This is a genomic window from Clostridium fermenticellae (genome assembly GCF_003600355.1).
In the GTDB taxonomy this organism is placed as follows: Bacteria; Bacillota; Clostridia; order Clostridiales; family Clostridiaceae; genus Clostridium_AV; species Clostridium_AV fermenticellae.
In genome coordinates, this window is record NZ_CP032416.1 from 2,594,420 (window position 1) to 2,819,963 (window position 225,544).

General features: G+C 31.1%; 211 protein-coding genes, 19 tRNA genes, 1 other RNA gene, 3 pseudogenes, 4 riboswitches and 3 other annotated features (1 of these 241 only partly in view). Of the genes and pseudogenes, 54 read left to right on the plus strand and 180 right to left on the minus strand.

Going from position 1 to position 225,544, the window contains the following annotated elements:
• From D4Z93_RS11965 to D4Z93_RS13255, 12 genes are all read right to left on the minus strand, one after another.
• Positions 1 to 4,297 carry the 5' portion of a DNRLRE domain-containing protein gene (locus D4Z93_RS11965; RefSeq protein WP_162920305.1) on the minus strand. Its footprint begins 2,720 nt before the window's first position, so 4,297 of the gene's 7,017 nt are visible here — the first part of the coding sequence; its start codon is at positions 4,295 to 4,297; its stop codon lies off the left edge, out of view.
• A 320-nt stretch (positions 4,298 to 4,617) separates the two neighbouring features.
• Positions 4,618 to 4,797 carry a hypothetical protein gene (locus D4Z93_RS11970; RefSeq protein ID WP_119973815.1) on the minus strand — a complete coding sequence of 60 codons (180 nt, stop codon included), beginning with the start codon at positions 4,795 to 4,797 and terminating at the stop codon, positions 4,618 to 4,620.
• Positions 4,798 to 4,925: 128 nt separating this feature from the next.
• A complete protein-coding gene (locus D4Z93_RS11975; RefSeq protein ID WP_119973817.1) occupies positions 4,926 to 6,104 on the minus strand; it encodes a cation:proton antiporter in 1,179 nt (392 codons plus the stop codon).
• Positions 6,105 to 6,187: 83 nt separating this feature from the next.
• Positions 6,188 to 6,243: a sequence feature (sodium ion sensor (DUF1646 type); this cis-regulatory element may regulate processes involved in with the transportation of sodium ions), on the minus strand.
• Between the two features lie 119 nt (positions 6,244 to 6,362).
• Positions 6,363 to 7,055: an acyltransferase family protein gene (locus D4Z93_RS13550; RefSeq protein ID WP_341466772.1), complete on the minus strand. Its 693-nt coding sequence runs from the start codon at positions 7,053 to 7,055 to the stop codon at positions 6,363 to 6,365.
• Between the two features lie 65 nt (positions 7,056 to 7,120).
• A protein-coding gene (locus D4Z93_RS11985) for an IS3 family transposase (protein ID WP_243105948.1) occupies positions 7,121 to 8,268 on the minus strand; the annotation gives its coding sequence in 2 pieces (ribosomal slippage) (positions 7,121 to 8,022 and positions 8,022 to 8,268; 1,149 coding nt in all).
• Between the two features lie 49 nt (positions 8,269 to 8,317).
• Positions 8,318 to 8,647, minus strand: coding sequence for an acyltransferase family protein (locus tag D4Z93_RS11990; RefSeq protein WP_119973818.1), 330 nt, complete (start codon positions 8,645 to 8,647; stop codon positions 8,318 to 8,320).
• Positions 8,648 to 8,825: 178 nt separating this feature from the next.
• Positions 8,826 to 8,966: a hypothetical protein gene (locus tag D4Z93_RS13250; protein ID WP_162920306.1), complete on the minus strand. Its 141-nt coding sequence runs from the start codon at positions 8,964 to 8,966 to the stop codon at positions 8,826 to 8,828.
• Between the two features lie 434 nt (positions 8,967 to 9,400).
• The gene (locus D4Z93_RS11995) at positions 9,401 to 9,808 is read right to left on the minus strand and encodes a flavodoxin domain-containing protein (protein ID WP_243105949.1); all 408 of its coding nucleotides are present in this window, start codon (positions 9,806 to 9,808) and stop codon (positions 9,401 to 9,403) included.
• Between the two features lie 22 nt (positions 9,809 to 9,830).
• Positions 9,831 to 10,304 (minus strand): glutathione peroxidase, encoded by a 474-nt coding sequence (locus D4Z93_RS12000; RefSeq protein WP_119973822.1) that lies wholly within the window; start codon positions 10,302 to 10,304, stop codon positions 9,831 to 9,833.
• 117 nt (positions 10,305 to 10,421) lie between these two features.
• On the minus strand, positions 10,422 to 11,000 hold the full coding sequence (locus tag D4Z93_RS12005; RefSeq protein WP_119973824.1) for a DUF3841 domain-containing protein: 579 nt from the start codon (positions 10,998 to 11,000) through the stop codon (positions 10,422 to 10,424).
• The gene (locus D4Z93_RS12010; RefSeq protein ID WP_119973826.1) at positions 10,976 to 11,533 is read right to left on the minus strand and encodes a DUF3841 domain-containing protein; all 558 of its coding nucleotides are present in this window, start codon (positions 11,531 to 11,533) and stop codon (positions 10,976 to 10,978) included. The genes D4Z93_RS12005 and D4Z93_RS12010 overlap by 25 nt, the downstream gene beginning before the upstream one ends.
• A gap of 662 nt (positions 11,534 to 12,195) precedes the next feature.
• The gene (locus tag D4Z93_RS13255; protein WP_162920307.1) at positions 12,196 to 12,357 is read right to left on the minus strand and encodes a hypothetical protein; all 162 of its coding nucleotides are present in this window, start codon (positions 12,355 to 12,357) and stop codon (positions 12,196 to 12,198) included.
• Positions 12,358 to 12,561: 204 nt separating this feature from the next.
• Here D4Z93_RS13255 and D4Z93_RS12015 point away from each other — a divergent pair, with 204 nt between their 5' ends.
• The 4 genes from D4Z93_RS12015 (at position 12,562) to D4Z93_RS13560 (ending at position 17,195) form a co-directional block, all read left to right on the plus strand.
• Complete coding sequence (locus tag D4Z93_RS12015; RefSeq protein ID WP_243105950.1) at positions 12,562 to 13,155, plus strand: TetR/AcrR family transcriptional regulator; 594 nt, start codon at positions 12,562 to 12,564, stop codon at positions 13,153 to 13,155.
• A 51-nt stretch (positions 13,156 to 13,206) separates the two neighbouring features.
• Positions 13,207 to 15,831, plus strand: coding sequence for a phosphoenolpyruvate synthase (gene ppsA / locus D4Z93_RS12020; RefSeq protein ID WP_119973830.1), 2,625 nt, complete (start codon positions 13,207 to 13,209; stop codon positions 15,829 to 15,831).
• Between the two features lie 102 nt (positions 15,832 to 15,933).
• Positions 15,934 to 16,701, plus strand: coding sequence for an MFS transporter (locus tag D4Z93_RS13555; RefSeq protein ID WP_243105951.1), 768 nt, complete (start codon positions 15,934 to 15,936; stop codon positions 16,699 to 16,701).
• A 23-nt stretch (positions 16,702 to 16,724) separates the two neighbouring features.
• A complete protein-coding gene (locus D4Z93_RS13560) occupies positions 16,725 to 17,195 on the plus strand; it encodes an MFS transporter (protein WP_243105952.1) in 471 nt (156 codons plus the stop codon).
• Positions 17,196 to 17,266: 71 nt separating this feature from the next.
• On the opposite strand, the gene ssrA is transcribed toward D4Z93_RS13560, so the two are convergent.
• Positions 17,267 to 17,625: a transfer-messenger RNA gene (ssrA, locus tag D4Z93_RS12030) on the minus strand.
• A 153-nt stretch (positions 17,626 to 17,778) separates the two neighbouring features.
• Positions 17,779 to 18,960: a multidrug efflux MFS transporter gene (locus tag D4Z93_RS12035; protein WP_119973832.1), complete on the minus strand. Its 1,182-nt coding sequence runs from the start codon at positions 18,958 to 18,960 to the stop codon at positions 17,779 to 17,781.
• 205 nt (positions 18,961 to 19,165) lie between these two features.
• Between D4Z93_RS12035 and D4Z93_RS12040 the strand changes: the two genes are divergently transcribed.
• Complete coding sequence (locus D4Z93_RS12040) at positions 19,166 to 19,729, plus strand: TetR/AcrR family transcriptional regulator (protein ID WP_119973834.1); 564 nt, start codon at positions 19,166 to 19,168, stop codon at positions 19,727 to 19,729.
• Positions 19,730 to 19,812: 83 nt separating this feature from the next.
• Positions 19,813 to 20,937, plus strand: a complete 1,125-nt coding sequence (locus tag D4Z93_RS12045) for a radical SAM protein (protein ID WP_119973836.1) — start codon at positions 19,813 to 19,815, stop codon at positions 20,935 to 20,937.
• Positions 20,938 to 21,073: 136 nt separating this feature from the next.
• Here D4Z93_RS12045 and D4Z93_RS12050 read toward each other — a convergent pair whose 3' ends face one another.
• From D4Z93_RS12050 to D4Z93_RS12185, 28 genes are all read right to left on the minus strand, one after another.
• Positions 21,074 to 22,462, minus strand: coding sequence for a hypothetical protein (locus D4Z93_RS12050; protein ID WP_119973838.1), 1,389 nt, complete (start codon positions 22,460 to 22,462; stop codon positions 21,074 to 21,076).
• Positions 22,463 to 22,771: 309 nt separating this feature from the next.
• Positions 22,772 to 23,239 (minus strand): SsrA-binding protein SmpB, encoded by a 468-nt coding sequence (gene smpB, locus D4Z93_RS12055; RefSeq protein WP_119973839.1) that lies wholly within the window; start codon positions 23,237 to 23,239, stop codon positions 22,772 to 22,774.
• A gap of 78 nt (positions 23,240 to 23,317) precedes the next feature.
• Positions 23,318 to 25,468, minus strand: a complete 2,151-nt coding sequence (rnr, locus tag D4Z93_RS12060) for a ribonuclease R (RefSeq protein WP_119973841.1) — start codon at positions 25,466 to 25,468, stop codon at positions 23,318 to 23,320.
• Positions 25,469 to 25,600: 132 nt separating this feature from the next.
• A complete protein-coding gene (gene secG, locus D4Z93_RS12065) occupies positions 25,601 to 25,834 on the minus strand; it encodes a preprotein translocase subunit SecG (RefSeq protein ID WP_119973843.1) in 234 nt (77 codons plus the stop codon).
• Between the two features lie 248 nt (positions 25,835 to 26,082).
• Positions 26,083 to 27,336 carry a transposase gene (locus tag D4Z93_RS13565; protein ID WP_119970804.1) on the minus strand — a complete coding sequence of 418 codons (1,254 nt, stop codon included), beginning with the start codon at positions 27,334 to 27,336 and terminating at the stop codon, positions 26,083 to 26,085.
• A gap of 407 nt (positions 27,337 to 27,743) precedes the next feature.
• Positions 27,744 to 28,082 carry a hypothetical protein gene (locus D4Z93_RS12075; protein ID WP_119973845.1) on the minus strand — a complete coding sequence of 113 codons (339 nt, stop codon included), beginning with the start codon at positions 28,080 to 28,082 and terminating at the stop codon, positions 27,744 to 27,746.
• A gap of 410 nt (positions 28,083 to 28,492) precedes the next feature.
• Positions 28,493 to 29,467 (minus strand): acyltransferase, encoded by a 975-nt coding sequence (locus D4Z93_RS12080; RefSeq protein WP_119973846.1) that lies wholly within the window; start codon positions 29,465 to 29,467, stop codon positions 28,493 to 28,495.
• A 78-nt stretch (positions 29,468 to 29,545) separates the two neighbouring features.
• Positions 29,546 to 31,153 (minus strand): ClC family H(+)/Cl(-) exchange transporter, encoded by a 1,608-nt coding sequence (locus tag D4Z93_RS12085; protein WP_243105953.1) that lies wholly within the window; start codon positions 31,151 to 31,153, stop codon positions 29,546 to 29,548.
• A gap of 128 nt (positions 31,154 to 31,281) precedes the next feature.
• Positions 31,282 to 32,595, minus strand: coding sequence for a phosphopyruvate hydratase (gene eno, locus D4Z93_RS12090; RefSeq protein ID WP_119973848.1), 1,314 nt, complete (start codon positions 32,593 to 32,595; stop codon positions 31,282 to 31,284).
• Positions 32,596 to 32,642: 47 nt separating this feature from the next.
• Positions 32,643 to 34,166, minus strand: coding sequence for a 2,3-bisphosphoglycerate-independent phosphoglycerate mutase (gene gpmI, locus D4Z93_RS12095; RefSeq protein WP_119973850.1), 1,524 nt, complete (start codon positions 34,164 to 34,166; stop codon positions 32,643 to 32,645).
• Between the two features lie 37 nt (positions 34,167 to 34,203).
• Complete coding sequence (tpiA, locus tag D4Z93_RS12100) at positions 34,204 to 34,950, minus strand: triose-phosphate isomerase (RefSeq protein ID WP_119973851.1); 747 nt, start codon at positions 34,948 to 34,950, stop codon at positions 34,204 to 34,206.
• Positions 34,951 to 35,003: 53 nt separating this feature from the next.
• Entirely contained in the window at positions 35,004 to 36,203 is a 1,200-nt protein-coding gene (locus tag D4Z93_RS12105; RefSeq protein WP_119973853.1) for a phosphoglycerate kinase, read from the minus strand.
• A gap of 154 nt (positions 36,204 to 36,357) precedes the next feature.
• Positions 36,358 to 37,362, minus strand: a complete 1,005-nt coding sequence (gene gap / locus D4Z93_RS12110; RefSeq protein WP_119973855.1) for a type I glyceraldehyde-3-phosphate dehydrogenase — start codon at positions 37,360 to 37,362, stop codon at positions 36,358 to 36,360.
• Between the two features lie 96 nt (positions 37,363 to 37,458).
• Positions 37,459 to 38,493, minus strand: coding sequence for a sugar-binding transcriptional regulator (locus D4Z93_RS12115; RefSeq protein WP_119973857.1), 1,035 nt, complete (start codon positions 38,491 to 38,493; stop codon positions 37,459 to 37,461).
• A 136-nt stretch (positions 38,494 to 38,629) separates the two neighbouring features.
• Entirely contained in the window at positions 38,630 to 39,952 is a 1,323-nt protein-coding gene (rpoN, locus tag D4Z93_RS12120; protein WP_243106012.1) for an RNA polymerase factor sigma-54, read from the minus strand.
• Between the two features lie 535 nt (positions 39,953 to 40,487).
• Positions 40,488 to 41,645 (minus strand): glycine/sarcosine/betaine reductase complex component C subunit alpha, encoded by a 1,158-nt coding sequence (gene grdD / locus D4Z93_RS12125; protein WP_119973860.1) that lies wholly within the window; start codon positions 41,643 to 41,645, stop codon positions 40,488 to 40,490.
• A 57-nt stretch (positions 41,646 to 41,702) separates the two neighbouring features.
• Complete coding sequence (gene grdC / locus D4Z93_RS12130) at positions 41,703 to 43,235, minus strand: glycine/sarcosine/betaine reductase complex component C subunit beta (RefSeq protein WP_119973862.1); 1,533 nt, start codon at positions 43,233 to 43,235, stop codon at positions 41,703 to 41,705.
• An 89-nt stretch (positions 43,236 to 43,324) separates the two neighbouring features.
• Positions 43,325 to 44,632, minus strand: a complete 1,308-nt coding sequence (gene grdB, locus D4Z93_RS12135; protein ID WP_119973864.1) for a glycine reductase complex selenoprotein B — start codon at positions 44,630 to 44,632, stop codon at positions 43,325 to 43,327.
• A 23-nt stretch (positions 44,633 to 44,655) separates the two neighbouring features.
• On the minus strand, positions 44,656 to 45,120 hold the full coding sequence (grdA, locus tag D4Z93_RS12140; RefSeq protein ID WP_162920308.1) for a glycine/sarcosine/betaine reductase complex selenoprotein A: 465 nt from the start codon (positions 45,118 to 45,120) through the stop codon (positions 44,656 to 44,658).
• Positions 45,121 to 45,141: 21 nt separating this feature from the next.
• A complete protein-coding gene (locus D4Z93_RS12145) occupies positions 45,142 to 46,428 on the minus strand; it encodes a glycine/sarcosine/betaine reductase component B subunit (protein WP_119973866.1) in 1,287 nt (428 codons plus the stop codon).
• Positions 46,429 to 46,449: 21 nt separating this feature from the next.
• Entirely contained in the window at positions 46,450 to 46,782 is a 333-nt protein-coding gene (locus D4Z93_RS12150) for a thioredoxin family protein (RefSeq protein WP_119973868.1), read from the minus strand.
• Between the two features lie 19 nt (positions 46,783 to 46,801).
• The gene (gene trxB, locus D4Z93_RS12155) at positions 46,802 to 47,725 is read right to left on the minus strand and encodes a thioredoxin-disulfide reductase (protein ID WP_119973869.1); all 924 of its coding nucleotides are present in this window, start codon (positions 47,723 to 47,725) and stop codon (positions 46,802 to 46,804) included.
• A gap of 46 nt (positions 47,726 to 47,771) precedes the next feature.
• Complete coding sequence (locus tag D4Z93_RS12160; RefSeq protein WP_119973871.1) at positions 47,772 to 48,149, minus strand: GrdX family protein; 378 nt, start codon at positions 48,147 to 48,149, stop codon at positions 47,772 to 47,774.
• Between the two features lie 76 nt (positions 48,150 to 48,225).
• Positions 48,226 to 48,291: riboswitch (glycine riboswitch) on the minus strand.
• A riboswitch (glycine riboswitch) is annotated at positions 48,292 to 48,453 on the minus strand. It abuts the riboswitch before it with no gap.
• Between the two features lie 77 nt (positions 48,454 to 48,530).
• Positions 48,531 to 49,370 carry a DegV family protein gene (locus tag D4Z93_RS12165; RefSeq protein WP_119973873.1) on the minus strand — a complete coding sequence of 280 codons (840 nt, stop codon included), beginning with the start codon at positions 49,368 to 49,370 and terminating at the stop codon, positions 48,531 to 48,533.
• Positions 49,371 to 49,385: 15 nt separating this feature from the next.
• Entirely contained in the window at positions 49,386 to 49,853 is a 468-nt protein-coding gene (locus D4Z93_RS12170; RefSeq protein ID WP_119973874.1) for a tRNA (cytidine(34)-2'-O)-methyltransferase, read from the minus strand.
• A 129-nt stretch (positions 49,854 to 49,982) separates the two neighbouring features.
• A complete protein-coding gene (locus D4Z93_RS12175; RefSeq protein WP_119973882.1) occupies positions 49,983 to 50,711 on the minus strand; it encodes an N-acetylmuramoyl-L-alanine amidase family protein in 729 nt (242 codons plus the stop codon).
• Positions 50,712 to 51,335: 624 nt separating this feature from the next.
• Positions 51,336 to 51,422, minus strand: a tRNA-Leu gene (locus D4Z93_RS12180).
• Positions 51,423 to 51,766: 344 nt separating this feature from the next.
• Positions 51,767 to 53,296, minus strand: coding sequence for a VanW family protein (locus tag D4Z93_RS12185; RefSeq protein WP_119973884.1), 1,530 nt, complete (start codon positions 53,294 to 53,296; stop codon positions 51,767 to 51,769).
• Positions 53,297 to 53,502: 206 nt separating this feature from the next.
• Between D4Z93_RS12185 and D4Z93_RS12190 the strand changes: the two genes are divergently transcribed.
• The gene (locus D4Z93_RS12190; RefSeq protein ID WP_119973886.1) at positions 53,503 to 54,744 is read left to right on the plus strand and encodes a competence/damage-inducible protein A; all 1,242 of its coding nucleotides are present in this window, start codon (positions 53,503 to 53,505) and stop codon (positions 54,742 to 54,744) included.
• Positions 54,745 to 56,212: 1,468 nt separating this feature from the next.
• Here D4Z93_RS12190 and D4Z93_RS12195 read toward each other — a convergent pair.
• From D4Z93_RS12195 to D4Z93_RS12275, 17 genes are all read right to left on the minus strand, one after another.
• Entirely contained in the window at positions 56,213 to 56,473 is a 261-nt protein-coding gene (locus D4Z93_RS12195; RefSeq protein ID WP_119973888.1) for a GIY-YIG nuclease family protein, read from the minus strand.
• Between the two features lie 161 nt (positions 56,474 to 56,634).
• Positions 56,635 to 57,864, minus strand: coding sequence for a diaminopimelate decarboxylase family protein (locus D4Z93_RS12200; protein WP_119973889.1), 1,230 nt, complete (start codon positions 57,862 to 57,864; stop codon positions 56,635 to 56,637).
• A 175-nt stretch (positions 57,865 to 58,039) separates the two neighbouring features.
• Entirely contained in the window at positions 58,040 to 58,663 is a 624-nt protein-coding gene (nth, locus tag D4Z93_RS12205) for an endonuclease III (RefSeq protein WP_119973891.1), read from the minus strand.
• Positions 58,664 to 58,744: 81 nt separating this feature from the next.
• A complete protein-coding gene (locus tag D4Z93_RS12210) occupies positions 58,745 to 59,443 on the minus strand; it encodes a lysophospholipid acyltransferase family protein (RefSeq protein WP_119973893.1) in 699 nt (232 codons plus the stop codon).
• Positions 59,444 to 59,991: 548 nt separating this feature from the next.
• Entirely contained in the window at positions 59,992 to 60,585 is a 594-nt protein-coding gene (epsC, locus tag D4Z93_RS12215) for a serine O-acetyltransferase EpsC (protein WP_119973895.1), read from the minus strand.
• 41 nt (positions 60,586 to 60,626) lie between these two features.
• Positions 60,627 to 61,538: a cysteine synthase A gene (gene cysK, locus D4Z93_RS12220; protein ID WP_119973896.1), complete on the minus strand. Its 912-nt coding sequence runs from the start codon at positions 61,536 to 61,538 to the stop codon at positions 60,627 to 60,629.
• A gap of 127 nt (positions 61,539 to 61,665) precedes the next feature.
• Positions 61,666 to 61,901, minus strand: a binding site (T-box leader).
• 93 nt (positions 61,902 to 61,994) lie between these two features.
• Positions 61,995 to 62,702: a spore cortex-lytic enzyme gene (gene sleB, locus D4Z93_RS12225; RefSeq protein ID WP_119973898.1), complete on the minus strand. Its 708-nt coding sequence runs from the start codon at positions 62,700 to 62,702 to the stop codon at positions 61,995 to 61,997.
• 181 nt (positions 62,703 to 62,883) lie between these two features.
• A complete protein-coding gene (locus D4Z93_RS12230) occupies positions 62,884 to 64,110 on the minus strand; it encodes an Nramp family divalent metal transporter (protein ID WP_119973900.1) in 1,227 nt (408 codons plus the stop codon).
• Positions 64,111 to 64,127: 17 nt separating this feature from the next.
• Positions 64,128 to 65,390: a magnesium transporter gene (locus D4Z93_RS12235; protein ID WP_119973901.1), complete on the minus strand. Its 1,263-nt coding sequence runs from the start codon at positions 65,388 to 65,390 to the stop codon at positions 64,128 to 64,130.
• A 238-nt stretch (positions 65,391 to 65,628) separates the two neighbouring features.
• Positions 65,629 to 65,794: riboswitch (M-box (ykoK) riboswitch) on the minus strand.
• 308 nt (positions 65,795 to 66,102) lie between these two features.
• Entirely contained in the window at positions 66,103 to 67,902 is a 1,800-nt protein-coding gene (locus tag D4Z93_RS12240) for an aminopeptidase P family protein (protein WP_119973903.1), read from the minus strand.
• 139 nt (positions 67,903 to 68,041) lie between these two features.
• A complete protein-coding gene (gene pepI, locus D4Z93_RS12245; RefSeq protein WP_119973905.1) occupies positions 68,042 to 68,923 on the minus strand; it encodes a proline iminopeptidase in 882 nt (293 codons plus the stop codon).
• Positions 68,924 to 68,940: 17 nt separating this feature from the next.
• Positions 68,941 to 70,029 (minus strand): M24 family metallopeptidase, encoded by a 1,089-nt coding sequence (locus D4Z93_RS12250; RefSeq protein WP_119973907.1) that lies wholly within the window; start codon positions 70,027 to 70,029, stop codon positions 68,941 to 68,943.
• Positions 70,030 to 70,123: 94 nt separating this feature from the next.
• Positions 70,124 to 71,458 carry a peptide MFS transporter gene (locus tag D4Z93_RS12255; protein ID WP_119973909.1) on the minus strand — a complete coding sequence of 445 codons (1,335 nt, stop codon included), beginning with the start codon at positions 71,456 to 71,458 and terminating at the stop codon, positions 70,124 to 70,126.
• Between the two features lie 454 nt (positions 71,459 to 71,912).
• A complete protein-coding gene (locus D4Z93_RS12260) occupies positions 71,913 to 72,566 on the minus strand; it encodes a hypothetical protein (protein WP_119973911.1) in 654 nt (217 codons plus the stop codon).
• Between the two features lie 64 nt (positions 72,567 to 72,630).
• On the minus strand, positions 72,631 to 73,518 hold the full coding sequence (locus tag D4Z93_RS12265; RefSeq protein WP_119973913.1) for a YegS/Rv2252/BmrU family lipid kinase: 888 nt from the start codon (positions 73,516 to 73,518) through the stop codon (positions 72,631 to 72,633).
• Between the two features lie 133 nt (positions 73,519 to 73,651).
• On the minus strand, positions 73,652 to 74,080 hold the full coding sequence (locus tag D4Z93_RS12270; protein ID WP_119973915.1) for a CBS domain-containing protein: 429 nt from the start codon (positions 74,078 to 74,080) through the stop codon (positions 73,652 to 73,654).
• Positions 74,081 to 74,146: 66 nt separating this feature from the next.
• Positions 74,147 to 74,812 carry a TVP38/TMEM64 family protein gene (locus D4Z93_RS12275; RefSeq protein ID WP_119973917.1) on the minus strand — a complete coding sequence of 222 codons (666 nt, stop codon included), beginning with the start codon at positions 74,810 to 74,812 and terminating at the stop codon, positions 74,147 to 74,149.
• 213 nt (positions 74,813 to 75,025) lie between these two features.
• Between D4Z93_RS12275 and pssA the strand changes: the two genes are divergently transcribed.
• Complete coding sequence (pssA, locus tag D4Z93_RS12280; protein WP_119973919.1) at positions 75,026 to 75,571, plus strand: CDP-diacylglycerol--serine O-phosphatidyltransferase; 546 nt, start codon at positions 75,026 to 75,028, stop codon at positions 75,569 to 75,571.
• A gap of 47 nt (positions 75,572 to 75,618) precedes the next feature.
• Here the strand turns inward: pssA and D4Z93_RS12285 are convergent, their stop codons facing one another.
• Complete coding sequence (locus D4Z93_RS12285) at positions 75,619 to 75,978, minus strand: hypothetical protein (protein WP_119973920.1); 360 nt, start codon at positions 75,976 to 75,978, stop codon at positions 75,619 to 75,621.
• Between the two features lie 124 nt (positions 75,979 to 76,102).
• Entirely contained in the window at positions 76,103 to 77,758 is a 1,656-nt protein-coding gene (locus D4Z93_RS12290) for a nucleoside kinase (RefSeq protein ID WP_119974352.1), read from the minus strand.
• A 184-nt stretch (positions 77,759 to 77,942) separates the two neighbouring features.
• Between D4Z93_RS12290 and D4Z93_RS12295 the strand changes: the two genes are divergently transcribed.
• From D4Z93_RS12295 to leuS, 8 genes are all read left to right on the plus strand, one after another.
• Positions 77,943 to 78,626 (plus strand): DUF421 domain-containing protein, encoded by a 684-nt coding sequence (locus tag D4Z93_RS12295; RefSeq protein WP_119973922.1) that lies wholly within the window; start codon positions 77,943 to 77,945, stop codon positions 78,624 to 78,626.
• Positions 78,627 to 78,662: 36 nt separating this feature from the next.
• Positions 78,663 to 79,043: a DUF4363 family protein gene (locus D4Z93_RS12300; protein WP_119973924.1), complete on the plus strand. Its 381-nt coding sequence runs from the start codon at positions 78,663 to 78,665 to the stop codon at positions 79,041 to 79,043.
• Positions 79,044 to 79,149: 106 nt separating this feature from the next.
• Positions 79,150 to 80,073 (plus strand): class II fructose-1,6-bisphosphate aldolase, encoded by a 924-nt coding sequence (gene fba / locus D4Z93_RS12305; RefSeq protein WP_119973926.1) that lies wholly within the window; start codon positions 79,150 to 79,152, stop codon positions 80,071 to 80,073.
• Between the two features lie 225 nt (positions 80,074 to 80,298).
• Positions 80,299 to 81,180 carry a DUF5685 family protein gene (locus D4Z93_RS12310; RefSeq protein ID WP_119973928.1) on the plus strand — a complete coding sequence of 294 codons (882 nt, stop codon included), beginning with the start codon at positions 80,299 to 80,301 and terminating at the stop codon, positions 81,178 to 81,180.
• Positions 81,164 to 81,766 (plus strand): J domain-containing protein, encoded by a 603-nt coding sequence (locus D4Z93_RS12315; protein ID WP_119973930.1) that lies wholly within the window; start codon positions 81,164 to 81,166, stop codon positions 81,764 to 81,766. The genes D4Z93_RS12310 and D4Z93_RS12315 overlap by 17 nt, the downstream gene beginning before the upstream one ends.
• A gap of 19 nt (positions 81,767 to 81,785) precedes the next feature.
• Positions 81,786 to 82,304 (plus strand): hypothetical protein, encoded by a 519-nt coding sequence (locus D4Z93_RS12320; protein ID WP_119973932.1) that lies wholly within the window; start codon positions 81,786 to 81,788, stop codon positions 82,302 to 82,304.
• A gap of 56 nt (positions 82,305 to 82,360) precedes the next feature.
• A tRNA-Gln gene (locus D4Z93_RS12325) sits at positions 82,361 to 82,435 on the plus strand.
• Positions 82,436 to 82,559: 124 nt separating this feature from the next.
• Positions 82,560 to 82,762 (plus strand) — a binding site (T-box leader).
• A gap of 106 nt (positions 82,763 to 82,868) precedes the next feature.
• The gene (gene leuS, locus D4Z93_RS12330) at positions 82,869 to 85,304 is read left to right on the plus strand and encodes a leucine--tRNA ligase (protein ID WP_119973934.1); all 2,436 of its coding nucleotides are present in this window, start codon (positions 82,869 to 82,871) and stop codon (positions 85,302 to 85,304) included.
• 21 nt (positions 85,305 to 85,325) lie between these two features.
• Here leuS and D4Z93_RS12335 read toward each other — a convergent pair whose 3' ends face one another.
• Entirely contained in the window at positions 85,326 to 86,114 is a 789-nt protein-coding gene (locus tag D4Z93_RS12335) for a GTP pyrophosphokinase (RefSeq protein ID WP_119973935.1), read from the minus strand.
• A 237-nt stretch (positions 86,115 to 86,351) separates the two neighbouring features.
• Here D4Z93_RS12335 and D4Z93_RS12340 point away from each other — a divergent pair, with 237 nt between their 5' ends.
• Positions 86,352 to 87,161: a DUF2225 domain-containing protein gene (locus tag D4Z93_RS12340; protein ID WP_423243049.1), complete on the plus strand. Its 810-nt coding sequence runs from the start codon at positions 86,352 to 86,354 to the stop codon at positions 87,159 to 87,161.
• 90 nt (positions 87,162 to 87,251) lie between these two features.
• Here D4Z93_RS12340 and D4Z93_RS12345 read toward each other — a convergent pair whose 3' ends face one another.
• From D4Z93_RS12345 to D4Z93_RS12365, 5 genes are all read right to left on the minus strand, one after another.
• A complete protein-coding gene (locus tag D4Z93_RS12345; RefSeq protein ID WP_119973938.1) occupies positions 87,252 to 87,941 on the minus strand; it encodes a metallophosphoesterase in 690 nt (229 codons plus the stop codon).
• Positions 87,942 to 87,952: 11 nt separating this feature from the next.
• The gene (locus D4Z93_RS12350; protein ID WP_119973940.1) at positions 87,953 to 88,216 is read right to left on the minus strand and encodes an EscU/YscU/HrcU family type III secretion system export apparatus switch protein; all 264 of its coding nucleotides are present in this window, start codon (positions 88,214 to 88,216) and stop codon (positions 87,953 to 87,955) included.
• Positions 88,217 to 88,277: 61 nt separating this feature from the next.
• Positions 88,278 to 89,945 carry a hypothetical protein gene (locus tag D4Z93_RS12355; RefSeq protein WP_119973942.1) on the minus strand — a complete coding sequence of 556 codons (1,668 nt, stop codon included), beginning with the start codon at positions 89,943 to 89,945 and terminating at the stop codon, positions 88,278 to 88,280.
• A gap of 167 nt (positions 89,946 to 90,112) precedes the next feature.
• On the minus strand, positions 90,113 to 90,730 hold the full coding sequence (locus D4Z93_RS12360) for an ECF transporter S component (RefSeq protein ID WP_119973944.1): 618 nt from the start codon (positions 90,728 to 90,730) through the stop codon (positions 90,113 to 90,115).
• A gap of 149 nt (positions 90,731 to 90,879) precedes the next feature.
• Positions 90,880 to 90,998, minus strand: a riboswitch (FMN riboswitch).
• Between the two features lie 81 nt (positions 90,999 to 91,079).
• Entirely contained in the window at positions 91,080 to 93,236 is a 2,157-nt protein-coding gene (locus D4Z93_RS12365; protein WP_119973946.1) for a Tex family protein, read from the minus strand.
• 93 nt (positions 93,237 to 93,329) lie between these two features.
• Here D4Z93_RS12365 and D4Z93_RS12370 point away from each other — a divergent pair, with 93 nt between their 5' ends.
• Complete coding sequence (locus D4Z93_RS12370; RefSeq protein WP_119973948.1) at positions 93,330 to 94,664, plus strand: M28 family metallopeptidase; 1,335 nt, start codon at positions 93,330 to 93,332, stop codon at positions 94,662 to 94,664.
• A 46-nt stretch (positions 94,665 to 94,710) separates the two neighbouring features.
• Here the strand turns inward: D4Z93_RS12370 and prfB are convergent.
• The 38 genes from prfB to purR all read right to left on the minus strand — a co-directional run bounded on the left by prfB (position 94,711) and on the right by purR (position 131,644).
• Positions 94,711 to 95,818 (minus strand): peptide chain release factor 2 gene (prfB, locus tag D4Z93_RS12375; protein ID WP_119973950.1). Its coding sequence is split into 2 segments (ribosomal slippage): positions 94,711 to 95,751 and positions 95,753 to 95,818, totalling 1,107 coding nucleotides; the frame shifts between segments, so codons are not numbered across the junction.
• Between the two features lie 12 nt (positions 95,819 to 95,830).
• The gene (gene secA / locus D4Z93_RS12380; protein WP_119973952.1) at positions 95,831 to 98,341 is read right to left on the minus strand and encodes a preprotein translocase subunit SecA; all 2,511 of its coding nucleotides are present in this window, start codon (positions 98,339 to 98,341) and stop codon (positions 95,831 to 95,833) included.
• Positions 98,342 to 98,717: 376 nt separating this feature from the next.
• Positions 98,718 to 99,860: a transposase gene (locus D4Z93_RS13570; protein ID WP_243105954.1), complete on the minus strand. Its 1,143-nt coding sequence runs from the start codon at positions 99,858 to 99,860 to the stop codon at positions 98,718 to 98,720.
• Positions 99,861 to 100,109: 249 nt separating this feature from the next.
• Positions 100,110 to 100,637 (minus strand): ribosome hibernation-promoting factor, HPF/YfiA family, encoded by a 528-nt coding sequence (gene hpf / locus D4Z93_RS12390; protein WP_119973954.1) that lies wholly within the window; start codon positions 100,635 to 100,637, stop codon positions 100,110 to 100,112.
• Between the two features lie 167 nt (positions 100,638 to 100,804).
• Positions 100,805 to 102,313, minus strand: coding sequence for a lysine--tRNA ligase (lysS, locus tag D4Z93_RS12395; protein WP_119973955.1), 1,509 nt, complete (start codon positions 102,311 to 102,313; stop codon positions 100,805 to 100,807).
• An 18-nt stretch (positions 102,314 to 102,331) separates the two neighbouring features.
• Positions 102,332 to 102,811: a transcription elongation factor GreA gene (greA, locus tag D4Z93_RS12400; protein WP_119973957.1), complete on the minus strand. Its 480-nt coding sequence runs from the start codon at positions 102,809 to 102,811 to the stop codon at positions 102,332 to 102,334.
• A gap of 247 nt (positions 102,812 to 103,058) precedes the next feature.
• Positions 103,059 to 104,021, minus strand: coding sequence for a tRNA dihydrouridine synthase DusB (dusB, locus tag D4Z93_RS12405; RefSeq protein WP_119973959.1), 963 nt, complete (start codon positions 104,019 to 104,021; stop codon positions 103,059 to 103,061).
• On the minus strand, positions 104,021 to 104,806 hold the full coding sequence (locus tag D4Z93_RS12410; protein ID WP_119973960.1) for a type III pantothenate kinase: 786 nt from the start codon (positions 104,804 to 104,806) through the stop codon (positions 104,021 to 104,023). Before D4Z93_RS12410 ends, dusB begins: the two co-directional genes overlap by 1 nt.
• Positions 104,807 to 104,956: 150 nt before the next feature.
• A complete protein-coding gene (locus D4Z93_RS12415) occupies positions 104,957 to 105,355 on the minus strand; it encodes a thioesterase family protein (RefSeq protein ID WP_119973962.1) in 399 nt (132 codons plus the stop codon).
• Between the two features lie 148 nt (positions 105,356 to 105,503).
• Complete coding sequence (gene ftsH / locus D4Z93_RS12420) at positions 105,504 to 107,324, minus strand: ATP-dependent zinc metalloprotease FtsH (RefSeq protein WP_119973964.1); 1,821 nt, start codon at positions 107,322 to 107,324, stop codon at positions 105,504 to 105,506.
• Positions 107,325 to 107,404: 80 nt separating this feature from the next.
• On the minus strand, positions 107,405 to 107,950 hold the full coding sequence (gene hpt, locus D4Z93_RS12425; RefSeq protein WP_119973966.1) for a hypoxanthine phosphoribosyltransferase: 546 nt from the start codon (positions 107,948 to 107,950) through the stop codon (positions 107,405 to 107,407).
• Positions 107,938 to 109,341, minus strand: coding sequence for a tRNA lysidine(34) synthetase TilS (gene tilS, locus D4Z93_RS12430; protein ID WP_119973968.1), 1,404 nt, complete (start codon positions 109,339 to 109,341; stop codon positions 107,938 to 107,940). Before tilS ends, hpt begins: the two co-directional genes overlap by 13 nt.
• Before the next feature lie 126 nt (positions 109,342 to 109,467).
• Positions 109,468 to 111,849, minus strand: a complete 2,382-nt coding sequence (gene spoIIE, locus D4Z93_RS12435) for a stage II sporulation protein E (protein ID WP_119973969.1) — start codon at positions 111,847 to 111,849, stop codon at positions 109,468 to 109,470.
• 243 nt (positions 111,850 to 112,092) lie between these two features.
• A tRNA-Met gene (locus D4Z93_RS12440) sits at positions 112,093 to 112,169 on the minus strand.
• Between the two features lie 12 nt (positions 112,170 to 112,181).
• Positions 112,182 to 112,257 (minus strand) — tRNA-Met (locus tag D4Z93_RS12445).
• Positions 112,258 to 112,268: 11 nt separating this feature from the next.
• Positions 112,269 to 112,357: transfer RNA gene (locus tag D4Z93_RS12450), tRNA-Leu, on the minus strand.
• 7 nt (positions 112,358 to 112,364) lie between these two features.
• Positions 112,365 to 112,441: transfer RNA gene (locus D4Z93_RS12455), tRNA-Met, on the minus strand.
• A gap of 12 nt (positions 112,442 to 112,453) precedes the next feature.
• Positions 112,454 to 112,529 (minus strand) — tRNA-Met (locus D4Z93_RS12460).
• Positions 112,530 to 112,540: 11 nt separating this feature from the next.
• Positions 112,541 to 112,629 (minus strand) — tRNA-Leu (locus D4Z93_RS12465).
• Positions 112,630 to 112,762: 133 nt separating this feature from the next.
• A complete protein-coding gene (locus tag D4Z93_RS12470; protein ID WP_119973971.1) occupies positions 112,763 to 113,173 on the minus strand; it encodes a S1 domain-containing RNA-binding protein in 411 nt (136 codons plus the stop codon).
• 62 nt (positions 113,174 to 113,235) lie between these two features.
• Positions 113,236 to 113,508 carry an FtsB family cell division protein gene (locus D4Z93_RS12475; protein WP_119974354.1) on the minus strand — a complete coding sequence of 91 codons (273 nt, stop codon included), beginning with the start codon at positions 113,506 to 113,508 and terminating at the stop codon, positions 113,236 to 113,238.
• 77 nt (positions 113,509 to 113,585) lie between these two features.
• Positions 113,586 to 113,996: a spore cortex biosynthesis protein YabQ gene (yabQ, locus tag D4Z93_RS12480; RefSeq protein WP_119973973.1), complete on the minus strand. Its 411-nt coding sequence runs from the start codon at positions 113,994 to 113,996 to the stop codon at positions 113,586 to 113,588.
• 9 nt (positions 113,997 to 114,005) lie between these two features.
• Complete coding sequence (yabP, locus tag D4Z93_RS12485; protein ID WP_119973975.1) at positions 114,006 to 114,299, minus strand: sporulation protein YabP; 294 nt, start codon at positions 114,297 to 114,299, stop codon at positions 114,006 to 114,008.
• 70 nt (positions 114,300 to 114,369) lie between these two features.
• Positions 114,370 to 114,615, minus strand: coding sequence for an RNA-binding S4 domain-containing protein (locus tag D4Z93_RS12490; RefSeq protein ID WP_119973977.1), 246 nt, complete (start codon positions 114,613 to 114,615; stop codon positions 114,370 to 114,372).
• Between the two features lie 72 nt (positions 114,616 to 114,687).
• Entirely contained in the window at positions 114,688 to 114,990 is a 303-nt protein-coding gene (locus tag D4Z93_RS12495; RefSeq protein WP_162920309.1) for an HU family DNA-binding protein, read from the minus strand.
• Between the two features lie 87 nt (positions 114,991 to 115,077).
• Positions 115,078 to 116,523, minus strand: coding sequence for a bifunctional methyltransferase/pyrophosphohydrolase YabN (yabN, locus tag D4Z93_RS12500; RefSeq protein WP_119973980.1), 1,446 nt, complete (start codon positions 116,521 to 116,523; stop codon positions 115,078 to 115,080).
• 15 nt (positions 116,524 to 116,538) lie between these two features.
• Entirely contained in the window at positions 116,539 to 118,080 is a 1,542-nt protein-coding gene (locus tag D4Z93_RS12505) for a putative polysaccharide biosynthesis protein (protein ID WP_119973982.1), read from the minus strand.
• Positions 118,081 to 118,280: 200 nt separating this feature from the next.
• The gene (spoVT, locus tag D4Z93_RS12510) at positions 118,281 to 118,826 is read right to left on the minus strand and encodes a stage V sporulation protein T (RefSeq protein ID WP_119973983.1); all 546 of its coding nucleotides are present in this window, start codon (positions 118,824 to 118,826) and stop codon (positions 118,281 to 118,283) included.
• 156 nt (positions 118,827 to 118,982) lie between these two features.
• A complete protein-coding gene (locus D4Z93_RS12515; protein ID WP_119973985.1) occupies positions 118,983 to 120,008 on the minus strand; it encodes a peptidylprolyl isomerase in 1,026 nt (341 codons plus the stop codon).
• 79 nt (positions 120,009 to 120,087) lie between these two features.
• On the minus strand, positions 120,088 to 123,612 hold the full coding sequence (gene mfd / locus D4Z93_RS12520; protein ID WP_119973986.1) for a transcription-repair coupling factor: 3,525 nt from the start codon (positions 123,610 to 123,612) through the stop codon (positions 120,088 to 120,090).
• 40 nt (positions 123,613 to 123,652) lie between these two features.
• Positions 123,653 to 124,216 carry an aminoacyl-tRNA hydrolase gene (pth, locus tag D4Z93_RS12525; RefSeq protein WP_119973988.1) on the minus strand — a complete coding sequence of 188 codons (564 nt, stop codon included), beginning with the start codon at positions 124,214 to 124,216 and terminating at the stop codon, positions 123,653 to 123,655.
• 99 nt (positions 124,217 to 124,315) lie between these two features.
• The gene (locus tag D4Z93_RS12530) at positions 124,316 to 125,500 is read right to left on the minus strand and encodes a S1C family serine protease (RefSeq protein WP_119973990.1); all 1,185 of its coding nucleotides are present in this window, start codon (positions 125,498 to 125,500) and stop codon (positions 124,316 to 124,318) included.
• 96 nt (positions 125,501 to 125,596) lie between these two features.
• Positions 125,597 to 127,009, minus strand: a complete 1,413-nt coding sequence (locus D4Z93_RS12535; protein ID WP_119973992.1) for a sensor histidine kinase — start codon at positions 127,007 to 127,009, stop codon at positions 125,597 to 125,599.
• A 1-nt stretch (position 127,010) separates the two neighbouring features.
• The gene (locus tag D4Z93_RS12540; RefSeq protein WP_119973994.1) at positions 127,011 to 127,697 is read right to left on the minus strand and encodes a response regulator transcription factor; all 687 of its coding nucleotides are present in this window, start codon (positions 127,695 to 127,697) and stop codon (positions 127,011 to 127,013) included.
• Between the two features lie 227 nt (positions 127,698 to 127,924).
• A complete protein-coding gene (locus tag D4Z93_RS12545) occupies positions 127,925 to 128,884 on the minus strand; it encodes a ribose-phosphate diphosphokinase (protein WP_119973996.1) in 960 nt (319 codons plus the stop codon).
• Positions 128,885 to 128,903: 19 nt separating this feature from the next.
• Positions 128,904 to 130,274, minus strand: a complete 1,371-nt coding sequence (gene glmU / locus D4Z93_RS12550) for a bifunctional UDP-N-acetylglucosamine diphosphorylase/glucosamine-1-phosphate N-acetyltransferase GlmU (protein WP_119973998.1) — start codon at positions 130,272 to 130,274, stop codon at positions 128,904 to 128,906.
• Between the two features lie 166 nt (positions 130,275 to 130,440).
• On the minus strand, positions 130,441 to 130,731 hold the full coding sequence (spoVG, locus tag D4Z93_RS12555; protein ID WP_119974000.1) for a septation regulator SpoVG: 291 nt from the start codon (positions 130,729 to 130,731) through the stop codon (positions 130,441 to 130,443).
• Positions 130,732 to 130,828: 97 nt separating this feature from the next.
• Positions 130,829 to 131,644, minus strand: coding sequence for a pur operon repressor (gene purR, locus D4Z93_RS12560; RefSeq protein WP_119974002.1), 816 nt, complete (start codon positions 131,642 to 131,644; stop codon positions 130,829 to 130,831).
• Between the two features lie 299 nt (positions 131,645 to 131,943).
• On the opposite strand from purR, the gene murC reads away from it, so the two are divergent.
• The 10 genes from murC to D4Z93_RS12610 all read left to right on the plus strand — a co-directional run bounded on the left by murC (position 131,944) and on the right by D4Z93_RS12610 (position 140,187).
• On the plus strand, positions 131,944 to 133,320 hold the full coding sequence (gene murC / locus D4Z93_RS12565; RefSeq protein ID WP_119974004.1) for a UDP-N-acetylmuramate--L-alanine ligase: 1,377 nt from the start codon (positions 131,944 to 131,946) through the stop codon (positions 133,318 to 133,320).
• A gap of 81 nt (positions 133,321 to 133,401) precedes the next feature.
• The gene (locus D4Z93_RS12570) at positions 133,402 to 133,716 is read left to right on the plus strand and encodes a hypothetical protein (protein ID WP_119974006.1); all 315 of its coding nucleotides are present in this window, start codon (positions 133,402 to 133,404) and stop codon (positions 133,714 to 133,716) included.
• A 360-nt stretch (positions 133,717 to 134,076) separates the two neighbouring features.
• Positions 134,077 to 134,152: transfer RNA gene (locus tag D4Z93_RS12575), tRNA-Pro, on the plus strand.
• A gap of 117 nt (positions 134,153 to 134,269) precedes the next feature.
• Positions 134,270 to 134,345 (plus strand) — tRNA-Pro (locus tag D4Z93_RS12580).
• Between the two features lie 287 nt (positions 134,346 to 134,632).
• Entirely contained in the window at positions 134,633 to 134,845 is a 213-nt protein-coding gene (locus D4Z93_RS12585) for an AbrB/MazE/SpoVT family DNA-binding domain-containing protein (RefSeq protein ID WP_119974007.1), read from the plus strand.
• A gap of 2 nt (positions 134,846 to 134,847) precedes the next feature.
• Complete coding sequence (locus D4Z93_RS12590) at positions 134,848 to 135,921, plus strand: acyltransferase family protein (RefSeq protein WP_119974009.1); 1,074 nt, start codon at positions 134,848 to 134,850, stop codon at positions 135,919 to 135,921.
• A gap of 443 nt (positions 135,922 to 136,364) precedes the next feature.
• On the plus strand, positions 136,365 to 137,711 hold the full coding sequence (locus D4Z93_RS12595) for a [Fe-Fe] hydrogenase large subunit C-terminal domain-containing protein (RefSeq protein ID WP_119974011.1): 1,347 nt from the start codon (positions 136,365 to 136,367) through the stop codon (positions 137,709 to 137,711).
• A 40-nt stretch (positions 137,712 to 137,751) separates the two neighbouring features.
• Positions 137,752 to 138,408, plus strand: a complete 657-nt coding sequence (locus D4Z93_RS12600; RefSeq protein ID WP_119974355.1) for an HAD family hydrolase — start codon at positions 137,752 to 137,754, stop codon at positions 138,406 to 138,408.
• A 77-nt stretch (positions 138,409 to 138,485) separates the two neighbouring features.
• Entirely contained in the window at positions 138,486 to 138,905 is a 420-nt protein-coding gene (locus D4Z93_RS12605; RefSeq protein WP_119974013.1) for a hypothetical protein, read from the plus strand.
• Between the two features lie 103 nt (positions 138,906 to 139,008).
• The gene (locus D4Z93_RS12610) at positions 139,009 to 140,187 is read left to right on the plus strand and encodes a class I SAM-dependent rRNA methyltransferase (RefSeq protein ID WP_119974015.1); all 1,179 of its coding nucleotides are present in this window, start codon (positions 139,009 to 139,011) and stop codon (positions 140,185 to 140,187) included.
• 45 nt (positions 140,188 to 140,232) lie between these two features.
• On the opposite strand, the gene mnmL is transcribed toward D4Z93_RS12610, so the two are convergent.
• Both mnmL and D4Z93_RS12620 read right to left on the minus strand, forming a co-directional pair.
• On the minus strand, positions 140,233 to 141,162 hold the full coding sequence (gene mnmL / locus D4Z93_RS12615; protein WP_119974017.1) for a tRNA modification radical SAM protein MnmL/YtqA: 930 nt from the start codon (positions 141,160 to 141,162) through the stop codon (positions 140,233 to 140,235).
• A 46-nt stretch (positions 141,163 to 141,208) separates the two neighbouring features.
• Complete coding sequence (locus tag D4Z93_RS12620) at positions 141,209 to 142,339, minus strand: hypothetical protein (RefSeq protein ID WP_119974019.1); 1,131 nt, start codon at positions 142,337 to 142,339, stop codon at positions 141,209 to 141,211.
• Positions 142,340 to 142,496: 157 nt separating this feature from the next.
• Between D4Z93_RS12620 and D4Z93_RS12625 the strand changes: the two genes are divergently transcribed.
• Complete coding sequence (locus D4Z93_RS12625) at positions 142,497 to 143,393, plus strand: radical SAM protein (RefSeq protein ID WP_119974021.1); 897 nt, start codon at positions 142,497 to 142,499, stop codon at positions 143,391 to 143,393.
• 41 nt (positions 143,394 to 143,434) lie between these two features.
• On the opposite strand, the gene D4Z93_RS12630 is transcribed toward D4Z93_RS12625, so the two are convergent.
• The 4 genes from D4Z93_RS12630 to D4Z93_RS12645 all read right to left on the minus strand — a co-directional run bounded on the left by D4Z93_RS12630 (position 143,435) and on the right by D4Z93_RS12645 (position 147,028).
• Positions 143,435 to 144,109: a helix-turn-helix domain-containing protein gene (locus D4Z93_RS12630; protein WP_119974022.1), complete on the minus strand. Its 675-nt coding sequence runs from the start codon at positions 144,107 to 144,109 to the stop codon at positions 143,435 to 143,437.
• Between the two features lie 16 nt (positions 144,110 to 144,125).
• Positions 144,126 to 144,503 (minus strand): DUF3783 domain-containing protein, encoded by a 378-nt coding sequence (locus tag D4Z93_RS12635; RefSeq protein WP_119974024.1) that lies wholly within the window; start codon positions 144,501 to 144,503, stop codon positions 144,126 to 144,128.
• Between the two features lie 20 nt (positions 144,504 to 144,523).
• Positions 144,524 to 145,300, minus strand: coding sequence for a glutamate racemase (murI, locus tag D4Z93_RS12640; protein WP_119974026.1), 777 nt, complete (start codon positions 145,298 to 145,300; stop codon positions 144,524 to 144,526).
• Positions 145,301 to 145,534: 234 nt separating this feature from the next.
• Positions 145,535 to 147,028 carry an ISLre2 family transposase gene (locus tag D4Z93_RS12645; protein WP_119970197.1) on the minus strand — a complete coding sequence of 498 codons (1,494 nt, stop codon included), beginning with the start codon at positions 147,026 to 147,028 and terminating at the stop codon, positions 145,535 to 145,537.
• Between the two features lie 401 nt (positions 147,029 to 147,429).
• Between D4Z93_RS12645 and D4Z93_RS12650 the strand changes: the two genes are divergently transcribed.
• On the plus strand, positions 147,430 to 149,328 hold the full coding sequence (locus tag D4Z93_RS12650) for a type I glutamate--ammonia ligase (RefSeq protein WP_119974028.1): 1,899 nt from the start codon (positions 147,430 to 147,432) through the stop codon (positions 149,326 to 149,328).
• Between the two features lie 100 nt (positions 149,329 to 149,428).
• On the opposite strand, the gene D4Z93_RS12655 is transcribed toward D4Z93_RS12650, so the two are convergent.
• Positions 149,429 to 149,980, minus strand: coding sequence for a 2'-5' RNA ligase family protein (locus tag D4Z93_RS12655; RefSeq protein WP_119974029.1), 552 nt, complete (start codon positions 149,978 to 149,980; stop codon positions 149,429 to 149,431).
• 197 nt (positions 149,981 to 150,177) lie between these two features.
• On the opposite strand from D4Z93_RS12655, the gene D4Z93_RS12660 reads away from it, so the two are divergent.
• From D4Z93_RS12660 to D4Z93_RS12710, 11 genes are all read left to right on the plus strand, one after another.
• On the plus strand, positions 150,178 to 150,546 hold the full coding sequence (locus D4Z93_RS12660; protein ID WP_119974031.1) for a GntR family transcriptional regulator: 369 nt from the start codon (positions 150,178 to 150,180) through the stop codon (positions 150,544 to 150,546).
• Position 150,547: 1 nt separating this feature from the next.
• Positions 150,548 to 151,243, plus strand: a complete 696-nt coding sequence (locus tag D4Z93_RS12665; RefSeq protein WP_119974033.1) for an ABC transporter ATP-binding protein — start codon at positions 150,548 to 150,550, stop codon at positions 151,241 to 151,243.
• On the plus strand, positions 151,243 to 151,980 hold the full coding sequence (locus D4Z93_RS12670; protein WP_119974035.1) for a hypothetical protein: 738 nt from the start codon (positions 151,243 to 151,245) through the stop codon (positions 151,978 to 151,980). The genes D4Z93_RS12665 and D4Z93_RS12670 overlap by 1 nt, the downstream gene beginning before the upstream one ends.
• 242 nt (positions 151,981 to 152,222) lie before the next feature.
• Positions 152,223 to 153,485 (plus strand): UDP-N-acetylglucosamine 1-carboxyvinyltransferase, encoded by a 1,263-nt coding sequence (locus D4Z93_RS12675; RefSeq protein ID WP_119974036.1) that lies wholly within the window; start codon positions 152,223 to 152,225, stop codon positions 153,483 to 153,485.
• A 20-nt stretch (positions 153,486 to 153,505) separates the two neighbouring features.
• Entirely contained in the window at positions 153,506 to 154,291 is a 786-nt protein-coding gene (locus tag D4Z93_RS12680; protein WP_119974038.1) for an MBL fold metallo-hydrolase, read from the plus strand.
• A 16-nt stretch (positions 154,292 to 154,307) separates the two neighbouring features.
• A complete protein-coding gene (locus D4Z93_RS12685) occupies positions 154,308 to 154,868 on the plus strand; it encodes a GerMN domain-containing protein (protein ID WP_119974040.1) in 561 nt (186 codons plus the stop codon).
• Positions 154,869 to 154,984: 116 nt separating this feature from the next.
• On the plus strand, positions 154,985 to 155,485 hold the full coding sequence (locus D4Z93_RS12690; RefSeq protein ID WP_119974042.1) for an SEC-C metal-binding domain-containing protein: 501 nt from the start codon (positions 154,985 to 154,987) through the stop codon (positions 155,483 to 155,485).
• 75 nt (positions 155,486 to 155,560) lie between these two features.
• A complete protein-coding gene (gene rlmH, locus D4Z93_RS12695) occupies positions 155,561 to 156,040 on the plus strand; it encodes a 23S rRNA (pseudouridine(1915)-N(3))-methyltransferase RlmH (protein ID WP_119974044.1) in 480 nt (159 codons plus the stop codon).
• 17 nt (positions 156,041 to 156,057) lie between these two features.
• Positions 156,058 to 157,881, plus strand: coding sequence for a DUF4434 domain-containing protein (locus D4Z93_RS12700; RefSeq protein ID WP_119974045.1), 1,824 nt, complete (start codon positions 156,058 to 156,060; stop codon positions 157,879 to 157,881).
• 97 nt (positions 157,882 to 157,978) lie between these two features.
• Positions 157,979 to 159,370, plus strand: a complete 1,392-nt coding sequence (gene asnS / locus D4Z93_RS12705) for an asparagine--tRNA ligase (protein ID WP_119974047.1) — start codon at positions 157,979 to 157,981, stop codon at positions 159,368 to 159,370.
• A 37-nt stretch (positions 159,371 to 159,407) separates the two neighbouring features.
• Positions 159,408 to 159,653, plus strand: a complete 246-nt coding sequence (locus tag D4Z93_RS12710) for a TM1266 family iron-only hydrogenase system putative regulator (protein WP_119974049.1) — start codon at positions 159,408 to 159,410, stop codon at positions 159,651 to 159,653.
• Between the two features lie 50 nt (positions 159,654 to 159,703).
• On the opposite strand, the gene D4Z93_RS12715 is transcribed toward D4Z93_RS12710, so the two are convergent.
• Positions 159,704 to 160,192, minus strand: a complete 489-nt coding sequence (locus D4Z93_RS12715) for a dUTP diphosphatase (protein WP_119974051.1) — start codon at positions 160,190 to 160,192, stop codon at positions 159,704 to 159,706.
• A 242-nt stretch (positions 160,193 to 160,434) separates the two neighbouring features.
• Between D4Z93_RS12715 and D4Z93_RS12720 the strand changes: the two genes are divergently transcribed.
• Both D4Z93_RS12720 and D4Z93_RS12725 read left to right on the plus strand, forming a co-directional pair.
• Entirely contained in the window at positions 160,435 to 160,866 is a 432-nt protein-coding gene (locus D4Z93_RS12720; protein ID WP_119974053.1) for a DMT family transporter, read from the plus strand.
• Between the two features lie 114 nt (positions 160,867 to 160,980).
• The gene (locus D4Z93_RS12725) at positions 160,981 to 162,183 is read left to right on the plus strand and encodes a S8 family serine peptidase (RefSeq protein WP_119974055.1); all 1,203 of its coding nucleotides are present in this window, start codon (positions 160,981 to 160,983) and stop codon (positions 162,181 to 162,183) included.
• On the opposite strand, the gene D4Z93_RS12730 is transcribed toward D4Z93_RS12725, so the two are convergent.
• The 13 genes from D4Z93_RS12730 to D4Z93_RS12785 form a co-directional block, all read right to left on the minus strand.
• A complete protein-coding gene (locus D4Z93_RS12730; protein WP_119974357.1) occupies positions 162,180 to 163,130 on the minus strand; it encodes a phosphoglycerate dehydrogenase in 951 nt (316 codons plus the stop codon). The genes D4Z93_RS12725 and D4Z93_RS12730 overlap by 4 nt on opposite strands.
• 121 nt (positions 163,131 to 163,251) lie before the next feature.
• Positions 163,252 to 164,094, minus strand: coding sequence for an acetyl-CoA carboxylase carboxyltransferase subunit alpha (locus tag D4Z93_RS13375; RefSeq protein WP_199798393.1), 843 nt, complete (start codon positions 164,092 to 164,094; stop codon positions 163,252 to 163,254).
• A gap of 27 nt (positions 164,095 to 164,121) precedes the next feature.
• Complete coding sequence (gene accD, locus D4Z93_RS13380; RefSeq protein ID WP_199798394.1) at positions 164,122 to 165,006, minus strand: acetyl-CoA carboxylase, carboxyltransferase subunit beta; 885 nt, start codon at positions 165,004 to 165,006, stop codon at positions 164,122 to 164,124.
• A 38-nt stretch (positions 165,007 to 165,044) separates the two neighbouring features.
• A complete protein-coding gene (locus D4Z93_RS12740) occupies positions 165,045 to 166,394 on the minus strand; it encodes an acetyl-CoA carboxylase biotin carboxylase subunit (protein WP_119974056.1) in 1,350 nt (449 codons plus the stop codon).
• Complete coding sequence (fabZ, locus tag D4Z93_RS12745; protein ID WP_119974058.1) at positions 166,387 to 166,848, minus strand: 3-hydroxyacyl-ACP dehydratase FabZ; 462 nt, start codon at positions 166,846 to 166,848, stop codon at positions 166,387 to 166,389. Before fabZ ends, D4Z93_RS12740 begins: the two co-directional genes overlap by 8 nt.
• Positions 166,849 to 166,897: 49 nt before the next feature.
• Positions 166,898 to 167,425, minus strand: coding sequence for an acetyl-CoA carboxylase biotin carboxyl carrier protein (gene accB / locus D4Z93_RS12750; RefSeq protein ID WP_119974059.1), 528 nt, complete (start codon positions 167,423 to 167,425; stop codon positions 166,898 to 166,900).
• Positions 167,425 to 168,666: a beta-ketoacyl-ACP synthase II gene (gene fabF / locus D4Z93_RS12755; protein WP_119974061.1), complete on the minus strand. Its 1,242-nt coding sequence runs from the start codon at positions 168,664 to 168,666 to the stop codon at positions 167,425 to 167,427. Before fabF ends, accB begins: the two co-directional genes overlap by 1 nt.
• Positions 168,667 to 168,688: 22 nt before the next feature.
• Positions 168,689 to 169,435 (minus strand): 3-oxoacyl-[acyl-carrier-protein] reductase, encoded by a 747-nt coding sequence (fabG, locus tag D4Z93_RS12760; protein ID WP_119974063.1) that lies wholly within the window; start codon positions 169,433 to 169,435, stop codon positions 168,689 to 168,691.
• Positions 169,436 to 169,449: 14 nt separating this feature from the next.
• On the minus strand, positions 169,450 to 170,382 hold the full coding sequence (fabD, locus tag D4Z93_RS12765) for an ACP S-malonyltransferase (protein ID WP_119974065.1): 933 nt from the start codon (positions 170,380 to 170,382) through the stop codon (positions 169,450 to 169,452).
• Positions 170,383 to 170,416: 34 nt separating this feature from the next.
• Entirely contained in the window at positions 170,417 to 171,361 is a 945-nt protein-coding gene (fabK, locus tag D4Z93_RS12770) for an enoyl-[acyl-carrier-protein] reductase FabK (RefSeq protein ID WP_119974066.1), read from the minus strand.
• Positions 171,362 to 171,459: 98 nt separating this feature from the next.
• The gene (locus D4Z93_RS12775; RefSeq protein ID WP_119974068.1) at positions 171,460 to 172,431 is read right to left on the minus strand and encodes a beta-ketoacyl-ACP synthase III; all 972 of its coding nucleotides are present in this window, start codon (positions 172,429 to 172,431) and stop codon (positions 171,460 to 171,462) included.
• Positions 172,424 to 172,900, minus strand: a complete 477-nt coding sequence (locus D4Z93_RS12780) for a MarR family winged helix-turn-helix transcriptional regulator (RefSeq protein ID WP_119974070.1) — start codon at positions 172,898 to 172,900, stop codon at positions 172,424 to 172,426. The genes D4Z93_RS12775 and D4Z93_RS12780 overlap by 8 nt, the downstream gene beginning before the upstream one ends.
• 27 nt (positions 172,901 to 172,927) lie before the next feature.
• The gene (locus D4Z93_RS12785; protein WP_119974072.1) at positions 172,928 to 174,010 is read right to left on the minus strand and encodes an NAD(P)H-dependent flavin oxidoreductase; all 1,083 of its coding nucleotides are present in this window, start codon (positions 174,008 to 174,010) and stop codon (positions 172,928 to 172,930) included.
• A 376-nt stretch (positions 174,011 to 174,386) separates the two neighbouring features.
• Here D4Z93_RS12785 and D4Z93_RS12790 point away from each other — a divergent pair, with 376 nt between their 5' ends.
• Positions 174,387 to 175,367 carry a DnaD domain protein gene (locus tag D4Z93_RS12790; protein WP_119974073.1) on the plus strand — a complete coding sequence of 327 codons (981 nt, stop codon included), beginning with the start codon at positions 174,387 to 174,389 and terminating at the stop codon, positions 175,365 to 175,367.
• Positions 175,367 to 176,353: an ATP-binding protein gene (locus D4Z93_RS12795; protein ID WP_119974075.1), complete on the plus strand. Its 987-nt coding sequence runs from the start codon at positions 175,367 to 175,369 to the stop codon at positions 176,351 to 176,353. The genes D4Z93_RS12790 and D4Z93_RS12795 overlap by 1 nt, the downstream gene beginning before the upstream one ends.
• A gap of 33 nt (positions 176,354 to 176,386) precedes the next feature.
• Here D4Z93_RS12795 and D4Z93_RS12800 read toward each other — a convergent pair.
• The 8 genes from D4Z93_RS12800 to D4Z93_RS12835 form a co-directional block, all read right to left on the minus strand.
• A tRNA-Thr gene (locus D4Z93_RS12800) sits at positions 176,387 to 176,462 on the minus strand.
• A 9-nt stretch (positions 176,463 to 176,471) separates the two neighbouring features.
• A tRNA-Asp gene (locus tag D4Z93_RS12805) sits at positions 176,472 to 176,548 on the minus strand.
• Between the two features lie 17 nt (positions 176,549 to 176,565).
• A tRNA-Val gene (locus D4Z93_RS12810) sits at positions 176,566 to 176,641 on the minus strand.
• Positions 176,642 to 176,650: 9 nt separating this feature from the next.
• A tRNA-Glu gene (locus D4Z93_RS12815) sits at positions 176,651 to 176,725 on the minus strand.
• A 17-nt stretch (positions 176,726 to 176,742) separates the two neighbouring features.
• Positions 176,743 to 176,818 (minus strand) — tRNA-Thr (locus tag D4Z93_RS12820).
• Between the two features lie 7 nt (positions 176,819 to 176,825).
• Positions 176,826 to 176,902 (minus strand) — tRNA-Asp (locus tag D4Z93_RS12825).
• 17 nt (positions 176,903 to 176,919) lie between these two features.
• Positions 176,920 to 176,995, minus strand: a tRNA-Val gene (locus D4Z93_RS12830).
• Positions 176,996 to 177,004: 9 nt separating this feature from the next.
• A tRNA-Glu gene (locus D4Z93_RS12835) sits at positions 177,005 to 177,079 on the minus strand.
• 260 nt (positions 177,080 to 177,339) lie between these two features.
• On the opposite strand from D4Z93_RS12835, the gene D4Z93_RS12840 reads away from it, so the two are divergent.
• Positions 177,340 to 178,569: a BaiN/RdsA family NAD(P)/FAD-dependent oxidoreductase gene (locus D4Z93_RS12840; protein ID WP_119974077.1), complete on the plus strand. Its 1,230-nt coding sequence runs from the start codon at positions 177,340 to 177,342 to the stop codon at positions 178,567 to 178,569.
• A gap of 12 nt (positions 178,570 to 178,581) precedes the next feature.
• Here the strand turns inward: D4Z93_RS12840 and D4Z93_RS12845 are convergent, their stop codons facing one another.
• From D4Z93_RS12845 to D4Z93_RS12915, 15 genes and pseudogenes are all read right to left on the minus strand, one after another.
• Positions 178,582 to 179,367 (minus strand): acyl-[acyl-carrier-protein] thioesterase, encoded by a 786-nt coding sequence (locus D4Z93_RS12845; protein ID WP_423243034.1) that lies wholly within the window; start codon positions 179,365 to 179,367, stop codon positions 178,582 to 178,584.
• A 147-nt stretch (positions 179,368 to 179,514) separates the two neighbouring features.
• Positions 179,515 to 180,801 (minus strand): adenylosuccinate synthase, encoded by a 1,287-nt coding sequence (locus D4Z93_RS12850; protein ID WP_119974078.1) that lies wholly within the window; start codon positions 180,799 to 180,801, stop codon positions 179,515 to 179,517.
• Between the two features lie 37 nt (positions 180,802 to 180,838).
• Positions 180,839 to 182,242, minus strand: a complete 1,404-nt coding sequence (locus tag D4Z93_RS12855; protein WP_119974080.1) for an NAD(P)/FAD-dependent oxidoreductase — start codon at positions 182,240 to 182,242, stop codon at positions 180,839 to 180,841.
• Between the two features lie 183 nt (positions 182,243 to 182,425).
• Positions 182,426 to 182,551 (minus strand): DUF3006 family protein, encoded by a 126-nt coding sequence (locus tag D4Z93_RS13705; RefSeq protein WP_119974361.1) that lies wholly within the window; start codon positions 182,549 to 182,551, stop codon positions 182,426 to 182,428.
• Positions 182,512 to 182,637: a DUF3006 domain-containing protein gene (locus D4Z93_RS12865; protein ID WP_119974082.1), complete on the minus strand. Its 126-nt coding sequence runs from the start codon at positions 182,635 to 182,637 to the stop codon at positions 182,512 to 182,514. The genes D4Z93_RS13705 and D4Z93_RS12865 overlap by 40 nt, the downstream gene beginning before the upstream one ends.
• A gap of 28 nt (positions 182,638 to 182,665) precedes the next feature.
• Positions 182,666 to 183,487 carry a sensor histidine kinase gene (locus D4Z93_RS12870; RefSeq protein ID WP_119974083.1) on the minus strand — a complete coding sequence of 274 codons (822 nt, stop codon included), beginning with the start codon at positions 183,485 to 183,487 and terminating at the stop codon, positions 182,666 to 182,668.
• 207 nt (positions 183,488 to 183,694) lie between these two features.
• Entirely contained in the window at positions 183,695 to 184,216 is a 522-nt protein-coding gene (locus tag D4Z93_RS12875; RefSeq protein ID WP_119974085.1) for a metal-dependent hydrolase, read from the minus strand.
• A gap of 160 nt (positions 184,217 to 184,376) precedes the next feature.
• Positions 184,377 to 185,486: a Ger(x)C family spore germination protein gene (locus D4Z93_RS12880; protein WP_243105955.1), complete on the minus strand. Its 1,110-nt coding sequence runs from the start codon at positions 185,484 to 185,486 to the stop codon at positions 184,377 to 184,379.
• Positions 185,470 to 186,564: a GerAB/ArcD/ProY family transporter gene (locus D4Z93_RS12885; RefSeq protein WP_119974087.1), complete on the minus strand. Its 1,095-nt coding sequence runs from the start codon at positions 186,562 to 186,564 to the stop codon at positions 185,470 to 185,472. The genes D4Z93_RS12880 and D4Z93_RS12885 overlap by 17 nt, the downstream gene beginning before the upstream one ends.
• On the minus strand, positions 186,557 to 188,038 hold the full coding sequence (locus D4Z93_RS12890) for a spore germination protein (protein ID WP_119974089.1): 1,482 nt from the start codon (positions 188,036 to 188,038) through the stop codon (positions 186,557 to 186,559). Before D4Z93_RS12890 ends, D4Z93_RS12885 begins: the two co-directional genes overlap by 8 nt.
• Before the next feature lie 141 nt (positions 188,039 to 188,179).
• A complete protein-coding gene (mmuM, locus tag D4Z93_RS12895) occupies positions 188,180 to 189,115 on the minus strand; it encodes a homocysteine S-methyltransferase (protein WP_119974091.1) in 936 nt (311 codons plus the stop codon).
• Between the two features lie 74 nt (positions 189,116 to 189,189).
• Positions 189,190 to 189,819 carry an HAD family hydrolase gene (locus D4Z93_RS12900; RefSeq protein ID WP_162920310.1) on the minus strand — a complete coding sequence of 210 codons (630 nt, stop codon included), beginning with the start codon at positions 189,817 to 189,819 and terminating at the stop codon, positions 189,190 to 189,192.
• Between the two features lie 141 nt (positions 189,820 to 189,960).
• Positions 189,961 to 190,878, minus strand: a complete 918-nt coding sequence (locus D4Z93_RS12905; RefSeq protein ID WP_119974094.1) for a sensor histidine kinase — start codon at positions 190,876 to 190,878, stop codon at positions 189,961 to 189,963.
• A pseudogene (locus tag D4Z93_RS12910) lies at positions 190,868 to 191,059 on the minus strand (response regulator); the annotation flags it as partial. The pseudogene D4Z93_RS12910 and the gene D4Z93_RS12905, both read right to left, overlap by 11 nt.
• A gap of 233 nt (positions 191,060 to 191,292) precedes the next feature.
• The gene (locus D4Z93_RS12915) at positions 191,293 to 191,955 is read right to left on the minus strand and encodes a DedA family protein (RefSeq protein WP_119974096.1); all 663 of its coding nucleotides are present in this window, start codon (positions 191,953 to 191,955) and stop codon (positions 191,293 to 191,295) included.
• A gap of 269 nt (positions 191,956 to 192,224) precedes the next feature.
• Here D4Z93_RS12915 and D4Z93_RS12920 point away from each other — a divergent pair, with 269 nt between their 5' ends.
• The gene (locus D4Z93_RS12920) at positions 192,225 to 192,815 is read left to right on the plus strand and encodes a phosphatase PAP2 family protein (RefSeq protein ID WP_119974098.1); all 591 of its coding nucleotides are present in this window, start codon (positions 192,225 to 192,227) and stop codon (positions 192,813 to 192,815) included.
• Between the two features lie 142 nt (positions 192,816 to 192,957).
• Here the strand turns inward: D4Z93_RS12920 and D4Z93_RS12925 are convergent, their stop codons facing one another.
• Both D4Z93_RS12925 and D4Z93_RS12930 read right to left on the minus strand, forming a co-directional pair.
• A complete protein-coding gene (locus tag D4Z93_RS12925; protein WP_119974100.1) occupies positions 192,958 to 193,821 on the minus strand; it encodes an EamA family transporter in 864 nt (287 codons plus the stop codon).
• A 200-nt stretch (positions 193,822 to 194,021) separates the two neighbouring features.
• Positions 194,022 to 194,357 carry a glycosyltransferase family protein gene (locus D4Z93_RS12930; protein WP_199798395.1) on the minus strand — a complete coding sequence of 112 codons (336 nt, stop codon included), beginning with the start codon at positions 194,355 to 194,357 and terminating at the stop codon, positions 194,022 to 194,024.
• Between the two features lie 23 nt (positions 194,358 to 194,380).
• On the opposite strand from D4Z93_RS12930, the pseudogene D4Z93_RS12935 reads away from it, so the two are divergent.
• Positions 194,381 to 194,749, plus strand: a pseudogene (locus tag D4Z93_RS12935) (MFS transporter); the annotation flags it as partial.
• Positions 194,750 to 194,857: 108 nt separating this feature from the next.
• On the opposite strand, the gene glmS reads toward D4Z93_RS12935, so the two are convergent.
• A complete protein-coding gene (glmS, locus tag D4Z93_RS12940; RefSeq protein ID WP_119974102.1) occupies positions 194,858 to 196,684 on the minus strand; it encodes a glutamine--fructose-6-phosphate transaminase (isomerizing) in 1,827 nt (608 codons plus the stop codon).
• Positions 196,685 to 197,283: 599 nt separating this feature from the next.
• On the opposite strand from glmS, the gene D4Z93_RS12945 reads away from it, so the two are divergent.
• Entirely contained in the window at positions 197,284 to 198,453 is a 1,170-nt protein-coding gene (locus D4Z93_RS12945; RefSeq protein WP_119974104.1) for an iron-containing alcohol dehydrogenase, read from the plus strand.
• An 89-nt stretch (positions 198,454 to 198,542) separates the two neighbouring features.
• Here the strand turns inward: D4Z93_RS12945 and D4Z93_RS12950 are convergent, their stop codons facing one another.
• Entirely contained in the window at positions 198,543 to 199,115 is a 573-nt protein-coding gene (locus tag D4Z93_RS12950; protein ID WP_119974106.1) for a nitroreductase family protein, read from the minus strand.
• A gap of 169 nt (positions 199,116 to 199,284) precedes the next feature.
• On the opposite strand from D4Z93_RS12950, the gene D4Z93_RS12955 reads away from it, so the two are divergent.
• Together D4Z93_RS12955 and D4Z93_RS12960 are read left to right on the plus strand one after the other, a co-directional pair.
• A tRNA-Thr gene (locus D4Z93_RS12955) sits at positions 199,285 to 199,360 on the plus strand.
• Between the two features lie 181 nt (positions 199,361 to 199,541).
• Positions 199,542 to 199,943, plus strand: a complete 402-nt coding sequence (locus D4Z93_RS12960; RefSeq protein ID WP_119974108.1) for a hypothetical protein — start codon at positions 199,542 to 199,544, stop codon at positions 199,941 to 199,943.
• Between the two features lie 557 nt (positions 199,944 to 200,500).
• Here D4Z93_RS12960 and D4Z93_RS12965 read toward each other — a convergent pair.
• Positions 200,501 to 201,634, minus strand: a pseudogene (locus D4Z93_RS12965) (PEP/pyruvate-binding domain-containing protein); the annotation flags it as partial.
• Positions 201,635 to 201,876: 242 nt separating this feature from the next.
• Positions 201,877 to 202,356: a ferritin family protein gene (locus tag D4Z93_RS12970; RefSeq protein ID WP_119974111.1), complete on the minus strand. Its 480-nt coding sequence runs from the start codon at positions 202,354 to 202,356 to the stop codon at positions 201,877 to 201,879.
• Between the two features lie 505 nt (positions 202,357 to 202,861).
• Here D4Z93_RS12970 and hsp18 point away from each other — a divergent pair.
• Entirely contained in the window at positions 202,862 to 203,311 is a 450-nt protein-coding gene (gene hsp18, locus D4Z93_RS12975; protein WP_119974112.1) for a heat shock protein Hsp18, read from the plus strand.
• A 32-nt stretch (positions 203,312 to 203,343) separates the two neighbouring features.
• Here hsp18 and D4Z93_RS12980 read toward each other — a convergent pair whose 3' ends face one another.
• From D4Z93_RS12980 to D4Z93_RS13035, 12 genes are all read right to left on the minus strand, one after another.
• Positions 203,344 to 204,678, minus strand: coding sequence for a replicative DNA helicase (locus D4Z93_RS12980; protein ID WP_119974114.1), 1,335 nt, complete (start codon positions 204,676 to 204,678; stop codon positions 203,344 to 203,346).
• A 31-nt stretch (positions 204,679 to 204,709) separates the two neighbouring features.
• Entirely contained in the window at positions 204,710 to 206,599 is a 1,890-nt protein-coding gene (lonC, locus tag D4Z93_RS12985) for a Lon family ATP-dependent protease (protein ID WP_119974116.1), read from the minus strand.
• Between the two features lie 12 nt (positions 206,600 to 206,611).
• On the minus strand, positions 206,612 to 207,058 hold the full coding sequence (gene rplI / locus D4Z93_RS12990) for a 50S ribosomal protein L9 (RefSeq protein ID WP_119974117.1): 447 nt from the start codon (positions 207,056 to 207,058) through the stop codon (positions 206,612 to 206,614).
• Entirely contained in the window at positions 207,058 to 209,043 is a 1,986-nt protein-coding gene (locus D4Z93_RS12995) for a DHH family phosphoesterase (protein ID WP_119974119.1), read from the minus strand. The genes rplI and D4Z93_RS12995 overlap by 1 nt, the downstream gene beginning before the upstream one ends.
• Before the next feature lie 21 nt (positions 209,044 to 209,064).
• Positions 209,065 to 210,051 (minus strand): YybS family protein, encoded by a 987-nt coding sequence (locus D4Z93_RS13000; protein ID WP_119974121.1) that lies wholly within the window; start codon positions 210,049 to 210,051, stop codon positions 209,065 to 209,067.
• A 12-nt stretch (positions 210,052 to 210,063) separates the two neighbouring features.
• On the minus strand, positions 210,064 to 210,381 hold the full coding sequence (locus D4Z93_RS13005; protein WP_119974123.1) for a MazG-like family protein: 318 nt from the start codon (positions 210,379 to 210,381) through the stop codon (positions 210,064 to 210,066).
• Between the two features lie 228 nt (positions 210,382 to 210,609).
• Positions 210,610 to 210,864 carry a 30S ribosomal protein S18 gene (rpsR, locus tag D4Z93_RS13010; RefSeq protein ID WP_119974124.1) on the minus strand — a complete coding sequence of 85 codons (255 nt, stop codon included), beginning with the start codon at positions 210,862 to 210,864 and terminating at the stop codon, positions 210,610 to 210,612.
• Between the two features lie 30 nt (positions 210,865 to 210,894).
• Positions 210,895 to 211,332: a single-stranded DNA-binding protein gene (locus D4Z93_RS13015; protein ID WP_119974126.1), complete on the minus strand. Its 438-nt coding sequence runs from the start codon at positions 211,330 to 211,332 to the stop codon at positions 210,895 to 210,897.
• Between the two features lie 12 nt (positions 211,333 to 211,344).
• Positions 211,345 to 211,632 (minus strand): 30S ribosomal protein S6, encoded by a 288-nt coding sequence (gene rpsF / locus D4Z93_RS13020; RefSeq protein WP_119974127.1) that lies wholly within the window; start codon positions 211,630 to 211,632, stop codon positions 211,345 to 211,347.
• Positions 211,633 to 211,732: 100 nt separating this feature from the next.
• Entirely contained in the window at positions 211,733 to 211,921 is a 189-nt protein-coding gene (locus D4Z93_RS13025) for a DUF951 domain-containing protein (protein ID WP_119974129.1), read from the minus strand.
• 1 nt (position 211,922) lies between these two features.
• A complete protein-coding gene (locus tag D4Z93_RS13030; protein WP_119974364.1) occupies positions 211,923 to 212,807 on the minus strand; it encodes a mechanosensitive ion channel family protein in 885 nt (294 codons plus the stop codon).
• Between the two features lie 19 nt (positions 212,808 to 212,826).
• A complete protein-coding gene (locus D4Z93_RS13035; protein WP_243105956.1) occupies positions 212,827 to 213,096 on the minus strand; it encodes a putative Se/S carrier protein in 270 nt (89 codons plus the stop codon).
• Between the two features lie 215 nt (positions 213,097 to 213,311).
• Between D4Z93_RS13035 and ytvI the strand changes: the two genes are divergently transcribed.
• Together ytvI and yyaC are read left to right on the plus strand one after the other, a co-directional pair.
• A complete protein-coding gene (gene ytvI / locus D4Z93_RS13040; RefSeq protein ID WP_119974133.1) occupies positions 213,312 to 214,364 on the plus strand; it encodes a sporulation integral membrane protein YtvI in 1,053 nt (350 codons plus the stop codon).
• Positions 214,365 to 214,428: 64 nt separating this feature from the next.
• Entirely contained in the window at positions 214,429 to 215,031 is a 603-nt protein-coding gene (gene yyaC / locus D4Z93_RS13045; RefSeq protein WP_119974134.1) for a spore protease YyaC, read from the plus strand.
• A gap of 8 nt (positions 215,032 to 215,039) precedes the next feature.
• Here the strand turns inward: yyaC and D4Z93_RS13050 are convergent, their stop codons facing one another.
• The 13 genes from D4Z93_RS13050 to rpmH form a co-directional block, all read right to left on the minus strand.
• Complete coding sequence (locus tag D4Z93_RS13050; RefSeq protein WP_119974136.1) at positions 215,040 to 215,294, minus strand: YkuS family protein; 255 nt, start codon at positions 215,292 to 215,294, stop codon at positions 215,040 to 215,042.
• Positions 215,295 to 215,435: 141 nt separating this feature from the next.
• Positions 215,436 to 215,933: a DUF4446 family protein gene (locus tag D4Z93_RS13055; protein WP_119974138.1), complete on the minus strand. Its 498-nt coding sequence runs from the start codon at positions 215,931 to 215,933 to the stop codon at positions 215,436 to 215,438.
• Between the two features lie 68 nt (positions 215,934 to 216,001).
• Entirely contained in the window at positions 216,002 to 216,877 is an 876-nt protein-coding gene (locus D4Z93_RS13060; protein WP_119974139.1) for a ParB/RepB/Spo0J family partition protein, read from the minus strand.
• A 19-nt stretch (positions 216,878 to 216,896) separates the two neighbouring features.
• Positions 216,897 to 217,664 carry a ParA family protein gene (locus D4Z93_RS13065; RefSeq protein ID WP_119974141.1) on the minus strand — a complete coding sequence of 256 codons (768 nt, stop codon included), beginning with the start codon at positions 217,662 to 217,664 and terminating at the stop codon, positions 216,897 to 216,899.
• Positions 217,665 to 217,900: 236 nt separating this feature from the next.
• A complete protein-coding gene (gene noc, locus D4Z93_RS13070) occupies positions 217,901 to 218,677 on the minus strand; it encodes a nucleoid occlusion protein (protein ID WP_119974143.1) in 777 nt (258 codons plus the stop codon).
• Between the two features lie 102 nt (positions 218,678 to 218,779).
• Positions 218,780 to 219,499, minus strand: coding sequence for a 16S rRNA (guanine(527)-N(7))-methyltransferase RsmG (gene rsmG, locus D4Z93_RS13075; RefSeq protein WP_119974145.1), 720 nt, complete (start codon positions 219,497 to 219,499; stop codon positions 218,780 to 218,782).
• 76 nt (positions 219,500 to 219,575) lie between these two features.
• A complete protein-coding gene (gene mnmG / locus D4Z93_RS13080; protein ID WP_119974147.1) occupies positions 219,576 to 221,462 on the minus strand; it encodes a tRNA uridine-5-carboxymethylaminomethyl(34) synthesis enzyme MnmG in 1,887 nt (628 codons plus the stop codon).
• A 10-nt stretch (positions 221,463 to 221,472) separates the two neighbouring features.
• Positions 221,473 to 222,852: a tRNA uridine-5-carboxymethylaminomethyl(34) synthesis GTPase MnmE gene (gene mnmE, locus D4Z93_RS13085; RefSeq protein WP_119974149.1), complete on the minus strand. Its 1,380-nt coding sequence runs from the start codon at positions 222,850 to 222,852 to the stop codon at positions 221,473 to 221,475.
• Positions 222,853 to 222,905: 53 nt separating this feature from the next.
• A complete protein-coding gene (gene jag / locus D4Z93_RS13090; RefSeq protein WP_119974151.1) occupies positions 222,906 to 223,529 on the minus strand; it encodes an RNA-binding cell elongation regulator Jag/EloR in 624 nt (207 codons plus the stop codon).
• Positions 223,530 to 223,550: 21 nt separating this feature from the next.
• Complete coding sequence (locus D4Z93_RS13095) at positions 223,551 to 224,204, minus strand: membrane protein insertase YidC (RefSeq protein ID WP_119974153.1); 654 nt, start codon at positions 224,202 to 224,204, stop codon at positions 223,551 to 223,553.
• A 20-nt stretch (positions 224,205 to 224,224) separates the two neighbouring features.
• On the minus strand, positions 224,225 to 224,434 hold the full coding sequence (gene yidD / locus D4Z93_RS13100; protein WP_119974155.1) for a membrane protein insertion efficiency factor YidD: 210 nt from the start codon (positions 224,432 to 224,434) through the stop codon (positions 224,225 to 224,227).
• The gene (gene rnpA, locus D4Z93_RS13105; protein ID WP_119974157.1) at positions 224,435 to 224,767 is read right to left on the minus strand and encodes a ribonuclease P protein component; all 333 of its coding nucleotides are present in this window, start codon (positions 224,765 to 224,767) and stop codon (positions 224,435 to 224,437) included. It lies immediately after the preceding gene.
• A 53-nt stretch (positions 224,768 to 224,820) separates the two neighbouring features.
• Positions 224,821 to 224,955: a 50S ribosomal protein L34 gene (gene rpmH / locus D4Z93_RS13110; protein ID WP_119974159.1), complete on the minus strand. Its 135-nt coding sequence runs from the start codon at positions 224,953 to 224,955 to the stop codon at positions 224,821 to 224,823.
• Between the last annotated feature and the right edge of the window lie 589 nt (positions 224,956 to 225,544).

The window sequence follows — 225,544 nt, forward strand, 5'->3', positions numbered from 1 at the left end:
AAACTTTGCTGTTGTTTCCAAGGGCGTCATATTCAAATTTATAGTTAAAACCATTATGAGTTATGGTTTCTATCCTGTCATCTTTATAACTGTAACTATTTGTTACGATATTTCCCGTATCCTCCGGCATGGATCTATTATAAAGCAGTTTTATATCCCCGTCTGAAAGTGCATTTCTGCTGTAAGCAAAGCTTTCTATAAATCCGTTCAATTCATATTTGCTATATACGTTACTACCAGCTGCCGTTATTACACCTGTAAAATCTCTAAAGTCACCTGACGAACCGGTATAAATTTTGTCATTTATATACAAAGTGCAGTTTAAAGTACCGGTATAATTTGACTGGTTCACTGTCCACTGCCATTTTAAAGCTGTAAAATACCAGGTATCAGTTGAAATTGTCAAATCATCTGCAGTAATAATATTCTGGGTGCTACCGTCACCTTTTAAAGAATTCAGTACCATTTTATTATCATCATTTATATAAAGGTTAAATAAAACTGTGGCATTTTCATTAGAAAAGATTATTCTCGTGCCACTGCCTTTTGTATTAAACCATACTGCCATAGTTCCCGATTTTTTATCCAGTCCTAAATCATAGTACAGTTTTGAACTTGTACGTGTCCCCGGGCTGTACGGTGTGCATATATTATTTTCCTCCAGCTGTACTGAATCAAATCTAATTTTATTGCTGTCCCTTACGGCACTCCTTAATATAACATAGAAACTCTTTGTCCCTGCCGGGAGAGTTAAGAAATTATTTATTCTTATCCACTCATTTGGATCTATTGGTTTTTCATAGTTTTGATATCCACCTGTAATTTCAAGGCCATTACTATCCAGACACATTACACCGAGTCTAGGATTGTCAGTACCAATCCTTTTTGCATATGCACTTAAGGTATAAGTTTTCGGGCTGGTTAGCGCTGTTTCAAAGGTGATTACCTGATAGGCAACTGAATTAGTTGCACTTCCATTCGTAAGACCATCTGAATCATAACATTCAAGGCAGCTGCTCCCGTTAACACCATCTGAAACAATCCTCCATTTTCCTGTGGAGTTATCCCAATCTGACAACTGCCACAAGTTAGTTCCATCTTCAAAAGAGGAATTTGTAAGCAAATTTATTCCCGCGTCAAAGGATGCAAATGCTGTTTTTCCACTGTCGTCCTTATCAAATACTGCATTTTCCTCTAAAGTCTTTGTTCCCTTGCTGCCTTCAGTATTCGTGTTTAATGGAAATTTCTCTAAGTTTCTGCTCCCGGGATCCAGCAAAAACTTTGATGTACTAACAAGCCTATCCATATCATCATGATTATAAGTGATTTTGTTTCCCTTAGGATCTGTAACCCCAAGTAGCAAATCTTTCTTTTCATCATAATGATTTATTACCGAACTATCTTTTCCATCTGTAACAGACTTGGTATAGTTCCCACTTATACTGTAACTTGCGGTAGACTGCATAAAAAGCGAATTGTCTCCATCCGTTTTGCCTGCTGTAGATGTAAGGACATTTCCACTACTGTCATAGGTAAAAGTATATGGTATCTGCATTGCCGAAATTGCTTTTGTTACATTACGTTTGCTGTCATATTCATATTTAAAAGTTCCGCTCGTCGGCATGGTGGCTTTTATAAGGTCATTGTCATCATTGTATTCAAAGCTGCTCTTCTGTTTTGCTAAACTTGCGGCAGAAACTATATTTCCCCTGTCATCATAACTATAGCTCTCTCCATATTCTTCTTTATAGAACTGAACATTTGTAAAGTATGCCGCATTTAAGTTATTGTAATATTCCATATACAGAGAGACCTTTTTATAGTCATTTTTAGCCACTATAATATTTGATACATACTGCCAGGTATTTAAATCTTCATTAAAGGATACTAAAAACCAGTCAGTCCCTGTATCATCTGTTTTCTTAAGTCCTACCTCAAGAGAAAATCTTCTTACTTTGTCTATGTCTAAGTTAGGATCATTTAAAGGTACCGAATCTCCCTTTGCCCATGCTGATGCTATAAAACTGTCACCTGTTTTGCCTGACATAGTAAATTCCTGCAGTAAATATTTTTGCTTTCCACTCCCGCCAATTATCTCATATGCCTTTCCATTATCGGTATTAACTACCCTGTCATTGTTATCTGATTGAGAATCCTTTGTCCACCCTGGAGGAGTTACCTCATCATATGAAAAATCCGCATTTTCTATGAGGTTATATCTGCTTGGGATATCTCCGTCCTCAAGCTGCAAACAATCTAAATACACAGTACCTGTTTCTTCTATTATTCCGGCTGAAATACTTACAGTAGAAAGATCTGTATCATATGGAAGTACAAACTTCAATTCCTGCCTTACCCAGTCATTACTTCCCTGGATATACATATTGCCCTCTATTGTATTATAATTTCCTGAAGTATCCTGATATACTACAAATAAACCGGCACCCTTATTATTCACCTTCGTAATATCCATTGTCTTAATATAGGCTGAGAAAACATAGTCTTTTCCCCTGCTCAAGCTAGTTACATACTGCCTATAAAAATCCCTGCTGCTTATATCATTCTTTACTATTTTTAAACTTCTCTGTCCTATATAAGCTTCTTCTGTAGTAAAAGATGCATTTATTTCTTTTCCTTCAAAATTTCCCGGTGTCCAGTCAGAATTTTCTTTTTCTGCCCCGTGATTTTTTAAATAATTTTTAGTAAATTTCTGCATCTTCGATGTCAAGTTTAATTTATTATATAGATTTGGGGCTGTTTTATCATATTTATTGCTGTTATAATACTTATATACCTCCGCGCTTCCACTATTATCTTGTATACTTGCCGTAGTTCCGTAATCAGTAAATTGATATATATTCTTCCTGCCTTTTGCATCTGTGAATGTGGTTGTATTGTAATTATATTCAATTCCAAGTCTTCTCCCTGCTATTCCATCTGTACCGAATTCTTCTATTCCCGATATTCTGTATGGGGCTTCAGTATAATATGAATAATTCAGCATGTAATTATCATAATTTACTGCCTCAATTAAATTATTATTATTGTCATAGTAAAAAACAGAGTATTTCCCGTCGGGGTAAGTTATTTTAGACAGCTGTATTCCATTGTAGGCAAAACTGGTCCTTCTCCCGCCTGGATCTATAATTCCAACAAGATATCCATTGCTTAATACATCCAGGGTGGTTACCCTACCTGCGCCGTCTGTAATTTTCTTTAATATGACTCCATCATAACTAAGTGTTATGGTATTATCATTTTTATCTTTTATTTTATACAAATATCCTCCCGGGACAAATTCTAAAGTTCCCCCGTTCTTATCCTTTATAATATAACTGTTATCTGAATTTTTGGTAAAAGTCAAATCCGATCCAAGCTGCTCTTTATACGTCGCTGTGGATGCATCATAATAAAAATAGTGTTTAGTTCCATCTTCATCTGTATACACATAAAACTCGCCTTCACCTATTGTTACAAAATCAACCTTCTGATTTAAATTTAATCTCCACCCAAGACCGTACCCCCTGCTGCTGTTTCTATCATTGCTGTTGAATATATGGTTTAAGGTCAGGGGCATTTTATTTCCATCCATAGCTAAATCATTATGCACAAATATTAAATTTCCATTATAGTCATTAACATATCCTGTTCCTGCCCTTCCTGCAGTTTGATTGTGAAATGTCCAGTAATCTTCAAGTCCCGAATTATTTATATAATCTATCCTTATTCTAGGTCTTGCTTCCGCAAGATGGTTTCCATATTCATCATATTCACTTACATTTGAGGATAAAAATTGATTGTATCCCACAGTTTCATCACTGTTTTTGAGCATTATTCCATAGTTTACACCAGAAGAAAGCCATTCTTTTACTACCCTTGTCACGTCCCAGGTCATAGGTTCTCCCCAGTCGCCTTTAACCAAATTATAATCCTGAATCTTACTGTCATCTATGGAAGGTACATTATTCCAAGTTATACTTAAATCACTCCAGTCGTTTAAAACCTTGTGCACATTAATCTGGCAGGCATTATCGTTTTGCCCGGCCAACCATAGATCTAAATATCCTGCAATCACCATATCTCCAGTCGTTAGCTTGTCCGTTGGAAGCTTAAATCTAATATAGCTCCTTGTAACTCCGGAATAAGTATCATTTCCTACTTTCAGAATAACATCACCTGTATAATTTGTAGTTGGTGCTGCCGAAGATACATAACTGTCAAAAATACTTTCTTTATTCTGTTCTGTTATTACCGTTGGATCAATGACTATAGGATATTCTCTTTCTTCATCCTCCAACCAATTAGAATCCGGTATTAAAGTTAAAATGTAGGAGTCATTTTCCCCATCTAATATTAATTTGATTTTCTTACTTAATTTCTTGTTTTTATCATACATAGAAGGTGGATTTATTTTGAAAATAATTTTAGAAATATCTTGTTTGTCACAAAATATAATTGAATTGTCATCTTGAACATGCGGAACCAGATTTTTTGTCCCTAAATTGAATTTAAATTGAAAGTTTTTGATCTCTTCTCTTACTATAATATTTTCTTTAAGAATATTGGATTTAAGCTTGTACCGTAAATCTATATCTGGATATACATAAGGGAACTCAACTAATGAATCGGCTCACCATAGATAGCTGATTCAAACGTTAGATCCTCTTTTAGAAAATGTTTTGTGTACTTGTCCCTCTTTTCCTCAACTTCACCTAAGATTTTTCTTTCTTCCTTTCCCTGTCTGACATAAGCTACGTCTAACTCGTCTTTAGGCATAACATTTAAACTTTTTTTCACTTTATCTCCTCCTTATAATTCTTATGCTAATAATTTATTCATCATAAAGTTATTTAATGACTAAAAGTGAAAATTTATTTGTTATGTCAGGAAGGGAAATTAACCTTCGATGTGACAACCATATACACTCATATTTCCTTTTCAACCTTGTGCGAAAATGATACCTTTAGCAAAATAGGTGTGAGCATAGTTGTAAGTATAACAACTATAATAGTTGGAAGAAATACTTCTTCTGAAATTATTCCTTTTTGCAATCCTATGTTAGCTGTAATTATTGCAACTTCACCTCTTGAGATCATACCTGCTCCAATTTGAAATGCTTCGCTTTTGCTCATCTTTAATAATCTTGCAGCAGCACCACAGCCTATTAATTTTCCTATTACAGCTATAACAAACATAACTAAAGTAATAAATATAACCTTCAAATTTATTCCACTTAAATTTGCTTCAATTCCCACACTAGCAAAAAATATGGGGGACAAAAAACCAGATGAAATTGCCTTAATGTTTCTTTCTAAATATTCCTTATAATCAAGTGACGTAAGCATGAGTCCACACATATATGCACCGGTGACAGCTGCTATTCCTGATATTTCAGCTATATAAGCCATTAACATGGTAAAAGCTATTGAAAAAGTAAGTAATTCCTTTCCCGGCTTTAGATATCTCTTGAACCTTTTAGAAAGTTTAGGCATATATAATACTCCCGCTGCAGAAACAAGGCAAAATAAAGTTATTTTTACAAGTACATATATAATTGAAGTAAATCCATTACTTCCTTTACTTATATTTTGTGTCTCAAATACTGCAAGAACTACAGATATAAGTACGAGTCCCAAAATATCATCTATAACTGCTGCACCTAAAATATTTATACCTGACTTCGTATTAAGTTTTCCAAGTTCTTTAAGGGTTTCTACTGTAATGCTTACACTGGTTGCAGTTAAAATAACACCTACAAATACATTTTCTAATAAATTGTCAAAAAACAAATAGGCACCTATAGTTCCTAAAATAAAGGGTAAAATTATACCTGCTACTGCAATCATAAATGAAGAAACCCCCGCCTTTTTAAATTCTTCTACATTTGTTTCAAGTCCCGCAAGAAACATAAGCATAATAACTCCAATATTTGATAATAATTTCATATTGTCATCATATTGCATGATATTTAACATAACTGGACCAAGTATTACTCCAGCAATTAATGCTCCCAGAACTTCAGGCATTTTAAATTTTTTACTGATTATACCTCCTATTTTAGTAAATATAAGAATCAATGATATGTTTAACAACACACTCTCCATATATGTCCTCCTAACCTTAAGACAAATATAATTTCAAAAACATTTGATCATATAAATAAAAACAAAAAAAGAAAGCCCATAAGGACTTTCCACCCTAAAAGTCATAATCTCTTGAAATCAAATAAAAATTTGTTCAACCGGAATTATAAGCTATAATTATTTTTAATAATATTAACATAATAAAAGGTAATATTCAATATTTATAAAGAATTGTACATTAAATTATAATTCTATATTATATATATTAAATAATTATAATTAAATCTTAGTCGGGTTTATCTGATTAAAAAATGGTGGGTTACTTATCATTTTAGTAATTTTATTCATAAATTTAGAAGAAAGTACTATTACAATAAGCAATGAAAAAATGATGATAAATACCTTACTTGGTAATGAACCTACATGATCAAAAAAATTATATTTGACCAATTCTTTAACTATAAAACCATGAAATACATATACAGCCATGGTTCTGGAACCTAATTTTGTGAAAAACAATTTTTTACCTGGTATCAATGTTAATATAAATATAGATATTGTTACAGCCATAATATATGTAGCCATACGCATAAAATATTTTGGGTAACTAAGGCTGCTTAATTGTGAATACGAATAACTGCCATAAAACCATCTATAGTCAATTACACTATTCATCATATATAAAATTAGTAAAACACTTAACACACCTACAATAGCATATTTTTTTCTTACATACTTCTTTATAGTGGATATATAAGATTTTTTACAAAAATATCCCATTAAAAAATACGGAAAAAATACTATGGTTCTTGATAAACTTAAATAATATCCAACATTATTATCATATCCACATAACAGTGAAATAAATAATGCTATTAAAATGGGATGTTTAATTCGCAAAAAATAAGGTGACATAATATCCCAGATAAAAAGTGAAAGAAGATACCACATGGCCCAATATGGATATACCAAAGTAACTTTAGAATTTGGTGTCTTATGGATCTAAGTCAATAAAGTAGACACAAAATATCGAATATTTAAGCAGATTTTTTGCAATTATCCTCACATTGTTGAGGGGTAATATATCCTATAGAGCCATGGATTCTAATCCTGTTATACCATGATTCTATGTATTGAAATACAGCTAATTTTGCAGAATTATAATCGCAGTATTTAACAAGATTTACCTCTTCTTTCTTTAATGAAGCATGGAATGACTCAATGCAGGCATTGTCATAAGGGCAACCCTTGGCACTGAAAGAGTGAGTTATTAAATGAGTATCTAGAAGATAATTTTCAAATTCACAGCTTGTATATTGAGTTCCAAGATCACTGTGGAGAACCAGTGGTTCAACCGGTTTCTGTAGATTAAGAGCATTGTCAACTGCATTTACAGCAAGTTTAGAATCCATAGATTTTGAGAAACTATAACCGATTATTTTTCTGCTGTAGAGATCCATGACGGATGCAAGATAACACCAGCCGTCTTTTATAGTGTGTATATATGTTATATCGGTACACCATTTTTGATTTATTCTACTGGTATTAAAATCTCTTTTAAGGATATTTTCCTTTTCTTCAACCTTATATTTTGAAGGAAAAGGTCTAAATCTTTTACAGACAATAGACTTTATACCTAACTTTTTCATAAGCCTCTGGGTTCTTTTAAGACTTATATTTATATTGATCCGTTTTAATTTATAGTTTATTTTTATTGCCCCATAGCGTTTTTTACTATCGTTATAAATCTTCATAATACAAGCTTGAATCTGTTTATTCTCAATGCTTCGCATACTCTGCTTTCTTATTAAACTTTTATAGAAAGAACTTCTTGGAATATTGAAGATATTGCACATTAATTTAATACTATAGTTATCTTTATTGTATTTAATAAAATTGTATACTGTATCTAATTTTTCTTTGCAAATATGGCCATAGCTTTTTTTAATATCTCATTCTCCTCTTCTAACTTTGCCATTTTCTTGATTAAGTTTTGATACTCAGCTGTTGTAATAGTTTTATTTTTATCTATCTGTATTGGTGCTGCCTTTTTAATCCATAATTTTATTGTTGATTTAGATGCGCCATATTCGCTGTTTAATTCACTCAGGGTTTTACCCGAATTATAAAGTTCAACTATTGTATTTTTGAAATCCTCTGTATATCTCTTAGATCTATTTGACACTGTGTAGACACTCCTTTTCTTTTATTTTATATTGTTCGAATTTTTGTGTCTACATTTTTATACTAGCACCATTAAGTATATAAACATCAAATAAAGAGTATATTGTCTGAAATATAATATATGTTATTAAAAGACCGCTTGTTTTAAAATAAATTTTTTTATTATTAATAATGTCTTTAGAAAAGTAACCAGAAATAAAAACAAAAAGAGGCATATGAAAAGAATATATAAAACTATATATTAGCTTTATATTTGAATATGAACCAATCAATGGTTCAATTACATGTCCAACTACTACAAATACAATTAAAACAAATTTTAAATTATCAAAATAATAACTTCTATTCTTCTCCAAATTTTCGTTTAATACAGTATTCATAATAAAACCCCATTCCTTGTATCTTGTTTGTTCATTATACAATTCCATTGTTACAATCAGGTGTTATATTAATTAACTGAATTTAAATATTATGAAAATTTTCCATTAATAATGAAAAATGCACATAAGGCAGGGGGCAAATTCTAAATTCTATTACTGTAGATTTTAGTGTCATATTTCAATCTAAATTATTGTTCACAATAAATTTTGCTTCTTTCAAAAACTTAATACGAATGTTTTCTGGGAATAAAATATTGACATGTTTTCCAAAAGATAAATTTATTAAAAAATCAATATCAGGTATTTCTAATACATTCATATTTAGATCTCCTCTCAAAAATTATTTATACTTATTATTACCACTATTACCAGTTCTACATACATAAAAGAACGTACCTAGATTTGATTTACACAAATATAGGTACGTTCTCGCTTTAATACTTTTTTAAGTTATTGATTTTAATTATTCTATGCTATCTATTCAAACTATGATACTATAATTATTCCACTTATAACTTAATATTCTATAATCCGTTGCTATATATCATATTTCAACACCAAACTACGCTTCTTATATTTTAAAGATTTACCCAAAAAATTATGAACTTGCCTTGGTTTCTAAAAATATATTTATTACGTTTCCTCATTTTAATTTCTTTGTGCGAATATATATATATCAACTTTAATATTATTATTATTGACAGTATTAAAAATAAATATACATCAAATAATATTTTTGTTGTTTTGATCTTCTTATAAGAATGATTTTGCAAACTGACTTACTTTCTTTAGATCATCAGTATTAGGCCTTCCCCTATGCAGAGGACCAAATGAACCTTTACAGTGATATTCCTTATCACTTACATTTATTTTCTTTTGGTCTGCAACCTTCTTTACCTGAGAATAGGTTGATTTAACAATTGCTGCAGTACTAAAATTTACAATTTTACCAACATGGACATCTATATCTTCAATAAACTTTTTAACCTTATAATCTATACCAGCAGCATATACAGAACTTCCAAGAAACAGTATATCTACATCTTCTGATAGTTTTTCATCTACTGTTTTTGCCTCTACACCTGCTGTCCTTGCTATCTCATCTGCCAGTTTTTTTGTATTTCCTGTCTTTGTATAATATCTTACTGCTATCTTCATCATATTTTCCTCCTGATCTAAATTATTATAATAGGGCTTTTACTTTTTTATCTATTTTCTCAGGCGTTGTTGTAGGTGCAAATCTTTCAACAACATTACCATTTCGATCTATAAGAAACTTGGTAAAATTCCATTTTATCTTGTTTCCTGCAACCCCACCTTGCTGAGATTTCAAATACGTATAAAGTGGATTTTCATTTTCTCCATTGACATCAATTTTTGAAAACTGACTAAAAGTAATTCTATACTTAGAATCACAAAAATTTGCAATTTCTTCATTAGTTCCAGGTGCCTGACTGGCAAACTGATTACATGGAAAATCAAGTATCTCAAATCCTCGCGATTGATACTTCTGGTACAAACCCTGAAGTCCTTTATATTGTGGTGTAAATCCACATCTCGTAGCTGTATTTACAATCAATAATACTTTTCCTCTATATTTATCCAATGAGACATCATTACCTATTCCGTCTTTCACAGTATAATCATAAATATTCATAATTTATCCTACCCTTTCTTGCACACTAAATTGTGCTTAATTAAATTTTATATAATTTAATTCTATTTGTCAATAATTTTATATAAATAAGTTTGATTATACTAGTTATCTAAACAATCATATATATATCCATTCCTTTTTTAGCTGCCACAACCCAGCCTGCACACTTCCCACGCCACTAGTATTTCCTGCCTTTATCTTCTCTTGATGGCGAAACAATCTTTTCCAGCTCTCCTGTATATAACGTTTTAAATCGGGATAAAAATTTGTAAGAATTATATCACTCTCCTGCCGCACTCCATAATCAGCAATCATCTTACGGAACTGTATCTCATCCGCTTTTGTTTCACCTATATACTGAAGACGTAATATCTTGTTCCAGTCATACATATCAAAAAATACTGCTTCATTTACAGGAATACTCAACTTCAAAATCCTGCTGTCGAATGATTTTTCGATACTTTGTAAATCCATAAAAGCCCAATAAGGATATTCGGCACCTATAGGCTTCGGAATATACTTTCCCGCCTCCTTAATAAACCAGCTGTACGCCGCTACAAAAATCGGAGCACTTTCTTCATATTTTTTCACTACATATTTCTGCCTGGAAAAGCAAACACCATCCCGTTCAAGAACATTCATTACAATCTCTGATTGAGATGAATAAAATGTTACTGTATGATTCGAGTCACCCATTCCTTTTTAACCTCCCATATATTCCCATAGCTTTCGCTATTGCCAAGAAGAATAGAATTGTCAAATAACCGTTTCCAACTTGCAATGATCTCACGTTTAATTTGCGGATAAAACTGAGACATATAGGCTTTGGCATCACTTACGCCATATTGCTCCAGAACCTGATGGTGACGTTTTGCATCTTGCTTGTCCTTGGGTATATAGGAATAATTGAGAATTGCTCCCCACTTATTGATATTAACTGATGTAATAATAGAAGGCTCCACTGCAAGCTCCAATATAATCGTTCCCGTACTAGGAAGCATAGTGGTTTGTCTCATGAAAGACACCCATACAGGATATTCCGCATCGTCAGGCTTTTTAGTGACATTTAAAGTATTTTCTACCAACCAATCATATGCTTCAAGTACCAAAGGTGCACATTCGCCTAAATCCTGGAGAATGTATTCCTTTTTTACAACATATCTGCCGGTTTCTTCAAGTTCTTTAATAACGTTTTCATTTTGCTTCGTCCAAACGGTTATGCTTCTCATTTGATTTTCCCCCTTTGGCATAACATACGTTTCCTATTCCTATAGTTTACAATAAAAGGTATATTAAGTAAAGCGAGGTTTTCATCTTTAAGCACATATCTCGTTGTAATCCACTGTGCGTTTCAAACTATGTAGCAATCATAGTTAGTTGACATAAAATGTAGTAGAAAATTTATGGGAAAAGGTCAGAAGTATATAATAGCAGCTTATAGAGATCTTTGTGGAATTGAAGCTGCCGCTTTGAAAATTGGAAATGGAATTGGTAAAATATATGAGAGTGTATAGGAAGATAAAATAAAGCGTATATCTATATTTAGATTTCTTGACTCCACAAGAATATTGACTTATATAAATTTGAGAATATTATTATTTAAAAAAGGTAACTACCATGTATATATTATAATATAACTTTTGTATATTATTAATATACAACCATATTGACTTTAATAATATGTATTGTATAATTTTAAGTTAAGAATAGACATAATAAAAATAGGGCGTATTAACACCTTGTAGTATACAGTTCTAGTTGCTTAGGTAACTGGTATCACTAAATTTGATTTTAAAAATAGTAGTATCCATTTTGCAGGGGGCTACTATTTTTTTGGTGTGGACATAATTGGTGGAGGCGAAGCGTGGCCTTTAAAATCCACCAATTAAATTTATCTATGTATTATTACTAAAGTAATAATACATTCCTTTACATATTCAGTATCATATTTTCCTGATCTAACTTCTAATCCAGGATCTATAATATCTTCATCACTACAGACTAGTTTTATTCTATTTATATATAGAAACACCATTATTGATAAAATTTCCATTCTCTTGTTCCCATCTAAGAAAAGAATGGTTATTAATAATTCTAAACTCTAATCTAGATCTTTAGACTGTATTTATGGATGTAATTCTTCACCTTCTCTTATCCATCCTTAACAATTCCACTTTTTACATGACAAGTATGTCATGTGACATACTTGTCATGTAAAAAAACTTATGATATGATGTCTTCAAGAGGAGATGATATTGTGCCAAAAGATACTTTTAAAAATTTAAATGCAGATAAAAAGCAAAGAATTTTTGATGCAGCTGTACAGGAATTTTCTACTTGTTCTTTCAGTGATGCATCTATTAATCAGATTATTAAAACAGCAGGAATACCCCGTGGAAGTTTTTATCAATACTTTAATGATAAAGAAGACCTCTACTTATATATGATAGAAGAAATTTCAAATCAAAAGAAAAAGCTTATCCCTGAAAGAGTTTCAAATCCAGATGATGATTTTTTTGAAACTTTTATACAAAAAACTAAAGATTCACTTGAATTAGGTAAAGCTAAACCTGAATACACCAAGATAGGCATGCTTATGCAAATGGATAACTCTGAATTTATTGCTAAATTTCGTACTGCTTCCATTGAAAAGTATAGAAAACAACTAAAACATAATAAGGAATGCGGGCTTATAAGGCAGGAAGTTAATACTGATATAGTTTTGGATATGCTTTTCTCATATACCTTGGAGGAATATTTTAAAAGTGGCTTTGATGAAAATGAGTATTTAAAAAAGGTTATCGATGCCATTAATATAATCAAAGAAGGAATCAAAATAAATAAGGACTAATAATAAAATTATCTAATTGCTTTATGCATTGAATTAAGGAGGAAAATAACTATGAATCCATATGTACTTGATTTTCAATATATTGATAAAACAAAACTTGCAATTGTTGGAGGTAAGGGCGCTAACCTTGGTGAGTTATCTAGAATTGATGGAATAATTGTACCAGAAGGTTTTTGTGTTACCACTGAAGCCTATAAAAAGATAATTAGAAATAGTAGTGAATTTAATTCATTACTAAATGAATTATCTCTTTTAAATACTAGTGATATAGAAAAAATCAGTGAAATCAGTGGAAAGATTCGTAAAGTTATTGAAGATATAACAATTCCTAAAGACATAGATGATGAAATAACCTTTCATCTTTCAAAGCTTGGCGAAAGAAATGCTTATGCTGTACGTTCTAGTGCTACAGCAGAGGATTTACCAACAGCTTCATTTGCAGGGCAACAAGATACGTATTTAAATATTATGGGAAAACCTTCTATTCTTAAGCATATAAGTAAGTGCTGGGCATCACTATTTACAGATAGAGCTGTAATCTACCGTATGCAAAATGACTTTGACCATAGCAAGGTTCAGTTATCTGTAGTTATTCAAAAAATGGTGTTTCCTCAAGCTGCAGGAATTATGTTTACAGCTGATCCTATTACATCTAATAGAAAGATAGTATCTATTGATGCCAGCTTTGGGCTTGGTGAAGCTTTGGTTTCCGGACTTGTGAATTCTGATATTTATAAAGTGCAGGAAAATAAAATTATTGATAAAAAAATATCTTCTAAAAAACTTGCAATTTATGCATTAAAAGAAGGCGGTACTGAAGAAAGAGAAATTGAAGGCGAGCGCCAAAATATTCAGACACTGACAGATGATCAAATTTTGCAGCTTGAGCAGATGGCTAGAAAGATTGAGTCCTATTTTGGTCGTCCACAGGATATTGAATGGTGCCTTTATGATGATAAGTTCTATGTTGTTCAAAGTCGTCCAATTACTACTTTATATCCTTCACCACAAGTTAATGATAATGAAAACCATGTTTATTTATCCTTTGCTCATAGACAAATGATGACAGAAGCCATGAAACCATTAGGTTTAAGTTTCTTCCAAATATTCTTTAAACAATTTGGAATACAAACAAATATGCCTGTGATAGGCGGAAGATTGTATATGGATATATCCCATGATCTTGCTTCACCAATAGCAAGAAAGCTTTTTATCAGTGGTTTAGACAAGGTAGATGTTTTGATGAAGAGTTCACTTATAAATCTTCAAAAACGAAAAGAATACCTTAAATCGCTTCCTAAAGGAAAGACATCTTTGAATGTAGAAGGAGGTATCCTATCTTTTGGAATTCAGATGATAAAAGAATATCTCAGAAATGATCCATCTTTTGTTGAAAAATCTGTAGCTGAAAATCAATTACTGCTTAAGAATAAAGAAAAGATATTTTCTTCTATTTCTGGAGAAGAGCTCTTTGATCTCATTGTAAAGGGCATGAAAGATATAAAGGCTGCTATGTTTAAAGTCTATGGAGCTTATTTTGCAGGATCTTATGCCTCTGACTGGATAAACAAAAATATGAAGAAATGGCTTGGTGAAAAAAGTGTAGCAGATATCCTAGCTCAATCTGTATCAAATAACGTTACTTCCGAAATGGGATTAGAGCTCCTTGATGTAGCAGATGTAATAAGACAGTATCCAGCTGTAATTGAATATCTTGAGAATGCAAAAAGAGAAACTTTCTTTGAAGACTTAAGTAAAATAGATGGAGGTAATATTGTCAGCGATTCTATTCACAATTATCTTAAAAAATATGGTATGCGCTGCTCTGGAGAAATTGATATTACCAGAACAAGATGGAACGAAGACCCAATGCTTCTTGTTCCACTAATACTAAGCAATATAAAGAATTTTGAACCTAATGCCCACAGTGATAAATTTGAACAAGGACTTGTTGAAGCCAGGCAAAAAGAAGCTGAAATATTAAGCCGCTTGAAGCTGCTGCCTGGTGGTAATAGGAAGTTAAAAAAGACAAAGAAAGTCATAAGTGTTTTACGTAATTTTGGTGGCTATAGAGAGTACAATAAATATCTTTTAATATGTTATTTCTGGATCGTAAAACAGGCATTACTCAAAGAAGCCGAAACCTTAAAACAAGATGATGTAATCAAAGACATAGATGATATATATTATCTAACCTTTGATGAACTTGAAGAAGCAGTTAAAACAAAACATGTTGACTACAGCATCATAACTAAGAGAAGAGAAGAATACAAAATTTATAGGAAATTTACACCACCTCGTATAATGACTTCTGATGGAGAAATAATTTCAGGCGAATACGATACAGGTAATATGCCAAAAGGAGCAATAGCTGGGACACCTGTTTCTTCTGGTATTGTTGAAGGGCGAGCTAGAGTTATTTTAAATATGGATGAAGCAAAAATAGAGGAAGGCGATATTTTAATTACAAAATTCACCGATCCAAGCTGGACACCAATCTTTGTTCTTGTTAAAGGCTTGGTAACAGAAATAGGTGGAATGATGACTCACGGCGCTGTTGTTGCAAGAGAATATGGTCTTCCTGCAGTAGCAGGTGTAGATGACGCTACTAAACTTATTAAGGATGGCCAAAGAATTAGAATAAATGGAACTGAAGGCTATATAGAAATATTATAACCTAATGGTATATTTTATTATTCAATAAAAATTAAAGTACAACTATATAAGCGGCCCAATTTGAGCTGCTTTTTTTAAACCAAAAACGGAGGTACTATACTCATGAAAAGAGAAAAGAAAATTGCTAATACAAATCTCATATTGTTATTACTTGGAGGGATGATATCCGATACTGGATCAGGAATTCAAATGATAATTATCCCATTATATATAATTGATGTAGGCGGTTCAGCAGCTACCGTGGGATTGTTCTCCTTCTTGTCTTTAGTGCCTCTTCTTATATCTTATCTCTTTGCTGGAGTAATCGGAGACAGGCTAAATAGGAAGACTATAATGGTGGCAACCGATATTGCTAGCGCTGCAGCAATACTTGGACTTACTTTTGCTGCATATACTGATAAAATCAACTTAATTTTATTGCTAACTGTGCAGGTAATTGTTTCTTTACTCAACGGTCTGTTTGACCCGGCGACAAAAGGTATGCTTCCACAACTTGTGGCTCCCAAAAAACTTACACAAGCCAATTCCACTCTTACCTCTTTAAGAACATTATCTGGTTTGCTAAGTCCTATTCTTGGTGTTATATTATATGAAAAGCTTGGTATTACTTATATATTTCTCATTAATGAAACCTCTTTTTTACTATCAGGAGGCTGCTCCATGTTAATTAAGTATAAGCATGTTAAACGCGAATCAGCTGCTGGTGTTCAAGGCTACATATCCGATTTGTCCCTAGGAATAAAATTTGTTTTGGATAATAAAATAATCAGTAAGTTATGTACGTTTTTTCTGCTTATCTATGACATAGTTCAACCTATATTTACTGTAGGTATTACCTCTATTTTTCAAAACTCAGCTTACGTATTCTGATGAACAAATATGGCTATTTGCAAATGATACTTATATTAGGAGCACTATTTGGAAGTATTTTAGTTGCATTGTTGTTTGGGAAAGAAAAGAAAGTCTCTAAACCTCTAATGATAGGCTGCAGTCTGATCATGTTTACAATGCTAGCATTTTCAAGTTTACTATTTCCACACATTTTATACTCCCTTGGAACAGGCACACTATTATACTTTGTATTTTTTTCAGGAATTCTTTTTTTGTTAAGCGTTGCTATCATGTTAATCAACGTTCCAGTACAAACCTTTATTCAAAAAAATACTCCTGACGAATACATGTCTCTAATGTTTTCAATTGTTGGAATGATTACAAAAAGTGGAATGCCATTTGGAGAATTAGTATATGGAATTGTCCTTAATTACGCTCCAGTACATTATGTTATGTCAGCAGTTAGTATATTGTTACTATTAATTTCTGCTACATTTTTATCTTCTCTCCTAAAAACTAGTGACTTCTTATAAACACTATGCCTAAATTCCTATAAGCTAAGAAAACCCACGAAAATCAATATTTTAGATTTTCGTGGGTTTTATGGTGGAGGCGAGGGGTGTCGAACCCCTGTCCGAAAGTAGAAACACCTGAGTATCTCCGAGTGCAGTTTGTATTTTAAATTTCCCTCTGCTGAACGCCTACAAACAGGCTTTCAGTTTCAGTAGCTTCATAAATTCCGTTCCTCACTCAAAGCTTTGTGAGGCTCGTTTCCCCGCTATCGACGCCCTATCCTAAGCCGCGGGACTCAAAGGAAGGACGGCTAGCAGACTAAGCTGCTAAAGCTAAATTATCTTCGTTATTTGCGTTTATATTTAATTCCCAGTTTTTTAACGCAGGCCCGGAAACCTTCGACTCGCTGCTCAAGTCCAACTTACCCCCGTCGAAGCCAAATACGCCCCCATGTCTATAACATTATAACCAACTCGAAATTTTTAATTCAACAGTGGTTATCAACGCAAATGTAAGTTGATTTGAGTAAATACTTAATCCTTAACGAATACTATAATACATCAAATCAGAGTAATAATCAATAGTAAAGTTAACCCATACACTTTATAGTTTCCTATACACATTAAAATAAACCCATATTGCATTAATAAGTAAGAACGCGCTTGTGATAAAAAATACATATCTCATTCCAAAATATCCTGCTACCTGCCCACCTAAAAGCGAACCTCCGAATATTCCTAAATATCCTGCTGTCATGTTAAAACCAAATACTCTACCGGTGAGAGAGGCTGGTGTGATTTTTTTTAATATAATATTAACAGATGGATTAAGTCCCGCAGATGCTATTCCTAATAAAAACCTAAGTCCCATTAATTGCCATATACTTCGTACAAAAGCTTGTGGTATAAAAATAATTCCTGCACCTATAAGACATACCAATATAACTTTATGTGCACCTATTTTATCTGAAAGCTTTCCAAGTTTCGGGGCAGCAACTATATTTGCAAGTCCTGAAGCTGAAAATGTAACTCCGGCTAGAAGTGCAACATGTCTACTATTATTGGATAATTGTCTGACATATACTGTTATGATCGGCTCAACTGAATATAATGCAATAGATAATACAAAAAAGGTTATAAACATTGTAATAGTCAAGTTCTTTTCTGGTACTGAATCCCATATTTCTTTTATACTGAGTACCTTTTTATTCTTGCGAGTAAAATCTTCCTTTACAAATAAAACAGTTGTAATAAATGAAATCAAAAGTAATGTTCCTGTTATAAAAAATACGCTTTGTAAACCAAATATTTCATCTATAAAACCACCAATTGTTGGTCCAAGAAGTGACCCTGCAATATTGGCTGTTGAAAGTGTACCTAAGGCATATCCTGCATTTTCCTTATCTGTTTGTGTTGCAATTAAGGCAGTACAAGCTGTAGTGTAACCTGTTATTGCCCCCTGAAGTAATCTTAATCCTATTAGTACATATACATTTGGTGCAAATCCCATACAACCTATAGTTATAGCCATTCCAAGGCTTGCCCTAAGTATCATTGGTTTTCTTCCATATTTATCAGCAGCACTGCCCCAAATTGGTGAGAAAATAGCTGAGACTATGAAAGTTATGCCAAAGGCAATTCCTGAAAGTTTTGTAATTGAAGCTGTATCTTGAACTCCAAGATGCTGTATGTAAAGTGGTAAGACTGGAGCTATTTGACTCATTCCTATACTTGCCACAAATATTCCAAACCAACACACTATCAAATTCTTCTTCCACATTTTCATAAATATGCTCCTTCTCTTTGTATAGCTTAATAATATATGTCATTACCAATACAATTAATATCCATTATTCAAATTTAATTATAAACTATATTTTATAGTTTGTAAAATATATAAATATTTTAAAAATATTATTTGTAGTTTGATAAATGTATTTTATAATGTTAAACTATTCTTATAAAGTTGGATTATAGGGAGTGATAAACAAATGCAGAAACGAAACTTAACTAAAGAAAAAATTATTCAAGTTGCCTTTTCTTTAGCCGATGAAATTGGTCTTAATCAAGTTACTTTCCCAAAAATTGCTGGAAAATTAGGTATAAAATATCCATCTTTATATAATCATTTCACTAATATGGATAATCTTAAAATAGAAATGACAGTGTCCCTTTTAAATAAGTTGAATTTGAAATTAATGAAGAGATTAATTGGTAAGAGTGGCGAAGATGCAATAAAGGAATTTGCCTATGTTTATAAAGACTTTGCTTTTGAAAACAAAACTTCTTATGGACTTTTTATGAGTATTCCAAACACAGAAAATGCTGAATTATTAAGTTTAGCAAAGGAAACTACCCATATTATTCATCAACTTTTAGAATTTTATATTGAGGATAAAACCCTTTTGGTTCACAAGAGTCGTACTTTAAGAAGTCTTCTACATGGATTTGTCTCTTTATATTCTTTTGGATATTTCCATAGTGGTGAAGTAGATTTAGAAGAGAGCTTTCAATCTATGATAGATGATTTTATTTCGTCACTTTCGAAAAAGTAGACATATTATATTAAAAAACATTGTAGGAAGATTTGAATTAAATTTTTAGGAACACTAATTAGAGGAGGATATAAAGATACACTATGAAAATTTCAAAGAAAGATGCATTAAAATGGTTTGAGTTTTTTTCAATACTACCAGAAAATGAAGAGGTTATGACAAAGCAGCAAGAGATCATTTATGCTACCTTTGCACAGATTGAGGCAGCAATCGATCATAGAAACAATATACTGATGTCAGCAATTAAAGATCTTAAAACTCTAAAGAACAGAACCTTTTTTGTTGGAAATGAAAGCAAATTTCCAAAAGGGTGTCGCTCTTGTCTATTAGGGACTGGTCTGAGTGCAATTAGAAAAACGAACAAGTGTAATGCAGAATGTAAGTTCTGTTATAATTACGGAGAACTAGATAATATTCCTCCAATAGGGGAAGGTATGTGGGAAATAGGAGACACAAAATTTTATGAGAAAGATATTGATTTACTTCTTTCCATTCAACAGAAGCCCACTGGTATTGCCTATGTTTACTTAGAGCCATTTATGGAAATTGAAAAATACTATTCAATTATAAAGAAATTTAGTGACGCTAAGGTTTATCAACATTTATACACAAATGGTATTTCAGCTACGGAGGAAACATTAAAAGCATTAGGTGAAGCCGGTCTTGATGAGATACGTTTCAACCTGGGTGCCTCTAACTGTTCAAACAAAGTTATTGAAAATATTAAAACAGCAAAAAAATACATTAAAGCCGTAGGTATTGAAACTCCAATGACCCCCGAATTTTTTAAAACATTTTTTAAGAAAAAGCATGCAATTTTAGAAACAAAGCTCGATTTTATAAATTGTGCAGAATTGCATTTAAATGAGAATAACATATACAATTATGATGGAGAAAATATGTATATTTCAAGATTAGGCTATATTTCTCCAATTTGGAGCAGGGAATTAACTTTGAAATTCATGAAGATAGCTGATGAAGAGAACTGGGATCTAGTAGTTCACGATTGTTCTAACTATACAAAATTTGCAAGAGGCTTGAATTTGAGCAGCAAAGAAGGTAAATGGTTCGGATGCAATGATTACGCCTGTGAGTTTTCTAGAATACCATACGAAATATTTTTACCAATATTACGTGATGATAACTTTAAATTTTTAAGTGAAGAAGAATTGCCTGACTGTTACAAACCAGGGAAGATGATTTTTTAGATCAAACATACCTTTAGCAAATAGCTGAATGCAAAGCCAGTAATGGCAAAAAACATAATAAAAACAAGTACCTCATAAAGTAGCGCCAAAAAGCTATTCTATGAGGTACTTTTATAAGCTTTCATTGAAACACAAACTATATTAAAAACATTGCTGCAATAGTGGTTACAATAAGTCCTATTATAACAGGTTTCAAGTTTCTTTTAGCAAGTTCAAAAGGATCTACACCACATATTGCTGCAACAGGTATTACTGCCCAAGGTATTATAGTTCCACCGCCTACCCATATTCCTGCTATCTGTCCAAGTGCAGTAAGTGTTGCTGTACCGCCGCCTAATGCCGTGGAAAATAGATGGGCTATTGAACCGGCGAGCGATATTCCTGAGAATCCAGATCCATCAAGACCTGTTATAGCTCCTACAACTGTTAGTGTTATAGATGCTACTATTGAATTTATAGGAACAGCATTTGCCAAATAAATGCCAAGATCATTTACAATACCCTGAGAACCATGCGGCAATACATTGCCAAATATATCATTAAATGCAGAATCTCCAAGATAAAAAAATGCAGCTATTGGTATAACGACACCAAATATCTTAAAGCCAAACTGGAGTCCTTTTACAATATTATTAGTTATTTGCTCTAAGGATTTATTTTTATAAGTAACTATTGATATCAGACTCAAAACAAATAAAGCCGTACCACCTATTAATGCAGTCGCGTCACCACCTTGCAATTTTGCAAAATACATTACAATAATATCTACCAAAAATGCAATAAGAATCAATACCGCCAAAAATATCCTAATAGGCCTTGAAGAAATAAGTAATTTTTTGGATTCATCTTTTTCCTCAAGTTCAGCTTTATCAAAGAGTTTTTTAGATTTTATATCTTTAGAAATGTAGTAAAATGCTGCAAAAGTTGTGACCACACCCATAATAATGGTAAGTGGTATACTTGCATGGACTACCTTTGAAACCGCTATTCCTGCGGCATCTGCTGTAAGTTTAGGGGCTGCTTGAATTACAAAATCACTCGATAAGGCTATTCCATGTCCAAATAAATTCATAGATATAGCCACTCCCATAGCTGGAAGTCCAACTTTTTTAGCTATGGGAAGAAATAATGCACCAATAAGTGCTACAGCAGGCGATGGCCAAAAAAACCACGATAAGATCATCATAACTATACCTATAACCCAGTAAGCTATAGAATAATTCTTTATAACTCCCTTAAATGGTGACACTATTTCTTCATTTATACCTGCATCTATTAAGACATTGCTCATCGCAACTATAACGGATATAATAAATATAGTCGGCATAAGCTCCTTTGCCGCATATACGAAACTGTTAAATACACCCATTGTGGATCTATATATAGAACCAGTGCTTGCAATGCCAAGAAAGAATATTCCAATTATACAAATCAACGATATGTCTTTCTTTTTTATCATCGCGAATATAATTATAACTATAAAAATTAAATAAATATAATGTATTGAAGTTAACGTTGCACTCATTTTTTTACCCTATATAAATATTGTTTACTAATAAATTATGCTGACATACAATAATGGTTCCAGTATATTTATATAGGGCATTTATTTATATATAGGATTTATAATTCCAAATTTAACTTATGCGTAAGCTGACATTTCCAAAATGGTAGGCACATTAAAAAATTTTTTAGTAAGTCTTAGTTAAGTATTTTTGAAAATCTGCTTAGATTTTTATAAATACGAACTTAGACTTACTAGAAATTTTTACGTGACGAACTTTGGAAATGTCAGCTGGAGTATAACTTAAGCTTGAAATTACAAACCCTATAACTACCTGAATCTCTGTTTCATCTGTCTATCTATATCTCTTTTAGCGGCCTTTTCAAGCATTGCATCTCTCTTATCATAATTCTTTTTACCTTTAGCTACTGCTAAATTAACTTTTACCTTACCATTCTTTAAATATAAAGCAAGTGGTACAAGTGTATATCCCTGCTGTGCTGTAAAACCGACAAGTCTGCTTATTTCTCTCTTATGAAGGAGCAGTCTTCTGATTCTCAAAGGATCTCTGTTAAATACGTTCCCTTTTTCATAAGGGCTAACATGCATATTACAGATAAATATTTCTCCATTTCTTACCTCTGCATAACTATCTTTCAAATTTGCCCTTCCTGCCCTTATTGATTTAACCTCTGTACCAACCAAAGCTATACCAGCTTCCATTGATTCCTCTATAAAATAATCGTGTCTTGCCTTTCTATTCTCGGCAAGAGTTTTATTTCCGCTGTTCTTTTTCATATAAACACCTACTCCTGATTTATAACATCCTATTAATAATATAATAGTATAACTCTATGGCAAACTCAATGATATTATTTATGCTTTTGAAATGCCTTCCTCTTCCTTATCCTCTCTTAAGAGATCAAAATAAATTTCATGTGCAAACATGTCAACCCGTGAAACTTTTATTTTAACCTTGTCACCAAGTCTAAATATCTTTTTAGTTCTCTCTCCTATAAGACTCAAATGCTTTTCATCATAAATATAATAATCATCCTCCAGAGTACTCATATGTACAAGTCCCTCAATAGTATTGGGAAGTTCTACAAACATTCCAAAATTTGTTACAGACGATATTATACCTTCAAATTCCTGGCCGATTCTTTCACTCATATACTCAGCCTTCTTAAGATCATCAACTTCCCTTTCGGCATCCTGAGCAATCCTTTCCATCTCAGAAGAATGTTTTGATGCATATTCAACCTGCGGCATAAGTTTAGAACATCTCTTTTGATCTAATCCACCATTTATAAATTCTTTTATTATCCTGTGAATTATAAGATCAGGATATCTTCTTATAGGCGAAGTAAAATGACAATAATATCTTGCTGCCAGTCCAAAATGTCCGACACATTCTGGTGAGTATCTCGCCTGCTTCATTGAACGAAGGAGAAGAGTATTTACAACTATTTCTTCAGCTTTCCCTCTTACCTTTTCAACTACCTCCTGAAGAGATTTGGGATGTACCTTTTCTTTGTTCATTTTCACAACATATCCTAAATTATGAACAAACTCATTAAACCTCATAAGTTTTTCATCATCCGGGTCTTCATGGATCCTATATACAAAAGGTGTATTATTCCAAAACATATGCTCTGCTATTGTTTCATTGCAAACAAGCATAAATTCTTCTATTATTCTATTTGCTATTGCTCTCTCATAAGGTTTTATTTCAACAGGCTTACCTTTTTCATCCAATATTATCTTACATTCTTCAAAATCGAAATCAATAGCCCCTCTTAAAATTCTCTTTTTATAAAGTACCTTGCACAGTTCCTCCATAAGTTTAAATTTGTCTACCAAATAATCATACTTCTTTATAGTTTCCTCATCATGGTCCCTGAGTATTTTTGTAACATCAGTATAAGTCATCCTCTCATTACTATTTATAATACTTTCAGTTATATTGTACTCAACAACCTTACCTGTTTTATCTATTTCCATAAAACAGCTTAAAGTCATCCTATCAACTTTAGGATTTAAACTGCAGACTCCGTTCGATAATTTTTTAGGAAGCATAGGTATTACTCTATCTATTAAATAGACGGAATTTCCCCTTTTTAAAGCTTCCTTATCTATAGGATTTTTTTCTGTTACATAATTTGATACATCCGCAATGTGTACTCCCAGATGATAATTACCATTTGGAAGCTTTTCTAATGAAACTGCATCATCTAAGTCTTTTGCATCTTCTCCATCTATAGTTACAACTGTCAAATTTCTTAAATCTTTTCTTCTTCTATATTCCTTATCAGGTATATCATCAGGTATCGAATCAGCATATGCCTGAACTTTTTCTGGAAACTTTTCAGGGAGATTATTTTTCTTTATTATAGTGAGTATATCTATTCCTTTATCGCCCTTTTTACCAATGACCTCCACTATTTTTCCTTCCGGGTTTCTTCTTTTCTCAGGCCATGTAGTTATTTCTGCTATGACAATATCCCCGGTTCTGGCACTACCTTTACAATGTTTAGATATAAAGATATCCTGATATATTCTAATTTCTTCTGGAACTACAAAACCAAAATTCTTACTATCCTCATATGTTCCTATTATTGTTTTATTCGCTCTTTCAAGTATTCTTATAATCTCGCCTTCACATTTCTTGCCATTACCGCTCTGTTTATTTACTTTGGCAACTACCTTATCACCATTCATTGCTCCGTTTAAATAAGATGATGGTATAAATACATCCGGTACATCCTCCTTCTCCGGTATTATAAATGCAAACCCCTTCTGATGACCTTGAACTTTTCCAACTACAAGTCCCATCCTATCAGGTATTCCATAATAATCTGTACGTGTCTTAACTATTTCCCCATCTTTCTCCATTGACTTCAATACCTTTGAAAATTCTTTTCTATCCTCTTTTGATATCTCAAATATCCTTTGAAGTTCAAATATATTCATAGGCTTATATGCCTGCTCTTTCATAAAACTCAATATTACTTCTCTTATATTCAATACAAAGCACTCCTTTCATTTCAAAATTCCTATAATATAAACTATGCCCTTAAGCAGAGCCGTCCCTACCTAAAGGCATGATAATCACTAACATATTCATATTATTAGCATAAATTACATAATAAATACATTTTATTTTATCAAATTCTGAATAATACAAAGAGCTGCAAATATTACTGAAAGCACAACTGTTGTTCTAATAAGCATAGCCTCGGAAGTTCTCGATTTGTTTTTAGAATAAAATGTTTCACTGACCCCTCCTGAAATAAAACCACTTAATCCATTTGTTTTACCAGGCTGAACTAAAATAACTGCTATTATTGCAATTGCTATTATAGTTTCAAAAATTATAAGCAAGGTTTTCAAGCTAATTCACCTCCATGTGTACACAAAGTATATTTTAGCATACTAAAAAATAAAGTACAATAAAAAGTATTTTTAAACAGAGATTTAGCACCTAAATTCCAGTAAAAATTTTATTTTTACTGGAATTGTATCCAATTACATTTATTTAAAGGGCTGGTAAGCCCGGAGACCGTTAGGTCGAAAAAATAATTATAATACCTCTTTACCCCGATAAATTTATATAATCAATTTCCAGTTTTAATTTTGAATTATGTCTTTCCAAATATAGGGTTATTCCAATTATCTTCTATAGTAAATCTTTCATCTTTTATATCTTCAATAATATCCATTTGAAGCATATTCTTTTCTCTAAAACCCCTTATACACCTAAAAAAGTATAACTGCATTAAATTAAATGCTATTATTATAAACATTAAAACTGTTTCTACGCCCGTAGGGCTATGAAGAAAACAGTGATCTAAATGCCATTCCGTCTTCAGTTGATGAAATATATTATTTTCAATGTCCCATCTTTTATGCATTATCTTCCACAGGCTTTCTACTGATGTAAATTTATCTGTTGTTATGATCCATCCTTCTTTAATCTCTATTCTGTCTCCAGTATGAATTTCTTCCACAAACCTCAAGAACCTTACTTTTATATCCTTATCAGACATTTCAAAATTATCATCTTCCCATGCCTTAATCTTTGTGTAGATATTTGTATTTTTTCTTACAATCCAGTTCTTATCTGCCTCACGGCATTTAAATAAAGCTAATGCGTCTTTTACAATGTGAAGACGTTCATCTTTTACTCTAACTACAGCATTCATTCCTATAGAGAGTACTTCTTTTATCCATGTAGCATTACAATACAAAGCATCAGCTACAATGATATCCGCAAAGTGATGATATTTTTTATATAGCTTTTTAATTAAACGTTTGCCGGCAGTAATTTCTCCTTCATCTTTACCTGAACTATCTTTTTGGGATTCAAGCATTTCCTGATCTAAAACAATATGTGGATCACAACCAACCATTGCACAAACTACTGATCTGTGAAAATGATGCGTTATACCTTTTTTATCAACCCTTGTAAGGCAGTTGTTACAAGATTTTTTAATACTGTCAAATAGTTCTACACCATCTATGGCAGCTACCTTTAAACCATCTATAGTACCATTTCTAAATACTTTATTCTTCGCAGTAGTTTTTATTATGTGCTTGTTGATATTTTTTAAGCCATCAAGATCAAAATCATTCAAGAAACGCCTAACGGCGTCAATGCGTAGCATTTTAGTATTTTTAGGTAATACCTTTTTAAATTTATTCTTTTCAATCCAATGTTCTAATCTATTGAAACTTCTTATTTGAAGCATGAATCCAAATAATACTACGAAAGCTATTGTTGAAACTTTTGCTGGAGATTTTATTATTTTATTTTTTAAACTATTGATTTTTTCACCTATATCATATACCCTGTTAATATAAGTGAGTAGCTGTTTCAAATAACTTTTACTCATTTTATCAGCATCCTTTTATTTTTAGTTTTTAGCAAAACCATTATAAAAAGGATGCTTTTATTATGCAAATTTTTTCCGTATAATTTCCAGTAAAAATCGGAATCTATTAATTCTACTGTAAATATTCATAAGACTTTATAATTCAAAGGACTACCGTCCTAAAAATTTTTTAAGTGCTAAACTTCTGATTTTTAAATTAAATTTTTCTCTATTCTAATTCTAGCAGTATAATTTATAATTCAAGTATACTGCATTTTTTCGTCTAAATTTATCTTATTTTTTAACATAAAAATGCCCCCTTAAGGCAATCAAGTCTTATTATTTAACTTGTTTACCTAAAAGAGAGCATTTCAATTTAATAACTTTTTTACTATACATTCAAACTGATTATAAGAAGCTTATTCAGGTTAGATATTACATATTTCCCTTTTTTCATTCTTAATTGTTGTTATATCTATAATTTCAGCTTGAAATGCCTTAAGCAGTGCTTTTTCCAAAACCTTTTGATGGTTAAAATTAGCTACATCTGTACATACTGCAAATACTTTATTTATATCACCCATTAGATTTTGATAAGTCAAAGTCACATTAGGTTTATCATATTCTATGTCTACTATTTTTAATCCCCAAGATATTTGAGCGAAATCCTCTTTAACTTCTAACTTTGTTAATTTTTCTAGTTTTTTAGCATCCTCTGAAGGATTTTGTATTATTAATAATTCGTCTCCAACTTTGTATTTACTCATTACAATCACCCCTTTTAATATTGTTAAAAAAATATCAATATCTTATGATTTAATTATATATCAGCTTTAAGAAAAAAGCAATATAAAAATAAATTTTTAACACTTATTTTCGAATTTTTCAAAATATACTTAATTTAATTTGTAATTCAAGAATAATCTAAGATATTTTAGAAATAAATTTGATACTTTTAACTATATTAAACATATATAATTATAAATTTGATATATAACTAAATAATTGTGATTATTAAAATAATACTTTAATAAACTTTATCTTAATATTATATTAGATTATTTTCGCATTTTAGTGCTATTAATTATTATTTTTTTCACATATAATTTTAAAAAAAATTACTTACATTATAATTTATAAAGAAAATTAGATCAACGATTTTTAAAATCGCTGATCTTTATGGAAATTTTCTTATCTGGTTTATAATAATTCCACCAAAAAATGTAATAAAAAAGCCTTTTATCAAAAATCCTATACTATTTATATTTATCATATTATCAGTATAATACTTCGAAAAATAATATAATACCAATGCATGCGATAAAAAAACACCATAAGATGATTTTGATATATATTGTACTATTCTCATGAAGAAATTTTCTTTCCAATTTATACTGAAAATTAGTAGTATAACCACTGTACTGTATATCAGAATACTTGGTCTTAAAAATGTAGTTGAATAATCAATATTCCTATTAAATCTGGCATTTAATACAATCTCATATATAAATCCAAATATAACTAAAATAAATGATACAAACACTATTTTTCTAAATTTCTTAAGTAAATTTAAAAATGCAGTTAAATTATTTCCTATAAATGCTCCAAATGAAAAATAGAACAGCCAATCTAACATATTTTTCCTGTCAAAAAAATTTTGGATAATACCTGGAAATATATAATTATGTACCCCAACTAAAATAAGCATAGTAATTATAAAATTTATAATCAATGATAATTTAGATCCTATAATTTTATGTACAAGTGGAAATATAATATAAAACTGAATTATTAATGGAACAAAATATAAATGATAAAAAGCACTTCCATACAAAATATTATTAGCAATTAAAGATATATTAAGTGTTTTCTTTATAATATAAATATATATAACACACCATATAATATACCTCGGAATCACTTTATACAATCTGTGAGCCAAAAACTTGAAATATCCTTGACCTTCTTTGTAACTAATTGAAAGACCTATTCCAGATAGAGTTATAAAAGCCGGAACCGAAAATCTTGCTAACTGATTTACCAAAAGTGACTGCATATAAATTTTTGTATTAACTGTACTGTAAGAAAGCATTAATGCAGTTACATGTATAAAAATAACCGTAATAATAGCAAGTGCTCTCATTACATCCATAGCCAAAACACGTTGTCTTATTGCAATCACCCCTTAATCTGATGTTAAAATATACTTTTATATATATTGTAACATATATCAACTTTTATTTTCATCAAAATACAACTTATCTTGTGACATATACATCAATTTATCATTCACTTTACCCGCCATATCCTCATTTGTAAGAATTGTAATGTAATCACCAGCACTTATACCAGTATTTCCATTTGGTATTATCTTTTGAGATCCTCTTTTTATTTCAGTTACCAGACAATACTCTGGCCAATCTACTTCTCTAACTTTTTTACCATCTAAGTATGAACCCATACAAACAGATATTTGAAGTATAAATTTTTGTTTACTATTACCTATCCTCACCTTTTCATTCTTTGAGTTATTTGCTAAAAATTTCTCGAGCAGTGACTCATAAATAGGATCTGACCCTAATGCATCTGAAGTTAAATATGCTATTATAGCTACAATACTTAACGAAAGAAAATTATTAAATGTTCCTGTCATTTCGGTAATTAATATAATTCCTGTTATGGGTGACTTTACAACAGCTGTAAAATATCCTGTCATACCAAGTATTATAAAATTATTTATATACATTGTATTTATTCCGAACATATTTGTAATTACATTTCCATATGCACATCCAATTATTGCACCTATAGCAAGAAGTGGTAAAAATATTCCACCCGGTGCACCAGATCCATAACATACCATAGTAAATAAAAACTTAACGATAAGTAAAAGCAGAATAAAACCTATTGAAAAATGTATATATGTAAGCTGCATTATGAGCTTATTTCCACCACCCAATACATAAGGAAGCCAAAATGCAAATATCACAGAAATCAAAAGAGGAATTACTGCATTAAATTCATCGGGAATCCATTTTAGTTTTGAATATAATGTTTGACTTTTTAAAAGTGCTATATTAAAAACAACTCCCATAATTCCTATTATAATGGCAAATATGAATATAAATGCATAGTATCTTAATGGTATTGGCGATATATTTTTAAAATCAAATATAGGTTTAAATCCAAAAAATTCACTTGTAATAAAGTCTGATGATAATGCTGCAGAAAAAGCAGAAATCAAAATTAAAGGTGAAAAATTCTTGTGTACTTCTTCTAAAGCAAATATAGTTCCAGCTAAAGGTGCATTAAAGGCAGCAGCAAGTCCAGCACTTGCACCACTTGTAATCAAGTACTTTTCTTCTATTTTTATCTTCTTTAGCATCCTGCTTACTCCCTGACCAACAGCTGCTCCAAGTTGAACTGATGGGCCTTCTCTTCCAAGCGAAAGTCCTAATCCAATCCCAAGAGTGCCACCAATAAACTTTCCAATAATAACTCTATACCACTTCATGTCAAGTTTTCTAAGCAAGACTCCTTCAACTTGTGGAATCCCACTTCCTCCTGTCATAGGATCACTCTTAACTATTTTACCTAGTAGATAGCCTACTGCTATAAGTAATATAATCCATAATGGCATAGCCCATAGATTAACTTTAATCATCTGGTATATCTTATTTACAGCGTCTGTTAACTTTTCTATACTAACCCTAAAAAGTACAATTACAAATCCTGTAATTATTCCAACAAGAATTCCTTCTAATACTAACTTCAATCTAGAACTATACCAGTGAAGTAAAATATTATCTTTATTTTCTTCCGAAATTATATTCTTCACATTATACTCCCCCAATTTAAATTATACCTACAATCATAGTACTAGAATAACACCAATAGTCAAGGATAAAAAATAGAGCCTCATTTTAAAAGGGCTCTATTTTCAGCTGCTTTAAATCAATATATTATTTAAGAATGTTGCTTCTTTATATTTTTAACATTATAAAAAGCATCTAATCCTCTATACTCTGCTACTTCTTCTAATTCTTCCTCTATTCTTAGAAGCTGATTATATTTTGCAACTCTTTCTGTTCTAGCTGGAGCTCCTGTCTTTATCTGACCAGCATTAACTGCAACAACCAAATCTGATATTGTTGTATCTTCTGTTTCTCCGGATCTGTGGGAAACAACTGCCGTATATCCTGCTCTTTCAGCCATCTCTATAGCATTAAGTGTTTCAGTTAACGTACCTATTTGATTTAATTTTATTAGTATAGAATTTGCCACACCTTTTTCTATGCCGTTCTTAAGTCTACTTGTATTTGTGACAAACAAATCATCTCCTACAAGTTGTATTCTATCACCAAGCTTTTGAGTAAGTATCTTCCAGCCATCCCAATCCTCTTCTGCCATACCATCTTCAAGAGATATTATAGGATATTTATTCACTAGCTCTACATAGTAATCTACCATTTGCTCTGCAGTTAAAACCCTTCCTTCGCCTTTTAAATTATATTTCCCATTTTCATATAATTCAGATGAAGCTGGATCTAAGGCTATAAAAATTTGTTTTCCTGGCTCGTATCCTGCTTTTTCTATTGCCTCAACTATTATCTTGATTGCCTCTTCATTTGACTTCAAATTTGGAGCAAATCCGCCCTCATCTCCAACTCCTGTATCATAACCTTTTGACTTTAAAAGTGATTTAAGTGTATGATATACCTCAGCACTCATTCTAAGAGCCTCACTAAAACTTGGAGCTCCAGCCGGCATAATCATAAATTCTTGAAGGTCAACATTATTATCTGCATGCTTTCCTCCGTTTATTATATTCATCATAGGTATAGGTAAAACTTTTGCATTTACCCCTCCTATATAATTATACAAACTTAATCCAAGATAATTTGCTGCAGCCTTCGAACAGGCAAGTGACACTCCAAGCATTGCATTAGCCCCCAGGTTTGCTTTATTAGGGGTACCATCCAAATTTATTATTGCCTTGTCAATATACACCTGATCAAATACATTTACTCCAATCAACTCTTCAGCTATTATATTATTTACATTATCAATAGCTTTAAGAACTCCCTTACCAAAGTATTTGGATTTATCTTCATCTCTTAATTCTACAGCTTCAAAAGCACCTGTAGATGCTCCCGATGGTACAGATGCTCTGCCAATTGTTCCATCCTCAAGTACAACCTCAACTTCAATTGTAGGATTGCATCTTGAATCTAATATTTGTCTGGCAGCAACATCAACAATTTCAACATAATTTTTCATAAAAACACCTCTCTCATTAATTAAACTAATAATTTATAATTGTAAACCTATCTTAGGAGACTTTTCCCTGTCATCTCTTTAGGGATTTCTACTCCCATTACCTGTAAAATAGTCGGTGCTATATCAGCCAATATACCACTATCTCTTAATGGTTTAGCGTCCTTTGCAACATATATGAACGGTACCGGGTCTGTTGTATGTGCAGTCATAGGTTTTCCTGTAGAATAGTCAATCATTTGCTCTGCATTTCCATGATCTGCTGTTACAAATGCTACTCCATCTTTTCCTAATATCTTATCCATAATTTTCCCTACGCATACATCAACAGCCTCTATAGCCTTTTTAGCGGCATCAAATACACCAGTATGTCCTACCATATCTGGATTTGCAAAATTTAGTATTATTAAATCATATTTATCTTCATCTAATTTTCCTAAAAGCTTCTCTGTCACTGTATAAGCACTCATTTCTGGCTGCATATCGTAAGTAGCCACCTTCGGTGATGGTATAAGTACTCTGTCTTCCCCTGGATTTGGTTTTTCTACTCCTCCATTAAAGAAAAATGTAACATGAGCATATTTTTCTGTCTCTGCTATCCTGAGTTGTTTTTTACCAATGCTGCTTATATACTCACCTAATGTATTCACATAAGTTTCATTTTTGAAAGCTACATCTACACCTTCTATAGTTGAATCATACTCTGTCATGGTTACAAATGTAAGTTTCAACCTCTCTCTTGAAAATCCATCAAATACCCTGTCATTTATAGCTCTCGTAAGTTCTCTTGCTCTATCTGGTCTAAAGTTAAAGAAAATTACAGAATCATTATTTTTTATAACCGTATCTTTATCTTTTACTACAACAGTAGGAAGTACAAACTCATCTGTTTTATTATCCTTATATGATTTTTCCACTGCTTCTATTGCACTTTCTGCTGTTTCACCTTTTCCAAGTACCAAAGCATTATAAGCAAGTTGTATTCTTTCCCACCTTTTGTCTCTATCCATAGCATAATACCTTCCAGATACGGTAGCTATTTTACCTACACCAGTTTCTTTCATAAAATCTTCAATATCTTCTATATAAGTTTTGGCAGAGGCCGGTGGAACATCCCTTCCATCTAAAAATGCATGAACATAAACCTTCTGAAGTCCCTTTTGCTTTGTAAGTTTTAAAAGACCTTTTAAATGATTAATATGAGAATGTACTCCACCTGGTGACAAAAGTCCCAATAAGTGAAGTGTAGAGTTATTTCTAGAGGCATTATCCATAGCCTTGTTTATTTCCGGGTTTTTAAAAAAGTCACCATTTTCTATTGACTTAGTTATTCTTGTGAGTGATTGATAAACAACTCTTCCTGCACCTATATTTAAATGTCCAACTTCCGAATTTCCCATCTGACCTTCTGGAAGTCCAACACTCTTTCCACTTGCACTAATCTGTGTATGTGGATAGTTCTGCCATAACTTATCTATATTTGGTTTATATGCTGCTGTTACTGCATTTCCATCTTTCTTATCTGTTAATCCAAATCCATCGAGTATCATTAATAAAACTGGTTTTTTACTCATATTTACCTCCAAACCTTTTAAAACTATATTGTGATTTTTAATAATTTACTATTGCTGAAAAATCAGCAGCTTTTAAACTTGCTCCACCAACCAATGCTCCATCTATTTCTGGTTTAGCCATCTGAGCCTTTATTGTAGCAGGTTTAACAGATCCACCATATTGAATTCTAGTTTTTTCTGCAGTTTCTTTTCCATATATTGAAGCTATGACACTTCTTATATATCCTATAGTTTTATTTGCCTGTTCATCTGTTGCCGTCTTTCCAGTACCAATAGCCCATATTGGTTCATAAGCAACTACTAATTGTTGAATTTGTTCATTCGTAAGTCCTGCTAGATCTAATTTTATCTGTCTTCCTAAAACTTCGTTTGTTACATTTGCTTCTCTTTCTTCTAATGTTTCACCACAGCATATTATAGGAATCATATTATGTTCAAAAGTTTTCTTTACTTTCTTATTTACAGTTTCATCTGTTTCATTAAAGTATTGTCTTCTCTCACTATGTCCTATTATCACATAGTCAACACCCATTTTTTCTAACATAGATGGTGAAATCTCACCGGTAAATGCACCTTTTTCTTCAAAATACATATTTTGTGCGCCAACTTTTATATTTGTACCACTAACAGCTTTTAACACAGCATCCAGACATACAAATGTTGGACATACAACCACGTCACATTTTGCATCACTTACTAAAGGTATTAATTCTTTAACTAGCTTTTTAGCTTCATCAACTGTGTTATTCATCTTCCAGTTTCCTGCTATTATTGCTTTTCTCATAATTTTAAAATCCCCCGATCATTTACTTTTGATAATTTATATTTAAAATATTATTATTTATCGTTTAAAGCTGCTATACCAGGAAGAACCTTTCCTTCCAGGAACTCAAGTGAGGCCCCACCACCTGTGGATATGTGTGTCATTTTATCACCAAGTCCAAAGTTATTAACAGCAGATGCACTATCTCCTCCTCCTATTATTGTTATAGCATCAGAAGCGGCCATTGCTTCAGCTACAGCAAGAGTTCCCCTTGCAAATTCAGGGAATTCAAATACTCCCATTGGACCATTCCAAACAACTGTCTTTGCAGTCTTTAATGAATCTGCAAAAAGCTTTGATGTTTTAGGACCTATATCAAGCCCCATATAATCCTTTGGAATACTTCTTCCTTCTGATATAAATGGAGTCTCATCTTTTCCAAACTCTTTAGTATATGTTACATCTATAGGCAATAATAATTTTACTCCCTTTTCTTCTGCCTTTTTTATCATATCTTTGGTATAATCAACCTTATCAGCTTCCAATAATGATTTGCCTATTTCATTTCCAAGTGCTTTTAAGAATGTGTAGGCCATTCCTCCTCCTATTATAAGCGTATCAACTTTGTCTAAAAGATTATTTATAACTCCAAGCTTATCTGATACCTTTGCTCCACCCAATATTGCTACAAATGGTCTTTGAGGATTTTCAACAGCATTTCCTAAAAATTTTAATTCCTTTTGTATTAAATACCCACATACTGCAACTTTCATAAACTTGGTAACTCCAACTGTTGAACAGTGAGCTCTATGAGCTGTACCAAAGGCATCATTAACAAACACCCCGGCAAGCGAAGCTAATTCTTTTGAGAAATTTTCCTCATTTTTAGTTTCTTCTTTTCTATACCTTGTATTTTGAAGAAGAACAACATCTCTATCTTTCATTTCACTAACTGCTTTTTTAGCATTTTCACCGACTACATTATCATCTGCAGCAAATACAACTTCCTTTTTTAAAAGCTCTGAAAGTCTTTTAGCAACTGGAGCTAAAGATAAGTCAGGTTTCGGTTCTCCCTTAGGTTTCCCAAGATGTGAACAAAGTATAACTTTTGCATCATGCTCTACTAAATATTTAATTGTTGGAAGTGCACCGACTAATCTATTTTCATCTGTTATTTTTCCATCAACCAGCGGCACATTAAAATCACATCTTACTAAAACCTTTTTTCCCTTTACATCTATATCTTCTATAGTCTTTTTATTATAAACAGCCATTTAAATTACACCCCTTTTAATTAAAATCTCTAGATAACATTATATTACCATATATTTTATTATTGACAAATAAAATCACTATATGACTGTCTTAAAAAGGCCCGGCCTTATAGCCAGAAACTACAAAACCAGACCTTATATTATATCCTATCCACTATAATCTATCAGCAACATACTTAGTTAAGTCTGCTAATCTGTTTGAATATCCAAATTCATTATCATACCATGAAACAACTTTAACCATATTTCCCTCAACAACCATAGTTGACAATCCATCTACTATTGAAGATCTTTTATCCCCTCTGTAGTCTACAGATACCAATGGTTCATCATTATAACCAAGTATGCCCTTCATATCAGTCTCGGCAGCCTTTTTGAATGCAGCGTTTACCTCCTCAACTGTTACATCCTTTTTAAGTTCTGCAACTAAATCTGTGCAGGATACTGTAGGAGTAGGAACCCTAAGTGAGAATCCATTTAATTTTCCTTTCAATTGAGGTAATACAAGGGCCACTGCCTTTGCAGCTCCTGTAGTTGTTGGAATCATGGATTCACAAGCGGCTCTAGCTCTCCTCAAATCTTTGTGTGGGGCATCAAGTAATCTTTGATCCCCAGTATATGAATGGACTGTTGTCATTAATCCTTTTACTATTCCAAATTCTCTGTCAAGTACCTTGGCAAATGGAGCTAAGCAGTTTGTAGTACAGGAAGCATTCGAAATAATATTATGCTTATTTGGATCATACTTTTCTTCATTAACACCCATAACTATTGTAATATCTTCATTCTTTGCCGGTGCTGAAATAAGAACCTTTTTAACTGTTCCACCAAGATGAGCCTTAGCCTTTTCATCTCTAAATAATCCAGTAGATTCTATAACTATTTCAGCTCCAACACCATTCCAATCTATGTCTTTAGGATTCCTTTCTGAAAAAATCCTTATTTCCTTTTCGTTTACAACTATTGAATTTTCTCTAGCTTCAACTGTTCCATCAAATCTTCCATACAACGAATCATATTTTAATAAATGAGCTAATGTAGCAGCATCAGTCAAGTCATTTATACCAACAACTTGTAATTCATCTGCGTAATTTTTTACTAATGCCTTAAATACATTTCTTCCTATTCTTCCAAAACCGTTAATTCCAACTTTAATCATTAAAAATTCCTCCCAAATCAAATAATTTGCTTTTAAATTAGTATTGTATTATCCAAGAATGTAAAACTAATAAAAAGGCATAATTTATATTAATAATTATTTTTGACTATTTATAATATTCAAGATTTCACATGCCGCTCCCTCATCCGTAACAAGTACACTATTTGAATTGTTAATTTCAGTAGAAATTATAGCTTCTGCCTTTTCCTTTCCACCTGCGACTGCAACAAGAAAATCTATTTTATTGATGTCATCATTTTTAATTCCTATAGTTGGGGTTGAATATACAACCTCTCCAAGCCTATTAAAATAGTACCCAAATGCTTCTCCAACTCCACCGGCCTTATAAATCTTTTTAACCTTATCTTCACTAAGACCTCTTTTTCTAGCCATTTGATCTGCTCTTCCAATACCATATATTAAAATATTTGAGCTATGTATTATGTCCAAAATTTCTCTAATATCTTTTTCCTCAACAATAGTTCCTAAAGCCTTATCGCTTAGATTATCAGGAACATGAAGTAATCTATAGTTTGCGGATAACTTACTTGCTAAATTAGAAACCAGAGTATTTGCTTGAGTCTGTATATTTTTACCCATACCACCTCTCGCCGGAACTACAAATATATTTTCAAGTCCAGATATTCCAGGCATATTATCAACTACTTCTTTAATCGTAGATCCACCTGTTAACGAAATTATACTATTGTCCTTAATAATTCCCCTTAAATAAGATGCTGCCGTTCTTCCAAGTTCATTCATAACTGTATGATCTTCATCCAAACTCCCCGGGACAACTATTATATCTCTTAATTTTAATTTTTCTTTTATCTGACTTTCTATATCTGACAAACCTTTCATTTCATGTATAAAATCTTTAAGTTTATCATTTATAATTTCTCCTTCTCTTGTTATTGTCATACCCTGAGTATTTATTTCAATGAAGTTCTGGCTTTTTAAGAAATTTATTTCCGTGCGAACTATTCTTTCACCTATACCTAAATTATTTGCTAAAACCCTTCTGCCTATGGGCTGATTATAATATATAGTTCTAAGTATGTTATACCTTTTCTCCAGTAATTCTAACAATTCGGGAACTATTTTTTGCTGTAATTTCAATAACTGTTCCATTCAAACACCCCTCTGGTCTAAAAATGTCCCACTGATAACTTTTTTGTCCCGTTTATATTATAAATCAAAAACTAATTTTTTTAAATAGTATTCCCTTTAAAAAAGTATGAATAAATTATGAATAACAAAGGGAGAACTAAAATCTCTTTCTCCCTTTAGATGACTTTATTCCTAATTCCTCTCTGTATTTTGCCACAGTTCTCCTAGAAATATTCATATTTTTTTGAATTAGTATATCACATATTCTCTGATCAGATAATGGCTTTTTTCTATCCTCATTGTCAATCAAATCCTGTATGTATCTTTTAATTAAATTTACAGATACATCTTCTCCATTAATAGTTGATGATATACCCAGTGTAAAAAGATCTTTGATTCTTATAGTTCCCGAATTTGTATATATATACTTATCCCTAATAGCTCTGCTTATTGTTGATTCATGCATTTCCAAACTATCTGCTATATTTTTTAAGGTCATGGGTTTTAAATGCTTTTCCCCATAATCAAAATAATCTCTCTGAATCTCAAGTATTTTCTCCAGAACCCTATAGATTGTACTTTTTCTGTGTTGTATACTTTTAATCAAAAATATTGCACTATTAAGCTTCTCCTTTACATAATCAACTGCATTTTTGTCTTGATCTTCATTTATTATATCTTTATACATATTATTTATACTAAGCTTTGGCAGCAAATCATCATTCATAATTATATAATATTTGTCATCTATTTTCTTTATATATGCATCGGGAATTATATACTTTGTTTCTTCACCTGTATAAAAGCCTCTAGACGGCTTTGGTTCAAGTGACTTTATTGTATCCCCGTACTTTTGTGCTTCTTTAACATCTATTTTAAGTTCCTTAGCTATAATATTATATTTATTTTCAGCTATAAGTTCCAGATATTTATCTATTATAATAAAAATATTAGTATCATCTATTCCTTTTTTTATCACTTGTATTCTCAGACACTCCTTAAGGTCTCTCGCTCCCACGCCATATGGTTCAAGACTTTGCAGAATCTTAACAGCATGATTCTCAATATCCCTTGATATATTTATCTCGTCCATAATCTCCTCATCATCCATATCAAGATACCCTTTAGCATTTATATTTTCAATAAGATAAAAACAAATTGACTTTATATAATCGTTTTCTTCTATGTCTCTTATCTGTTCTTTTAGATATTCCTTCAATGACTTTTTCTCAGAAATAAATATAAACGGTGATACTTCTTCTTCATTATTCCTTGTATAATTGTGGTGACTATAGTTATCAAATTCTAAATATTTAATTAATTGCTTATAATCAATATCATCATTTTTTGATTTCACATTATCATAAGCATCTTTTGCATCAAGCACAGGATTCTCCTGAACCTCTTTTTCAATATATTGTTCAAGTTCAAAACTTGACATTTGGAGCAATTTTATAGATAATTGCATCTGCTGTGTCATAACCAGTTTTTGTTCCTGTGTTAAGTTTAGACTAAAATCTAAATTCACAGTAACACCTCATTTCCATAATAAAACTAAAAAGTATTTGTTAAATCAATTATATCATGAAAATCATATTAATAATTCTAATTTGTTATTTAATCTACAATTCAAATAAATATATAGGGTTTGTAATTCCAAGCTTAAGTTATACGTAAGCTGACATTTCCAAAATATAGGCACATTAAAAAATTTTTTAGTAAGTCTTAGTGAAGTATTTTTAAAAACCTAAGCAGATTTTATATGTTTGAGCCTGCGAGTTTATAAAATCTGCTTAGGTTTTTATAAATACGAACTTAGACTTACTAGAAATTTTTTAGGTGACGAATTTTGGAAATGTCAACTGAAGTATAACTTAGGCTTGGAATTACAAACCCTATAAAGACTTCAGCACAATAAAAACTTATCAAAATCATTTATTGCACTGAAGTCAATAAAACCAATCAAAATATAAACTAAATTTTGAAACATGGTATAAAGGCTCTACTTATCAAATTTATTTATATCCTTTACTCTCTAATATCCTTACTGCATCATTTGCCTTAGAATCCTCCACTAAAATCACAGGTCCAGTACAGCCCATACCACTTTCACAGTATATGTTTTCCTTCCACAATGCACTACATGCATCCTCCAATTCTAGTATATCTATGCCAGGTATTGCATAGGTTACAACAGTTTTTGGAGGTATTTCTATATTTTCCTTGTCATCCGATGCCTGCTTTTCTGCCTTAAGTGTACTCTTCAATATATCATCAAGTCCTGCTTTCTTTGCTTCCTCGAATTCATGTTTTGCAATTTTTAATACTTCTTTTTCTGCACATATTGAGCAATATTTAAGAGCTTCGCATATTAGTGGTGCTCCTGAAGAACGAGAAACTATATTTATGAGCCTATTGTAGTCTTCTCCAATTCCTGGCCCATATCCATATCCAAGAGTTTCATAATTTCCTCCAGTCGTATATGCTGAAAAAATTTTTATCAGTAAGTTTCCCGTAAGTGAATCAGTTATCATGACGTCCGGCGTACCAGCCAGAATATCATTTCCCCTCATAACTGCCCCACCATCTTCTCTAAGTGATTCAGCAAACTGCACATGATAACCACTTTTCTCAAGCTTTTTTAGTGTTCTTTCAACTTTTCTTGCACCATCTATATTTAATATTCCAACTGTAGGATTTTCTAATCCAAGTGCCTTTGCGACAGCAATTCCCGATATACAGTTTTTTACCATTCCCTCAACTCTGTCTGTAGACGAGGTTCCGGTCGTAGTTGCAATTATAACATCTCTGCCATTTGCAGGGGTAATTAATCTTCCTACAGTAGAAACTCCTATTGGAAAGTCAAAATGCTGTGTTACGCACCCGTCTATTTCTCCTTTGTCAAGAAGCTCTACCATCTTATCATGCCCTTCTTTGGCATTTGCAGCCTCTACAAGTTCAAAATCGCAATTAAGTTTTGGACCTATTAAAACTATATCAAAATCTCCGTACTTTCTTTTAGCAAGTTCTGCAGCCCTTACCATTTCCTCTGTGCCATGTTCTGAACCATACAATGTAAGTCCTATCCTAAGTTTCTTCTTAAAGCTTCCACTTTTTATTCCATCTGCTATTTCATCAAATGATTCCGCTATCATCTTTTTTATATTATCCATATTCATACCTCCCCTTCAAATAAATTTCTATAGGGTTCAAGATCAGAAACTCTGTAACTATTCAGTTATCTGCTGTGCAAATTTTTTCATTTCATCCGCTATTAATTCCTTTATTTCATCCTTAGAAATTCCAGGAGCTTCTTCTTTTAATCCTTTATTTTTTTCAATAAGTACCGATACACCATCAAACAGATTAGTCATTCTTCCAAGGAACAAGCTTCCTTTTCCTATTATCATAAAATTATCTAATTTCCCATTCAATATATGTTCTATACCATATCCAACTATAGGTACTCCAGATGGTATATGTCCCTGAGTAGGAGCAAATCCAGGATACCCATGTTTCTTTACGAATTCCGGTAATTGCTTTCTTTCAAGCTGACCGCTTTTAACAGCCAGGGCCCCTATCATTTTATAATTCTGGGTTGGTACGTCACCAGCTCCTGCCGGCTCAGTTATATCCGGTATCTGCATTTCCGGTGCAAATTTATTTACATCAGTAATCTTCATGTCATTTCTAGCAAGTGGATCAAGTACCAAAGCTTTTATTACAGCCTGTGGTGCAGCTCCATCAGCTATAGTATGTCTGCCAATTATATCTGTTCTAACAACAGGATTTACTCCATCATTCTCGGATACAAGTATTGCAAATCCGCCAAGACAGTCTTCAAGTATTGGCAAATCCTTCTTAACATGGTCTTTTCCATTCATTCCAAGCTTAGCTGTGCAGCCTCCTGCAAATACAACAACATTCTTATATATTCCTGATTTTACAAGTGCAGAAGCAGTTATAAGTGCATGTGCAGGTCCGGCGCAGAATCCTCTCATATCAATTCCTGTAGCACCACTTATGCCTGCTATTTCACCACATGCCTTTGCTAAGTTTCCTCCTCCTCTCTGATTCATATCTCCTACAGCCTCTTCCGAACATTCTATAAGGTAATCTATATCCTTTCCATCCATTTTTGAATTTTTCATAAGATGCATTAATGCCAAGACTCCAGATGCCTTAACTGATAAATTTTCAAGCATTACATGTGAAGATAAATTTTCATCAAATTCATGTGCTCTTTTTACGCATCCAACTAATTTACCATCCTGATAAATAGGAGCTGCTATATTTTCATGAACTAATTTTTCTATATCCTCTATTTTTTCGCCAGGTTTAAGCTCTTCAGCACGTGTATTTAAAAGCGGATGTTTTTTAAACATTTCTCGTACAGACTCTGTAAAGGAATCCTCAAGGATAACCAAATCAAATACATCAGAGAGCTTAAGAAGTCCATAGAATTCGCTCTGAGTCATTATTTCACCAAATTTTCCAAATCTGTCTGCACCTTCAACCTTATTCAAATGCCATGGTCTCTTTATATTAGATAATTCCTCTGGCGGCAAATTCCCTATGTAGGTTTGATTTGGCGGATATGCCACAACCTCATCAAAAGTTCTCAAATGTTTTTTTATTTCATTTAGATATTCGGATTCTGAATTTGTCTTTTTTTCTAATGTCTGAGTAGTTCCATTGTTGACCACCATATCTGGAACATCAACTAAGACATAAGAAGCATTTTTTATAACAGGAAAATTCATTTTTAACCCTCCATTCATACATATTAAAAAATTCAGGAATTAAAAATTAAATATTCTTCAATTTTTAATTCCCAACTCCAACTATATACTTACTCTTCAAATACCTTCTGTCCATCAACCTCAGTCGAAAGAGCATTTAATGCCTTTTCAACTAACTTATACCTTAATTTAAATTCATCCTGCTTACTGAGACTAGGATCTCCAAGCGGATGAGGGATAGCAATTGTAGGAACTATCCTATTAGCTCCAACTGTTAATGATATAGGTACTACTGTACACATATGAACTACTGGCAGTCCTCCTCTTTCTATTTCTTTTACCATTGTTGCACCGCAACGAGTACAAGTTCCTCAGGTGGACGTTAATATAACTGCCTGAACTCCGTCGGCTATAAGTTCTTTCACTATTGATTCACCATACTTTTTAGCAGAAGCAACTGCTGTACCATTTCCAACTGTCGAATAATAATATTCATAAAGTGATCCTATCTTGCCTTCCTTCTCCATCTGTCTTAATACATCTACCGGTAATACCCTATCAGCATCATTGTTGGCATAACTAGGATCATATCCGCCATGTGCCGTTTCATAAGTTTCAGGAGTCAAATCACTCACATCTTCTATTTTATACTTTCCAAATTTTGAAGCACTGGAAGATTCTATATGATCTGGATTACCCTTTGGAACTATTCCTCCTGATGTAACCAATGCAATTTTGGCCTTTGTTATATCTTTTACTGCCGGATTAGGATCGACTCTATCAAATACTGGCATCTTAAATTCAGTTTTAAATTCCTCGCCTTTAAGTTTCTTTACCAGCATATCAACTGCTCTCTTAGATCCTCTATCTCCTCTTAGACAATTTTTTCTTATTCCTCTTTCTATATATCCTTCTTCTTCAGGTGACCCTATTTCTTCATTTTTAACAAGTTTAAGTCCAAAACCAGCGAGCTTTGGAAGTGCTTTTCTCATTCCAACTGCACTATTTCTGGTCTCAATTATATATAAATACTTTTTATATAAATCAGCCCCTGGATTTTCAGGATACATTGCAGTTACAACCGGGATACCAAGTTTATCTTCTACTTCTTTAGATATTGAACCGCAGGCCATACCATATCTTCCTGCATTAAAAGCAGGTCCTGCCATAAACAAGTCTGGATCATATCCCTTTATCATATCTATTATTTTTTCTTTGGCCTCATCCATATTTTCATTAAAGTATGAATCTCCACATATAACTGTTGCAACTATTTTAGCATCACTTTTTTCTATTAATTTATTAAGCTGCATGCCGGGTCCTACAAAGCCTTCCCTAATTTCAGGTTTTACATTTGCCTTTTCTTCTCCGCCTATTCCTGCATAAAACTGATTTATATAATGCACAACCTTAATCATACAATTACAACCTCCTTTGCATATCAATATTTTGAATATTCATCTCTTACTGTTTTAACTTCACTAATTATTTCGTCAACATCCAGTACCATTTCCATCATACCGCACTGTTCATCATATACAGCATCATCACATTCCTGTTTTACTTCTGGTTCAACCATATGATATACGGAAAGACCAAGCTCAATTCCTGCAAGTGGTCCTGCAAATGTTGGGTCTCCTGCACTTACAGTTTCAGCTGAAAGTCCTGATGCCTCTGCTTCAGCACCTCCCAATATTACAACTATATTTTCTGCACCATACTTTTCTGTCAAGTCTTTTACTCTTTGTTGGATCTCCAGATCCATAGCACCTGCGGCTGTTCAAACAAAGCATTCTGTAGATGCAAAAATCACTTCTGCTCCAGCTGATTTTACACAAGCTTCAATAGCTGGTCCCGGTATTCCATCTCTATCCCCTATTGCAATTACTTTTTTACCTTTTAACATAAATATCATCCTCCTTAAAATTTAAAATCCTTTAGCACTGAGGTTATTAAATCCAACCTCACTCGTAGCTCCGGTTATTACCTGTAGTTCAGCCTCAATGGAACCATCTTCTGCTAAACTTCCATTATGTCCTCCGGCAATTACATTTACAGCTTCAGGATGTCCTATAACCTTTTTCATTTTAGGTAGTCTTATGACTTCATTGGCATTTCCTCCCGTAACAACTGCATCTCCTTTTATTGTTGAATCGGCAAGAGACTGCGAACTTCCATCCTGTCCTGCATACTCATCAGTTATAAGAACTGTTTTAATTCCTTTAGCACTTATCTTATTACAATTCATAACAAGATCAGCATCCGGATTTCCAAAGCCTTCTTCAGATATTATTACAGCATCTGCACCAAGTAACTCTACCAATTTAGCAGTATAACTGGAAGACCTTTCTTTGTCTGCAAGATAAACGGTTTCATTGGTTATAACACAACCCAAGAAATTTATATCCTTACCATGTCTTTCATACAAATCCTCAATAACTGGATGATTCAGATGAACATAAGTTGGATTTTTGTCACAAGCTGATACACAATTTCCGCTGACTACTGCACCATCAAATACTTCTGTCGGATACAAGAAAGTTGGTATAATTTTTTTAGCATCCACTCCATATACATAAGTGTCATGAAGAAGTCCTTGACTTTGAAGCATATATACATATAGAACTTTAGGCAAATCCGGATATTGTTTAACCTGCTCCAGTAATGGTAATGTCTCATATACCTTAAGTTCATCCGGTTCAACATCGGCTCCAGCTTTGCCAAGATAAACTGCTGCCTTAAAACCCATCATTCTTAAAGTTTCCTCATGCTCATACTGGTTTACTCCGTCTTTAACTTCACAAGTTATAACCAAATTATTTGTCTTTGAAAATGGAGTATATTTTGCACCTTCTCCACTCATATCTATAATGCCCTCTTGAAAACCCACAATATTTCCTGTAGTAACTACTGCTGCACCACTTAAAACATGCGTTCTTCCAGAGCCGACGGTATCAACTTTACTTATAAAACCGGGGAATATACCACCTTCACCATCAACTTTTACTCTAGGCTCTATTACATCTTTTACAGGTATTATTCTAGTTTCTTCTCCAGGTTTTACAATATTTAATTCAATACTTTCAATCCTATCGTCATTACTAATTTCATTTAACAGCTCATCTTTATTTACATATAAGATCCCATTTTCAACTTTCGTCTCACTGCCAAATTTAAGATCATCAATGTGTATTTTTCCTAACTCTAAACGCAATACGTTCACCTCCTAACTTTTTTATATAGTTTCACAATACGATTTAATAAAATCTTCAACATCTTTTAATGATGTTATTTTATCTGCAGTAATTGTGTTAACCTTTTCACCTTTGTTATAAATTATCATTGTTGGCAGGCCTAATACTTTTTGTCCTATTGCAAGTCTTCTAGCTTTACTTATATTAAGACTTGAAAATTTGATTTTGTCTCCATATTTTTCTTCCAGTCCATGCACACCAGGCATTAATTCTTTACAAATCTCACATTTGTCACCCCAAAAATCTACAAATACCGGTTTCTCAGTATAATTTAAAACCTCATCATCAAAATTTTGTTTTGTTAATTCAACCATATTATTCATCCTCCTTAATCTAAAATTCATTTTCTGATATATACTTTTCAGCAGTAGTTGCCGCTATTGCACCATCTGCCGCTGCAGTTATAACCTGTCTTAAAGATTTCTTCCTTATATCACCTGCTGCAAACACACCCGGTGTACTCGTTTTCATATCCTCGTCTGTTACAATATACCCTTTATCCATAGACACCTTATTTTCAAATAATTCGGAAATAGGAGTATATCCTACGAATACAAAGCATCCATTGACATCAAGTCTGCTTTTTTCACCTGTAAGTTTATTTTTTATAATTAACCCTTCAAGTATTTCATCACCTACAGCTTCTTCTACAGTCGAATTCCATATAAAACTTATTTTTTTATTTGCAAATGCTTTTTCCTGAAGTGATTTGACAGCTCTTAATTCATCTCTTCTGTGTATAACGGTAACATGTTCAGCAAATTTAGTTAGATAAATAGCTTCAGTAATAGCCGAATCTCCTCCTCCTACTACTGCTATATCCAGATCAGTGAAAAAATCAGCATCACAGGTTGCACAATATGAAATTCCGCGTCCTCTTAACTCTTTTTCATTCTTAAATCCTGAGAGCCTAGGATTTGCTCCAGTTGCAATTATAATAGTTTTTGCCCTGTATTCACTGTCCTTACCTTTTAAAACTTTTATCTTACTGTCCAGGTCAACCTCAGTTATTTCATCCTTCACAAATATCGTTCCAAAATCCTCAGCTTGTTTTTTCATTCTCTGAGATAAACTTGTTCCAGTACAATTTTCAATAGATCCTGGATAATTTTCTAATTCATCTGTGGTAGTTGCCTGACCACCGTACTTTGCTCTCTCTATAAGCAGAGTATCCATTCTAGATCTAGATGCATAAATAGCTGCAGAAAGTCCTGCTGGTCCCCCTCCAATTATTATACAATCATATAAATGCACCATAATGCTTCCTCCTATTTATTAAAGTATAACTTTTTAAGCTCTAAGACTACTCAAACGCGTTTCTTATCAGATCGTAGTCTATTAGTGAAAAATCTGTTAAAATTTTGTCATTCCAATGCGGAGTATTGTAATTTCTTGTAAATTTTTGGGTTGTATTTATACTGTCTTCAATATATTGTAAAGATTTAAAATCCACACTTTTCCTGCTGTTCTTGCTCAATACAATAGTTTTATATGGTGTTTCATTTGGTTTAACACTCCCCATAAGCGGATGGGTTAAAAGATTATGTCCACAATGTATATAATCTCTTGCTGTCTCCAGTACTTTCATAACACCTCCTTCCACAAAGTGTATTTCATGTTTAGCCCGAAGTTTGTCTTTGCTTAATGGATTATTAGTTACAATTATAACTTCTCCTATAATACCTCCTCCTATTCCTTAATAGTCTTAAGTTGAATATTAAAATAAAATTAAGGACAAAAGTAAAAGAAATCCCTTTCCTTTTACCTCTGTCCTTTTTACCTGAGAGATTTACTCCTTCGGTGCTTAAAGCTTTCCAGAGTCATGTCCTTTTTCGGTACTTTTGCCTGAGAGATTCATATTATTAAGGAAATAATACTTATTCCTTCGGCTATTCATTTAAGAATACTATAAAACTATAGCTAAGCAGTCATCTTCTAAATATTTTTAAATTAAAGGACTATGCCTAATCTCCCGAAAAATTCATCCAAAGTATTTAATATTCACACTCAGTTATATTATATGATAAATTTTTAAATATTTCCATACATTTTAGAATAATAATTAATAATTTTCTACAAAAAATACTCCACATGCTCCAGGTCCTGCATGTACTCCTACTACACACCCTACTTCACATTCTATAAAATCATTAATACTAAGTTTTAGTTCTTCTCTAAGTATTTCAACAATATCTTTACTTTTAACGCTCAAAAGTATTGTATCTTCATTTTCTTTTGAACCTCTTTTACTTAGATATTCCAGTATATACCTTACAGCCTTCCTGCTTCCCCTGACTTTATCCATAACAGCAAGTTTACCATCTTTTATTTCTATTATTAATTTAATATCCAGTATATTACCTATAATTCCAGCAGTCCTAGACAATCTACCACCCTTTACAAGATTCTCTAAAGTGTCAAATGCCAAAACACTTCTTACATGTGGTATTGTTTCAATTATAGAACTCTCTATCTCCTTAATTCCAAATCCATCTTCCTTAAGCTTTGCCGCCTTTAATACTAAAAGCCCTAACCCTGATGTAACATTTAAACTATCTATTATAGTTATGTCATCACTTTTAAGCATTTCTTTTGCTATACACGCCGATTGATATGTGCCGCTCATATTCGATGATATATGTATTGACAAAACTTTATATCCATTATCAAGATATTCCTTATAGCATTCGATAAACCTCTGAGGGTTAACTTGAGCTGTAGTCGGGAATTCCTTACTATGTTCCATTTTTTCTAAAAGTTCAGGTAAATTTATATCTATTCCATCCCTATAATTATGTCCATCAATATTAACAAGCAGTGGAAGGACTTCTATATCATATCTTTTTAATATATCAACTGGTAAATCTGAAGTACTATCTGTAATTATCTTTATTTTTTCCATAGACCAACTTCCCTCCTATTTCATAACCGGAAAGTTCATCTGCCTCAATGCTTCATATGCCACTATAGCAACTGTATTTGATAAATTTAACGAACGTGTTGTTGTATTTATCATTGGCACTCTAATACATTTTTCAGGATCACTTTCTCTTATGTAATCTGGTAATCCACATGATTCTCTGCCAAAAACAATGAAGTCATCATCTTTAAACTTAGCTTCGTGATAAAAATTCTTGCCATGTGTTGTTGAAAAATAAAATGTTGAGCCCTTATATTTTTCTCTCAGCTCTTCATAGGAATCATATATACTTAAATCCAAATAAGGCCAATAATCAAGACCAGCTCTTCTTAAATGTTTTTCATCCAGACTAAAACCCAGTGGTTTTATAAGATGAAGTTTGCTGCCGGTAAGTACGCAAGTTCTTGCTATATTACCAGTATTTTGCGGTATCTCCGGTTGAAACAATACTATATTTAAACTCAAATCAAATCCTCCTTATCTAACAATTAACAAATAACTTATTCTCATAAAACTCTTCTTAATATATTACTCTATAAAGCTTAAAGAGTAAAGAGGGAGTACCAAATAGTATTATTTAGAGCAATTAACTTATCATTCCCTATTATTTATATATTTTATTATTCCATCACAAATATTTTCCGCTAAATTTCTAAGAACATTATCCTTAGATAATTTATCTCTGTCACTTTTATTAGTTATAAAACCACATTCAACCAAAGCACACGGTATTTTACTATATCTTAATATTGCTATATTTTGTTTTTTTATGCCCCTATTATACCAATCATCTGATTTTACAGATTCATTCTCAAGTATTTTTGCAAGTTTTGTTCTCTCATCTGACTGATAACCTTTTGGATCATAATATAGTGTCGTAATTCCATTGAAGTTTGGATCACTAATTGAATTGACATGAACTGAAACAAACACATTCCCATTTGCTGCATTTACCCTATTTCCTATCTCTTTTAATGGTACAAGTACATCACTATCTCTTGTTAAAACAACATTGTATCCTTTATTTTGTAGATATTCCTGTTCATATTTAACTATTTTTAGAGTTAAATTCTTCTCATACATATTTCCATAGCTTGTACCCTTGTCTATACCTCCATGACCTGCATCTAAAATTATCGTATACCTACTATTATTCTGTTTGACTTTAGAAAATCCATCTTTCCCCTTAGCAGCCTCTACAACAGCTTGTCCTCTTACAGCAGAGTATCTACTATAAAACATTTGATTTTTACCAAACAACAGTAGTATTAAGGTGAAAAATATACAAGAAAACATGAATCTCTTTCTATTTGCGATCCTCATTTTAATCCTCCTAATCCTACGATGTTACCCAATTTTTAATATACAGTTAAATTCATCAATCTTAATATAATTTACATTTAAGTAAATATCTGTATATTTATTATAATATCAAACCACTTAATAATCAATTATTATTGTGTACATTATTTAATTTATTTTATAACATATAGGATTTGCAAGTATGACGACTATGACGGCTGCTGACATCATTAAAATCCATAAAATATGAACGCAAGCTTAGACTTACTAGAAATTTTTTACGTGACGTATTTTGGAAATCCAGGCCTGCGCATAAGTTAAGCTTTCAGAAGACACTGGAAACATTATCAGGTAAAGTAGAATATCTTTGTATCCATAGTTTTTTAGTCCTTTCTTTAACTTTTATATATGGCTATATAACAAGTTTCCAGCTAAACTACAAACTATTTAAGATAAATTCATCAAAACATTTGTCTAAAGTTTTTTGACCTTCAAATAATTCAATAGTTTTTCTTTTCATTTTTTCACTCCTCTTGGAGTTCTATTGTAAAAAAAATATACACCAGACACCCAAAGTTTTCCTTGAGGTCTAATGTATATAAAGTTTATGTTTAATATCTTGTAATATCTTTCAAAACATTGATCTGGTGCGGATAACAGGACTTGAACCTGCATGAAGTTTCCCTCACTAGAACCTGAATCTAGCGCGTCTGCCAATTCCGCCATATCCGCATAACGTCTTAATTATATCATACTTTATATCAATATTGCAAAACATGTGTAAAAAAAGTTACCGCAATATGGGGCTTATAATTTTAAAGTTAATTTATACCTGAGGGAGATACTGTCGAAATATAGGTACATTAAATACTTTTATTGTAATTCTTGGCCCGGTATTTTAGAAAATATATAAAGATTGATATGTTTGAGTTTATGAGTTTATCAATCTTTATTAGATTTTCAAAATACCGGGCTTTAGAATTACTAAAAGCATTTATAGTACCGGATTTTGACAGTATCTCCCGGGGGATGGATTAACTTTTTATTTATGAACCCTATATGCAGCAATTTAAATATTAGTTGTCCTGTTTTTCTGGATCCGTAGAATTATCCACATTCGTCTCTACTGTAGTTTCTGAATCCTTTGAATCAGTTGAAATTGAATCATCAGGCTCTTGATTAGGATTATTAGTTTCTGGACTTTGAGGTTCTTGTTTTTGAGTTCCTTGTTTCTGAGTTCCCCGCTTTACAATGCCATTTATTGGTTCATAGTAATCGTCAGAAATCAATTCACTGCTTATAACCTTGCCATCTTTAGTAACAGTCTTTATAACCTTAACTCTATATCCGGTAGATGGTGCCTGCATTACTTCTGTTTGTCCTTCAGGCAAAGATGAATCATTTTGATATTCTAATTTTGCATCCACCTTCTGATACACCTTTGAGGATATATCAGTCACAATATTGCTGAGCTCTGAATTAGAATATATTTCAAATGTTATAGCTCCGCCAGACGAATCTGCAAATATATATATTGGGTATTTTAAAGTATTTTTAAATTTATAATCAATATTTCCATAATCGACTGTAGCATCCATTCCGACCGGTACATAATGTGACGGCATAGTATGATGTGATCGTTGTGTAGATTTTATATTTGCCCTCAAAACAGCATTATATAGGGTTGTAGATACCTGACATATCCCCCCACCAAGTCCTGAATCAACTTGATTACCAATTATAACTGGTGCTGACATATACCCACGCTCAGCAGTCCTTTCTCCAACTACTTTATTAAAACTAAATTCATCACCCGGAAGCAATATTTTCCCATTTATACTACTGGTGGCAAGTTCTATATTATTTGCCCTTTCATATGAAGATATACTTCCATAGTCTGTAGTATAAGCTGATATTTTAGTATTTATAGATGAAATTTTTTTAGCTGTTATCCTTGCATTCAATAATTTTACTGATGTTTTTATATTTGTATTTACACCAATATTTTCACCAAGTGCAGTTAAGACATCTTTCTGAAGTTTATCTTTTTGCAGCTTTCTACCATTTTTCTCTTTAACAACCTTTAAATTATCTCCATTAACTATTAATTGTGCATCTAAAGGTTCTTTATCAACGGATTTTTGTATATCACTTAAAAAATTATCCAGTGTTTTTTTATCATATGTAAATTTTAATCTAATTACTGCACCAGTTGGAAATTTTATAAGCTTAAATTTTTCAAGCATATTGACATTCTTGCCATAGTTGAAAGCTTGATTTACTGTTTCATCAATATTATACTTGATATTAATTTTATTATAATCTAATATATAATTTCTATCATCCGTTTTTACATTTACACTACTTTTGTAAACTTCTCCAATGTATTTTTCGCGTAAGATTTCTTTGGCTTGTTCCTTACTTTTCCCGGCTAAATCCTGCTTTTCAACTTTAACTCCTGGATATATCCGGTTTGACCAACTTTTAACCACATTATATTGATAAATAAAAAACACTGCTAAGACTACAATTATACTAATTAAAGCCACAACTCCCCGAAACGGTAATTTAAGTCTATTCTCAAGAGTTCTTTTGACATTAATCATAGGCACCACCTCTTTGATAATTACCTAGATAATTATACTACAAAAAAATAACCTTTTGAATTATTTTCAAATATAATTCATTTCACTTACTGCCTCAAATTCTATACAACTATTTTATATATTTTATTGAAATATTTAAACATTTAAAATAAAATTAGTAATAGACTTTTAACCAACCAAAAATAATTATAAGAAGGTGTTTTTATATGAAAGCAGAAATTTTGTGTGTTGGAACTGAGCTGCTACTTGGAGATATTATAAATACAAATGCGCAATATTTAGCGAAAAGACTCGCTAATTTAGGAATTGATGTATATCATCAATCTGTCGTAGGTGACAATACTAAAAGACTTAAAGAAGAACTTAAAGAGTCTTTTAATAGAGCTGATATAGTAATAACAACAGGCGGACTCGGACCAACTCCTGATGACCTTACAAAAGAGACTGGTGCAGAGTTTTTTAATAAAAAGATGTTATTGGATGAGGAATCTCTTGAAAAATTAAATAGCTACTTTTTAAAAAATGGAAAAGAAAAATTAAAAGGAAATAATATAAAACAGGCATATTTCCCTGAGGATGCTGTAATATTCGCGAATGATCATGGTACTGCTCCTGGCTGCGGGCTTGATGTAAATGGCAAAATTCTTATTATACTTCCTGGTCCTCCTAGTGAAATGAAGTTTATGTTCGAAAACTCAGTTGTCCCTTTCTTAAAGAAATACTCACATAGTGTACTGGAATCAAAAGTATTACGTGTTACGGGTATAGGAGAAGGGGTTCTGGCTGAAGAAATAAAAGATCTCATAGACAGCAATACAAATCCAACTATAGCAACCTATGCAAAAGAATGGGAAGTAACTTTAAGGATTACAGCAAAATCTGATACAAAGGAAGCTGCATTAAAATTAATAAAGCCAATGAAAAATGAACTTTACAAAAGATTTGGAGATAATATATATGGTGAAGATGATACAAGTATTGAGGCAGTAATTGCAAATCTACTTATAAAAAAAGATTTAACTATTGCCACCGCGGAATCATGTACCGGTGGACTTATAGCGTCCAAATTGATAAATTATCCCGGAGTATCTTCAGTATTCATAGAAGGTGCTGTAACATATAGTAATGCGGCAAAAATGAGACGACTAGGTGTGAAACCTGAAACTTTAGACAAATTTGGCGCAGTGAGTAAAGAAACTGCCCACGAAATGGCAGAAGGAATAGCAAAAACTTCTGGTACAAATATAGGATTATCAACCACAGGCGTTGCAGGTCCTGGTGGTGGAACTCCTCAAAAACCTGTAGGATTGGTTTATATTGGTCTTTACATAAATGGCAAAGTTATAGTGAAAAAACTTGAGAGTTCCGGAACTAGAGACAAAATACGAAACAGAGCTACAATGTATGCTCTTGACTTACTAAGAAGAGAATTACTAAAACTAGAATAGTTTCTATAAATGCATATATTGCGTATTAAGCATTGATCCTAGATATATGGTTATAAGGACAAACTCAACTCACATTGCAGAGGTATACTCACAAACCCTGGCACCCTAAAAAAGTTTTAACATCTCTAAGCTCGCCTTTTAAAAATTTAAGCAGATTATATAAACTCAAACTCGTGAAGCTCAGACATATATAATCTACTAAAATTTTTCTAAAAGGCTTCGCCAAGAGATGTAAAAAACTTTTTAGATGTGCCTTCAGTTTCCAGGTATACCTCTGCGGTGTGAGTTAAGTTTGTCCTTATAAGCTATATATTTAAACCAGGTTATATGCTTAATAAGTGAAATATCATCTTCAAGGGTTCTAGGGCGATTAGCCCTTGTGATTTATACTATAATTACAATTTTAAACATATATTGAAGTAATTAAAAAAGCCTGAATAAGATCATATTCTAAATGGTATCCGGGACTTTAAGGTCTTTCACAGCACTTCGTCAAAATTTATAGAAAAGTTTTAGATGTGTCTTCGGCCTTACAGTATCCTGCTACGTAAGAATTCTACTTATGTTTACATCAAATACTTAACATACCAATAAAAGTATATAAGTGATTTTATAACTTTATGTAAATTTGATAAACTTTCTGAATATAATTTTGCCTTTAAGGGTTTATGGCGATAGCCATATTGATTTAAAAGTCCTTTACTCCATTTAAACCTAAATCATATATAATCTCACTCATTTTCTTGTATAGTATTTGCCAATTTACATTATAATTCCCATGATTGTATTCTCTTTATAAAGGTTTTACGGACGTAGTCCTTGTATACATAGTATTAATCCCGGAGGGATATTTTAAAACTACAGAAATTATAATAAATAACGAAATCTTTCCCGGTAAAAGATTAAATATATTTAAAACTAAAATAATCTGCCCTTCATAAGAAGGACAGAGCACCCTAACGGGTTTGAAGGCTTACAGCCTTCCTTCTTTAAGTTTATAGTAATGACTGTACTAATTTAATTATTAGGACATTAACTTCCCGGGTATATAGTAAAACTCACATTTAAATTTAAATAATTCAATAGGACTAACCGTCCTGGAATCATTTCATTTATCTAAAATTTAAGTTAAATATCTTTTATGCCCAAAAAGATCTTAAGGTTCTGAATATACTATCTGAATTACAGGTTATTCAGACTTTTTTAGTTATCTTAACAGATGTCTAAAACTGCAATTATAGTATAAATCAATATGGCTATCGCCATAAACACTTAAAGGAGAAATAATATTTATCAAGTTTACATAAGTTATATAATTATTTATATACTTTTATTAGTATATCAAGCATTTATTGATTTAAGTATATAACTTATAAGTCCAGTTTGTCCTTATAGCCCCCATATATCTATGATCAATGCTTAATACGCAATATACTTACAACACAAAGTTTATTATAATAAATCCTCCTTATTTAGGTAATGAAACAGACACGTTTGACATAAGTTTTATTTTAGCCTGTCTACTTAATTGCTTTATAAAATATTCTCTTTTCATAGCCTCGCTCCTGGATTCATAAGCTTCAGAGTAAACAATCCTTACAGGCAGTCTGCATCTAGTATATTTTGCTCCCCTGCCGCTGTTATGAGTTTTTATTCTTTTTTCTAAATCATTAGTATAACCTGTGTAAAAAGTTCCATCTTTACACTCTAAAATATATACATAATCCACTGTTCATTCTCCTCAAAACTTAAATCATATATATGGTTTACAAGTCTAAACTTAACTTATGCGCAGGCCGGGATTTCTAAAATTTTTTACGTGATGTATTTTAGAAATCCCGGCCGGAGCATAGGTTAAGCGTGAAATTACAAACCCTATACTTAACTTCTCTATAGGACTATTTCACCGTTTGACTTTATATAAATCTGTAGTGGAGGCGTATGACTTGCAAATAGTACTGGTGTCAAAGTATAGGCATAACTTCCTGCATTTGAAACCATTAAAATATCTCCAATATCAGCCTTAGGCAGCATTATATCCTTTGCCATTAAATCTGCTGAAGTACATAAATCACCTGCAACACTTACTTTTTCAAATGATGATTTCCCATTTTTAAGTATAGTAAATTCAAAAGCATCCTTAGCTGTAAATAAAGGTTCACATCCCTGCAATTTACTTGTTTTAGGCATATAAGAACTTAGAAGTTCTGCAATAGAAGGTCTTAAAAAACCATTAAGACTACTAGTTACAATTAAATACTTTTTACCTCTGGATTCTTTTATATCTACGATTCGAGTAATATATTTACCAGCTTGACACACTAAAAATCTGCCTGTTTCTATAATAAGTCTTGCATTAATTTTATTTTTAAGTCTCTCAATTAATACTTTACATTTTTCGCCTAGTAACTTAACATTTAAAGGTGTATCATTTGATGCTGAATATGCTATACCAATTCCTCCGCCAAAATTTATAAATTCCAATTCCCATCCCATACTCTCTTTGCAAAATACTGCTAGCTTAAACACCCTTTCATAGTATTTATATAGTGCACTATAATCAAGTATCTGTGAACGCAGATGAACATGAATACCAACAATTTTTATATTAGTTAAATTTTTAAATAATTCTTTCCGATTAACTAATGTTTCTTCGTCAACACCAAATTTACTACTTATTCCTTGTCCCATATTCATATTGTAGTCAGGATTTATTCTTAACCCTATCTTTACATTTAATCCTCTCTGCTTTGCAATATTGTTAATTAGGTCCAGTTCATTATAACTATCTGCTACTATTATTGATTTATCTAAAGTTTTTTCAATGTCCTGACGTGTTTTTCCCGGAGATGAATATATAATTTTTTCACAAGGTAATCCAGCTTTTTGTGCTATGATTACTTCATTTGCGGAAGCTGCATCTGCACCAAAGCCCTTTGACACTATAAAATCTACTATAGGGGCATATGGATTAGTCTTTATTGAATATAGAAACTCAAATTGTGAGAGTTCCTCTGTAAGTATTTTAATTTGTTTATCAATAACACCTTCATTATATATGTAAAAAGGTTTCTCATATTGTTCCATCAAATTCTTAATAACGTCTAAACTATCTTTCATAAATTATCTTTAATGAGAGCATATATAGGGTTTATAAATGAAAGCTTAACTTATGCGCAAGCTTAGACTTTCTAGAAATTTTTTACGTGATGTATTTTGGAAATTCCGGCCGGAGCATAAGTTAAGCTTTCATTTATAAACCCTATACAATACCCTCACTAAAGCTCACTCCTTTCTATAATGTATACTCACAATACGGTGAAAGCGGGCACTCCGAGCATTTTGGTTTTTGTGATTTGCATACAAGCCTTCCATGCCAAATTAAATAATGGTGTGACTCACTCCACATATCCTTTGGTATATTTTTCATAAGCCCTTTTTCAACCTGCTCTGGAGTTTTTCCCTTTGCTATACCAAGCCTATTTGATACTCTAAATACATGTGTATCAACAGCTATAGCAGGAACGCCAAATGCATTTGACAATACAACATCAGCTGTTTTTCTACCAACCCCCGGAAGTTTTAATAATTCTTCCATAGTACCTGGAACCTTTCCTCCGTAGTTTTCCAGTATAAACCTACTCGTGTTTAAAATATTTTTACTTTTATTTTTATATAAACCACAGCTTTTTATTTTTTCACTCAATTCTTCTTGTGTCAAAGTAATCATTTTATCTGGTGAATTATAATCTTTAAACAATTCCTTTGTAACCTGATTTACTCTCACGTCTGTACATTGTGCCGACAAAATAGTTGACACAAGTAATTCATATGGAGAATTAAATTTCAGTGCACATTTAGCTCCTGGATAGGTCTTCTTTAAAATCTCTATTATATCATTAATAGTTTTTTTATCCATGCTATCACCTCCTTTGTAAAAAACACTAAGTCAAAAACTTAGTGTTTAAAAATTAAACTTAATATATGTTTACCTTAAAAACTATCTGTATACTCCTCTATATTCCTCCGGAAGTAAACCTGAAATGCTTCTCATAAGCAAATCAAGTACTCTGCCCTCATAATCACGTTTCGTTTCACCTTTCATTTTAGATGGTACTTCTATCTGCTTGCCAATATTAAGCATTACCTTTGCATGATGAAATTTCTCAAGCGCCATATCTCTATCATCTATCGGAAGGAGTTTTTCGCTTCCATATATACCCAATGGTATTATACTTGCCTTACTTAATTTCTGCATTAACACGACACCTCTTCTGCCGTTTATCATACCTCCAGATCTGCTTCTGGTCCCTTCCGGGAAGATAAGTATATTATTATTCTCCTTTAGTGTTCTGATAACCTTTGAAATTGCATCTTTATCTGCCGTATTAGGCTTTATACCAATCGTCTTAGTTATTTTCATACCAAGATTAGTTAATGAATTACTAGAAAGCTTTACCCCTGCAACAAAGGTTATATCTTCATCTTTAAGTACTCTGTCTATGACAAGTGCATCTGAATTACTTAAATGATTGCATATAAATAAAATCGGCCTATGTACACCCTTTAAATTTTCCATCCCTTGTACATTTATATCAGCATATTTATTCATATATCTATCTAAAATTTTTCTTGATGTATATCGTAAAAAACTGTCAGGAAGACAACCTATAGCTTTCACAATTATAGGAGATATCATATAAAGCCCACCTTTCCTATATGTATTATACTATATTTTATAAAGTGTAACGTATAAATATTATAAATTTTATATAAGATAGTTTTATTATATATCATATTATGGATAAATCAAATTATTATAGGGTTTGTAACATGAGCGTAAAGTTAAGCCAAAATTTAATTACCTGGTGTTAAATTTTGACTTAACTTTACGCTCATGGGGTTTGTAATTCCAAGATTAAGTTATATGTAAGCTGACACTTCCAAAATGTAGGCACATTAAAAAACTTTTTAGTAAGTCTTAGTGAAGTATTTTTGAAGATCTTAGTAGATTTCATATGTTTGAGCCTGCGAGTTTATAAAATCTGCTTAGATTTTTATAAATACGAACCTAGACTTACTAGAAATTTTTTACGTGACGAATTTTGGAAATGTCAACTGAAGTATAACTTAAGCTTGGAATTACAAAACCTATAATATAAAACAAAGAATAGCCCGAAAATACTGTATTTAACGGGCTATCTCATCTATATTAATATTATTATAGATATAATCACTATGGAGAACTCATATAACCATATCATTATATATATTCTTTGTTTTCCCCATATAATCACTTATTTCTATTATGGATTTGGGTTTTTTATATATAATTTTAGCAGGTATTCCAACAGCAGTTGTATTATTAGGCACATCATTTACAACTACAGCATTTGCACCTATCTTTACATTATTGCCAATATTAATCGGTCCAAGAACCTTTGCCCCACAACCAATTATAACATTATCACCTATTGTTGGATGCCTTTTTCCAGTGTCTTTTCCTGTTCCGCCAAGTGTTACACCATGGTACAAGGTTACATTATCACCAACCTCAGCAGTTTCTCCAATAACAACTCCCATGCCATGATCTATAAATAATCCTTTACCAATCTTGGCACCGGGATGAATTTCTATACCGGTAAGAAGTCTTCCAAATTGAGATATAAATCGTGCAATAAAAAACATTTTTCTCTTATAGAAAAAGTATGCTATCCTATGATTTATAACTGCATGTATGAATGGATATAAAATAAAAACCTCTAATGAGTTTCTAGCCGCAGGATCATTTTCAACAGCATTTCTTAAATCATATCTTAGAGATTTAAAAAATTTAATCATTTTTATTCCCACCTTTGAAATTAAATGTACGCTATAAGATTTTATTCATAGAGACCCATTGAAAGATACTTTTCTCCGCCATCCGGAGCAACAGTTATAACTTTTGAATTTTTTCCAAGTTTTTGAGCTACTCTTATTGCTGCAAGTATATTTGCGCCAGAAGATATTCCAACTAATATACCTTCTTCCTTTGCCATTCTTCTAGCATATTCAAAAGCCTCTTCATCGGTTATAGTTATAATTTCATCTATTAACTCCTTTTTATATATATCAGGAACAAATCCTGCACCTATGCCCTGTATTTTATGTGAAGATGCTTTTCCTCCAGAAAGTACCGGAGAATTTGCTGGTTCAACTGCTATCACTTTTATATTCTTATTAAATTCCTTAAGTTTCTCTCCAACTCCAGATACTGTTCCACCTGTTCCAACACCGGCCACAAAGGCTGATAAATCTTTTACATCATTAATTATTTCCTCTGCTGTAGTTTCATAATGTTTAAAAGGATTGGCCTCATTTATAAATTGCTGTGGTATATAATATCCTTCTTTACCATCTGCTACTTCAACTGCTTTTTCTATAGCTCCCTTCATACCCTTTGAGCCTTCAGTCAAAACTAGTTCTGCCCCATATGCCTTCATAAGGCTTCTTCTTTCCTCACTCATTGTTTCCGGCATCACTATTATAACTTTATAACCTTTAAGTTTTCCAATCATAGCAAGTGCTATGCCCATATTCCCACTTGTTGGTTCTACAATAGTATCACCCTTTTTCAATAAATTCTTTTTTTCAGCCTTTTCTATCATACCAAGTGCTGCTCTATCTTTTATACTTCCACCTGGATTGTATTTTTCCAGTTTAACATATACTTCTCCTGAACCTTCGGGTACAATATTATTTAATTTAAATAAAGGTGTACCCCCTATTAATTCGATTGCATTATTATAAATCATTTTACATACCTCCAAATAATAAATTTTCATAAAATAAGCATTATTCAAATAATTTTGCTTAAAGACTATATAAGTTCATAGAATGATTTTTACGGTTTTTGACGTCAAAAAAACTCCGTCTCTATAATTTAGAGACGAAGTTACAAACTCCGCGGTTCCACTCCCATTAGATTTAAAAAATCTCACTTTTCAAGTACGCGCTATACTCTATCACTGTAACGGGTGAATCCGATAAAACCTACTTAACTTTCGGCCTATTACTCCAAAGGGCACTTCACTTAAATTTTCAATAAAAATCTTTCACCAATGATCTTCTCTCTTTCAAATTCCATTTAAGTTACTTTCCTTTTTCAAAGTATTTCAGAGTGTTTTACTATGAATTTCTTCTATACTATTATTATATAATTAAATTAAATTTTGTCAACATGCTTTTTAAAATTTTTATATAAAATATAATTATTTACAGAATCTATGTTTGCCTATAATCTTTATGAGCGGTCTTGACCATATCCACTTACTCGTTGCTGTAGCTGGATTAAAATAATAAATCGCTCCCCCGGATGGATCCCATCCATTTAAAGCATCTCTCGCTGCGTTTATTGAACTTTGTTCTAGATTTGCATGTATCTGACCATCTACTATTGCTGTGAATGCTCCTGGTTGATATATTACACCCGCTACAGTTGATGGGAATTTAGGATCTCTAGTTCTATTAAGGACTACAGCTCCAACCGCTACCTGGCCTTCATACGGCTCACCTCTTGCTTCTCCATTTATAAGCCTTGCAAGTAAAGTAACATCCTGATTAGTAGATGTATTCTTCGAAGAAGCATACACTTTACTTCCCGCATTTATTCCAAGAGCATTAAGAGTACTATTTCCAACAACTCCGTCTACTTTTAAACCATTTTTACCTTGAAATTTTTTAACAGCAGTGAATGTCTTATATCCATATATACCATCTATATCACCATCATAATAATACCACGACTTTAATTTACTTTGGATCGTATATACAATATCTCCTTTAGAACCATAATAATATGATACTGCTTTTATAGCATTTCCATACGGCAAAATCCAAATACTAGTAGCAATATATGTAAATATTATTACAAGTGTACATATTATTTCCTTTTTAAACCTTGAAAGTAATTTTTTCATATAATCACTCCACTTCTCAATTCAGTATAGATTCAACTTTAATATGGTAATTTAAAGCATAGTACCTACATAGATTTGAAAATTTAAATATTTGCTATTTTATAATCATAGTGTATACGTAACTATATGAAAAAATACTATAAACATCTTTAGAAAATGAATACATATATGGTCAAAAAATCTATGGAATAAAACTTCCAAACAGTGCTAATATAGTTAAGACTATTATAAGTATTACTGTAGATTTTGCTATTACGTTCTGGAAAAATGTATTTACATATTTGCCCATTACTTCTCTGTCATTTATAAGAATTATCATAAAAATTAAAACTATAGGACAAAGTATACCAGCCAGCTGTTGTGTAATGAGAATAATATTTACAAGAGATATATTAGGCAGCATCACTATTAAAGCACTTACTGCAATCATTATAAAAAATAATCCAAAGAATACTGGCGCTTCTTTAATTCTATTATCTATACCACTTTCAAATCCAAAAGCCTCACATACAGCATATGCGGTACAAAGTGGTATTATACAACATGCCAAAAATGATGCTCCGAGGAGTCCTATTGCAAATAATATAAATGAATAATTTCCAGCGAGTGGTACTAATGCTGAAGCTGCATCCTGTGCAGTATTTATTCTTATTCCAGACTTAAATAAAGTTTCAGCAGTACAAACAGTTATAAATAATGCAGTCAAAATACCCCAGAAGGTTCCAAAATAGACATCAATTTTTTCATAACCATATTCTTTTAGGGATATTCCCTTATCCACTATAGACGATTGAAGATAGAATTGCATATAAGGGGTGATAGTTGTTCCTATGAGTCCTATTAAAACTAAAAAATATCCTCTGTCAAAATTTGCATGAGGTCTTACTATACTTGTAAACACATGGCTCCAATCAGGTTTAATCAAAAAAGCCGTTATTATATAACTGAAAAATGTAACCGTAAGCAGTAAAAATATCTTTTCAGCTTTTGAATAATTCCCCTGAGTTACTATTACCCATATTAAAACGGTAAGTACTGGAATAGATATATATTTACTTACATGAAAAAGTTCGAGACTTGCTGCAACACCAGCAAAGTCTCCTATGCAAACCCCTAAGTTGGCAATTAACAATACTATCATTGCGAAAAATGCCCATTTTACTCCAAATCTTTCCCTTATTAGATCCGATAATCCCTTTCCAGTTACTACTGCCATTCTAGCATTCATTTCCTGAACAACAGCAAGCCCTATAGCTATAACAAACATTCCCCAAAGCATCGAATATCCATAATGTGCACCAACTACAGAATAGGTTGTAATACCTCCTGCGTCATTTCCGGCATTTGCCGTTATAATTCCCGGCCCTAATATACTAAGCATAATAAGAAATTTATTTTTATTTTTCATTATGTCTCGCCTTCCTTCTATCCTACCCTTTTAACCCTTTTCTTCCACATAGGTATTAGTATATCTTCAACCAAATCATTTAATATAACAATACCACATAACTTTCCTTTTTCATCAATTACAGGTATGGACAAAAGATTGTACTTTGAGCACAATTCAATCGCTTCGTCAACATCCTCATTATCTGTTATCTTAACTGGATCATCTATCATTATATTTTTAAGTTTTGTTTCAGAATCCGACAACAATATATCCTTTAATGAAACTACTCCTTTTAGTTTCTGTTGATCATCAGTTATATATATATAATGAATTACTTCATCATCTGGATTTGTCTCCTTTAAAATATCCACCATTTCTCCAATACTTATGCTGATATTGAATGATATAAAATCCTGATTCATTATACTTCCAACTGTTTCATTCGCATAATTCATTAGTGTCCTTACTTGATCTGCATTTTCCTTTTTCATATTTATCAAGATTTTTTCCATCGTATCTGCATCAACTTCATCTAATATATCTGCTATCTCATCATTAGGCATTTCACGTAATATTTCTTCTCTTTTAGTTTGATTCATATTCTCTAAAATATCAGCCTGAATATCAGGTTCTATTTCTTCAAGTATGTCTGCAGCCAGATTTTGATCCAAACTCTCAATAACTTTCTTTCTATAATTTATATCCATATCCTCCAATATATCTGCCAAATCCGCAGGGTGCAATTTAGACAATTTTTGATATGGAACTGTAAGTTTTAAATTATTATTTACCATCTCAAGAGATTCTACATTATCCCATATTATTAAACTATCTGATGGAATCTTCCCAAATATTTTATATAAATTTTTAACCATTCCTTCTATTCCTAGTCTTCTGCCAAGTGCAAGGACACCAGTATCTACAGCTACAACCCTATATTCTCCTGCCATCTGTGCAATCCTTAAATCATTTACTCTTACGAGTTTTTTCCCATTTATATCAACAATTTGTCTGTCAAGTAAATGCTTAGATAAAAGATATGAGTATTTCTGTAAAATTATCTCTCTTCCACCTTCAACTCTTATAGAAATTTTGTCATCTTCAGAATAGAACGTAATATTTTTAAACTCACAATTAATTATTTCTCCGCCTCTCTTTACCTGATAGGCAATAGCTCTAGGATATCCATCCTCCGTAGTAACATAAATATCACAGAGTTTCCCTATATACTCATTAAATTCATCATAAATTTTCCTGTAGAGAACCCTACTTAAGAAAAAACTAGATAGTTTATTCACAAATATTCCTCCTTTTACATGCAGAAGAATACCTGTGATATAAAACACCTCTGAAATGTGTTTAAAGATATGTTTCAATTAAAATATTCTTCTGCACTGCTATTAAATTTTACTTTACAAATCAACCGACCGCTATAAGGACCAACGTCCATTTATAACACCACCTATTAGTTAAATATTAATTTAATATTGGTACTTAAAAATAAAAAAGAGTCTTTTAAAAGACTCTTTAAAAACTAGAACTCAATTGTACGAGTTTTAGCACTATATAGCTTTAGACGTAAAAGTCAAGCTACATTAAGTAAAACCTTGATTCGGTAATACCTGTTGACCCATTGGCATCTCTCGATGTTTCCGGGCAGTAGCGTATATCTATATAGGAGCCTCACCTAACATTAAACATATTTATTTTACATTACTAATTATAGTACAAATCTCTGAAATTGCAACTATAAACTTTAAATCTATCTAAATTCACTTGTCTATCTATTTTATTGAAAGTTTTAGAGGTTTTACTATCTATATCAGTTAATTATTTTTATTTCCTAGAATTGTCTCACTATATATCTCAAATAAAATGCATATGAAGAATCCGTGTAGCGGGAAGTCTTAGTTATTGGATATCATATAAACTTTAGTATCTCCAATAAATAGTCTATGGTCCCGCCTATAGATATGTTACTGCCACCTGATAAAGCTATTGAAACATCATTTAAACTTCTCTTGTATATATCTTTAACCAATCACGTTCTTCATCAGTTAAATAAGGAGATATTTTCTTATATACAAGTTTATGATAATTGTTTAAATACAGCTTTTCATCACGATTAAGATCTTCTGGATCTATAGCATCCAGGTCAATTGGAGCATATGTTACAGTATCAAAGTACATGAATTGTCCGAATTCATTTTCCACACCTTTTCTAACAATAAGCTCATTTTCTGTACGAATACCATGAGACCCGTCTATATAAATTCCAGGTTCATCCGTTATGACCATTCCTTCTTCAAACTGATGTGTTTCATGTTTGGATGGCACAATATACCATCTAAAACCAGTAGGTGCTTCATGAATATTTAGCAAATAGCCAACGCCATGACCAGTTCCACATTTAAAGTCTGTTTCAATATTCCACATAGGCTCCCTTGCTAATATATCCAGATTATAACCTTTGCATCCATACAAGAATTTGGCACGTGCTAAATTCATCATGGATCTGGCTACAGTTGTGAAATGATGTTTAAGTTCTTCACTAACTTCTCCAAGAGCCGTTGTTCTCGTAATATCCGTTGAGCCTTCAAAATAATTTCCACCAGTATCTGTTAATAAGAAGCTCCCTTCTTTGAGTTCAACGTCTGTTTCTGGTGTAGAAGTATAGTGCATCATAGCTGCATGTTCTTTAAAAGCACAAATTGGGTCAAAACTTTGCCATAAGTAATTATCCTGCATTTTTCTGAACTCTTCTAGTTTTTCACAGGCACTCATTTCTGTAATCTTTATTTTTCCCACATTTGTTTTTAACCAATGCATAAACTTTGTGAAAGCAACTCCGTCTTTAACATGAGCCTTTTCAATATTAGCCAGCTCTACATGATTTTTAATAGCTTTGAATAATACAGTAGGATTTTCTTTTTTTATTTTTTTTGTATTAATCGGGATGTCCTTGTATAATGCATAATTGATACGATCCGGATCCATAAGTACGGTGTCTTCAGTTTTAAAGCTCTTAACATATTCATAAATGTCATTATAAGGTCTTAAGACTACCCCATCCTTTGATAAAGTTTCCTTTACTTTAGTATCAAGCCTGCTTTCTTCAATAAACAAATATACTTTTTCCATTGAAACAACTGCATAGCAAAGAATTAGTGGTGAGTACATAACGTCATTTCCACGGATATTTAAAAGCCATGCAATATCATCCAGGGTTGCCATAACATGATAATTTGCACCTTCTTCTTGCATTACATTTCTTACCCTGCATAATTTTGATGCTGTACTTTCACCAGAATATTTTTCTTCAAGAAGAAAAACAGGTTCATTTGCAAGCTTAGGTCGATTTTCCCATACTTTATCAACAAGATCACAATCATACTCAACTTTCACATTCTTACTTGCAAGTCCCTGAACAAACTCTTCTCCTTCCTGCATAGCAATAAGGCGTCCATCAAATCCAAGTTTGCCATTACCCGGAATTTCATCTTCCAAGTATTCTAATATAGTTGGTACACCTGGATTACCCATTTTAAAAAGCTTGATGCCGCTGTCTTTAAGCTGCAAATTAGCCTGCAAAAAAAATCTTCCATCAGTCCAGAGTCCTGCTTCATCCTTCGTAATTACAACTGTTCCTGCATCACCTGTAAATCCAGATACATAAGCTCTCGCCTTAAAGAATTCTCCCACATACTCACTTTGATGATTATCTGAAGAAGGAATAATATAGGCATCTAATCCGTTTTTATCCATAAGCTCTCTTAGTTTTGAAACTGTTTCTTTTGCTCTTTTACTCATGTTAATTCCTCTCTTTCATAATTTATTGCTTAAGTGGATTAATCCACTTTAGATTACTTAACATTAACAGCAAAAACTAAAAAAGTTTTTGCTGTTAAGAAGTTTTATCACAATGACAGCTATTTTATTGTAATAAAGCTTAGTCGTTTTTATTTAACCATTTATTAAGCACTTTTATATATTTCTCATTTTCTTCTACAAATGGCATATGACGACTGTATTCAAATAGTTCCCATTCTGAATTTGGAATTTTGTCATACATTGTCTTTGCAATAAGCGGCGAGCACAAATCACGCAAACTGCTGATAATTAGGCAAGGCTCCTTAATATCTTCAATTTCTTTTATAAAATTAAAATTTTTTAAGGTACCAGTTGGGGTAAACTCATTTTGGCCCCATGCAGTTATATAGGCTTCTGCCCCAGAAACCTTTGGACGTCTCAAACATTCTGGTGAATCTGGTCCTACTTCATCTGCACAGTAACGACGCATAAATTCTGCTTCTGCTTCTTTATATTCTTTTGAAGAATAGTCATTAGTCTCTTCTGCTTTCTTAATAGCATCCTGCATTTCTTGTGGAAGATATGCAACCCTTCGACGCTGTTCCTTTTCCCATAGTTTAGAAGATGGTAAGGTACTGGACAAAATATAGCTTTTTATTCCTTCAGGCTTATATTCACAAGCATACTCAATTGCCTGCATTCCTCCCCAGGACTGCCCTAATAAGTGGATCTCATCTAAACCTAAGTGTTTGCGAAGTTTAATTAGTTCTTCAATCCATGTCTTCGCACACCATAAATCAGGACGGGAAGGTGTCATAGACAGTCCACATCCTAACTGATCATACATAATAACTGCACGGCCATCTTCTGCAACTTTGTCAAGCACTTCAAAGTAATTATGTGTGGAGCCTGGTCCTCCATGTAATAAAACCAATGGTTTTTTATTTCCTGTACATTCACCCACTATACGATAATAAGTTTTATATTCTAAATATGGCATATAGCCTTCAGTAATCTTCATGGATAATCTCCCCTTCTCTATTTAGATTCAGGAACAACAATTATATCCTTTGGATACTTGTTCAGCACCTCGCAGCCATCTTCAGTTGTAATAACTAAGTCTTCAATACGAATACCTATTCCTTCTTCTGGAAGATAAATTCCTGGTTCAACAGAGAAACATTGTCCTGGTTTGATAATATCCTCATTTACTGAAGAAACATCACCAAATTCATGGTCTTCTAGACCGCAGGAATGTCCAGTTCTGTGTGTAAAATACTTTCCATATCCCTTTTCTTCAATGTAGTTTCTTGCAGCTAAATCTACATCACACATTCTGTTTCCAGGTTTTGCAGCCGCAATACCTCTTAAGTTTGCCTCTAGAACAATGTCATAGATTTCTTTCTGCCTTTTGGAAACTTCACCTATAAATACAGTTCTTGTTAAATCAGATGCGTAATTCTTGTACATTCCTCCTATATCAAGAACAACACAATCTCCATATTTTCCTTTTGAATCATCTGTCATATGGTGCGGATCTGCTGCTCCCTTAGCATATGCTGTAATTGGATCAAAGGATACCTCATTAATACCATGTTTTTTGTAAATTTCACGAGTCTTAGCATTTAATTCTTTTTCAGATAAACCTTTTCCTACCCATGGAATTAATTCACCCACTACAAGATCATTCAACCTTGAAGATTCTTTTAGAATAGCAATTTCCTCCTCATCTTTAACCATTCTTACATAGTCAACAATTAAAGAACCATTTACAAATTTGCTTCCTCCTCCAAGTTCTTGTAATCTTAATAAGAATTTTGATGGCCAAGTCTTATCGATACCTATAACTTTATCCTTTTCTACAAATTTAGATAAAATTTCAACTCCATCTTGAATGTCGTTATACCATACAATTTCTACACCAAGATCTTTTTCTTGTGGAAACAATTCATTAATAACCATTTTATGATTACCATTAACATTCAAGTATAATGCCAATAATCTCTCCCCTGGAATAATCCATTTTCCTGTCAAATAGAAGATAGATGTTGGATCCGAAATAATCATTTGCGGAATTTCATGCTCTTCCATTGATTTTAATATTCTGTTTAATTTTTTTGTATCCATAAGTTATTCCTCCTCTAATTTAAATTACTAGTCAATGTTATATATTTTTAGTCATTATAGACAATGACTTCCCTAATAATTACACTTATAAGTTTTAACTATTCTGCAATTCTTTATCCGGTATAACTAAACTATTTAATTTTTTATCTAATATCCAAAGAATAATACCTGCTGCAATAGTAATAGCTGCAATTACAAAGTACGTAGGTGCAAATTTGAATTTTAGTGTAAATTCATATACCCATCCATATGATTTTCCTGCAAGGAAAACAGCAAGTGTCCAAATACTCATCATTGTTGTTAATAATCTAGGTGGAGCAAATTTACTAATAAATGAATTTCCAAGAGGTGAGAATACCATTTCACCCAAAGATAACACTATGCCGAATGCAATAATCCAGCCAAGTGATGCAAGATGCCCGCCTCTTGTAACATCTGCTAATGCAAAAATCACATATGATAAACCTAATAATAACATGCCTAAGGCAGTTTTCTTGAACATACTCAAATCACCTTGAGGCCTTTTAGATAATCTTGTCCACAGTCTTCCAAGTATTGGTCCTAATGCAATACACATTAATGCATTTAATGAATCAAACCATACTGTTGGAACTTTAAAACTACCTATCATCCAGTTGGCAGCCGCATGGTCTCCACCCCAGTATAAGTATACAGGCATATATGCCAAATACCAGAATTCCCAGAATACTACGGAAAAGAAAGATACTAGAATTATAGCAGCAATTCTTTTCTTTTCTATTGTTGTAAGAGGCTTCTTTTCTTCTTTTTCTTTTTTTATTTCCTTATGTTCATTAATTTTAAATGGTTTCTTACCTGTTTCTCCTAAAAATCTCCATCCAAAGATGAACCAAACAGCATCAATGAACATCATTATGGCGCAAATTAAAAAACAGAAAGTGTATCCCTTAGTTCCTGCAAGTACACCGATAATTGTTGTACCTATGAAAGAACCTACGTTGACAAAAGAGTATTGAATAGAGAATGCATCGTCCAATTGTTTTGGGTCATCAAATAGTCTGCCTGTAATAGCATTTGTCTGGCATTTGAATAAACCTGTTCCAATTGAAACCAAAGCAATCATCAAATTAAGCATAGCAGCACTTGAAGCCTGCCATCCTATCAGGTAACCTACCCCCATTAAAATCATTCCAATAGGGACAAGATATCTGGCTCCTACAATACGGTCAGATATGTATCCGCCAATTAATGGTGCAAGATAAGTAAATGCAACTAAATTTGCAGACATTTTTGCTGCATCGGCAGCGGTAAGACCAAGCCCTCCACTTACTATGGCAGTAGCCACGAATACTGTGAGTAACCATTTTGCTGAGTAGAATGCAAATCTTTCTAATGTGAAAGCAAATGAGCATACATAAAAGCCAAATGGTTTTTTCTGTGAATTTTCCATTTTTTATCCCTCCTATAAAAATTAAATATTATGTGTAGTTGACTTTAAATGAGTGAAACGTTTACGCTGACTATATATACTTACTTTTTAAAAATTTAAGAAATTTTAAAATTGCATACAAATTAATCCCTTTTTAGCCATATAAAACAAAGTAATTAATTCTTGCTTAAGTTGTGCAAGTTATTTTTAAGCCATAATTTATTGTCAGATTTGCTCATTTAAAGTTATAGAAAACATGTGCCAACATCTTTGTTAAAAGATGTGCAATAATTTCAGATACTACATTTTTATTATACATTATTTTGAACTTTTTTGTGTAATTCTAAAAAAAAACTTTATATTATAGTCTCACCGAAATTTTTACGTATAAAATTTTAAAAGATCCTACCTGAAAAAAATTGAAAGGCTGCTGACAAAATATATTTATCAACAGCCTTAAGAAAGTCATCTTTCCTTATTTTATATTTACTTTAGATATCTTTTTCAATCCATACATTAAACATATAATCCACATACTATCACCAACTATATTATCGGGCATAAAACTAAATCCTATAACATAAGTTAGCATTTCAATTACAGATAGTAATGATGAAAATATTACAATATAAATACCCACTTTATCTATACTACTCCTGTTTAATAAACATATTGCCAGAAACATTATAAATGTATTTATTAATATGTATATCCAATATATTAAATCATCTGTAAAGGTTATAGTATAACCACAGTAATCTAAACTAGTGACATAGCATGTACATTTATACATTATTAATCCATATACAATTGCAAGAGCAATTGTAACTATAAAAGAATACGAGAAATTAACACTGTCTTTCCTTGAAAAAATATATAAAACAGTAATCGCTATAATAGGTATTGCAATAAAATCAATAAAAAATGTATACTTCAGTAAATACAAATACTGTATTTTACTTGAAAAAAACATTATAGACATACTAATATATCTCAAAAACATAATTATAATGATAATAATAGACATAGTTCTTATTTTCTTAGGACAGTATAAACTTAAGTCACATATTCTAAACAATATTAATATCCCAATCACTAATAAAGCAGCGTATATATATATTTCTATCACACTTTCCTCCACCAAATATTACTATATTCATATTTATATGAGAAAAATAACAGATAAATTACTTTTACTTTACATTTAAGCCCAGAACTTCAAATCCTTCTTTGACACATTCTATAACGAGCGGAAAATCCGGTCCTTTTTCTCCATCTATATCCGTTACAATATCTTCATGGCATTCAACTTGAAGTCTATTCGTCTTAAAATAAACAAGCCCTGCTGCATCTTCGAGATGCTCACCCTTTAGCATCTTTATAAACAAACTTATCATATCTTTTATCATACCAGCTTTTACTATAAGGACATCAAGCATGCCGTCATCTACTTTAGCTTTATATGCAAACTTTAAATTCCCAGCGGTCTGCCCATTGAACACTAACATTAAATACATATGATCATCAAATATATGTTCTTCAGATGAAACCTTTATTTTGAGTTTTCTTAAATTTGGAAGCTGTTCTATCCCTTTTAAATAATAAGCAAGTTTTCCTATCGTATTCTTAAGATTTATATCGGTCTTTTGAGATACATCCGTAAACAATCCTGTACTCGCTACATTTATAAAATATTTATCATTTATCTTCCCTAAATCTAATTTTTTAGGCTTACTGTTTAATATCCTCTCACAAGCAGTTTCAATATCTCCTGGCATACCAATAAATTTTGCAAAATCATTTGCAGTTCCAACAGGAAGTATGGCTATAGGTAAATTTATATTTAATTTCTTCATACAATTTACAGCATTATCTACAGTTCCATCTCCACCCGCAACCAACACATAGCTATATGTATCATCTATATTATCAAACGCTTTATCCATTCCATATCCATGACTTATTCTGTAAGGTACAACCTCATACCCATACTTTTGGTTTATTTTTATAACTTTATCTATATTAGAAATTATAGTGCTTTCGCCAGAATATGGATTATATATAAATTTAACTTTCTTCATATAAAACTCCCCTGTTTTTTATAAAATTTACCATATTGTAAATTTAGCTACTCCATTATATCATTTTATATAATAAATCCACAAGAATTTATTTATAGTCTTGCGGATTTATTTACAAATTATTAAATTCTACCTATACCTCTGGAGTGCTTGGTTCAGAGATATCCCCTAAAGTACCTTCCGTAATATTTTGAAGGTTCGGATCCAGTGCCATATCTCCAAGTGAAACAATCCCGACAAGGTCTCTATTTTCTATTATAGGAAGCCTTCTTATTTGTCTTTGACTCATTATCTTTGCAGCCTCTTTTACATCCATTTCGGGAGTACCTACTGCTGGATTTGAAGACATTATGTCCCTAACTTTTTGTTCACTCATATCTCTTCCATAAGCTACAGATCTTATACTTATATCTCTATCTGTGATAACTCCTACTATTCTTCCAGAATCACATACTGGAACGGAACCGATATTATTATTTTTCATTATATGTGCAGCTTTTTCAACAGTATCATTGGCATTAAGACTAATAACTTCTTTAGACATTATATCATTGACTTTCATAAAAACAACACCTCTATTCTTCATTACTTGAATCTAGTGTTCCCAACTATTTAATATTGATTCATTCTAACTATTATTTTCCTTAATATTACTAGATTTATATATGTAAAATGAAACTACAGCAATTACAATAACCATAAATATAGGTAATAATACACTTATAGAAAATAAGTTCTCAAGATTTTTACCAATAAATGAATAAGAAATCATTTCAGGAAGTATTCCAATTAAAGTTCCAAATATAAAATCTCTATACTTCATTTTGGATAATCCAGCCGCAAAGCTTAATGGATCATATGGAAATATAAAAGACAGTCTCATTATCAGCATAATTTTAAATCCATGTTTTTCAATATTAGAACCCAGAGTTAATGCCCTACCTTTTAATAATTTATCAACAAAAGATTTGCCGAGAATTCTTGATATAAAAAACGCAACACTTCCAGCTCCAAAGCAGCCTAATAAATTTAGAAAAAGTGCCTTATATGGTCCGAATATATTTCCTGCAAGTATCGACATAATAGATGATGGTAAAATTAAAACTACTGGCTTTAATGCGTATACTGCAATAAATATAAGTGAGGATAATTCTCCATAACTTAGAATATATCCTTTCATACCATTTATACTTAAATGTGCAAGCATATGCCTATGTACTACAATAAAATATATAATTGGAATTAAAAAAAGAACTACTATAGTACGTTTTATAAAACCTTTATTTTTCTTCATATGACACTCAACTCTCTAAATATATTATTTTATTATTATAAGTATACTGTTTTTATCAAATAAATAAATATTATTTTAACAAAAAATTTATAATTTTTCTATAAAAAACGTGTAATTCACCCTTAAATATTTCTATAAAATGAGTTATAATAATCATAACATGATCAGTTGTTTATATTTGGCTTTTACTACAATATTTTAGGAGTGATTATAATGGTTAAGATGGAAAAGAGTGCTGTACCTAATATATTTACATTTACTAATTTAGGATGCGGTGTTTTATCACTGATGATGACTTTTCAAGAAAACTTTAAATTAGCGGCAGTTTTTATAATACTTGCATGTTTAGCAGACAGATATGATGGCAGGGTAGCAAGATTTTTGAAAGTTGCGAGTCCTATTGGAAAAGAATTAGATTCACTTGCTGATCTAGTTTCCTTTGGCGTAGCTCCCTCAATACTTGCATTTAATATTTTTAGTTTCTCAAACTTAGGTCTAGTTGGATATTTAATAGCATTATTATTACCTATATCAGGTGCTTACAGACTTGCAAGATTTAATGTTACAGAGTTTGATGGTCAATTCTTTGGTATTCCAATAACATTTGCAGGTATGTTTATGGCTATATATTGTTTGATATCAGCATTTTATCCAACAATGAATTATGCTGTACCATCAGGAATAGGTATAATTACAGTTTTAATAATGCTAATTTTATCTTATTTAATGGTTTCAAAACATAGATTTAAGAAATTTTAATTGATAAGTTTAAATATGAGTTCTTACATAGTTTTTGTAGGAACTCATTATTTTTTATCATCATTTCTATCCTTGATATTATTATTAAGCTGAAGTTCTTCATTTATCTCTGTAAGAACATAGGCTTCCAGTACATCATTACTCAAAAGCTTTGATCTCAATTCACAATAATTAAAGTAAGTACAACTCGTTCTATCTAAAGATCTCATCAAACCATCTATTAAATTTCCAAGATCAACCGCCCTATCGATAGCATCCTTTATATCATTTTTACGTGACAATCCCACAGTATTCAGTTCTGCAGCACCGCCTATTAATAATCTATACGAACTCACTAGCTTATTTAATATATCCACTAAATTACATATATCAGTACAATAATCCTCCATAAATTTCTTATTGTGCATTATTATCACCTTTATTAAATTTAATATCAATACTAATATACTACTAATATTAAAATTTAATTCAAAGTAAAATAAATCTAAGGGTCTACAAATATTAGAAATGCAAGGCATTAACCTTGCATTTCTAATATTTGTAAAAGCAGCTTCCTCCTACAAATTCTCTGAGTATTGAATTATCTGGCACAAGATCTACATCAACATCTCTAAAGAAGTGAAGAAAACTTTTAAGCCTAAGCATTTCATAATAAACAGGGCTTGTAGAATTTATTTTTTCAAGCTCCTTGAGTGCATACTTCTTCAATACACATAATTCATAAACTAAGGTTGAATTAAACATTACATCGGCATTTTCCTGAAATATAAATATATTTTTTTCTTCTCCTCTTTTTATGGAAGGCCACATTTTTAAAGTATCCTCCGCACTGTATCCTCTGTATAAGGAATCTCTGACAATTCTCCTTACAATTCTCACATCCGTAGTTGCGATCCTGTTATGATTATCTATGTTAAGTTGAGTAAGTGCACTTATATATATTTTGAATTTATTTTTATATGGTATAGATGAAGTTAGCATCTCATTTAATCCGTGAATTCCTTCTATTATTATTAATCCATTTGATGGAAGCTTTATCTTTTTTCCAACCCATTCTCTCATTCCAGTTTTAAAATTAAAAAATGGTAATTCCACTTCTTTTCCGTGAAGAATATCACTTAAATTAGAATTAAATAATTTAAGATCAAGGGCATATATAGATTCAAAATCATACTCTCCATTTTCATCTTTAGGGGTATGCTCCCTGTCTACAAAATAATCATCTAAAGAAATTGGAATTGGTGCTAGTCCATTAACTCTGAGTTGAATTCCCAGCCTTCTCGCAAAGGTTGTTTTACCTGAAGAAGATGGTCCCGCTATTAATACTATTTTTACATCCTTTTTTTTGGTTATTTCATCCGCTATATATGCAATCTTCTTCTCATGAAGTGCTTCGGCAACTCTAATCATATATCCAATTTTCCCATTTGCGACCTTATCATTTAAAGATCCAACATCTCCAACGCCTAATATATTACCCCACTGTTCAGTTTCATAAAATATATTACTAAGCTTTTTCTGATCAACAAATCCTGGAAGTCTAAAAGGATCTTCTGCCGAAGGATATCTTAATATGAAACCAGGTTTATAGTACTTCAAATCAAAGGTTTTTATGGCACCTGTGGAATACGCCATAGACCCATAAAAATAATCATATCTTCCATCTAATTCATATAGTTTAAGTTTGTCTGATGAAACATGTTTTAAAAGCCTTAATTTATCGTCCATTTTATAACCTTCAAAAATTTTCAAGGCATCCTTTTTATCAAATGACAATTTTCTTATAGGTATATTACTGTCTATTATCTGCTGCATTCTATTCTTTATCTTTTCCACATCAGAAGCATCAAGTGAAGTGGCCTTATAGACCTTCCCAAACAATGCTTTTTCAATGGAATGTTCTATTATAACTTTCGCATCTTTAAACAAATCGCTTACGGATTTTATAAGTATAAATTGTAGTGTTCTTATATATGCCTTTATAGCTAATCTATTCGTCATATATACAGGTTCTACAATAGAATCTTCATAAACAGAAGTCGTTAATTCTTTATATTCTCCATTTATTTTTGAAAGAATTACAGGTATATCACCATTTTTAACACTTTTATTTATTATACTATAAGCGTCTGTTCCTTTTTCTACAAGCAATTTTTTATCACTTATACTTATCTCAATTTTATCCATGTGATCCACATAATCCATCCCCTTAAATTCTATGCTGTATTATCATTATACGTTATTTCTAACAAAATGTTAAAAGTTAATATATAATTTGTGATTTTTTGCAGAAAATATAAACAATAAACAAATCTTTATTATTATATAAATTCATAAAAAGTAACTTAAATTTTAAAGGCAGGTGTTTTGTTTGTTTATAATGCTTATTAGAACAATAATTCTATATCTCGTTGTAGTTTCATCCATGCGCCTTATGGGTAAAAAGCAAATAGGTCAATTACAGCCATTTGAACTTGCTGTAGCCATAATGATTTCAGAACTTGCTGCTTTACCGATGCAGGATAATCGAGTACCACTTATGGACGGTATTATACCTATAATCACATTATTAATACTTCAAATCACAGTATCTATACTTGAACTAAAAAGTGAAAAGATGCGAATTTGGTTCAATGGAAAACCAAGTATTCTTATAAAAGATGGCAAAATAGATATAAATGAATTGTACTATCAGCAGCTAAATATAAATGATTTAATGGAAGAACTTCGATTAAAAGATATCTATAATCTGGATGATATAGAGTATGCAATACTCGAAACAAGCGGACAGCTTTCTATTATTCCAAAAACCGAACTTTCAAATGTAACAAAGGAAGATTTAAAAATAAAAGTCTCACAGGAAACCTTACCTATTACTTTAATTTTAGATGGTAAATTAAATACAAACAATCTAAAAATCGCAAATAAGAATAAAAAATGGCTTAAGTCTCAACTAAAATTACATAAAATAAAATCTTATGAAGAGGTATTCATAGCCATCATTGATTCAAAAGGTAAATTTTATTGTCAGGCTAAAAACGACCAGCCAAATTAACTACTAATTATAAATAAAGAAATGAGGTGTTAAATTATGAGAAATGTCATTATATCGTTTAGTATTTTTGTATGCATTATAGCAATAAGCGTATTTTCAGTTATTCACATTAATAAAATATGCAATAACTTTGAATACCTGAATACAATTATTGAAAATCAAATTGATCACAATTCATTTGATACTGCATACAAAACCTCCATTCATTTTTTAAATGATTGGAATAAACATTCTAGTATACTATATATGTTTACAAATCACGCTGAAATAGATAATATAGATAATGAAGTTTCAAAATTAACTCAGTACATAAAATGCAAAAATAAAAGTGAAGCGCTTGCCTCAACACATACAATTAAAGTATTTCTAGAAAATATATCAGATAACGAAAAGATAAATATACAAAATATATTTTAAAACACAAATAAATTGATTTATAATTAAGAAAGAAGTGGAAAATATCTGCTTAATATTAGAATAATTTATATAAACAATAAATTTTATTCGGAAGGTGGAATATAAAATGGCATTGGTTACTACTAGAGATATGTTTAAAAAAGCGTATGAAGGAAATTATGCAATAGGAGCTTTTAATATAAACAACATGGAAATTATACAGGGTGTTGTTAATGGAGCAAAAGCTGAAAATTCTCCTGTAATCCTTCAAGTTTCGTCTGGTGCATTAAAATATGCAGGTCCAAAATATTTGAAAGCTATGGTTGATGCTGCAATTGCAGATACCGGATTAGATATCGCACTTCACCTGGACCATGGCCCTGATTTTGAGACTGTAAAACTTGCTATAGAAACTGGTTTTACTTCTGTAATGTTCGACGGTTCTCATCTGCCATATGAAGAAAACATAGCTAAAACTAAAGAAATCGTAGAATATGCTCATGATCATAGTGTTGTTGTTGAAGCTGAACTTGGAGTTCTGGCTGGTGTAGAGGATGATGTTAAGAGCGATGTTCATATATACACAGACCCAGATCAGGCAAAGGATTTTGTAGAAAAAACTGGTGTGGATTCACTCGCTATAGCCATAGGAACAAGCCATGGCGCATACAAATTTACTGGAGAAGCAAAATTAAGATTTGATATACTCGAAGAAATACAAAATAAATTACCCGGTTTCCCAATAGTTCTTCACGGTGCATCTTCAGTAGATCCAGAGTCTGTTGAAACCTGCAATAAATTTGGTGGAAATATAGCAGGTGCCAAAGGCGTTCCAAATGAAATGCTTAGAAAAGCTTCTTCAATGGCAGTATGTAAAATAAATATGGATACTGATATAAGACTTGCAATGACTGCTTCTGTAAGAAAAGTGTTTGGTGAAAACCCAAAGGAATTTGATCCTAGAAAATACTTAGGTCCTGCAAGAGATAATATACAAAAATTAGTTCAATATAAGATTAAAAATGTTTTAGGTTCAAGTAACAAACTGTAATCAATAATATTCTTATTTAAACTTTAGGCTGTATTACAACATTAGTAATACAGCCTAAAGTTTATCTATCCTCTTTTCAAACCTTTCATTTATAATAAATTGTTAAGTTTTTCAGCACACAAATCCCCTTATATATATGATATAATAATATTAATTTGTATTGCAACAAATACTTTTTATTTTAATACATCAAGAGGTATTGGATTTAGGAATGGAGAATGATTCATGTTTGGCTATGTTACTCCATGTAAAATGGAGCTTAAAATTAAAGATTATGAAAAGTTTAAAGCTTATTACTGCGGACTATGCAAATCAATAAAAACTAATATTGGCAATATCCCAAGATTTTCACTTAATTATGACATGACATTCTTAGCTATACTGCTTGATTCTATTTATGGTGAAAAAACATCATATAGTAAAATAACATGTTCTATTCATGTTTTAAAGAAAAAAATCATAGTTAATGAAAATAACTGTTTAAAATATGCGGCATTTTGTAATATAATCCTGAGTTATTACAAACTTCTGGATAATATTAACGATGATTCATCATTTAAAAGTAGAGTCTTTTCCATATTCTTAAAAAAATATGTACAAAATGTTCCACCATACTTAAATGGACATTTAGACTATATAAAAGAAGAGTTAAATAACTTAAATACAATTGAATCCTTAAATAAAAGTTGTGAATCAATAGATAAGGTTTCCCATCCATTTGCCAAACTTATAGGTTTTATTTTATCATCATATAAAAATGACGAAAATAAACCCAATTTATATTGGCTCGGTTATAACCTCGGAAAATGGATCTATATAATAGATGCCTGGGACGATTTAGAAAATGACATTAAGGGCAAAAAATTTAATGCAATAAATGCTTGTTTTAATAAATCCAACGATGATTATAAAACCTTTTCTAAAAGTATAGAAAGACAGATTGACTTTACATTGGTTTCTTGTGCCTCTGAGTGCTTAGCCACCTTAAATAAATTACCTTTAAAAAGAAATGAAGACTTACTATACAATATACTACAACTTGGATTAATGGAAAAAATGGATAAAGTATTTAAAAGGAGTGTTTACAACAATGAAAAATCCATATGAAACACTTGGAGTAAATGAAAATGCATCAAAGGATGAAATAAAGAGTGCTTATAGAAAGCTAGCCAAAAAATTTCATCCTGATCAATATGGCAACAATCCACTTAAAGATCTTGCTGAGGAAAAAATGAGAGAAATAAATGAAGCTTATGACTACCTTATGAAAAATTCACCACAAAGTAGCAGTTATTCAGGCAGTGGTAATAGTTCTAATTCTTACAATGGCTCAAATACATATTCTGAAATAGAAATGGATATCAGAAATGGCAATTTTGCTTTTGCCGAACAGAAATTAAATAAAATAACCACACGGAATGCCGAATGGAACTATCTTATGGGATTAGTCAATCTTAAACGCGGATGGTATAACGATGCTTTAAACAACTTAAATAATGCCTGCAGACTTGAACCCTATAATATGAAATACAGAGAAGCTTTAAATCAACTGAATAATTCAAATAGATCTTACAGAGAACCTTACTACAATAACAGAAGAGGAAATTCTGATATGTGTGATATGTGTGCAACTCTTTATTGTATGGATGCATGTTGTGAATGCAATGGTGGAGATTTTATAGGTTGTTGTTAAAAAAGGAAGGATATTTTTTATGAACAGTATTAAAAATAAATCATCATACATAGCAAAAGGCGGTCTATTTACCGCTGTTGGAGTTATACTTGTTTATTTAAGTACTATATTCCCGGTAAATAGACTATTTTTACTCATGATTGCCTCCTGTATAATACCAATGTGTGTAATAGATTTAGGACTTAAAAATGCTCTCACAATTTATTTATCAACTTCGCTTTTATCATTACTCATAGGCGGTATTAGAGCTACAACTATTTTCTATGTGGTCTTTTTCGGATCATATGGAATAATAAAATACTATATAGAAAAAATAAGCAAACTTTATGTGGAAATAATACTTAAACTCATATTTTTTAATATCTGTTTGGCTTTTATGTATTTTACTTTTAAATTATTTATAGCAAATTTAATTAACTTAAACTTATCTATATACATTGTTTTAATAGTTGTACAATTTGCATTTTTAATTTACGATTATGCTGTAACCTTGTTTATAAATTATATAAACAATAGATTTTATAAAAAAAAGTATTGACATATTATTTGATTTTGGTATAATATCTAGTGTTGAGATGTTAAGACATTATATGTTGCCCATTCGCCAAATGGTAAGGCACCTGCCTCTGGAGCAGGCATCTGTTGGTTCGAATCCAGCATGGGCAGCCATAAAAGAGCTTTTTAGAAGTTCTTTTTTTTTATCCAAAAACCTTGTTAAATATTCTGTTTTCTTGCTTGACAAAAGATTTTCATTAATATAAAATCATTATTATATAATTATAATAGATTTCTATATTGTGCTTTGAAGAGGAGCAGTAATTTGTACATCATCCAAAGAGAGCTGTTACTTGCTGGGAAGCAGCGTTGATGTAATATGAACTTACCTCAGAGTTTATCTGTAAAAACAGATACGGACAAAACCGTTATATTTTAAAGTGAAATCTTTTTAAGATTTAATTAGAGTGGTACCGCGGAATAAAGCTTTTCGTCTCTTAAATGAGATGTATGAGCTTTTTTATTTTACAATGTTTTTATTACCTATATAGATAATTCTTTTTAGTTAAAATGTTATATATAAACGATAAATCAAAGGAGAGGTATTATGGGAAACTACAGTACTAATATTGATAAAAAATGGCAAAAAAAATGGGAAGAATCTGAATTATATAAATTTGATGAAAAAAATCCTGGAGAGAAACTTTATACTTTAGAGATGTTCTCCTATCCTTCTGGAAGTAAACTTCATGCAGGACACTGGTTTAATTATGGTCCAGTAGATTCATGGGCAAGGATGAAAAAAATGCAGGGATACAATGTATTTCAGCCAATGGGTTTTGATGCATTTGGACTTCCTGCAGAAAACTACGCTATAAAAACAGGAATTCATCCTAAAGATTCAACAATGAAGAATATAGATACTATGGAAAAGCAATTAAAATCCATGGGTGCCATGTTTAACTGGGAAAATGAAGTAATAACATGTCTTCCCGAATACTACAAATGGAATCAATGGTTATTCCTACAATTATATAAACATGGATTGGCATACAGAAGTAAAGCTCCAGTAAATTGGTGCCCTAGCTGCAACACTGTTCTTGCTAATGAACAAGTAATTGACGGCAAATGTGAAAGATGCAGTACAGAGGTAGTTAGAAAAGATTTGACTCAATGGTTCTTAAAAATTACAAACTATGCAGATGAACTACTTGAAAAATTAGATGATCTTGATTGGCCGCAAAAAACAAAAGCTATGCAAAGACATTGGATCGGAAAATCAAAGGGTGCAGAAGTAACATTTAAAATTGCCGATTCAAATTTGAATTTCAAAGTATTTACAACCAGGGTTGATACACTATTTGGAGTTACATATGCTGTTTTAGCTCCTGAAAACAAGTTAGTTGATCAAATAACAACTCCAGAATATAAAGATGCTGTTGAAGAATATAAAAAACAAGCAAAAGCTCAATCTGAAATTGAAAGACAATCCTTATCAAGAGAAAAAACTGGTGTATTTACAGGTTCATATGCTATAAATCCTATAAATAATAGAAAAGTTCCTATCTGGGTTGCAGACTATGTATTAAGTACATATGGAACAGGTGCTGTAATGGCAGTTCCCGCTCATGATGAAAGAGATTTTGATTTTGCTACAAAATACAAACTTCCTATAGAAAGAGTAATTGAGGGAGGAGATCTTCCATATGTAAAACACGGTAAAATGATAAACAGCGGTGAATTTACCGGATTGTTTACAGATGAAGGCAAAGAAGCTATCGTTACAAAACTTTCAAAAGATGATTTAGGAGGATGGAAAATAAATTACAGGTTGAGAGATTGGTTAATCTCAAGGCAGAGATATTGGGGAACTCCTATTCCTATAATTTATTGTGATGACTGCGGAATTGTCCCTGTACCGGAAGATGAGCTTCCTGTTGAATTACCATATGATGTAGAATTTTCTCCTGATGGTAAATCTCCACTTTCAAAGTCAGAAAAGTTTATGAATACTACTTGTCCTATATGTGGAAAACCTGCTAGAAGAGAAGCGGATACACTAGATACTTTTGTATGTTCCTCATGGTATTACTTAAGATATGTTGACAACAAAAACAGTGAAAAACCTTTTGATACCGAAAAAGTAAATAGAATGCTTCCAGTAGACATGTATGTTGGCGGCCCTGAGCATGCTTGTATGCATCTCTTATATGCCAGATTCATAACTAAGGCTTTAAGAGATATGGGCTATATCAATTTTGATGAACCATTTTCATCACTAAGACATCAGGGATTAATATTAGGTCCCGATGGACAAAAAATGAGTAAATCTAAGGGAAATACAATTTCACCGGACGATTATATACAAAAATTTGGTGCAGATGTATTCAGAATGTATTTAATGTTCGGTTTTGATTATAGTGAAGGCGGTGCCTGGAGTGATGATGGCATAAACTCTATGTCAAGATATATAGATAAAATAGGGAGATTGTTAAGTTCCTGCAAAGATGAGATAAAAAATCCTAAAAACAATACTACAAGCTTTGGCAGTGCAGAAAAGGACTTGAATTATGTAAGAAATTTCTCAATTCATTCTATTTCACATGATGCGGCAAAATTCCAGTTTAATACTTCTATAGCCAGACTTATGGAATATACAAATGCAATTTCAAAATATCTATCGGAAGATATTAAAAATGCTAAATTTTTAAAGGATTGTATTATAGATTTCTTAAAACTTTTAGCTCCATTTGCGCCTCATTTTGCCGAGGAACAATGGGAAATTCAAGATATGCCATATTCAATTTTTAATCAAAAATGGCCAGAATTCGATGCTAATGCATTAATAAAGGATGAAGTTGAAATTGCTATTCAAATCAATGGTAAAATAAGAGCAAAAATGAATATACCAACTGATTTATCTGAAGATGATATAAGGAAAATTTCTATAAAAAATGAGATCATAAATAAAGATCTTGAAAATAAAGAGATTAAAAAAATTATTGTTGTCAAGGGACGACTTGTAAACATAGTAGCTAAATAAACGGGAGCTTTTGGCTCCCTTTTATTTATACATTTGTAGTGTCCTTTCTGTATCTCTCAAAAGACTTGATAATTCAAATACCTCTCCTTCTTCTATCAATTTATTTATTTGAGTCTGATATCTTGTAGCTTCTGCAAATTTACCCATAGATGAGAGAGTTAAAATATTATTTATTATGTGTGAGACAAGGCTAGATTTCACTTCAAACAACCTCTGGGCGTCTTTTATCTCATCTTTTATCTCAAGCATCTGTTCATCTAATTGAAATGCAGCATCAGCTGCCATCTTAAGCTTTAACTTTATATTATTAGGTATTTCATGTTTATATTTATAATTTAAGGAGTGTTCTATAGTTGCCCAAAAATTCATTGCAAGTGTTCTTATCTGGAACTCTGCTAAGATATCTTTCTCTCCAAATGACATATTAACTGGATATTTTATAATTACATGATGGCTTCTATATCCACTTGCTTTAACATTTGTTATATAATTTTTTTCATACATAATCTGCATATCTTTTCTTTTTCTCATTATTTCAACAACTGTTTCGATATCATCAACAAACTGACACATAACCCTAACCCCAGCTACATCTTCCATTTCATAACCAACTCTATCAAGTGGTATATCCAATTTATTAGCCTTATCTATTATACTGGATATTTCTTTAACTCTTCCTGTAACAAATTCTATCGGTGAATATTCATTTCTTTTTCTATACTCTCTCCTTATGCTCTTAAATTTAACCTTCAGCTCATCCACAGCCTGTTCATATGGTATCAAAAAATCATTCCATTCGTTTATAGCCATTATGCCCTCCCGACACCTAACATTAATAATATTGAATCCACTTATATATAATTATACTACTACTTTTTAATTAGTATAATTATTATATAACAATTAAAAATATAAATTTAGATCTATAGAAGATTATGCCTTTAATGATTTTTTTGGTATAATATAGTTAAATATGTTTTTTAGACTGTTTAAAATTGAATTTAAAATGGAGGAGATTTAGAATTTAACGATATGAGTGAAATTAATATACAAAACACTAAAGAATATGATAATGAAGAAAAAGAAACCCAACAATCAAAAATTGAAGCTCAAAAAAAGTTAATATATGATAAAACAGTTACATGCCCTATCTGTCAAAATACCTTTAAGGCAAAGGCAGTAAAAACTTCAGCCTATAGAGTGCAAAAAAAGGATCCTGATTTTTTCATAAGATATTTACGTATTAACCCTTATTTCTATGACGTATGGGTATGTAATGATTGTGGATACTCGCTAATAAAAAGCGACTTTCCAAAAATAAGAAAATATCAAATAGATGCAATAAAAGAAAAAATCACACCTAAGTGGCACAGCAGAACATATCCAGATGTATACAATGTAGATACTGCAATTGAAAGGTATAAGCTTTCTTTAATAAATTATCATGCAATGGATGCAAAAGCTAGTCAAAAGGCTATGAACACCTTGAAACTAGCATGGATGTATAGAATTTTAGACGATAAGAAAAACGAGTCGAATTTCTTAAAACAGACTCTTGAAAATTTTAATTATTCTTATTCCAATGAGAATTTTCCAATATGCGGCATGGATCAATACACATTTGAGTATTTACTAGGTGAACTCAATATGAAACTTAAGAATACTGATGAAGCCCTAAAATGGTTTGGAAATGTCATTACAGGTATAGGAACACCTTATAAAATTAAGGATATGGCTATCAGTCAAAAAGATATTATAAATAAAATGCTTAATCCTAAGAAAGATAACATCTCTACTGATACACAAAAAAATCACAACTCAAATAATAAAGGCTTTCTTTCAAATCTTTTTAAATAATAGGTTTCTATCTGTTACGATATTTACACTTATTTAAAACTATTAAACAAAACTAGGTTGTGAAAAAATGTTAACTCTCACAACCTAGTTTTATAAAATTTTTATAGGATCAAATTCTAAAAAGTCACTTGAGGTTAATATGTACTCTATATTATTTAATTCACCATTAAATGCCTTTGAAGTCGACAGGCTTCCATGCAGATGCCCATATATTACTTTTTCTACTTCGTACTCCTTAAATATCTGTGTAAAGCCGGATTCTATAAGTTTTTCATTTACAGGCGGATAATGAATCATACAGATAAATTTATTAATCCCCTGCTTTTTAGCAGATTCAAGCGAAAGCTTCAGCCTTATTATCTCTCTATTATATATCTTTTGGTCATGTTCTGAAAAATTATCTGTTCCGGGAAGTACCCAACCCCTTGTTCCACAGATAGCATAATCATCATATAAAAAAAAATTATTCTGTATAAATTTCATATCATCGTACAAACCATTTAATTTTGTAATACTGCTCCACCAATAATCATGATTTCCTCTAATCATAATTTTTTTACCTGGAAGATTATGAATCCATTCTAGATCCTGCATTCCATCCTCCATATTTATAGACCACGATATATCTCCAGCAATTAACACAGTATCTTCACACTTAACCCTATCTTCCCAATTACTTTTTAATTTTTCATCATGTTTATACCAGTTACTTCCGAACACATCCATTGGTTTGTTACCTTTTAAATCCAGATGCAAATCTGATATAGCAAATAACGCCACTAAATCACCCTCTATTTACTCGCCTTTTTATCCATACTCATAACATACGCTATTACCTTTGCAACCGCATCATATAAATCCATAGGAATAGCATTTCCAACATCGACATTTGTCAAAAGATCTGTTAGCTCCTTATTGTATACTATAGGTACATTACTATTTTTCGCATTTTCTATTATTTTATCTGCAATACACCCCATGCCGGCAGCTGTAACCATTGGTGCCTCATATCCGTCTTCATACCTTAGAGCCGCAGCCTTTTTTCTTTTATCCACGGAAAACACTCCTATCTTGAACTAATTTTAATTATAAATTGTTATAATGTGATTGTAAATATCATGCTCTTATATTTATTATACCAATATGTTTATCATCAAAAAAATCCCTGCAATTTACTAAGTTCATTTCTTCCTTCCTCTTATCAACAGACATATATATATTATACCCCATATCCTGAAGTTGACTATTAATCGTACTCTTGTCCTTATTTAGGAACCTGACCCAGTCAGAATCACATTTTATATCAACCTTCATGTTTAATCCATTTACGATAATATAAGCATCTACAATCCCGATATTTTGAGTATTTACTGATGCTGCTATCTTCAAATCGGTAGAGTCTAGCTTTTTACTATCTCTTCTGTTATCTTTTATCATAAGTTTAAAATTATATTCATGATTATCTATATTCAATGGAAGATCCATATAATAATATTGGTTTGAAACTGTATTAAACACTTTAAAGTCATTGATATTCTTATTCAAAACATTAGTTATATTATTATAATTCCCCAAATCTCCATCATTGTTTTGATCTATAACAGTTTTTATTATATCCTTTATATTCTCAGTTTTTTCATTTATCTGCTGTTTTACTTTATCAGCCAATATATCTATATTAGTAATGCTAGGCTTTACACTTTTCTGCCCACTAGAATTAATATTCTTAAATATAACTGAAGATTCATTCTCTACAATTTCTGATTTATCTTTAAAACTAATGTCCTGAGTCTTTTCTTCCAATTTAGTATCATCAATAGAAGCAGACACTTCGCTTTGGACATTTTTATTACTTTCAGAAATGATATCTTGCTCCCCTTCTTTTAGTGTATTTTTAAAAATATTAGTTTGTACATTTTCCTTACCGGAATTTCGTCCTAATAATTCCGTCTTACTAATATCTTCTCCTTCTTGATAATATTTTTCTTCTTCCTTGCCTGATATTATGTTTATATTTTTTCCTAAAAAAGAAGTTTCTTTTGCATTATTAACATTAATGCTTTCATGATTTATAGAATTATTTATATCCTCAGCATTATTATATATCTTAAGTGACCCTTTAAAAACTTCATTAAAGCTTTTTATATTTTCCTTAGTTAAATCTATCTTATTTTCCATAAAAGTTAGAATTTCATCTGCCGATAAATTCTTAAGCTCACTAAAAAAGCTTTTAAGTTCAGTTTCTATTACTTTCGCCCCATTACTATTTTCCGGTACATTTTTACTCCTTATATAGTTATTTATAAAATTATCAGCCTGCTTCGGACTGTCATTTAATTTATCAATAAAATCCGTAAATGTTTTCATATATGATATATTATCCTTAGTAAGAGGTATATCATGTTTTACCATTTTATAAAATACCTTATAATCATCTTTTGTAATATTCATATCAGATTTTGAAAATATAAAATCAAGGGATTCATTTATGCTGCTTTCACTTGAGGAATCCTTAGAATCAGCAACTATTTTTAATTTAATTTGTCCATCTTCATAACCCTCAACCTGAAATTTTATTAAACCATCCGGGAGCTTATCTAAATTATTTTCAAGTTTCGCAGAAAACTTCCATCCATCAAGAAGTTTTAAAAGTACATCTCCCTCTAACCTTTTTACATCTACTACCCGTGCCAAAAAATTCTGTCCAACTTCAAATGTCAAATTCTTAAAAAGCCTTCTGGTATTTATGTCATAGGCTCCACTTACGTTCCATATTCCGGACATATCTATCAACTCCAACCTTACAATTTCACTTATAACTCTATATATTATCGTTTATGGATATATTGAATTCATATATTATACATATTATTTTCTAATAAAAATAGGATATTTTCAAATTACTCTTACTAAGAAAATCTGAAAACATCCTAATTAGTGTTTTTTAAAAATTAGTTATTCTTAACAAGTTCCTTTGTGCTTTCATCATGTAATATAGGTGACACACTCTTATAGACAACCATAGTAAGTACTAACAGTATTACACCCTTTATCAAGTTAAATGGAGCTATTGCCCATACTATAACACCGTTTAAATCTGTTACAGCTGGATTTATCTTGCTCGTCATAGCTATTATCGCACTTATAGGAAAATTAAGTACCTTTTCATACAAAGGCAAAAATATTACATAATTAAGTATACTCGCTGCAATTGTCATAAGAAGTGAACCTGAAATCAAACCATATACTGCTGTTTTTTTACTCTTTTTCATTTTATATATATATCCCGCTGTAAATACTAACACAGAACCGACTAAAAAATTAGCAAGTTCTCCAATGAATGCCGTTTTGCCATCAAAGACTCCATGAAGAATATTCTTAACTAGTTCTATTGCCACACCAGCTGAAGGACCAAGAGCAAAGGAACCAATCAAAGCTGGCAAATCACTTATATCCATCTGAAGAAATGATGGGAAGATCGGTATAGCCACTTCTATAAACATTAATATAAAACCAATTACACTAAGCAGCGATATTTTTACAAGCCTGTTTAACTTATCTCTTTTCATTTTACACCCTCCAATAAATATAATTTTGCAATAAATTTGATCTTTTATTCTGCGTATTATAAATAAAAAAATTTTAATACTACTAGAAGGTGGCAGTATAAATAATGCCCTGACTAGAATTTAAGTCAGGGCAAACAAACATATATATACTCATCCTTCTTCCATCCAGACTTTACTGTCGGCTTTGGAATTTCACCAAATCATACCTCATTTAAGGCTCGCGGGCTTTACCGCCGGTGGGGACTTTCACCCCGCCCCGAAGATCAAAAACTATTAACTTTTATGAATCTATTATAATACAAGCTTTCTAAAAATTCAATATGGTATAATAGACAATAGTCTATAATTATTAATTTTTCATACTTAAAGATATTCTTTTCCTCTTAATATCAACATCAATTATAGTTACATTAACTATATCTCCAACTTTGACTACATCAAGCGGATGTTTAACAAATTTGTCTGAAAGTTGGCTTATATGAACTAATCCATCCTGGTGAACTCCTATATCTACAAATGCCCCAAAATCCGCAACATTTCTAACTGTGCCCATTAATGACATACCCGGTTTGAGTTGATTTATATCAATAATTCCAGTCTTAAATATTGGTTTAGGCATTTCATCTCTTGGATCTCTTCCAGGTTTTTTTATTTCTCTTATTATATCCCTAAGAGTAGGAATTCCTATACCCAGATCCTTAGATAAGCTTTCTATACCCATATCTCTAACCTTATCATCTATATCTTTAAGATTATTGTTTTTTAAACTCTCAATACTGTAATCTAATATTTTTAGCAGCTTTTTAGTTGCTTCATAAGATTCTGGATGTACAGATGTATTATCAAGGGGATCAATGCTTTCCATGACTCTTAAAAATCCTGCACATTGCTCAAATGCCTTTTGACCTAATCTCTTAACCTTTAAAAGTTCTTTTCTGTTTTTAAACTTACCATTTTCTTCCCTATATGCGACTATATTCTTAGCTATTGCTGCATTTATACCAGAAATATATGATAAGAGAGATGGCGTCGCTATATTTAAATCAACACCCACACTGTTAACACAATCTTCTACAACACCTTTTAACGATTCATCCAAGTTTTTCTCGGATACATCATGCTGATATTGTCCTACTCCTATAGATTTAGGATCTATTTTAACAAGTTCAGACAATGGATCCTGTAGTCTTCTAGCTATTGATATAGCCCCCCTTAAGGATACGTTTATATCAGGATACTCTTCAGTTGCAAGTTCAGATGCTGAATATACAGATGCTCCAGCTTCAGACACTATAACATAGTATAACTCTCTTCCCTTTTCTTTTTTAACTTCCTCTATTAATCTCATTATAACTTCTTCCGATTCCCTACTTGCCGTACCATTTCCGAGCGATATTACATCCACATTATATTTATAAATAAGCTCTTTTAATTTCTTTATTGAGCCCTCGACATCATTCTGTGGTGCTGTTGCATAAACAGTAGCAGTATCTAATAGTTTACCTGTATCATCAAGTACTGCTATTTTACAGCCTGTTCTAAATCCAGGGTCATATCCAAGCACAACCTTATCTTTTATAGGTGGCTGCATCAAAAGAGCTTTTAGATTTTCACTAAATATTCTTATAGCTCCTTCTTCACCCTTTTCTGTAAGCTCTGATCTTATTTCCCTCTCTATAGATGGATATATAAGCCTTTTGAGTGAATCCTTTATACTTTCTTCTATATAAGTATCTGTAATTTTATTGTCCTTCATACACCTTGATTTCAAATATTCTATTATACTATCTAGATTACAAGTTATTTTTACAGATAGAATTTTTTCTCTTTCTCCTCTATTTATAGCTAAAATTCTATGCGCTGGAATATTTTTTACTGCCTCTTTATAATCGTAATAGACCTCATAAGTTGTAGATTCTTTACTATCACCCCTGGTCTCAATTATTCCATTTTGATTAACAAACCTTCTTATCCATTTTCTATATTCCGCATTATCAGATATTTTTTCACTTATTATATCCACGGCCCCGTAAATTGCTTCTTCTGCAGATCTTACTTTCTTTTCTTCATCTACAAACTGTAATGCATATTTTCTTATGTCATCTTTAAAATTTCCACACCATATTATATCAGATAAAGGTTTAAGTCCTTTTCCTTCAGCAATAGTGGCTCTTGTTCTCTTCTTTGGTTTATATGGTCTATATATATCTTCAACTTCAGTTAAAGTATCACATTTAAGTATATCATTTTCTAAATCCTGCGTTAATTTTTCTTGTTCATCTATTAATCTTATAACATCTTCTTTTCTAGATTCTAAATTTCTAAGATAAGTAAGCCTTTCAAATAAATTTCGAAGTACGATATCACTTATGGAACCTGTCATTTCCTTTCTGTATCTAGCAATGAATGGAACAGTATTTCCGCTATCTAATAATTCAACTATATTTTTCGTGTATTTTTTATTAAGTTTAAATTCCTCTGAGAGTTTATCAATTATGTTATTCATATTTACCTCCTAAATTTTATAGGTTATATAAGTTTTTCACATCTAATATATATAAAAGTATAATTCAATAAATGAAAAAAGGAAATTTTAGATATGAAAAAAAACTTAATTTTATTTTCTACAGTTTTGTCTCTACTAATATTAAACTTAAGTTTAAGTCTATGTTTATCAGTACATCAATTTAATTCTGGTTCAGTAAAGCAAAACATAAATTACCTTTCTAGTGATAATTTTAAAGGAAGACTGGGTGGAACACTAGAAAATGCAGAAGTTTCTCTTTATATAAGAGACTATTTTAAAAAAAACAATATAATGCCTTACAGTGGAAGTTACTTTGAAGCATTTAATACTATGTATCCTCATAGACTGGACGGAAATCCATACCTAAGGGTTACAGACAGTAATGGATTCATTGTAAAAAATTATAGATATTCCATCGACTTTAAAGAAGATCTAATAAATTTCAGATGTAACAGGATAAACTTCAGCAAAAAAAATGCATCAAGTATATTAGGTTCATATTTGAATGTATTTAATGGAGATGACCATTTCTTATTTTATACACCAGAAGATAATAAACTTACATTTAGAAGTTCTTTTGTAAGCAATACTGCAGTAAGCATGTATATAATGGTTACCAAAAATACATTAATAGATATGAGAAAATACTTGAATAATGGTTTTAATATAGATTGTTATATACCCTTTGAATCAAAACAAACTTCTTTAAATAATGTAATTGGCACTATAAGAGGTATTCATCCAAATAAACCTCCTCTTATACTGTGTGCACACTTTGATCATGTGGGCAGTGATCTTAGTAATAATATATATAATGGAGCCCTTGATAACGCTTCTGGAATATCATTTATGCTGGAACTTGGCAAATATATTACTTCTTTAGGCACGCCTGATAGAAATATAATATTAGTCGGTTTCAATGCAGAAGAATTTGGCTGCCTTGGTTCTAAAGCATTTGTCTTAAAAAATCTTAACAATATAAAAGACAGTACTGTATTTAACTTCGATATGATAGGCGGCAATTTTTCAAAACCAATCTATATAATGGGCGGTAAAAAGGATTCAAATAAAACAAGGCTAATACACGAGATTTCATCTATCTGTCAAAAATATAATATAAATTTTAGTTATTTATTTGAAGATTCAAGTGATCATGAATTTTTTAGAAAAAATAATATATCCGCGGTAACTCTAAGTGACAGTGATGCTTCAAGAATTCACACATTATATGATAAGTCCAATTTAATAGATATAAAATCAATTGATAGATGCTTTAAAGTAATGAATCCGGAGATCATACATTATGCATTTCCTAATAATATTATGCTCGTATACTACAAGCAGATATTATGTGTTTCTATATTAACCTCAATAATATTTTTAAAATTACTTTTTAAATCAAACTAAACTAAATATAGAGCTTAAGTTAAGCCCTATATTTAATTCATATATTCTATTTTGCCTCTTGTTTTAGATAAGCATTTATAAACTCATCAATTTCTCCATCCATAACAGAATTTATATTGCTTGTTTCCATTCCTGTCCTATGATCTTTAACAAGATTATAAGGATGAAATACATAAGATCTTATCTGGCTTCCCCATCCCATGTCTTTAAGCTCTCCTGCCAAATCTTCTATCTTTTCTTTATGAAGTCTTTCTTTTAATTCTACAAGTTTTGCCTTAAGCATTCTAAGCGCCTGTTCCTTATTATGGTGCTGGCTTCTTTCATTTTGGCACTGTACTATTATACCTGTGGGTATATGAGTTATTCTGATTGCAGATTCAGTTTTATTAACATGCTGACCACCTGCACCACTTGATCTATAAGTATCCACCTTTATATCCTCAGGTCTTATAAAAATATCTTGATTTTTCGTAAGTTCAGGCAGCACTTCCACCGAGGCAAATGAGGTTTGTCTTTTTCCATTTGCATTGAATGGAGAAATTCTAACTAGTCTGTGTATTCCTTTTTCAGCTTTTAAATATCCATATGCAAATTCTCCAGTAACCTTAAGCGTTACACTTTTTATCCCAGCATCGTCTGCGGGCAAACTATCTACTATTTCTGCCCCATAGCCTTTCTTTTCAATCCATTTTGTATACATTCTAAATAACATTTGAGTCCAATCCTGTGCGTCTGTACCTCCTACACCAACATGGAGATTCATAATTGCATTATTTTTGTCATATTTTCCGGATAATAAAATTTCAATTTGGAATTTCTCCATTTCAGATTTTATATCATTAACTTCCTTTAATATATCTTTTTGAGCCGATACATCGTCTTCTCCAAATGCCATCTCAGCCAAATCTTTAGCATCTTCTATTCTATCTTTCAAAGAATTATATTTCTCTATTCTATCTTCAAAGAGCTTCTCTTCAGAGGAAATCTTCTGCGCATTATCCGCATCCTGCCAAAAATCTACCTCCTGCATCCTTTCTTGAAGCTCTTCTATTTTGATTTCAAGGGATTCTATGTCAAAGTGAATCCCTTATTTCATTCATGATTTCACCCATATCCGACAGCGAATTCAAAATCTCTTCAAGCTGTATTACCATACAAACACTTCCTTACTCAAATCTTCCGCAGCAATTTTTATATTTCTTTCCACTTCCACATGGACAAGGATCATTTCTTCCTACTGTCTTCTTTTTTCTTATAGGCTGCTTTTTTGTGGTATCTCCATCACTTTGGTTTGTATAAGTTTCTTTAACAATTCTTTCTCTCTCAGGTACCTTCTGCATTTGAACATGAAGTAAATATTTTATAGTATCAAGCCTTATATTATATATCATCTCATCAAACATCTGGCTGCCTTCAAATTGATAAGCCTGAGTCGGATCCTGTTGTTTATATGCAGCAAGGCCTATAGATCTCTTTAGATGTTCCATATCATCTATGTGATCCATCCATCTTGTATCAACAACTCTTAGAAGGATAACCCTCTCAATTTCCCTCATTTGTTCAGAAGTAAATTCTTCTTCTTTTTGTGCATATATCTTCTCACCAATTTCAACGTATTTATCAATTATCTCCTCATTGGACAAATTCATAAGTTCATCAGCAGATACACTATCTTTTTCAACGAAAACTTCTTCCATATATTTTACTAAATCTTTTATTTCATCTTCAAATTCTTCTTCGACTCCAGATATATGAGAATTAACTATATCGGAAACTAAACCTTTAATCATCTCCTGTATCTGATCTTTTAAATCTATTCCTTCTAATACTTCTGATCTCTGTTTATATATTATTTCTCTTTGTTTATTTATTACATCATCATATTGCACTACTGTTTTTCTTATATCAAAGTTATTTCCTTCAACTTTCTTCTGTGCATTTTCTATAGCGCTGCTTACCATTTTACTCTCTATAGCCTCATCATCGCCAAGTCCGAGTTTTTGCACTATATCCTTTAACTTATCAGAACCAAATATCCTCATAAGATCATCATCAAGAGAAACATAGAATCTTGATGAACCGGGATCTCCCTGACGTCCCGAACGTCCTCTTAACTGATTATCGATTCTCCTTGATTCATGCCTTTCAGTACCTATGATTTTTAGGCCACCTACTTTTACTACATCATCAGTAATCTTAATATCAGTACCACGTCCTGCCATATTTGTTGCAATGGTGACCATACCAAATTCTCCTGCATGGGATATTATTTCTGCTTCCTTCTCATGGAATTTAGCATTTAATACTTGATGAGAAATTCCTTTTCTCTTTAACATATCAGAAAGTAATTCAGATTTTTCTATACTTACAGTACCAACCAACATTGGTTGACCTTTCTTATGTGTCTCAACTATATCTTCAACTATGGCATTAAATTTTCCCTTTGCCGTTTTATATACAATATCTGATAAATCCTGTCTTATTACAGGCTCATGAGTAGGAATAACAATTACATCTAACCCATATATTTCTCTAAATTCATTTTCCTCTGTTAATGCAGTACCTGTCATACCTGAAAGTTTATTAAACATTCTAAAATAATTTTGATATGTAATAGTCGCAAGTGTTTTAGATTCCTTTTCTACCTTGACTCCCTCTTTTGCTTCTATTGCTTGATGGAGGCCGTCACTGTACCTTCTACCTTCCATCATTCTTCCTGTAAATTCATCAACTATAAGGACTTCACCATTCTTTACCATATAGTCCTTATCTCTTTTCATTATATAATTGGCTTTTAGCGCTTGAACTACATGATGCTGTAATTCCATATTTTTTGCATCAGCATAATTGTCAAGTTTAAAAAACTCTTCTGCCTTTTTAATTCCTGCATCCGTTAGCATTACAGCATTAGCCTTTTCATCTACTGTAAAATCGTCCTCTTCAGTTAATGTTTTTGCAAAGTGGTCTGCTATCTTATAAAACTCTGTTGATTTTTCTCCTTCACCAGAAATTATAAGCGGAGTTCTCGCCTCATCTATAAGTATTGAGTCAACCTCATCGACTATAGCAAAATTAAGCCCTCTTTGAACTCTTTCTTCCTTATATATAACCATATTATCTCTAAGGTAATCAAAACCAAATTCACTATTGGTTCCATAAGTTATATCGCATTTATAAGCTTCCTGCCTTTGATTCTGATCCAAATCATGAAGTATAACACCAACCTTTAGTCCTAATGCTTCATATATAGGGGCCATAGTATCTCTATCTCTTTTAGCCAAATAATCATTTACTGTAACTATATGAACGCCCTTACCTGTAAGTGCATTTAAATAAGCTGGAAGCGTTGCAACCAAAGTTTTTCCCTCACCAGTTTTCATTTCTGATATTCTTCCTTGATGAAGTACTACTCCACCCATAAGCTGTTCTCTAAATGGCTTCAATTTAACTGTTCGTGCAGCTACCTCCCTAACTACTGCAAAAGCCTCAACTAATATAGAATTTAATGTTTCATCTTTTGATAATCTCTCTTTAAATTCATCAGTTTTAGATCTTAACTGTTCATCAGTCATGGATTGCATTTTAGAATCTAAAGAATCTATTTTATTGACAATAGGTAATATTCTCTTAACTTCTTTTTCACTATATGTACCGAATATTTTTTGAAAAATGTTCATCCTTTTCATCCTCACCAAATTAAATTTTTTATAAGTATACACTTTATAGATTATATCATCTAATTAGTACGTATTCAACTTAGAGGCAATATATACAGAGATTTAGCACCTAAATTCCAGTAAAAATTTTATTTTTACTGGAATTGTATCCAATTACATTTATTTAAAGGGCTGGTAAGCCCGGAGACCGTTAGGTCGAAAAAATAATTATAATACCTCTTTACCCCGATAAATTTATATAATCAATTTCCAGTTTTAATTTTGAATTATGTCTTTCCAAATATAGGGTTATTCCAATTATCTTCTATAGTAAATCTTTCATCTTTTATATCTTCAATAATATCCATTTGAAGCATATTCTTTTCTCTAAAACCCCTTATACACCTAAAAAGTATAACTGCATTAAATTAAATGCTATTATTATAAACATTAAAACTGTTTCTACGCCCGTAGGGCTATGAAGAAAACAGTGATCTAAATGCCATTCCGTCTTCAGTTGATGAAATATATTATTTTCAATGTCCCATCTTTTATGCATTATCTTCCACAGGCTTTCTACTGATGTAAATTTATCTGTTGTTATGATCCATCCTTCTTTAATCTCTATTCTGTCTCCAGTATGAATTTCTTCCACAAACCTCAAGAACCTTACTTTTATATCCTTATCAGACATTTCAAAATTATCATCTTCCCATGCCTTAATCTTTGTGTAGATATTTGTGTTTTTTCTTACAATCCAGTTCTTATCTGCCTCACGGCATTTAAATAAAGCTAATGCGTCTTTTACAATGTGAAGACGTTCATCTTTTACTCTAACTACAGCATTCATTCCTATAGAGAGTACTTCTTTTATCCATGTAGCATTACAATACAAAGCATCAGCTACAATGATATCCGCAAAGTGATGATATTTTTTATATAGTTTTTTAATTAAACGTTTGCCGGCAGTAATTTCTCCTTCATCTTTACCTGAACTATCTTTTTGGGATTCAAGCATTTCCTGATCTAAAACAATATGTGGATCACAACCAACCATTGCACAAACTACTGATCTGTGAAAATGATGCGTTATACCATTTTTATCAACCCTTGTAAGGCAGTTGTTACAAGATTTTTTAATACTGTCAAATAGTTCTACACCATCTATGGCAGCTACCTTTAAACCATCTATAGTACCATTTCTAAATACTTTATTCTTCGCAGTAGTTTTTATTATGTGCTTGTTGATATTTTTTAAGCCATCAAGATCAAAATCATTCAAGAAACGCCTAACGGCGTCAATGCGTAGCATTTTAGTATTTTTAGGTAATACCTTTTTAAATTTATTCTTTTCAATCCAATGTTCTAATCTATTGAAACTTCTTATTTGAAGCATGAATCCAAATAATACTACGAAAGCTATTGTTGAAACTTTTGCTGGAGATTTTATTATTTTATTTTTTAAACTATTGATTTCTTCACCTATATCATATACCCTGTTAATATAAGTGAGTAGCTGTTTCAAATAACTTTTACTCATTTTATCAGCATCCTTTTATTTTTAGTTTTTAGCAAAACCATTATAAAAAGGATGCTTTTATTATGCAAATTTTTTCCGTATAATTTCCAGTGAAAATCGGAATCTATTAATTCTACTGTAAATATTCATAAGACTTTATAATTCAAAGGACTATCGTCCTAAAAATTTTTTAAGTGCTAAACTTCTGCAATATATACTAATTCCAGATCAGAATTAAAAAGAGAGGAGCTTATGGCTTCTCTCTTTGCTTTAAAATTCAGGTTCAATTAAACCGTAGTTTCCATCTTTTCTTTTATAAACTACGTTTACTTCTTCATCCTCAGCATTTTCAAATACGAAAAAATTGTGTCCCAAAAGTTCCATTTGTAACACAGCCTCTTCAGCTGACATTGGTTTTATTGCAAACTTTTTGGTTTTAACTATTTTAGGCTCTTCATCATGCTCCTCTTCTATATCAGGTATAAATTGAAATCTTAAAGAAGTACCATGATTTCTTCTCTGAAGTTTTGTCTTCTGCTTCCTTATCTGGCCTTCAAGCTTATCAATAACCAAGTCTATAGAAGCATACATATCGGAATTTTTCTCTTCTCCTCTTAATATAACACCATTAAAAGGAATTATAACTTCTACTATCTGTGAATTCTTCTGCACACTTAATGTAATATTAGCCTTTACGTCAGGGTTGAAATACTTATCTAATTTCGATATCTTTTTTACCACTATGTTCCTTAAAGCTTCAGTCACCTCAATATTTTTGCCAGTTACTTTTATTTCCATATTTCCAGCCCCTTTCAGAATTTAAAATATGTCAGTAAATTTAAATTATTATGATTTTTACTTTTGTTAATTATATTCTAATACTGTTAAATACAAATTACAAGGAATTTTATATCAATTAACAATTATTCTACAAATTATATCTATCAGGAACCATATATAAACAATTATTGTTGAGCCGGTTTCATTGTCGGGAATAGTATAACATCTCTTATTGAAGATGAATTAGTCAAGAACATGATCAATCTGTCTATTCCTATACCAAGTCCACCAGTTGGAGGCATACCAATTTCAAGAGCATTTAAGAAATCTTCATCCATCATATACGCTTCATCATCCCCTAATTCTCTTTCCTTTAACTGTTGTTCAAACCTTTCTCTCTGTACTAAAGGATCATTTAATTCTGAATATGCATTACATATTTCTCTTCCAAATACAAAACCCTCAAATCTTTCAGTAAATTTGTCATTTCCTCTTTTCTTTTTAGTCAAAGGCGAAATTTCAACAGGATAATCCATTACAAATGTAGGCTGAATAAATTTATCCTCACAAAATTCTTCAAACATAGCATCTAATATATCGCCTTTAGAACAATCTTTTAATTCCTTTTTTAATTCAAGATGCTTCTCTTTAGCGATTTGTCTAGCTTCTTCATCATCCTTAACCTGATCAAAATTAATATCAGCATATTCTTTGACAGCATCTACCATTGTAATTCTTCTCCAAGGTGGCTTAAAGTCTATTTCTGTATCTTCATAAACAACCTTGGTTGTTCCAAGAACCTTGTCACATACATATGCCACCATGTTCTCAGTGAGTTCCATCATATCATTATAATCAGCAAAAGCTTCATATAATTCAATTGATGTATATTCCGGATTATGTCTTATATCCATTCCTTCATTTCTAAAGCACTTTCCTATTTCATACACTTTTTCAAATCCACCTACTATAAGTCTTTTTAAGTAAAGTTCAGTAGCTATTCTAAGATACATATCCATATTAAGTGAATTATGATGAGTTGTAAAAGGCTTTGCTGCAGCTCCACCAGCTATAGGTGATAATATAGGAGTCTCAACTTCTATATAATCTTTTTTGTCAAGATATTCTCTTATCGACTTTATAATTTCTGTCCTTTTCATAAAGGTATCTCTAACATCTTGATTCGTTATAAGATCAACATACCTCTGTCTGTATCTTAAATCTGGATCTTTAAGTCCATGCCACTTTTCTGGTAATGGTCTAAGAGATTTAGCTACAAGCTCAAAATCAGTTATGTGTATTGATATTTCTCCCGTTTTAGTTTTAAATACTCTTCCAGTTACTGATAAAATATCCCCTATATCAAAACTCTTGTATTCTTTTAGCCTTTCTTCTCCTACATCATCTATTCTTATGTAAAGCTGAATTTTTCCGTATCTGTCATACAAATCTGAAAACCCAGCCTTACCATGAACTCTTTTAGAGATAAGTCTGCCTGCCACTGTAACAGTTTTTTGCTCTAATTCATCATAATTATCTTTTATTTGTTTAGATGTATGAGTTCTTTCAACTTTATATATATCAAAAGGATCCTTCCCATCTTTTTGAAGATTAAAGAACTTTTCTCTCCTCTCATTTATAAGTGCATTAAAGTTTTTTTCTAATTTATTTAAATTTTTTTCCTCTTTTGACATTTCTTAAAACCTCCATTATTATCTTCTTATGTCAAGTATTTTATACCTACTAACCCCGTCTGGTACCTGAACTTCAACTATATCTCCAACTTTTTTTCCAATGAGACTCCCTCCAACTGGTGATTCATTCGATATTTTATTGTTCATAGGATCTGCTTCGGCTGAACCAACCATTGTATATTCAACTTCTTCATCAAATTCATAATCTTTAACCTTAACTTTAGATCCAATATTTACAACATCCAGTGGTACCTCATTTTCATCTATTACAGTCGCATTTTTTAACATCTTTTGAAGTTGAGCAATTTTCCCCTCTACAAATGCTTGTTCATTTTTGGCTTCATCATATTCCGAATTCTCACTTATATCCCCAAAAGAAAGTGCTACCTTAATTTTTTCAGTTATCTCTTTTCTTTTAGTTGTCTTTAGATATTCTAATTCTCCTTCAAGTTTCCTTACACCCTCATAAGTCATCATATATTCTTTTACCTGATTCATATTTATCTCCCCTTCAATTTAAATATGGCATAATCACAATAACTACATTAGGCATACTTTAATTAAACACATCTCATCAATCACATTTAGGTAATTATAAAACAAGCTTTCTTATAATGTCAATCTTTGAAATTTAAATCAGACAATTTATAATATCTATTCTACTGAAAGTTTATTATTCCAGAATTTAATCTTATTATTAATCTATTCTGCATTAATCTCAAAAATACACTTATTATTTTTTAATTCAAATTGAGTTTTTATATTCGGTCAATATCTTTATTACATTTTTACTACTCTTCTCCGAATTAATCATATCCTTAACCTTTTTATTGTCTTTAAATCCCTTTAAATACCATCCTATATGCTTTCTCATCTCTCTTACAGCTTTATCCTCACCATTATATTTTATAGCACTTTCATAGTGTTTTATACAAATATCAATTTTTTCACTAAATCCAGGGTGAAAAACCTTTTTATTACTTAGTCCGGCATTTATCTCTTTAAATATCCATGGATTCCCCATAGATCCACGCCCGACCATTATGGCATCACAGCCAGTTATTGTAAACAAGTTTTTTGCGCTATCGAAGTCCACTACATCCCCATTACCTATAACAGGAACAGATACGGCCATTTTAACCTTTCTTATTATACTCAAATCAGATTTTCCTTCATACATCTGCTCCCTTGTTCTACCATGAACAGCAATAGCATCTATACCCGCTTCTTCAAGAGCTTTTGCAAATTCAACAGCATTAACATCATTACGATCAAATCCTTTTCTAATCTTTACAGTTATGGGCTTAATAGATGCCTTTTTCATCTCTTTTACTATTTTAATTGCTAATCCTGGATTCTTCATAAGAGCAGAACCTTCACCATTCTTAACAATTTTAGGTGCAGGACATCCCATGTTTACATCTAAAATGCATACTTCCTCATTATCATTAAACAACTCACAGCATTCAGCCATTACTAATGGGTCATTTCCAAATAATTGCACAGCAATAGGAGCTTCTTTTTCTGAAACCTTCAGCATCTTAAATGTTTTTTTATTGTTTTCTATAAGTGCCTTTGCACTTACCATCTCTGAATAAACAAGTCCAGCCCCCATTTCTATACATATTTCTCTAAAAGGCATATCTGTTACTCCTGCCATAGGTGCCAAAAAAATATTATTTTTAAATTCTAAATTCTGTATTTTCATTATATTCCCTGCTCTTTATTTTTATCATATATTATTCTAAGCCCTTTTAAAGTTAATATTGGATCTATTAAATCAATACTTCTAGATTCCTCATTTATTAATTTAGCAAGACCGCCCGTTGCAACTACAAGAGGGTTTTCACCGAATTCCATCATCTCTTTTTTCATTCTGCACACAATGTAGTCTACCTGGCCAATATATCCATATACAATTCCAGCTTGTATACTTGATATAGTATTTTTACATATGACCCTTTTCGGTTTTATCAATTCTACTTTAGGAAGTTTGGCCGCTCTTTCAAACAATGCATCAGAAGCTATCTGTACTCCAGGACAAATAGTTCCACCTAAGTAATCTCCATTTTCAGTAAGAGCACAAAACGTAGTAGCAGTTCCAAAATCTATTATTATAGCTGGCTTCTTGTAAATTTCATGGACTGCTACAGCATTAACTATTCTGTCAGCTCCAACTTCTTTTGGATTATCATATTTTATATTTATTCCAGTTTTAATTCCAGGACCTACTACTATAGGGTATATCTCAAAATACTTTATTATTGCATGTTCAAGTGAATACATGATATCAGGAACTACAGATGATATTATAACACCCTCTACATCTGAAATATCAAGTTTATTATGTAAAAATAACTGTATTATTTGCGTTCCATACTCATCTGCAGTCATCTTCGAAGCAGTTGATAATCTCCAATCTGCAATTAGTTTATCCTCTTTATAAACTCCAAGAACAATATTTGTATTACCTACGTCTAAAACTAAAATCACCAAATACACCACCTTTTATACATAAAAACAAAAACTTTCTATTATATACATAATTAAAGAGCAGCTCTTAAAGCTGCCCCAAAGTTGTTAATTCTTTACCATAGTTTATTAACTTAATTCTATCAGCTGAATTCTATTTGTCAAGCTTGCTTATAGATTCTTTTTGTTACTGGTTTTTTCCATAAATTTATCACTATTTACTATGTATCTTGAATGCATTCCTTCTCCAACTTTTTCACTTTCATCCCAAACTTCAACCTTAAAGGTTAATGCCTTTCTGTCTATCTTTGTTAAAACAGCTTCACATCTTACCTTCATGCCAAGTGGAGTTGATTTTAAGTGCTTTACATTAAGCTCTATTCCGACCGTCGTATATCCACATGGAAGATGAAGATCAACACAACTTCTCGAAGTTTCCTCCATTAACGTTATCATTGCTGGTGTGGCAAATACATCCAAAACTCCAGATCCCATTTTACTAGCAAGATCATTTTCTGTAACCTGCATTTCTTTAGCTGATGTCATTCCCTCTTTTAAATTGAACTCCATTATATCATCTCACTTTACTAAAATTTTAAAAGTTATAAAATATATAATAATTATAACATAAGCAATTCTCAATTCTAAGTTTTATTTATAAAAAAGCAACCCGGAAGATTCCGGACTGCTCAAAATATTTGTATTGATTTTTATCAATCTATGCATTTTGCAAATCAGCATTTGAAAATATTTCTTGAAATTCATCAGCTTCAAGCTTTTCCTTTTCAAGAAGAGCTTTTGCAACAGCATGAAGTTTAGGTTTATTTTCAGTAAGAAGTTTTTCTGCTTCTTTATATCCATCATCTATGAGTTTCTTTATTTCTCTATCTATCTCAAATGCAACTTCTTCACTAAAGTTTCTTCCCTTTCCTAAGTCTCTGCCTAAGAATACTTCTTCATGTCCAGAACCAAATGCTATAGGGCCAAGATCACTCATTCCATAATCCATTACCATTTTCTTGGCTATAGTAGTTGCTCTTTCAATATCATTTTTAGCTCCAGTACTTATGTCTCCTATAATCAGTTTTTCAGAAACTCTTCCTCCAAGTAAACCTACTATTTCATCCTCTAGTTTAGTTTTTGACATATAAGAACTATCTTTCTCAGGAAGATGCATTGTATAACCTCCAGCCATTCCTCTTGGAATTATGCTTACCTGATGTACAGGATCCGCAGTAGGCAAAAGCTGCATTACTACTGCATGCCCTGCCTCATGATATGCTGTAAGTCTCCTATCTTCTTCATCTATAACCCTACTTTTCTTTTCTGGTCCAGCTATAACTCTAGTAACAGCCTCTTCAAGCTCATCCATACTTATCTTATCTCTATCTTTTCTAACAGCAAGTAATGCTGACTCATTCATCAAGTTTTCAAGATCAGCTCCTGTAAACCCGGGTGTTCTCTTGGCAAGCACATCTAATTTCACTTCATCGGAAAGTGGTTTATTCCTTGAGTGCACTTTTAAAATCTCTTCTCTTCCTTTTACATCCGGTGCCCCAACTAATATCTGCCTATCAAATCTTCCAGGCCTTAATAATGCTGGATCCAATATATCTGGTCTATTGGTTGCCGCTATCATTATTATACCTTCATTTGCACCAAATCCATCCATTTCTACTAGAAGTTGATTTAATGTTTGTTCTCTTTCATCATGTCCTCCACCAAGTCCAGCACCTCTTTGCCTTCCAACGGCATCTATTTCATCTATGAAAACTATACATGGCGAGTTTTTCTTTGCTTGATCAAAAAGATCTCTTACTCTAGATGCACCAACACCTACAAACATTTCAACAAAGTCTGAACCCGATATACTAAAAAATGGTACTCCAGCCTCACCTGCTATAGCTTTTGCTAATAGAGTTTTACCTGTTCCCGGTGGCCCAACAAGAAGAACACCTTTAGGTATCCTGGCACCCATTTCAATATATTTCTTTGGTTGTTTCAGGAAATCTACTATTTCTGCAAGTTCTGCTTTTTCTTCATCAGCTCCAGCAACATCTGCAAATGTAACTTTCTTCTTGTTTTCTGGTGTTGCCATCTTGGCCCGGCTCTTTCCAAAATTCATTACGCCTCTGTTTCCTCCGCCGCCTTGCGACTGCTGCATAAACATAAACCAAAAAGCTACAAGTATAAGTATTAAAAGTATAGTTGGTAAGTATTGCACCCACATAGGTATTGTTGCAGGTTTTGCATAAATTTCTTTCACGGTTCCATTCTTAGGATTTTCACCTATAAATTGGAATAGTCTCTCTGATGGAACTATTGTCTCATATTGTGTACCATCTTTTAATGTACCTACTACAGTCATTTTATCCTCTTTTACCTGAAAACTTCTTATATTATTACCTAACCAATCTTTCTGAAATTGATCAAAATTTATGGTCGTTGACGTTTCATTAGTTCTCACAAGCATCATAGCTGCAAGAATCACTAACACAAATACTATGACCCAGGCCGTTGCACTTGAAAATTTTTTCATCACAGGCCCCCCTCTCTTTCTAGTTTTATTCTGTAAAATTGTATCATAAGGAATATTCGTTTACAATAAATTAAAAATAATTATTTATAAACATCCTCTTTTAGCACTCCTATGTATGGTAAATTTCTATATTTTTCTGAATAGTCCAGTCCATATCCTACTAGAAAATAGTCTGGCACTACAAATCCTCTATATTTTACATTCAGTACCTTCTTCCTTCTGTCAGGTTTATCTAAAAGGCAAGCTATTTGTATACTTGATGGTTTTCTTCCCTTTAAACAATCAAGCAAATAAGCTAATGTAACTCCTGAATCTATAATATCTTCTACAATTAAAACATCTTTTCCTTCTATTTCGAAATCTAAATCCTTTAAAATTCTAACTACTCCCGATGTCTTAGTAGACTTGCCATAACTTGAAACTGCCATAAAATCCATGGTGCATGGAATATTAATTTCTTTTAGCAGATCTGCCATAAACGGAACAGATCCTTTAAGTATTCCAACAAGCATCAAATCCTTTCCTCTATAATCTTTGCTAATCTTTTCACCTATTTCTTTCTCTTTATCCCTCAATTGTTTCTCTGTAAATAATACTTCTTTTATGTCATCCTTCATTTGGTACATTCCTTTATTCTCTCCCCTTCGACTTTTATTTGTAAAACATTTTTTGTATCTTTCGTTACTTTAAAAACTTCACTAATCCTATAACCAATGATCCATGAAATTTCACCATTAAAACATATTAAAGGTATCTCGTTTCTTTCATTTCGTGATATCTTCTCATCAATAAAGAATTTCTTTAACTTCTTACTGCCATTCATCCCAAGTGGAATAAATCTATCTCCATCTCTCTTGTATCTTAATATTATTCCATCTTTTATTTTATCATAGTCAAAGTATTTAGTTAATTTATTACTCTCTAAATTTTGCACTGAATCACTTTCTAACACAGTTAAGTATATTTTTAAGTTCTCACAGGTTAAATTATTCATCCCCATCTCAAGTTTGTATTCTCTATTTTGGTTTTCATATATATGTTCTTTTACCTTATATATATAAATATTACCATAACTATTTATGACATTTATATGCCCTGGCAAATTTAGAATTTTTCCTGTTGAAGTTTTTTGAATATCTATAATATTATATATATGTAATTTATCAATATTATACAAATTTCCACACAGAGCATAGATTGAAAGCCGCACAATTCTAGTTACAATTGCATTGTGTTCAGTAAAGGCTTCTTTAGATATTATAACCTTTTCTTTATTTATATCACAATATTTTTTAAACTTTTCTTTAGAAATCATCTCTAAATAATCATTATCCACTTTTATAGTATCAGATAGTCTGTTTAAAGTTTTTACGATATCATCATTAAAGTTTTTTCGTATATATGGTATTAACTCCAATCTTATTTTATTTCTGGAATAAATGGTTTCTAGATTAGTCTTATCTATTCTAGGATCTAAATTATTCAAACTACAATACTCCTCAATTTGATTTCTAGCTATATTTATAAGAGGTCTAACAAATATATTATCTCGCACAGGTCTTATTCCAGCTAATCCGTCAAGTCCTGTTCCTCTCATTATTCTCATAAGTATAGTTTCAGCCTGATCATTTGCATTATGCGCAATTGCTATTTTTTGGGCACTAAATTCCTTCTTGAGTTCATAAAAGAAATCATACCTGGCTTCCCTGCCTGCACTTTCACATGATATATTCTTATCCCTAGATAATTTATTTACATCTACCTTTTTGGATCTGAATTTTATATCCAATCTATTACAAAATTCCTTTACAAAATTCTCATCCATATCGGCAGCTTCCCCTCGAAGACAATGATTTAAGTGTGCTGCATAAATAGTTATTTGTAACTTTTCCCTCAATCTATACAAACTATGTAAAAGACATATGGAATCAGGTCCACCTGAGACAGCCACTATTACCTTGTCTCCTCTATTAAACATTGAGTATTTTACTATATTATTAAAGATTTCATCTATCAATTTTAACACTCCTGATTATTTTATAGTATGTAGTATATTATAACATAACAAAATAAGTTATACATTTTAATATGTCGTAATACGGCATATTACTTTGCATAACTTATAAATCCTTCAAAAATTATATTAATATAAGCTGTACACTTTTCCCACAATGACTGTCATATCATCCCTTATTTTCCCATTACTTATTTCCTTGGACTTGTCTATAATTTCGTGACCCAGTTGTTTCGGATCATTACAGTTATTTCCCTTTAAAAATTCTATGAACCAATCTACACTTCCAACTGATTTATTTTCATGATCCAAAATACCATCACTTACCATTATAATTAAATCTCCATTTTTAACCTTCTTTTGAGCACTATCAATATCAGGCTTATCTAATACACCTATTGGCAGACTCTTTGAATCAATAACGCTAACATCTTCCCCTCTCTTTATAAAACTTGCTGCTGCTCCTATTTTTACAAAATCTATCTTCCCACTATAAAGGTCTATACTGCTTAAATCTATAGTCGAAAATTTTTCATCTTCAGAAAATTTAATACTCATTATAGAATTAACAGTATTTATAGCAGTTATTTTATCAAATCCTTGTTTTAAGAATTTTTGAACAATATTCACAACAGCACTGCTTTCTTGTCCAGCTTCCGGTCCTGATCCCATGCCATCACTTATCATACTTATATATGCACCATCTGATGATTTCCCAAACGTATAACTATCTCCACTAAATTCTTCTCCATCTTTGCACATTTTACCTGCATAAGTCGATACATAATATTTAGGCATCTCCTCAAAAGTAATATCACACGTCTTTAAAGAATTATTTATTTTACATCCATCATCATTTATACACATAATTTTATCAGCTGCCTGATTTACCAGAGGCAATATTTTTTTTGCACATAACTGTTTACCTCCACAGGCCTCCATGGATATCTTTATTATAATCCTTTCATTTTTGTCATTATAGCAAAACATATCCACGTATTTTATCTTGTTCTTAGTAAGTATCCTTCTCAATCTATTTTCAATATCTGGATTAAATCTTATATTCATATCAAATTCTTTAACTATTTCAGATACGGAGCTTGCCATATTATCTATTTGTCCACCGAGTAATTCTCTACATTCACTCAATCTGTTTCTCCACATCTCACTTATTATATAATTATTTACTATATTCTCAGTTTCTTTTAGAAGCACAGATCGTTTTGTACATTTTCTTTCTAATTCATAAGGTATATCTTTATTATTATCCTGAAAATTTTGTATTAACTCTCCAAAAGCATTATAAGTATAAAAATTTTCTCTATTCCAACACATTGATTTCATACTGCAGTCACTGCACACTCTTCCTGCAAGATTTTCAATCATTGCACTACTTTTATTTTTCATAATGAGTTTATCGTTATTTACCAATTTTTCCAATGCTTCCGATATATTATGAAGTATATCAGAAAAACTTTCTAGCTTTACCATTAAAATTCCCTTAATTCTCTCTGCATAACTTTCCTTAAAATATTCCTGCTTCTTTTCCCATTCAAGCTCCACTTCTATTTTATTTAAAATACTTACTGGTATAGCTAAAAATATGCAGCAACTTATAATAACCTCAATTATATTAAATTGAACCGCTATATTAGAATACATTTTTAATACAGAGAAAGCTACCAAATATGATATTCCACTCATCCATTTTCCAGTTTCTCTAAATACTCCTGAAACAAGACCACATAATCCATATACTCCAACATAAATTATCATATTACTTGATGTCATGCCAATTATTGTTCCCATCGCAACCCCTACTGCTGATCCAGCTGAACTTCCCTTTACATATCCTAATATAAGTACAAAAGTTAATGCTACAACATTTCTTATAGTTATACCCTTTATATCAACACCCCAGGTACCAGCAACTATTAATGACATTACTATAGACATACTTATTATCTCTTCACTTGTATAAAGATGTCTTGTCCTAAGTAATTTAAAACATTCCATTGAATAATTTATAATAAAATATATTGGGAATATACAGCATATCTCAAAGAATGAGGTCAAAACTGACATACCAAATACTATCTTTCCAATAAGCAGTTTGTAAGCTATAAATTCTACAAATATTCCTGAAAATAATATTAATAATTTACTCTTTTGTTTCATATTATCTAATATATACTTAGATATTATAAGCATTAGTGAGGCTAATATATACATTGGTAAATCATTCATACTATGTATTACTGTTAAATATCCAATTAATGTACCAATTCCTGCTGCCAAAGACATTTTTTTATCTTCGTAAACTATAATTGCTATTAAAAATGCCAGCCCAAATGGTGCCATGAGGTTTACCATAACCACCCTACTTGCCAAAAGTGCCGATAAAAGTACTAGTGTAACTTTCATAATAGGGAATCTTATTAACCTTTGTTTTTGTTTATCCTTTATTTTTTTTATTCTTTGGTATGGAAAAATCTCTACTCCATATTGCACAACTTAACACCTACCTATCAAATTATTATCTATATTATAACAAAGCTTACTGGAAATAAATGTCATAACATGAAATCGCATATTTTTTTTTAGGACAGATAATTCTATGATTTGTGTAATTATATGCTTTAGGTATATAGGAGTAGAAATTTGTTACTTTTAAGACTAATTTAATAAGTAAATATTATTTATATATATAAATATATACTAAAAAGGTCTATAACAAATGTTATAGACTTTATCTGGTAGCGGAAATAGGACTTGAACCTACGACACTCCGGGTATGAACCGAACGCTCTAGCCAGCTGAGCTATTCCGCCATATATTCTTTTTGGTTGCGGGAGCAGGACTTGAACCTACGACCTTCGGGTTATGAGCCCGACGAGCTACCAACTGCTCCATCCCGCGATATTTTAATTTGGTGCTGAAGACCGGAATCGAACCGGTACGGGTTTTAAAGCCCGCAGGATTTTAAGTCCTGTGCGTCTGCCAGTTCCGCCACTCCAGCACAATATTGGTAGCGGAAATAGGACTTGAACCTACGACATTTCGGGTATGAACCGAATGCTCTAGCCAGCTGAGCTATTCCGCCATATATTCTTTTTGGTTGCGGGAGCAGGACTTGAACCTACGACCTTCGGGTTATGAGCCCGACGAGCTACCAACTGCTCCATCCCGCGATATTTTAATTTGGTGCTGAAGACCGGAATCGAACCGGTACGGGTTTTAAAGCCCGCAGGATTTTAAGTCCTGTGCGTCTGCCAGTTCCGCCACTCCAGCAACTTAACGCAGTCATTAACCGACAACATATATTATTATAAGTGATGAGAATAGTATTGTCAACTATTTTATATTAAATTATTTTTATTAAATAATATAGAGGGTCAAAATTTAACCCTCTGAATTAGCTAATTTAATAATTAGAAGTTTTTTTATAACCTCTTGCTCTTGAGTCCTGATGCTTTTTTAGATCCTGAAATCTCTCTTCACTATCTTTTAGAAATTTGGATATTCTATCCTCAAAATCTCCCTGATAGCCCTTACTGTTCTCTTTCTGCCAATCAATTTCAACCGGTCTTAAACTCTTTTTTTCTGGTAAAGCCTGCTTTATTGACAAACTTATTTTTCCCTTTTCATCAATTGAAATAACTTTAACCTTTACTTTATCTTTTTCTTTTAAATAGTCTCTTATGTTTTTAACATAAGCATCGGAAACCTCGGATATATGAACCAAACCCGTTTTCCCTTCAATTTCAACAAAAGCTCCAAAATTCGTGATGTTAACCACTGTACCTTCTAGTATGCATCCTGCCTTTAAGGTCATATTAAAAAGATTCCTCCTTAAAATAATATTATATAAAAATTAATTTATAGACTAACATTATATCAGTTCTTTGTGTTTATTACAGGAGTCTCACCTTCTTTAATAAGACCTAACCTCTCTCTGGCTAGTTTTTCAACATAATTATCTGTCTTAGACATTTTAACTTCATCCTGTAATTTTTCATTTTTTTCTTTTATTTTCTGTTCTTGCAATTGTTTATCTGCAACTTGCTTTTTTATTCTGTTCATAGTAATTTGTTGATTCGCAAATATATAACATATATAGCCAATCAGCAAGACATACAAAATTTTTTTAGGTTTAAAAAATTTTTTCATATCATTCACCATTATCTCCAGAAAGTCAACTGAAACATTATACTTATATTCTAATTGGCTTTTACGTTTTGTTCAAGTTATTTTTTATAATTTTTCTTAATTTTTATCTTAATATTATAGGCTAATAGTGCAAAAGGATATACAATGACATTCTTAAAAATTCTAAACCCCTTGGTAATAGCTTTTAATATATTTGTCCATATTCTTACAAACCATTTACTGAACAATTTAATATATATATATATACCAATAACTATAAGCATATACACATAAAATCCTATATATATGTAATCAGTAATAATTAAAAATATAAAAACTATTATAGCTGCCAGTATCCAAAATAGTAAGTCTTCAAAAAAAGATACAAATTTATTTATCTTACCATAACCCCTAATTACTTTATATATGTCAAATAAAACTCCAGTTATAATTCCTGCAGTAATACTAAAAATAAAACATTGTAATTGTTTTGCTATAGAAATTATCATCTATTTCTCCTATTTAAATAATTTCGATATTATACTTTCCTTATTTTTTTTAGCTTCTTTACTCATGTATACACAGGAATTTATCATGCCCATTATTATAACATCTCCATTTTGGACATCCAACTTGTTCATTTTAAGATTATTACCTTTAATACTCAAAGTACCTAAATTGGTATTTAAGATTATTTGTTCATCATTAAAGCTTACAACTTCTAAAACTCCACTTAATGTTAATCTTTTTCTATTTTCAATATTCATTGTACTCTTTTTATCTTCTACTATCTTAGCTTCCTTCTTTTCCATAATATCCCCTCCACCTATAATCAATATATGCCTTTACTGGAGAAAATATCACCTGGCTTTACAAAAATAGTTAGTGATTTATAACTTCATACATACTTGAAACATTTTCTTTTGTAACATGTTCTGCTACTTTTAACACCCTTGCCTTTAATGACTTATTGGCATATTGAATTTCTATTATATCTCCCTCACATATTTCTGTGCTTGGTTTAGCAACTTTGCCATTAATACTGACTCTTCCACCCTCACATACTTCCTTTGCTATAGTCCTTCTCTTTATTATTCTAGATACTTTAAGATACTTATCAAGTCGCATTGATTTACCTCCATATTTTAAAACAAAAAACCCAGATTTACACCTAGGTTTTCAGCAATAATATCTTAAATATTATTTATTTACTTTATCTTTAAACTCTTTGCCAGCTTTAAATACAGGTACTGTAGATTCAGGTATCTGTATTTCCTCTTTAGTTCTAGGGTTTCTGCCTACTCTTGCTGCTCTTTTTCTTGTTTCAAATGTTCCAAATCCAACTAATTGGACTTTTTCACCTTTTTCAAGTGTTTCTTCAACACTCTCTATTAAAGCTTTCAAAGCTGCTTCTGCATCCTTCTTTGTTATCTTTGACTTTTCTGCCATACTTGCAATTAATTCTGATTTATTCACCTTTTCTACCTCCTTAATATTGAACATACTATGTTTAACATACTAGCATATTCTGCACTGATTTAAAAAATCCTTCTTTTTCATAATATTTTTGCATAAAAAGCTAAATTATTATCATTTATTCTTAGACTTCTCCCAAAGTTGATCCATTTCATCTAATGTCATATCTTTCATGTCAATATTTCTAGATCTGGAATTCGCTTCTATGTATGCAAAACGATTGATAAATTTCTCTATAGTATAATTTAATGCAAATTCAGGGTCTATGTCAAGGAATCTAGAAACATTTACTGAAGCAAATATTAAATCACCTATTTCCTCTAGTATTTTTGCCCTTTCTTTACCTTTATATGCATCTTTTACTTCATAATATTCTTCCATAACTTTATCAAACACATCATCAACCTTATCCCAGTCAAATCCAACCTTAGATGCCTTTCTCTGAACTTTTTCAGCTCTCATTAAAGCTGGAAGATTTTTAGGTACATGCTTTAATTCATCAGTATAACTTTTAAGTTCCTGTTCTTTTCTCTTTATTTCGTCCCAATTTTCAATAACCTCATCTGACGTATCAGCATGAGTATTTCCAAAAACATGTGGATGTCTATTTATCATCTTAGTACACAAATTTTTTAATACATCACCAATATCGAATAATCCATCTTCACTTCCAATTTGAGCATGAAAAACTACCTGAAATAGAACATCACCTAATTCCTCGACTAATTCTTCAATATTCTTATCATCAATTGCTTCTAAAACTTCATAACTCTCTTCTATCAAATACCTTTTTAAGCTCTCATGTGTCTGTTCTCTATCCCAAGGACACCCCTTCTCAGATCTTAAAATTTCAGTTATATCAAGTAAGTCATAAAAGTCCTTAACCCTATCTAACTCACGTGGTATATATATAGAGGTTAGGTAATCTATATCATCCTGTCTATCCAATTCATATAAAGGAATTTTTCTTATAACTTCCTCACCTTTAACTCCTGCTGCCCTTACAAAGTATATTTCTGTATCATCATCATAATACTTCATTAGATATAATTTAACTTCTGATGCTATGAGCTTATCATATACCTGTGTTACTACAGTTGCAACCCTTTTATCAAGTATCTGATTTTTTATATCAAATGCATCTATAATCTTAAGTCCATCTATGGGATCTATTTTTAATCTTTCAACTAATGCATCTATAAAACTAACTGCTGGAAGTATATCTATATCTATAGATCTCTCATTACATAGTTCGATTAGCATATTTACTGACTTTTCAGCTATTAAAGGATGTCCCGGTACCGCATAGACTATATTTGTAAAATCGGATTCCCTTTTTACCAAATCCTCAGCTATAGATTTATAAACTCCTTCAAACTTTTCTTCTCTTTCATAAATATCGTCATAAGTCTCAAATTCTATACCATATTCTTTTAAATATTTTATCGTAGGATGTTTGCTAGTTCTCAAATATATTTTTGATGAGTTCTTCAAAACCTCTAATACTCCTAATGTTATTGATTCCTTGGAACCTGGACCTAGTCCGACCACCTTTATCATCGATATTCTCTCCTTTTATCTACTATGTCTTACAATTCTATTTTTTATATAATCATACTTAAATATTCCAAAGGCCACTACTAATATAAGATATATAATCATACCCAATAGTATCGCTAAAAGACATGCCACTCTACTGCTCATGGTATAATTATAGACATTCATATAAATAATTACAACAGCTATTGTCATTAAAATTGACGCAAACAGTGGTTTTATAAAATCATCCATCCATTTTATCGATATATTCAATTTCTTTTTTAGAAGTCTCATGTTAAGCATAGATGCTATTACATATCCTCCTAAGCTTCCAATAACAGCGCCATATATATTTATTCTTGGTATTGCAACCATAAACATTGTAATAAGGCTTTTCACTACACATCCAACCGCTAAGTTCAAAACAGGTTCAGTATATCTCCCTATTCCCTGGAGAACCGCTGTAGAAGTCTGTGCCAAAATTATAAATGGAATTGAAATAGCTGAATATTGTAATATGCTATATCCATCTGATTGTCCGGGAAATATTAAATTTAGAATTGGATATGCCAAATTATATAAACCTAAAAATGATGGTATTGCTATAACCATTGAGATTTTAATTGATATATCAACCTTATTTATAACTTCATTTCTTCTATTTAGTATGTATGCCTCTGCAATTATAGGAATTAATGATGAGCATAGTGCAGCTGATAAAGTTAATGGTACATTTATCATTATAAATGCCTTTCCTGTAAGTTGACCATATAGTATCGCAGCCTGCTTATATGTAAATCCCGCCTCCAAAAGCTTTTGTGGTACAAGCACCGAATCTATAACACTCATTATGCTGCTAACTGCTGCCCCTAATGACACTGGAACAGCTATATATAGGAGTTTACTTAGAATTTCAATATCATCCTTTATTTTGCCAACATGAAATTCTCTCTTTACCTTAAAATACTTTATTATGAGATATGCTCCCCCAAATATACCTCCAGCAGCTGCTCCTAATGCTGCTCCTCCAGCTGAATATTCAATTCCCTTTGGCAGCAGCAAATAAGCAAGGCCAACTCCGACAATTACTCTCCCTATTTGTTCGATTATCTGTGATACTGCCGTACATGTCATATTCTGAAGTCCCTGAAAAAATCCTCTAAAGGCACTCATTACAGATATAAATACAGGTGCAATAGCTATTGATATTAATGAATAGTAAGACTTACTATCCCATTTTAAAAAACTTATTATTGGTTTAGAAAAAGCAAGTAACAGTCCAGTAAATCCAGCTCCTAATATAAACATCAAGATAAGAGCTTTTCTAAGCACTATAACTGCACCTTCATCATCACCTATAGCTTTCCTTTCGGATACCATTTTAGACACTGAAACTGGTATTCCAGATGCAGCCGCAATAAAGAACATATATAATGGGAATGACATTTGATAATACCCTACACCTTCATCCCCTATCAGCATTTGCAGTGGCCATCTAAATAATAAACCAAGTAGCTTGGCTATAATTCCTGCTGCCCCCAGAATAAAAGTGCCCTCTATAAGTGACTGTTTTTTCATAAAATTACCTCCAATTATTCTAACTCAAACTAGATATTTATATTAAAAGTTTTAATACAAAAAGTACCTAAACTTATCTATTTTAATAAATATTTTAATTCTGGAGGTATTATTACTGTTATATTTGAATATTTTCAATCTTTATGGTAAAACTTTAGTAATAGTTACAAGTCCTGTACAGTAAAGTACAGGACTTGTAACTATTCCATCTGTTTTCCTAAAAATGATGCTGCAGTTTCGGATAATTTAATTTCTACATCACTAAATTTTACATTCTCTTCTGTGCTAGCTATTATTACAGCTCCAATAGCATCACCTTCTGCAATTATAGGTGATATTACTTGAGCTGTATATTTATCCTGTGCTTCCTCATCATCATACAAAGGTATTGTTTTTGACCTATCTAAATTTACACTTTTTCTATCCTCTATAACTTTTTCAATATCACTGCTTATCTTCTTTTCCATGTATTCCTTTTTAGGTGCTCCACTTAGTGATATTATACTATCCTTATCACATATCATAACCATATTACCTATAGTTTGCTGTAGTGAATCCGTATATCCTTTTGAAAAATCACTTAATTCACCAATTGGAGAATACTTCTTTAAAATAACTCCTCCTTCTCTATCGGTAAAAATTTCAAGTGGGTCACCTTCCCTTATTCTTAGAGTCCTCCTTATTTCTTTTGGTATTACTACTCTTCCTAGATCGTCTATACGTCTAACAATTCCTGTTGCTTTCATTAATTCAAACCTCCTCTAAACAAATATCTATATTATAATAAATTCTTAATGTTAATATTATTTTTCTAAATATGAAATTTTATACACAATTGCTATTTAAATTAATAAAAGAATCCACAATGCACAAAACATTGTGGATTCTTCTAAATTATCTTGCTATGCCAAATTCTTTTCATATTTAGTTATCTTTGCTGCTTTTTGCCATTCAGTTAATTTTTGCTTGATTGTAGTTTGTTTCTGCTCATCTTCTAGTTCTTTTCTTATCTGATCTTTTACAGCACTAAGTTTTTTAACAGGGTATTCTTTTTTATCTACACATTTTATTATATGATATCCAAATTGAGTTTTAACAGGATCTGATACCTGACCTTCTTTTAACTTTATAGCAGCTGCCATAAAATCAGCATCCATTCCTGAATCAACATAATTCACATATCCCAAGTCTCCACCTTTACTTTTAGTTGCTGTATCCTGTGATACATCTTTTGCAACCTTTGCAAAGTCTTCACCCTTATCAAGTCTGGTCTTCACTTTTTTAGCCTCATCTTCTGTTTTAACTAAAATATGTTCAAGATGTGTTTTATCAGTGCTTTCCGCATATTTATATTTATTTTTATTGTAATAATCCTCTACTTGCTTATCTGTTATTTTTAAATTTTTAGTTACATTATTGCTCAAGTTGTTGTATACATCCTGAGCCTTTACCTGTTGATAGAATAAATTATTTAATGTTTCCTGAGTAAGATTCTGTTGTTTAAGTGCCTCATCAAATTTAGTCTGATCTCCAGAAAACTGCTGCTTTTTCAAGGTATCTATTTGAGTTTTTACCTCTGACTTTATCTTAGAATCACTAGGCATAATATTTAACTCTTTTGCTTTTTGTTCCATAACTTTTTCAGTTATCATTGTATCAAGCACTTGATCCCTTTGAGTTTTAAGTGCACTTTGAGCTTCTTCATTCTTAGCATAATTTTCTCCATATTGTTGCTTTACCTGCTCTATAACTTGAAGCATAGCAGCACTTTTATCTAAATCACCCCTGGTAATCTTTTCATCATTTACTTTTGCAACAACACTTTTATTTATGGCCTCTGGCGTTTTTGCTATCATATTACATCCAACAGTAGAAAATGAAAATATTGATATAGCAACTATGCTTATCAATTTTTTTATGTTCATCACAATTTATTCCTCCACTCTAATTTTATGTTTTTTTAAAAACACAAACTAATTTTAACATAAAACTTATTTTACTACAAAATTATTTTTGTTCATAAATACTAGCCATATATTCAACAATCTCTCTGACTTTTAAGACTAAACTATCCCTCTTCATGTCCTTAATCTTATATCCAAAGCCGGGAGTATCCATGAATTTTATACTTATTTTTTTAGAGTATTCTTTTAATAAGGCACTCATAACTTTGCTGTCTATTCTATTTTGATTTTCAAATAAAAATAGTATTTCACCACCCTTTTCCTTAATTTCCTTTACGCCAAGATTCTTACTAATACTCCTAACATAAGATATATTTATAAGGTTATTTATTGAATCAGGAATTATTGAAAATCTATCCTCTAATTCTTGTTCAATGTCCATCATATCATCATAAGAACCAATTGCTGCAATCTTCTTATAGATTTCTATCTTTTGCACCTCATCTTTTATATAATCAGATGGTATATAAGCATCAACCTTTAAATCCACAGTAGTTTCTACAGGTTCCTCATCTAGTTCTCCCTTTATAACCTTTATAGTATCCTCAAGCATTCTGCAATATAAATCATAACCAATAGAAGCCATATGTCCATGCTGTGAAGCTCCCATCATATTACCGGCTCCTCTTATTTCAAGATCTTTTAATGCAATTTTAAAACCTGACCCAAGTTCTGTAAAGTCTTTTATAGCTTTAAGCCTTTTCTCAGCAACCTCAGTTAGTACTTTATCCTTTCGATACGTAAGGTAGCAATATGCCATTCTATTTGTTCTGCCAACTCTTCCTCTTAATTGATACAACTGGGATAATCCCATTTTATCTGCATCATATATTACCATAGTATTTACATTCTGTATATCCATACCTGTCTCAATTATGGTCGTAGTTACAAGTACATTATAGTCATTTTTCATAAATTGAGATACAATATTTTCTAGCTCTCTTTCCTGCATTTGACCATGTGCTACAGCTACACTAGCCTCTGGAACTAATTTGCTTACATAAGATGCAATATCTTTTATACTTTCAACCCTATTATAAACAAAGTAAACCTGTCCGCCTCTTCCAATTTCTCTTAAAATTGCATCTCTTATCAATTGATCATTATATTCAACAACATAAGTCTGAATTGGATATCTTTCCTCTGGAGGGGTTTCTATAATACTTATATCCCTAACTCCAACCAGAGACATATGAAGTGTTCGTGGTATAGGTGTCGCACTCAATGTCAAAACATCTATATTCTTTCTAAGTTTCTTTATTTTTTCCTTATGCGTTACACCAAATCTTTGTTCTTCATCAACTATTAAGAGCCCTAAATCTTTAAATTCAACATCCTTCTGAAGTATTCTATGTGTTCCTATAATTATATCTATATCCCCTTCTTTAAGTGCTTTTATACTATTTTTCTGTTGAGATACTGTTCTGAATCTACTTATCATATCTATTCTTATAGGAAAATCTGAAAATCTTTTCACAAAATTGTTATAATGCTGCTGTGCAAGTATCGTAGTCGGAACTAGAAATGCTACTTGTTTTCCTTCCATAACTGCTTTGAAAGCAGCCCTTACAGCAACCTCAGTTTTACCATATCCCACATCTCCACATAAAAGTCTGTCCATTGGTTTATCTGACTCCATGTCTGATTTTATCTCACTTATAGCAGTAAGTTGATCCGGTGTTTCATCATACGGAAATTCATCTTCAAATTGTTTTTGCCATATAGTATCTTTTGAAAACTTATATCCTTTAACTGTGGATCTAACAGCATATAATTTAACAAGATCCTCTGCTATTTCCTCTATAGATCTTTTAACCTTCCTTTTTGCCTTTGCCCACTCGGATCCACCCAATTTATTTATCTTTGGTATCTTTCCCTCAGAACCTATATATTTTTGAACTAAATCAAGCTGCTCGACAGGCACATATAATTTATCATTTGAATCATACATAAGTTCAAGATAATCCTTCTTATGTCCTTGTACATCAAGTTGATGAATCCCTTTATAAATCCCTATACCATGATTAGCATGAACTACATAGTCACCTGGCTTAAGTTCAGTAAAACTTTTTATCTTACTTACACCCTTTTTAGGAGTTTTGCTGTGAGTCTTTCTCTTAGCTTCTCCAAATACCTCCTTATCCGATATTACAGAAAGCTTTAATTCAGGGTATTCAAATCCATTCAATTGACTTCCAAATGTTATCACAACTTCTCCAGGTTCAATACTATGTATTACATCTTTATAAGTACTTTCTATGTCATTTTCCCTCAAGCTGTCAACAAGTCTCTCTCCTCGCGGTCGTGTACCTGAAAGTATGACTATTTTATAGCTTTTATCTTTCTTTTCCTTTATATCCTGTATAAGTAACCCTATTCTGCCATGATAACTGCTCAAGGTTATTTGAGATACATCCATTACTACCTTTGGCTTTAATACTTTTCTAGATTTTGATATAGAATCCAGCGTGATAACAGGCTTCTTTTCCAATACTTGTGGAATATAATTTCTACTTAACAAAAGCATACTTTGCTTTGGAAGAATACTGCCTTGTTCTAAGAAGCGTTTATAATTTTCCTGAAATTCATAGTATACACTATCCAATTTTCCAAAGCATCTCTGAACATCATCTATTATAATAAGGTAATCTTTTACATAATCAAAAAAGGACGAAGTAGTCTCATAAAAATAAGGAAGAAAACTATCTATCGTTTCAAAACTCCAACTTTCATTTAATACTTCTAAATTTCTATTTATAATCTTACTTATATTTTCAGCAGCTTCTTTTTTCTTATTTGACCTTAACTTGTCAACAATCTGTTTCAAATCATCTTTTATTGCTGAATATCCTTTTTTTATTATATCTTCACTTAGTATTATTTCTTTTGCCGGAAATACTTTTATACTATCAATCTTTTCAATACTTCTTTGTGACTCTAGATTTATACTTCTTATAGAGTCAACTTCATCTCCAAATAACTCTATTCTATATGCTTCACTAGAAGTTGGACAATAAATATCCAGAATTCCTCCTCTTATGGAAAACTGTCCTTTATTATCAACTAATTCAACTCTTTCATATCCACATTGTATGAGTTTCTGGCTAAGTTTCTCAAAATCAACTGTATCATTAGTTTTAATATCAAACATATACTTTTTATAAAGTTCAACCGGAATATACACTGAAGCTAGTGCATCTATACACGTTATTATTATCTTCTTTTTAGGAGGTTCAAGTATATGCTTAATTATCTTCAATCTTTCCCATCTCAAATCTCCGGATATTGCATCTATATTATAAAAAACTACTTCTTTAGTGGGAAAGTAATATACATTCGGTACATAAATAGACATATCTTCATATAACTTTCTAGCTTCCACATCGCTATGGGTAAGTATCAGAACAGGCTTGTCTATTTCCTCATACACTCCATCCACTATATAGTTTCTGCCAGATTCAGATACCCCATACACACCTATTGGAAATCTTTTATCTTCTATATTATTTAATAATCCTTTAAAATCCTTATTATTTATCAAAGGATTCAACATTCCTTGTAGTCTCATTGTAATAACCACCCTATAAAATTATAAAAGCTAAAGCAGCTTATATTGTAACACCATTAAATTCATTCATAGCCTCATTTACTCCAGACTTAATCAAACATTCAACTGCATCAGCTGCCAGCTCAAATACCTTTTCTAATTTCTGCCTATCTTCTTTTGAAAATTTTCCTAAAACATGAGATATTAAATCTTGTTCAGGCTGTCCTATCCCTATTCTAATTCTAGAAAACATCTCAGTATTTAAATTGTATATCACATTTTTTATGCCATTATGTCCACCTGCACTTCCATGATTTCTTATTCTCATTCTACCTATACTTAAATCTATATCATCATGTATCACTATTACATTTTTACTTGGAATCTTGTAAAAATTAACTACCTCTATGACACTTTCTCCACTTAAATTCATATAAGTACCAGGCTTGAGTAAAACAACCTTTTCATTATTTATTTTTCCTTCACCATACATTCCTTTAAATTTTTCCCTATTAATTGATATATTATACCTATTACTCATCAAATCTACAACATCAAAACCAACATTATGCCTTGTATGAGTATATCTACTTCCTATATTTCCTAATCCTACTATCAAAAACATTTTACTACTCCAATCTTATAAACCATAAAATTTGCACAACAGAATATGTTGATAGCTGCTTAAATAAAGAGCCATCAACATACATAAATTCTAATTTAGTTATTTATTCTTGGCGGTAATATCTGAAAGGATAATCTTTGTTTGTATTACTTTTTTATTCCTTAATATTTTACAACTTATAGAGTCACCGATTTTATGTTTATCCAATATATCAGATATATCTTCAAATTTAATTATTTTCTTCTTGTCAAGTTCTATTATTATATCTGTTGGTTTAATACCTGCAGCTGCAGCTCCACTTCCTGGAACTACTTCTTTTATATATACACCAGTAATTTTGTTTTTTTCCGAAACAACACTTTGACCATATATTCCAAGTGAAGGTCTTGATACTTTTCCAGTACTCATTAATGACCTAATTATATCTTTAACTTCATTTATCGATATAGCAAAACCCATACCTTGGGCATTCTGATCTGAACCAAGTTTTAAACTATTTATTCCTATTATTTCTCCTTTTTCATTACAAAGAGGTCCTCCGCTATTGCCTGGATTTATAGCAGCATCAGTTTGTATAACCTTGTAAGTTGACCCTCCATATTGTATCTTTCTATTTAAGGCACTTATTATTCCTGCAGTAACAGATCCTTCAAATTCCTGTCCAAATGGGTTTCCAATAGCAACTGCTAAATCTCCTACTTTAACTTTTGATGAATCTCCAAACGTAGCTGCAGGTAGATTTTTAGCATTTATTTTTAAAACAGCCAAATCCGATTTTTGATCTGTGCCAACTACATTAGAGTCCAAAATTTTCCCACCAGATAATCTTATTTTGACTTTAGAATCTCCTTCAATAACATGGTAATTTGTAACTATATAACCATTAGAATCAAATATTATTCCTGAACCACTTTCATCTATTTTTTGATCAAGTAATTTTTTACCATCACCACTTATTCCAACAACAGTGGGTCCAACAATTTTAGAAATTCTATTTATAGAATTTTCAGATACACCCGATGCATGCCCGGTCTGAACATTCTCATTTTTAGCACCGATTAAAGACTGATCCGCAGAATCATTTGTTTTACTATAATATTCTTTTACTATATATGCACCTGAAACTCCTCCCGAAATTGCAGCAATCAATACAAATATTATGCTATAGATAATAATTCTTATCTTGAATTTTTTCCTATTATTAATAAATTTTATACCGACATTATTGATATCTGCACTCTCCCACTTTGCATCTTTAACCTCTTTGAATTTATTATCATTCATATCAGACTGCACCCCATAAAATATTATATTTACATTCATTACAATATATAATAATAAAATACTTTTAAATACATATGAACAAAGTGTAATTATTCTTTAAATCCTCCTCAAAGTAAATGTAAACATAACCCCCTGGGGCTCCTTATTATCAACCCATATATCCTCACCAAGTTGGGTTAATATGCACCTAACTATTGGAAGTCCCAATCCAGTACTTATTTTAGATGTCCTGGATTTATCAACCTTATAAAATCTATCCCATATATGATTTAAATCCTCCTTTGCTATATTAGGTCCATCATCATATACAGATATAAATGCTTTTTCGCCCTTTGCCTTACTGATTATTTTTATATTAGAACCATTGCCTATATACTTTATAGCATTATCTACAAGATTTGTTACAACTTGATTTATTCTATCACGGTCTGCCGCAACAAGTAACCTGTCATCCTCCATAAAAACATCTACATTTAATTTCTTTTCCTTAATTTTGGTTTCAAATTTTATTACACATAATCTAATTATTTCGTTTATATCAACTTCTTCTATCCTGAGTCTAAATTGTCCTGATTCTATGGCCGACAAATCAAGTAAATCATTCACTAGTCTAGTTAGTCTTTGTATCTCTTCATACGTAATTGATAAATAATAGTTCTGTTTATCATTCGATATCACACCGTCAAGTATACCTCCTATAAACCCTTTTATTGAAGTTATAGGTGACCTTATTTCATGTGATACATTTGATATAAATTCTCTCCTGTTTTTCTCAACCGCTTCCAAAGAATCCGCCATAGAATTAAATGATTTCGCGAGTTCTCCTATCTCATCATTAGAGTTTATATCTACCCTTTTGTCAACATCTCCCTTTGATATTTTATCTGCTACATGATTAATTTGTTCCAGAGGTTTTATTATTATTCTTTGAGAAAAATAATATATTATGATACACGATATCATAATCGCAAATATAACAGAAAGCCAAATTATATGATATACCTTATTAAGAGGTTCTCGTAATTCATTTATTGATGTATTCATAAGTATTGCGCCTTTGAAGCTGCCTTCATCTGTAAATATAGGTATCTCATAGGTATGTACTGGAGTCTTAAATATGTTGCCATGTACACCTTTTTGCTCAATAGTTTGACCAGATCTTAATTTTTCCAATTCATCCGTAAGTATCTGTGTCCCTATAATATTTTTATAACTGTTATTTGAAACAGCATATATATATCCATAACTATCCGCAAGCCATATATCTGCAGATAAATAATCACTTATATTTTTCAACGTTTCATTCATTTTATCTGTCAAAATATTTCCCTGCAAATACTGAATCGCCGCCTCACTTATAAATTGAGATTCTGTTGAAAGTTGGCCTTTTCTTTGATCAAAATAATATTCCTCAAACCAATACGACAAATATGATGCTGTCATTACAAAAGTTATAGATATTATTACTGTAAATGTTGCAAGAAGTTTAGAAAATAAACCCTTTCTCATATTACTTCACCTCAAATTTATATCCAACCCCCCAAACTGTTTCTATTTGCCAATTAGGTCCACCCTGAAGTTTTTCTCTAAGCCTTTTCACATGAACATCCACTGTTCTCGAATCTCCAGGATAATCATACCCCCAAACTTCACATAAAAGCTGTTCCCTCGTAAATACCCTATTTTTATTATTAGCAAGGTAATACAAGAGTTCAAACTCCTTAGGTGGCATTTTTATTTCATTTTCATCATAGATAACAGTATAAGAATTTATATCTATTGTCAGTTTTTCAAATTTAAGAACTTCCTTATTCTCATTATCTATATTATATCTTCTCAAAACTGCTTTTATCCTCGCAAGCATCTCTTTTGGTTCAAAAGGCTTAACCATATAATCATCAGCTCCAAGTTCTAGTCCTAAAACTTTATCGAAGGTTTCACCTTTTGCTGTCAACATAATTACAGGTGTTTCATAATCCTTTCTAATCCACTTAAGAACATCTATACCGTCAATATGAGGAAGCATTATGTCAAGAAGTACCAAATCCGGCTTATATTCTATAAATACATCCTGTGCATCTTTACCGTCGTGTGAAACCCTGGTGTCATATCCTGCACTCTCAACATACATTTTTATAACTTCACATATATTTTCATCATCATCAACTATAAGTATCTTTCCTATAGATCCTTCCATTTAAATTTACTCCCCTCAATTATTAGAATATATTTAATTTTTCAACGTAAAATTGTGCCATTAAAAATCACAAATTTATATTGAAAATTAATATATATACTTATAATTTATCACATATTGTATATATTCTAAATAGTACGAACAAAAATTTACACTTATTTCACTAAAACTATGTTTGAATTTTAAATAAAATATTAGCATGCAGATATCTCTGCATGCCTTTAAGATTACTCTTCAAATAACTTACTAACTGAACTGTCTTCATATATCCTTTTTATCGCTTCTGCAAATATAGGTGCAACTGATAAGATTTTAAACTTATCAAGCATCTTATGTTCTGGTAAACTTATAGTGTTTAACATAACTAATTCTTTTAAGTTTGATTCTTTTATCCTCTCAATTGCAGGACCAGACAAAACAGCATGTGTGCAACATGCATACACTTCTTTAGCACCCATGTTAATTAATGCATTAGCTCCATTTGTTATAGTTCCTGCTGTATCTATCATATCATCAACCAATATTACAGTTTTATCTTTTACATCTCCAATTATATTCATTACTTCTGATACATTAGCTTTAGGTCTTCTCTTATCTATTATAGCAATTGGAGCCTGAAGTTTATCTGCAAAATTTCTAGCTCTTGTTACACTTCCTAGGTCAGGAGAAACAACAACTACATCATTTCTTTCACCAAATCCGCTTTGATTAAAATATTTTGCGAGTATAGGTGCCCCCAATAAATGATCTAATGGTATATTAAAATATCCTTGAATCTGAGATGCATGTAAGTCCATTGTAAGTACTCTGTCAGCTCCAGCTGCAGTCAAAATATCTGCCACTAATTTAGCTGTAATTGGATCTCTTGCCTTGGCTTTTCTATCCTGTCTAGCATAACCATAATACGGGATAACAGCTGTAATTCTTCCTGCTGATGCTCTTTTAAAAGCATCAATCATTATAAGCAGTTCCATCAAATTATCATTTACTGGATAATCTGTAGACTGAATTACAAATACATCTCTTCCCCTTACTGTTTCATTGATATCAACAGATATTTCTCCATCACTAAAAGTTGAAACCTTTGCATCTCCAACTTCCAGTCCCAATAGATCTGCTATTTCTTTAGCCAAATCTTTACTGGAGTTACCTGAAAAAATTTTAATATTTTTACCATGGGTTATCATTACATAATCCTCCTAAAATTTATTTCTTTAATCCTTTTTTTTCTACCCAGCCTTCAATGTTCTTTTGTCTAGCTCTTGCAATTGCTAATGCCCCTTCAGGAACCTCTTTTGTTATCGTCGAACCTGCAGCTATATATGTATTTGACTTAACAGTAACTGGAGAAACCAAGTTAGTATTACAACCTATAAAAGAATTGTCTCCAATTATAGTCTTATTTTTTACTTTTCCATCGTAGTTTACAACAACAGTGCCACATCCAAAATTACATCCGCTTCCAATTTCAGCATCTCCTATATATGTAAGATGTGATACTTTTGTGTTATCACCTATTGTCGATTTCTTCACCTCAACAAAATCACCAATTCTCGCTGATTTTCCTATAGTCGTTTGTGGTCTTATATAAGCGTATGGACCTACTGTTGTATTGCAGCCTATTTTACTATCTAAAATTACAGAACTTTGTATCGTCACATTCTCATTTATTACACTATTATCAATTCTAGAATTAGGGTATAATATACATTCACGTTTTATAATAGTATTACCCTGAAGAACATTACCTGGGTATATTATGGTATCATTTTCTATTTGTACATCCAATCCTATATATGTATTATCTGGATCTATTAATGTAACACCATTCTCCATATGCTTCCTATTTATTCTGCTTCTCATAACTTTTTCTGCCTGAGAAAGCTGAATCCTAGAATTTACTCCCATAGTTTCTTCGAAAGGTATTGAGAATCCACCAACTTTTCCCTCATGTGATTTCAAAATTTCAATTACATCTGTTAAATAATATTCTCCTTGTGCATTATTATTATTCAATCTATCAATACTTGACATCAAACTCTCTATGTCGAAACAATACATACCAGAGTTTATTTCATTGACTTTAAGTTCTTCTTCATTACAGTCTTTATGCTCTACAATCTTGCATACCTGACCATCTTTTTGTCTGATTATTCTTCCATAACCTTCTGGATTATCAACAATAGATGTAACTATAGTTGCCTTATACCTTCCGTTTTCATGAAAATCAAAAAGTTTGGCTATAGTCTCACTTGTAATTAGTGGTGCATCCCCGGTAAATATTGCAACTGATCCTTTTTTCCCTCTTAAAAAATCCTTAGCACACATAACAGCATGGCCTGTACCTAACTGTTTTTGTTGAAAAGAATAAGCTACATTTTTTTTAAATGTGGCATCCTTTACCTTTTCCGCTTCTCTACCAATTACAACATCTATATTTTCAACACGGGATTCCTCTACAACATCTATAACAATATTTACCATTTCTTTTCCGCAAACTTTATGTAATACCTTGGGGATAGAAGATTTCATCCTTTTTCCCTCTCCCGCTGCCAATATTATAGCACATTTATACATTATAACACCTCTTTATGGTCATAAAATTACACTTTTTTATTAAATGGTATAAAAAACATCCCCTAACATTATATTTTATATACAGCATATTTTCAACCTCATTATGGATTAAATACTTAATACAATATTATGGAATAATAAAAAGGAGTGAATCCACTCCTTTTTATTATTCCTCTGATTTTCCATCAGAAACATTTTCTTCATTCTTTACTTTTTCATATTCTTCCAAAATTGACTTTTGAATTTTTTCTCTAGTCTGAGTATTAATTGGGTGCGCAATGTCCTTAAATTCTCCATCAGGAGTTTTTCTACTTGGCATTGCTATGAAAAGCCCGTTCTGGCCTTCTATAACCTTTATATCATGGACTACGAATTCATTATCAAAGGTTACTGATACTATAGCTTTCATCTTTCCCTCAGCCGCTATTTTTCTAACTCTAACATCCGTAATTTGCATATAAACCACCTCCAAGATGCTTATGTATATATTATTCTCTATAGCTTATAATTATCCTCCTTATTTTTGAAAAAATCAATAAATTTTTGAAAATTTCTTATTTAAACAATTTAGAAGGAAATAATAAAGATTCACCATTTTCATCAACACCTTTAAAATCCACTATAGATACATAATCATGTATTAATTTTCTAGGAGTTTCTAAATTATCTATCAAGACACCTATTCCTATAAGCTGACTTTCAAATTCTTTCAATAAGTCAATTATGCCCATAGCCGTCCCGCCTGCTTTCATAAAATCATCTATGAATATGCAATTGCTATTTCTATTCAATGATTTTTTTGACAGAGACATGTTCTGTATTCTTCCACTTGAACCAGACACATAATTTATGCTTAAAGTAGATCCTTCTGTAATTTTAGTTTCACGCCTAGCAAGAACCAACTGTACTCCTAACATTCTAGCCACCTCATATGCAAGAGGTATACCTTTTGTTTCAACAGTTATTACATAATCTATATCTTTAGTTATAAAAGCTGAAGCAAGTATTTTACCAGCTGTATGAATTATCTGTGGATCAAAAACTATATCTGTTACATATAAAAAGTTCCCTGGTATTATTCTATCCCTATTTTTCAAAATAATACATAATTTTTCTGCAAATTTTCTACTATCCTCTTTTGATATATTACAAACATATTTAATACCACCTGCAGCTCCAGATATAGTATCAATTCTTCCTATATCAAGTTTATTCAAAGTATCTTTAATAACCACCAAATCTTCACTTATTGTCGATTTTGCCGCATTAAACACATTAGTAAATTTATTTAAATTTATAATTTTATTTGGATTTTCTATTAAAGTTTTAGTTATTGCAGCTACCCTTTGATTTCTAGTAAATTTTTCCATTATACCACCTATCTACACAAGTTTTTTACGAATAATGTAAAACAAATTCAATCTATTATTCATATTCTATTCTAAAACATTCATAATATCAATACTATTTAACACTTACAACCAGATATTTTTTAATATATGTAAATGCAGCATATAAAAATTTATCCACTAAACTTATTATCTAAATATCTTACAGTACAAAACATACATATAAAAATATTTACAATATAAAATTTATTAATGATGTTTTTTTGAAAAATTTTTGTATATAATTAATAGATAGAGTATATAAAAGGAGCTGATTTTAGGTGTCGTTTGATTTTATTAAAGATAAGGATAAAACAATACATTTTATAGGAATTGGTGGTATAAGTATGAGCGGCTTAGCTCAAATTCTACTAAACAGAGGTTTTAAAGTTTCTGGATCAGATATTAAGACTTCACCAATTACCGATAATCTATCATCACTTGGTGCAAAAATTTATATTGGTCAGTCTGAAAGTAATATAAAAAGTAATATAGATTTGGTAGTATATACAGCAGCTATATCCAATGATAATCCTGAATATGTTAAAGCACTATCTTTAAATATTCCAGTTATGAGCAGAGCTGAATTATTAGGTTATATAATGAAAGGTCATAAATATAATGTAGCTGTAGCTGGAACACATGGTAAAACTACTACCACTTCTATAATTTCGCATATATGCCTTCAAGCTAATCTGGATCCAACTATATTAGTCGGAGGGCAGCTCGATGCAATAAACGGCAATGTACGTTCAAGCAACAGTCAATATTTTATAACTGAAGCATGTGAATATAAAGCTTCCTTCTTAAAATTTTTTCCATACATTGGCGTAATACTGAATATAGATGCAGATCATCTTGATTTTTATAAGGATATAGATGATATCCAAAATGCTTTTATTAAATTTGCAAAACTTATCCCTAAAAATGGTTATCTAGTATGTTTGGCTGAAGACCAAAGAATGAATAAAGTAATATCTGAATCAAATTGCAATGTAATAACATATGGTATAAATAAAGGTGATATCACATGTAAAAACGTGGAATTCAATAAAAAAGCATGTGCTTCATTCGATGTATATAAAAATGGGAATCAACTTATGCATGTTAAATTAAATATTCCAGGTAAACACAATATACTAAATACATTGGCAAGCATTTGTGTTGCATTTTGCCTTAACATATCTAATGAAAGTATAGTTAGGGGTATTGCAAATTTTAAAGGTACCCACAGAAGATTTGAAATTAAGGGTATTAAATCCGGTGTCACTGTAATAGATGATTATGCACATCATCCAACAGAAATTAAAGCCACTTTAAGTGCAGCAAACAATTATCCGCATAAGAGAATTTTCTGTGTCTTTCAACCACATACCTATTCAAGAACTCTAAATCTATTTGAAGAGTTTACAAAAGCATTCGATAATGTCGACGAACTTATACTAGCTGATATATATGCTGCAAGAGAAAAAGACACTGGTGTCGTTAGCTCAAATTCTCTAGGAGATGAGATAAGAAAACGAAATATAAAATGTTCTAACTTTCATAATTTCGAAGACATTTTATCATATTTAAACAAGAATTTAAAAGACGGAGACTTACTTCTCACCGTTGGTGCAGGTGATATATTTAAAGTGGGTGAAATGTATTTAAAATAATATAATTAACAACATTTAAGTGCGTAAAATACCTCTAGTATGGTAATAATATTATTAATTACCTTATTGGAGGTGTTTTTCATGAAAAATTTTCTAATGTCTGCTGGTATAGATATCGTATTTATTTTTGTATCATATTTTCTATTTAGAGAAATAATCAGGGGTCCGATACGCCATAAGATGTACGAAAAACTCTTTAGCTCATTTGCTAAATTTATTATTACTATTTTTTTACTGTCTATAATAATAACCTCTGCTGCAGCATATATTCTTTATAAAACAAGATATCTAACATATATAAACATAATAGCATCTGCACTCGTATCAATATTAGTTGGTTTTCTCATATCATTGGTACCAACTAGAGGTGTGGATGATGAAAAAGATAAAATCTAATTTAAATAAATTATTCAAAACCTTATTAATTTATAGGGTTTGTGATTCTAAGCTTAACTTAGCTTCTAGCCGGGATTTCTAAAATTCAGGCACATTAAAAAATTTTGTAGTAAGTATTAGCGAGGCGTTCTTGAAAGTTTTAGTAGATTTTATATGTCTGAGCGCAGCGAGTTTATAAAATCTGCTTAGACTTTTATGAACGCAAGCTTACACTTACTAGAAATTTTTTACGTAACGTATTTTGGGAATCCCGGCTGGAGCATAAGTTAAGCTTTCATTTACAAACCCTATATTTTATAATTATTTTTAACATTAAGTATTGATTTTTTAATAGCTATGGTATAAAATAGAATAGTATTTCGGGGTGTGGCGCAGATGGGAGCGCGCGTGGTTTGGGACCATGAGGTCGCAGGTTCAAGCCCTGTCACCCCGACCATGTACTATTTATAAAAGAAGTAAACTAAAGTTTGCTTCTTTTTTTTATCAATTCCACTTGACATATTCATCTATAATTGCTAGATTATAATTGTAACAATTTAATATCATAATTTAACGGGGTGTGGCGCAGATGGGAGCGCGCTTGCTTCGGGAGCAAGAGGTCGCAGGTTCAAGCCCTGTCACTCCGACCATGCGGAGTGTTCTTAAAGGACTCTCCGTTTTTACCTGGCTTTTATTGGGAATAACTTAGTGTTATTCCCTTTTTCATTTTTAATCGTACATCCGTTTTCTGGATACTTGAACAATGTTCTGACACAGTAAAAGCTCTGATCCAATTTTAATAAATGGTAAAGATCAAATACTATAATGATACTTGAAAACAAAATTGAGTGTCAGAATTTTTCTGATTTATTGACTTCTATGTTTAATAAGTATAATATGTTATACAAATCATACTTATTGAATTTGGAGGATAGATATGAATACAAAAAAAGAAAAATATGCTTGGACAGTTACGGTTGGTGAAAAGGGGCAAATTGTGATTCCAAAACAGGCAAGAGACATATTCAACATCAAGTCAGGCGATACACTAATCATACTTGCCGACAATAAAAAAGGCATTGCTATTCCGCCTAAAGAAAGCTTTACCGAGCTTGCTGCAAAAATCTTTGCAGATAAGTCGGAGAATTGACAATGAGAAAGCATTACTTAGACAATATCCGCTGGGTTACTGTTTTGCTGGTTCTGGTTTATCACGTTTTTTATCTGTTCAACGGTGTAGGTGTGCTCGGCGGCATCGGCAGCTTTTCGAAAGTACAGTATCAGGACGCCATGCTGTATTTCGTATACCCGTGGTTCATGGTACTATTGTTTCTGATTGCCGGAATCAGCTCCCGGTATGCATTGGAGCATCGGAGTCATAAACAGTTTATGAAAGACAGAACCGTGAAGCTGCTTGTTCCATCCACCCTCGGACTCTTCGTGTTTCAATGGATGGTTGGTTACTTCAATATAAAGATCGGTGGTGCATGGAATACGATTCCAGCATTCATCCGCTACCCAATCATGGCCATTTCCGGTATTGGCCCGTTATGGTTTATCCAGATGCTGTGGGTGTTTGCATTGCTGCTTGTGCTGATTCGGGAAATCGATTCTAATGATAATTTTTATATGCTCTGCGGAAAGTGTAATCTTTTCGTGATTCTGCTTCTTTTCCTTCCCCTCTGGGGAGCGTCACAGATTCTCAATATGCCGGTTATTACGACTTATCGCTTCGGTATTTACTTTGCTGCATTTTTGATCGGTTATTTTATATTCTCTCACGATCGAATTCAAAACAAAGTGCAGAAAATTCACCTGCCAATGCTAATGATCGCTGTCGTGATGGGCATCGCTTATACGGTATATTATTTCGGTCAGAATTATACTGCCAATGCCTGCCTGAAAAGTATTTTCACTAATGCCTACCTATGGATTGCGATTCTCGCGATTCTGGGCTGCGGGAAGGCATGGTTCAACAAAATATCAAAATTTGCAGCTTATATGACAAAATCAAGCTTTGGCATTTACATCGTTCATTATCTTGTCGTTCTTGCCTCTTGTTATTTTCTGAAGTTCCATACGGTCTTGCCTGCTTTTGCAATTTATTTGATTGCCATTTTCTCAGTCCTTGTCATTTCTCCCGTTTTATATGAGTTGCTAAAGCGTATCCCGATTTTGAGATACTTGATTCTTGGCATCCAAAAGAAAAAAATAAAAGAGCAGTAAACAAATGAAAGCCAATTGTAGTTTAACCTGCAATCGGCTTTCATTTTTTATTCAGTCTGTAAGATTCCTAACAGGAATTGGTTTCGTTGCTATATGAGATGATTTCTGAAAGTTATTACAATTTACTTGTAAAATCACAGAAGACATGATCAAATTCAAAATTATACTACCAATAGGTTCTCTAAAAATGTACGGAATTGTCTTCATCTTCTAAGGGTGAAAAATGAGTAATACTTGCCTATAAGCAGTAAATCTGATAAGCTACAATCAGTTATGTATCCTAAAAGGCAGTGTTGCTCAAGAAACATGTGATATATTCAGACAGATATAGAATTACATACAGTATAGAATAAAAAGCTATTAATTATAAATAATAATCTTATGAACAATATAAGACTTTTAATCGTTCTGCTTTAAAAAAATTTGTAAGGATGTGTTTTTATATGAAGAAAAATTACAGATCTCTATTTAGATCATTATTGAAAGCTTATTCACAAGATAATTTTGAAAACTATGTAAATCAGCTTTTATCTAAAGATGATATTGATAAAAAGTGTTTAAGTAATGTCATATCATCACTATGCGGTATAGAAATTGATTTCACTAAAGATTTTATGGATGATTTAAAGAAAGCAATATCAAATTATAGCCCTGACCAAAAAATAGTTAATAAAGTTAAATTCTGCAAAGCCGAATGTGAAGATTCTAATCATAAAACACTATGCCAAAAATCCTGCCCATTTGATGCAATCTTTATTAATAAAAGTACTCATAATGCCTACATAGATGAATCAAAGTGCACAGACTGTGGTTTCTGTATTGAAGCTTGTCCTAGTGGCGGAATACTCGACAAGGTTGAATTCATACCACTTATTGATATTTTAAAAAGTAACACCCCTGTGATTGCTGCAGTAGCTCCCGCAATTTCTGGTCAATTTGGCAGTGCAAATATAAACCAACTAAGAAGTGCTTTCAAAAAAATAGGATTTTCTGACATGATAGAAGTTGCTTTTTTTGCCGATATGCTGACTTTAAAAGAAGCTGCCGAATTTGATTCTCATGTGAAAAATGAAAAAGACTTAATGATAACTTCATGCTGCTGTCCTATGTGGGTTGGCATGTTAAAAAGGGTTTACAGTGATTTAGTTAAATATGTGTCACCATCAATTTCACCAATGATAGCTGCTGGAAGAGTCCTTAAAAAATTGAACTCTAACTGTAAAGTTGTTTTTGTAGGCCCATGTATCGCAAAGAAAGCAGAAGCAAAAGACAAAGATATTAAAGGAGCAATAGATTTTGTACTTACCTTTTCAGAATTAAAAGATATATTTGATACCTTTAATATAAACCCAGAAACTTTAGAAGAGGACATATCCTCAGAATATGCATCTAAAGGTGGAAGATTATACGCACGTACAGGAGGAGTATCAATCGCTATAAGTGAAGCTATAGAAAAATTATTTCCTCAAAAATACAAATTACTTAAAATAGAACATGCTGATGGAATTAAAGGCTGTAAAGAAATGCTTTCAAAGGCTCAAAACGGAGATATAAATGCTAATTTTATTGAAGGTATGGGATGTATCGGCGGTTGTGTAGGAGGTCCTAAAGCATTAGTTTCAAAAGAACTTGGAAAAGAAAAGGTAGATGAATTCGCAAACAATTCATCTATAAAGGTAGCTATTGACAGCACATGTATGGCAGAAATATTAGGCAAAATAGGAGTAGAATCAATAGATGACTTCAAAAACCGCAGCAAAGCAACAAAATTATTTGAAAGAGAATTTTAAATTTATCCAGTATAGAATGGAGGGTGGGGAAAATAATTTTATGTTTAAAAATATAAAGGCTGCTATCTTTGATATGGATGGAACTTTAATAGACTCAATGTGGGTATGGGACAAAATCGATAAAAACTTTTTAAAGAAAAGAAATTTACCTGTACCACAAGATTTAAAAGAAAACCTGGACAAGTTAGATCCTGATAAAACCTCAAAATATTTTAAAGATACCTTTAATCTAAAAGAAACACTAAAAGAAATTGAACAAGAATGGTTTGATACTGCCTGTTATGAATATTCTAACAATGTATCATTAAAACCAGGCGTAAAGGAGTTTTTATCTTTATTGAAAATGAATGGTATAAGAATTGCTTTAGCTACAAGTAATTATTCTATATTAGTTGAAACTGCGCTTAAAAAAAATAATATATATAATTTTTTTAATGCAATAGTAACATCAGATGATGTTGCCCGCAATAAAAACTTCCCTGATATATATCTTTTTGCTGCAAAAAAATTAAAAGTGCCACCAAAAAACTGTATAGTATTTGAAGATATTCTATCTGCAATAAAAAGTGCAAAATCCTGTGGTATGATAGCTGTCGGTGTTCATGATAATTACTCCGAATATGAAAAAACATCTATAATACACAATGCAGATAAATATATATATTCATACAATGAGTTAACAAATTTTTTTAAATAATATTTTATATCACAAACGTAACTTTTTATAAATAGCGCATATATATAATATATATACAATTTACAGGAGGAAGTTTTGTGATAGTAATAGCAATTTTATTTTTAATTTTAATAGCAGTAGGTCTTTATTTTTACAGTACATTAAATAACAAACTATATGACCAAAAAAAACAAATATTAATGCTGCAGCATGAAAATGATAATTTAAGATATAAACTAAAAAACTTTAATCATAAAAATCCAAAATCAATTATTATAAAATATACTGCACCAATATATAATAGCGGGATAACAATAAGGCAATGCAATGTATACCTTGCCCCGATAGATACGAATTCAAACATAATAAATTCACTTAAGCAAAATACTCGAGTCCTAATACAGGACAGCGCCATCATAGATAATATTAAATGGTTTAGAGTATATTTTAACAGTGAATCAGAAACTAATAATAAAGGTTGGATCCCTGAAAGTAATGTAAAGGCAAGCAATATATAGAATACTTGCTGTTTTTACCTGTCTTTTTATATTTAAATGAATAGTATATACTTAAGTAGTATGAGTATACACGTATTACTTAAATATATAGGGGGGATTCTTTATGACATGCAAATTTTATCTTAAAAAAGGCATGGGAAGAAAATCTGAAAATGGTTATCCATGGATTTATCTTAATGAAGTCGCAAGTTATGATGGTGAGTATCAAAATGGTGACATTGTTGAAGTATATAATTTTAAAAATAACTTTATTGCTAAAGGCTATATAAATAATCTATCGAAAATTCTCATAAGACTGCTTACTCACGATATAAATGAAAATATAGATGAAAGTTTTTTCAAAAAAAGATTACATCAAGCATGGGATTATAGAAAAAGGATGATCAGTGATACTTCTTGCTGCAGATTTATGTTTGGAGAATCCGACTTTATCCCCGGACTTATAATAGATAAATATGAGGATTATTATGTAATACAATGCCTATCTTTAGGAATTGATAAATATAAGGATATAATAGTGAAAATACTTATTAATGATTTCAATGCAAATGGAATCTATGAAAGAAATGATATAAAAATAAGAAAACTTGAAGGGCTTGACCAGGTAAAGGGATTTTTAACACAACCTTTTGATACTAAAATACAGATCAGTGAATATGGTATAAAATACTTAATAGATATAGAAAATGATCAAAAAACTGGATTTTTCTTAGATCATAAAGAAAACAGACAGGCAATACATAGAATATGTAAAGATTCAACTGTGCTCGATTGCTTTACCCATACTGGATCATTTGCACTTAATGCGGCAGCTGCAGGTGCTAAAAGTGTCCTTGGAATTGATATATCTTGCCAGTCAATAAATGATGCCAGAAAAAATGCTGAATTAAACAACCTTTCGCATATAGCTAAATTCGAATGTCATAATGCCTTTGATGCACTTCACACTTGGGCCAAAGAAGGTAAAAAATTTGATGTTGTAATATTAGATCCTCCGTCTCTTGCAAAATCAAAATCAAATATTTCAAGTGCAGTAAGAGGATACAAGGAAATCAATCTAAGAGGAATAAAAATGGTTAAATCCGGCGGTTTTTTAGTAACATGTTCCTGCGCCCATTATATGGACAAAAGCCTATTTGAGAGCATAGTATATGACGCTGCAAAAGATAACAAAAGGTTATTAAGACAAGTTGACTTTAGAACTCAGTCCCCTGATTTTCCTATTTTGCCTAATTTCAATGAATCATACTATTTGAAATTTTACATATTCCAGGTTATATGATATTCCATGAATAACTTTATCTATATAAACTGCAAATACAATCCACTAACTATTTTTAGTACAAAATATACCTTGATAGATATTTCTATTTTCTAGTTCTCTATCAATTGAATTTAAAATTTCCCATTTTTTCAAACTCCATTGAGGACCTATAAGAAGATCTCTCGGGGCATCACCAGTAAGTCTGTGAATAACTATATCACGCGGAGTTATGGATATAGCTGAACAAATTATATCCAGATACTCACTTTGGGATAAAAACCTTAATTCCCCGCTATTATACATTCTTTCCATCGGGGTATTCTTCATAAGATGTAAAAGGTGAAACTTTACCCCCTGAATATCTCGACTCGTAACATATTTTACAGTATTTAGCATATCTTCTTTAGTTTCACCTGGGAGTCCAAATATTATATGAACAACTACATCTATATTATTTTTTCTAAGTGAGTTTACTGCTTTTTCAAATACATTTAGCTTATACCCTCTATTTATCCTTAAAGCTGTATCTTCCTTTGAAGTTTGAAGTCCTAATTCCACCCACGTATATAGTTTATTATTAAACCTAGAAATTAAATTAACAACGTCATCACCAAGACAATCCGGCCTTGTAGCAATAGCTAATCCCACTACATTCTTCTGGGTAATTGCTTCATTATACTTCTCTTTAAGCACATCAACAGGGGCATAAGTATTTGTATATGCCTGAAAATAAGCTATATATTTTCCACTTTTCCACTTTTTATGCATAATTTTTTTGATTTGTTCAAATTGATGTGTAATATCAAATTCTCTATTCCCGGCAAAATCTCCTGATCCTCTTCCACTACAAAATATACATCCTCCACTACTTATGCTCCCGTCCCTATTAGGACATAAAAATCCACCATCTAATGATATCTTAAAAACTTTACATCCAAACTTTTTCCTTAAAAAGTAATTTAAACTATAATATCTTTTATTATTCCAATACATATTTTCTCCATAAAAATTTATTTGTAATTTCAATATTTATATTATATCACATTTTATTTTCTTTGAAGCTCTTTAAGTTAAGCTGCCATTTCCCTACATAATCAGTTACAGACTTATCTCCTGATGACTTTGGCACAACATCAAAATTTAAATTTTCTTTATCATATGATGAAAAAATAACATCTACTTTATCTATAGGATATTTATCTTCGAATTTAAAAGGTATAATATCTCCTCCATCAATCTTATAAACCCTAAGTCCCTTGTTTCCATTTGATGCAGAATATTGTACCGCTATAAACTTCTCAGTTGGAGAAAATGACATAAGCTCCACCTTCGAGTCCCTTAATATATCTAGCGCAACTATTTCCCTGCCTATTGGTTTTTCCTTGGCTCCAGTCTGATCTTGAGACTGAGTATCTTCTCCTCCACTACCTTGACCATTTCCTCCATTATCACTTCCACCTGTATTTGATGAAGATTGAACTGCTAAACTCTCATCAATCTTTATAATACCTATAAAGGAATTCTTATCATAGGTAGAAACCGCTAGTGAATCTCCTCCGTATGAAAAATTGATTAATGAAAAGTTTTTGGGTACTGCAAGTTTATCTATATTCGCTGCATCATCTTTGGAAAAAGTATAACCAGGAAGTCCCTGAGCATTTAAAACAAGATTAGTAGCAGCATTATTTTTACTCCTCATTCTTATACTATTTCCCTTTCTAAATGCCTCTTTCTCAGTCAAATCATTAGTTTCAACAACCTTATATTCATTACCTTCCTTTGAAGTTCTCACATCATATTGATCTAAACTAGCAAATACTTTATTTATATCTGATCTGCTTACCTTTATTTTAAACAGACCTGCTGAACCAACTTCATTGCTTTCTGCTATATTATATCCAAAAATTTTTAAATCCTCATTCTCGGAAATTATTGGACTTTTTAAAAGTTTGCTGCTACAAAACTGCTTTATATTACTTTCATCCCCTTTTACAAGAGCATTCATATATGATTCAGTTACATTAGCAGCTATTTTTATATCAAAATCACTTGATCTGTTTTCATCTGTTTTTTGACTAGACATGCAACCTGAAAATATTAAAGGAAATATCATACTTATAAATAAAATTCTTATTATTTTTTTATGTGAAATTACCATAATCTCCTTCATATCCTTTCCTTTAAATATTAGTTTGTCTTTATATTTCCCTTAAAAAATTTTTAATTTATAAATTATAGTTTAAAATTTATAATTTTTATTAACAACCGTGAATACATATTCTATAATTTAAATTACTATATATTTTTTAATAAAAGGTGGGTTATATATGCCAGACTTAAGTAATTGTAACTTATGTCCTAGAAATTGTGGAGTAAATAGAATAAACGGTGAAATCGGCTTTTGCAAATCTCTAAATAGTGTAAGGGTTGCAAGAGTATCACTGCATTATTGGGAAGAGCCTTGTATCTCCGGGGAAAATGGTTCAGGAACCGTGTTTTTTTCAAACTGTAACTTAAAATGTGTTTTCTGTCAAAATTATGAGATAAGTTCTAATGGAATAGGAAAAGAAATCTCTGTTAAAAGATTAAGTGAAATATTTCTTGAACAGCAAAAAAGAGGCGCCTTAAACATAAACTTAGTAAGTCCTACTCATTATGTTCCCCAGATAATAAAAGCACTCGATATTGCAAAATCTAAAGGACTCAGTATTCCGATAGTATATAATACAAATAGTTATGAAAATTTAGAAACTATTAGAGCTTTAAATGGTTATATAGATATATATTTACCGGATCTAAAATACTTTAGCAATAGATACTCGTTAAAATATTCAAATGCTGACAACTATTTTTACTATGCATCTAATGCCATAAAAGAAATGTTCTCACAAGTAGGAGAGACAGTATTTAACGAAAAGGGGATCATAAAAAAGGGAATTATAGTAAGACATCTTATGATGCCCGGCCTACTATTTGATTCAAAAAAGATAATTGATTATCTATATAAAACCTATGGTGATTCTATATACATAAGCATAATGAACCAATTTACACCAACATACAATACTAAAAATTTCCCGGAAATAAATAAGAAATTAAATTCCAAACACTATGATGCATTAATAGATTATTGTATATCTATTGGAATAAAAAATGCCTTCATACAAGAAGAAGGCACATGTTCTGAAAGTTTTATACCTCAATTTGATTTAAGAGGAATTTAATATGGGATTAACTGCCCATATTAAATTATTTACCTGAATAATTATAATTTTATTTCTACTCTATTAAATTTAACCAGGACACTTAAATTTCTAATCTCGACTGTTTCTGTTCTTAAACTCTGTCTATTACTTATAAGCAGAACTTTATTACTGTCAAGCTTCTTTATCTGTCTTATACATCTTTCACCTTTACATTCCACAAGACATATAGAATTGTTCTCAACTTCATGAGTTGTCACTCCAAAAGCTATATCTCCCTTAGCCATTCTAAAGCCTATCATATCATCATCTGCAATTTCTATGTAAACTACCCTATCTTGAGAATATCCTTCTATTTTATTATTTATAATTGGCATTTTTTTAGTTCCTATTTTACTTTTAAGATCATAGCCATATATCGGTACATTTTTCAATACCGATCCAAATGCATCATTCCATACATCATTTGTATCTCTAGATTTAGATTTCTTAGTATAGTTACTGCTTTCATTTTTACTTTCCTTAAAAACTTCCTCTTCAAATGACATAGTTATATCATTTATATCTTTTCCTAAAATCTTTGATATTCTATCAATCAAATTTTGATTTATTATCTTTTTACCACTTTCTACTTCATTTATAAAACCTTCACTAACGCCTAGTTTCTTTGCCAGTTGCTTTTGTGACATAGAATTACTTTCTCTTACGTTTTTTATCTTTTCACCAACTCTACTCATAGAAAAAATTCCTCCTTTATTTTTGATGTTTTCTAAACCATTCTCTTTCTTCTATAAGATGATCTAATAAATCCTTAAAGGCCCAATTTATGGATGTCTCTGTTACAACAGCCAGAATAGGATTTTTATCAAAACTATTTCTTATTATATCTATAGTACTATTTAGTCTCTTATCACTAAATCCATTGAATAATATTATTTTTTCTTCTCTCATAGTTAAATTGAGATTATCTTTATTAGAATTGGAAGCCTTCAATATATTACCTATAGTCATTTTTCCCATAGATTTATTTACTTCTATGCATTTACATCCTATTTTTTTTACAATATCATAAAGTATGCTATCATTCTTTTCAAATCCATATACTAGTATAGTTTCTTTATTTTCTAACATAACCAATCTCCCCCTTATCTTCAATATTCAAACAGGTGATAACTAAGTTTCATTATTCCTTCATCATCAAGTGAATTGAATATTTCAACACTCCCTTTTGAATCTGAATTATTCTTGATTTTATGTTCTGTAAGCTGTCTTTCAAGCTGTCTTGCAGTCCCAATGCTGCCATCTATAATAGGAGTTCTTGAGTCTAACACTTTCCTCATGGATTCCTTAATGAATGGATAATGCGTACATCCGAGAACTATTGCAGCTATGCCTTCTTCCTCATAAGGCTTTACCATTCTATTTAAATATTCTCTAACTTCATCTCCATCTGTATTTCCACTCTCTATTAGTTCGACAAGACCCGGGCAGGGAAGCGGCATTATATCTGAAACATCAGCATAGTTATCCATCAGATTTTTAAATTTGACCTCTGACAGCGTCATTGGAGTTGCCATTATAATTATTTTACCTTTTCTTTTTAACTCAACAGCCGGTTTTAAAGCTGGTTCTATTCCAATAACCGGCATAGAATCTTCATATTTATCCCTTAAATCTGTTATTGCAGCACTTGTAGCTGTATTACAAGCGATCACGATCGCCTTTACATTTTTTTTTATTAAAAACTCAGCTGCATTAAAAGTTAATTTTTTTACTTCGTTAACAGTCTTAACTCCATATGGTGCATTAGCAGAATCTCCAAAATAAATAAAGTTTTCGTTTGGAAGAACTTTTACTGCTTCTTTTAGAACACTTATTCCACCTACTCCTGAATCAAAAAAACCTATCGGTTTATCTTCCACTTTCACTTTATCACCTCATAACACTTAAGAAATATAGTAATACACTAATTATATAATAAAATAAAAATATATAAAACTAAAATGTATATGTGTACACCGTTTGTGTCAAGTTAAAGTGGGCAATTTTATTTTTTAAAATTTCCATTGTAAATTCAGTTGATATTTTTCTTCCCGTATGGCCCCGTCCACAGCCCGGAAGGGCGCACTTATCCTGTTAACTTTTTATCCCGAGTTTTTAAATTATCTATAAACCAGTTCACTGAGATTTCTTTCCTGAAAAAAGCTCTGTATCGCTTTTCTGCCATTGGTTACGGCGCAGCCTGTAAATGGTATCCCTGCTTTATGTATATGGTAATACCTGCTCTTCTTAGGTTTCTTGTTAACATCAGCTGCCGTTAATGTTATAACCTCTTTTATTTTCTCCAGTTTATCATCTGAAATAGAACCTGAACATATCTCATCGATTGTTTGGTATATTCTTTTACCAGCTTTTTCTGCCAGTATTTTTGCCAGATTATTTGCACCCTTTATAGACCAGCTCATTTTTCTCCCTTTCATCCTCTGGGCCAGTATGTCACAAATATTATGCTCCATTGTGCCTAAATTCCTATATTCCAGTCCTTCAGGTGCCTCCGGCATCTTTATCTCTTCTCTTAAGTGATATGGCACTAATCCTGCCTTATTTTCAAAGAGATATGTATACAGTTTTTCTAATTTCTTAAACTTTTTTTCGTTATTAGTATACTTAACCATAAGACCTGTTAAGTATTCAAAACTCTTATCTATTTTTCCGTCATGCAGCATTTTCATGAGTTTATATGCTTCCTTTTTATCCTCCATATTTCTCAGTACTGCCTGACTTTTATGGAATGGATCTAACTGAAAATATACGCCTTCTCCACCCATGCTCTGTTTTATCCATGGGGCACCATCCCCATTCAAAATTCTTACTTCTATTTCATCTGTGTTATATACTTCTGCAATGGCGGCATCACTAAGTTCCTTGAATTTTTTACTTGTTCCAAAGCTGGCGCATGCTGTTTTATTATGAACTACATAGCCGTCTTTTCTGCCACCTCTCTTTTTCCAGCCCTCATAAGTTACTCCCAGCTTAAGTTCTTTCTTTTTAGACTTCCTTCCTTTAGGTTTATCTTTCCCCTGAATGCTTAACCAGATGCCGTCCATCTCCTGAAATAAGGCCTTAACTTCCCTTGAGCCCTTTAATTTTCCCATTTTATTCAGCAGTATCTTCCTCTCTTCCTTTTCTTCTATTTTAGAACCTAATTTTTGTACTACATTCCATACTGCCGTATGGCTGATTTCCTGGTTTGCCAGTTCTTTAATATTATTTGAAGTGTTCCTATAAGACACATTGGTTACATTGTCTACTATTTTTTCTACTAAAGTGCTTGAAATATGGCCTATTGTATCCATTTTTAAGTATTCATCCAGTAAGAATTTATATGCCTTTTTCCCTTGATCAGTTTTGTATTCATATATACGTCTGTCAAATTCTACATCTCCCATAATAGTTTTTATACACGTATGCCTTAATCCTTTATTTCTATATATTTCGGCATCTCTTTCATCCATTAACCTCCGGTCCAGGTGCGAAAGCACCTCTCTTAGAATTTCACATGCTGTATCACACGCATATTTATATATTTTTTTCTCTAAACTATTGAAAGTTATTTCATTATCATTTAAACTTAAAGTATCGTTTAAATTGTACATAATCTCACCCATTTCTATATAGTCTTATCAACTTATATTATAATGGATTTTTATGTACATGGGAGATACTTTTTGTATCTCCTTTATTATTTTAACCAGTAATTATTACTACCTTTGCCTACTAAAATTATACTCTAAGGTGTACACCATATCACTGTTATAATATCTTACCTTCATGTAATTACAAAAAAGAAATGCATTATATTAAAATCTTATTTATTAAACTTTTAGTTTTTCTATTGACATATATAAATATTAATTATAAAATCATGAGTATATAAAAATGATAAAATGTTAATATTAATAATCTATATATGTAAAAGAGTAAAAATTCTTCAATTTTTAAGACAATATTGAAGATTAAAAAAAAACTCTTTTATTGTTTTTTAGGAGGTAATTCTATGTTAAAAGATCTAATTTATGTTATCCCAAAGGAAAAACATTCAGAAAAAAACCTAAACGAAATTTTAACCGCTCATCCAGAAATAAAATTCGTATCCCTAATAGCAATTGATATGGCTGGTAATGCAACAGATGAAAAAATTCCCATCAGCTTATTTTTAGACGATATAACCGGTTTCTTAAAAGGAACAATTCAAACAGATGGTTCTTCTGTTGTATTACCTGGAATTGCTACTTTAAATAATGCAAAAGTAGACATGTTAGCTGATTTAGATGTTAACTGGTTCATTGAATATAATAATGAGAACTTAGACCCCCTCACCGAAAAACCTATAGGGACATTAAGAATCCCTTGTTTCTTATACCACCAAAATCTACCGGTAGACTCAAGACACCTTTTAAAAAGCTCAGTTCAGTATTTAAAGACAACTCTCGCTGATTTATTTAAAAAATATCCAGAATCACTATCAAATTTCGGAATCAAATATGATGATATAGAAAGTATCACAGCTACTTGTGCTACAGAACTAGAATTTTGGGTAAAGACTCCTAACGATAAAGCTAGAGTTGAAGAGCTTTCTACCTCACAAGTTTTACAAGAACAATACTGGTCAAAGATACATGGTTGTGTTAAAACGTCACTTGAACAATCACTCTCATTAATGGAGACATATGGATTGGAGCCGGAAATGGGACATAAAGAAGTTGGCGGTGTAAAAGCTAAATTAAATGAATCAGGTGACTTAACTCATATAATGGAACAACTTGAAATAGACTGGAAATATTCCACTGCATTACAGGCTGCTGACAATGAATTATTAGCTAAAAGTATAGTTAAAGAAGTTTTCAGGAACAATGGGTTAGATGTAATTTTCCTTGCTAAACCAATAGATGGTGTTGCTGGAAGTGGAGAACATACTCATCTTAGCATTGCATTAAAACTTAAGAATGGAGAAAGAATAAACTTGTTTGCTCCTCCAATAAAACATTTCTTAAGTATTTTCGGATATGCTTCAGTAATGGGAATTCTTAAAAATTATGAAATAATAAATCCATTCGTTTCTTCAACAAATGATTCTTTAAGAAGACTTAAACCAGGATTTGAGGCTCCTATATGTATAGTCACATCAATAGGAAACTCTGTTGACATACCATCGAGAAATAGAACTGTATTAATTGGAGTAATAAGAGATAATAAAAATCCTTTGTCCACAAGATTTGAATTAAGATCACCAAATCCTCATACAAATACCTACATTATTGTTTCTGCCTTATTCCAGGCAATGTTAGACGGAATAAAGTATGCAGTTACAAGTGGCAAAACAGAAGATGATCTTCTAGCTGAACTTTCCAAAAAACCTGGAGAAAAAGCTGATTATTTAGAGACTTCTAGAGCTTACAGAAGTGAAGATGATGTATTTGAAGATTTTACTGATCAAGAAAGGCAAGAATATTTTGGTAAGGCTCCTAATACTGTGTATGAAAATTTAAGTGCCTTAAATAAATATAGTGATAAAAAAGAAGTTCTTCTTCAAGGTGATGTATTCAATGACAAAATTATAAATAGTTTCATACTTGGAATGATTACAAAATGGATTGTAGAAATAAATAATAGAATTATTCCAAACTATATTGAAGAAATAAGATCATGTAAAATGCTCCATTCTGCTGATAATGCACTGGATTTAGATGTTGCTAACTGGATGAAAGTTAACGGCTTAAGACATTACCTGTTAAAGGATTCTTATTCAAATCAAAGTCTATTTACAAAAATAAAAAATGCTACTGAAAAAAATGACTATGCTGAAGTCTCAGACCTTCAAATAGAGCTTGATGAAAAAATTGATGAATTAAGGGAATCTTATTCAACTTATAAGAAAAATTTACTTGATATATAATATATTAAAAATACACTGTCATTTGACAGTGTATTTTTAAATATTTCTCCTTATTATATAATCCTAAATAAAATTAATCCAGCCTGTATTTTTTGTATATTTAAAAATCTCGCAACTTAAATGTTTTAACAACTGTAGATTTTTTATTATTCACATTTTTCCATAATTCCATCTTATCTATTTTTATAACATGTTTTATTTCATTTCTCTTTACATTTTCACATGCTGCTATATACTCTTTATTGTTCCATTCTCTAAGTCCAAAATTAGCTCTTACTAGGGGTATATATAAATTACAATTATCAAAATTATTTTCTTTAATATTAAATTTATACAATCTAAGCATTTCATTTATCTGCCTTGCCAATCTTATAATATATCCTTTACTCTCAACCTTTATATCGACAATCTTAAAATTTGCATTAAAACTCAAATCATTATTTATTTCGACCTTGAATTTTTTATAAGGTTGAAGAATATCTGCAATAATCCCGGAAACTTTATCTATATCAGGATCTTCCAATACTTCCATAACTATATGTGGCATATGTATATTTTTATAAAGTTTGTATTTTCTGCATATGTTCCTTTGCACCTTTTCCATATTAGAACATGAATCCTTATCGAATAGTGCCACCAAATAATACTTCATATTTATCTAATCCTCCAAATTACTTCCTCTTAAAATGTAACTATACTTATAGTTAATTATATCATTATATTATAATGTCTGCAAAACTAATAATTCTACACATAAAATTTTAATCATGCCATATAAAATTAATATTGACATTTCTATTGTTTTAGTGTACTATCTATATAGTTCACTAAAACAATATGGAGGTGCCTATGAATATAATCTTTAATGATAAAATCCCAATTTATATACAAATAACTAATTTAATAAAAAGAGATATAGTATCAGGCAAATTAAAACCGGGAAATAAACTTCCTTCAATAAGAGAGATGTCCTCAAAATTTAAAGTTAATCCAAATACTATCCAAAGATCATATCAAGAGCTGGAGAGGGAGAATATAACTTACACTCAAAGAGGTACTGGAAGTTTTGTAAATGAGGAGGATTTAATCGTGGATAAATTAAAAGAAGAGATGGCAAGAGAATCTATAGATACATTTTTAAAACAAATGAAAGATTTAGGTTTTATTGCAGAGGATATACTAAATATAGTAAAAGAAGAATTGGAGGAGGAAGAATAATATGAGTTCATTAATTAAAATATCCGATCTTGAAAAAAGATACTTTAATAAAAAAGCTCTTGATAAAATAAATCTCGAGATCGACAGTGGAAAAATAATTGGACTTTTAGGTCCGAATGGAAGCGGAAAAACAACACTTTTAAAAATAATCGCCGGTATATCAAGGCAAAGCAATGGACAAATTTCTATAGATGGAGTAAAACCTGGAATTTATACGAAATCAATAGTTTCATATTTACCAGATAAAGATTATTTATTTAAATGGATGAAGATTAAGGATGCTATAAACTTCTTTAATGATTTTTATAAAGACTTTGATAGAGATAAAGCTTATGAATTTCTTAAATTTATGGAATTAGATGAAAACAGTAATATAAAATCGCTTTCTAAAGGAATGTCAGAAAAACTGTCCTTAACTTTAACCCTTTCAAGAAAAGCAAAACTTTATATATTAGATGAACCTTTAGGAGGAGTTGATCCTACAACTCGGGAAAAAATATTAAACGCTATTTTAGAAAATTACAGCAAAGAAAGTTCTATGATAATCACCACTCATCTTATAAGTGACATTGAACGACTTTTTGATAGTGTTATTTTTATATCGAATGGTAAAATAATTTTAAATGGCGATGCTGAAGAACTCAGAAATGAAAGACATATGTCAATTGATGGGCTATACAGGGAGGTTTTTAAATAATGTTAAAATTAATTAAGTATGAACTGAAAGGTCTATATAAAGATATAATAATAATGACGGTTTCCATTATTATTATAAATCTGCTGATGTATACAAGATTTAATTCATGGGGCGGCGGCCCTATAATTGCATGTTCATCTCTCGTAAGCTTTGCTGCTATGATTGTAGTATTTATCTGGAATATAAAATTATTCTCCAAAGATATATATCAGGATAGCAGTTATCTTTTATTCAGTATTCCTCAAAAAGGATATACTATTTTAACCTCTAAACTATTAACAGCATTATTACAGAGCATTTTTATTGGATTATTATCTCTTGTATTTAACTATCTGACTTTTTATTTAGCTTCAAAGACAGAAGCAACTCAACTTCTAGAGATGATACATTTAATTAATATAAATGGTTCTTTATTCACCATTTTTGCAGCTGCATTCCAATATATATATTTATTCACATTAATATATTTTTGTATCTCTTTTAGCAAGATGGCTGTGAGAAACAAAAAACTAGGCAAACTAGGCAGTTTTATATTATTTATAATAATATCTGTTATATTAGCTAAATGCCTTGAAATTATTATGTTTATATTTCCTCAAAATTTTAGTATTCCTTTAATGGCAAGTGCCGGAATAAATATCCCTGTAAATATATCTTCAATTGTATTCGATATAATAACATTCATATTATTCTTTATCACGACTTCATATATTCTAGAAAATAAGATTGATTTATAAATTACAAAAGGTCTATCTCAAAATGGAATTAACCCCATTTTAAGATAGACCTTACTTATTTATGACATCCTTCGTATTGATATATACTCGATATATTATTTATATTTTAAAATTTATTGTTAAAATATCATGGAATTATGATATAATAAAATTTGTGTAATAATTTGTGTAATAATTTGAATTTTAACTTATTAGTTTTATTATAAATATTAATTTTAATGTATGATAAGGATGGGTACATAATGGATAAATTAGTTATTAACGGGGGAAAATCCCTTTTTGGTTCTATAGAAATAAATGGTGCTAAGAACGCTGCTGTTGCAATATTACCTGCTGCTATAATGGCAAGTAAAAACACATGCTCAATAGATAATATTCCTAATATAGAGGATGTTCATTGCCTTGAAAGAATTCTAACAAGTTTAGGTTGCAAACTAAAAATAAACAAAAATTCTGTTGAAATAGATAGTACATGTATAGATAATTTAAATGCTAATACTGAGGATGTCAGAAAAATGAGAGCTTCTTATTATTTAATAGGAGCACTTCTTGGCAGATTCAAAAAAGCTAGAGTTGAACTCCCGGGAGGCTGCCCTATAGGGGTTAGGCCTATAGATCAACATATCAAAGGCTTTGAAGCTCTTGGTGCTCAAGTAGAAATAAAACATGGTTCAGTGGTAATATCAGCTGATAGATTGATTGGAACAAATATATTTTTTGATGTAGTCAGTGTTGGAGCTACAATAAATGTAATGTTAGCTGCGTCTTTGGCTGAGGGTGTTACTACCCTTGAAAATGTTGCAAAAGAGCCGCATATTGTAGATGTTGCTAACTTCTTAAATAGTATGGGTGCTAGTATAAAAGGTGCTGGTACAGATATTATAAGAATAACTGGAGTAAAGGAACTTAAGGGTTGCTCCTATAGTGTTATACCTGATCAAATAGAAGCGGGCACTTACATGATTGCTGCTGCTGCATGTGGTGGTGAAGTTGTATTACAGAATATAATTCCTAAACACCTTGAATCAATTTCGGCGAAGCTTATAGAAATGGGTGCTGAAATCAAAGAAGATGGTGATTCTATTACAATAAAATCAAGTGGAAAATTAAAGGGTGTAAATATTAAAACCCAACCCTATCCTGGCTTTCCAACAGATGTACAGCAACCGATGAGTGCTCTGTTAACTGTATCTAGTGGTAGAAGCATAATTAATGAAAGTATATGGGAAAGTAGATTTAAGCATGTAGACGAACTAAAAAAAATGGGTGCTAATATAAAGGTCGAAGGAAGAACTGCAATTATAGATGGAGTTAAAAACCTATCTGGTGCTGTTGTAAAAGCAACAGATTTAAGGGCTGGTGCAGCAATGGTTATAGCAGGACTTATTGCAGAAGGTGCTACTGAAGTACTAAGTATTGAACATATAGATAGGGGATACCCTAATATTGAAGATAAATTTAAAGCTTTAGGTGCTGATATTAAAAGAGTTTCATACTCAAAATAGTTTTTTATAGGAGATTGACAATGATTTTTTGTCCTTTATATAGCGGCAGCAGTGGTAACAGTATCTTTGTTGCTACACCTAATGCTAGGATATTAGTAGATGCTGGCCTCGCTGGTAAAAAAATAGAAAATGCTCTTTCACAAATTGGCGAAAAACCTCAAGATATAGATGCAATATTTGTAACTCATGAACATATTGACCATATAAAAGGTGTTGGTGTTCTATCTCGAAAATATGATATACCAATATATGCAAATGAACTTACATGGAAAGTTATGTCTAAATCAATTGGTAAAATAAGGGATAGTAATATAAAAATCCTCAATAATAAATACACCTCAATAAATGATATGGATGTATTAAGTTATAAAATTTCCCATGATGCTGCATCACCTTTTGGATATTCTATAAATTGTAGAAATAAAAAAGCATGTATTGCAACAGATCTTGGTTTTTTTCCAAAGGAATTGAATAATATATTAAAAGATGCTAATGTAGTTTTACTAGAAAGCAATCATGATACTGAAATGCTTAAATTCGGGCCATATCCATATACCTTAAAAAGGAGAATTTTAAGTAATATAGGTCATTTGTCAAATGATGACTGCGGAAAAGCAATAGTTAGTATTGCAAATGGTTCCTTTAAAAATATAATTTTGGGACATTTGAGTAAAACGAATAATTACCCTGAGCTTGCTTATCAAACTGTTCTAAATATACTAACTAATGCAGGAATCAAGATTAATTCGGATTTAAATTTATCAGTGGCTAAAAGAGATATGCCTAGTAACTACATAAAATTTTGATAAAAAGGTGATAAGTATGAAAAAAACTTTCTGTTTCAGAATTTTATTTACTGTATTAGTTTTATCCCTACTTTCGGGATGTACTAACAAAGACTTATCAAGTTCAAACAGCAAGGAAAAAGAGAAACAGATAGCTTTATCTAATGAAAAAGGAAATACTTTAGATTTAGATTTATATTTTAATTCTTCTTCTTCACCAGATAACTTTAAAATTTCTACAGAAGAACGAATAATAAAAAGAGATGAATTATTAGGCGAAGCTATCATAAATGAATTGATTAAAGGACCTTCTATTAAAAGTAAATTGACACCTTTGCTGCCAAAAAAATCTAGACTTGTGAGCTTTTCGATAAAAGATGGCATTGCATATATAAATTTTAGTAAAGAAACTAATGTATCAATGTCTTATCAAATGGAAAAAGCCTGTATAAAGAGCATAATTTTATCTTTAAGACCAGTTTCCTCAATAAAGAAAGTTAAATTTTACATTGAAGGCAAAGACAATAATATGTGGGGAAATCATATAGACCTATCCAAACCAGTAACAGAAAATAATATTGATAATTCTAAAATATAGTGACCTGTATGATTTTATTATATTATTACACGTTTTTACATTAAAACATTATTGAAAAAATAAGCTTTTTTTATTATAATGTTGTAAGTAATACGTATTTTCAAAGGAGAAAGATTATGAATTTATATAAAAATTGGACAGATACTGTTGTAAATTTTGTAAAGGCAAACGGAGAAGCTGCCTTTTGGAGAGAATATGGTGCTATTGAAAAACATATTTACACAAAGGTTTTAGCTGACCACAGCGAATCTATTGACGGTACTATCGAAAATTTAGCTGAGAAATTTCAAGTAGAACCAGTATATTTTATGGGATTTTTAGATGGAATAAATGATAGTTTAAAGGATCGTCTAGAATTAGAAAAACTTGATACTAATTCTTCTATTAGCATCAAGATAAATTTTGAAAAATTATACTACAATATGTTAGATGCAAAAGCTGACTATTTATATCATCTTCCTCAATGGGACTCTATTTTCTCGAAGGAAAAAAGAAAAGAGATTCATCAGACATGGGCTGCTTCTAAAACCATCATAAACAAAAATAAGATTGGTAGGAATGATCCTTGTCCTTGTGGAAGTGGAAAAAAATACAAAAATTGTTGTGGTAAAAATTAAACTGCAGTGTTTCATAGCTTAAAAATCCTTACATATAGTAAGGGTTTTTTTAATTTGATATAGGAGTATATTACAATGAAGATTAATATAATATGTGTTGGGAAAATAAAAGAAAACTATTTGAATGATGCCATAAAAGAATACTCTAAGAGACTTAGTAGATACTGTAAATTGCAAATAATTGAGATCCCAGATGAAAAAGCTCCGGAAAACTACTCCAATAAAGAAAAAGAAATAATAAAAAGTAAAGAGGCAGCTTCAATTATAAAGCATATAAAAGAAAATAGCTTCATACTAACACTTGATCTTAAAGGAAAGATGCTTTCATCAGAGGAAATGTCATATCTTATTAAAGATTGTGGTTTAAGAGGACACAGTAACTTAAACTTTATAATAGGTGGTTCTCTTGGTTTATCAAATAAAATTCTATCTAGAGCTAATTTTTCAATCTGTTTTTCAAAAATGACTTTTCCTCATCAGCTTATGAGAGTGATCCTCTTAGAACAATTGTATAGAAGTTATAAAATAATTAATAATGAACCTTATCATAAATGAAAGGAGTTTGTTTAAATATGAAATTTAAAAACATCACTTACAAAATACTTATATGTATTTTTGCTGGTTTGATATTCGTATGCATATATTTTAACAGTCCTTTAAAAAAGAATATTAATGCTCCAAAAGCCGATGGAACATTTATTCAACTTGACCTTACTCAAAATTGGAATGATACGAGGTGGAAAAAAGAATTAAGCTATTTAAAAGAAGCTAAAATGGATTACATAGTTTTATCTGGTGTATCAACAACTAATGGTAATTCGACCCAATCTGTATATAAGAGCTCACTTCCCGGCTTTCAAAAAATATATGGGAATTCTGACCCTATTGACTTGTGTTTAAAAAATGCTGAAAGTTTAAATATTAAAGTCTTTTTAGACACAAATTTTAACAGCGACTGGTGGAATAGATCAGGATATGATTCTGAGTGGTTAAATACACAAGTTATTAGAATGAATTCAGTAGCTGATGAACTTTACTCAAAATATCACAAAAAATATCCAGGCTCATTTTATGGATGGTACTTTCCGTACGAAGTTGATAATGCCAAGTTCTCAAATACTGATCAGTTCCTCGTGCTTTCTAATGCTGCGAATGATTATTTAAAACATTTAGAAGATAAAAATGAAAGACTGCACTTTTTGATGTCACCATTTATGAATTCATCATGCAGCACACCTCAGGAGTATGCTGATAATTGGAAAGTGTTTTTTAAGAATACAAACTTAAAACCAGGTGATATATTCTGTCCTCAAGACTCCATAGGCAGCGGTAAACTCAATATAAATGAGGTCAACGAATGGTTTACTGCCTTAAGAAAGGCTGTAAAATCAAAGAATGGCTTACTGCTTTGGGCAAATGCAGAAACATTTGATTATAAGAATAATTCCAGTACAACTCTTGACCGCTTTACAAAGCAACTTAAACTAGAATCTCCATGCGTTGATAATATAATATGTTTTTCCTATAGTCATTACTATAGTCCAAACAATATAAATTCTGGTTTCCACAATTCTTATGTAAAATATTTAAGTAAAAATAGTCTGCCTAATTTAAGAGTTTCTCCTCCAAAGGATGTCTATGTATTCTCTGGTACCAATAATCAATTTTTAATATCTTGGGTAAAACCAGACGATACTAAAGGCATATGTGGGTATAGATTATACAGAAATGGCACTTTGATATATCAAAGTATTGTTCAGAGAAGTTATGGTGGAAACAAAGCTTATAATTCCATTAAGTTTTTAGATAAACCTTATCTAGGGACAGATACAAAAAAATGCACATATGAAGTTAGAAGTTTTGATTTTAGTGGAAATGTATCTAAACCCTCAAAACCTGTAACAGTTAACACAGTTCCTGCGCCAAAACTTCCAAGCTCAAATTTAATTTCTAACAAGCGCACATACACATTATCCCCTAATCCGCAATCTATATATGCTGATAACGGGTTTAAACTAACAGATTCCTCATATGCACCAGACAACAAAGTTAAAGACAATTATTTTATTGGGTGGTATAATGATCCTATAGAGATAACCCTTGATTTAGGCAAAATCTATGATATAAAGCAGTTTTCAGTTGACTATCTATATAATCCTACTTCATGGGCTGAGCTTCCAGAAAAGGCTTCTATATCAATATCAGAAGATGGGGAAAATTTTACACCAGTTGGTATGCTTGATTTTCCTATTGTTCCTTTTTCAGAACGTAACGGTACAAAATATAAAATATATCTTACTCCTAAATCTACTGTAAAAGGCAGATTTGTGAAAATATTTTCCGTCACTAAACCAAATAACTATACTTTTATAGACGAAATAGAAGTAAAAAATTAATTTTTAATACAAATAGAATACTTTAGGATTATATGTTAAAAACTAAATATATCAATATATAATCCTATAATCATTATAATTTTCAGGAGGAAAACATATGAAAACAACCTTAGTAAAACAACTTTACAGAGAATATGAAAGCTTCAATAATAAAGAAGTAGAACTAACTGGATGGGTTAGGACAATACGTGACTCTAAATCATTTGGATTCATTGAGTTAAACGATGGAACATTTTTTAAAAACGTACAAATTGTTTTAGATGATACTTTAGATAATTTTAAAGAAATATGTAAATTACCTATAAGTACTTCACTTAAAGTAGTAGGTACTGTTAATATCACCCCAAATTCAAAACAACCTTTTGAAATAAAAGCAAAATGTATAACAGTAGAAGGTAATTCTTCCTCAGACTATCCACTGCAAAAGAAAAGACACTCTCTTGAATATTTGAGAACAATCGCTCACCTAAGACCAAGGAGTAATACGTTTTCAGCAGTATTTAGAGTACGTTCTCTTGCAGCTTACGCTGTTCATAAATTCTTTCAGGAGCAAGATTTTGTATATGTAAATACTCCAATAATAACAGGTAGTGATTGCGAAGGTGCAGGTGAAATGTTTAGAATATCAACTCTTGATCTAAACAATATACCAAAAACAAAAGATGGTAAAATAGACTTTTCTAAGGATTTCTTCGGAAAGGAAACAAATCTAACTGTAAGTGGTCAGCTACCCGATGAAGCTCTTGCTCTTGCATTTAGAAATGTATATACCTTTGGTCCTACATTTAGAGCTGAAAACTCAAATACCGGTAGACATGCAGCTGAATTCTGGATGATAGAACCAGAAATGGCCTTTGCCGAGCTTGAGGATTACATGAATACAGCTGAAGGTTTAGTTAAATACGTAATAAATTATGTATTAGAAAATGCTCCTGAAGAAATGCAATTTTTCAATTCATTTATTGATAAAGGATTATTTGAGAGATTACAAAATGTAGTTAATTCAGACTTTGGGAGAATTACATATACAGAAGCCGTTCAAATATTAAAAAAGTCAGGTTATAAATTCGAGTATCCTGTGGAATGGGGCATAGATCTTCAAACGGAGCATGAAAGATACTTAACTGAAAAAGTATTTAAGAAACCGATATTTGTAACTGATTATCCTAAAGATATAAAAGCATTCTATATGAGAATGAATGAAGATGGCAAAACAGTCGCTGCTGCTGATCTTCTAGTTCCTGGAGTAGGTGAAATAGTTGGTGGAAGTCAAAGAGAAGAAAGATATGATGTACTTGAAAAAAGAATTGAAGAATTGGGATTAAATAAGAAGGATTATTGGTGGTATCTTGAACTTAGAAAATACGGTGAAACTAAACATTCAGGCTTCGGGTTAGGTTTCGAAAGAATACTTATGTACTTAACTGGAATGCAAAATATAAGAGATGTAATACCATTCCCAAGAACACCTGGTTCTGCAGAATTTTAATGTATAACTCTAATTCAAATATTATGGAGGAATTTTAATGGAAAAAAGAATAGGTGTAATAGGAATAGTCGTTGAAAACCTGGATGCTGCTCCTAAAGTAAATAGTATACTTCATGATTTTTCAAATGTAATAGTCGGAAGACTTGGAATACCTTATAGAGAAAAAGGTATTTCTATTATATCTGTGATCGTTGACGGAACTATTGACGAGGTTAACACAATGACTGGTAAACTCGGAAAGTTGGAAAATGTAAATGTAAAATCTGCTATGACTAAAAAATAATATTCTAACATATAAAATCCCAGTACGTTTAATCGTACTGGGGTTTTTAATTAATATCCAACTGTTTGTTTTTGATTATTTATGTGATTCTTATCATAATATGCTTCCTCTATTTCTTCTTTTGAAAAACCCAGGCTTTCCCCAAGAGTTAAAAAATCTTCAAATAGAGTTATGTAGTGGTCTTTTGAACTGCATACTATAAAATCATTTATATCCACATACAGATTTGAAAACTGTCCTACAATATCATATTGTGGATTTTTAGATTCAAGATCCTTAATATCTGCAAATTTCTTTTCAATACCTAGTGTCAATATAAAGTGAAGGCAATCTACAAATTCCTTTAATATAGCAGCTCTATTAGAGGTCCTTTTATTACTCCAGAACTTAAAACATCTAGTCTCATTCGCAAGTTCGGCAAGTTCAACTTGAAGAGCAAGCACTTTTTTAGATAGTAGACTCTCATTCTCTAAATTATGATTCATCCTAATATGCTCATCTAAATTCTTTTGCACCTCGAACAATCTTGGTAAATTCATATAAAAAAGCCACCTTTCCATCCTTATAATTAAATATAAATAATTCTTCATATGAATCTATATTTTTTAATATAAGTACCCTATATATATTTTAACGAAATTTAATAAATATTAAAACAATAGCAAACGGTTACATAAAAAAAAATATCTTAGTCCAAAAAAATTTTATATTTGTATAAAATTATTAGCTTATAATAAAGATTATTATGGTTAAAATAATCGTAGAAAAGGTGGTGTCGTAAATGTTTGCTATTATATCATCATTAATAGCCGGTATTTGTATGGCTTTTCAAGGTGTATTTAATACTAGATTAAATGAAAAAATTGGAATATGGGAAACAAACCTTATTGTTCAGATTATAGGTCTTATTTTAACTATAATAATTGTATCCACATTTGGATCCGGAAATATAAAAAATATAAAAAACTGCAATAAACTATATCTTTCAGGTGGTATTCTCGGTGTTATTATAATATACACCGTAATACATGGAATAGGCAGTCTTGGCCCAACATTTTCAACCGAACTTATACTTATAGCACAGCTTGTATCTGCAAGTTTAATAGATGCTTTTGGACTTTTTGATACTCAAAGAACTAGATTTGATGCTCCAAAAATAATAGGAGTTTTAATGATGATTGTAGGAATTGTGATATTTAAATATAAACGATAAAGAGATGACTTTATAATATTAACTATGACACAAATTTAATCATTACATTCACGAACATATAGCTGGAACATATAATATACCATGTAATTGTATTAATGTTAAGAGGAGTATTATATGTTCTTTTCAAAAAAGAAATTGGATCAAAACTTAAGAATATCATTAATCAATAATTGTTATAAAAAATATAAAGTAATTATACAATGTAAATACATGCCAGAAGGTATTGAAAAAAAAATAAAATCATATCATGGAAAGATAGTTTATTCTCTATATATCATAAACTGTATAATTGCTATATTATCAAAGGATGCCATAGAAAAACTTATAGAATATCCGGATATTGTCTATATAGGTTTAGATAATTATGCCATCCTAGCTGGATCCAATGTTACTTCAGTAAATGGAATATTTCATAATAATACAGAAATAAAACTTAACGGAAAAAATATTGGAATAGGTATTATAGATAGTGGTGTTTATCCTCATCCAGATTTATTAAATCCAAATAATAAAATAAAAAAATTTATTGACCTAATAAATGGCTGTACCCATCCATATGATGATAATGGGCATGGGACATTTATAACTGGCATATTATGCGGAAGTGGATATATATCTCATGGCAAATATTCTGGTATAGCCGGGGGCAGCAATATATATATGGTAAAAGCATTTAATAGTTTAGGAAGGGGTTATGTATCTGACATTCTAAATGCATTATGTTTGATTATAAAGGAACGAATAGATTTTAATATAAAAATATTATGCCTTACATTTGAACTTCCATACAATAATTATTTTATTATGTCCTTATTTGAAAAAATATTTGAAATTGCAGTTAAATATAACATAATTCCAATTGTACCATCTGGAAATAATGGTGGATATGATGGAAGCATATCCGGTATCGCCCCATTAGAAAATTGTTTGACTGTAGGAGGTATAGATACAACAGGGTTTTCGCCTAAGATATATGAATATTCTTCATGTGGTCCTGTTAAAAAAATTATAAAACCCGACTTAGTTGCTGCTGCTGTAAATATATACTCTTTAAATTCAGATGTTAAATATATATCTGAAAGAAATGGTCTAAAAATCTATCCTCCCAAATTAAAAAACCCATATACATGCTACAGTGGTACTTCATGTGCTGCCGCATATATATCAGGAGTATGTGCACTTTTGCTTGAAAAAAAACCCGATCTTTCTTTTAATGATATCGAATCACTTATAAAAATATCATGTAATACTATAAATTTACCAAAGTATAAACAAGGTACTGGAGTTTTAGATATAAATAAACTCCTCACTAATTAATATTTCTTTATTAAATTTACTACATTTATAAGATTATCTTTATTCTTATACCTTTTTAAATTATCCAGTATAAGATTAAACCTTCTTATGTTTCTCATCTCAGATACCCACGAATTATGAGGAGTTATTATTACATTAGACATATTCCAAAGCTTACTATCTTTATCTAGAGGTTCATTTTCAACTACATCCAAAGCTGCACCTGCAATTTTACCACTTTCAATATTACTTATTAAAGATTTTTCATCTATTATTAAACCTCTAGCTATATTTACTATATATGCACCCTGCTTCATACTTTTAAATCTTTGTTCATTCACAAGTTTATGTGTTTTTTCTGTATAAGGTATAGTCACTGCTACAACATCACTTAAACTTAACATATAATCAATGTCATCCAATTTAAAACATTTATCGAAATATTCTATATTTCTGCCATTTGTATTGATACCTAATATATTTACGCCAAATCCCTTTAATCTCTTGGCCGCCTCAGAAGCTATACTTCCTGTACCAATGAATCCAACAGTTTTCCCGTACAATTCTAATACGGAAGCATCCATTTTCCACATTTTACTCCGCTGGTTTTCGTAAAATTTTGGACTATGTTTTAATAACTCTAATATTTTCAAAACTATCCATTCGCCTATTGGTACACTATAGCCACCTCTGTTATTTGTAACTATTATATTTTTATCCCTTATAAAATCCACAGGAAGTTGGTCTATTCCCGCACTGGATAATTGCACCCATTTTAAATTACTCATTTTTCTTATATCTAAAGTTTGAAATGGATTATAGCACACCAAAATTTTAACATCTTTTAGATCATTAGTATAAGTTATACCTTCATTTTCATTTATTAGCTTAATATCATAACCCATATTCTCTATTGTTTCAAAATTTTTTCTGCCATAATTATATGTAAATAAAATCTGAGTTGACATAAAAATCACATCCTCTAATAATCCGCATAAAATTTTATATATAAGTATATTGACAATCTTTAAATCAAATAAAAGATCATCAATATAATAAAATAATATTAAACTAGTACTTAAAATAATATTATTCTGAATACTCACCAATAATTCTAAACTTATTATATCTTTCTTCAAGTACTTCTTCTATTGGCTGTTTTTGGAGAATATCTATATTCTTAACTAAATGTTGCTTAATGGAAAGTGACATCTTGTTTAAATCCTTATGTGCACCACCAAAAGGTTCCTTTAGTACTTCATCTATTATTCCATAACTCTTTAAATCTGCTGCTGTTATTTTCATAACTTCAGCAGCTTCCTTTGCTTTTGAAGCATCCCTCCAAAGTATACTTGCAAAGCCTTCCGGTGATAATACTGAATATATGGCATTTTCAAGCATCCAAACCTTATCTGCTACTGCAAATGCAAGTGCACCACCACTTCCACCTTCACCAATTACAATAGATATTATAGGTGTCCTGAGTGAAGACATTTCTAACAAGTTTCTAGCTATTGCTTCACCTTCACCTCGTTTTTCCGCACCAGTACCACAAAATGCTCCCTGTGTATCTACAAAACATATTATAGGTCTTTTAAACTTTTCTGCCTGTTTCATAAGCCTCAGGCTTTTTCTATAACCTTCAGGATGAGATGAACCAAAATTTCTCTTGATGTTTTCTTTTGTATTTCTTCCTTTCTGATTTCCAATTATGGTAACAGGTTTTCCTTCAAGAAGTGCTATACCTCCTACTACTGCCGGATCATCTGCAAAATATCTATCACCATGAAATTCTATAAATGAGTCAAAAATTTTGTCAACATAATCTAGTGTGGTCGGTCTTTCTAACATTCTGGCCAAAGTTACTCTATCCCATGCAGACTTCCCATCAAATTTGCTTATTATACGATGCACTTTTTCTAACTTTTCCATAACATAGCTCCTTTTCTAAAAAATATACTAATTATTAACAACATGCATAAATAATATATTTTTTAATGTGATTTTTAGTTCCTTTCTAGGCACTATCTTATCTATAAAACCATGTTCTAGTAAGAACTCTGCTCTTTGAAACCCTTCTGGAAGTTTCTGTTTCGTAGTCTGTTCTATAACCCTCTTCCCGGCAAAACCGATTAACGCTCCCGGTTCAGAAATAATTATATCACCAAGCATAGCAAAGCTTGCGGTCACTCCACCTGTTGTAGGATCTGTAAGTACAGTTATATATAAAAGACCTTCATCACTAAATCTTTTTAAAGCCGCACTAACCTTGGCCATTTGCATAAGAGAAAACATGCCTTCCTGCATTCTAGCACCACCTGAAGTAGTAAATATAATTAAAGGTAATCTAAGATTGGTTGCTTTCTCAATCGCTCTCGTAATTTTTTCTCCAACTACAGATCCCATACTTCCCATCATAAAAAAACTGTCCATTATGCAAACTACAATCTGTATTCCATCTATCTTACCTTTTCCTGTAACAACTGCTTCCTTTAACCCGGTACTATCTTTCATATTTTGTATTTTCTTTTCATAGTCCTTAAAATCAAGTGGATTTACAGTATTTATATTAGTATCAAATTCTTCAAAAGTATCTTTATCTATTATGAGCTTAATTCTTTCCTCTGGTGTCAGTCTAAAATGATATCCGCAGCTGCATACCTTATAGTTTTCTTTTAAATCATGATTATATAAAACACTGCCACATTTCTTACACTTAACCCACATACCATCTGGTATGCTGGGTTTATTTTCTAAATTAATATCTGAAGCATCAGATTTACCTTGTAAATTTTGTTGACTTACAGTAATATATTTTGTTTTTTTAAACAAATTACCTATCAAGAGTAGTTCGCCTCCTAATTTGAATAAATAAACGAGCTTTATTTATCAACCTTAAACATATTCTCAATAAACCTAGTATTATAATCTCCATCTATAAAATTCTTATTATTTATTAATTGAAATTGAAAATCTATATTAGTTTTTACGCCTTCTATTATAAATTCACCTAATGCTCTTCTCATTTTGCAAATAGCTTCATCTCTATCCTTACCATAAACAACTAATTTCGCTATCATGGAATCATAGTAAGGTGGAATAATATATCCAGAATATACTGCACTATCCACCCTAACATTAAATCCACCTGGAACATATAAATCTGTTACCTTACCAGGACATGGCATAAAGTTACGTTCTGGATCTTCTGCATTTATTCTGCATTCAATTGCATGTCCGTGAATTCTTACATCTTCCTGTGAAAAATCAAGCTTTTCTCCAGCTGCAATCTTTATCTGTTCCTTTATTAAATCTATACCAGTAATCATTTCAGTTATAGGATGTTCAACTTGAATTCTGGTGTTCATTTCCATAAAATAGAAGTCATTGTTTTTATCTAATAAAAACTCTATTGTTCCAGCATTATTATAACTTACAGCCTTAGCCGCTTTTACCGCTGTATCCCCCATTTTTTGTCTTAAACTGTCCGTCATAACTGGGGATGGTGCTTCTTCAAGTACTTTTTGATTTCTTCTCTGCATGGAGCAATCTCTATCACCAAGATATACAATATTACCGTAGTTATCTCCAAGTATTTGTATTTCTACATGCCTTGGATTTTGTATAAATTTCTCAACATATATACTTTCATCATCAAATGAAGCCTTTGCCTCTGCCTTAGCATTTTGATATGATTTTAAAAGTTCATTTTTCTCATATACTATTCTTATACCTTTCCCTCCGCCTCCAGCAGAAGCTTTTATCATAACCGGATAACCTATTTTTTCAACAATCTCTAAAAGCTCATCCTCATTCTTTATGGCACCATCTGATCCTGGAACTACCGGCACATTAGCTTTCTTCATTATATCTCTTGCATTTGACTTATTACCCATATTATCAATACATTCAGGAGATGGTCCTATAAATGTAATATTACACTCTTTACACATACTAGCAAACTTGCTATTTTCGGACAGGAATCCGAATCCAGGATGTATTGCCCCGGCCCCTGACAAAACAGTAGCACTTATTATATTTTTTATATTAAGATAACTATCCTTTGAAGCTGCGGGTCCTATACAAATTGCTTCATCTGCCATTTGTGTATGTAATGCCTCCTTATCTGCTTCAGAATATACTGCTACTGTTTCAATACCCATTTCTCTACATGCTCTTATTATTCTAACTGCTATTTCTCCTCTGTTGGCTATTAATATCTTATTAAACACTCTCATCACCTATTATTGCAAACATTATTTCAGCTTCTGCTGCCTTCTTATCCCCAACATAAGCTGTTCCCTTACCAAACCCCATCGGTCCTTTTACTTTAGTAATTTCCACCTCTAATCTCAAAGTATCTCCAGGTTCTACTTGTTTTCTGAATCTTGCCTTATTTATTCCAGCAAATAGAGGTATTTTACCTTTAAACTTTTCCTGGCTTAAAATAGCTACTGCACCTGCTTGTGCCATTGATTCAATTATAAGTACTCCAGGCATCACAGGCTTTTCAGGAAAGTGTCCCTGAAAGAAATTTTCATTTATAGTTACATTCTTATATGCTACAACTTTTTTACCTGGCTCCATGTACTTTACTTTATCAATAAGCAAAAAAGGATATCTATGAGGTAATATTTCCTTTATTTCGTTTACTCCAAAATCAACATAGAATTCCGAATTATCCATTATTCTGCCCCCCTTATAAATTTTGTTGTTATAGTTTAAACATGCCGTCCTATAAAGTCTTTATTTTAAACATAGGCTGACCATACTCAACCATTTGAGCATTTTCAACTAATATATCTACTACTTCACCATCTACATCGCTTTGTATCTCATTCATAAGTTTCATTGCTTCTACAATGCAAAGAGTATCTCCCTTCTTAACGCTGGAGCCCATGCTTACAAATGGATCCTTGTCTGGACCAGCTGAACTATAAAATGTTCCAACTATTGGTGCAGTTATCTCTTTTATATTTTTTTCATCTACTTCTTCGTGACTTTTAATTTCAGCCTTTATATTTGTATCTTCCTTTGCAGTTTCTCTTTCCTTCTCATAAGAAGACATTTCATTACTTTCCTCACTTGAATCACATTGTACTACTTTAGAAGGAGCAAAATTGGTTTCTTCTGGTCCACTTTCTCCCTCTTTTCTCATTGTTATAGAAACATCTTTCCAATTTACCTGTAAATATCCAATCTTTGAATTATCAACAGCATTTATCAATTCTTCAACTGATTTAAAATCAACATTACTCAACATTACTCACTCCACTTTTTTAATAAAATTACTGCATTATGTCCTCCGAAACCTAACGAGTCAGACATAACATATTCTAGGTTAGCTTTTCTGCCCTTATTAGGAACATAATCCAAGTCACATTCTTCATCTGGAACTTTATAACCTATTGTTGGAGGTATAAATCCATCATATAATGCCTTTAAAGCTATAACACCTTCAACAGCACCTCCTGCTCCAAGTAAATGTCCTATCATTGACTTAGATGAACTTATAGGAATTTTTTTTGCTATGTCCTCTCCAAATGCCCTTTTAATTGCAGCAGTTTCAAATTTGTCATTAACTGATGTGCCTGTTCCATGTGCATTTATGTATGAAACTTCGCCAGGATCTATATTGGCTTCTTTAATAGCAATTTCAATAGCCCTCGCTGCACCTTCACCATCTGGAGATGGTGAGGTTATATGATATGCATCACAAGTAGAACCATATCCAACTAGTTCACCATATATTTTAGCTCCTCGTGCCTTAGCATGCTCCAAAGACTCAAGTATAAGTATTCCAGAACCTTCACCCATTACAAAACCATTTCTTTCCTTATCAAAAGGTATTGACGCCCTTAAAGGATCTGAACTCTTGCTTAAAGCTGTTAAAGAAGTAAAACCCGCAATTGTTAACGGAGTTATCGCTGCTTCTGTTCCACCAGCTATCATAATATCTGAAATGCCATCTTTAATCATCCTGAAAGCTTCACCTATGCAGTTAGTTCCTGTAGCACAAGCAGTAACTATATTAGTGCAGGGTCCTTTAGCTCCAAATTTTATTGATATATTCCCTGCGGCCATATTACTTATGACCATAGGTATAAATAATGGATGTACTCTATTAGGTCCTCTTTCAATAAGTTTGATTTTTTCACTTTCTATATTTCCTATTCCACCTATACCGGATCCAACTATGACTCCAAACCTTTCCTTATCGACTTTTTCTACATCAAGATCAGCATCTGACACTGCTTGAGCTGCCGCAGCTATAGCAAATTGACAGAATCTATCTAGCCTTCTTGCTTCTTTTTTTTCCATATAATCTTCCGGATTAAAATCCTTAACCTCGGCGGCTAATTTTGCCTTAAAGCCTTCTGTATCAAAGGACTTAATAAAATCTATACCACATACACCATTCTTTATATTATTCCAAAATGTATCAGCGTCATTTCCAACTGGAGTTACTGCTCCTAGTCCAGTAATAACAACTCTTCTGTTCATATTTTCACCCACCTTATCCAAATTACATTAACATTCCACCATCTACATTTATAACCTGACCTGTAACATAGTCGGCTTGAGGCGATGCTAAAAAGCATACTACATTTGCTACATCCTCCGGCATTCCAAACCTCTTAAGTGGAATTGTACTTAAAGTAGCATTTTTAGATTTCTCTGGTAAAACTTCTGTCATACTAGTCTTAATAAATCCAGGTGCAACTGCATTTACTGTTATTCCCCTCGATGCAAGTTCTTTTGCTACAGATTTCGTAACTCCTATTATTCCTGCTTTTGCTGCAGAATAATTAACCTGGCCAGCATTTCCTGATATTCCAACTACAGAAGATATATTTACAATTTTACCACTCCTCTGTTTGATCATTATAGGGCTCACATGCCTTGTGCAGTTAAATACACCTTTTAAATTTACTTGTATTACCTTATCAAAATCCTCCTCCTTCATTCTGAGGAGTAATCCATCTTTTGTTATACCAGCATTATTTACAAGTATATCGACCGATCCAAAAAATTCATTAACTTTATTTATCATGTTTTTTGCATCTTCAAATATACTTACATCACCCTGAGCTTTAAATGCTCTTACACCTTTTCCTTCAATTTCTTTAATAAGAGCCTCTAATTCCTCACTATCTTTTCTGTAATTAACTGCAACATCTGCTCCCATCTCAGCTAATCTAAGACATATAGCTCTTCCTATCCCTCTTGCTCCTCCTGTTACAACTGCTACCTTTCCTTTTAATAGTTCCATTGTATCTCCCCATTCTATTTGAGTTTTTCTATTGCACCTTCGAGTGTACTCAAGTCTTGTATATTCAAAATCGTAAGCTTTCTATCTACTCTTTTTACAAATCCACTCAATGCCTTTCCTGGCCCTACTTCAACAAATGTATCAATACCCATATCTATCATATTTCTTATAGTCTTTTCAAACAATACAGTACTCATAACCTGCTTTTTAAGATATGGTTTTACATCATCAATACTATTTATAATTTCACCAGTTACGTTTGTAATAACCGGAATATTAAATTTTTGAAGTTGTATATTTTGAAGCTCTTTTTCAAGTTTATCTGCAGCAGGTCTTAGCATTGAAGTATGAAAAGGGCCACTTACTGAAAGTTTTACTGTTTTACGTGCTCCATTTTCCTTTGCCTTTTCACATGCAAGCTCAACTGCTTTTTCTTCTCCAGCAATTGCTATCTGACCAGGACAATTTAGATTTGCTATTTCAACTATACCGTAAGAGCTGCATTTTTCACATACCATTCTTAATGTCTCTTCATCTAGTCCTATAATTGCAGCCATAGCACCAATTCCAACTGGTACAGCCTCTTGCATGTACTTACCTCTTTTTTTGACAAGCTGTACTGCCTCTTTAAAATCTAACACCCCACTTGCAACAAGTGCCGAATATTCACCTAAACTTAGTCCAGCTGTAATATCAGCCTTGATCCCCTTTTGTAAAAGTGCTTTTAGAACCGCTATACTCATAGTTAAAACTGCCGGTTGGGTATTTTCAGTAATATCCAATGCACTTTTAGGTCCATCAAAGCACATCTTACTTATGGAAAAATTTAAAGCCTCATCTGCCTTATCAAATATATTTTTACAAACATCAATATTATCATATAATTCTTTGCCCATTCCAACATATTGTGCTCCCTGACCAGGAAATAAAAAAGCTATCTTACCCATAAACATCCCACCTATATCTTGTATTTATATATTATTACTTTTTTATCATACTTTCCATTCTATTTAAATCATCCTCAACTTCTGAAAATATTTCTCTTACTATTTCATCACAACTTTGTTCTTTATGTACAAGTCCTGCTATCTGTCCAGCCATAACAGATCCATTGTCAATGTCTCCGTCACGGGCAGCCCTTGAAAGTGCACCTCTTCCCAGTTCCTCTAGCTTTTCTATAGATGCCCCATCTTTTTCTAAAAGCTTAAACTGTCTAGTAAGTCTATTTCTAAGCACACGTACAGGATGACCTGTTCCCGTTCCAGTGACTACTGTATCTATATCCTTGGCTTTTAAAACTCTTTCTTTATATTTTCCATGAACTGTACATTCATTTGCAACAAGAAATCTTGTACCTAGCTGTATTCCTTGAGCCCCAAGCATAAATGCTGCTGCTGCTCCTCTTCCATCTCCAATACCACCTGCAGCAACTACTGGTATATCTACAGCATCTACTACCTGGGGTACTAAAGTCATCGTTGTAAGTTCACCTATATGTCCTCCTGATTCACATCCTTCAGCAATTACTGCATCCACACCTGATCTCTGCATTCTCTTAGCAAGTGCAACCGATGCAACAACCGGTATAACCCTTATGGAATGTTTCTTCCACATATCTATATACTTTCCTGGATTCCCTGCACCTGTTGTCACTACCTTTACTCCTTCTTCACATGCCATCTTAGCAATGGTTTCTGCTGTTTCAGAAAGAAGCATTATATTTACTCCAAATGGTTTATCCGTAAGTTTTTTTGCTTTTCTTATTTCTTGTCTTACCCAATCTACAGGTGCATTACCCGTAATGATTCCAAGACCTCCTGCATTAGATACAGCAGCTGCTAAAGAACTGTCTGCAATCCATGCCATTCCTCCTTGGATAATAGGATACTTTATACCAAGCATCTCGGCAAATTTAGAATTAATCATAGTCATTCCTCCTATATTCCTTTTGATAGTGCACTCTATATTCCACTAATCTTCCTACTTTATAGATCTTCTTATATTCATTTTTATTCATAAGAAGTTTACCACTCAATTACCATACCACCATATGTAAGTCCGCCGCCAAAGCCTATTAAGAGTATTTTATCTCCTTGCTCTATTAAATGCTTTCTTACAATTTCATCTAATGCTATTCCTATACTGGCAGCGGAAGTATTACCATATCTATCCAGGTTCAAATAAAACTTATTTTTATCTATTCCAAGTTCCCTGGCTGCGAATTCTATTATTCTACAATTAGCCTGATGTGGAACTATATATTTTATATCTTTTTCAGTGCATCCAGCATCCTCAAGTAATTTTTTAACTCCATTTATTATTGTTTTTACTCCAAACTTAAATATTTCTCTTCCATCCATAGTAGTCTTATGATTATCATTCGTGTTAGATTCAACATATAGGTTTTCTACAGGTACCGCCTTAGACACTAAAAAACGGCCTTTACTACCAACAGACCCACTATATAAAGATAATATCTTATTTCGATCTGAAACAGTAACTACAGCAGCTCCAGCTCCATCTCCAAATAATATACATGTACTTCTATCCGACCAATCTAATATTTTGGATAAAGTCTCAGCTCCTATAACCAATATAGTCTTTGAATATCCTGTTCTTATAAATTGAGAGGCAATATTTAATCCATATACGAATCCAGAACAAGCTGCAGATATATCAAAACAAGTTGCATTAACTGCACCTATTTTATCCTGTACAACACATGCTGTCGATGGAATAAAATTATCAGGTGTAGCTGTAGCAACTATAATGATATCTATTTCCTCTGGTTTTACATTAGCAGCTTTTAAAGCATTTAAAGCAGCTTTGGATGCCATACTGGATGTGTTTTCTCCCTCTGATATCCTTCTTTCCCTTATACCTGTTCTACTCTTTATCCATTCATCATTAGTTTCCACAACACACGATAAATCATCATTACTAACAATTTTAGGAGGTACATAACTACCTGTACCTATTATTCTAACACTATTCATCACCATTCTCCTTTGAATTATTTCTTAGATCATGCTTCAACTTAAAAAATCGGTTTAATTTTTCCAAAGACTTAATTAATACCTTCTCTTCTTCTTCCGTTATACCTTCTATGGTAGCATTAATCATATCAGAGTGAAACTCTTGATGAATCTTATAAGCAAGCATACCCTTCTGAGTTAACTTTATATAAACTACTCTTCTATCTTTTTGACTCCTGTTTCTTTCTGCATATCCTTTTTTCTCGAGATGGTTTATAGCTGTTGTCAAGGTTCCAAGTGTTATATATAATTGGGATGCTACCTGACTCATACTTTTTGGCTTATCCATACCTATAGCCTCAATTGTATGAATTTCATTAACAGATAAATCCTTAAATAATCCCGATTTAAGAGTTTTTTGTTCTATTCCCAATATATCATTAAAAGTATTAACTAAAAGTTCGTTTAAAATATGTATAGATTTGCTCAATTCATTGATCACTCCTGAATTTAAAGCCTAGTTAAGATCTTCTAAGCTCTTTTCAGCTTGTAGTATTAGTTCTTGCATAAGTTCTTTAACAGTAACAATCCTATCTATTCTATATGAGGAACTTCCAGTAAATATAAGTGCATCCTCAATTTCTCCATTAACTGCATTTATTAAAGCTTTTGTAATACAATAAGGAGCTGTTTTAGGGTCACACTTCTTAAGACAATTATAACACTTAATAGGTGCCAATCTTTTCGATTCCATCTTATCTATAAAGTCATTTCTTATTGCCCTTCCAGGCATACCTACAGGACTTTGTATTATTGATATTCCTTTTTTTGTAGAATTCACATAAGCTTTTTTAAAATTTATATTTGCATCGCACTCTTCTGTTGCTACAAACCTTGTAGCCATCTGTACTCCAGAAGCTCCAAGCTTTAAAAATCGTGCAATATCTTCGCCTGTATAAATTCCACCTGCGGCTACAACAGGAATTTTTTTATTATATTCCTTTTCAAATGGCTTCATAACATCTATAACATCTTTTACTATATCTTCAAGCACAATTTTACCTTCAAGTAACTCTTCTTTACTAAAACCCAAATGTCCACCAGCTTCAGGTCCTTCAACAACAACTAAATCAGGTAACCTTAAATGTTTCCTTATCCATTGTTTAGTAATAATTCTTGCTGCTTTTCCCGATGAAACTATTGGCGCTATTTTTATAGAACTATTCTCGGTAAACTCAGGAAGTCTAAGCGGAAGCCCAGCTCCAGATATTATTATATCTACTTTTTCTTCTATACAAACTTCTATTAATTCCTTATAATCACTTACGGCAACCATCAAATTTACACCAAGTATACCATTTGGACTCAATTCTCTTGCTTTCCTTATTTCTTTTCTTAAAGCCCTTTTATTAGCTTCTACAGTATTAGTTTCAAAATCCGGTTCTCTATATCCTATCTGAACTCCAGATATTACACCTATGCCTCCTTCATTTGATACGGCAGAAGATAGTTTCCATCCGGATATTCCTACTCCCATGCCTCCTTGAATAATAGGTACCTTAGCTGTAATATCTCCTATAACTAATGAAGGTAATTTCATTTAATCGTCCCCTTTATGTAATTTTTGACTATCAAATAGTTTGATAGTCAAAGTATATATTAAAAACAAATTAGTGTCAACGAATACTTAAAGTGCAAAAATCCACATATTAATTATACCAGAAATACAGCATCTCTAATAGCCAATTTGCAATAAATCTATATACACATTATTATTACTTAAATTGAAACAAGTATAACATTTTTATGAAGTTTAGCAATATATTTCATAAAAAGATATATAATAATTATACTTGATAAATAACACAAATGGCAAATTATCCAATTTCATTTTGATTGTTATAAATTTTTTAATTTGTTATAATTACTTATTAGGAAGATTTCAATTATTAATGATTTCAAAGGTGGAATAATATATGAGTACTTTCGTATTTAAAACTAAAAAATCACATTATACTCCTCTAAGCAATATATTTATAGACAAATTTATGCCAAAAGCTCGTGGGGAATTTGTAAAAGTATATATATTAGGTTTAAAATATTGTATCTCAGGTGAACTTGGTGTGAGTGCTGAAATTATTGCTACTAATCTTCATCTCTTAGAGACGGACGTAATAAATGCATGGAATTATTGGAATGATGAAAATGTAGTTAAACTTATTCCAATAGACAATATGGGAAACTATAATGTTGAATTTCTTGATTTAGATGAAACTCCAAAAGAAGATGATAATATAAATCTTTTAGAAGAATTAAATAAAAATTCTACAAAAGACATGCTTCAAGATATAGAAAAATTATTATCAAGACCACTTTCTTCTAAAGAAATGACTATGTATATAAGTTGGTTAAAAGATTTTAACTTTTCACCAGAAATCATATTATTGCTTATTCAATATTGTGTCTCAAAAGGCAAAAATGATTATAGGTACATAGAAAAAATAGCAATCTCATGGTACGATTCCAAAATAAAAAGTGTAGCTGATGCGCAAAATTTTATAAAGAAAAATGAAGATAAATGGATTAAAATAAAAAAGGTATTAAACTACCTTGGAATAAAGGATACAAATATAATGAAACCCCAAGAGAATATGCTAAATAAGTGGATAGAATCCTTTAATTTCTCTTTAGATATCATATTTAAAGCCTGCGAAATATGCTTTGAAAGAATAAATAAGGCTGATTTTAAATATATAGATGCAATACTTGTAAACTGGTATAATGAAGGAATTAAAACATTAGAAGATGTTGATAAAAAAGACAGAAGAAAAAATTTTAGCAAAAATAATCCAAAGTTCAAGCATATAAAAAATAGTTCAGGAACCTTTAATAATTTTGAACAAAGAAATTATAATTTTAACGACTTAGAGAAAAAACTACTAGGGTGGGATAAATAATGATTAAAAAATATCAATTAGAGGTATCTAAAATATATGAGGATATACGTAACTTTGAAAAAAAATCTCTTCATGAAAGAAGAGACCTTATAAAACAAAAGATTCCTCAAATATTTGATATTGAAAAGCAGATAAGCAAACTGTGTTTAAATCTCTCTATGAGTGCTTTAAACAATACAGTGGATAATAAAGATTACTTAAAGTTACTGAGAGAAAAAACAACAAATTTAAGAATAAAAAAATCTGAGCTTTTAGTGAGTAATGGTTATCCAATAGATTTTTTAGATATGCATTACAAATGTTCAAAATGTAATGATACTGGCTTTATAGGTATAAAAAAATGTGACTGCTATAAACAAAAACTCGTAAAATTATACTATGAAAACTCAGACCTGAAAAATTTGCTCACTAAAAATAATTTTGATAAATTTAGCTTTGAACTGTTTTCTGCCCAAAGAAATGATAATGAATATAAAAGTCCCAGAAAAAACATGCAGGAAATAGTATCAAATTGCTGGTCATATATAGAAAATTTTCGAGATTCAAATGAAAATATAATGTTTTTTGGAAATTCAGGTACTGGAAAAACGTTCTTATCAATCTGTATAGCAAAAGAACTATTAGATAAAGGATATTTGGTAGTTTATAGAACCTCAGAAATTTTGCTTCAGGATCTAAAATCTATACGATTCAACAATGATAAAGAACTTGAAGATTTAATATTAAATTGCGATTTACTTATTGTTGATGATCTAGGTTCAGAGCAAATAACCGATTTTTCAAAAACAGAACTATTTAATTTTTTAAATACAAAATTGTTAAAACAGAAAAAAATGCTTATATCAACCAATTGTAGTTTGGAAACTCTATTAAAAAATTATTCAGAAAGAATATCTTCAAGACTTTTAGGAGAATTTACACTACATAAATTTTATGGAGAAGATATACGGATAAAAAAGAATATCCATAATAAAAGAAATCAATAAAAAAGACATTGTACAAAATACAACGTCTTTTTTTGGTGCTGGCAGAAGGCCTCGAACCCTCGACCTACTGATTACAAGTCAGTTGCTCTACCAACTGAGCTATGCCAGCAAAAAAATATGGCGACCTAGAAGGGGATCGAACCCTCGACCTCCGGCGTGACAGGCCGGCACTCTAACCAGCTGAGCCACTAGGCCACACTTTTTTTGATGCATGGTGGGCACAACAGGGCTCGAACCTGTGACCCTCTGCTTGTAAGGCAGATGCTCTCCCAGCTGAGCTATGCGCCCACACATTAATGGTGACCCCTACGGGATTTGAACCCATGATACCACCGTGAAAGGGTGGTGTCTTAACCGCTTGACCAAGGGGCCTTGTTTAAAATATTAAATGGTGCTGGCAGAAGGCCTCGAACCCTCGACCTACTGATTACAAGTCAGTTGCTCTACCAACTGAGCTATGCCAGCAAAAATATGGCGACCTAGAAGGGGATCGAACCCTCGACCTCCGGCGTGACAGGCCGGCACTCTAACCAGCTGAGCCACTAGGCCACACTTTTTTTGATGCATGGTGGGCACAACAGGGCTCGAACCTGTGACCCTCTGCTTGTAAGGCAGATGCTCTCCCAGCTGAGCTATGCGCCCATGCATTAATGGTGACCCCTACGGGATTTGAACCCATGATACCACCGTGAAAGGGTGGTGTCTTAACCGCTTGACCAAGGGGCCTTATCTCTCTAATCAGGTGTTTCTCTCAGCGACCTGACATACACTATAATACAAAATATTATCTAAAGTGTCAACACTTTTTTTAAATTTTTTTCAATACAAATTTAATTCACCCCAGTTATTACCTTATAATTCAATGACTATAGCTGATTTCCTCTACTTATAAATATAGTATTACACAAATGTGATATAATATAAAATGTCACTATTTAAATTTAGACAAAATTTTTATAGTAATTCTAAGTAGAGGTCGTGTTAACATGTTTCATGACATATTAATACTAGGTGGTGGAGCTTCTGGTATAATGTCAGCAATCATCTCAAAGGATATGGGAAAAGATGTGGCTATAATTGAGGGATCACAGAGAATAGGTAATAAAATACTAATGACTGGCAATGGCAGATGCAATATAACAAACAGTGATATATCTCTTGACAGATATCACTGTGAAAGCAAAAATTTTCCTAAATACTCCCTTGAAAATTTTTCTTTGTCTGATACTGAGGATTTCTTTATGAACTTAGGACTTCCTATATCGCTAGCAGACAATAAGAAAATGTACCCATTATCACTCCAGGCTTCTTCTGTTCTTGATATACTGAGAATGGCTTTAGAAGACCGAAGTATACCTGTATACTTAAATAATAAGGTAAAAAATATAGCCACAACTTTAAATGGATTTAAAATTGAGACGAATAGTAATAAATTATTTTCATGCAATAAAATAATTTTATGCTGTGGTGGAAAATCAGCTTCAAACACTGGTTCTGATGGATCCGGATTTACCTTGGCACAGAAGTTAGGTCATAGTATAATTCATCCTCTGCCGGCCCTAGTGCAGCTAAAATTGGCATATAAAAATTTAAAAGCCCTATCTGGTGTAAAATTCAATGGTAATGCGCAGATATTTGTCAATGGAGAACCTCTTAAAAAAGATTTTGGAGAGATACTTTTCACTGACTATGGAATTTCCGGACCACCTATATTACAATTAAGCCGAACAGCTTCCTGTGCACTTTATAAAAATAAATCCGTAAAATTATGTATAGATATGATGCCTAACACACACAGTTCAGTATTAAAAGAATCCTTAGAAAATCACTGGGGTATTTTCAGTTACAGAAGCGTCTTTGATTCTTTTATAGGAATAATAAACAAAAAGATAATACCAATTTTATTAAAAGAAGCATCCATAAAAGATATACATAAACCCTGTTTTGAACTTGGCTGGATGGAAAAACAAAAAATAATCGAACTACTTAAAAACTGGCAATTTACGGTTTCTGGAACAAATGCATTTAAAAATTCGCAAGTCACTGCAGGCGGCGTAAACACAAGTGAAATAAATCCAGTAACACTTGAATCTAAAATAATTAAAAATTTATTTTTTGCGGGGGAAGTGATGGACGTAGATGGCGACTGCGGCGGGTTTAACCTTCAATGGGCATGGAGTTCAGGCTTTACTGCTGGAAAAAGTGCTGCAAAATAATAAAGCAGCATTTTAATTTTTAATCCATACAGTTTTTAGTTTTGCAACTCCCTTTTTATCAGAGTTTCTAACTTCATGTATGCATGTAATATCATTATTATTTTCTTCTATTTGAGTTACAACCTTTATATGTTCTCCATAAGTTATTTCCTTTTCGTAGATTATGCTTATACTTTTCAATTCATAATTATCCACAATGTCAACTGGAATCGTTTCTATTGCCCAGTCAACATATTTTACATTATTCACATGACGATTAGTATCTATGTCTGTATATCTTATATTAAAATTCTCCTCATAATCTATTCGTTCAGGCGATTTTATTTTTTCCATATTTAAGGCCTTATTGTTACTTCTATCTATGCCATATGCATCATACATTTTATCTAAAATTCTTATACTTTTCCTATTTTTAATGTCTATAAAAAACCATAGAGAGTTAGCCTCTGCAATGACATCCCCCTTTTCATCTATCATTTCAAAAGTCCTATACGCATAAAATTTCCTAAGGGAATATGGCATTGTTCTAACTCTCACCTTTTCATTAAACATAGGATATCTTTTTAAATATATATCCCATTTATAGATTACCCACGCCACATTATTTTCCTTTAGATATTCAAGCCCTATTCCCAAATTTTCAGACTGCTGTACTGCAACATCACTAAAAAAGTTCATAAGGCCCGTTATTAAAAGTTTCTTTTTATAATCCACTTCATAGTAATGTACATTGTATTCTTTCTCAGTAATTACTTGCATCTTTTTAGTATCATTACTAACGACTTTTTTATTTTCCATATAAGATCAACCTCCATTTCTATAGTAATAATAAATATACTATACTACAATTTAATAAAACATATCAATTGATTTTAAAACATATATTAAAATAACCGTCTGATTTTAATGTATATCAGACGGTTCAATATTTATATTATATCTCTGCTATATTTCACTAACTCTAATCGTTTGATCTCTCTTTGGACCAACAGAAACTATTGATACTTTTGTATGGGTAAGCTCTTCTATCCTCTTTAAATATAACTTCGCATTCTCAGGAAGTTCATCATAACTTCTTGAATTTTCTATACTTTCATCCCATCCATCAAGTTCTTCATATATGGGTTCACATTCAGCAAGATCTTCTAGACTTGCAGGTACATAATCTATTACCTTTGAACCCATTTTATACCCTACACATATTTTTACCTTTTCAAGTCCAGCCAAAGTATCTATTTTAGTTACCGCAAAGCTTGTAAGGCCAGAAACCCTAGCTGACGTTTTTAATATAACAAGATCAAGCCATCCACACCTTCTTGCCCTACCAGTTGTGACTCCATATTCATGACCTTTTTCTCTTATCCAGTCACCAGTTTTATCAAATAATTCAGTAGGAAATGGTCCTTTGCCTACTCTTGTAGTATATGCTTTAGCTATCCCAACTATATTTGTTATCATTGTAGGACCTACTCCGGCTCCAGTACATACTCCTCCTGCAATTGTATTTGACGAAGTTACATATGGATAAGTTCCATAATCTATATCAAGAAAAGTTCCCTGTGCACCTTCAAATAATACTTTTTTACCACTTTTTATATCGTTGAACACTTCTACTGATATATCTTTTACAAAAGGTTTCAATTTCTTAGAATACCCAAGATATTCATTGTATACAGCATTAAAATCTAAAGTATTTCCTCCATAAACCTTAGTTATTATATCATTTTTAATCTCTATATTTTTTTGAAGCTTCTCTTTAAAAACATCCGTGTGCATTAGATCACAAACTCTTATACCACTTCTTTCGGCTTTATCAGTATAACAAGGTCCTATTCCTTTTCCAGTTGTACCAATATCATTTTTGCCTCTTGATTTTTCTTTTACACCATCTAATATTCTATGATACGGCATTACAACTTGTGCTCTGTCACTTATCATTAAATTATCTGGAGTAACTTTAACACCAAGATCTTCGAGATAATCTATTTCCTCAAAAAGAGATTTAGGATCAAGTACTACACCGTTTCCTATTATATTTAACTTATCTCCATAAAGTATGCCTGATGGTATCAAATGGAGTTTATATTGTTTATCTTCAACTTCAACAGTATGACCTGCATTGTTTCCACCTTGAAATCTAACAACTACCTCTGCACTTTCAGCAAGGTAATCTGTCATCTTACCTTTTCCTTCGTCTCCCCACTGTGCTCCTAATACAATAAATGCTGACATAAAAGTTCCTCCTCATTTCACATAGGTATAAAATTATCTATCTATTCATAATGTCTCTGGCAACAACCACACCCGTTACAGATGCCTGCATAAGTCCTCTTGTTATACCAGCTCCATCCCCTATGGTATATAAATTTTCTATTGATGTTCTGAAATTTTTATTTGTTTCAAATTTGCTTGAATAAAACTTGACCTCAACTCCATATAACAGTGTATTTTTACTGTAAAGCCCTGGTGCTACTTTATCAAATGCTTTTAATGCCTCTACTATTGAAGTCAAATGTCTCTGCGGTAATACAAAACTCAAATCACCTGGTACAGCTGATTTAAGGGTTGGTATTGTTGTGGACTTTTTAAGTCTTGAATAGTCAGTTCTTCTTCCATTTAAAAGGTCACCAAGTCTTTGAACCATTATTCCGCCACCCGTAAGCATATTTCCAAGTTCTGCAATATACTTTCCATAAGTAATCGGCTTATTAAAGGGTTCTGTAAATGTAGTTGATACAAGCATAGCAAAATTAGTATTTTCTGTCCGCAATTCTTTTTCCGAATAGCTATGACCGTTTACCACTGCTATCGAGCCATCATAATGCTCTTCTGACACTACTCCTCCTGGATTCATGCAGAAAGTTCTAACTTTATTATCAAATGTATCTGAATAATATATTAACTTAGCTTCATATAGATATTTAGTAAGGTGATCCATTATGGAGTTTGGCACCTCGACCCTGACACCTATATCCACCGCATTATTTGTAGTTTTAACATTCAACTTTTTTGCTTCATTTGCAAGCCATTCAGCTCCGCCTCTTCCAGGTGCAGCAACCAAATACCTACAATTCACGGTAACCTTGCCATCTGAATTTATGAGTACAACTCCACTAACTTTTCCATTTGATATAATTATATCTTCTACCTCTGTCAGTTCAATAAAATCAGTATTAGTTTCATTAATTAGATGATAATACATCTTTCTCAAAACATTGTAAGCAAGCTCTGTCCCCAGATGCCTTACCGGACATTCTATTAATCTTATATTATGTTTGCTTGCTTCATATTTTATATTATCTATATTTTCATTATTCAAACCATATACAGTCTTATTTGCTCCAAATTTCAAGTATATATCATCACAGTACTTAATTAGGCTTTTTGCTTTATCTTCTGACATATATTCAAGTATTCTTCCGCCTACTTCAGGGCTTAAGGACAATTTTCCATCCGAAAATGCTCCTGCACCAGACCAACCAAATGTTATACCACAAGGTTTACAGTTAACACACCTTCCAGTAGCTCTAGCTGGACATTTTCTGTCCTCTATATTTCTGCCCTTATCTATTATAAGAATACTGAAATCAGGGTTAAGTTTTGCAGTCTCCAAAGCTGTAAATATCCCTGCTGGTCCTGCCCCAACTATAATAATATCATAACTTTTTTTCAAGGTTTATCCCTCCTACCTTATGGTATCAAAACCAAATAAATAAATCAATATAAAATACGAATATTTTTAAATTTTTGTCATGTAAAATTCGTTATATTAAGTGTCAAAATATTAATAAATTTATACTTATTATATAATAAAAATAAAATGGGCATATAGTATAACTATACAACCATTTTCATTTTAATCATTCCAGATATCATTTGTTAACTTTTTAATCTTAACATTTCTTTCATCTGTTTTTTTAATATTTATTTCTATTTTTTCATTTATAGATAATACATCACCTTCCTTAGCACCATCAGGAATTTTTTTTTACATATATTCATAGTACTGCCATCTTTGAGATTTAAGACAGCATATTTTCCTTCAAATCTATCTATTATTGCATACAAAATTATCCCTCCCTTAAAATCTGATAGTCTATAGCGGAGTTAAAAAAAATATATCTTCATATATGTCACTATTTTTTAACGCAAATTTCGAGTCATTTCCCACTTTACATAAGTTTTCATTACCACTGTCAACAAGATGTGATTCCTTGCCAACTTCAAATGTAAGATCAAATTGAAATGATGTACCGATCTTATCTCCATCAATTATTTGAATTCTACCACCCATTAATTCTATAATTTCCTTTACTATGTAAGTCTCAATAATAGAATTACTATTAGAAAACTTCCTGCATAGATTATATATATCATTTTCACACAAATATATACTGGTACTTTTAATTTTAAATCTTAAATTTATTTGTTTTTGATTACTTGATATAATCTCTACTGTAAATGATATTATCCCATGTTTTGAAAACTTTATTACATTTACTATTATAGATCTTACTATTTGTTTCAATCTATAAACATCTCCGATTAATTGACCTGGTATGTTTTGATCTACATACGTTTTAAACTTGATATCATTATCACTAATTTCTTTATCGGACAATTTTATTATATCATTTACGAAATCTTTGAAATCGAATGTAATATTTTCAATATTTATATTGAAAAACTGTATTTTAAAAAAGTCTATTGTCTTATTTAATAAATTAAGTAAATTGCGAGTATTTGATTTTATCAAGTTAAGATTTTGCTTTTGAGCAGTATTTATATTATCCATAAGAATTAAATCTATAGCATCCATCATACTATTTATTGAACTTCTAACATCGTGATTTACGCTGTCTAAAAATCCGTCGATATTCAAAATACAATTACTATTTTCTTCCCTATAACTATACAATTCAACCCCTCCCAAACAGAAAAAATTTCGATATACTCTAAATTTTATTACTTGAATATAAACAAAGTTGAAATTAAATCCTAATCTTATATTTATTTCTTACATCTCTTATAATTTTATCATACTTTGTCCATTTTTTCTATTATATTACATTAATTTGTAAAAATTGTATTCACTTTTACAAATTAAAAGAGCTCTTATAAGCTCTTATAATCTGCCATCCTTTAAGAATGCCTTTAAATTTTTATTTTTAATAAGCCTGATAAAATAATGCGCAATTATTATAAATCCTGTAAACTCTGAAAGATAGTACTTAGGATCAGACACAAGCCGCACTAAATCACTTCTAACCCATTGACCCTCTGGTCTTGTAGGAAACCTCAAACCAAAATACGGCCAAAAAAGCGTATGTGGATAAATCCACATGCTATCAAGTATTAAATGTATGGCACTGCCTACTCCTAAAAATAAAATACTGTTATTTTTATTCCTTTTAAACTGATATATTCCAAGTAAAATAATTATAGTAGAAAATAATACTGTATGTCCAAATATTCGGCTATTGTGAAATGTACTTCTAAATAATACTGCTCCCACTGGTTTATCTATAAGATCCGGTAATATCGCACCTATAAGCACAAATCTATAATCAATATCAGTATATTTACCTATCTTCTCTCCAATTTTTACAGCACCAGTTGTAAGTCCCAAATGCCCAAAAAATATCACTTGATCCATCCCCTTTCAAATACTATTTAATATTATATACTACTATTTTCAGTTATCACACTAAAAAATCTATAGTCAAACAATTAGCTAAAAAATAAAAGATATTCTGGTAAAATAATTTTCATACCAAAATATCCTTAAATATAGTAAATTAAATATATCAATAATCACCTCTTCCCTGATTATTAACCTTAACACTTACATTAACCTTAATGTTAGAATTTGTTATAACATTATTCCAATCTATGCCTTTTTTTCTTCCGTACTTAGCTGCGGCAACTCTTCCAAGCTCTAAAATATCAGTTTTATACTTATCTCTTATTTTGTATATAGTTTCATTGCATATTTTTTGCGCCATACTGGCGATATCACTCTCAAGCTCTCTGATTTTAGCTGGATCATTATAAAGATTCTTAAATAATTCATTATCTAATATAAATCCTTCAAGCTTTAAATCTATTACAAATTTATATTTATCATTTTCTCTGTAACATTTAACTTTTCTTTTAGATGTGGCATAAAAATTCATGTATTTTTTCTGATTTTTCTCAAGTGTAATTATTCCTTTCACATTATTTTCCCTCAGTAGATTTATCGTTTTTGACTCTTCCAAATTGGCTTTTCCAATCATTTTATCTCTATTAAACACTGCAAGTCCTGTGGTTTGAATATCTCCATCTTTAAATTCTATATATGGCAAAAGCAAATTTCTTCCTTCTGAGTCTATCCTAACTAAAGCATCCATAATAGTATATTGTTGCGGAAAAAAATTATACTCTTTTAAATTTTTTACCATTCCCTCAATATATTCAGCCTGGTTCTCCTGGCCCTTCATTTTATGCTTCAGCATATCCTTTGCATTACCTTTGCAAACAACACATGTGGCTCTATCATTTAAGTCTGGATCATTTAAGTTTATATCCATAAGAGTTCTTAAACCATATCTACATGCACTATCTCCTAAAAAAAATACTCTATCTAACCCGAATGCAAATCTCTTATCCGATTTCAATTGTCTGCTCTGTCTTGCTTCACCTATAGTCTTACCACTGGATGTAATTATATCGCTTGATGCCTTACCCCCATCTCCAAATGTCTGTATCAGTGTTGAGATAACATATGTTTCAGTTGAGCAATTTGTATCCACATCTACACCAAATGCAATAGGTATTTGCAAATTTTCAATTACCTCACCTTTTGCATTAATAGAACACGAAACAAAAATTAGTATTATCATAATAATCAGCAATATTTTATGCTTTTTCAACATTATCACCTTTTTTTAAATGTAATAGAATTGTTACTACTATAATATAAATAAAATTAAATATAACATAATAAGGCATTATTTTATCGGTATAGTGCCGCCTCATAGTTGTGGTTCCATATAAACTAGATAAAATTATAATTACGGGATATAAAATTATTGAAAATTTCTGTGAAGAAACCTTTGGTAGTATTCTGCTAAGTCCATAGGAAGAGAAAAAGTGGTAGATTGATAAACATCTAAATATCGTTAATGCCCAAAGTGACATGAATATATATCTAAAACTGGTTATTACCGGTATATCTACACTATCTGATAATGTTAAAACTGGCCACAGATACTTCGGTGAAATATCTATTCCCAGATAAAATATGGTACAAAAAGTAATCAATACATAAACAAACGTGGTGAAACCTATAGCTAATAGATTACATTTCATAAATTTATCCTTTTCTTTGTAAAAAGGGTAAATTAGAAATAATGATTCTGCACCCGTGTACAAGAAACTCATATCCCACCCTGATTTAAGCAGATTTTTTATTCCACAATCAAATACGGGCATAATATTTAAAATACTTCCATACTTTAGTGCTATTACCGGTATAAGGACTAAAACCGTTGTCATATAAAAGAGTACCTCGTTCAATCTGGCAAGTGGTTTCATGCCCTTATATGCCACATAAACTACAACAGTCATAGTAGTAAAAAATATTTGATAATCCTTTAAAAATGTTGTTGTATAAACTTTGAATACATTACTCATTGCAGTAAGTTCAGCTGATTCTATAAATATAAAGAAAGTAACAAATATAATGTTACATATATTACCTATTATTTTCCCAAGGAACCTTGTACTAAGCGCCATAATATCGTCATCTGGATACCTCTTGTAAACATGATTTGCAATTGTACTTATAATTATAGGATACAGTGCACCTACTATACAACTAATCCATCCACATTGCCCAACATCCTTTATGACTACATTAGGAGAGTACAGTAAACCAACTCCAAGGAATATACCTATAGAAAATATTGTTAACTGACTTGAAGTTAAGAATGTATTCTGAATGTTATTCATTGCTCTTCCTCCCAGGTCTTCTTTGCCTTATGGGATTAGTATTTGGTACTATTTCAGGTCTTTTAATCATATCCTTTATAGGTGCTCTTACAAATGTATCTTTCATATCGCTCCATTTAAATTCAAAATATGGAACCCCAAAGTTTTCAAGTGAACAAAGATATGCAAGTATAAAAAAACATCCAATTATTATTCCAAGTACACCAAGCCAGTTAGCCAGTATAATCATTGGAAATGATAAATACCTTATTGAAATTGACATTTGATAATTTGATATTACAAATGAAGCAACTGTTGAAACACCTGCAACTAATAAAGTTGTCGAACTTATAATTTTGGCTTGAAGTGCTGCATCTCCAATTATGATACCTCCAACCACGCTTAAAGTTTGCCCAATTTTGGTTGGGAGTCTTAATCCACCTTCTCTCAAAAACTCTATTATAATCTGTATTCCTATAAGTGACATAAAGGGAGTAAGTATTATTCCTCTTCTTGCTTCAATTAGGGCTTCAACAAACTGAACAGGTATAAGTCCTGCATTAAATTTAATAAAAGTTATATATATAGCTGGCAGTAGAATTACAATAATCGCTGCAATAAATCTTAAAAATCTTTGAAATACAGCTTGCGTCACCCTTCCATAATAGTCTTCTATAGTTTGAAAAAATTCTATAAATGCCGTCGGGTATGTTGTAACATATGGGGTGCCTTCAAGCAAAAAAGCCAATCTTCCTTCCATAAGTGATGCCTCTATAACATCAGGTCTCTCACTTCCTATTGTTTGTGGAAATACACTATAACCATGCTCTTCTATAATTTGTTCAATAACACTAGTGCCAAATACATAATCCTTATCTATTTTATTTATTTTTTCTTCCATGTTTTTTAAAAGTTCTTTATCTGCTATATCATCAATAAACATTATCACAAGATTTGAATGGCTTCTTCTCCCTATATTAAACTTATGTATCTTCAAATTTTTATCCTTTATTCTTCGTCTCATTATACTTATATTTGTATCCAAATTTTCAACAAATCCTTCTCTTGGCCCTCTCAAAGATATGTCAGTGGTTGGTTCTGATATCTGTCTATAACTGCCTCCTGACGTATCTACAATTATAAATTCTGTAGCATTGTCAATTATAATCGCAGTCTTACCATTATTTATATCATCAACAAGTTTACCCATATCATTTTCCATGCTAGTATTACTTGCTGCAATATACTTTTTATTTAAATAATCACTTACATTTTCTACATTTGATATGTCTTCGTTTATATAGAGCATCAATGGCTTTAATATATCTCTATCTATTATGTTTCTGTCAACTAAACCATTCATGTAGATTACCGCAGCATCTAATGAATTTTTATTTCCGATAAATATATTCTTTATTATTAATTCAGACTTATTTCCAATCATGTTTTTTAAATTTTGTATATTATTATTTATTGTTGATTGACTGTTCTTCATATTTTCACCTCCTTCTATTAATAAATTTATTATTCTCCTTTTTTTGATATTTATTAATTAATTTATATATTTATTACATTAATTAGACAGTAAAATATAGCAAAAAATGTAGAGAATTAATTTTCCCTACATTTTTTACTATTATTTCTTTAAAATTTTAAAAACTGCCTTTATATAATCCGGAGTGGTTCTGCAGCAGCCCCCTATAAGTTTAGCCCCATTTTTAAACCACTCCCGTGCAGCAATACTAAAAGCTTCACTTGAAGAATCACCATACCACGTTTTAGAACAAACGTCATATTTTTCACCTGAATTCGGATAAACAACTATTGGTTTATTAGATACTTTTTTTATTTCCCCTATAAGTGAATTTATATATTTAGGTGCTGTACAATTTACTCCGACTGCAGCTACTTGTTCACATGAATTTAAGAAATTAGCGCATTCCTTAATAGTAGTACCTTCACTTATTTCATGATCATTTTTGCAGCTAAAGCTTATCCATGCATAAATCTTCGGAAATTCCTCAAGTAACTTGACAATGACCTTTGCCTCAGTCAGACCCGGAATTGTCTCGCAAGCTAAAATATCGATACCAGCTTCAACTAGAAACTTTATTCTTGTTCTATGAAAATCAATTAGTTTTTTTTCACTTACCTCATAATTACCACTATACTCAGACCCATCTGCAAGATAAGCACCATAAGGACCTACTGAACCTGCAATAAAAGGTTTATGCCTATTCTTTCTATTTGATGTTTCTGCCCAAAACCTATCCCTGGCGTTTCTTGCGATCTCAACAGACCTTTTTATAAAACTTTCTGATTGGGATTTAGTATAACCTTTATTCATGAAACCATCAATTGTAGCTTGGTAACTCGAAGTTATAGCACAGTCGGCTCCAGATACAAAGTAATCATAATGTACATCTTCTATTGCCTTAGGATTCTCTGCAAGTATTTTAGCTGACCATAAAGAGTCATTTATATTAAAACCTCTTTTCTCAAGTTCTGTTGCTAATGCACCATCCAAAATAATTACAGGAAAATCATTTAAAATAGTCTTTATTATATTCATTAAATACACCTCTATATTAAACTAAAGAAAACCCGGTACTGTTGAAAGTCTCGAGTTTTCTTTAGTTTAAAACATTACATTTTTTCTATTTCATTTAAATCTGATATATCATCTAATATATAATTATAATTTCTAACACTTCCAAATCCATAACTTGCAAATATGAATGGAACACCTGCTCCTTCTGCAGAATCACAGTCAAGTTGTGTATCTCCAATATATACAGGATTTTTTAAAGCATATCTGTCAACTATAAGTTTTATATTATCCTTCTTTAAAAGACCTGTATTTCCAGAACATTCTCTGCCTTTAAAGTATGCTTCAAGTTCAGTTTCCTCTAAAAAAGTTTCTATATACCCACGCTGACAATTGCTTACAATAAACAATGAATACTTTTTAGAAAGTGATTTTATAGTTTCTTTCATATTTTTATATGGCTTGCCCCCATATTTATTTACGTAATTACAATAGGTTTTATCAAATATGCCTACCACCTTTTTATGAGATTCACTATCTAAATAAGGTAATATACAGAAAATAAATTCGTCTATCTGAAGCCCAAATGCTCTTTTTATATCTTCTCCTGTCACTGTTTTCTGTAAATTCACCTTTCCAATAAGCGCCTTATTAAAAAACACCTCAAAAGCTTCTGTTGAATCCCACAACGTTCCATCTAAATCAAAAATAATTGAATCTATTTTCATAATATCTTCCATACCTCAACTTTTACAAAAAATTTACAAATATTCCTTAATCCAAACTTATTTTAACACAAAAATGAGCAAATGCTTAAAAATATTATATCCTATCAGTATTACAAATATCACTATGAGAGCATTTAAATCTCAGTCTAATTTTAATGATACAATTATCTTCGTTCCCTTATCTTCATTACTTTTTACATCTATAATTCCAGCATGTACATCAACAATCCACTTAGCAATAGAAAGTCCAAGTCCAGAACCACCTTTTTCCTTTGATCGTGATTTATCAACAATATAAAATCTATTAAATATTTTTTTGATTTCATCCTGGGGAATTCCAATACCATTATCCGAAACTATTATTTGAACAGTATCATTATAAACCATCGAACTTACGTCTATTTCACCACCAGCTGGAGTAAACTTAATGCTATTATCAATAAATATTCTAAGCATCTGTTTTATCATCTTATAATCTGCAAAAATCATTATATTATCATTTTTACTGCTCTCTATTATGCGATTTTTTTCTATGATTCTACTTTCCCTAACAACCTCATCAATTAATTCATTAAGATAAAATTCTTCCTTTTCAATCAATTGTGTATCATTATCCCCTCTTGCTAAAAAAAGAAGACCTTCAATTAAATCTCCCATATTAGAAGCTTCAAGTTTAATTGCTGAAATTGATTTTTCTAGTGCGTCTCTATCGTCCTTTCCCCATCTATCAAGCAAATTAGCATATCCCTGTATAACAGCAATCGGAGTTCTAAGTTCATGGGATGCATCAGACACAAATTGAGTCTGCCTATCAAAGGCTTCCTGAAGTCTCTCTATCATTTTATTAAAGGTACTTGCAAGCCTTTTAAGCTCATCATCAGGGCCTTTTATTTCAAGCCTATCATTTAGGTTATTAATGCTTATATTTTCAGCTGTTTTAGTTATATAATCAATAGGTTTAAGCATTCTTTTACTTACTAAATATCCTAGCAAAATCGAAGCAATAATTCCAATAAAATCAGCAGCAGCCATAACACCAAATAGTACTTTCATAACCATTTAAACCTGGTATCATAATATCAAGAAGTATCAAATTATAATCCCTTTTTTCTACTTTCTCTAAAGCTTTTCTTCCATCATAGGCAGTATCAACCTCATATCCTTCATGGATAAGCTCCATTTCTATAAACATTGACATCTGTTTTTCATCTTCTACTAAAAGAATTTTAAACTTCCTCAAATTATCATCTCCATACCTAATATATCAAACCATAAATTCATTTAAGTATACATTACTTTATTAATAAAAACAGGCAGATTTGATAAATAACCCACGTGCAAAATTATAAAAATCAACTTATACTGGCTAAAACATACATAGAGCGTTTCTGCAATAGCAAATGAAGATACAGTTCACCCCATCTTCATAGTAACTGTTATTTTAATTCAGATGTATTATAAAAAATATAGTTATTAAAATTCCATATTAGTAATATCATCCTTATTTCTCTTTTCTTTAATTACTGTAACTACTGCGGGAATAATAGATATTATTACAATAGCAATTACTATATAAGAAAAGTGTTGTTTTACTAAAGGTAATCCCCCAAAGAAGTAACCTCCTCCTAAAAATAGTGTGACCCATAAAAAACCACCTACCATGTTATAAATTATAAACCTTAAATAACTCATTTCTCCAATTCCAGCAACAAATGGCACAAATGTTCTTATGATAGGTATAAATCTTCCTAGTACTATAGTCATTGATCCATGTTTCTTATAAAAATCATGTGCTTTTCTAAGATATTCTTTATTTATATATTTAATATTTTCTTTTTGAAAAATACTGTTTCCTATTCTATGTCCTATGTGATAATTTACAGTATCTCCAAGTACAGCAGCTAAATAAAATATTACAAACAGCGGAAAAATTTTAAGTAATCCAATAGACGCAAGTGCTCCTACCGCAAACAGAATTGAATCTCCCGGTAAAAACGGGGTGACAACTAATCCAGTTTCACAAAATATAATTAAAAATATTATCCCATAAGTCCATATACCATAATTTTGTACTATCACATTTAAATATTTATCAAGGTGCAGCAGCATACTAATCAAAGTTTCTATAAATCTCATTTTTTCTCCCATCCTTATTAAATTATTATGATTCGTTATGTTATACATTATCTACACTTAAAATTAAAATTACATTAAGATAACCTTAAGCTTCTATAAAATTTGTTATGTTATTAAATTTCGAAAAAATAATAAGGTGAAATAAACTCCGTTCCTCATCTTTAAAATATACCAAGAAACTTTAATGTAATTTTAATGTTCCAAAGGTAATATAATAATAAATTTTCACAGTTGTATACAAAAACATAAAACAGAAAGGATATTTTAATATGAATATGGAGTTTTTTAGATTAATAAACAACCTAGCAAATAAAAATATAGTTCTGGACAAGATAATGATTTTCTTTTCAAAGGATGTGCCGTATATCTTTATGGGTATTGTTGCATTAGTATTTATTTGGGGAATTATCAAAAGAAATGATAATTATAGAAAAGCATCTGTAAATACATTTATTGTTACAGTAATTAATTTAATGCTGAGTTTTATAATTGGAAGTATATATTATATGGATAGACCTTTTGTACATAATAAGGTTAATTTATTAGTTCCACATGTTAAAGATGCATCCCTTCCAAGTGATCATGCCACAGGAACAATGAGTATAGCCTTAGGTTTAGGAAGGTACAATAGGATAATTAAAATTATACTGACAATATTATCAATAATGGTGGGATTCTCAAGAGTATATGTTGGAAATCACTATCCTTTAGATGTCATTAGTGCATATATTATGGTGTTTATTACAAACTACTTATATAACTTATTATTAAAAAATATAATTGAAGAAATTTATATGAAGATTGAAAAGTTATTACTAAATAAAACAAAATTTTATAAAAATTCAGGAGAAATATATTAACTATGAGAAAATTAGTTTAAGCTGCAAGAGCAGGTGTTTGTTATTATATCAAATTCAAAAAAATTTAATGCAAATAGAAGTATATTTCATATAGGGTTTATAAATAAAAGTTTGATTCATCCTCCAGTCGGGATTTCCAAAACTATTTCACTAAAAGTAATAAAGTACCTATGACGATTATTATTAATCCACAAAATGACTTTTTCGTAAGTTTTTCTTTTAAAATAAAATATGAAAATACAATTGAAATAACAATGCTCAATTTATCTATAGGTACAACTACACTTGCAAGTCCATTTTGTAGGGCCCTATAATAGCAAAGCCAGGAAGCTCCTGTTGTAATTCCTGAAAGGCAAATAAATAGACAGCTTCTTTTATCAATGTTTTTAATTTCATTTTGTTTTTTTGAAACCAAAACTAATACCCACGCCATAAGTAATACAACAATTGTTCTAATTGCAGTTCCTAAATTTGATTCAACTCCACTGATTCCTACTTTTCCAAGAATTGAAGTCAAACTTGCAAATATTGCTGAAAAGACCGCATAAAATAACCATCTGCTATCTATGATTTCTTTGTTTTCCACTTTCCTTTTAGTTATCATCATGTATGTTCCTATTCCTATAGCACACATGCCAATAAATTTTATCCAAGTAATCTTTTCACCTAATAAGATAAAAGCTAAAATCATAGTTAATACTGTACTTGATTTATCAATTGGTGTTACTTTATTTACATCTCCAAGCTGAAGGGCTTTAAAATAACAAAGCCAGGAAGCTCCTGTTGCCAGTCCTGACAATATCAAAAAAAGCAGGTTTTGTCTGCTTATTTGACAAATCATATTTTGGGATCCAACAATAATAACCATTAGCCATGAAAAAATTAATATAACAATAGTTCTGATTGCAGTTGCCAGATTAGAATCTGTTTTTTTTATTCCAATCTTAGCTAAAATAGCTGTAATTCCAGCAAAAAATGCTGAGCCAAATGCAAATAATATCCACATTAAAATTTCCTTCTTCCTGTTTACGTAGTGAAAATTTTATTACTACTATGCATAGCAAACCGTATAAACCTTCCTCATTTCTGAAAGGAAACTATTTACTATTTAAATTTAGAAAAATTACTTTTAATATTATAATAATATGAGCCTAAAGGTTTTAGCTCATGTTATTGAAAATATAACTATTTAGTTCTCATAAATACTTATTTATATATAATATGTTTATCCAAATTTTTACCAACTAATGGAACTGCATTTTGTATTTCAACTTTACTAAAATCGTTACCTATGCTTAAAATAAAATTCACAATATTTTCTGCAGTATATGGATTACTAAAGACTTTTTGAGCATGTTTAATTTTGTTTAGTCTAATTCCACCATCTGTAATCAGACTATTGATAATGCTTTGTATGTTATTAATATCACTGCATACTACTCCAAGATTGTATTTTTCAATAAATTTCGGATTTTCCTCTTCCTGCCCTGGTAGGGCACCTGTTATTATTAATGGGACATTGCATGCTATAACTTCCATCATAACATTTGGACTTCCTCTCGTAAATGCTATATCAGAAGATATCATTAAATCCTGTATATCTAACAGCTTTTGATAATATAATTATAGGATTATTCCCTCCACTTTTTTCATCTATTGCAAATGATTTGAATATACACGTGTATTCATTAGGAATTGTTTCAGCTATTAATATTTTAATTACATCTCTTTCGTCAATTTTCTGGGGTTGCCTTGCGGGAAAATTTAATAGAAAAGGTCTTATTATGATAGGTACTATTTTTTTGTCAGTATCAGTATACTTAACTTCACGCTGCAGCAGTTATACTCAACTCTTTATTTTTCAACTTTTTACTGGATTAGGACTTGGATGTATAGCTTCAATTGGATTTAGCGTTTTAACTGATTATATTCCTTAATGTTTTTTTTACATTAAACTTACATCACCTAAAAGTAAAGGCTATACATTCTTTCGAATAAGAATGTATAGCCTCACTGCTAAAATTTATATTAGTTAATAATAATTATTCAACAGTAACTGACTTCGCAAGATTACGCGGTTTATCAACATCGCATCCTTTTTGAACCGACATATAATATGCCAAAAGTTGAAGTGGAATTACTGTAAGAACCGGCAAAAGTATATTATTGATCTTTGGCACGTATAATACCGAATCAACAGCTTTTTCCATATCAGTATTGCCTTCCACTGTGAATCCCAGGACTTTTGCTCCTCTTGTTGTAACCTCTCTTATATTACTTATCATTTTCTCATACAGATCAGTCTGAGTTGCAAGCGCCACTACTATAGTTCCATCTTCAATTAATGCTATAGTTCCGTGTTTTAATTCTCCACCAGCATAAGCCTCCGAGTGTATATATGATATTTCCTTCAGTTTAAGTGAACCTTCCATTGCTACTGCATAGTCAAGACCCCTCCCAAGGAAAAACATATCCTTGTACATATAAGTTTTTGAAGCAAATTTCTGGAGGACTTCTTTTTGCTCAAGCATTTTCTTTGCTCTTTCAGGAAGTTCAAGCATATCATTTTTTATTGATTCTGCCTCTTCTTTAGTTATAGTATTTCTATTTTGTGCAAAGAATAATGCCAGCATATACATAGTAATAAGCTGAGTTGTATAAGCCTTAGTCGATGCAACTGCAATTTCAGGTCCTGCCCAAGTATATAAAACATCATCGGCTTCCCTTGATACAGTACTTCCAACAACATTCGTAATTGCTATTACTCTCGCACCATGAACTTTTGCTTCTCTTAAAGCTGCTAAGGTATCTGCAGTTTCCCCAGATTGACTTATAACAATCATCAAAGTTTTATTATCTATAATAGGATTTCTATATCTAAATTCTGAGGCAATATCAACCTCTACAGGTATTCTTGCCAGTCTTTCTATCACATATTTTCCTACTATTCCAGCGTGATATGCTGTTCCACAAGCCACTATATAAATTTTTTGGATGCTCTCTAGTTGTTCTTTAGTAATCTTTATATCATCTAATTTTATAGGTTCATTAGGCATAACTCTTGAAATCATAGTATCTCTTATAGCCTTAGGTTGTTCATAGATTTCCTTCATCATAAAATGTTCAAATCCATCTTTTTCTGCTGCATTAGCATCCCAGGTTACATGATTAAGTTTTTTCTCTATTTTTTCTCCCTCAGCCGAGTATATCTCTACTCCATCTTTAGATAATACTACAAACTCTTTATCATCTAAATAGTATACATCTCTTGTATGATTTAATATTGCCGGAACATCAGATGCTACAAATGCCTCACCATCTCCAACTCCTGCAATAAGCGGGCTGTCTTTTCTTACTGCCACAACTTTATCTGGTTCTTTTGAACATATAACTCCTATTGCATAACTTCCTTCAAGTTTAGCCGTAGCTTTCATAACTGCATCTAATAAATCTCCATCATAATAATAATCAACTAAATGAGGTATAACTTCTGTATCTGTATCCGAAACAAATCTATATCCTTTTGATACCAACCATTCTCTTAAGTGTACATAATTTTCTATTATTCCATTATGCACAACACTTATAGTTCCTTCATAATTACTATGAGGATGTGAATTCATATCTGAAGGCTCACCATGAGTTGCCCATCTTGTATGCCCTATTCCTACTCTTCCTTCTAAAGGTTCCTTATTAAGCTTTTCCTCAAGTTTTGCAAGTCTGCCTTTGCATTTCATAACATTTATTCGTTCACCATCAAGTATAGCAACACCTGCAGAATCATATCCTCTATATTCAAGTTTACTCAATCCTTCAATCAAGACTGACTGAGCCTGATTTTTTCCGACATAACCAACTATTCCGCACATAAAAATCTCCCTTTCTTTATCTTCCATTACTATTTATTGTTTTATTTTTACCTAAAATTATTTTTACAGCTCCTTATTTTGGCAATAAATAACTATTCTCTCCTAAATTTAAAATTTGAAGAGAGTAATAATAAAGGCAACTAAGGTTTTAACACCAGATTGATGTTGTTACAGAAATTACTTTCTGCTTTTATCAATCGTTAACGGTAGTGCGATACCGTGGGGCACCCGCCGAAGATTCGATACTCCCCATCCTCGTCAACTCAAGTAAAATTTACATTTTAAATATAAACTTAAGTTCTGGCGCTTTGGTTAAATATTGCGAATTTTCACCTCCTGAAATAATATAATATAAGCCTTAAACAAGCTGTCAATACATTATACTATTTAAGTTTATTTTCTGTCAAATTAAAACACAACCTATTAATTGCAAGTTTAATGCCCTCTAACGCCACTCAATTCTATAATTCTATTATAATTTCACATGCAATATTCTTTAATTATTCATAAATATTATATATACTATATATGAATATTACTTAAATATAATTTTGTGCCAAAAATCATTATATTTTAATAATAAAAAAGGGGTGATATTAATGAACAATTTTGAATTTAGAAATCCTACTAGAATCATATTTGGGAAAGGCACTGAAAATAATATTGGCAGAGAAATAAAAAAATATACTAACAGAATACTATTATGCTATGGTGGTGGAAGCATAAAAAAATCTGGTTTATATAGCAGAGTAGTTACGTCTCTAAAAGAAAACAATATTGAATTTATTGAGCTTTCAGGTATAAAACCAAACCCAAGATTAAATCTTGTAAAGAAAGGAATAGATTTATGTCGTCAAAATGATATAAATTTCGTCATGTCTGTTGGAGGAGGAAGTGCAGCTGATACGGCTAAAGCAATTGCTGTTGGAGTTCCTTATAATGGAGACGTATGGGACTTTTATATTGGAAAAGTCAAAGTTAAAGAGGCATTACCTATAGCTGTAATTTTAACTCTGCCTGCTACCGGAACCGAATCAAGCAATAGTTCTGTAATTACAAATGAAGATGGTTTATATAAAAAGGGACTAAATTCTGAACTTATAAGACCTACTTTTTCAATAATGAACCCTGAACTTACATATACCCTTCCCGCTTATCAAACATCATGCGGAATATCTGATATCATGGCTCATACAATGGAGAGATATTTTACAAATGTTGATCATGTAGATCTTACTGATAGATTGTGTGAAGCAACCTTAAAAACTGTCATAAACAATGCTAAAATTTTAATAAAACATCCCAAAAATTATGACGCAAGAGCTGAAATTATGTGGTCTGGTACAATAGCTCATAATGGTCTTTTAAACACTGGCAGGATAGGTGATTGGGGTTCACACAAAATTGAACATGAATTGAGTGCAATTTATGATATAGCTCATGGAGCAGGTCTTTCAATTGTATTTCCTGCATGGATGAAATATGTTTACAAACACAATGTAAACTTATTTGTTCAATTTGCTGTTAGAGTATGGGATGTGGATCTATCATTTAGTTCATATGAAAATATTGCATTAGAAGGTATTTCAAGACTTGAGCAATTTTTTAAGAAAATAGGTCTTCCTACTAAATTGTCTGATGCTAATATAGATGATAATAGATTTGAAGAAATGGCAAATAAATGTACGGAGAATAATACAAAAACTGTTGGTCAATTTATAAAATTAGGTAAAGAGGATATAATAAATATATTAACCCTTGCCAGATAATATACTAAAAATGTGTTAGTAATTAAGTCTAAATTACTAACACATTTTAACTTCACCCGGTATTATTACCCGGGACATATATAACAACATTATATATTTAAAATTATTTCATCCAAACTTCTTTTTGGAACATGATGCACTTTATTTTCATCTCTCCAATATTTTATATCACCATTTGAATTTGCAAGCTCAAGTACAACCTCTTCCTTTGGTTTTCCAATCGCCAATGCTAATATAATTTCATACTTATCATCAATATTTAAGCTTGCCTTTAATTCTTCCCTATTTATGTTTGCAAGCATACATCCACCTAAATGTTTTTCAACAGCAGCAAGAAGTATAGTTTGCGCTGCTATTCCAGGATCAAATGATGGATTCTTGCTTATTGATGTATCATTAAGTATCAAAATATATGCACTTGGCTTCTCTCCCTCTTCAGGACCATTCCAATCTTTTAAATACCCTGCCCATCCTAAAGTTTTAAATATTTTTTCATTTCTATCTTCTATGTTTGAGATAATATACTTTAGAGGCTGAAGATTTGCACCTGATGCAGTTGACCTTGTAATATTCACTAATCCTTTTAAAGTTTCTCCTGAAATGCTTTCATTCTGATAGAACCTTCTATATGACCTATTTTTTTTAACAAGTTCCTGTATCATATCTAATTTTCCCCCATTAACTATTTATTTATAATTATAATAATTCTAAATAAATAAAATATCAATAAAGAAAGTATGAAATAAAAATATATTTACGTATTGATATTAACCGTAAATTGTATTAAAATTAAATAGTTAAGCGACTTTAAATAAGATATACTAAGAATGTGCTCCCATGGCTCAGCTGGTAGAGCAACTGATTCGTAATCAGTAGGTCGGAGGTTCGAATCCTCTTGGGAGCACCAAAGGTTAAAAAGTAAAACAGACCAGATCGTCTATTATTGTTTTTAAAAAGTAGTGTATAGACGGTCTGTTTTTTATGCAAATAAGTATGGATAGGCATTAATAATTCACTGCTGCTGACTTTTATCAAACGCTGACATTCCATCCTGATATAAGGTTGCAACCAAAGAGAACATATCCTCTGTGGACAAATCTTTATCACGGCGCAGCCACAGCCTAAACCCAGAACATTTCATTTGCCATGTTTCGTTCGATGACGGCAAGCTCCTTGGCATAGAACCTTTCGGTATGTACGGAACACCTACTTTGGTCAATGTAAATGTAGTTGATGTTTCTGCTCTAGGCAAACAAATTCAAGCAGATAAAGATCCTAGCTTCCCTATGTCAATGGCTGGCAGAACTTTTCTGGCAGATGGCGTGACTGAAGTCAACAGTCCCTATCACCAATTTAAACCTATAACAGATGGATTTGAAGCAAAGACTGCTGTCTACTGGCCGGAACATACACCAGATGAAATTGTATACGGCCATTCCCTGCATCTAGCCATGGAGTTTTTCCGGGGCGTCGAACTTACCGGGAAATAAAAAACAAGGACTATTGGATTCAAAAGATTTAGAGATGATAACAAGATAGTCACTTAAAAAATTGATATACTCTCTTCTAGGTAGTATAACGAGTGGAATAATAAAATTTGTTTACTTAGAAGGGAGCATTTTCAATATCATTTTATTTGTTTATACAGATTAGAAACACCGTATGTATAGGGTTTGTAATTCCAGGCTCAAGTTATACGTAAGCTGACATTTCCAAAATGTAGGCACATTAAAAAATTTTTTAGTAAGTCTTAGTGAAGTATTTTTGAAAACCTTAGTAGATTTTATATGTTTGAGCCTGCGAGTTTATAAAATCTGCTTAGATTTTTATAAATACGAACTTAGACTTACTAGAAATTTTTTACGTGACGTATTTTGGAAATGTCAACTGGAGTATAACTTAAGTTTGGAATTACAAATCCTATAGTTTCTATTTTTACATGAAATATGACATTGGGTGCAATTTACTAATAGTGAAATAATTATATTGTTAACTCTTTCAATTTAAAATCTATTCCATTTAATCTTTTATATCTAGTACCCAAACATAAGAGTGATTCTAATTTATCTTTGTCAACTCTCGTTAAGGCTTCTTCTTTTGTTATGATAGCTTCATTTATCAAGTCAGCAGCAATTTTTAAAGCCGCTTGAGAGGTTCTTTTACCATCCCTTGTTTGCAGAAAATATAGTTTTCCCTGTTCAATAGTAAATTCCAAATCCTGCATATCCCCATAATGTTCCTCTAACTTTCTAGAAATTCTAATAAACTGATTATAACATTCCGGCAGCTGCTCCTTTAACTTAGATATAGCACTTGGCGTTCTTATACCTGAAACAACATCCTCTCCTTGAGCATTTACAAGATACTCACCAAATAATGAATTTTCTCCTGTAATAGGGTTTCTGGTAAATGCAACCCCAGTGCCAGAATCCTTTCCCATATTGCCAAATACCATTAGCTGTATATTGACAGCGGTTCCCCATTTTTCTGGAATATTATTTAATCTTCTATAACTTACAGTTCTTTCGTTATTCCATGATTTAAATATAGCTGATATAGCTTTAAATAGTTGTTCTCTAGGATTCTGTGGAAAATCATTTTTTGTTTCTATCCTGTATAGATCTTTATATTTATTAACTATTCCTTTTAAATCTTCTGCAGTTAATTGATCGTCGTATTTGACTTTCTTATCATCTTTAACTTCGTTAAAAATACTTTCAAATCTTTCTTTTTCCATCCCCATAACTACTTCAGAGTATGTCTGAATAAACCTTCTATATGAATCATAGGCAAATTTTTCATCATTACTTAACCTATGTAATCCCTCTACTGTTTCATCATTTAATCCTAAATTTAGTATAGTGTCCATAATTCCTGGCATTGAAACTCTAGCACCAGATCTTACTGACACAAATAATGGGTTATCCATGCTCCCAAATTTCTTTCCTGTTTTACGTTCTAATTTAATCATCATCTCATCAACTTGTTCTATAATATCTCTAGAAAACCTCATATCATTTTCATAATAATTATTACAAGCTTCTGTTGTTATAGTAAATCCAGGTGGAACAGGTATTCCTAAATTTGTCATCTCAGCAAGATTAGCTCCCTTTCCACCAAGAAGATTGCTCATAAATGCATTCCCTTCATTAAATATGTAAGTATACTTTTTACTTTTCATTTTAATATTGCCCCCATAGACATTATTTTTAATATTCATATCTGCATTAAGAAGTTATATACTATAATTATTAATATCTTTATCAATATTAAGACTACTATATTTAATATTAATGCTATACTATTTAATATTATTATAACAGAAAATTGATAATAATCACTATTATATACTTAAAATTAATAAATAATACATAAAAAAATGCTGTATTAATACCTTTATATTAATACAGCAAAATCGATAATTTATACTATTTCTTTAAGTAGTTTAGAGAAATATGCTACGTGAGATTTTTCCTCATCTATTATAGCAGCCATCATATTCTTAGCTTCTTTATTCGAAATTCCCTCATACATTTTTGAATAAACTTGTACCGTTAATTGTTCTGTCTTAACTGCATGTTCTACAGCTGTTTTTAAATCAGCAAAAGCGTTCTCTGGTTCTTCCTTTTGATCAAAAACTTTATTTTCAATTAACTTTCTTAGGTATTCACTTACTTCGTCATCTAATAAATAATCAGATTCAGATTCCTTATTCTCAGTAATTTTATCAAAAAGCTTTGAAAATTTCTCTTTATGAACAAATTCCTGTCCTGCTGCAGTTACTAAAAACTGCTTAGTCTTACCATCAGTAAACTTGGCACCATTAGTATAAAATTTATATCCTTCCTCTTCCATTAGAATTGCAATTTTAAGCATTTCAGCAATACTAAAACTATTAGACATAGTAACCCTTCCCCCTTTAAAGTTATTTTTTATATAATTAGATGATACACTACAAGTATAAGTTTATCAACTATGTAAGCAACATCATATTTCAATTCATAATTCTATTATACTATAACACCGACTCCAATAAATTTCGCAAGCTTGTCTACAAGTACTTAATCTATGTACATAAATAAAATTAATAAAAACAATTAAATAAGGAATACTATATATGATTCCTCTACATATTAAAAAGATTTTTCAAAAATTTTTTAATAAAACCTTTTTAATATACACCAATTTTACTATTTTTATCAATATATACTTATAATATATAGTTTATCCTGATAAAATTAAATTATATTTATATTTATGTGTATATCTATAAAATTATTCATTTTACTTACATTTTGAACTTTGACTTTCTTTGACCTTTGTATTATTATATAAATGTACTAAGGATAAAGAACATTTAGTACCATATAAATAATATTTAATATAAATTTTTAGAGGAGGTTTTAATATGTTTGATATGGTTCCTTTCAGAAGAAATAATGGTCTTTCAAAAAGAGGTGATGATTTCGAAAAATTATTTGATAATTTCTTTAATGATTCATTCTTTGCGCCAATGAATATATCCGGATTTGGAAAAGGATTCAAGGTTGATTTAAAAGAAACAGAAAATAATTATCAAATAGAGGCAGATCTTCCTGGGATAAATAAAGAAGCTATAGAAATAAACTATGACGATAATTATTTAACTATAAGTGCAAAAAGGGATAATTCAGTAGAGGATAAACAAGATAATTATGTAAGACGTGAAAGAACCTATGGTGAATTTAAAAGAAGCTTTTATGTTGATAATGTTGATAAAAATAATATAAATGCAGAATTTAAAAATGGTGTATTAAAAGTTATTTTACCTAAATTAGAAAAGGGAAAAGAAACAAAAACAAAAATAGATATACATTAGAAAAATCCTGTTGGTCATATCCAACAGGATTTTTACTCTTGATGTATAATATCTAAATTTCCAAACTTACTAAATTGACCAAGCCATGCTAATTTTATGGTTCCAGTAGGACCATTTCTTTGCTTTGAAATTATACATTCAGCTATATTTCTATCTTCTGTTTCTTTATTATAATATTCATCTCTATATAAAAATAGAACTAAATCTGCATCCTGTTCTATTGAACCAGATTCTCTCAAATCAGAAAGCATAGGTCTATGGTCAGTTCTAGCTTCAGGTGCACGAGATAGCTGTGAAAGTGCAACGATTGGACATTCCATTTCTTTAGCTAAAGCCTTTATTGATCTAGATATTTCAGATACCTCTTGCTGTCTACTCTCAGAACTACCACTTCCCGCCATAAGCTGTAAATAATCTATAATTATAAGATCAATTCCGCTTTCAATTTTTAATCGCCTACATTTAGAGCGCATTTCCATTATAGATATACCAGCTGAATCATCAATAAATAACTTTGCGCTTCCAAGAGGGCCAGACACTCTTGCAATATTTTCCCAATCCTTATCCTCTAAATCTCCGGTTCTAAGCTTGAGCATATCTACATGTGCCTCTGAACATAATAATTTATATGCAAGCTGTTCTTTTGACATTTCAAGTGAAAATATTGCAACATTCTTACCTTCTCTAAGAGCTGCATATTCAGCTATGTTCAAAGCGAAAGTTGTCTTTCCCATAGACGGTCTTGCCGCTATTAAAACCATATCACCCTTTTGAAATCCTGAGGTCTTAGAATCAAGTTCTCTAAATCCAGATGGTATTCCTGTCGTTTCTCCTTTATTATTAAACAAATTCTCTATCTGAACAAATCCTCTTTCAAGAATATCGCTAATAGGTTCAAAGTCAGATCCTATATTATTTTCTGCTATATTAAATATTTGTTTTTCCGCTAAATCAATAACCTTAAGAACATCATTCTGATTACTATAGCTTTCCTCTATAATCTTAGTAGACGCTTTAATCAAATTTCTAAGAGTCGATTTTTCTTTTACTATTTTTATATAGGATTGAATATTAGCAGTTGATATAACTGATCCACCTAATTCACTTATATATGTTATACCTCCAACTGTATCTAACTTATCTCTCGATTTTAGATTTTCAGAAAGAGTTATAATATCTATAGCTATATCTTTTTGATATAGACTTATTATAGATTCAAATATGATTTTATGGGAATCTTTATAAAAATCCTCTGGTTTTAAAACTTCCATAGCTTCTGCTATGGAAGTTTTATCTATGAGCATTGCTCCTATTACACTTTGTTCAGCTTCTATATTATGAGGCATACTTCTTAGAGGTGAATCCATTATTTATTCCTCCCTAGAATATTAATTTAAGTTAAAATACCAATTCCATTAGTTCATTAATATTTCTTACAGTTTTAACCTCTATATCATCAAGTGATAATGGAATCTCCCTTAAATTATCATTTGGTACAACAACAAGTTTTATACCCTTTCTTCTAGCACCATAGATCTTCTCAAATATTCCACCTACTGGCTTTACATTACCTCTAAGAGATATTTCACCTGTTACTGCTACATCCTGTCTTATAGGCTTATCTAATAATGCACTTATAATACACATTGTTATTGCAGCACCAGCAGACGGGCCATCTATTTTCCCTCCACCTATAACATTTACATGTATATCATAATCATTTATATCTTTATCTGTTAATTTTCTTATAACAGATGCAGCATTAAACACTGAATCCTTTGCCATACTACCCGCAGTATCATTAAATCTTACACTACCTTTACCTTCTTCTTTAGCCTTAAATACAGCAGCTTCTATCTCTATAGTTGAACCAATAAAGCCACTCACACCTAATCCATATATATGTCCGACTTCATATTTATTCTCATTCTTTATATTATCAAAAGGTATAAGTCTGCTTATTGATATAACTTTTTCTATATCCTTTGCTTTTATATTTACACTATCTGTGTGATTATCCTTATTATAAAGTACATATCCATAAGCATCAGCAAGTATATTAATTGCTTTTCTTCCTTCTATAGTATACCTGCTTATAAGGCTTGCTGCCTCTTTTTCTAGGCCTATATTTAATTTACGAGCCGCATTTAATACTATTTGCTCTATATTTTTGGCTGTAAGTGGTTCAAAATATACTTCTGTACACCTTGATCTTAGAGCCGGATTTATCTCGCTTGGTTCTCTTGTAGTTGCACCAATTAAAATAAAGTCAGCAGGTGCACCATTTTCAAATAAATATTTTATATATTTAGGAGTATTCTCGTCATCGGGATCATAATAAGAAGACGAAAATTCAACCCTTTTATCCTCAAGCACTTTAAGTAATTTATTTTGAAGGATATCATCAAGTTCTCCAATTTCATCTATAAATAAAACTCCCCCATGGGCATCTGTTACTAAACCTGGTTTTGGTTCTGGAACACCAATTTCTGCAAGATCTCTTTTAGAACCTTGATATATTGGATCATGTACAGAACCTAAAAGTGGATTAGTTATCTCCCTTGGATCCCATCTTAGAGTACTTCCATCAACCTCAATAAATTTTGCACTCTCCTCAAACGGGGTAAACTTAAGTTTCTTAGCTTCTTCAAGAGCAATTCTAGCTGCAGTAGTTTTTCCAACTCCCGGAGGGCCATATAATATAATGTGTTGTGGATACGGGGATGCTAATTTAGATATAATTGATTTCACTGCCATTTCCTGGCCTATAATTTCATCAAAAGATTCTGGTCTTAAAAGTTCCTGTATATTTTTACTCAATTTTCTGGAATCCAATACTTCAAGTTGTGCATATTTCTTCAATGTCTTTGCGTTTTCAGGACCCTTCTGTTTTTTTATAATACCTAATCTTATTTCATCTATATATTTATCCTGTTTTTCAACTATGTCTTTTTCAACGCCTTTTTCTATTTTATTAGCGATAACTTTTCTTGCCATCTGTTCAGAAATTAAGTTATTTGTATCTTCTAATACTTTATATATATTTTCTTCAGTAGGTACTAATTCAATTCCCTTTCCACTGCTGACTATTTTATTTAAAGCATACAATCTTTCATATACATTTGGACTGCTGATATACTTATCTAATTTATACTTTACAATTCTAGCTCTAATAGTTCCTTTATCAAAGATTCTATTTATCATTTCATACAATATGTTTATTTGTGTATCTACCGTTATATTGTCCAAAAATTGCTGCTCAATTTCTTTTATAAGTTGTGACTTCACATATTTTCCCCCTTATTGTCCTGATATAATTACTTTTATTCTAGTTGAAACTTCTGCATATAATTTTAATTCAACATCATACTTTCCAGTCTGTTTTATAGCATTTGGAATTTCTACCTTTTTCTTATCTATCTTCACATTAAAACTCTTTTCAATCTGGTCTGCTATATCCTTATTAGTTATAGATCCAAATAACTTGCCATTTTCACCAGTTTTAACTTGAAGTTTAAGTTCTTTTCCCTTTAACGAAGCAGCCAATTTTTGAGCTGCCTCTATTTCTGCCAACTTCTGTCTTCTTTCTGATTCTTTTTTATTATTTAATATATGGACATTAGTATCTGTGGCTTGTTCTGCAAGTTTTCTCGGAAAAAGGTAATTCCTTGCATACCCGTCAGAAGTATTAACTATATCTCCTTGTTTCCCCAAAGACTTCACATTTTTCAAAAGTATAACTTTCATTACTCTTCACCTTCCCTAATGTATTTTTTTATAGCATTTTTTAATTCTTGTAATGCCTCATCTATGGTAATAGATTTAAGTTTTGCACCTGCCATAGTCATATGACCTCCTCCTCCTAAGGTTTCGAGTATAAGCTGAACATTCACATCACCTAGAGATCTTCCACTAATGTATATCTCATCTTTTATTCTAACAAAAACGAATGAAGCTTGAATACCTGTAATATTTAGTAGTTCATCCGCAGCTTGAGCAGATAATACAATATCTTCTATATTATTTGGACATACTGCTATGGCAATACCTTCATAAACCTCTGCTGATTTAATAATTTCAGCTCTCTTTAGATACATATCTAAATTATCGGTAAAAAATTTTTTTACATTAATTGTATCTGCTCCAAGTCTTCTTAAAAAAGAAGCTGCTTCAAAAGTCCTTACACCAGTTTTAAATACAAAATTTTTAGTATCAACACATATCCCGGCAAGTAATGCTTCTGCTTCTATTGGTTTAAGCACAGGATTTTCAGTCATATACTGAAGCATTTCAGTTACCAATTCAGATGTAGATGATGCATATGGCTCTATATAATTTAAAAGGGATCCTTCTATAAAATCCGTTGATTTCCTATGATGATCTATTATAACTATCCTCTTTGAATTTTTAACTACATCAATGTTGCTTACATTGCCTTTATTATGGACATCTACAAGTATCAAAAGACTATTTACATCTAAATTATCAATACAATCATTACTACTTATAAATACACCATTATAATCCTCTTCCTGTTTTATTTTATCTAAAATTATATTTATACTGCTATTAATAGAATCACCTATTATATAACACTGTTTTCCAAGTGATTTCACAGTTCTATGCAATCCAACAGCAGACCCTAAACAATCTATATCTGCATTTATATGACCCATTACAAATATTTTACTACTTTCATTTATTAAATCTACTAAAACTCGGGATATAACTCTGGCTCTAACCTTAGTTCTTTTCTCTACTTCTTTAGTTTTACCGCCATAAAATAATAATTTTTCTTTATTTTTCACAACGGCCTGATCTCCACCTCTGCCCAAAGCAAGTTCCTTAGCAGATGATGCATATTTTTCATTCTCCATTGGAGTTTCTGCCCCACGACCAACCCCTATACTTAAGGTTACTTCTAATTTATTTCCCATGTCTATTTTCCTTATAGTATCCAATATGTCAAATTTTTTTTTCATCTCTTCTTTAATATATTTATCCTGCGTACATAGAACATATTTATTCACATCATACTTTCTGAACATTGCTTTAAGTTTTTGAGAATATGCATTTATACTCCTTTCAATTTCTGCTATAATAAGTGGTCTTTTACCTTCTTCAACAGTTTTTAATACATCATCAAAATTATCTACTTCAATAAGCATGACATCATATTTATTTTTATTTATATAACTTTGAGTTTTAAATAATTCTGTAGCATCGTAAAAATATAATATGACTATTTTTTCATCCTTATTTTCGGATGAATCTATAACATTGCCATATATATCATAATATTTATCATTCAATTGTATGAATCTAAATATACTTTTTCTTTTTTCTAATATCTGCCTTACACTAAATTTTTTTATAAAATTATTAATGTTTGCCCCCAATATATCTTCATTTTTCATTATAGAAGAGAATTTTTGATTATACCATAATATTTCTCCCCTATTATCCAAAATAGTTAATGGAAATGGTAATTTTATAAGAGAATTTCTTGTCGCATTATCAAGTTTAAAGGAAAAGTTCTCTATAAACTTTTTCCATTCATGTCTTTTTGATTTTGAAATTTTATAATTATATACTACAAGTGATATATATATAATTACACTTAAAATTTTTATATAAAAACTACTATAATATAATAATAGAATGGTAAGAAAAGCTATTACAATCATATAAATTTTATTAGTTGATACAAAATTATTATATTTTTTATCCATATAACAAATCCCCCATTATAATTAATTTTTTTCTCTTTTGCAGGGATTAAGTTTTCTAAAATCAAAAAATATGTCTATAAATCCAGCAGTCACATATAAAATTGAAAGCTGTGAGAAACCAGTAAATAATATTATTATAACAGTAAATAACTTAGACATTTTAAATCGACTTCTAAGATAATATGCTGCAAGAGCAAAACCATCCAATAAAAGTGCTATTTGAAGTATGTATTGAGAAGATACCGCTATAGAATTTCCATACAGTATATTGTTATTTTTTAAAAGCAGTCCTATTACAAGTGCAATTCCAATTAAACTTCCTGCTTTAGCATCAACATGGAATTCAACAAAAGACTTTAAAGGTTTTACATTATAATTTAATCTTCTAAGCACTCTTTCAGTTACCGCATAATTCAAATATGAGAATGTAATTGAGATTATTGTTATAACAGCAGGAATAACGCTTATAATATAATCCTTATTAAACATATTTGCAATTTGATCTATCAACTGAAGCTGTTCATTGCTCACTCCCATTTTTGAATACATCTGTTTTGCCATACTAACTGAATCTTTAAATTGTGACAAAGTATAATTTATAAATCCTGTTACCCCTCCCTTGTCAATGAGAGTAACATATATTCCAAAATCAATTATTGTTACAGCAGCAAACGCAAGTGATAAAAATATTAAAATAGTACCTGTACTTTTATTTTTTTTAATTAAATATCCAAGAGTAATACCTATAATTCCAAATAATACTGAAGAAGAAACAGCTGAGATAGGATTATATACCGCAGCTATAATTATTCCGCTAACAATCACGGATATTATTGTAATTTTAAAATCATGCCTTAAAAAAAGTACTGTAATAGGAATAGGCAAAATAAATTCCCCAAATAATGAGAAAATAGGTATATAAACATTCATAAGCATTAATATTACCACAATAGATGTAATTAATCCCGCTTCTACTATTGAATTTGTACTATAATTTCTATTCTGCATTATATCCTCCACTTATTTCTTTTCTTTCAAATGATTATATAATTTACTCAAACTCCTGCCATCTTTTTCTACTTCATCTTTCTCTATTATACCCACCTTAAGCTTTTTAAGAACATTATCATCAATTACATCATGAGAATATCCAAGCCTATCTGCCAGTAAATAAAAAATTATTATTCCACCAGATATACAATCTAATATAGCCTGATGTGCAACATTGCTCCCCCTCGTAAGTAGCTTAAATAAATCACCAATTATGCATAAAAGATCAGCTTTTAATTCTTCTATAATTTTTACACTATACATTATATTGAAATCATCTTTTTTCATAATTATCCCCCTTAAGCTTTAACACCATTTTAGTTATTTTAATTCATTTATGCAATAAAGCCAATTTGCACCCCTAAATCAATTGAATTTATTATACAATCATAATTCTAACATATGATTTGAATTTTAACCAATTTATATTGAGTAAAGATATTACTATAAATTATATAAAATAAAGGTCATTGAAATAAATAATTTCAACGACCTTTATGTATCCGCATCATATAACTATTCTGTTGTAAATGGTAACAAAGCTATATTTCTTGCTCTTTTGATAGCTTCTGTAAGTTGTCTTTGATGTTTAGCACAGTTTCCAGAAATTCTTCTCGGAAGAATTTTTCCTCTTTCTGTGATATATTTTCTTAATTTATTTACATCTTTGTAATCAATTCCTTCGGCTTTATCTAAACAAAAAGCGCAGACTTTTCTTTTAGCTCTTCTCATTTTTCCGTTGCCTCTTCTGGCACCTTCTCTATTTGCCATTTCAAATACCTCCTTACCAAAAATTATTAATTAGAAAGGTATATCTCCATCATCTACAGGAGTAATATCCTCTCCATAAATTGAATCATTAAAACCTTGAGTATTTTGAGATTGTTCAGGTGAATTTGTATTGTTAGATGATACTGCCTTATTTCCCCATTCAAGAAATTGAACTTCATCAGCAACAACCTCAGTAACATACCTTCGACTGCCATCTTTAGCTTCATAACTTCTCGTTTGAATTCTTCCGGAAATTCCTATGAGTTTACCTTTACTCATGTAATTTGCAGTTGATTCTGCTTGCTTACCCCATACAACTATCGGTATGAAATCAGCTTCCCTTTGACCATCTCTAGAAAATCTTCTATCAATAGCTATAGTGAAAGTAGTAACAGCTGCTCCAGTCCCTGGAGTAAACTTCAACTCAGGATCTTTAGTTAATCTTCCAATCAAAACAACTCTATTCAACTAAAACACCACCTACTGTTCATCTTTTACTATGATGTGTCTTATAACACCATCTGTAATTCTAAATACTCTATCTAATTCTTTTGGTAAATCAGTATCTGCACTGAAATTTATCAAAGTATAAAAACCTTCGTTAACCTTATTTATTTCATAAGCAAGTTTTCTCTTGCCCCATAGATCAACATTTTCTATTTCTCCACCACCATTTTGAATAACATCTTTAAACTTTTCAACATTGGCTTTAACGTTCTCTTCGTCTAATGATGGATCTAATATAAATATAGTTTCATATTTTCTCATCAGATATTCACCTCCTCCCCTTGGACTAACGGCTGTATATTACAGCAGGGACTTACAATTTAATATTTTACCACTTTATTATATACATATCAATATATTTTTAGCCTTGACTTACAACTTTTTTTGCATCTCTTTCAAATTTGCTCCTAGGAATCATAACTATCCTCTGGCAAGTACAACATTTAATTTTAATATCAGCACCCATTCTTATTATCTTCCATTCCTTTCCTCCACAAGGATGTTGTTTTTTCATTTCAACAACATCTCCAAGATCAAAATTTTTTATCACATCAGTCACCCTCTTTTATTATTTTAATTGTTGAACAAGGCCTTTTTATATTAGCTTTATTTAATTCATTAAAAATTTCTTTTCTAAGTTTCATCTCAGTATCCCACTGAGTCATCGGTTTAACCTTACCGGCTACCTTTATTGTTATATTTCCATCTTTAATATCACTGATTCCCAAAACACTGGGTCCGTCGATTACACACTCATTCTCTATTTTAAATCTATTGCATAAATCTGATATTAAATCTATAATTCTGTCTAAATCTTCCTCACAAGGAACATCTAAACTAACCTGTATCCTGCTGCTTCCTCGTGAATGATTTGTGATTTTAGTTATAAGCCCATTTGGCAATATGTAAGTATCACCATTAAAATCTCTTATTTTTGTAACCCTTAATTCTATACTATCAACTATACCACTCTTGTCATCTATAGTAATATAGTCACCCACATTAAATTGATTTTCAAACAATATAAAGAAGCCATTTATAATGTCTTTTATTAAACTCTGTGCACCTAAGCCTACAGCCACACCACCTATACCTGCAAAAGTTATTCCAATACCGCCAAATAATGTTTCTATAATACCCATAAGTCCAATGAAATAAACAGAGTATTTTAACACACTCTTTAAAATTGCACCAATTGTTTTCGCCTTTTTTTCATCTAGTGAAAATTTAAAATCTTTTTGTCTAGATACATATCTTTTGATAATTGCATTTCCTATCTTTATAGCAAGATACATAAATACAAATATAATTATAATTTTTACCACTTTACTTCCCAAGTTATATAAACCCTCTTTATTAATATTAAATTTACCAAACTCCAGATCCCCTTTAGTAATCTTAATACTCAAAGTCGGAATAGAAATACCACTTACCATATATATGTTTCCTCCAGTATTAATCATCTACAGCTTCATATTTATTATCTTTTTTTACGTATATTCTTTTTACCATAACTTTTTCGCTCTTGACAAGTTTTTTAACTTTGGTTATATATTTTTCTTCTACTCTTATGCTAAGCCCACAACTCTTAGTAATAACTGTCGGTGTTGGCATAACTTCTAATTCTATGTTATTTTCCTTTAAAGTACTTTCTCCACTTATGGCTCCGATTGTATTTTTAAAAGTTAAAATATAATAATTATCATTCATACAACTATAGTTCAAAATTGAACTATTCCCCCCTTTTTTATAAATATCACTGAAAAATATTTAAAATAATAAATTTTATGTTTATATACTATTATATCAGAAATAATATAAATAAAAGTATTTACAAACTATCTAATAGTAAAAAAATATAAAATGGACAAATCCTAATTTATAAATTATAGTAAATATAATAATCAACCCCAGAAATAATACAAAGGAAGTGAGGATCAATGGAAGATTTTTTTAATATGATAGATAAAACTTTAATATTTTTTTTAATATATTTATTGGTGTTCTTTATATTTTTTAGCACATTAAATTATACATTACCATTTGTATTGGCATTAATATTTGCTCTTATACTAAAGAGACCAACAATTTTCTTGATAAGAAAATTTAAATTAAAAAACTCAATAGCTTCACTTATAAGCACTTTTTTATTTTTCGCCATAATAATATTTATCTTTTATTTTGGAATAACTAATATAGCTCAAGAATCAATACAACTTGGGAAAAATGTTCAATCTTATATATCAAATAATTCCTCGAATTTATATTCTTATTTAGATAAACTTCAGACTTATTATAATAACTTGGATCCATCGATTGTAAGTGCTGTAGAAAATAATTTTTCAAGTTATATTACTAAAATTTCAAATTTAACTGTTAGTATAACTGGAAAAATAGTATCTATGTTAATAAACTTTATAGCATCAATACCATATGTTATAATGGTTGTCCTTTTTACATTGCTTGCAACTTATTTTTTCACAAAAGACATAGTTGTATCAAAGAATAAATTTTTAAATAGACTACCAGAGAATAGAGTAAACAAACTATCTAACATTTATTCAGAAACTAAACATATGCTAGTTAACTATTTTCTTTCTTATATGTTTATAATAGGATTGACTTTTATAGAAACACTAATTGTTTTCTTCATATTCAAAATAAAGTATGCATTAATGTTAAGTATTATATGTGCAATAGCTGACATTTTACCTATACTTGGAATAGGGACAATATACATACCTCTGGCTATAATATACTTTTTAATGAAAAATTATATAGTTGCAATTGGATTACTAATATCATACGCATTAGTATCTATAATTCGACAAATTGTAGAACCAAAAATCGTTTCCTCATCTTTAGGTTTACATCCAGTGGCAGTTCTAGCAGCATTATTTATAGGCTTAAAAGCTTATGGATTGCTTGGAATGATATTTTGTATATTCTTAGTAGTATTCTATAATATTCTAAGGAAAGTAAATATACTATAAAGGTATATTTTATGTATAAAAAACCTCCTGTTGGATAAAATTCATAGTATCAGGAGGTTTTAGTATAATGAATAAATTAATTGTAGATCCCTTATCAAAAAACTCGGTTATAATTTTAAGAGATGCCCTAAGTGAGGAAATTTACCCAATTATAAAATCAGGTAGAACATTAATAATACTTTGTATAGGGACAGACAGATCTACTGGTGATAGTTTAGGCCCACTTGTAGGACATAAATTAAAATTTTTAATAAGAAATAAGGTATATTTATATGGTAATTTAGACAACCCAATTCATGCAAAAAATTTAGAGAAAACACTTAAAGAAATTAAAGATAAATTTAGAAATCCATATATAATTGCAGTTGATGCTTGTTTAGGAAGTATACAAAATGTCGGCAAAATAATAATTGAAAATAAACCATTAACTCCTGGATCAGCCGTAAATAAAGCACTTCCAAAAGTAGGGGATTTAAGTATAACTGGAATTGTAAATATTTCTGGTGCAATGGAATTTATGGTATTACAAAACACAAGACTTTCTATAGTAATGCAAATTGCAGAAGTAATATCAAGAGGAATATATCACTGTATATTAAAAACTATAGGTGGAAAAAATACAAGTATTGAATTAGAAAACAAATCATTGACACATATTAATGCATAATCTAAGAATCAATATAAGTTATTATAAGCTCTATTATTTAGTATATACTCAATATCATCTATAGATTTATTACCACAATCTATAATTAATGCTCCTTCTTTTTTTATGTTATTGTCAAAACTTAATTTTGACAATGCACCACTTTTTAAATTGCATATTATTGCATCAACTGTAGAACTCTCATTATCCTTTACTACAGTATATCCCTTTTTCAGAAGTTTTTGTTTTACATATTCCAAATCATCAGAAACATATACCTTCATAATCACACCTCTTTGCATGATAGTGTTTCCCTATTAATACATTTTATTCATATCGAGTAGGAGGTGAATGATTATTTCATTCATCAATCTCTCACACATAAAATAAGCTGTCAAAACTATTTTAATTTTGACAGCTTAAAATTAATTATTTATACAATTATTTAATACATGTTTTTCTTCATCAGATAATTCATATCTGGACATACCTTTATCTATTGGTTTTGCGTAAGTTGTACTTTGATTTCTACCATATATCCCTGTTATAATAATCCCATCATTATTTTCATCAAGTAATGCTATAGAAAAGCTCAAATCACTTCCAACATCTTCAAATGCTCTATATCTTATAATAGAATATTTTTGTATACATTTTTTGAATTTTTTATTCAAGTTTTCATATAAATCTTTCATATATTTATAATTTTCTTGTGTCTTATCTATTTTATTAAGATAAGAATTTATTAATTCTTCTAAATCTGTACTGTTTACACCTCTCATAAGCCTTTTATACTTCTTTTCCAACCTATTCAAAGATCTATTAGTAGTTATAAGCAAAATAAATAATATTAAAATCAACACCAAAAATCCAAGTAATATGTATACCTGAAAGTTATTTATCAATTGTACAATATTTTGCATGTTTTTCTCCCTCCGTCAGATACGTTTCACGTGAAACATATTTAAATCTATTTTATTTTAGTATATTATTAATCCAATTTTAGTATATCAAGTATTCTTTGAAGATCTTGCTCTGAATAATATTCTATTTGTATTTTTCCCTTATTTTTTTTATTTAATAAAGAAACTTTAGTACTAAATAAATTTTCAAGTTTATTCTTTATATCTAAATAATATGGATTTAAATCATATTCCTTGGGTAAGCGCTTAGTGTCAGCATCTTCACCTTTATTTAGATTTTTTATAAGTTCCTCGACTTTCCTCACACTAAGCCCTTTATCAATTATCATCTTAGCCAATTTATATTGAAAATCATTATTTTGTATCGCCAATAAAGCTCTTCCATGTCCTTCAGATATTAAACCATCATTTAAGTAATTTTGAACACGCTTATCTAAATTAAGAAGCCTCAAACAATTTGTAATAGCACTACGTGATTTTCCTATTCTATTACTTAATTGTTCTTGAGTTAGCTCAAAATCATTAATTAATCTCTTGTATGCCAATGCTTCCTCTATAGGATTTAAATCTTGCCTTTGTATATTTTCAATTAAAGAAACTTCCAAAACATCTTTTTCAGTCAAATTCATTATAATTGCAGGTATTTTTTTTAAATTTATTAACTTTGCAGCTCTCCATCTTCTTTCTCCAGCTATAATGCTATACATTTGTCCTTCTTTTTTTAATATTATGGGCTGTATAATACCATGCTCTTTTATAGACTCCGAAAGTTGAACAATTTTTTCTTTATCAAAATTTCTTCTCGGTTGACATCTGTTAGCTTGTACTATATTTATATCTATCATTTTTATACTATCATTTTTATCATTATTAGTCTGCTGCTCAATCTTCTCTTCAGGTATAAGTGCCCCTAATCCTTTACCTAGTCCAAATTTTCTACTCAATTAATTTCTCACTTCCTTTTTACATATCCTGACGTCTTAAAAACTCTTTTGTTAAATTGTCATATGCTTTAGCGCCTCTACATTTATCATCATATAAAACTATAGGTAATCCAAAACTAGGTGCCTCTGCTAATCTTACATTTCTAGGAATTAAAGTCTCATATACCTTATTTTTAAAATACTTTTTAACTTCTGCAAGAACATCATTTGATAGCTTTGTCCTTCCATCATACATACTAATTACTACACCTTCAACTTCTATATTACGATTTAAAGACTTTCTTATAAGTTGTATTGTGTTAACCAATTGTCCAACTCCTTCTAATGCATAAAATTCACATTGTATAGGTATAAGAACACTATTGGAACATGTGAGTGCATTTACAGTTAACAATCCTAATGAAGGTGGACAATCTATGAACACGAAATCGAATTTTTGGCTCAAATTATCTATTTTTTTCTTTAATATAGATTCTCTATCATTTCTATTTATAAGTTCAACTTCTGCACCGGCAAGTTCCATATTAGAAGGTGCTAAGTAAAAATTTTCTATCAATTCACATTTTTTTATAACATCATCTAGTTCTACATCAGATGCTAATACGTCATAGATAGATTCATCTATAACAGCCTTATCAAAACCAAGTCCACTAGTAGTATTTCCTTGTGGATCAATATCTATATCAAGTACTTTATAACCTTGAATAGCTAAATATGAACTTAAGTTAATACTAGTTGTAGTTTTCCCAACTCCACCTTTTTGGTTAAATATAGATATTACTTTCATAAACACTTACACCTTTCATACAAAAAGTAACAGATACAAATACAATATCTGTGAAAATTTAAAATAACTGCTCTATTATAGAGATCTATAACTAAACTTACTATATATTTAATTATATATTTTTATATAATATATTAAAAGCATTTTTAATAAAATGTAATGTAAAATTACTATTAATTTAAAAAGATAGAGTTACTTTAACTCTATCTTAATATGTTTCACGTGAAACAAATATTTTATTTTTTATGTATTGTAATAGTTATTTCTATTTTATCATTTAAATCTTTAGAATTATACTCTGCATTAAGTCCATATTTATCAAATACTTGTTTTACAGTATTTATATATACTCTAGGAGAAAATATACCTTTTATCTTTTTGATGGATTTTTTCCCTTCATCTTTATTGAGCTTTTCAAGTTCCTTATTAATTAATTCCTCTGTTTTCTTTACATTTAAAGATTTTTTTATGACTATATTAAGAACTTTTTTTTGAAGTTCAACAGTAGGAATTTTTAATAAAGCTCTTGCATGCCTTTCTGTCAAATTGTTCATTAAAAGCATATATCTTATATCTTGAGTTAATCTCAATATTCTTATTTTATTCGCAATGGTTGATTGCTTTTTGCCTATTATCTGTGCAAGTTGTTCCTGTGTATATGAATGTTCTTTTATAAGATTATAATAAGCTTCTGCTTCCTCTATAAAATTTAAATTTTCCCTTTGCAAATTTTCTAGAAGTGCAATAGCAGCCGAATCTTTATCACTTATATCTACTATTATAGATGGAACTTCCTTAAGTCCCGCTTTTTTAGCTGCTCTTAGCCTTCTTTCACCAGACACTAATTCATATTTATCTTCTCCTAATTTTCTGACAGATAGGGGCTGAATTATTCCATAAATTTTTATAGATTGAGCTAGCTCATCCAAACTCTCTTCATCAAAATATTTTCTTGGCTGATATACATTAGGCAAAATTAGATCCACAGGTATATAATTAATATTTTTTTGCATCCTTAAATCATCCTTTTTGTAATTTCCTATTGTTAAAATTTCTTCACTGTATTATAAATTCCTTCTAGACTAATTGGATTTTCGTATTACAAATTGCAACATTTATTTCAAAGGCTTCTTAGAAACTATTCCAGCTTTTCTTGGATATAACCTATTAGTATGACTTGATTTTCTTATTATTACAAGGTTATGATTAAGATTAATACCTTTTATATTAATATTTATTATGTCTTCTAATTTACCTCCAAGAATAGAAATAGCACTTCTAGCTTCTTTAACTTCATCCAATACAGATGGTCCTTTCATTGCAATAAAATATCCACCAACCTTAACATAAGGTATACATAGCTCACTTAAAACCGTGAGATTAGCTACAGCACGTGAAACAGCAATATCAAAGCTTTCTCTATATTCATCTTTTTTAGCATAATCTTCTGCCCTGCCATGAATAGCAATTATATTTTTGAATCCAAGATTATTTACAACTTCATTTAAAAAATTTACTCTTTTATTTAAAGAATCTAATAATGTAATATTAAAATCATCTTTAATAATTTTCATAGGTATGCCAGGGAATCCACCACCAGTACCTATATCAATAATATTTTTAGCTTCTCTTAAAGGTACAAAATTAAATATTCCAATACAATCAATAAAATGTTTCTTTATTATTTCATATTCATCCGTAATTGCTGTTATATTTATTTTCTTATTCCATTCACATATCAAATCTTTATATCTAATAAACTTATTATATTTTTCATCATTAAATTCAAAATTTACTTCATCACAATACTCCTTCATTAAATCAAAATAATCCATACCTTCTTCTCCATTCTACTACTATTTTATAGAAATATACAACTTTTAAATTAAATTGTAATAAATACTATTCCATCTATTTAATGTTTCTACTTCTATACTCCTTCTCAAGATATATCAAAAGTACAGATATATCTGCAGGTGAAACACCAGAGATTCTTGAAGCCTGACCTATATTAGTTGGTTTAATTTTATTTAATTTTTGCACTGCTTCAATTCTTAACCCCCTTACAGAATCATAATTAATATCTGCAGGTATAATCTTATCTTCAAATTTTTTAAACTGCTTTATCTGCTCCAATTGTTTATTTATGTACCCCTCATACTTTGAAATTATATTTACCTCTTCTTTAATATTATCATTTAAAATTGGTCTATCCTTATCTAAAGGCTCTAATTTAAAATAATTAAGTTCAGGCCTTTTTATTAGTTCATACAGACTGGTAGTCTTTTTTAATTCAGATGATTCAAGAGATTTAAGAAAATTTTCTACCTCTTTTTTAGGATTAATATTAACACATTTTATCCTTTCTATTTCCTTGTAAATGGCTTCTTTTCTATGTAAAAACCTTTGATATCTTTCATCTGTAACAAGACCAACTCTATTTCCAATCTCCGTTAATCTTAAATCAGCATTATCCTGTCTCAAAATTAATCTATATTCAGATCGAGAGGTCATCATTCTATATGGCTCTTCAGTACCTTTAGTAACTAAATCATCTATGAGTACTCCTATATATGCATCAGATCTTTTTAAAATTAAAGGTTCTTTATTTTTAACTTTAAGGGCTGCATTTATGCCGGCAATGATACCTTGTGCTGCCGCTTCTTCATATCCAGAACTCCCGTTTACTTGACCCGCTCCAAATAATCCACCTATATTTTTAAATTCTAATGATAATTTTAATTGTTGTGGATTTATACAATCATATTCTATAGCATATGCTGTTCTCATTATCTCTACATTTTCAAGTCCTATTATAGTTTTATACATAGCAAGCTGTATTTCTTCTGGAAGTGAACTTGATGCTCCACCAACATATAATTCATCTGTATTTTCTCCTTCTGGTTCTATGAATAGCTGATGTTTTTCTTTGTCTGGAAATCTCATGACTTTATCTTCAAGCGAAGGACAATATCTTGGACCAACAGATTTTATACTTCCATTATATAATGGTGATCTTTCTATATTATCCCTTATAACTTTTAAAGTTTCATCAGTTGTATAAGTTAAGTAACAATTAACCTGTTCTCTATCTATATCATCGCTCATAAAAGAGAATGGAATTACTTCCTTGTCTCCTTTTTGAATTATCATTTTAGAAAAATTTACACTTCTTCTATTTATTCTGGCAGGAGTACCTGTTTTAAATCTTCTAAGTTCTACACCTATATCTAACAAACTCTGAGAAAGATCATTGGCTGGAAATAATCCACTAGGGCCACCACTATAACTAACTTCTCCTATTATTATCTTACCTTTTAAATATGTACCTGTTGCCAGAATTACAGTCTTAGTTTTAAAATACGCTCCATTTTTAGTTAGAATACCACAAACCTTATCATCCTTAATATCTATTTTAACAACCTCAATTTGTTTTAACCAAAGATTAGATTGTCTTTCTATAACATGTTTCATTCTCTCAGAATATCTCTTTTTATCAGCTTGAGCTCTAAGTGAATGAACTGCAGGTCCTTTAGATGTATTTAACATTCTAGATTGTATATATGTATTGTCTATATTAACACCCATTTCACCACCTAGCGCATCTAACTCTCTAACTAAATGTCCCTTAGCAGTACCTCCTACACTTGGATTACATGGCATTAATGCTATACTATCCAAATTCATCGTACATATTAAAGTTTTACATCCAATTCTAGCTGATGCAAGAGCTGCTTCACAACCGGCATGTCCGGCACCAATTACAACTACATCAAATTCACCGCCAAAATAATCCATAAATATCTACCTACTTTCCTAAACAAAATTGAGAAAATATTTTATTTATTATATCTTCCTGTAATGTTTCTCCTAATATTTCTCCTAAACTACTCCAAGCATCTCTTATATCTATAGAAGCTAAATCAATAGCAGATGTATCATTTAATGCCTGAATTGCTTGCATGCAACTTTCCTTTCCTCTAATTAAAGCTTCCTTATGTCTTGTATTTGTTAAAATAAAACCTTTTGAATTTATTTCGCCATTAAAAAATAAATTTTTTATAATATCTTTTAATAATTCCACACCTTTACCTGTTTTAATAGATGTTTTCATTACATAATCTTGATTAAGCTTATTTAGTTCCGTTATATCCATTTTAACTTCTAAGTCACTTTTATTTAGTAAAACTATATATTTTTTATCCTTTATAAATTCAATGATTTTTCTGTCCTCATTATCTAGTTCTCTACTTAAATCTAATAACAGTATTACTAAATCTGCCTGATTTATCTTTTCTTTTGATTTGTTTACTCCTATTTTTTCTACAAGATCATTCGTCTCTCTTATTCCAGCAGTATCTATTATCTTAACTGGAATACCACTTATATTTATATATTCCTCGATAATATCTCTGGTCGTTCCAGGCACTTCTGTCACTATAGCTCTTTTTTCGTGTAATAAATAATTAAGTAATGAAGACTTACCAACGTTTGGTTTTCCAACTATAACAACATTTAAGCCCTCTCTGATTATTTTTCCTTCTTCAGCCGTGCTTAAAATTTCACTCATTTTTTCAATTATAGATTTTAATTTTAATGAGACATCAGAAGCAGTAATTTCTTCTAAATCATCTTCAGGATAATCTACAGTTGCTTCTATATGTGCAATTGTTTCAAGTAATTCTTCCCTTATCTCATTTATTTTTTCTGAAAGAGCACCTCTCGACTGCTTAACCGCAGATTTCATGGATAATTCTGTTTTAGCAGATATTATATCCATTACGGATTCTGCCTGACTTAAATCAATTCTTCCATTCAAAAATGCTCTCTTTGTGAACTCTCCAGGTTCTGCAATTCTTGCACCTTGTCTTATAACCTCCTCAAGTATTCTTTTAGTTGAAATAATACCTCCATGACAATTTATTTCAACTGTGTCCTCAGCAGTAAAACTTTTAGGGGCTTTCATATAGCTTACAAGAACCTCATCCAATATATCGCCAGTTTCTCTTTCGACTATAAATCCATGTCTCATTGTATATGGTTTGATATCATTCAAATCTTTATTATTTCTAGTTCTAAAAATACTACCTACAATTTTTAAAGCATTATCTCCTGATACTCTTACTATAGAAATTCCACTTTCACTTAAACCAGTACTTATAGCTGCTATAGTATCAAATTCCTTCATAATTAATAAAAACTCCTTTCCACTATATATAAAGCAAAAAGAAAGCCATGATATTAGGCTTTCTTTAAATCCACAACAACTCTTCTAAAAGGCTCTTCACCTTCACTATAAGTATTTACATAATTGTCATTCTGAAGTGCAGAATGGATTATCCTTCTTTCATACGGATTCATAGGTTCAAGCTTTACAGCTCTTCTTGTTTTTCTTACTTTATCCGATATTTTTCTAGCCAGTCTCCTTAGTGTTTCTTCTCTTTTAGCCCTATAATTTTCCGTATCTAAAATAACTCTTTTATATTCATTATCATGTTTCTTATTCACTACAAGACTTATAAGATACTGAATTGAATCTAAAGTTTCACCCCTATATCCTATAAGTATTCCCATATTGGGACCTGTTAATATTATACTTAGAACATTATTTTCTTCTTTTATTCTTATTTCTGCCTTAATACCCATGCAATTTAACATATCTCTTAAAAAAGTCTTAGCTTCATATATATAGTCTCTTTTAACCTTAACTTTTATTTTTGCTGGCCTAGTTCCTATGTTAAAAAAACCCTTCTTACCATGATCTAAAACTTCAACTTCAACTTTATCTTCTGTTGTTTTTAATTCATTTAACGCATTTTTTAACGCATCATCTACAGTTCTGCCTGTCATTTCAATAACTTTCACTTTTAAGTCACCCCCTAGGCTTTACTGGTGATTTTTATTACCGCTAAATCTTTTTATAACTAAAGTTTGAGCTATTTGTATAAGATTATTCACAACCCAATATAGAACCAAAGCTGATTTTAACGACCAACTAATAAATACCATAAATCCTGACATAGCTATGTTCATAGTAGTAGTATTCTTAGCCTGAGCACTATCTCCAGCCGGCATCATTAGAATTCCTGAATAATATGTAGTAATACCTGAAAGAAGCGCAAGAATTATATCTCTTTTCGCTAAGTCTTGTATCCAAAGAAAATGAACTCCATTTATACCCTGCAAATTGTTAAAAACATAATAAAGAGCTATAAATATAGGCCATTGAATCAACATCGGTAAACATCCACCAAGTGGGTTAACACCATTCTCTTTATATAACTTCATCATCTTTTCTTGGGCTTTTTGAGGATCATTTTTATATTTATTCTGAATTTTTTGTAACTCTGGTTGTACCTCATTCATAATTATCGACGATTTCATTTGTTTTAAATTTAAAGGAAGTATTATAAGCCTTATTATAACTGTCACTAAAATAATTGTTATACCATACGAAATATTTTGATTGGGAATTAATGACATTACCCCTTGGTGTATAAAATTAAAAAATTGAACAAATGCATTGCTTAGATATCGCAAAATATAAACCTCCTGATAATTTATTTAACCGGATCATATCCTCCTTTATTAAAAGGATTGCATCTCAGTATTCTTTTTATAGACATAAAGCCACCTTTCAATGCACCATATTTCTCTATAGCTTGTATGGCATATTGAGAACAAGTCGGATAAAATCTACAACATTGCCTTTTTAAAGGTGATATATATTTTCTGTAGAATTTTATTAAAAAAACTAAAAATTCTTTCATCTAATTATACAGACCTGCCTTTTTTAAAAGATTTTTAAGGGCATCATCAATATCTCTATAGCTTTTTCCTCTTGCAGCAATTCGTGCTATAAAAACTAAATCATTATTTTGTGATAAACAATCTTTATTAAGCCTGTAACTTTCCTTAATTAATCTTTTAGTCCTATTTCTAACTACACTTTTACCTACTTTTTTACTTACAGATATTCCAAGTCTATTAATATTCTTTTTATTTCTATAAACGTATAGAACTAGTAAATGATTGGAAAACGATTTTCCTCTTCTATATACAACCCTAAATTCTGAATTCTTTCTTAATTTACTATTGTTCATTTACTTTGCTCCTTTTTTTCTGCAGTTGCAGAAAAAGGCCACGAAAGCGGCCCTTATGCTGTTAATTTTTTTCTACCTTTTTGTCGTCTTCTTTTTATAACATTTCTACCAGATAAAGTTCTCATTCTTTTTCTAAATCCATGTTCAACTTTTCTTTGTTTTTTCTTAGGTTGATAAGTCATCCACATCTTAAACTACACCCCTTTCTTCTACAAGTAGTTATAAATATATCATCCTACTAAGAATTTTAGTAGGATTGAATTCAATTAATTGTAAATTTATTTTTATCCCTGCAATTTCACTATTAAATTATATATTTACCTAGATATATTGTCAATATTATTATGTCATTCATAAATTGTATTTTATGGATAATTCTTATTTTGCAATATATTCAATATGAAAGCATAGCTGTTAATATTTTATGTTGATTTTTGTGGATAACTTCTTGAATAGCTTTCTATGTTCTGATATTATTAATAGAGAACTGTGAATAACTTTCATTTTTTTATTTTTATCCACAGTTGTGGATAAAAATGTGTATAACTTGTTCTATTTATGTTATATTTATATTCTATTTTTCACTAAACCCCTAATTTTATTCAATTTAGAGGTTGTTAAAATTTATTTTTTGTTTTCTGTTGATAACAGCTAAATAATAAATAATATCAACAATTAAATTAACAAGTGAATAAATTTATAAACATTTGTCAAGAAAATATAATAATGTTTATAAATATGTTTATAATTTCTTTATTAAAGACTGGAGGATAAAAA

Coding starts and splice junctions, on each gene's coding strand:
- D4Z93_RS11975 (WP_119973817.1), bottom strand. CDS start 6,104: ATGGAGAGTGTGTTGTTAAACATATCATTGATTCTTATATTTACTAAA.
- D4Z93_RS11990 (WP_119973818.1), bottom strand. CDS start 8,647: ATGAATACTGTATTAAACGAAAATTTGGAGAAGAATAGAAGTTATTAT.
- D4Z93_RS13250 (WP_162920306.1), bottom strand. CDS start 8,966: ATGAATGTATTAGAAATACCTGATATTGATTTTTTAATAAATTTATCT.
- D4Z93_RS11995 (WP_243105949.1), bottom strand. CDS start 9,808: ATGATGAAGATAGCAGTAAGATATTATACAAAGACAGGAAATACAAAA.
- D4Z93_RS12000 (WP_119973822.1), bottom strand. CDS start 10,304: ATGAATATTTATGATTATACTGTGAAAGACGGAATAGGTAATGATGTC.
- D4Z93_RS12005 (WP_119973824.1), bottom strand. CDS start 11,000: ATGGGTGACTCGAATCATACAGTAACATTTTATTCATCTCAATCAGAG.
- D4Z93_RS12010 (WP_119973826.1), bottom strand. CDS start 11,533: ATGAGAAGCATAACCGTTTGGACGAAGCAAAATGAAAACGTTATTAAA.
- D4Z93_RS13255 (WP_162920307.1), bottom strand. CDS start 12,357: ATGGAAATTTTATCAATAATGGTGTTTCTATATATAAATAGAATAAAA.
- ppsA (WP_119973830.1), top strand. CDS start 13,207: ATGAATCCATATGTACTTGATTTTCAATATATTGATAAAACAAAACTT.
- D4Z93_RS13555 (WP_243105951.1), top strand. CDS start 15,934: ATGAAAAGAGAAAAGAAAATTGCTAATACAAATCTCATATTGTTATTA.
- D4Z93_RS13560 (WP_243105952.1), top strand. CDS start 16,725: ATGATACTTATATTAGGAGCACTATTTGGAAGTATTTTAGTTGCATTG.
- D4Z93_RS12035 (WP_119973832.1), bottom strand. CDS start 18,960: ATGAAAATGTGGAAGAAGAATTTGATAGTGTGTTGGTTTGGAATATTT.
- D4Z93_RS12040 (WP_119973834.1), top strand. CDS start 19,166: ATGCAGAAACGAAACTTAACTAAAGAAAAAATTATTCAAGTTGCCTTT.
- D4Z93_RS12045 (WP_119973836.1), top strand. CDS start 19,813: ATGAAAATTTCAAAGAAAGATGCATTAAAATGGTTTGAGTTTTTTTCA.
- D4Z93_RS12050 (WP_119973838.1), bottom strand. CDS start 22,462: ATGAGTGCAACGTTAACTTCAATACATTATATTTATTTAATTTTTATA.
- smpB (WP_119973839.1), bottom strand. CDS start 23,239: ATGAAAAAGAACAGCGGAAATAAAACTCTTGCCGAGAATAGAAAGGCA.
- D4Z93_RS13565 (WP_119970804.1), bottom strand. CDS start 27,336: ATGAGTAAAAGTTATTTGAAACAGCTACTCACTTATATTAACAGGGTA.
- D4Z93_RS12075 (WP_119973845.1), bottom strand. CDS start 28,082: ATGAGTAAATACAAAGTTGGAGACGAATTATTAATAATACAAAATCCT.
- D4Z93_RS12080 (WP_119973846.1), bottom strand. CDS start 29,467: ATGGATGTAATGAGAGCACTTGCTATTATTACGGTTATTTTTATACAT.
- eno (WP_119973848.1), bottom strand. CDS start 32,595: ATGAAAAATTATGTTGAAATTGTTGATGTTGCTGCCAGACAAATATTA.
- gpmI (WP_119973850.1), bottom strand. CDS start 34,166: ATGAGTAAAAAACCAGTTTTATTAATGATACTCGATGGATTTGGATTA.
- tpiA (WP_119973851.1), bottom strand. CDS start 34,950: ATGAGAAAAGCAATAATAGCAGGAAACTGGAAGATGAATAACACAGTT.
- D4Z93_RS12105 (WP_119973853.1), bottom strand. CDS start 36,203: ATGGCTGTTTATAATAAAAAGACTATAGAAGATATAGATGTAAAGGGA.
- gap (WP_119973855.1), bottom strand. CDS start 37,362: ATGATTAAAGTTGGAATTAACGGTTTTGGAAGAATAGGAAGAAATGTA.
- D4Z93_RS12115 (WP_119973857.1), bottom strand. CDS start 38,493: ATGGAACAGTTATTGAAATTACAGCAAAAAATAGTTCCCGAATTGTTA.
- rpoN (WP_243106012.1), bottom strand. CDS start 39,952: ATGACACAGCAGATGCAATTATCTATAAAATTGCTCCAAATGTCAAGT.
- grdD (WP_119973860.1), bottom strand. CDS start 41,645: ATGGATAATATAAAAAAGATGATAGCGGAATCATTTGATGAAATAGCA.
- grdC (WP_119973862.1), bottom strand. CDS start 43,235: ATGAATTTTCCTGTTATAAAAAATGCTTCTTATGTCTTAGTTGATGTT.
- D4Z93_RS12150 (WP_119973868.1), bottom strand. CDS start 46,782: ATGGTTGAATTAACAAAACAAAATTTTGATGATGAGGTTTTAAATTAT.
- trxB (WP_119973869.1), bottom strand. CDS start 47,725: ATGGTGCATTTATATGATTGTATAATAATTGGAGGGGGACCAGCAGGA.
- D4Z93_RS12165 (WP_119973873.1), bottom strand. CDS start 49,370: ATGGAAAAAATAAAGATAATTACAGATAGTACTTCAGATTTACCAGTT.
- D4Z93_RS12175 (WP_119973882.1), bottom strand. CDS start 50,711: ATGAGGATCGCAAATAGAAAGAGATTCATGTTTTCTTGTATATTTTTC.
- D4Z93_RS12185 (WP_119973884.1), bottom strand. CDS start 53,296: ATGATTAATGTCAAAAGAACTCTTGAGAATAGACTTAAATTACCGTTT.
- D4Z93_RS12190 (WP_119973886.1), top strand. CDS start 53,503: ATGAAAGCAGAAATTTTGTGTGTTGGAACTGAGCTGCTACTTGGAGAT.
- D4Z93_RS12200 (WP_119973889.1), bottom strand. CDS start 57,864: ATGAAAGATAGTTTAGACGTTATTAAGAATTTGATGGAACAATATGAG.
- nth (WP_119973891.1), bottom strand. CDS start 58,663: ATGGATAAAAAAACTATTAATGATATAATAGAGATTTTAAAGAAGACC.
- D4Z93_RS12210 (WP_119973893.1), bottom strand. CDS start 59,443: ATGATATCTCCTATAATTGTGAAAGCTATAGGTTGTCTTCCTGACAGT.
- epsC (WP_119973895.1), bottom strand. CDS start 60,585: ATGATTAAATTTTTTAAATCTCTAAGATATGATTTAAGAAATGCTGTT.
- cysK (WP_119973896.1), bottom strand. CDS start 61,538: ATGATTTATAATAATGCAATCGAATTAATAGGGGGTACACCTTTATTT.
- sleB (WP_119973898.1), bottom strand. CDS start 62,702: ATGAAAAAATTACTTTCAAGGTTTAAAAAGGAAATAATATGTACACTT.
- D4Z93_RS12230 (WP_119973900.1), bottom strand. CDS start 64,110: ATGAAAAATAAAAATAAATTTCTTATTATGCTTAGTATATTAGGGCCG.
- D4Z93_RS12240 (WP_119973903.1), bottom strand. CDS start 67,902: ATGAGTAAAAGAGCAAAAGAAACAGTTTCAAAACTAAGAGAGCTTATG.
- pepI (WP_119973905.1), bottom strand. CDS start 68,923: ATGAAGATTACTGAAGGCTATATGCCATATTTAGAATATAAAACTTAT.
- D4Z93_RS12250 (WP_119973907.1), bottom strand. CDS start 70,029: ATGGATACAAAAAAATTAAACAGAATATTAAAATCAATGGAAGAGCAT.
- D4Z93_RS12255 (WP_119973909.1), bottom strand. CDS start 71,458: ATGGAAAATTCACAGAAAAAACCATTTGGCTTTTATGTATGCTCATTT.
- D4Z93_RS12265 (WP_119973913.1), bottom strand. CDS start 73,518: ATGAAGAAAGTTAAATTTATATATAATCCATATTCTGGCGAAAGCACT.
- D4Z93_RS12270 (WP_119973915.1), bottom strand. CDS start 74,080: ATGAAAGTCAATGATATAATGTCTAAAGAAGTTATTAGTCTTAATGCC.
- D4Z93_RS12275 (WP_119973917.1), bottom strand. CDS start 74,812: ATGAAGAAAAATAAAGGTTTTATAAAACGTACTATAGTAGTTCTTTTT.
- pssA (WP_119973919.1), top strand. CDS start 75,026: ATGGTTAAGATGGAAAAGAGTGCTGTACCTAATATATTTACATTTACT.
- D4Z93_RS12285 (WP_119973920.1), bottom strand. CDS start 75,978: ATGCACAATAAGAAATTTATGGAGGATTATTGTACTGATATATGTAAT.
- D4Z93_RS12290 (WP_119974352.1), bottom strand. CDS start 77,758: ATGGATAAAATTGAGATAAGTATAAGTGATAAAAAATTGCTTGTAGAA.
- D4Z93_RS12300 (WP_119973924.1), top strand. CDS start 78,663: ATGAGAAATGTCATTATATCGTTTAGTATTTTTGTATGCATTATAGCA.
- fba (WP_119973926.1), top strand. CDS start 79,150: ATGGCATTGGTTACTACTAGAGATATGTTTAAAAAAGCGTATGAAGGA.
- D4Z93_RS12310 (WP_119973928.1), top strand. CDS start 80,299: ATGTTTGGCTATGTTACTCCATGTAAAATGGAGCTTAAAATTAAAGAT.
- D4Z93_RS12315 (WP_119973930.1), top strand. CDS start 81,164: ATGAAAAATCCATATGAAACACTTGGAGTAAATGAAAATGCATCAAAG.
- D4Z93_RS12320 (WP_119973932.1), top strand. CDS start 81,786: ATGAACAGTATTAAAAATAAATCATCATACATAGCAAAAGGCGGTCTA.
- leuS (WP_119973934.1), top strand. CDS start 82,869: ATGGGAAACTACAGTACTAATATTGATAAAAAATGGCAAAAAAAATGG.
- D4Z93_RS12335 (WP_119973935.1), bottom strand. CDS start 86,114: ATGGCTATAAACGAATGGAATGATTTTTTGATACCATATGAACAGGCT.
- D4Z93_RS12355 (WP_119973942.1), bottom strand. CDS start 89,945: ATGTCCGGAATATGGAACGTAAGTGGAGCCTATGACATAAATACCAGA.
- D4Z93_RS12360 (WP_119973944.1), bottom strand. CDS start 90,730: ATGAAAAGAGATAAGTTAAACAGGCTTGTAAAAATATCGCTGCTTAGT.
- D4Z93_RS12365 (WP_119973946.1), bottom strand. CDS start 93,236: ATGAATAACATAATTGATAAACTCTCAGAGGAATTTAAACTTAATAAA.
- D4Z93_RS12370 (WP_119973948.1), top strand. CDS start 93,330: ATGAAAAAAAACTTAATTTTATTTTCTACAGTTTTGTCTCTACTAATA.
- secA (WP_119973952.1), bottom strand. CDS start 98,341: ATGAACATTTTTCAAAAAATATTCGGTACATATAGTGAAAAAGAAGTT.
- D4Z93_RS13570 (WP_243105954.1), bottom strand. CDS start 99,860: ATGAGTAAAAGTTATTTGAAACAGCTACTCACTTATATTAACAGGGTA.
- hpf (WP_119973954.1), bottom strand. CDS start 100,637: ATGGAAATAAAAGTAACTGGCAAAAATATTGAGGTGACTGAAGCTTTA.
- lysS (WP_119973955.1), bottom strand. CDS start 102,313: ATGTCAAAAGAGGAAAAAAATTTAAATAAATTAGAAAAAAACTTTAAT.
- greA (WP_119973957.1), bottom strand. CDS start 102,811: ATGAATCAGGTAAAAGAATATATGATGACTTATGAGGGTGTAAGGAAA.
- dusB (WP_119973959.1), bottom strand. CDS start 104,021: ATGAAAATACAGAATTTAGAATTTAAAAATAATATTTTTTTGGCACCT.
- D4Z93_RS12415 (WP_119973962.1), bottom strand. CDS start 105,355: ATGGAGTTCAATTTAAAAGAGGGAATGACATCAGCTAAAGAAATGCAG.
- ftsH (WP_119973964.1), bottom strand. CDS start 107,324: ATGAAAAAATTTTCAAGTGCAACGGCCTGGGTCATAGTATTTGTGTTA.
- hpt (WP_119973966.1), bottom strand. CDS start 107,950: ATGTACCAAATGAAGGATGACATAAAAGAAGTATTATTTACAGAGAAA.
- D4Z93_RS12470 (WP_119973971.1), bottom strand. CDS start 113,173: ATGACCTTAAAGGCAGGATGCATACTAGAAGGTACAGTGGTTAACATC.
- D4Z93_RS12475 (WP_119974354.1), bottom strand. CDS start 113,508: ATGAAAAAATTTTTTAAACCTAAAAAAATTTTGTATGTCTTGCTGATT.
- yabQ (WP_119973973.1), bottom strand. CDS start 113,996: ATGATAATTTCTATAGCAAAACAATTACAATGTTTTATTTTTAGTATT.
- yabP (WP_119973975.1), bottom strand. CDS start 114,299: ATGGAAAAGAAGGAAGCTAAGATAGTAGAAGATAAAAAGAGTACAATG.
- D4Z93_RS12490 (WP_119973977.1), bottom strand. CDS start 114,615: ATGCGACTTGATAAGTATCTTAAAGTATCTAGAATAATAAAGAGAAGG.
- D4Z93_RS12495 (WP_162920309.1), bottom strand. CDS start 114,990: ATGTTCAATATTAAGGAGGTAGAAAAGGTGAATAAATCAGAATTAATT.
- yabN (WP_119973980.1), bottom strand. CDS start 116,523: ATGATAAAGGTGGTCGGACTAGGTCCAGGTTCCAAGGAATCAATAACA.
- D4Z93_RS12505 (WP_119973982.1), bottom strand. CDS start 118,080: ATGAAAAAACAGTCACTTATAGAGGGCACTTTTATTCTGGGGGCAGCA.
- spoVT (WP_119973983.1), bottom strand. CDS start 118,826: ATGAAAGCAACAGGAATTGTTAGACGTATAGACGATCTAGGAAGAGTA.
- mfd (WP_119973986.1), bottom strand. CDS start 123,612: ATGAGACTACAAGGAATGTTGAATCCTTTGATAAATAATAAGGATTTT.
- pth (WP_119973988.1), bottom strand. CDS start 124,216: ATGTTTTTGATAGTAGGATTAGGAAATATAGGAAGTAGATATACTCAT.
- D4Z93_RS12530 (WP_119973990.1), bottom strand. CDS start 125,500: ATGAATGATAATAAATTCAAAGAGGTTAAAGATGCAAAGTGGGAGAGT.
- D4Z93_RS12535 (WP_119973992.1), bottom strand. CDS start 127,009: ATGAGAAAGGGTTTATTTTCTAAACTTCTTGCAACATTTACAGTAATA.
- D4Z93_RS12540 (WP_119973994.1), bottom strand. CDS start 127,697: ATGGAAGGATCTATAGGAAAGATACTTATAGTTGATGATGATGAAAAT.
- D4Z93_RS12545 (WP_119973996.1), bottom strand. CDS start 128,884: ATGATAACCCATGGTAAAAATATTAAAATTTTTTCAGGTAACTCCAGT.
- glmU (WP_119973998.1), bottom strand. CDS start 130,274: ATGTATAAATGTGCTATAATATTGGCAGCGGGAGAGGGAAAAAGGATG.
- spoVG (WP_119974000.1), bottom strand. CDS start 130,731: ATGCAAATTACGGATGTTAGAGTTAGAAAAATAGCGGCTGAGGGAAAG.
- purR (WP_119974002.1), bottom strand. CDS start 131,644: ATGGAAAAATTTACTAGAAATCAAAGGGTAGCTGCAATAACTAAAACT.
- D4Z93_RS12570 (WP_119974006.1), top strand. CDS start 133,402: ATGAAAAATTTTCTAATGTCTGCTGGTATAGATATCGTATTTATTTTT.
- D4Z93_RS12585 (WP_119974007.1), top strand. CDS start 134,633: ATGAATACAAAAAAAGAAAAATATGCTTGGACAGTTACGGTTGGTGAA.
- D4Z93_RS12590 (WP_119974009.1), top strand. CDS start 134,848: ATGAGAAAGCATTACTTAGACAATATCCGCTGGGTTACTGTTTTGCTG.
- D4Z93_RS12595 (WP_119974011.1), top strand. CDS start 136,365: ATGAAGAAAAATTACAGATCTCTATTTAGATCATTATTGAAAGCTTAT.
- D4Z93_RS12600 (WP_119974355.1), top strand. CDS start 137,752: ATGTTTAAAAATATAAAGGCTGCTATCTTTGATATGGATGGAACTTTA.
- D4Z93_RS12610 (WP_119974015.1), top strand. CDS start 139,009: ATGACATGCAAATTTTATCTTAAAAAAGGCATGGGAAGAAAATCTGAA.
- mnmL (WP_119974017.1), bottom strand. CDS start 141,162: ATGTATTGGAATAATAAAAGATATTATAGTTTAAATTACTTTTTAAGG.
- D4Z93_RS12620 (WP_119974019.1), bottom strand. CDS start 142,339: ATGAAGGAGATTATGGTAATTTCACATAAAAAAATAATAAGAATTTTA.
- D4Z93_RS12625 (WP_119974021.1), top strand. CDS start 142,497: ATGCCAGACTTAAGTAATTGTAACTTATGTCCTAGAAATTGTGGAGTA.
- D4Z93_RS12630 (WP_119974022.1), bottom strand. CDS start 144,109: ATGAGTAGAGTTGGTGAAAAGATAAAAAACGTAAGAGAAAGTAATTCT.
- D4Z93_RS12635 (WP_119974024.1), bottom strand. CDS start 144,503: ATGTTAGAAAATAAAGAAACTATACTAGTATATGGATTTGAAAAGAAT.
- D4Z93_RS12645 (WP_119970197.1), bottom strand. CDS start 147,028: ATGTACAATTTAAACGATACTTTAAGTTTAAATGATAATGAAATAACT.
- D4Z93_RS12650 (WP_119974028.1), top strand. CDS start 147,430: ATGTTAAAAGATCTAATTTATGTTATCCCAAAGGAAAAACATTCAGAA.
- D4Z93_RS12655 (WP_119974029.1), bottom strand. CDS start 149,980: ATGAAGTATTATTTGGTGGCACTATTCGATAAGGATTCATGTTCTAAT.
- D4Z93_RS12660 (WP_119974031.1), top strand. CDS start 150,178: ATGAATATAATCTTTAATGATAAAATCCCAATTTATATACAAATAACT.
- D4Z93_RS12665 (WP_119974033.1), top strand. CDS start 150,548: ATGAGTTCATTAATTAAAATATCCGATCTTGAAAAAAGATACTTTAAT.
- D4Z93_RS12670 (WP_119974035.1), top strand. CDS start 151,243: ATGTTAAAATTAATTAAGTATGAACTGAAAGGTCTATATAAAGATATA.
- D4Z93_RS12675 (WP_119974036.1), top strand. CDS start 152,223: ATGGATAAATTAGTTATTAACGGGGGAAAATCCCTTTTTGGTTCTATA.
- D4Z93_RS12680 (WP_119974038.1), top strand. CDS start 153,506: ATGATTTTTTGTCCTTTATATAGCGGCAGCAGTGGTAACAGTATCTTT.
- D4Z93_RS12685 (WP_119974040.1), top strand. CDS start 154,308: ATGAAAAAAACTTTCTGTTTCAGAATTTTATTTACTGTATTAGTTTTA.
- D4Z93_RS12690 (WP_119974042.1), top strand. CDS start 154,985: ATGAATTTATATAAAAATTGGACAGATACTGTTGTAAATTTTGTAAAG.
- rlmH (WP_119974044.1), top strand. CDS start 155,561: ATGAAGATTAATATAATATGTGTTGGGAAAATAAAAGAAAACTATTTG.
- D4Z93_RS12700 (WP_119974045.1), top strand. CDS start 156,058: ATGAAATTTAAAAACATCACTTACAAAATACTTATATGTATTTTTGCT.
- asnS (WP_119974047.1), top strand. CDS start 157,979: ATGAAAACAACCTTAGTAAAACAACTTTACAGAGAATATGAAAGCTTC.
- D4Z93_RS12710 (WP_119974049.1), top strand. CDS start 159,408: ATGGAAAAAAGAATAGGTGTAATAGGAATAGTCGTTGAAAACCTGGAT.
- D4Z93_RS12715 (WP_119974051.1), bottom strand. CDS start 160,192: ATGAATTTACCAAGATTGTTCGAGGTGCAAAAGAATTTAGATGAGCAT.
- D4Z93_RS12720 (WP_119974053.1), top strand. CDS start 160,435: ATGTTTGCTATTATATCATCATTAATAGCCGGTATTTGTATGGCTTTT.
- D4Z93_RS12725 (WP_119974055.1), top strand. CDS start 160,981: ATGTTCTTTTCAAAAAAGAAATTGGATCAAAACTTAAGAATATCATTA.
- D4Z93_RS12730 (WP_119974357.1), bottom strand. CDS start 163,130: ATGTCAACTCAGATTTTATTTACATATAATTATGGCAGAAAAAATTTT.
- D4Z93_RS13375 (WP_199798393.1), bottom strand. CDS start 164,094: ATGGAAAAGTTAGAAAAAGTGCATCGTATAATAAGCAAATTTGATGGG.
- fabZ (WP_119974058.1), bottom strand. CDS start 166,848: ATGGATAATTCGGAATTCTATGTTGATTTTGGAGTAAACGAAATAAAG.
- accB (WP_119974059.1), bottom strand. CDS start 167,425: ATGTTGAGTAATGTTGATTTTAAATCAGTTGAAGAATTGATAAATGCT.
- fabF (WP_119974061.1), bottom strand. CDS start 168,666: ATGAACAGAAGAGTTGTTATTACTGGACTAGGAGCAGTAACTCCAGTT.
- fabG (WP_119974063.1), bottom strand. CDS start 169,435: ATGGAACTATTAAAAGGAAAGGTAGCAGTTGTAACAGGAGGAGCAAGA.
- fabD (WP_119974065.1), bottom strand. CDS start 170,382: ATGGGTAAGATAGCTTTTTTATTTCCTGGTCAGGGAGCACAATATGTT.
- fabK (WP_119974066.1), bottom strand. CDS start 171,361: ATGATTAATTCTAAATTTGCCGAGATGCTTGGTATAAAGTATCCTATT.
- D4Z93_RS12775 (WP_119974068.1), bottom strand. CDS start 172,431: ATGAATAGTGTTAGAATAATAGGTACAGGTAGTTATGTACCTCCTAAA.
- D4Z93_RS12785 (WP_119974072.1), bottom strand. CDS start 174,010: ATGAAATTACCTTCATTAGTTATAGGAGATATTACAGCTAAGGTACCT.
- D4Z93_RS12790 (WP_119974073.1), top strand. CDS start 174,387: ATGAGTACTTTCGTATTTAAAACTAAAAAATCACATTATACTCCTCTA.
- D4Z93_RS12795 (WP_119974075.1), top strand. CDS start 175,367: ATGATTAAAAAATATCAATTAGAGGTATCTAAAATATATGAGGATATA.
- D4Z93_RS12840 (WP_119974077.1), top strand. CDS start 177,340: ATGTTTCATGACATATTAATACTAGGTGGTGGAGCTTCTGGTATAATG.
- D4Z93_RS12845 (WP_423243034.1), bottom strand. CDS start 179,367: ATGGAAAATAAAAAAGTCGTTAGTAATGATACTAAAAAGATGCAAGTA.
- D4Z93_RS12850 (WP_119974078.1), bottom strand. CDS start 180,801: ATGTCAGCATTTATTGTATTAGGAGCACAGTGGGGAGACGAAGGAAAA.
- D4Z93_RS12880 (WP_243105955.1), bottom strand. CDS start 185,486: ATGTTGAAAAAGCATAAAATATTGCTGATTATTATGATAATACTAATT.
- D4Z93_RS12885 (WP_119974087.1), bottom strand. CDS start 186,564: ATGAATAACATTCAGAATACATTCTTAACTTCAAGTCAGTTAACAATA.
- D4Z93_RS12890 (WP_119974089.1), bottom strand. CDS start 188,038: ATGAAGAACAGTCAATCAACAATAAATAATAATATACAAAATTTAAAA.
- mmuM (WP_119974091.1), bottom strand. CDS start 189,115: ATGAATATAATAAAGACTATTTTAAATGATTTTCCTGTAATTATTTTG.
- D4Z93_RS12900 (WP_162920310.1), bottom strand. CDS start 189,819: ATGAAAATAGATTCAATTATTTTTGATTTAGATGGAACGTTGTGGGAT.
- D4Z93_RS12905 (WP_119974094.1), bottom strand. CDS start 190,878: ATGGTTATGAAAGTACTATTTGGTGTTATGGCTGCTGCTGATTTTATT.
- D4Z93_RS12915 (WP_119974096.1), bottom strand. CDS start 191,955: ATGAGATTTATAGAAACTTTGATTAGTATGCTGCTGCACCTTGATAAA.
- D4Z93_RS12920 (WP_119974098.1), top strand. CDS start 192,225: ATGAATATGGAGTTTTTTAGATTAATAAACAACCTAGCAAATAAAAAT.
- D4Z93_RS12925 (WP_119974100.1), bottom strand. CDS start 193,821: ATGTGGATATTATTTGCATTTGGCTCAGCATTTTTTGCTGGAATTACA.
- D4Z93_RS12930 (WP_199798395.1), bottom strand. CDS start 194,357: ATGATGGAAGTTATAGCATGCAATGTCCCATTAATAATAACAGGTGCC.
- glmS (WP_119974102.1), bottom strand. CDS start 196,684: ATGTGCGGAATAGTTGGTTATGTCGGAAAAAATCAGGCTCAGTCAGTC.
- D4Z93_RS12945 (WP_119974104.1), top strand. CDS start 197,284: ATGAACAATTTTGAATTTAGAAATCCTACTAGAATCATATTTGGGAAA.
- D4Z93_RS12950 (WP_119974106.1), bottom strand. CDS start 199,115: ATGATACAGGAACTTGTTAAAAAAAATAGGTCATATAGAAGGTTCTAT.
- D4Z93_RS12970 (WP_119974111.1), bottom strand. CDS start 202,356: ATGTCTAATAGTTTTAGTATTGCTGAAATGCTTAAAATTGCAATTCTA.
- hsp18 (WP_119974112.1), top strand. CDS start 202,862: ATGTTTGATATGGTTCCTTTCAGAAGAAATAATGGTCTTTCAAAAAGA.
- D4Z93_RS12980 (WP_119974114.1), bottom strand. CDS start 204,678: ATGGATTCACCTCTAAGAAGTATGCCTCATAATATAGAAGCTGAACAA.
- rplI (WP_119974117.1), bottom strand. CDS start 207,058: ATGAAAGTTATACTTTTGAAAAATGTGAAGTCTTTGGGGAAACAAGGA.
- D4Z93_RS12995 (WP_119974119.1), bottom strand. CDS start 209,043: ATGGATAAAAAATATAATAATTTTGTATCAACTAATAAAATTTATATG.
- D4Z93_RS13000 (WP_119974121.1), bottom strand. CDS start 210,051: ATGCAGAATAGAAATTATAGTACAAATTCAATAGTAGAAGCGGGATTA.
- D4Z93_RS13005 (WP_119974123.1), bottom strand. CDS start 210,381: ATGAAAAAAGATGATTTCAATATAATGTATAGTGTAAAAATTATAGAA.
- rpsR (WP_119974124.1), bottom strand. CDS start 210,864: ATGGCAAATAGAGAAGGTGCCAGAAGAGGCAACGGAAAAATGAGAAGA.
- rpsF (WP_119974127.1), bottom strand. CDS start 211,632: ATGAGAAAATATGAAACTATATTTATATTAGATCCATCATTAGACGAA.
- D4Z93_RS13030 (WP_119974364.1), bottom strand. CDS start 212,807: ATGGTAAGTGGTATTTCTATTCCGACTTTGAGTATTAAGATTACTAAA.
- ytvI (WP_119974133.1), top strand. CDS start 213,312: ATGGAAGATTTTTTTAATATGATAGATAAAACTTTAATATTTTTTTTA.
- D4Z93_RS13050 (WP_119974136.1), bottom strand. CDS start 215,294: ATGAAGGTATATGTTTCTGATGATTTGGAATATGTAAAACAAAAACTT.
- D4Z93_RS13055 (WP_119974138.1), bottom strand. CDS start 215,933: ATGCAAAATATTGTACAATTGATAAATAACTTTCAGGTATACATATTA.
- D4Z93_RS13065 (WP_119974141.1), bottom strand. CDS start 217,664: ATGAAAGTAATATCTATATTTAACCAAAAAGGTGGAGTTGGGAAAACT.
- noc (WP_119974143.1), bottom strand. CDS start 218,677: ATGCAAAAAAATATTAATTATATACCTGTGGATCTAATTTTGCCTAAT.
- rsmG (WP_119974145.1), bottom strand. CDS start 219,499: ATGGATTATTTTGATTTAATGAAGGAGTATTGTGATGAAGTAAATTTT.
- mnmG (WP_119974147.1), bottom strand. CDS start 221,462: ATGGATTATTTTGGCGGTGAATTTGATGTAGTTGTAATTGGTGCCGGA.
- mnmE (WP_119974149.1), bottom strand. CDS start 222,852: ATGAAGGAATTTGATACTATAGCAGCTATAAGTACTGGTTTAAGTGAA.
- yidD (WP_119974155.1), bottom strand. CDS start 224,434: ATGAAAGAATTTTTAGTTTTTTTAATAAAATTCTACAGAAAATATATA.
- rnpA (WP_119974157.1), bottom strand. CDS start 224,767: ATGAACAATAGTAAATTAAGAAAGAATTCAGAATTTAGGGTTGTATAT.
- rpmH (WP_119974159.1), bottom strand. CDS start 224,955: ATGTGGATGACTTATCAACCTAAGAAAAAACAAAGAAAAGTTGAACAT.